The 230,686-nt window shown below is 65.7% G+C and carries 198 protein-coding genes and 4 pseudogenes (1 of these 202 only partly in view); 83 read left to right on the forward strand and 119 right to left on the reverse strand.

Going from position 1 to position 230,686, the window contains the following annotated elements; genetic code table 11:
- The first annotated feature begins 153 nt into the window (after window positions 1–153).
- Genes LJ656_RS21725 through LJ656_RS21735 form a run of 3 tightly spaced genes read left to right on the forward strand, consistent with a single transcriptional unit; the run spans window position 154 to window position 2,503 of the window.
- Window positions 154–369 (forward strand): DUF3311 domain-containing protein, encoded by a 216-nt coding sequence (locus tag LJ656_RS21725; protein WP_230511428.1) that lies wholly within the window; start codon window positions 154–156, stop codon window positions 367–369.
- The gene (locus tag LJ656_RS21730) at window positions 366–1,841 is read left to right on the forward strand and encodes a sodium:solute symporter family protein (protein ID WP_230511429.1); all 1,476 of its coding nucleotides are present in this window, start codon (window positions 366–368) and stop codon (window positions 1,839–1,841) included. The genes LJ656_RS21725 and LJ656_RS21730 overlap by 4 nt, the downstream gene beginning before the upstream one ends.
- A gap of 14 nt (window positions 1,842–1,855) precedes the next feature.
- Entirely contained in the window at window positions 1,856–2,503 is a 648-nt protein-coding gene (locus tag LJ656_RS21735; RefSeq protein WP_230511430.1) for a glutathione S-transferase family protein, read from the forward strand.
- A gap of 15 nt (window positions 2,504–2,518) precedes the next feature.
- On the opposite strand, the gene LJ656_RS21740 is transcribed toward LJ656_RS21735, so the two are convergent.
- Window positions 2,519–3,868 carry a GGDEF domain-containing protein gene (locus tag LJ656_RS21740; RefSeq protein WP_329958888.1) on the reverse strand — a complete coding sequence of 450 codons (1,350 nt, stop codon included), beginning with the start codon at window positions 3,866–3,868 and terminating at the stop codon, window positions 2,519–2,521.
- Window positions 3,831–4,511, reverse strand: a complete 681-nt coding sequence (locus tag LJ656_RS21745; RefSeq protein ID WP_230511432.1) for a hypothetical protein — start codon at window positions 4,509–4,511, stop codon at window positions 3,831–3,833. The genes LJ656_RS21740 and LJ656_RS21745 overlap by 38 nt, the downstream gene beginning before the upstream one ends.
- 425 nt (window positions 4,512–4,936) lie before the next feature.
- Between LJ656_RS21745 and LJ656_RS21750 the strand changes: the two genes are divergently transcribed.
- Window positions 4,937–6,004 carry an aromatic acid exporter family protein gene (locus tag LJ656_RS21750; RefSeq protein ID WP_230511434.1) on the forward strand — a complete coding sequence of 356 codons (1,068 nt, stop codon included), beginning with the start codon at window positions 4,937–4,939 and terminating at the stop codon, window positions 6,002–6,004.
- Between the two features lie 75 nt (window positions 6,005–6,079).
- Here the strand turns inward: LJ656_RS21750 and LJ656_RS21755 are convergent, their stop codons facing one another.
- From LJ656_RS21755 to LJ656_RS21790, 8 genes are all read right to left on the reverse strand, one after another.
- A complete protein-coding gene (locus tag LJ656_RS21755) occupies window positions 6,080–6,466 on the reverse strand; it encodes a cupredoxin domain-containing protein (protein ID WP_230511436.1) in 387 nt (128 codons plus the stop codon).
- A gap of 38 nt (window positions 6,467–6,504) precedes the next feature.
- Window positions 6,505–7,446, reverse strand: coding sequence for a metallophosphoesterase family protein (locus LJ656_RS21760; RefSeq protein WP_230511438.1), 942 nt, complete (start codon window positions 7,444–7,446; stop codon window positions 6,505–6,507).
- A 119-nt stretch (window positions 7,447–7,565) separates the two neighbouring features.
- Window positions 7,566–8,531 carry an aldo/keto reductase gene (locus tag LJ656_RS21765; RefSeq protein WP_230511439.1) on the reverse strand — a complete coding sequence of 322 codons (966 nt, stop codon included), beginning with the start codon at window positions 8,529–8,531 and terminating at the stop codon, window positions 7,566–7,568.
- Between the two features lie 84 nt (window positions 8,532–8,615).
- Window positions 8,616–9,263: a glutathione S-transferase family protein gene (locus tag LJ656_RS21770; RefSeq protein WP_230511441.1), complete on the reverse strand. Its 648-nt coding sequence runs from the start codon at window positions 9,261–9,263 to the stop codon at window positions 8,616–8,618.
- 34 nt (window positions 9,264–9,297) lie between these two features.
- The gene (locus LJ656_RS21775) at window positions 9,298–9,762 is read right to left on the reverse strand and encodes an SRPBCC family protein (RefSeq protein ID WP_230511442.1); all 465 of its coding nucleotides are present in this window, start codon (window positions 9,760–9,762) and stop codon (window positions 9,298–9,300) included.
- Complete coding sequence (locus tag LJ656_RS21780; protein ID WP_230511444.1) at window positions 9,759–10,094, reverse strand: ArsR/SmtB family transcription factor; 336 nt, start codon at window positions 10,092–10,094, stop codon at window positions 9,759–9,761. Before LJ656_RS21780 ends, LJ656_RS21775 begins: the two co-directional genes overlap by 4 nt.
- A gap of 85 nt (window positions 10,095–10,179) precedes the next feature.
- Window positions 10,180–11,544 carry a sigma-54 dependent transcriptional regulator gene (locus tag LJ656_RS21785; protein WP_268998720.1) on the reverse strand — a complete coding sequence of 455 codons (1,365 nt, stop codon included), beginning with the start codon at window positions 11,542–11,544 and terminating at the stop codon, window positions 10,180–10,182.
- A gap of 389 nt (window positions 11,545–11,933) precedes the next feature.
- Window positions 11,934–13,109 carry an epoxide hydrolase family protein gene (locus LJ656_RS21790; RefSeq protein WP_230511446.1) on the reverse strand — a complete coding sequence of 392 codons (1,176 nt, stop codon included), beginning with the start codon at window positions 13,107–13,109 and terminating at the stop codon, window positions 11,934–11,936.
- A 141-nt stretch (window positions 13,110–13,250) separates the two neighbouring features.
- Here LJ656_RS21790 and surE point away from each other — a divergent pair, with 141 nt between their 5' ends.
- The gene (surE, locus tag LJ656_RS21795; RefSeq protein ID WP_230511449.1) at window positions 13,251–14,030 is read left to right on the forward strand and encodes a 5'/3'-nucleotidase SurE; all 780 of its coding nucleotides are present in this window, start codon (window positions 13,251–13,253) and stop codon (window positions 14,028–14,030) included.
- Window positions 14,031–14,036: 6 nt separating this feature from the next.
- Here surE and LJ656_RS21800 read toward each other — a convergent pair whose 3' ends face one another.
- Window positions 14,037–14,663 carry a DUF4148 domain-containing protein gene (locus LJ656_RS21800; RefSeq protein WP_230511450.1) on the reverse strand — a complete coding sequence of 209 codons (627 nt, stop codon included), beginning with the start codon at window positions 14,661–14,663 and terminating at the stop codon, window positions 14,037–14,039.
- A 389-nt stretch (window positions 14,664–15,052) separates the two neighbouring features.
- Here LJ656_RS21800 and LJ656_RS21805 point away from each other — a divergent pair, with 389 nt between their 5' ends.
- Entirely contained in the window at window positions 15,053–17,347 is a 2,295-nt protein-coding gene (locus LJ656_RS21805; RefSeq protein WP_230511452.1) for a PA14 domain-containing protein, read from the forward strand.
- A gap of 117 nt (window positions 17,348–17,464) precedes the next feature.
- Here the strand turns inward: LJ656_RS21805 and LJ656_RS21810 are convergent, their stop codons facing one another.
- The 5 genes from LJ656_RS21810 to LJ656_RS21830 all read right to left on the reverse strand — a co-directional run bounded on the left by LJ656_RS21810 (window position 17,465) and on the right by LJ656_RS21830 (window position 21,606).
- Window positions 17,465–18,100, reverse strand: a complete 636-nt coding sequence (locus tag LJ656_RS21810) for a carbonic anhydrase (RefSeq protein WP_230511454.1) — start codon at window positions 18,098–18,100, stop codon at window positions 17,465–17,467.
- Between the two features lie 314 nt (window positions 18,101–18,414).
- The gene (locus LJ656_RS21815) at window positions 18,415–18,717 is read right to left on the reverse strand and encodes a DUF4148 domain-containing protein (protein ID WP_230511717.1); all 303 of its coding nucleotides are present in this window, start codon (window positions 18,715–18,717) and stop codon (window positions 18,415–18,417) included.
- 273 nt (window positions 18,718–18,990) lie between these two features.
- A complete protein-coding gene (locus LJ656_RS21820; protein WP_230511719.1) occupies window positions 18,991–19,251 on the reverse strand; it encodes a DUF1488 family protein in 261 nt (86 codons plus the stop codon).
- Between the two features lie 247 nt (window positions 19,252–19,498).
- Window positions 19,499–20,647: an alpha/beta hydrolase family protein gene (locus LJ656_RS21825; RefSeq protein WP_230511455.1), complete on the reverse strand. Its 1,149-nt coding sequence runs from the start codon at window positions 20,645–20,647 to the stop codon at window positions 19,499–19,501.
- Window positions 20,648–20,649: 2 nt separating this feature from the next.
- Window positions 20,650–21,606: an AraC family transcriptional regulator gene (locus LJ656_RS21830; RefSeq protein ID WP_230511457.1), complete on the reverse strand. Its 957-nt coding sequence runs from the start codon at window positions 21,604–21,606 to the stop codon at window positions 20,650–20,652.
- A gap of 233 nt (window positions 21,607–21,839) precedes the next feature.
- Between LJ656_RS21830 and LJ656_RS21835 the strand changes: the two genes are divergently transcribed.
- Window positions 21,840–23,012: a TIGR03118 family protein gene (locus LJ656_RS21835; RefSeq protein WP_230511458.1), complete on the forward strand. Its 1,173-nt coding sequence runs from the start codon at window positions 21,840–21,842 to the stop codon at window positions 23,010–23,012.
- A 26-nt stretch (window positions 23,013–23,038) separates the two neighbouring features.
- On the opposite strand, the gene LJ656_RS21840 is transcribed toward LJ656_RS21835, so the two are convergent.
- Window positions 23,039–23,683, reverse strand: a complete 645-nt coding sequence (locus LJ656_RS21840) for a cysteine hydrolase family protein (protein ID WP_230511459.1) — start codon at window positions 23,681–23,683, stop codon at window positions 23,039–23,041.
- A 172-nt stretch (window positions 23,684–23,855) separates the two neighbouring features.
- On the opposite strand from LJ656_RS21840, the gene LJ656_RS21845 reads away from it, so the two are divergent.
- Complete coding sequence (locus tag LJ656_RS21845; protein ID WP_230511460.1) at window positions 23,856–24,851, forward strand: aldo/keto reductase; 996 nt, start codon at window positions 23,856–23,858, stop codon at window positions 24,849–24,851.
- Between the two features lie 182 nt (window positions 24,852–25,033).
- Here the strand turns inward: LJ656_RS21845 and cobM are convergent, their stop codons facing one another.
- From cobM to cbiE, 4 genes are read right to left on the reverse strand one after another with little or no spacing between them, the layout of a single operon-like run.
- Window positions 25,034–25,765: a precorrin-4 C(11)-methyltransferase gene (gene cobM, locus LJ656_RS21850; RefSeq protein ID WP_230511461.1), complete on the reverse strand. Its 732-nt coding sequence runs from the start codon at window positions 25,763–25,765 to the stop codon at window positions 25,034–25,036.
- Window positions 25,766–25,777: 12 nt separating this feature from the next.
- Window positions 25,778–26,518: a cobalt-precorrin-6A reductase gene (locus LJ656_RS21855; protein WP_230511462.1), complete on the reverse strand. Its 741-nt coding sequence runs from the start codon at window positions 26,516–26,518 to the stop codon at window positions 25,778–25,780.
- On the reverse strand, window positions 26,515–27,654 hold the full coding sequence (locus LJ656_RS21860) for a cobalt-precorrin-5B (C(1))-methyltransferase (RefSeq protein ID WP_230511464.1): 1,140 nt from the start codon (window positions 27,652–27,654) through the stop codon (window positions 26,515–26,517). The genes LJ656_RS21855 and LJ656_RS21860 overlap by 4 nt, the downstream gene beginning before the upstream one ends.
- Window positions 27,654–28,877, reverse strand: a complete 1,224-nt coding sequence (gene cbiE, locus LJ656_RS21865; protein WP_230511465.1) for a precorrin-6y C5,15-methyltransferase (decarboxylating) subunit CbiE — start codon at window positions 28,875–28,877, stop codon at window positions 27,654–27,656. Before cbiE ends, LJ656_RS21860 begins: the two co-directional genes overlap by 1 nt.
- A gap of 513 nt (window positions 28,878–29,390) precedes the next feature.
- Here cbiE and LJ656_RS21870 point away from each other — a divergent pair.
- The 5 genes and pseudogenes from LJ656_RS21870 to cobJ all read left to right on the forward strand — a co-directional run.
- Window positions 29,391–30,398 (forward strand): annotated as a pseudogene (locus LJ656_RS21870) (sigma-54 interaction domain-containing protein); the annotation flags it as partial.
- Window positions 30,399–30,574: 176 nt separating this feature from the next.
- Complete coding sequence (gene cobG, locus LJ656_RS21875; RefSeq protein ID WP_230511466.1) at window positions 30,575–32,146, forward strand: precorrin-3B synthase; 1,572 nt, start codon at window positions 30,575–30,577, stop codon at window positions 32,144–32,146.
- Window positions 32,139–32,765: a precorrin-8X methylmutase gene (locus LJ656_RS21880; protein ID WP_230511467.1), complete on the forward strand. Its 627-nt coding sequence runs from the start codon at window positions 32,139–32,141 to the stop codon at window positions 32,763–32,765. Before cobG ends, LJ656_RS21880 begins: the two co-directional genes overlap by 8 nt.
- Window positions 32,766–33,530 carry a precorrin-2 C(20)-methyltransferase gene (locus LJ656_RS21885; RefSeq protein ID WP_230511468.1) on the forward strand — a complete coding sequence of 255 codons (765 nt, stop codon included), beginning with the start codon at window positions 32,766–32,768 and terminating at the stop codon, window positions 33,528–33,530.
- Entirely contained in the window at window positions 33,518–35,422 is a 1,905-nt protein-coding gene (cobJ, locus tag LJ656_RS21890; RefSeq protein ID WP_230511469.1) for a precorrin-3B C(17)-methyltransferase, read from the forward strand. Before LJ656_RS21885 ends, cobJ begins: the two co-directional genes overlap by 13 nt.
- Before the next feature lie 10 nt (window positions 35,423–35,432).
- Here cobJ and LJ656_RS21895 read toward each other — a convergent pair whose 3' ends face one another.
- Both LJ656_RS21895 and LJ656_RS21900 read right to left on the reverse strand, forming a co-directional pair.
- Entirely contained in the window at window positions 35,433–38,054 is a 2,622-nt protein-coding gene (locus LJ656_RS21895; RefSeq protein ID WP_230511470.1) for an AAA family ATPase, read from the reverse strand.
- Complete coding sequence (locus LJ656_RS21900; protein WP_230511471.1) at window positions 38,051–39,238, reverse strand: metallophosphoesterase family protein; 1,188 nt, start codon at window positions 39,236–39,238, stop codon at window positions 38,051–38,053. Before LJ656_RS21900 ends, LJ656_RS21895 begins: the two co-directional genes overlap by 4 nt.
- A gap of 184 nt (window positions 39,239–39,422) precedes the next feature.
- On the opposite strand from LJ656_RS21900, the gene LJ656_RS21905 reads away from it, so the two are divergent.
- The 4 genes from LJ656_RS21905 (at window position 39,423) to LJ656_RS21920 (ending at window position 45,047) form a co-directional block, all read left to right on the forward strand.
- Window positions 39,423–40,703, forward strand: coding sequence for a DUF445 domain-containing protein (locus LJ656_RS21905; RefSeq protein WP_230511473.1), 1,281 nt, complete (start codon window positions 39,423–39,425; stop codon window positions 40,701–40,703).
- Between the two features lie 164 nt (window positions 40,704–40,867).
- The gene (locus LJ656_RS21910) at window positions 40,868–42,838 is read left to right on the forward strand and encodes an AI-2E family transporter (protein WP_230511474.1); all 1,971 of its coding nucleotides are present in this window, start codon (window positions 40,868–40,870) and stop codon (window positions 42,836–42,838) included.
- Window positions 42,839–43,016: 178 nt separating this feature from the next.
- Window positions 43,017–44,813, forward strand: coding sequence for an FAD-dependent oxidoreductase (locus LJ656_RS21915; RefSeq protein ID WP_230511476.1), 1,797 nt, complete (start codon window positions 43,017–43,019; stop codon window positions 44,811–44,813).
- Between the two features lie 21 nt (window positions 44,814–44,834).
- Complete coding sequence (locus tag LJ656_RS21920; RefSeq protein WP_230511477.1) at window positions 44,835–45,047, forward strand: hypothetical protein; 213 nt, start codon at window positions 44,835–44,837, stop codon at window positions 45,045–45,047.
- Window positions 45,048–45,075: 28 nt separating this feature from the next.
- Here LJ656_RS21920 and LJ656_RS21925 read toward each other — a convergent pair whose 3' ends face one another.
- The gene (locus tag LJ656_RS21925) at window positions 45,076–46,308 is read right to left on the reverse strand and encodes a polysaccharide pyruvyl transferase family protein (protein ID WP_230511479.1); all 1,233 of its coding nucleotides are present in this window, start codon (window positions 46,306–46,308) and stop codon (window positions 45,076–45,078) included.
- A 6-nt stretch (window positions 46,309–46,314) separates the two neighbouring features.
- Window positions 46,315–47,346, reverse strand: coding sequence for a lysylphosphatidylglycerol synthase domain-containing protein (locus LJ656_RS21930; RefSeq protein WP_230511481.1), 1,032 nt, complete (start codon window positions 47,344–47,346; stop codon window positions 46,315–46,317).
- A 276-nt stretch (window positions 47,347–47,622) separates the two neighbouring features.
- Between LJ656_RS21930 and LJ656_RS21935 the strand changes: the two genes are divergently transcribed.
- Entirely contained in the window at window positions 47,623–48,732 is a 1,110-nt protein-coding gene (locus tag LJ656_RS21935; protein ID WP_230511483.1) for a baeRF11 domain-containing protein, read from the forward strand.
- 74 nt (window positions 48,733–48,806) lie between these two features.
- Here LJ656_RS21935 and LJ656_RS21940 read toward each other — a convergent pair whose 3' ends face one another.
- The 3 genes from LJ656_RS21940 to LJ656_RS21950 all read right to left on the reverse strand — a co-directional run bounded on the left by LJ656_RS21940 (window position 48,807) and on the right by LJ656_RS21950 (window position 51,981).
- Window positions 48,807–49,790, reverse strand: coding sequence for a 2-dehydropantoate 2-reductase (locus LJ656_RS21940; protein WP_230511485.1), 984 nt, complete (start codon window positions 49,788–49,790; stop codon window positions 48,807–48,809).
- A gap of 62 nt (window positions 49,791–49,852) precedes the next feature.
- Entirely contained in the window at window positions 49,853–50,647 is a 795-nt protein-coding gene (locus LJ656_RS21945) for a class II aldolase/adducin family protein (RefSeq protein WP_230511486.1), read from the reverse strand.
- A 131-nt stretch (window positions 50,648–50,778) separates the two neighbouring features.
- Entirely contained in the window at window positions 50,779–51,981 is a 1,203-nt protein-coding gene (locus LJ656_RS21950; RefSeq protein WP_230511488.1) for an amino acid aminotransferase, read from the reverse strand.
- Window positions 51,982–52,209: 228 nt separating this feature from the next.
- Here LJ656_RS21950 and LJ656_RS21955 point away from each other — a divergent pair, with 228 nt between their 5' ends.
- Window positions 52,210–53,151 carry a LysR family transcriptional regulator gene (locus tag LJ656_RS21955; RefSeq protein WP_230511489.1) on the forward strand — a complete coding sequence of 314 codons (942 nt, stop codon included), beginning with the start codon at window positions 52,210–52,212 and terminating at the stop codon, window positions 53,149–53,151.
- 40 nt (window positions 53,152–53,191) lie between these two features.
- Here LJ656_RS21955 and LJ656_RS21960 read toward each other — a convergent pair whose 3' ends face one another.
- The 9 genes from LJ656_RS21960 to LJ656_RS22000 form a co-directional block, all read right to left on the reverse strand.
- Window positions 53,192–54,019 (reverse strand): helix-turn-helix transcriptional regulator, encoded by an 828-nt coding sequence (locus LJ656_RS21960; protein ID WP_230511490.1) that lies wholly within the window; start codon window positions 54,017–54,019, stop codon window positions 53,192–53,194.
- Window positions 54,020–54,099: 80 nt separating this feature from the next.
- Window positions 54,100–55,227 carry a hybrid sensor histidine kinase/response regulator gene (locus LJ656_RS21965; protein ID WP_230511491.1) on the reverse strand — a complete coding sequence of 376 codons (1,128 nt, stop codon included), beginning with the start codon at window positions 55,225–55,227 and terminating at the stop codon, window positions 54,100–54,102.
- A gap of 9 nt (window positions 55,228–55,236) precedes the next feature.
- Entirely contained in the window at window positions 55,237–55,887 is a 651-nt protein-coding gene (locus tag LJ656_RS21970) for a chemotaxis protein CheB (protein ID WP_230511492.1), read from the reverse strand.
- A gap of 10 nt (window positions 55,888–55,897) precedes the next feature.
- Window positions 55,898–56,743 (reverse strand): CheR family methyltransferase, encoded by an 846-nt coding sequence (locus tag LJ656_RS21975; protein ID WP_230511493.1) that lies wholly within the window; start codon window positions 56,741–56,743, stop codon window positions 55,898–55,900.
- Window positions 56,744–56,762: 19 nt separating this feature from the next.
- Window positions 56,763–60,401: a response regulator gene (locus LJ656_RS21980; RefSeq protein ID WP_230511721.1), complete on the reverse strand. Its 3,639-nt coding sequence runs from the start codon at window positions 60,399–60,401 to the stop codon at window positions 56,763–56,765.
- A 300-nt stretch (window positions 60,402–60,701) separates the two neighbouring features.
- Window positions 60,702–62,822 carry a catalase HPII gene (gene katE / locus LJ656_RS21985; RefSeq protein WP_230511494.1) on the reverse strand — a complete coding sequence of 707 codons (2,121 nt, stop codon included), beginning with the start codon at window positions 62,820–62,822 and terminating at the stop codon, window positions 60,702–60,704.
- Between the two features lie 193 nt (window positions 62,823–63,015).
- Entirely contained in the window at window positions 63,016–63,915 is a 900-nt protein-coding gene (locus LJ656_RS21990) for a MipA/OmpV family protein (protein WP_425605985.1), read from the reverse strand.
- 388 nt (window positions 63,916–64,303) lie between these two features.
- Complete coding sequence (gene msrA / locus LJ656_RS21995; RefSeq protein WP_425605986.1) at window positions 64,304–65,023, reverse strand: peptide-methionine (S)-S-oxide reductase MsrA; 720 nt, start codon at window positions 65,021–65,023, stop codon at window positions 64,304–64,306.
- An 81-nt stretch (window positions 65,024–65,104) separates the two neighbouring features.
- Entirely contained in the window at window positions 65,105–65,713 is a 609-nt protein-coding gene (locus LJ656_RS22000) for an Lrp/AsnC family transcriptional regulator (protein WP_230511497.1), read from the reverse strand.
- 138 nt (window positions 65,714–65,851) lie between these two features.
- Between LJ656_RS22000 and LJ656_RS22005 the strand changes: the two genes are divergently transcribed.
- Window positions 65,852–66,868, forward strand: a complete 1,017-nt coding sequence (locus LJ656_RS22005) for a 1-aminocyclopropane-1-carboxylate deaminase (RefSeq protein WP_230511499.1) — start codon at window positions 65,852–65,854, stop codon at window positions 66,866–66,868.
- A 70-nt stretch (window positions 66,869–66,938) separates the two neighbouring features.
- On the opposite strand, the gene LJ656_RS22010 is transcribed toward LJ656_RS22005, so the two are convergent.
- A complete protein-coding gene (locus LJ656_RS22010; RefSeq protein WP_230511500.1) occupies window positions 66,939–67,826 on the reverse strand; it encodes a LysR family transcriptional regulator in 888 nt (295 codons plus the stop codon).
- A gap of 135 nt (window positions 67,827–67,961) precedes the next feature.
- On the opposite strand from LJ656_RS22010, the gene LJ656_RS22015 reads away from it, so the two are divergent.
- Window positions 67,962–68,687, forward strand: coding sequence for a pirin family protein (locus LJ656_RS22015; RefSeq protein WP_230511501.1), 726 nt, complete (start codon window positions 67,962–67,964; stop codon window positions 68,685–68,687).
- Window positions 68,688–68,782: 95 nt separating this feature from the next.
- Window positions 68,783–69,196, forward strand: a complete 414-nt coding sequence (locus tag LJ656_RS22020) for a DoxX family protein (RefSeq protein WP_230511502.1) — start codon at window positions 68,783–68,785, stop codon at window positions 69,194–69,196.
- Window positions 69,197–69,277: 81 nt separating this feature from the next.
- Here the strand turns inward: LJ656_RS22020 and LJ656_RS22025 are convergent.
- Window positions 69,278–69,391, reverse strand: a pseudogene (locus LJ656_RS22025) (IS3 family transposase); the annotation flags it as partial.
- Window positions 69,392–69,563: 172 nt separating this feature from the next.
- On the opposite strand from LJ656_RS22025, the gene LJ656_RS22030 reads away from it, so the two are divergent.
- Window positions 69,564–70,082 (forward strand): DUF2778 domain-containing protein, encoded by a 519-nt coding sequence (locus LJ656_RS22030; protein ID WP_230511503.1) that lies wholly within the window; start codon window positions 69,564–69,566, stop codon window positions 70,080–70,082.
- Entirely contained in the window at window positions 70,063–70,332 is a 270-nt protein-coding gene (locus LJ656_RS22035) for a hypothetical protein (RefSeq protein WP_230511505.1), read from the forward strand. Before LJ656_RS22030 ends, LJ656_RS22035 begins: the two co-directional genes overlap by 20 nt.
- Window positions 70,333–70,534: 202 nt before the next feature.
- On the opposite strand, the gene ahpF is transcribed toward LJ656_RS22035, so the two are convergent.
- The 3 genes from ahpF to prpR all read right to left on the reverse strand — a co-directional run bounded on the left by ahpF (window position 70,535) and on the right by prpR (window position 75,210).
- Window positions 70,535–72,121, reverse strand: coding sequence for an alkyl hydroperoxide reductase subunit F (gene ahpF, locus LJ656_RS22040; RefSeq protein WP_230511507.1), 1,587 nt, complete (start codon window positions 72,119–72,121; stop codon window positions 70,535–70,537).
- Between the two features lie 170 nt (window positions 72,122–72,291).
- Window positions 72,292–72,855, reverse strand: coding sequence for an alkyl hydroperoxide reductase subunit C (gene ahpC / locus LJ656_RS22045; protein WP_230511508.1), 564 nt, complete (start codon window positions 72,853–72,855; stop codon window positions 72,292–72,294).
- Between the two features lie 147 nt (window positions 72,856–73,002).
- The gene (prpR, locus tag LJ656_RS22050) at window positions 73,003–75,210 is read right to left on the reverse strand and encodes a propionate catabolism operon regulatory protein PrpR (protein WP_230511509.1); all 2,208 of its coding nucleotides are present in this window, start codon (window positions 75,208–75,210) and stop codon (window positions 73,003–73,005) included.
- Between the two features lie 251 nt (window positions 75,211–75,461).
- Here prpR and LJ656_RS22055 point away from each other — a divergent pair, with 251 nt between their 5' ends.
- From LJ656_RS22055 to LJ656_RS22065, 3 genes are all read left to right on the forward strand, one after another.
- Entirely contained in the window at window positions 75,462–76,346 is an 885-nt protein-coding gene (locus tag LJ656_RS22055; RefSeq protein WP_230511511.1) for an isocitrate lyase/PEP mutase family protein, read from the forward strand.
- A 296-nt stretch (window positions 76,347–76,642) separates the two neighbouring features.
- The gene (locus LJ656_RS22060; RefSeq protein ID WP_230511513.1) at window positions 76,643–78,082 is read left to right on the forward strand and encodes an MFS transporter; all 1,440 of its coding nucleotides are present in this window, start codon (window positions 76,643–76,645) and stop codon (window positions 78,080–78,082) included.
- Window positions 78,083–78,137: 55 nt separating this feature from the next.
- Window positions 78,138–78,569: a GNAT family N-acetyltransferase gene (locus LJ656_RS22065; RefSeq protein WP_230511514.1), complete on the forward strand. Its 432-nt coding sequence runs from the start codon at window positions 78,138–78,140 to the stop codon at window positions 78,567–78,569.
- Between the two features lie 14 nt (window positions 78,570–78,583).
- Here LJ656_RS22065 and LJ656_RS22070 read toward each other — a convergent pair whose 3' ends face one another.
- From LJ656_RS22070 to LJ656_RS22090, 5 genes are all read right to left on the reverse strand, one after another.
- Window positions 78,584–79,075: a nuclear transport factor 2 family protein gene (locus LJ656_RS22070; RefSeq protein ID WP_230511515.1), complete on the reverse strand. Its 492-nt coding sequence runs from the start codon at window positions 79,073–79,075 to the stop codon at window positions 78,584–78,586.
- A gap of 138 nt (window positions 79,076–79,213) precedes the next feature.
- On the reverse strand, window positions 79,214–80,653 hold the full coding sequence (locus LJ656_RS22075) for a nicotinate phosphoribosyltransferase (protein WP_230511724.1): 1,440 nt from the start codon (window positions 80,651–80,653) through the stop codon (window positions 79,214–79,216).
- Window positions 80,654–80,718: 65 nt separating this feature from the next.
- Window positions 80,719–81,507, reverse strand: coding sequence for a methyltransferase family protein (locus LJ656_RS22080; protein ID WP_425605987.1), 789 nt, complete (start codon window positions 81,505–81,507; stop codon window positions 80,719–80,721).
- Window positions 81,508–81,737: 230 nt separating this feature from the next.
- Window positions 81,738–82,952, reverse strand: a complete 1,215-nt coding sequence (locus LJ656_RS22085; RefSeq protein WP_230511517.1) for a CpaE/TadZ family protein — start codon at window positions 82,950–82,952, stop codon at window positions 81,738–81,740.
- A gap of 126 nt (window positions 82,953–83,078) precedes the next feature.
- Window positions 83,079–83,423, reverse strand: coding sequence for a hypothetical protein (locus tag LJ656_RS22090; protein ID WP_230511518.1), 345 nt, complete (start codon window positions 83,421–83,423; stop codon window positions 83,079–83,081).
- Between the two features lie 1,382 nt (window positions 83,424–84,805).
- Between LJ656_RS22090 and LJ656_RS22095 the strand changes: the two genes are divergently transcribed.
- Both LJ656_RS22095 and LJ656_RS22100 read left to right on the forward strand, forming a co-directional pair.
- On the forward strand, window positions 84,806–86,242 hold the full coding sequence (locus LJ656_RS22095) for a sigma-54-dependent transcriptional regulator (RefSeq protein ID WP_230511521.1): 1,437 nt from the start codon (window positions 84,806–84,808) through the stop codon (window positions 86,240–86,242).
- 375 nt (window positions 86,243–86,617) lie between these two features.
- Window positions 86,618–89,311 (forward strand): mechanosensitive ion channel domain-containing protein, encoded by a 2,694-nt coding sequence (locus LJ656_RS22100; RefSeq protein ID WP_230511523.1) that lies wholly within the window; start codon window positions 86,618–86,620, stop codon window positions 89,309–89,311.
- Between the two features lie 69 nt (window positions 89,312–89,380).
- Here the strand turns inward: LJ656_RS22100 and LJ656_RS22105 are convergent, their stop codons facing one another.
- From LJ656_RS22105 to LJ656_RS22115, 3 genes are all read right to left on the reverse strand, one after another.
- Window positions 89,381–91,645 (reverse strand): ATP-dependent DNA helicase, encoded by a 2,265-nt coding sequence (locus LJ656_RS22105; RefSeq protein ID WP_230511524.1) that lies wholly within the window; start codon window positions 91,643–91,645, stop codon window positions 89,381–89,383.
- Entirely contained in the window at window positions 91,642–93,528 is a 1,887-nt protein-coding gene (locus tag LJ656_RS22110; RefSeq protein WP_230511525.1) for a VRR-NUC domain-containing protein, read from the reverse strand. The genes LJ656_RS22105 and LJ656_RS22110 overlap by 4 nt, the downstream gene beginning before the upstream one ends.
- Before the next feature lie 132 nt (window positions 93,529–93,660).
- Window positions 93,661–94,356 carry an endonuclease/exonuclease/phosphatase family protein gene (locus LJ656_RS22115; protein ID WP_230511526.1) on the reverse strand — a complete coding sequence of 232 codons (696 nt, stop codon included), beginning with the start codon at window positions 94,354–94,356 and terminating at the stop codon, window positions 93,661–93,663.
- Between the two features lie 376 nt (window positions 94,357–94,732).
- Between LJ656_RS22115 and LJ656_RS22120 the strand changes: the two genes are divergently transcribed.
- On the forward strand, window positions 94,733–95,476 hold the full coding sequence (locus LJ656_RS22120) for a Crp/Fnr family transcriptional regulator (RefSeq protein ID WP_230511528.1): 744 nt from the start codon (window positions 94,733–94,735) through the stop codon (window positions 95,474–95,476).
- Between the two features lie 185 nt (window positions 95,477–95,661).
- Here LJ656_RS22120 and LJ656_RS22125 read toward each other — a convergent pair whose 3' ends face one another.
- The 11 genes from LJ656_RS22125 to LJ656_RS22175 form a co-directional block, all read right to left on the reverse strand.
- Window positions 95,662–96,003, reverse strand: a complete 342-nt coding sequence (locus tag LJ656_RS22125) for a RebB family R body protein (protein WP_230511529.1) — start codon at window positions 96,001–96,003, stop codon at window positions 95,662–95,664.
- A 69-nt stretch (window positions 96,004–96,072) separates the two neighbouring features.
- Entirely contained in the window at window positions 96,073–96,405 is a 333-nt protein-coding gene (locus tag LJ656_RS22130) for a RebB family R body protein (protein ID WP_230511530.1), read from the reverse strand.
- A 123-nt stretch (window positions 96,406–96,528) separates the two neighbouring features.
- Window positions 96,529–97,215 carry a hypothetical protein gene (locus LJ656_RS22135; protein ID WP_230511531.1) on the reverse strand — a complete coding sequence of 229 codons (687 nt, stop codon included), beginning with the start codon at window positions 97,213–97,215 and terminating at the stop codon, window positions 96,529–96,531.
- A 78-nt stretch (window positions 97,216–97,293) separates the two neighbouring features.
- Window positions 97,294–98,001, reverse strand: a complete 708-nt coding sequence (locus LJ656_RS22140) for a hypothetical protein (protein ID WP_230511532.1) — start codon at window positions 97,999–98,001, stop codon at window positions 97,294–97,296.
- 46 nt (window positions 98,002–98,047) lie between these two features.
- On the reverse strand, window positions 98,048–98,287 hold the full coding sequence (locus tag LJ656_RS22145) for a RebB family R body protein (protein ID WP_230511534.1): 240 nt from the start codon (window positions 98,285–98,287) through the stop codon (window positions 98,048–98,050).
- A 54-nt stretch (window positions 98,288–98,341) separates the two neighbouring features.
- The gene (locus tag LJ656_RS22150) at window positions 98,342–98,962 is read right to left on the reverse strand and encodes an RNA polymerase sigma factor (protein ID WP_230511535.1); all 621 of its coding nucleotides are present in this window, start codon (window positions 98,960–98,962) and stop codon (window positions 98,342–98,344) included.
- Window positions 98,963–99,116: 154 nt separating this feature from the next.
- Window positions 99,117–99,701, reverse strand: coding sequence for a LutC/YkgG family protein (locus LJ656_RS22155; RefSeq protein WP_230511537.1), 585 nt, complete (start codon window positions 99,699–99,701; stop codon window positions 99,117–99,119).
- On the reverse strand, window positions 99,688–101,091 hold the full coding sequence (locus LJ656_RS22160) for a lactate utilization protein B (RefSeq protein ID WP_230511538.1): 1,404 nt from the start codon (window positions 101,089–101,091) through the stop codon (window positions 99,688–99,690). Before LJ656_RS22160 ends, LJ656_RS22155 begins: the two co-directional genes overlap by 14 nt.
- Window positions 101,088–101,831 carry a (Fe-S)-binding protein gene (locus tag LJ656_RS22165; RefSeq protein ID WP_230511540.1) on the reverse strand — a complete coding sequence of 248 codons (744 nt, stop codon included), beginning with the start codon at window positions 101,829–101,831 and terminating at the stop codon, window positions 101,088–101,090. The genes LJ656_RS22160 and LJ656_RS22165 overlap by 4 nt, the downstream gene beginning before the upstream one ends.
- A 158-nt stretch (window positions 101,832–101,989) precedes the next feature.
- On the reverse strand, window positions 101,990–102,736 hold the full coding sequence (locus LJ656_RS22170; protein ID WP_230511542.1) for a FadR/GntR family transcriptional regulator: 747 nt from the start codon (window positions 102,734–102,736) through the stop codon (window positions 101,990–101,992).
- Between the two features lie 126 nt (window positions 102,737–102,862).
- Window positions 102,863–104,635, reverse strand: coding sequence for a S10 family peptidase (locus tag LJ656_RS22175; RefSeq protein ID WP_230511543.1), 1,773 nt, complete (start codon window positions 104,633–104,635; stop codon window positions 102,863–102,865).
- A gap of 255 nt (window positions 104,636–104,890) precedes the next feature.
- Between LJ656_RS22175 and LJ656_RS22180 the strand changes: the two genes are divergently transcribed.
- Entirely contained in the window at window positions 104,891–105,880 is a 990-nt protein-coding gene (locus tag LJ656_RS22180; protein ID WP_230511544.1) for a ferritin-like domain-containing protein, read from the forward strand.
- Window positions 105,881–106,066: 186 nt separating this feature from the next.
- Here LJ656_RS22180 and LJ656_RS22185 read toward each other — a convergent pair whose 3' ends face one another.
- Window positions 106,067–107,548, reverse strand: coding sequence for an RNA polymerase factor sigma-54 (locus LJ656_RS22185; RefSeq protein WP_230511545.1), 1,482 nt, complete (start codon window positions 107,546–107,548; stop codon window positions 106,067–106,069).
- Window positions 107,549–108,064: 516 nt separating this feature from the next.
- Here LJ656_RS22185 and LJ656_RS22190 point away from each other — a divergent pair.
- Window positions 108,065–108,397, forward strand: a complete 333-nt coding sequence (locus tag LJ656_RS22190; RefSeq protein WP_230511547.1) for a BON domain-containing protein — start codon at window positions 108,065–108,067, stop codon at window positions 108,395–108,397.
- 170 nt (window positions 108,398–108,567) lie between these two features.
- Here the strand turns inward: LJ656_RS22190 and LJ656_RS22195 are convergent, their stop codons facing one another.
- Window positions 108,568–109,020: a PA2169 family four-helix-bundle protein gene (locus tag LJ656_RS22195; protein ID WP_230511549.1), complete on the reverse strand. Its 453-nt coding sequence runs from the start codon at window positions 109,018–109,020 to the stop codon at window positions 108,568–108,570.
- Between the two features lie 277 nt (window positions 109,021–109,297).
- Between LJ656_RS22195 and LJ656_RS22200 the strand changes: the two genes are divergently transcribed.
- On the forward strand, window positions 109,298–109,564 hold the full coding sequence (locus LJ656_RS22200) for a hypothetical protein (protein ID WP_230511550.1): 267 nt from the start codon (window positions 109,298–109,300) through the stop codon (window positions 109,562–109,564).
- A gap of 150 nt (window positions 109,565–109,714) precedes the next feature.
- Here the strand turns inward: LJ656_RS22200 and LJ656_RS22205 are convergent, their stop codons facing one another.
- The 5 genes from LJ656_RS22205 to LJ656_RS22225 all read right to left on the reverse strand — a co-directional run bounded on the left by LJ656_RS22205 (window position 109,715) and on the right by LJ656_RS22225 (window position 112,558).
- Entirely contained in the window at window positions 109,715–110,296 is a 582-nt protein-coding gene (locus tag LJ656_RS22205; protein ID WP_230511552.1) for a glycine zipper 2TM domain-containing protein, read from the reverse strand.
- A gap of 102 nt (window positions 110,297–110,398) precedes the next feature.
- Window positions 110,399–110,743 carry a DUF1488 family protein gene (locus tag LJ656_RS22210; protein WP_230511553.1) on the reverse strand — a complete coding sequence of 115 codons (345 nt, stop codon included), beginning with the start codon at window positions 110,741–110,743 and terminating at the stop codon, window positions 110,399–110,401.
- A complete protein-coding gene (locus tag LJ656_RS22215; RefSeq protein WP_230511555.1) occupies window positions 110,740–111,312 on the reverse strand; it encodes a DUF4142 domain-containing protein in 573 nt (190 codons plus the stop codon). Before LJ656_RS22215 ends, LJ656_RS22210 begins: the two co-directional genes overlap by 4 nt.
- An 86-nt stretch (window positions 111,313–111,398) precedes the next feature.
- Window positions 111,399–111,950, reverse strand: coding sequence for a type 1 glutamine amidotransferase domain-containing protein (locus LJ656_RS22220; RefSeq protein WP_230511557.1), 552 nt, complete (start codon window positions 111,948–111,950; stop codon window positions 111,399–111,401).
- Window positions 111,951–112,213: 263 nt separating this feature from the next.
- Window positions 112,214–112,558 (reverse strand): chemotaxis protein, encoded by a 345-nt coding sequence (locus LJ656_RS22225; RefSeq protein ID WP_230511559.1) that lies wholly within the window; start codon window positions 112,556–112,558, stop codon window positions 112,214–112,216.
- A 222-nt stretch (window positions 112,559–112,780) separates the two neighbouring features.
- On the opposite strand from LJ656_RS22225, the gene LJ656_RS22230 reads away from it, so the two are divergent.
- Window positions 112,781–114,064, forward strand: coding sequence for a DNA topoisomerase IB (locus LJ656_RS22230; protein ID WP_230511560.1), 1,284 nt, complete (start codon window positions 112,781–112,783; stop codon window positions 114,062–114,064).
- A 68-nt stretch (window positions 114,065–114,132) separates the two neighbouring features.
- Here LJ656_RS22230 and LJ656_RS22235 read toward each other — a convergent pair whose 3' ends face one another.
- Window positions 114,133–114,429 (reverse strand): hypothetical protein, encoded by a 297-nt coding sequence (locus LJ656_RS22235; RefSeq protein ID WP_230511561.1) that lies wholly within the window; start codon window positions 114,427–114,429, stop codon window positions 114,133–114,135.
- A 63-nt stretch (window positions 114,430–114,492) separates the two neighbouring features.
- The gene (locus LJ656_RS22240; RefSeq protein WP_230511563.1) at window positions 114,493–114,828 is read right to left on the reverse strand and encodes a hypothetical protein; all 336 of its coding nucleotides are present in this window, start codon (window positions 114,826–114,828) and stop codon (window positions 114,493–114,495) included.
- Between the two features lie 326 nt (window positions 114,829–115,154).
- Between LJ656_RS22240 and LJ656_RS22245 the strand changes: the two genes are divergently transcribed.
- From LJ656_RS22245 to LJ656_RS22255, 3 genes are all read left to right on the forward strand, one after another.
- Entirely contained in the window at window positions 115,155–115,655 is a 501-nt protein-coding gene (locus tag LJ656_RS22245; protein ID WP_230511564.1) for a PRC-barrel domain-containing protein, read from the forward strand.
- 29 nt (window positions 115,656–115,684) lie between these two features.
- On the forward strand, window positions 115,685–116,098 hold the full coding sequence (locus LJ656_RS22250) for a DUF3175 domain-containing protein (protein ID WP_230511566.1): 414 nt from the start codon (window positions 115,685–115,687) through the stop codon (window positions 116,096–116,098).
- An 84-nt stretch (window positions 116,099–116,182) separates the two neighbouring features.
- Window positions 116,183–116,755: an FUSC family protein gene (locus LJ656_RS22255; protein ID WP_230511567.1), complete on the forward strand. Its 573-nt coding sequence runs from the start codon at window positions 116,183–116,185 to the stop codon at window positions 116,753–116,755.
- 55 nt (window positions 116,756–116,810) lie between these two features.
- Here LJ656_RS22255 and LJ656_RS22260 read toward each other — a convergent pair whose 3' ends face one another.
- Both LJ656_RS22260 and LJ656_RS22265 read right to left on the reverse strand, forming a co-directional pair.
- The gene (locus LJ656_RS22260) at window positions 116,811–117,779 is read right to left on the reverse strand and encodes a cupin domain-containing protein (RefSeq protein WP_230511569.1); all 969 of its coding nucleotides are present in this window, start codon (window positions 117,777–117,779) and stop codon (window positions 116,811–116,813) included.
- A gap of 171 nt (window positions 117,780–117,950) precedes the next feature.
- Window positions 117,951–119,411, reverse strand: coding sequence for a carbohydrate porin (locus LJ656_RS22265; RefSeq protein ID WP_230511571.1), 1,461 nt, complete (start codon window positions 119,409–119,411; stop codon window positions 117,951–117,953).
- A gap of 908 nt (window positions 119,412–120,319) precedes the next feature.
- On the opposite strand from LJ656_RS22265, the gene LJ656_RS22270 reads away from it, so the two are divergent.
- From LJ656_RS22270 to LJ656_RS22280, 3 genes are all read left to right on the forward strand, one after another.
- The gene (locus LJ656_RS22270; protein ID WP_230511573.1) at window positions 120,320–120,460 is read left to right on the forward strand and encodes a hypothetical protein; all 141 of its coding nucleotides are present in this window, start codon (window positions 120,320–120,322) and stop codon (window positions 120,458–120,460) included.
- 213 nt (window positions 120,461–120,673) lie between these two features.
- A complete protein-coding gene (locus tag LJ656_RS22275) occupies window positions 120,674–122,425 on the forward strand; it encodes an ABC transporter permease (protein WP_230511574.1) in 1,752 nt (583 codons plus the stop codon).
- A gap of 10 nt (window positions 122,426–122,435) precedes the next feature.
- Complete coding sequence (locus tag LJ656_RS22280) at window positions 122,436–123,773, forward strand: ABC transporter ATP-binding protein (RefSeq protein ID WP_230511576.1); 1,338 nt, start codon at window positions 122,436–122,438, stop codon at window positions 123,771–123,773.
- Here LJ656_RS22280 and LJ656_RS22285 read toward each other — a convergent pair.
- Complete coding sequence (locus LJ656_RS22285) at window positions 123,770–124,828, reverse strand: aldo/keto reductase (RefSeq protein ID WP_230511578.1); 1,059 nt, start codon at window positions 124,826–124,828, stop codon at window positions 123,770–123,772. The genes LJ656_RS22280 and LJ656_RS22285 overlap by 4 nt on opposite strands.
- Before the next feature lie 327 nt (window positions 124,829–125,155).
- Here LJ656_RS22285 and LJ656_RS22290 point away from each other — a divergent pair, with 327 nt between their 5' ends.
- Both LJ656_RS22290 and pdeR read left to right on the forward strand, forming a co-directional pair.
- Window positions 125,156–129,712 (forward strand): Lhr family helicase, encoded by a 4,557-nt coding sequence (locus tag LJ656_RS22290; RefSeq protein WP_230511579.1) that lies wholly within the window; start codon window positions 125,156–125,158, stop codon window positions 129,710–129,712.
- A 255-nt stretch (window positions 129,713–129,967) separates the two neighbouring features.
- Window positions 129,968–131,968 carry a cyclic di-GMP phosphodiesterase gene (gene pdeR / locus LJ656_RS22295; protein WP_230511581.1) on the forward strand — a complete coding sequence of 667 codons (2,001 nt, stop codon included), beginning with the start codon at window positions 129,968–129,970 and terminating at the stop codon, window positions 131,966–131,968.
- Window positions 131,969–132,002: 34 nt separating this feature from the next.
- Here pdeR and LJ656_RS22300 read toward each other — a convergent pair whose 3' ends face one another.
- Together LJ656_RS22300 and LJ656_RS22305 are read right to left on the reverse strand one after the other, a co-directional pair.
- The gene (locus LJ656_RS22300) at window positions 132,003–133,106 is read right to left on the reverse strand and encodes a malate/lactate/ureidoglycolate dehydrogenase (protein WP_230511582.1); all 1,104 of its coding nucleotides are present in this window, start codon (window positions 133,104–133,106) and stop codon (window positions 132,003–132,005) included.
- Between the two features lie 175 nt (window positions 133,107–133,281).
- A complete protein-coding gene (locus tag LJ656_RS22305) occupies window positions 133,282–134,745 on the reverse strand; it encodes a M20 family metallopeptidase (protein WP_230511583.1) in 1,464 nt (487 codons plus the stop codon).
- A gap of 227 nt (window positions 134,746–134,972) precedes the next feature.
- Between LJ656_RS22305 and LJ656_RS22310 the strand changes: the two genes are divergently transcribed.
- Window positions 134,973–135,284: a superinfection immunity protein gene (locus LJ656_RS22310; RefSeq protein ID WP_230511584.1), complete on the forward strand. Its 312-nt coding sequence runs from the start codon at window positions 134,973–134,975 to the stop codon at window positions 135,282–135,284.
- A 207-nt stretch (window positions 135,285–135,491) separates the two neighbouring features.
- Here the strand turns inward: LJ656_RS22310 and LJ656_RS22315 are convergent, their stop codons facing one another.
- From LJ656_RS22315 to LJ656_RS22330, 4 genes are all read right to left on the reverse strand, one after another.
- Window positions 135,492–135,761, reverse strand: a complete 270-nt coding sequence (locus tag LJ656_RS22315; protein ID WP_230511586.1) for a YodC family protein — start codon at window positions 135,759–135,761, stop codon at window positions 135,492–135,494.
- A gap of 485 nt (window positions 135,762–136,246) precedes the next feature.
- Window positions 136,247–137,848 carry an MFS transporter gene (locus LJ656_RS22320; protein ID WP_230511587.1) on the reverse strand — a complete coding sequence of 534 codons (1,602 nt, stop codon included), beginning with the start codon at window positions 137,846–137,848 and terminating at the stop codon, window positions 136,247–136,249.
- A gap of 78 nt (window positions 137,849–137,926) precedes the next feature.
- Window positions 137,927–138,556, reverse strand: coding sequence for a TetR/AcrR family transcriptional regulator (locus tag LJ656_RS22325; protein WP_230511588.1), 630 nt, complete (start codon window positions 138,554–138,556; stop codon window positions 137,927–137,929).
- Between the two features lie 187 nt (window positions 138,557–138,743).
- A complete protein-coding gene (locus tag LJ656_RS22330) occupies window positions 138,744–139,169 on the reverse strand; it encodes an OsmC family protein (protein WP_230511590.1) in 426 nt (141 codons plus the stop codon).
- Between the two features lie 358 nt (window positions 139,170–139,527).
- Here LJ656_RS22330 and LJ656_RS22335 point away from each other — a divergent pair, with 358 nt between their 5' ends.
- Window positions 139,528–139,830, forward strand: a complete 303-nt coding sequence (locus LJ656_RS22335; RefSeq protein WP_230511591.1) for a DUF4148 domain-containing protein — start codon at window positions 139,528–139,530, stop codon at window positions 139,828–139,830.
- Window positions 139,831–140,032: 202 nt separating this feature from the next.
- Here the strand turns inward: LJ656_RS22335 and LJ656_RS22340 are convergent, their stop codons facing one another.
- The 8 genes from LJ656_RS22340 to gltA all read right to left on the reverse strand — a co-directional run bounded on the left by LJ656_RS22340 (window position 140,033) and on the right by gltA (window position 151,012).
- Window positions 140,033–140,587 (reverse strand): carboxymuconolactone decarboxylase family protein, encoded by a 555-nt coding sequence (locus LJ656_RS22340; protein ID WP_230511593.1) that lies wholly within the window; start codon window positions 140,585–140,587, stop codon window positions 140,033–140,035.
- Between the two features lie 34 nt (window positions 140,588–140,621).
- Entirely contained in the window at window positions 140,622–141,950 is a 1,329-nt protein-coding gene (locus tag LJ656_RS22345) for an aspartate aminotransferase family protein (protein ID WP_230511595.1), read from the reverse strand.
- Between the two features lie 5 nt (window positions 141,951–141,955).
- A complete protein-coding gene (locus tag LJ656_RS22350; RefSeq protein WP_230511596.1) occupies window positions 141,956–143,050 on the reverse strand; it encodes a C45 family autoproteolytic acyltransferase/hydrolase in 1,095 nt (364 codons plus the stop codon).
- Window positions 143,051–143,236: 186 nt separating this feature from the next.
- Window positions 143,237–144,091, reverse strand: coding sequence for a MurR/RpiR family transcriptional regulator (locus tag LJ656_RS22355; RefSeq protein WP_075304407.1), 855 nt, complete (start codon window positions 144,089–144,091; stop codon window positions 143,237–143,239).
- Window positions 144,092–144,127: 36 nt separating this feature from the next.
- On the reverse strand, window positions 144,128–146,005 hold the full coding sequence (locus LJ656_RS22360; protein WP_230511597.1) for a sensor domain-containing diguanylate cyclase: 1,878 nt from the start codon (window positions 146,003–146,005) through the stop codon (window positions 144,128–144,130).
- Window positions 146,006–146,220: 215 nt separating this feature from the next.
- Window positions 146,221–146,919: a hypothetical protein gene (locus LJ656_RS22365; RefSeq protein ID WP_230511599.1), complete on the reverse strand. Its 699-nt coding sequence runs from the start codon at window positions 146,917–146,919 to the stop codon at window positions 146,221–146,223.
- 111 nt (window positions 146,920–147,030) lie between these two features.
- Complete coding sequence (locus LJ656_RS22370; protein WP_230511601.1) at window positions 147,031–149,316, reverse strand: amylo-alpha-1,6-glucosidase; 2,286 nt, start codon at window positions 149,314–149,316, stop codon at window positions 147,031–147,033.
- 397 nt (window positions 149,317–149,713) lie between these two features.
- Window positions 149,714–151,012, reverse strand: coding sequence for a citrate synthase (gene gltA, locus LJ656_RS22375; protein WP_230511602.1), 1,299 nt, complete (start codon window positions 151,010–151,012; stop codon window positions 149,714–149,716).
- 438 nt (window positions 151,013–151,450) lie between these two features.
- On the opposite strand from gltA, the gene LJ656_RS22380 reads away from it, so the two are divergent.
- Window positions 151,451–151,852 carry a hypothetical protein gene (locus LJ656_RS22380; RefSeq protein WP_230511603.1) on the forward strand — a complete coding sequence of 134 codons (402 nt, stop codon included), beginning with the start codon at window positions 151,451–151,453 and terminating at the stop codon, window positions 151,850–151,852.
- Window positions 151,853–151,862: 10 nt separating this feature from the next.
- Here LJ656_RS22380 and LJ656_RS22385 read toward each other — a convergent pair whose 3' ends face one another.
- From LJ656_RS22385 to LJ656_RS22395, 3 genes are all read right to left on the reverse strand, one after another.
- Entirely contained in the window at window positions 151,863–152,660 is a 798-nt protein-coding gene (locus LJ656_RS22385) for an alpha/beta fold hydrolase (RefSeq protein WP_230511727.1), read from the reverse strand.
- Window positions 152,661–152,695: 35 nt separating this feature from the next.
- Entirely contained in the window at window positions 152,696–153,748 is a 1,053-nt protein-coding gene (mreB, locus tag LJ656_RS22390) for a rod shape-determining protein (RefSeq protein WP_230511604.1), read from the reverse strand.
- Window positions 153,749–153,930: 182 nt separating this feature from the next.
- A complete protein-coding gene (locus LJ656_RS22395; RefSeq protein ID WP_230511605.1) occupies window positions 153,931–154,605 on the reverse strand; it encodes an alpha/beta hydrolase in 675 nt (224 codons plus the stop codon).
- A gap of 441 nt (window positions 154,606–155,046) precedes the next feature.
- Between LJ656_RS22395 and LJ656_RS22400 the strand changes: the two genes are divergently transcribed.
- On the forward strand, window positions 155,047–156,672 hold the full coding sequence (locus LJ656_RS22400; RefSeq protein ID WP_329958890.1) for a DHA2 family efflux MFS transporter permease subunit: 1,626 nt from the start codon (window positions 155,047–155,049) through the stop codon (window positions 156,670–156,672).
- Window positions 156,673–157,424: 752 nt separating this feature from the next.
- Here the strand turns inward: LJ656_RS22400 and LJ656_RS22405 are convergent.
- On the reverse strand, window positions 157,425–158,201 hold the full coding sequence (locus tag LJ656_RS22405) for an AraC family transcriptional regulator (RefSeq protein ID WP_230511606.1): 777 nt from the start codon (window positions 158,199–158,201) through the stop codon (window positions 157,425–157,427).
- A 93-nt stretch (window positions 158,202–158,294) separates the two neighbouring features.
- Entirely contained in the window at window positions 158,295–159,170 is an 876-nt protein-coding gene (locus tag LJ656_RS22410) for an NmrA family NAD(P)-binding protein (protein ID WP_230511608.1), read from the reverse strand.
- Between the two features lie 353 nt (window positions 159,171–159,523).
- Between LJ656_RS22410 and LJ656_RS22415 the strand changes: the two genes are divergently transcribed.
- The 5 genes and pseudogenes from LJ656_RS22415 to LJ656_RS22435 all read left to right on the forward strand — a co-directional run.
- Entirely contained in the window at window positions 159,524–161,164 is a 1,641-nt protein-coding gene (locus LJ656_RS22415) for a glycoside hydrolase family 43 protein (RefSeq protein ID WP_230511609.1), read from the forward strand.
- 139 nt (window positions 161,165–161,303) lie between these two features.
- A complete protein-coding gene (locus tag LJ656_RS22420) occupies window positions 161,304–162,560 on the forward strand; it encodes an MFS transporter (RefSeq protein WP_230511729.1) in 1,257 nt (418 codons plus the stop codon).
- Window positions 162,561–162,669: 109 nt separating this feature from the next.
- Complete coding sequence (locus LJ656_RS22425) at window positions 162,670–162,918, forward strand: hypothetical protein (protein WP_230511611.1); 249 nt, start codon at window positions 162,670–162,672, stop codon at window positions 162,916–162,918.
- A gap of 409 nt (window positions 162,919–163,327) precedes the next feature.
- Window positions 163,328–164,485: a porin gene (locus tag LJ656_RS22430; RefSeq protein ID WP_230511612.1), complete on the forward strand. Its 1,158-nt coding sequence runs from the start codon at window positions 163,328–163,330 to the stop codon at window positions 164,483–164,485.
- Between the two features lie 179 nt (window positions 164,486–164,664).
- Window positions 164,665–165,885: pseudogene (locus tag LJ656_RS22435) on the forward strand (NAD(P)/FAD-dependent oxidoreductase); the annotation flags it as partial.
- 104 nt (window positions 165,886–165,989) lie between these two features.
- On the opposite strand, the gene LJ656_RS22440 reads toward LJ656_RS22435, so the two are convergent.
- Complete coding sequence (locus LJ656_RS22440; protein WP_230511613.1) at window positions 165,990–167,306, reverse strand: MFS transporter; 1,317 nt, start codon at window positions 167,304–167,306, stop codon at window positions 165,990–165,992.
- A 234-nt stretch (window positions 167,307–167,540) separates the two neighbouring features.
- Between LJ656_RS22440 and LJ656_RS22445 the strand changes: the two genes are divergently transcribed.
- Window positions 167,541–168,485, forward strand: a complete 945-nt coding sequence (locus tag LJ656_RS22445) for a LysR family transcriptional regulator (RefSeq protein ID WP_230511614.1) — start codon at window positions 167,541–167,543, stop codon at window positions 168,483–168,485.
- A 230-nt stretch (window positions 168,486–168,715) separates the two neighbouring features.
- Here the strand turns inward: LJ656_RS22445 and LJ656_RS22450 are convergent, their stop codons facing one another.
- Together LJ656_RS22450 and LJ656_RS22455 are read right to left on the reverse strand one after the other, a co-directional pair.
- Complete coding sequence (locus tag LJ656_RS22450; RefSeq protein ID WP_230511615.1) at window positions 168,716–170,101, reverse strand: MFS transporter; 1,386 nt, start codon at window positions 170,099–170,101, stop codon at window positions 168,716–168,718.
- 88 nt (window positions 170,102–170,189) lie between these two features.
- Entirely contained in the window at window positions 170,190–171,356 is a 1,167-nt protein-coding gene (locus tag LJ656_RS22455; RefSeq protein ID WP_230511616.1) for a M24 family metallopeptidase, read from the reverse strand.
- 198 nt (window positions 171,357–171,554) lie between these two features.
- Between LJ656_RS22455 and LJ656_RS22460 the strand changes: the two genes are divergently transcribed.
- Entirely contained in the window at window positions 171,555–172,550 is a 996-nt protein-coding gene (locus tag LJ656_RS22460; RefSeq protein ID WP_230511617.1) for a LysR substrate-binding domain-containing protein, read from the forward strand.
- Between the two features lie 138 nt (window positions 172,551–172,688).
- On the opposite strand, the gene LJ656_RS22465 is transcribed toward LJ656_RS22460, so the two are convergent.
- Window positions 172,689–173,630 (reverse strand): LysR family transcriptional regulator, encoded by a 942-nt coding sequence (locus LJ656_RS22465; protein WP_230511618.1) that lies wholly within the window; start codon window positions 173,628–173,630, stop codon window positions 172,689–172,691.
- A gap of 276 nt (window positions 173,631–173,906) precedes the next feature.
- On the opposite strand from LJ656_RS22465, the gene LJ656_RS22470 reads away from it, so the two are divergent.
- The 8 genes from LJ656_RS22470 (at window position 173,907) to LJ656_RS22505 (ending at window position 184,262) form a co-directional block, all read left to right on the forward strand.
- A complete protein-coding gene (locus tag LJ656_RS22470; protein ID WP_230511620.1) occupies window positions 173,907–175,400 on the forward strand; it encodes a UbiD family decarboxylase in 1,494 nt (497 codons plus the stop codon).
- Window positions 175,393–176,007 (forward strand): UbiX family flavin prenyltransferase, encoded by a 615-nt coding sequence (locus tag LJ656_RS22475; protein WP_230511621.1) that lies wholly within the window; start codon window positions 175,393–175,395, stop codon window positions 176,005–176,007. The genes LJ656_RS22470 and LJ656_RS22475 overlap by 8 nt, the downstream gene beginning before the upstream one ends.
- A 4-nt stretch (window positions 176,008–176,011) precedes the next feature.
- The gene (locus tag LJ656_RS22480) at window positions 176,012–179,053 is read left to right on the forward strand and encodes a xanthine dehydrogenase family protein molybdopterin-binding subunit (protein ID WP_230511623.1); all 3,042 of its coding nucleotides are present in this window, start codon (window positions 176,012–176,014) and stop codon (window positions 179,051–179,053) included.
- Entirely contained in the window at window positions 179,050–179,871 is an 822-nt protein-coding gene (locus LJ656_RS22485; protein ID WP_230511624.1) for an FAD binding domain-containing protein, read from the forward strand. Before LJ656_RS22480 ends, LJ656_RS22485 begins: the two co-directional genes overlap by 4 nt.
- On the forward strand, window positions 179,868–180,404 hold the full coding sequence (locus LJ656_RS22490; RefSeq protein WP_230511625.1) for a (2Fe-2S)-binding protein: 537 nt from the start codon (window positions 179,868–179,870) through the stop codon (window positions 180,402–180,404). Before LJ656_RS22485 ends, LJ656_RS22490 begins: the two co-directional genes overlap by 4 nt.
- Window positions 180,397–181,980 carry an AMP-binding protein gene (locus LJ656_RS22495; protein WP_230511627.1) on the forward strand — a complete coding sequence of 528 codons (1,584 nt, stop codon included), beginning with the start codon at window positions 180,397–180,399 and terminating at the stop codon, window positions 181,978–181,980. The genes LJ656_RS22490 and LJ656_RS22495 overlap by 8 nt, the downstream gene beginning before the upstream one ends.
- Before the next feature lie 6 nt (window positions 181,981–181,986).
- Complete coding sequence (locus LJ656_RS22500) at window positions 181,987–182,793, forward strand: enoyl-CoA hydratase/isomerase family protein (protein ID WP_230511629.1); 807 nt, start codon at window positions 181,987–181,989, stop codon at window positions 182,791–182,793.
- An 83-nt stretch (window positions 182,794–182,876) separates the two neighbouring features.
- Window positions 182,877–184,262: an MFS transporter gene (locus tag LJ656_RS22505; protein WP_230511630.1), complete on the forward strand. Its 1,386-nt coding sequence runs from the start codon at window positions 182,877–182,879 to the stop codon at window positions 184,260–184,262.
- Window positions 184,263–184,268: 6 nt separating this feature from the next.
- On the opposite strand, the gene LJ656_RS22510 is transcribed toward LJ656_RS22505, so the two are convergent.
- The 5 genes from LJ656_RS22510 to LJ656_RS22530 form a co-directional block, all read right to left on the reverse strand.
- Window positions 184,269–185,177 carry a LysR family transcriptional regulator gene (locus tag LJ656_RS22510; RefSeq protein WP_230511632.1) on the reverse strand — a complete coding sequence of 303 codons (909 nt, stop codon included), beginning with the start codon at window positions 185,175–185,177 and terminating at the stop codon, window positions 184,269–184,271.
- A gap of 98 nt (window positions 185,178–185,275) precedes the next feature.
- Window positions 185,276–186,016 carry an ABC transporter ATP-binding protein gene (locus tag LJ656_RS22515; RefSeq protein ID WP_230511633.1) on the reverse strand — a complete coding sequence of 247 codons (741 nt, stop codon included), beginning with the start codon at window positions 186,014–186,016 and terminating at the stop codon, window positions 185,276–185,278.
- Window positions 186,017–186,059: 43 nt separating this feature from the next.
- Window positions 186,060–186,932 (reverse strand): ABC transporter ATP-binding protein, encoded by an 873-nt coding sequence (locus LJ656_RS22520; protein WP_230511634.1) that lies wholly within the window; start codon window positions 186,930–186,932, stop codon window positions 186,060–186,062.
- A 10-nt stretch (window positions 186,933–186,942) separates the two neighbouring features.
- Window positions 186,943–188,766 (reverse strand): ABC transporter permease, encoded by a 1,824-nt coding sequence (locus tag LJ656_RS22525; protein ID WP_230511635.1) that lies wholly within the window; start codon window positions 188,764–188,766, stop codon window positions 186,943–186,945.
- A 25-nt stretch (window positions 188,767–188,791) separates the two neighbouring features.
- Window positions 188,792–189,892, reverse strand: coding sequence for an ABC transporter substrate-binding protein (locus LJ656_RS22530; protein ID WP_230511637.1), 1,101 nt, complete (start codon window positions 189,890–189,892; stop codon window positions 188,792–188,794).
- A gap of 134 nt (window positions 189,893–190,026) precedes the next feature.
- Between LJ656_RS22530 and LJ656_RS22535 the strand changes: the two genes are divergently transcribed.
- The 5 genes from LJ656_RS22535 (at window position 190,027) to LJ656_RS22555 (ending at window position 193,932) form a co-directional block, all read left to right on the forward strand.
- Window positions 190,027–190,251 (forward strand): hypothetical protein, encoded by a 225-nt coding sequence (locus tag LJ656_RS22535; protein WP_230511638.1) that lies wholly within the window; start codon window positions 190,027–190,029, stop codon window positions 190,249–190,251.
- A 73-nt stretch (window positions 190,252–190,324) separates the two neighbouring features.
- Window positions 190,325–191,326, forward strand: a complete 1,002-nt coding sequence (locus tag LJ656_RS22540) for a LysR family transcriptional regulator (RefSeq protein ID WP_230511639.1) — start codon at window positions 190,325–190,327, stop codon at window positions 191,324–191,326.
- Window positions 191,323–192,798 (forward strand): flavin-containing monooxygenase, encoded by a 1,476-nt coding sequence (locus LJ656_RS22545; RefSeq protein WP_230511640.1) that lies wholly within the window; start codon window positions 191,323–191,325, stop codon window positions 192,796–192,798. The genes LJ656_RS22540 and LJ656_RS22545 overlap by 4 nt, the downstream gene beginning before the upstream one ends.
- Window positions 192,799–192,820: 22 nt before the next feature.
- Entirely contained in the window at window positions 192,821–193,360 is a 540-nt protein-coding gene (locus LJ656_RS22550; protein WP_230511642.1) for a hypothetical protein, read from the forward strand.
- A complete protein-coding gene (locus LJ656_RS22555) occupies window positions 193,357–193,932 on the forward strand; it encodes a peroxidase-related enzyme (RefSeq protein ID WP_230511646.1) in 576 nt (191 codons plus the stop codon). Before LJ656_RS22550 ends, LJ656_RS22555 begins: the two co-directional genes overlap by 4 nt.
- Before the next feature lie 67 nt (window positions 193,933–193,999).
- On the opposite strand, the gene LJ656_RS22560 is transcribed toward LJ656_RS22555, so the two are convergent.
- From LJ656_RS22560 to LJ656_RS22575, 4 genes are read right to left on the reverse strand one after another with little or no spacing between them, the layout of a single operon-like run.
- Window positions 194,000–195,757: a dipeptide ABC transporter ATP-binding protein gene (locus tag LJ656_RS22560; protein ID WP_230511647.1), complete on the reverse strand. Its 1,758-nt coding sequence runs from the start codon at window positions 195,755–195,757 to the stop codon at window positions 194,000–194,002.
- Complete coding sequence (locus tag LJ656_RS22565) at window positions 195,754–196,614, reverse strand: ABC transporter permease (protein WP_230511649.1); 861 nt, start codon at window positions 196,612–196,614, stop codon at window positions 195,754–195,756. Before LJ656_RS22565 ends, LJ656_RS22560 begins: the two co-directional genes overlap by 4 nt.
- Entirely contained in the window at window positions 196,611–197,540 is a 930-nt protein-coding gene (locus LJ656_RS22570) for an ABC transporter permease (RefSeq protein ID WP_230511650.1), read from the reverse strand. Before LJ656_RS22570 ends, LJ656_RS22565 begins: the two co-directional genes overlap by 4 nt.
- 1 nt (window position 197,541) lies before the next feature.
- Complete coding sequence (locus tag LJ656_RS22575) at window positions 197,542–199,053, reverse strand: ABC transporter substrate-binding protein (RefSeq protein ID WP_230511651.1); 1,512 nt, start codon at window positions 199,051–199,053, stop codon at window positions 197,542–197,544.
- A 468-nt stretch (window positions 199,054–199,521) separates the two neighbouring features.
- Here LJ656_RS22575 and LJ656_RS22580 point away from each other — a divergent pair, with 468 nt between their 5' ends.
- From LJ656_RS22580 to LJ656_RS22605, 6 genes are all read left to right on the forward strand, one after another.
- Entirely contained in the window at window positions 199,522–200,574 is a 1,053-nt protein-coding gene (locus LJ656_RS22580; protein WP_329958891.1) for an AraC family transcriptional regulator, read from the forward strand.
- 90 nt (window positions 200,575–200,664) lie between these two features.
- Window positions 200,665–201,231 carry a carboxymuconolactone decarboxylase family protein gene (locus LJ656_RS22585; RefSeq protein WP_230511652.1) on the forward strand — a complete coding sequence of 189 codons (567 nt, stop codon included), beginning with the start codon at window positions 200,665–200,667 and terminating at the stop codon, window positions 201,229–201,231.
- Entirely contained in the window at window positions 201,228–202,307 is a 1,080-nt protein-coding gene (locus tag LJ656_RS22590) for an acyl-CoA dehydrogenase family protein (RefSeq protein ID WP_230511653.1), read from the forward strand. The genes LJ656_RS22585 and LJ656_RS22590 overlap by 4 nt, the downstream gene beginning before the upstream one ends.
- On the forward strand, window positions 202,304–203,068 hold the full coding sequence (locus tag LJ656_RS22595) for an ABC transporter ATP-binding protein (protein WP_230511655.1): 765 nt from the start codon (window positions 202,304–202,306) through the stop codon (window positions 203,066–203,068). Before LJ656_RS22590 ends, LJ656_RS22595 begins: the two co-directional genes overlap by 4 nt.
- A gap of 28 nt (window positions 203,069–203,096) precedes the next feature.
- Window positions 203,097–204,287, forward strand: coding sequence for an ABC transporter substrate-binding protein (locus tag LJ656_RS22600; protein WP_230511656.1), 1,191 nt, complete (start codon window positions 203,097–203,099; stop codon window positions 204,285–204,287).
- Window positions 204,280–205,107 carry an ABC transporter permease gene (locus tag LJ656_RS22605; protein WP_425605989.1) on the forward strand — a complete coding sequence of 276 codons (828 nt, stop codon included), beginning with the start codon at window positions 204,280–204,282 and terminating at the stop codon, window positions 205,105–205,107. Before LJ656_RS22600 ends, LJ656_RS22605 begins: the two co-directional genes overlap by 8 nt.
- 43 nt (window positions 205,108–205,150) lie before the next feature.
- Here LJ656_RS22605 and LJ656_RS22610 read toward each other — a convergent pair whose 3' ends face one another.
- From LJ656_RS22610 to LJ656_RS22625, 4 genes are all read right to left on the reverse strand, one after another.
- Window positions 205,151–206,506, reverse strand: coding sequence for an LLM class flavin-dependent oxidoreductase (locus LJ656_RS22610; protein WP_230511657.1), 1,356 nt, complete (start codon window positions 206,504–206,506; stop codon window positions 205,151–205,153).
- Between the two features lie 131 nt (window positions 206,507–206,637).
- The gene (locus tag LJ656_RS22615) at window positions 206,638–207,894 is read right to left on the reverse strand and encodes a Zn-dependent hydrolase (protein ID WP_230511658.1); all 1,257 of its coding nucleotides are present in this window, start codon (window positions 207,892–207,894) and stop codon (window positions 206,638–206,640) included.
- The gene (locus tag LJ656_RS22620; protein WP_230511670.1) at window positions 207,887–208,447 is read right to left on the reverse strand and encodes an L-2-amino-thiazoline-4-carboxylic acid hydrolase; all 561 of its coding nucleotides are present in this window, start codon (window positions 208,445–208,447) and stop codon (window positions 207,887–207,889) included. Before LJ656_RS22620 ends, LJ656_RS22615 begins: the two co-directional genes overlap by 8 nt.
- A gap of 21 nt (window positions 208,448–208,468) precedes the next feature.
- Window positions 208,469–209,674, reverse strand: coding sequence for a branched-chain amino acid ABC transporter substrate-binding protein (locus LJ656_RS22625; RefSeq protein ID WP_230511672.1), 1,206 nt, complete (start codon window positions 209,672–209,674; stop codon window positions 208,469–208,471).
- Window positions 209,675–209,889: 215 nt separating this feature from the next.
- On the opposite strand from LJ656_RS22625, the gene LJ656_RS22630 reads away from it, so the two are divergent.
- The gene (locus LJ656_RS22630; protein ID WP_230511674.1) at window positions 209,890–210,789 is read left to right on the forward strand and encodes a LysR substrate-binding domain-containing protein; all 900 of its coding nucleotides are present in this window, start codon (window positions 209,890–209,892) and stop codon (window positions 210,787–210,789) included.
- Window positions 210,790–210,895: 106 nt separating this feature from the next.
- Here LJ656_RS22630 and LJ656_RS22635 read toward each other — a convergent pair whose 3' ends face one another.
- The 5 genes from LJ656_RS22635 to LJ656_RS22655 all read right to left on the reverse strand — a co-directional run bounded on the left by LJ656_RS22635 (window position 210,896) and on the right by LJ656_RS22655 (window position 214,792).
- A complete protein-coding gene (locus LJ656_RS22635; RefSeq protein ID WP_230511676.1) occupies window positions 210,896–211,645 on the reverse strand; it encodes an SDR family NAD(P)-dependent oxidoreductase in 750 nt (249 codons plus the stop codon).
- 194 nt (window positions 211,646–211,839) lie between these two features.
- Window positions 211,840–212,241 (reverse strand): nuclear transport factor 2 family protein, encoded by a 402-nt coding sequence (locus LJ656_RS22640; RefSeq protein ID WP_230511678.1) that lies wholly within the window; start codon window positions 212,239–212,241, stop codon window positions 211,840–211,842.
- A 67-nt stretch (window positions 212,242–212,308) separates the two neighbouring features.
- Window positions 212,309–212,719, reverse strand: a complete 411-nt coding sequence (locus LJ656_RS22645) for a DUF427 domain-containing protein (RefSeq protein ID WP_230511679.1) — start codon at window positions 212,717–212,719, stop codon at window positions 212,309–212,311.
- Window positions 212,720–212,782: 63 nt separating this feature from the next.
- Window positions 212,783–213,982 (reverse strand): MFS transporter, encoded by a 1,200-nt coding sequence (locus LJ656_RS22650; RefSeq protein WP_230511680.1) that lies wholly within the window; start codon window positions 213,980–213,982, stop codon window positions 212,783–212,785.
- Between the two features lie 63 nt (window positions 213,983–214,045).
- Window positions 214,046–214,792, reverse strand: coding sequence for an SDR family NAD(P)-dependent oxidoreductase (locus LJ656_RS22655; protein WP_230511682.1), 747 nt, complete (start codon window positions 214,790–214,792; stop codon window positions 214,046–214,048).
- Window positions 214,793–214,939: 147 nt separating this feature from the next.
- On the opposite strand from LJ656_RS22655, the gene LJ656_RS22660 reads away from it, so the two are divergent.
- The 6 genes from LJ656_RS22660 to LJ656_RS22690 all read left to right on the forward strand — a co-directional run bounded on the left by LJ656_RS22660 (window position 214,940) and on the right by LJ656_RS22690 (window position 223,246).
- Complete coding sequence (locus LJ656_RS22660; RefSeq protein ID WP_230511683.1) at window positions 214,940–215,821, forward strand: LysR family transcriptional regulator; 882 nt, start codon at window positions 214,940–214,942, stop codon at window positions 215,819–215,821.
- Between the two features lie 356 nt (window positions 215,822–216,177).
- Window positions 216,178–219,054: an ATP-binding protein gene (locus tag LJ656_RS22665; RefSeq protein ID WP_230511685.1), complete on the forward strand. Its 2,877-nt coding sequence runs from the start codon at window positions 216,178–216,180 to the stop codon at window positions 219,052–219,054.
- 401 nt (window positions 219,055–219,455) lie between these two features.
- Entirely contained in the window at window positions 219,456–220,292 is an 837-nt protein-coding gene (locus tag LJ656_RS22675) for an alpha/beta fold hydrolase (protein ID WP_230511734.1), read from the forward strand.
- Between the two features lie 255 nt (window positions 220,293–220,547).
- The gene (locus LJ656_RS22680) at window positions 220,548–221,537 is read left to right on the forward strand and encodes a zinc-dependent alcohol dehydrogenase family protein (RefSeq protein WP_230511686.1); all 990 of its coding nucleotides are present in this window, start codon (window positions 220,548–220,550) and stop codon (window positions 221,535–221,537) included.
- A 123-nt stretch (window positions 221,538–221,660) separates the two neighbouring features.
- Window positions 221,661–222,407, forward strand: a complete 747-nt coding sequence (locus LJ656_RS22685; RefSeq protein ID WP_230511687.1) for an SDR family NAD(P)-dependent oxidoreductase — start codon at window positions 221,661–221,663, stop codon at window positions 222,405–222,407.
- An 89-nt stretch (window positions 222,408–222,496) separates the two neighbouring features.
- On the forward strand, window positions 222,497–223,246 hold the full coding sequence (locus LJ656_RS22690; protein ID WP_230511689.1) for an SDR family NAD(P)-dependent oxidoreductase: 750 nt from the start codon (window positions 222,497–222,499) through the stop codon (window positions 223,244–223,246).
- 199 nt (window positions 223,247–223,445) lie between these two features.
- Here the strand turns inward: LJ656_RS22690 and LJ656_RS22695 are convergent, their stop codons facing one another.
- A complete protein-coding gene (locus tag LJ656_RS22695) occupies window positions 223,446–225,602 on the reverse strand; it encodes a beta strand repeat-containing protein (protein WP_425605991.1) in 2,157 nt (718 codons plus the stop codon).
- Complete coding sequence (locus LJ656_RS22700; RefSeq protein WP_230511692.1) at window positions 225,603–225,857, reverse strand: hypothetical protein; 255 nt, start codon at window positions 225,855–225,857, stop codon at window positions 225,603–225,605.
- 252 nt (window positions 225,858–226,109) lie between these two features.
- Between LJ656_RS22700 and LJ656_RS22705 the strand changes: the two genes are divergently transcribed.
- The 3 genes and pseudogenes from LJ656_RS22705 to LJ656_RS22715 form a co-directional block, all read left to right on the forward strand.
- Complete coding sequence (locus LJ656_RS22705) at window positions 226,110–226,559, forward strand: MarR family winged helix-turn-helix transcriptional regulator (protein ID WP_230511694.1); 450 nt, start codon at window positions 226,110–226,112, stop codon at window positions 226,557–226,559.
- Window positions 226,560–226,598: 39 nt separating this feature from the next.
- On the forward strand, window positions 226,599–226,907 hold the full coding sequence (locus LJ656_RS22710) for a hypothetical protein (protein ID WP_230511695.1): 309 nt from the start codon (window positions 226,599–226,601) through the stop codon (window positions 226,905–226,907).
- A 64-nt stretch (window positions 226,908–226,971) separates the two neighbouring features.
- Window positions 226,972–227,268: pseudogene (locus LJ656_RS22715) on the forward strand (DHA2 family efflux MFS transporter permease subunit); the annotation flags it as partial.
- Between the two features lie 44 nt (window positions 227,269–227,312).
- Here LJ656_RS22715 and LJ656_RS22720 read toward each other — a convergent pair.
- From LJ656_RS22720 to LJ656_RS22730, 3 genes are all read right to left on the reverse strand, one after another.
- Window positions 227,313–228,167, reverse strand: coding sequence for an SDR family oxidoreductase (locus LJ656_RS22720; RefSeq protein ID WP_230511697.1), 855 nt, complete (start codon window positions 228,165–228,167; stop codon window positions 227,313–227,315).
- Window positions 228,168–228,268: 101 nt separating this feature from the next.
- Entirely contained in the window at window positions 228,269–228,676 is a 408-nt protein-coding gene (locus LJ656_RS22725; RefSeq protein ID WP_230511699.1) for a DUF4407 domain-containing protein, read from the reverse strand.
- Between the two features lie 246 nt (window positions 228,677–228,922).
- Complete coding sequence (locus LJ656_RS22730) at window positions 228,923–229,837, reverse strand: LysR family transcriptional regulator (protein ID WP_230511701.1); 915 nt, start codon at window positions 229,835–229,837, stop codon at window positions 228,923–228,925.
- Window positions 229,838–230,072: 235 nt separating this feature from the next.
- Here LJ656_RS22730 and LJ656_RS22735 point away from each other — a divergent pair, with 235 nt between their 5' ends.
- Window positions 230,073–230,686: the 5' portion of an MgtC/SapB family protein gene (locus LJ656_RS22735; protein WP_230511703.1), read on the forward strand. 79 nt of this gene lie beyond the right edge of the window; only the first 614 of its 693 coding nucleotides appear in the window; its start codon is at window positions 230,073–230,075; its stop codon lies off the right edge, out of view.

Genomic DNA, 230,686 nt, shown 5'->3' on the forward strand with positions numbered 1-230,686 from the left:
CGCGCGGAAAGATGCACGCGCAACTTTCGTTAAGCCGACATTTATTTTGATCGACTTTACGGCGCGCGAGTATCGGGCATACAGTCTTTCGCGAAGCCGGACTTTCACGACACGAATCCCTACGAAACGATTACCAGTCGAGGAGCTGCCCTCATGTTGCTTCGTGTACTCGCCGCACTGCCGTTCCTCGGCATGCTGGTCGGCATTGCGTTTGTCAACCGCGTCGAGCCGCTGGTGCTCGGCATGCCGTTCGTGCTCGCGTGGATCGTGATGTGGGTGATCCTCAGCTCGATCATCATGGCCGTCGTCTACAAGCTCGATCCGGCCAATCGTCAGGTCGCCGTCGACGCCACGGAGGTCCGCCCATGAGCGCACTGATCATCATCGCGGCGGTCACGCTGTTCGCGCTGTTCCTCGGCGTGCGCGCCAGGCGCGGCCACGACATGAGTCTCGAACAGTGGAGCGTCGGCGGCCGCAGCTTCGGCACCGCGTTCGTGTTCCTGCTGATGGCCGGCGAAATCTATACGACCTTCACGTTCCTCGGCGGCAGCGGCTTCGCGTACGGCAAGGGCGCGCCGGTCTACTACATCCTCGCGTACGGCACGCTCGCGTACATCCTGTCGTACTGGATGCTGCCGCCGATCTGGCGTTACGCGAAATCGCACCGCCTCGTGTCGCAACCGCACTTCTTCTCGCGCAAGTACGACAGCCCGGCGCTCGGCACGCTGGTCGCGCTGGTCGGCGTGGCCGCGCTGATTCCGTATCTGGTGCTGCAACTGAAGGGCCTCGGCATCATCGTCGCGACCGCGTCGTATGGCGCGATCTCGTCGACGGCGGCGATCTGGATCGGCGCGCTCGTCGTGACCTCGTACGTGATCGTGTCGGGCGTGCGCGGCTCCGCGTGGAACTCGGTGGTCAAGGATCTGCTGATTCTCGCGATTGTGCTATTCCTCGGCATCTACCTGCCGCTGCATTACTACGGCAGCGTCGGCGACATGTTCCGCTCGATCGACGCCGCCCGCCCCGGCTTCCTGACCTTCCCGGCGCGCGGCTCCAGCGTGATCTGGTTCCAGTCCACCGTCCTGCTGACCGCGCTCGGCTTCTTCATGTGGCCGCATACGTTCGGCTCGATCTTCACCGCGAAGGACGAGCGCATCTTCCGTCGCAACGCCGCGGTGCTGCCGCTCTATCAGCTGATCCTGCTGTTCGTGTTCTTCGTCGGCTTCGCGGCGACGCTGCGAGTGCCGGGACTGAAAGGCGCGGACATCGACCTCGCGCTGTTCCGCCTGTCGCTGCAAACCTTCGACCCGTGGTTCGTCGGCGTGATCGGCGCGGCCGGGATTCTGACCGCGCTGGTTCCGGGCTCGATGATCCTGACCTCGGCGTCGACGCTGCTCGCCAACGACGTCTATCGCGGCATGCTCAATCGCAACGCGTCGGATGCGAGCGTTGCGACGCTCGCGCGGATGCTGGTGCCGGTGGTCGCGCTGGTCGCGGTCGGCTTCACGCTGAACGGCGGCGAGACGATCGTCGCGCTGCTGCTGATGGGCTACAACTTCGTGACGCAGCTGTTCCCGGCAGTGATCTGCAGCCTGTTCCCGCACAACCGCGCGACGAAACAAGGCGCGTTCTGCGGGATCCTGGCCGGCGTCGTGGTGGTCGCGCTGACCACCACGCTGCACTGGAGCGTCGGCCAGGTGCTGCCGTTCCTGCCCGAACCGCTGAAGGACGTGAACATCGGCTTCCTCGCGCTGTTCGTGAACGTAGTCGTGTTCGTGGTCGTCAGCGCGGTCACGCAGCCGCGCGCGGCCGAGCAGAAGAGCCACGTGTCGGTGCATTGAGGACAACGCATTTCGTGTCTTACGTTCTGTACTACTCGCCCGGCGCGGCCAGCATGCCGGTGCACTGGATGCTGATCGAACTGGGCGTGCCGTTCGAGGCCCGCCTCACCGACATCGACGCGGGCCGCCAGCGCGACCCCGAGTATCTGCGGCTGAATCCGTCCGGGCGGGTGCCGACGCTGGTCGTCGACGGCATGCCGCGGCACGAGTCGGCCGCGCTGCTGATGCTGCTCGCCGAGCGCCATCCCGACGGCGCGCTGGCGCCCGCGCCCGGCACGCCCGAGCGCGGCGCCTGGTTCGAATGGATGGTGTTCCTCGCGAACACGATGCTGCCGGCGATGCGCGACTGGTTCTACGCGGCCAGCGACGGCGATCCGGCCGGCGCCGCCGGCGTGCGCGCGCTCGCGGTCCGGCGCATCGAGGCTGCGTGTGCGCGGCTCGATGCGCATTTCGCCGCCGGGCATGACTATCTGGTCGGCGGGCGGCTCAGCACCGCCGATCTGCTCGCGCTGGTGCTGCTGCGCTGGACCCGCAACATGCCGCGGCCGGCGACCAGCGGCTGGCCGCATCTGACCGCGTATATCCGGCGGCTGCGCGCGTTGCCTTCGTTTATCGAGGTCAATGAGCGCGAGGGGCTGACGGAGTGGCGCAACGACGGCTGAGCGGCTCTGCTCCCCTTACGCCGGCGCCTGCCGGCCGCCGTGCGTCGCGAACGCATAGCCGTTCTTGCCGCCGCGCTTGACCTCGTACATCGCCGCATCGGCGACCGCGAGCAGGCGCCGGTGATCGTCGACGTCGTCGGGAAAACTGGCGATGCCGATACTCGCGCGCACGAGTCCCAGTCCCATCTCCTCGTCGGTGTCGATCACGCAGGCGATCAAGCGGCGCGCGATCTCGGCCAGCTCCGCCTGACTCGAAAACGCCGGCACCAGCACCGCGAATTCGTCGCCGCCGATTCGCGCGACCAGATCGCTCTTGCGCACCGACGCGAGAAAACGCGCCGATACCGCGGCGAGGAATTCGTCGCCCATCCGGTGACCGTACGAATCGTTGACCTGCTTGAAGCCGTCGAGATCGACATACAGCACGGCCATCCGCGCGTCGGCGGGCGACCCCGGCGCGTCGCCGGCGCCGTCGAGCGCGCTCTGCAGCTTGCGGCGGTTCGGCAGACCGGTCAGCGCATCGTGCAGCGACGCATGCTCGAACTCGTGCGACTGGCCGACCAGTTGCCGATTGCGCTTCGCGTACATGCCGAGCGCGCTGAACAGCATCAGGAACAGCAGCGCGGCCAGCGCGATCAACACGCGCGCGACGTGGGTCACGCGCAAGCGGAGATCGGCGCTCGACGCATCGCGTTGCGCGCGCCAGTAGGCGGCCACGCCGCGCAGCACGATCGCGGCGTCGGCGGTGGGGGCTGGGCTCGGGTTGGGATGGCCGCCCGCGCCGGCAGCCGGGCTTCGGTCCGTGCCCGCGGCGCCGCTTCGGGCGGCGTTTTCCTGCGGGTGCGAGGCGGCGGCGGCGTCGCTGCGCGGCGTCGCGGCCGTTGCGCCCGCTGCTGCCATGGCGGCCGTTGCCGCCAGCTCCAGCGGCACATGCGGCGCCGGCGCCGGACTCGCGTTGACGAGCGCGGCGAACGACGCAAAATGTCGCACGTAGGCGGCGCGGGCCTCCCCGTAACCCTTCGCGAACTCCGCGTCGTGCTTAGCCAGCGCGACGGGCACGCGCTGCCAGACCGCCCACTGCTCGCGCGCGCTGTCGGCACGCGCGGCCGCGTCGAGCACGAGCGCCGCGTACTCCTGCCGTAACTGGTCGGAAAGCACCATGCGGACCTGGGTCGCCAGATACAGCAGGCCGATCTGCAGGCACACCAGCGCGACCACCGCGATCGCGGTCGGGCCGGGCTTGATCAGCCATGCCGGCAGGCGCGCACGGGCCGGGAAACGCGCGCGCGGAGCAGCGTCGCGAGTGCCGGGCGCGCCGCCGGCGCGCTTACGGATGCGAGTAGATGTCCTGTTCCTGGCGGCCACTGTGCTGTTGACGGTAGCTCGCGCGGTGCAGGAACTGGCCCACCCGCGCAAACAGATTGGTCGAGTGCTTCGCGTTCGACGGCGCCGCGCGGCGCTCCTGCGCGAGTCGCGCGTCCTTCGCCGGTCGCGCGTTCCCCGGTCGCTGCGGCGGTGCGACGGCGGGGGTCACGGCGTTGGCGGCGTTCGCAGCATTCGCGGCGGGCGGGCCGAGCGGCGACGGCGGGTAGAGGTCGAGGCCGTTCGGTGTGTCGGCTGGGGCGGGGTTGGTGGCCAGGCTGTAAGCGGTGGTGGCGGCTGGGCCCGCCGTGTTGTCGGCGAGTCTGTCGGGCGGGTTGTAAGGCGCGGCGGCGACCGCGGGCGGCGTCGCCGCGCGCACCTGCCCCGCGGTCGACGACCCCAGCGCCGCGCGCGCGCTCGCGATCGCGTCCGCGTAGGTCTGCTGGTCGTGATTGAACCAGACGCTATAGGCGACCGTGCCGATCACGCCGAAGGTCAGCGCCGTGGCAGCCGCGATGCCCACCGCGAGACGGCCGAAGCGCGGGGGCGCCGGCCTCGTCGTGCGCGAGCCGTGCAAGTCCGTATCGAAATCCGGGCTCTGAGCAGTGGAACGACGCAGCTCAATATCGTCAAGATCGGTAGCCATCGCATACGCTCCCAGGGTGCTGTTACATCCGGCTGATTCCCGTTTCAAACGCCCCCGCCCGGCCGCGTGCCCGACCGGCTGAAAAAATGTGCAACGCAGGTAAAAGCTTCAATGGCAACCGGCCGCGCGATGCCCCCCGTCGGCCCGGCACGCGCAACGCGACGGGCTTTCGGCGAAACGCGCCAACGCCGCCGCCCTGTGGTGAGCAACAATTACGCCTGTCCGGCCGAGCGCGCCGGATGAGCGTGGCGGCTCGCCTGAAACAGGTCGGGAAGCCCGCGCGCCCGGGCTCGCCTGCGCAAGCGCCGGGCGCGTTGCGCTCGCGCCGGCTCGCGAAATTGTCGTCGGCTGGTGGTAAGGTCACGTCCGCGCGTCGCGCGAACTGATGCGACGCGCGCTTCCCAGTCATCGTCAGCATAAAAATCATGTCCAACGTGTATCTGCACAAACCCCTCACGCCGTGGCACCGTGCGCTCGCGCGTTTTTCGCTGTCGGAGACCGCCAAATACGCGAAGCTGACGCTCGGGCTGTGGATCGGTTTCGGCATTCCGTATCTGCTTGGCTATCCTGACGCCGCGGTGCCGCTGGCCGGTTCGACGATGCTGACGCTGGCGCTCGGAAGCTCGATTTCGGCGGCCCGCAGCTACTTCTACAAACGGGTGGTTTCGAACGTGGTCGCGATGCCGATCGGCACGCTGCTGATCTGGCTGACCGCGCCGCATCTGTGGCTCGCCGCGGCGCTGCTGCCGGTGGTGATCTTCAGCATCGTCGCGCTGCGGCCGTCGCTGTTCCAGATGACCAGCATCACGGTGCCGATCACGCTGGTGCTCTACACCGGCGAGCACCTTCCGCTGCTCGAACAGCGGCTGATCGGCGTGGTGCTGGGCATGTTTCTCGGCTTCGTGCTGCAGCAGATCGCGTTTCCGCCCGATCACGGCTTCTGGGCGAACACCCTCGTCAACGACGGCAACGAGCAGGCAACCGGCGTGCTCGCGCAACTGGCCGACGGCAAACTCGACAAGGCGCAGATCAAACCCGCCGCCGCGAAGCTGCGCGTGCTGAGCACGAACCTGAAACAGGCGCATCAGCTGCTGAAAAACGACATCGAGCAGGCGTGGGTGTCGCCGCATCTGGCGCGCAATGCGGTGCGGCTGCCGCTGTTCGCCGCTTATCAGGAGACCTTCGATACGCTGGTCAACTTCCTCGAAACGATCGACACGTTTCACGACCAGTTCGCCGCGCTCGATGCGGGCTGGCGCGAAGCGTTTCTCGCGCGACTCGCGATCCTCGTGAACACGCACCGGCAACTGGCCGAGGCCGCGGATTTGCGGGTCGAGCACGAAGCGCTCGCGGCGCCGCCGTTGCAGATGGAAGATTTGCGGCAGATGACCGAGGACTTGCCGGCCTCGAGTGTGTTTACCAGTGTCTATCTCGGCCATCTGACCGGCTACGGGATTATGCTGTGCCGGTTGAGCGACATGCACGCGGCGTGACGGGTGCAGCAACTTGCTGCCCCATCACCTGGCGCCCTTGACGCAATGGCGGATAGGGCTTCACGGCAAGCCGGCTTACTGCACCGTAATCGTGGCCTTCATATTCGGATGAATGCCGCAAAAAATTTTGTACACCCCCGGCTTGTCGAATTTGAACTGGTACGTGTCGTTCTGATCGAGCGCGGCCGAGCGGAACATGCCCGCATCGTTGACGACCGTATGCGGCTCGCCGTCCAGGTTCTTCCACGTCACCGTCGTGCCGGCCTTGATGGTCAGCTCCATCGGCGTGAACATGAAGTTCTTGATCGTGATCGCGTTCGGCGTGTCAGCCACGGTCTGTGCGTGCGCGGGCATCGGCATCGACATCGTGGTCTGCGCGAGCCCGGCCCCAGCCGACATCGCAAGAATCGCAAGACTGCCCAGCGCCACCGGCAACGCGCGGCTCATCAGATTGAATAACATCGCGGATCTCCTCGAGAGCGTTGAAAAAGCGCGTGCGCTCAGGCGAGCGTGGTGTCGTCGAGCGTCGCCTTCAGCGGATGACGCGCGATGCTGACGCTGGTCACGCCCAGCATCTTCGGCAACTGGCCGCTCGCCACTTTCAACGGCCCCGGGCCTTCGCCCTGACCGGCGACGGGCTGCGGATACGCGGTCGAGCGCGCGGTATGGAACGTGATGTTGCCCTCCACTTTCGTGACGATCTGATGGATATGGCCGTTGAGTACCGTCACCGAACCGAAGCGCTTCAGATAGCTCATCGCCTGCCCGGCGTCGCCGGTGCCCCAGCCCCACGGCTCGTAGATGGTCCACATCGGCATGTGCGCGAAGACCACCACCGGCGTGCTCGACGAGCGCCCTTTCAGATCGTTTTCGAGCCACTCGAGCTGCTCGTCGCCGAGACCGCCCAGCCCGTTCGGCTTGAAATGCATCACGTTGACGAGTCCGACGAAGTGCACGCCCTGATGATCGAAGCTGTAGTAGCCGCGGTTCTCCGATGCCTTGCCGAAGCGCTGGAAGTACTCGGTGCCGGGGCCGTCGGTCACGTCGTGCTCGCCCGGCACCGTGTGCAGTTCGGGGATCTTCAGCCCGCCCAGCAATTGCGCGGCGAGATCGAATTCGGACGCTTTGGACAGGTGCGTGATATCGCCGGTGTGGATCGCGAGCGGCGGGCGGGCCGGCATCGCGTTGACCAGATCGATCGTCTGTTGCAGCGTGGCCGCGACGTCGGGATTCGCTTCCTTGTTGAAACCGATGTGGGAATCGCTGATCTGCAGGAACAGCGGCGCGCCGGCCGCCGAGGTGTTCTTTGCATCGGCGGCGAGCGCCAGTTCGACCGGCGTCAGCACGCCGCCCGATAACATGAAAACGGTGCCGAGACCGCCGAACGCAAGGCATTTCAGCGCGCCGCGCCGCGCCGGATCGAATGATTGATGTGACGACATGGTGACCTCACGATAGGAATTCGCAGAACCGCAGCCGGTTCGTGAGGCATGACTGGCGTCGTGGGAGTTTTATTCCCGGGTGGCAGAGGGTTTTTTGGAGCGGCGCTAAACGGGCCGAACTAGCCGTTCACCGCCGCAACGATCCGTGCGCGCATCGCGGCATCCGGCAGCGGCCCCGAGCCGGCGCGCACGTTATCCGCCATATATTGCGGCCGCCCGGTGCCGGGAATCACGACCGTCACCGCCGGATGCGCGAGCACGAACTTCAGCAGCAGTTGCGCCCAGCTGGTGCATTCGATCTCGCCGGCCCACGCGGGCAACGGCGTTTTCATCACGCGCGCGAGCAGCCCGCCGCCGCCGAACGGCTGATTGATCAGCGCGCCGATGCCCAGCTGCGCCGCCAGCGGCAGGATGCGCTGCTCGGCCGCGCGATCGTCGGCCGCGTAGTTGATCTGCACGAAATCGGGTTTTTCGCTGCGCATCACGGCGGCGACTTCGTCGAACGCGCTCGACGTGTAGTGCGTGATGCCGATATAGCGAATCCGGCCCTGCGCTTTCCACGCGCGCAACGTCGCGATCTGCGTGCGCCAGTCGCGCAGATTATGGATCTGCATCAGATCGATGCGCGCCTGCTGGAAGCGCTCGAACGACTGCTCCATCTGCGCGATACCGGCCTCGCGTCCGTCGGTCCAGACCTTGGTCGCGACGAACGCCCGGCGATGCGCGTCGAGCTGCGTGAGCAATGCGCCCGCGACCGCCTCGGACGAGCCGTACATCGGCGACGAATCGATCACCGAGCCGGCCGCCGCGAACAACACGCGCAACACGTCGGCGAGTCGCGCGCGATCGTTCGGGTCGTCGCCGACGTCGAACGTGCGCCAGGTGCCGCAGCCGATCACCGGCAGACGCTCGCCGCTCGCGGGGATCACGCGCTGGTTCATCTTCGGCAAAGTGGTCAGGTCGGGCGGGGTTTGAGCGCGCGCCGGCGGGCCATCCAGCAGCGGCGGCAACGCGAGCGCAGCCGGCACGCCGAGCGCGCCGCGCAGAAACCGGCGCCGGCTTTCGGGAGTCGATCGAAGTGTCATAGCGCGAGGCGCGCCGCGCATGCGCGCCGCCAGCAGTTCGGGAAACGCCCACGATACTGCAATCGCGCCGACGCCGCGCGTGCGTCATGCGTGCGCGGCAGCTTGCTCCGCTTGCTGCGCGTGCTCCGGAAACGGCTTGCGCCACGCGTCGAACTCGTTCAGCTGATCGTGCCAGCGACGCACTTCGGGGAATTCGTCGAGCGGCATCGCCGAGCTTTGCGCATACGGCAGCGTCACGCCGACCGAAAAATCCGCCACCGACAACGCATTGCCGAGCAGCCACTTGCGCCCCTTCAGATGCTGATCGAGCACCGCCGTGTGCTGGCGGAAAAAGCGTTGCGATTCGGCGACTTTCGCGTCGTCCGGCGCGCCGAGCCCGACCCACTTCTTGATCAGGTGTTCGAAGTAAAGCGAACCCGCATGCCGGTACAGATGCTGGCTGTTCCAGCTCATCCAGCGCACCACGTCGATCTGCTGCGCCGGCTCGTGCGGCCACAGCGGCGAATCGGCGCGCTGCGCGAGATGGCAGATGATCGCGTCGGCTTCCCACAGCTTGCGCTCGCCGTCGACCAGCGTCGGCACCTTGCCGTTCGGATTGATCGCCAGATACGCGGGCTGCGTGTGCTCGCCGCGGCGCAGATCGACGAATACATAGTCGATTGGCAAGCCTAAGTATCCGGCCACCGCGCAGGCTTTGCGCGGTGCGAGCGTTTCGGCGTAATAGAGCTTCATGGGGACCTCGGTGTGGATGGAAGGAAGCGCTGCCCTACGCGCCCTCGCTCGCCAGCTCGCCAAGCAACGCGTCGAGCTTGTCGAACGCGCCGCTCCAGCCGAGCCGGTGGCCGTCGCGGGCGGCTTCGTCGAAGAACTGCGCGTGCGTGAAGTTCAGCTCGGTGCCGCCGTCGATCGGGCGCAACACGATCGTCACCAGCGACTGCCGCTCGGGCAGCGTGACCCACTGCCACGTGAACACCAGCTTGCGATCGCGCTCGACTTCGCGGTATTCGCCGCGACAGTCGTGGGTTTCGCCGTCCAGCGTCTGGAACACGACGCGAAAGCGGCCGCCCACGCGCGGATCGGCCTCGGCGCTCAGTACCGGACCGCCGTCCGGTCCCCACCAGCGCGCCATCAGTTCGGGCCGCGTCCACGCCGCGTAGATCCGCGCCGGCGGCGCCTTCAGATGCCGCACGATCGTCAGGCTGGGTTTCTGTTCGGTCACTCGTTCGGTCATTCGTCCGCTCCTTCGACAAGATCGGTCAGCCGGTCCAGACTCGCGGACCAGAAGCGCTCGTAGCGCCTGAGCCACGCCATCGCCTCGGCCATCGGCGCGGCCACGAGTTCCACCGACACCGTGCGACCGCGCTTCGTGCGCGCGATCAGACCGGCCTCGCTCAACACGTCGAGATGCTTCATCACCGCCGGCAGCTTCAGCGGCAACGGCCGCGCGAGTTCGCTGATCGACAGGCCGGGCTCGCGTTCGAGACGCGCGAGGATCGCCCGCCGCGTCGGGTCCATCAACGCGGCAAAGGTTCGGTCGAGTTGGCTGACTGGATACTTCACCATGCGGTGAACTATAGACGCCAACTCGCCGAGGTCAAGGTCTTTTTCGTCAGCCGGGGAGAACGCGGATGCGCACCGCCGCGCAGTCTCAATGCTGCACTTCGCTCTCTTCGCCGTAACGCATCCCGTGTGCGGCGATCAGCCGATACAGCGTCGCGCGCGAAACGCCGAGTTCGCGCGCGGCCTCGGCCGGGCGTCCGCGATGCCGCAACAGCGCGAGTTCGATCGCCTGGCGCTCCGCGGTTTCGCGCGCCTGCGCGAGCGTCGCGCTCGATCTGCGCGCATGCGCGGACAATTCGAGATCGTCGGCGGTGATCGAGCGACCTTCCGACATCACGATCGCGCGCCGCACCCGGTTGATCAGCTCGCGCACGTTGCCGGGCCAGTCGTAACCGTGCATCGCCATGATCGCGTCGGGCGAGAAGCCGTACAGCCGCCGGCTCGCATCCTTGCGAAAGCGTTCGAGCACGTACAGCGCGAGCAGTTCGATGTCCTTGCCGCGCGCGCGTAGCGGCGGCTCGTCGATGCGCAGCACGCACAGCCGGTGGTACAGATCGGAGCGAAAGCGCCCCGCTTCGATCGCGGCCTCGATGTCGACGTGGGTCGCGCAGATGATCCGCACGTCGACCGTGATCGAGCGTTGGCTGCCGAGCCGGTCGATGGTGTTTTCCTGCAGGAAGCGCAACAGACTCGCCTGGCTCTCGTACGGCAGATCGCCGATCTCGTCGAGAAACAGCGTGCCGCCGTGCGCGCTCTCGACCCGGCCGACGCGCCGCTGATTCGCGCCGGTAAACGCGCCGCGCTCGTGGCCGAACAGTTCCGACTGCAACAACGCCGGCGGAATCGCGCCGCAATTGATCGCGACGAACGGCGCATCGCGGCGCGCCGAACGCGCGTGAATAGCCGCCGCGGTCAGTTCCTTGCCGGTGCCCGACTCGCCGGAGATGAACACTGGCGCGTCGGTTGCCGCGACCTTGCGGATCGAGCGAAACAGCGCCAGCATCGCGTCGCAGGTGCCGATCATTTCCCCTTCGGCGCTCGACGCATCGACCAGCGTGGGCTCGCCGAGCGAGATCATCCCGCATGCGTGACCGACGGTATCGACGATCCGCATATTGGCCGCGGGCAGTGTGACGTAATCGAAGCAGTAATCGCGCACCAGCCGGCGCATGACGGGATCGTCCAGTTGCGGGGTCTCGGCCATTGCGACCCAACCGACATTCGGCAACCCGAGGCACGACTGTAACGCGTTGGCGTCGTGCGATTCGAGCACGCTGGCGAGATCGACGAGACCGCCAGCCGGCGCCCCGTCCTGCACTGCATGACGGATGTCGTGCGCCGAGTCGATAACCTCGATTGTCCAATCGCGTTGCCGGATATCGGCGAGCAGTTGCGCAGCGGGATCGCGCGTGAAATAGATCACGCGCCTCGGGTAGGCCTTTATTTTCTGCATTTTTTGCTCTCCTGCTGCGCGCCGAAGCCGCTTGCCTGCCGCGTCGTTGCGGCGGTCCGCGAGCGCGTATTCAGTCCGCCTCGCGGCGGGACCTTCGGCACGGAGCAGCTTTTTTTGGGGTGGCGCACAGGCCGACAACGGCCCGATGTATGACGCATGACGAATCGATCATACGTGGCGTTGTCGAGCCTTCCGCACGTTCTGACGATATTTGATCTTTAGTTTGGCCATGGGTATCGCGGTCTGTCGCGGGCCGTTTTCGCGCGTGCCGGCGCCCCGCCACCGATTTGACATTTATCAAACCGTAACCGTCGCGGGTACATATTCGGGCGTACCTGTAGGCGCTTTTGTAACCGTCGCGGTACTCGCCCGACGCTACTTCACGCGACTCACTGCACGTTCGCCCGCAACGGCCTGAAGAAGCGGCGAATCTCGGCGGCCAGCAACGCCGGCTGTTCGAGCGCAGCGAAGTGGCCGCCCTGGGCCATCTCGCTCCATTGCACGACGTTGAAGGTCCGTTCGAGCCAACTGCGCGGCGGATGATTGATCTCGTGCGGAAAGCGCGCGAAGCCGACCGGGGTATCGATGCGCTGGCCGGCGGCGAAACGCATCGGCTGCAGACGGTTCTCCCAATACATCTGCATCGCCGGACCGATGCACTGCGTAAACCAGTACAACGAAATATTGGTCAGCAACTCGTCCTTCGTGAACACGCGTTCGATTTCGCCGCCGCAATCGCTCCACGCGCGAAACTTCTCGCCGATCCACGCGGCAAGCCCGAGCGGCGAATCGTTCAGCGCGGCGGCGACGGTCAACGGTTTGGTGCTGTGCAGATGCGCGTAGCCGCCTTCGAGCGCGGCCCAGTCGTTCTTTTCGCGCAGATAGTCGTGCTCGGCCGGTGTCAGCGGCTGGCGGGCCGCATCGATTGCCGGCTCGTACGAACTGGGCAGGAAGTTCAGGTGCACGCCGTCGACCGCATGCGGATGACGCGCGGCCAGCGCGATCGATACGCCCGCACCGAGATCGCCGCCCTGCGCGCCGAACCGCCGGTAGCCGAGGCCGCGCATCAGCGCCGCCCACAGATCCGCGACCTGAAACGCGGACATCCCCGCTTGCGCGGGCGCCGGCGAAAACGTGAAGCCAGGCAGCGACGGCGTGACGACGTCGAATGCATCGGCGGGATCGGCGCCGCATGCGGCCGGGTCACACAGCTCGTCGAGCAGCGCGCGAAACTCGCAGAACGAGCCGGGCCATCCATGCGTGATCACCAGCGGATAAGGTTTGAAGCCCGGTACGTTGCCGGCGCCGCGCCGATGCACGAAGTGCACGGTCTGGCCGTTCACGTCGGCGAGAAATTGCGGCAACTGGTTCAGCCTGCGTTCGACCTCGCGCCAGTCGAACTGGTCGGCCCAATAGGCGGCGAGTTCGCCCAGCCAGCCGGGATCGGCGCCCTGCTGCCACGCGGGCGCGGGGGTGGCGGGCGCCCAGCGGGTCGCGCGCAGGCGGCGGCGCAGATCGTCAAGCTCGCGATCGGTGATGGCAATCTCAAACGGGTCTATCTGCATGGCGGCAAGTCCGGTAGGGATGGGCGCGAACGGTGAACGGCAGCGCGCAACGCCATCCTACCCGCGCCGGGCGAAAGCCCGATAATGAGCGTCCCACTTTTCATTTTCCGCTTGCCACTCACACGAAAGGAGATTGACGCGATGTCCGCTGCCGAATCCAAACTGCCGCGCGTGCTGCTGACCAACGACGACGGGATCGACGCGCCCGGCCTCGCCGTGCTCGAAGCGGTCGCCGCGCAAATCGCGCACGAAGTCTGGGTGGTCGCGCCCGAGCACGACCAGAGCGGCACCTCGCATTCGGTCAGCCTGCACTCGCCGCTGCGGGTGAGCCGCAAGGGCGAGCGCCGCTTTGGCGTGAGCGGCACGCCCGGCGATTGCGTGGTGATGGGCGTGCGCCATCTGCTGCGCGACGCGCCGCCTTCGCTGGTGCTGTCGGGCGTCAATCGCGGCGCCAATCTGGGCGTCGAAACGATGTTTTCGGGCACTGTCGGTGCGGCGATGACGGGGCTGCTGCTGGGGCTGCCGTCGTTCGCGCTGAGCCAGGCCTTCAGCGACCGCGAGCAGGTGCGCTGGGATACCGCGCGCACGCTCGCACCCGGCGTGATCCGCCAGTTGCTGGCGATCGAGCACGCGGCGCCGACCTGTCTGAACATCAACTTCCCCGCTGTCGACGCGGCCGCCGCCGGCCCGCTTACGCTCACGCGGCAAGGGGTCGGGCTGGTCGAGGGGATCGACGTGGTGCCGCTGGTGGACCCGCGCGGCATCGACTATCACTGGCTGCGCTTTCAACGCGGCGCGCGCGTGGACGACCCCGACAGCGAAACCGCGGCGATCGCCGCGGGCCGGGTCGCGGTCACGCCGCTCGCGTTCGAGCGCACCGACGAGGCCACCTTCGCGCGGCTCGCGGCGGCGCTGCGCTAGGCGCGTTCATGGATGGTCGTAAAACGACTGGCCGGGCATCCCGCCGGGGCCCGGATTCGGATTGCCGAAAGCCGGCATGCTGCCGTCCTTGCGGGCGCGCGCCAGTTCGGCGACCACCTCCGCGCGGGTCTTCGGCCGATTGTTCGCGTACGCGGGGTGCGAGCGCTGACGATCGTTCAGCAGCCAAGCCTGGCTGAGCCCCGATACCGGACCGGACGGCGGCGCGGCCCGCAGCGGCCGCTTCGGAAAGCTCGACGCGCGTTTGACCTGCTCGCGCAGCGCCGCGCGGCTATCGCGCGACGGCGCGCTCTTCGCGGCCGGCGCCTGCAGCGAGCCGGCCGAGCGCTGCCCGAGCCCGGTCTCCGGCGGCGCCTGCAACGGCCCGGCGTGCACGCGCGGCTCGACCGGTTCCAACGGATTGATCGCGCTGACGTCGTTGCGCAGCGTGCTCCTGCGCTGCACGTGCGTGGTCTCGGCGGCGTCGTCGAGGCTGAGCACGCGGCCCGACGCGGCGGTGCCCCGGATGCTGTCGCCGGACAGCATCCGCAATTCGTCGCTCGACAGCCAGCCGCCGTCGGACTGCGTCACGTACGCGCCCAGTGCTAACGCACCGACCACGAGACCGGTAAGCACTGCGATTCTTTGTTCGCTATACAAGACTGACTCCCCCTTCTCCTGAGCCGACGAGCAAGCCCACACTCCCACTCAAAGTCTGACCAATCTACCGCCGTCGGTTTTCGCTTTATGCGTATCAAACGATGAATCGTCGGTTCCGAGCGTGGATGTGTCCGAAACTGACGGCCCGCGAACACAGCTTCGCAAAAATCGGACCCGCACCTCCGCCCTGCTCCTGTATGGGTCGCCCCAACAGTGCGGGTATTCACCGATACTGCGCGCGCGAACTAATAATATTATTCATGACGATTTCTTCGCCTCACCGAAACGCTGTCGCAGCGATCGGTGCAATGCGCTTTTAATAATAATTATGACCATCAATTAGACGGGGACCTCAGGAGATACAGGTGCGCAATTACTTTGTGCTGGCGACGCTCGCGATGCTGAGCGCGTGTGGGGGCAACGACGGGTCGAGCCCGGTCGCGTCCGCGAACAAGCAGGTCAACGCGGTCGATGCGACCGCCGCTTCAGCCGCCTCGGGCGCCGACGCGGCCGATATGAAAACCGAGTTCAAGCAGGCCGGAGCGCTGCCGCTCGGGATGAAAACGACCGCTCCGGCGGTCGTGATCGCCGATCCGACGCTGAACCTCGCGCCCTATACGCCGCCGGCCGCGCCCGCGCCGACCGCGACCACCACGCTGCAGTTCGGCGACTTCACCCCGTACCTCGCGCCCGGCTCGGCCAGCACCTGGCACGCGGGCGCGAGCCCGGCGACGATCGCGATCGACGCGCCGCCCGCCAACGGCACGGGCGCCGGCGACAAGGCCGTCGCGATGGCCAGCAGCTACGCGAGCGCGTCGTACGAGGCGGACGTGACCGTCAGCGATCCGGTCGGCACCGGCGCGGCCAACGCGGGCTTTATCGTGCGCACCACCAATCCGACCGCCGGCGGTCCGGACAGCCTGACCGGCTACTTCATCGGCCTCGACACCGGCACGCACACGGTCGTGGTCGGTCGTCAGAACAACAACTGGACCAACTTCATCCAGTATCCGGTCGCCTCGGTGGTCGGCGGCAGCACCCATCACCTCAAAGTGACGACCAGCGGCAACGCGATCCTCGTCGACCTGGACGGCCAACGCGTGATCAGCGTCAACGACGCGACCAACGCGCTGCCCGCGGTGTTCCAGAAAGGCAGCTTCGGGCTGCGCCGGTTCGGCGTCGGCGCGTCGTTCAGCAACATCAGGATCACTACCTATCCGACCGTGACCTCGCCCGCCTACGACTTCTCGAAGGTGGTCGGCGCGGTCTACGTGCCGTCGAACGCGGTCAACGCGATCGACTTCTGGCAGAACTACGACCCCGAGATCGTCAACCGCGAGCTGACCTACGCGCAGACCTACGGGATGAACACGATCGCCGTGTATCTGCACTACCTGACGTGGGCCAACGATCGCGTCGCATTCCTGAGCAAATTCGAAAACCTGCTGACGATCGCCGCGCGGCACGGCATCAAGGTCTCGCCGATCTTCTACGACGACTGCTGGGATCCGAATCCGCAGTACGGCCCGCAGGCCGCGCCGGTGTGGGGCGTGCATAACAGCCGCTGGGTGCAGTCGCCGGGCACGCCGGTCGAGCAGGCGTACTTCCAGCCGAGCGCCGCGAACTCCTCAATCACCTACAAGCAGAGCCTCGCGAGCTACATCACCGACTTCGTCGCGCCGCATCGCAACGACTCGCGCATCATCTTCTGGGAGACGATGAACGAGCCGGGCTGCAGCGGTAACGGCTCGCTGCGCAACACCCGCGCGGTGCTGATGAACGACGCGCGCATCGCGATCCTGAACGCGGGCGCGACGCAGCCGATCAACGCGCCGCAGGTGCAGGAAGACGAAGGCACGTACTTTTCGGACTTCTATGCGTTCCATCCGTACAACAACCCGTACACGGGTCCGGTGAACGGCAGCAGCATCAGCGCGTTGAACTCGGAAACGCTGCAGCGCGGCTTTACCGGCACCGCCGGTCAAACGATGCCCGGCATCGTCGCGAACTACGGCGGCAGCACCGGCTTCATCGTGTGGGAGCTGATGATCGGGCGCACCAATACGCGCTTCCACTGGGGGCAGGTGCCGGATGCGCCGGCTACCGTCGAACCGGCCACGCCGTTCCAGGGAACCATCTACCCGGACGGTCACCCGTGGCAGACCTCGGAGGTGCAGGCACTGACGGGCGGCTTCGACGTCAAGCTGCCGGTGCTGCAGGTCGCGTACTACAACGACCCGACCTTCGCGGCGGCGCCGGTGAAAACGTCGATTACACCGCTGATCGACTTCGATCTGAACACCGAGCGCGGCACCGATTCGCCCGACGCGTCGGCCGGCGTCAACGCAACCAACTACGGGGTGCGCTGGACCGGGGCGATCCAGGCGAGCGAGAACGGCAACTACACGTTCACGGTCAACAGCGATAACGTCGCGCGGGTCTGGATCGACGGCAACAAGGTGATCGACAAGACCTCGACCACGCAAGGCAGCGCATCCGCGAAGGTGAAGTTCAGCGCCAATCAGCGCTCGACGATCACGGTCGAATACGTGCACGGCACCGGCGCGGCGAGCATGCATCTGCTGTGGTCGAACCCGTCGGCGAGCGGCCCCAATTCGCTGCGGATCGTGCCGTCCGATTCGCTGGTGACGACCAACTGAGGGCAGGCGCCGGCCGTGCGGTGACGGCCGGTAAAAACAAACGCGGCGCCCGAATCATCGGTGCGCCGCGTTTTTTATTTTTCCGCGCCTGAAAAGCGCTTTGTCCTGCGTCAGCCGTTAGACGGCATAAATTTCCGGATTCTCCGCGAGCGGCAAAAACTTACCGGTCTGGCCGTCGAGCGCGAGCATCTCGCCGCTTTCGATGTTGAAGATCCAGCCATGCAGCCGCAGCGTTTTGTTCACCAGCCCGACCGCGACCGACGGATGCGTGCGGATGTTGCCGAGCTGCGCGATCACGTTGTCCTGCACCAGCGCGGCGAGCCGCTCCGCATCGGAGCAGTAGTGACGCGACGCGTTGATCGCCTTGGCCGCATCCGCGTGACGCAGCCAGCTCTGGACCGCCGGCATATGCTCGAGATTCGTGCAGGTCGAGATCGCGGTCATCGCGCCGCAGTTCGAGTGGCCGCAGATCACGATGTCGGTCACATTCAGCACTTTCACCGCATATTCGACGGTCGCCGACACGCCGCCCGGCTCCGGCCCATACGACGGCACGATGTTGCCCGCATTGCGGATCACGAACAGCGAGCCGGGCTCGGTCTGCGTCAGCAGCTCGGGCACCACGCGGCTGTCCGAACAGGTCACGAACAAGGTGCTGGGGCTCTGCGCGGTCGACAAACGCTTGAACAGCGCGCTTTGTTGCGGAAAGACCTCGCGTTGAAAGCGGATCAAACCTTCGATGATTTCCTGCACGATATGCTCCAGTAAAGCGAAGAGACGATTTGTTGGTTTGCCGCGACTATACCGCAGCCGTCCGCTTGCCGCGCGAATCATCGTGCTGGTGGTCGTGCTGATCGCGGCGTGCAACGTGCGGCCGGCGCGCTACGCGCGTCGATAAAAAAAACCCCGGCTGTTGCCAGCCGGGGCCAACTCTCTCGCTACACACCGGAAACGATGCGTGCACTGCCTACTGTACCGATGCGGGCGACGCGGATATAGACGCTGGCGTGGAAGAGTCCTTTCCAGCCGTATCCGCAGCAGCGCTCAGGCGCCGCTCCGCAGCGATCTCAGCGCGCGGCCGCGCCGCTGCCGTCCACCGCCGGGCCGCCCGCTTGCACCGATCCCGCGGCCGCGCCGCCATAAGCGCTAGCGGCGGCGCCATTGCGCGCGGCGATGCGGGCTTCGGCCTCCTGAATAGCTTCCGGATAGTGAGCCTGGTCGCCGTCGCCGACGTGATAGCCGTTACGTTCGAGCTGGATCAGTTCGGCGCGCACCTGCGCGCGGGTGATCGGCGCATTCGACTGGGCAAAAACGGAAACCGACGCTGCCAACGAGATGCCGATGACGGCGGCCTTGAATAAACACTTCATGATGAAACGATCTCCATAAATTGAGGGGTCCGCGGCGGCCGCCTGGCGCTTCCGATTCGCCGGGCCGCTGGTGACACTCAATATAGGCGCTGCTTTTCGATCGAATAACGGCTGTGCGTCGAACGCAATGTTCCCGATTCTGGAGAAGTGGATCAGGTGCGCGCTCTCGCGCCTCGCCACCGGCATCGCGGGAAGCCCGGCGCCAGCGCGCGGGGTTGCGGATCGGTGACGCGCGCGGCAGCCGTCGCCGCGCCGCGCGCCGGGTCGCGTCGACTAGTCCAGGTCGCGCGTTTCGAGTTCCACGGACTGCCCGCCATTACGTTCGAGCACCTTCTTCGTAGCATTTTCAATGCGCGCGCGGTTCGCCTCGAAGGTGCCCACCAGATTGTGGGCCGACGGGCTGCCGTTGCCGAAATGGTCGTTGAGCGCGTCGAGCGACACGCTGCACCATACGTCCTTCCCATCCACATTGGCCTCATAGGCGACGCGCGCCGCTGCCACCACCTCCCGGCGTCCGGTGAATTCGATTCTCATCATGGTCCTCCATGTGTCAAAGGGAATGTTCAATACGCAACGCGCGTGCCATCCCGAACGGACGCTTGCGGCCCGTCGCCCGGCCGGCGCGCATTCTTCACACGGTGATCCTGCACTTGGCTCCCCGCGGCCGCCACGCGCGACCGCGCCGCCGCGCCGCGGCAAGGTTTCCTCGGGCCGCCGTCGAACGCGTACAACACATCGATACTACGCTTTTCGCGACGCGCGGCGCGCAATCCGATCCGGACTACGAAGCACCCGGCGCCAGCGTCGCCGCGAAGAAATCGCCTACCTGTGCGGCGGTTTGCGCATGCACCGCGGCGCGCGCGACACCGGGGCCGTCCTTGCAAAGCATCGGCAGCCGCTCGACGGCCGCCGGTTCGCACACGTCCATGAACGTGTAGTGCGACGCGCCGGGCACCAGCGTAACCGGCGCGCGCGGGACCAGGCTCGCGATCCGCCTGATGTTCGTGTCGACGGGCGCGGTCTGGTCGGCCGAGCCCGCGAGCAGCGCAACCGGAATCGTCACAGCGGCGAAGCCGTCCGGGTCGAACGCTTCGCCGAGCGCGGGCGCGATCGCGAACACGGCCTTGATGCGCGGGTCGCGATACGAGTCGCCCGCACGCGCGCGCGAGGCCCTCGTTGCCGGCGACAACGCAGTGGGCGCGAGCGACGACGCGCCCGTGTCGTGCACCAGCCGCGCGGCTTCGGGCGGCATGCAGATGGCGTCGGCGGCCGGCGATGTGCAGAAGCGCTCGAACGCGGCCAGATCGGTGCGCGCGCCCGCCAGTTCGAGCACCGTGTAGCCTCCGAGCGAAAAGCCGAGCGCGCCGATCCGCGCCGGGTCGACACGCGGACCGAACTGCGGATCCGCGAGCATGCCGTCGAGGACTTCGCTGAGGTCGGTCGCGCGTTCCCACCACAGCGTGAAGCCGTCGCGCGTCAGCGGCTCCAGCGCGTTGTTGCCCAGATGCTCGACGCCGGCGACGATAAAACCGCGCGCGGCCAGCGCCCCCGCGAGCCAGTCGAGACTTTCCGCGCTGCCGCCGGTGCCGTGCGACAGCAGCACGAGCGGGTAGCGCGGGTGCGCGCTCGACAGCGGCGCGGAGGCGGCGACCGGATGGCCGACGAAGATCGGCCGGCCGGGCGGCCCGATGTCCTGACGCGTCTCGGGCTGGCTCGGGTCGGCCGGATACCAGATCCGCGTGATCAGCGCCTCGGTTTGCGCGCCGCGCCAGTCACGCGCGGCGGCGGGATGGAACACCCGGCTGGCGGCGCCGACGTGCCAGCCCGCGGGCGCGTCCGCCGCTGGCTGCGCCGCTGACGGCAGCGCTGAAAACGGCGCGAACAGCAACGACAACGCACACGAGAGCGCGGCACAGCGGCGACGGAACATGGTTAGTCCTTGCGGATAGGGATCAGCAGATCGGTGACGCAGGCCGGCTGCGCGCCGGGCTCGGGAGAGCTTCGATACAGTTCGAGCGCCGGCCGGCTGTCGCGCCGGTAGCCGCTGCGCGGCAGCCAGCCGGTGTAGAGCGCGCGGAAGGTCGGCGAGATCAGCGCATACGGGCCGATCAGCCGGTGCGCCGCGTACAGGCCGCCTTCGATGCGCAGCGATTGGATGGGGCCGTCGGCTGCGGGGCACGGGACATTCGCATCGTCCCGCGTCGCGACGATGCCCGCGCGATAGAGCAAGCTTCCGGGTCGCGTCGTGTCGCGCGCGCAGATGCCGATCCGTTGCGGCGCCAGCGGGAGCGCCGCGCAGCGCAGCATGGTCAGCAGCGCGCGGAAGGTCTGATCGATTGTCGCGACCGGGCCGTCATGGCGCATGCACAGCACCTCGAGCGGCGGCAGTTCGACGACTTCGACACCGGGCACCGCGCTGCCGCCAGTGCCGTCGTTCGCACCGCCCGCCGCGCTCCGATGACGAGCCGCCGCCCCATCCGCGAGCGCCGCGAGCGCCGCGCGCCGCCGCGCCGGCAATGGCGCCGCCGTCCCCGCCGGCGCCCCCAGTTGTCGCTGCCGCGCCCGGAACCCGCTCGGCGACACGCCGGCGAAATCGCGGAACGCGCGCGCGAACGCCTGCGCGCTGTCATAGCCGGCGTCGTGCGCAACCGCGGTCACCTGCGCGGCATCGGTCAGACGCTGCGCCGCTTGCGCGAGCCGCAAACGCTTCACGGTATCAACGGCGCTCTCGCCCATCATCGCGCGATAGATCCGGTGGAAGTGATACGGCGACAGATGCGCGAGCGCGGCGAGACTCTCGAGCGTGTGCGGCGCGCCGGGCTCGACCAGAATGGCCTCGACCACACGCGCGATACGGCGACGGTAATCACGTTCGGTGCTGGGCTTCATGATGACGCCAGGATAGCGGGATTGGGGCCGCGCGACGGTGCAGAACTTGCGCAGTTTAGCCCCGGCGGTACATCGCGCCCGGCTCCGCACGCCGGCCCGCGCGTCCGGCCGGCCGGAGCGTTCTCACGCGCTGCGCCGCGCAGGCGCACGCGAACTAAACCGTTCGGCGCGGGAATAAGCGGCGCGTCTTCCTCGTTCAATCAGCGTAACGGCTTTCGACGAGGAGTACGGCCATGAAGTCCCTGCTTGCCGGGTCCAGGGTTCTGACAGGCGCCGTGGCGATCGCGATTCTCGCGTCCTGCGGCGGTGGCGGCGACTCCAACAGTTCGGGCCCGCCCTCGCCGTCGATGTTCGGCGTCACGGCGCTCGTGTCGGACGGCGCAGTGCCCGCCGCGCACGTCGACGCGAACCTGAAAAATGCGTGGGGTGTGGCCTTCAATCCGAAAGGCTTCGTCTGGGTCGCGGACAACGGCACCGATGCCGCCACGCTGTATGACGGCAACGGCGTGCCGCAGACGCTGGTCGTCGCGATACCCGACGGCAAGAACGGCTCCGCGGCGCCGACCGGCGTCGTCTTCAATGGCAGTTCGGGCTTCACCGTCGCGAGGAACGGCAAATCCGGCGTCGCCGCGTTCATCTTCAGCGGCGAAGGCGGCACCATCACCGCGTGGGCGCCCGCGGTCGGACCGACCAACGCGTTCGTCATGTACGACGACGGCAGCGGCGGCGCCGTCTACAAAGGCCTCGCGCTCGCCGTGCTGAACGGCGCCAATTTCCTGTACGCAACCGACTTTCACAACAACAAGATCGACGTGTTCGACAGCACGTTCGCGAAGATCAACATGCCCGGCGGCTTCAAGGATCCGGCGCTGCCGGCCGGGTTCGCGCCGTTCGGCATCCAGACGATCGGCGCGAACCTGTACGTGACCTACGCGATGCAGGACACCGCCAAACACGACGATGTGGCCGGCGCGGGACTCGGCCTCGTCGACGTGTTCGACACCGCCGGTAATCTGAAGCAGCGCTTCGCGACCGGCGCCGCGCTCGATGCGCCGTGGGGCATCGCGCAGGCGCCCTCCGGCTTCGGCTCGATGAGCGGCGCGATCCTCGTTGGCAATTTCGGCGACGGCCGGATCAACGCGTTCAATGCATCGAACGGTCAATCGCTAGGGCCGCTGAACGGCAAGGACGGCAAGCCGCTGGTGGAGCCCGGCATATGGGGGATCGCGTTCGGCAACGGCCTGAGCAATCAGCCGGTCACTACGCTGTTTTTCGCGGCGGGTCCGAACGGCGAAGCCGATGGCCTGTACGGCAGGATCGATCTGCTGCCGGCGTCCAGCACGGCGACCAGCGGCGGTTCGGGTTCGGGCACCAGCAGCGGGGGCGGCGTGAGTATCGGGATGTAAGCGCGCCCGATGGCAAGGATGCCGAATCATGATGCGAGCAGCCGCAACGCCTGTTCTAGCGACAACACGATGCTGCGCGAATCGAATGCGGTCGCGAACAGATGGTCGTGGACCACCGGATCCGGGTCGTAACAGCAGTCCTTGACCGTGTACAGGCGGAAGTCCGCGTCGCTCGCGTACGACAGCGACGACAGCACCACGCCGGTCGACGCAATGCCGACCATGATCAGCGTATCGATCCCGCGCGCGCTAAGGCGTGCCTGCAGATCGGTGCCGAAGAATACGCTCGCGCGCTGCGCGGCGATCAACGGTTCGTCGGCGCGTTGCCCCAGCTCGGGCGCGGTACGGTCGTCGATAAACAGGCCGAGCCGCTTGATCCCCTGGCCGTTGCGGTTGAGCGGGCTGACTTCCGGATAGCCGGGACTGAAGCGCAGGTTGGCGAAATAGACGGCGACACCTTTCGCGCGGGCCGCGTCGCACAAGCGGCGGGTGTTGGCGAGCAACGCCGGCGCGACCGCCGGGAAGAGTCCGAGAATGTCGGTCTGGTAATGCATGACGAGCAGCGCGGTATGCGCCGGCCTGACAGGTGGGATTGGCGAGCCGATGTCGTGGATGCCGGTGCTGTCGCTAGCGTTATCGGCGATGCCTTCGGGACTTGCGTTGCCTGTCATTACGTCACCTTTGTGCGGGTTCACGTGTTGTGGTCGGAATGGCTGCTGCGAAGTGGTGCAGATCATACTGCAATGCATCGCGCGAGCTAAACTATGCGCGGTTCGCCGGCACCGCCGCATGGGCGGCACAGCGCCGGCGACGCACTTCGCACAACAGGAGACAGGCATTCAAATGACGCTTTCGACGAGAAAATTGGGACGTACCGGCTGGAATGTGTCCGAGATCGGTTTCGGCGCATGGGCTATCGGCGGCTCGTGGGGCGATGTCGCGGAAGACGACGCGAAGGCCGCGCTGAACGCCGCGCTCGATCGCGGCGTCACCTTCATCGACACCGCCGACGTCTACGGCGACGGCCGCTCGGAGCGCATCATCCGCGACGTGTTGCGGCAACGCGGCGGCGAGCGCCCGGTGGTCGCCACCAAGCTCGGGCGCCGGCTCGATCCGCACGTGACCAGCGGCTATCTGAACAAACGCGAACTGGCGGGTTTTATCGACCGTAGTCGCGAGAACCTGGGCGTCGATACACTCGATCTCGTGCAACTGCACTGCCCGCCGACCGAGGTGTATTACCGCCCGGAAGTATTCGATGCGATGGACGAGTTCGTCGCCGACGGCAAGATCCGCTACTACGGCGTGTCGGTCGAAAAGGTCGAGGAAGCGTTGAAGGCGATCGAATATCCGAACGTGGTGTCGGTGCAGATCATCTACAACATGTTCCGCCAACGCCCGGCCGATCTGTTTTTCAAGCAGGCGCGCGAGAAGAACATTGCGGTGATCGCGCGCGTGCCGCTCGCCAGCGGGATGCTGACCGGCAAGCTGTCGGCGCAGTCGACGTTCGCGGCGGACGACCATCGCGCATTCAATCGGCACGGCGAGGCGTTCGATGTCGGCGAGACGTTCTCGGGCGTGCCGTACGACGTCGCGTTGCAGGCGGTCGACAAACTGCGCGGGCTGGTTCCGGTGGATGCGTCGATGGCGCAACTGGCGCTGCGCTGGATTCTGATGGAAGAAGCGGTCTCGGTGATCATTCCGGGCAGCAAGAACGCGGCGCAGGCCGAGTCGAACGTCGCGGCGGCGAATCTCGCGCCGCTGTCCGATCACGTGATGCAGACGGTGCGCGAGGTTTATCGGCTGCATATTGCGCCGCATGTGCATCAGCGATGGTAATAACGTGGGCGGCTCATGCAGCTGCATGGCTTACGCCAGCAAGAAGGCCGGCAGTTGTCGGATTGCGTGAGTTGTCGCGGCGAGCCGGGGCTGGGTGCCGCGGCTCGCGGTTTTTTCTTATTCGGCGAAGACTTCCTGCAAGGTGCGCAGGGTGTGGGACAACAAATCTGCGCCTTTGAAGCTCATTCGGCCCCCTTCCGATACAACGTCGAATCCGCAAACCCCTCCGCCGCCAGCACCTGGCCCACCAGAATCAGCGCGGTCCGCTCGATCGCACTGCCCCGCACTTTCGCCACGATATCGTCGAGCGTGCCGGTGATCTTTTCCTCGTCCGGCCAGCTCGCGCGATAGACGACCGCGATCGGACATGCGCCGCCGTAATGCGGCCGCAGTTGCTCGACGATCCGCGCCAGATGCCGCACGCCCAGATGAATCGCCATCGACGCGCGATGCCGCGCCAGATCGCTTAGCTGCTCACCGTCGGGCATCGTCGTCTTGCTCGCGTAGCGCGTCAGAATCAGCGTCTGCGACACGTCGGGCAGCGTCAGCTCGCAACCGAGCGCCGCCGCGCAGGCGGCCGTCGCGGTCACGCCGGGCACGATTTCGTAAGGAATCCCCAACTCGCGCAGCCGCCGGATCTGCTCGCCGATCGCGCCATATAGCGACGGGTCGCCCGAATGCACGCGCGCGACGTGCTGCCCCTTCGCATGCGCGGCCGCCAGCAACTCGACGATCCGGTCGAGATCGAGTTCGGCGGTATTGACCACCAGCTCCGCGCTATGCCCTTCGAGCACCGCGGCCGGCACCAGCGAGCCCGCGTACAGAATCACCGGGCAACTGCGCACGAGGCGCTGCCCCTTCACCGTGATCAGCTCCGGGTCGCCCGGACCCGCGCCGATAAAAAACACCGTCATTCAGAACTCCAGTTACTCAATGCCATGTTCGCCGAGCCACGCGCGCAACGCGTCCAGCAACTCGGCCACGCCGGCGAATTCGCGCTCGACCGCCGGCAACGCCGGTCGGCGCAGCATCACGACCGGCAAGCCGCGTTCGCGCGCGATCTCGAGCTTCGCTTCGGTCGCGCCGCCGCCGCTGTTCTTGCTGACCACCACGTCGAAGCGCTGCAGTGCGAACAGCGCGCGTTCGCCATCGAGCGTGAACGGCCCGCGCGCCGCGAGGATCCGCGCGCGCTGCGTATCCGCCGGACCGTCGAGGCAACGCACGGTCCAGAACTGATGCGGCGGAATCTCGCCCAGGTGCGCGAGCGGTTCGCGGCCGAGCGTAAACAGCGGGCGCCGAAACGGCGCGAGCGCGTCGATGAGTTCGTCCCAGTCGCCGACCATGCGCCAGTCGTCGCCGGCTTGCGGCTGCCATGCGGGACGGCGCAGCGCCCAGCACGGCACGCCGGCCGCGCGGCTCGCGTGCGCGGCGTTCGCGCTGATTTGCGCGGCATAGGGATGGGTCGCATCGATCAGCAGACCGATGCGTTCGCTCGCGAGATAACGCGCGAGCCCTTCGCTGCCGCCGAATCCGCCGACACGGACCGAGCAGCGCAGATCGTCGGGCACCTTGCCGAGACCCGCGAGGCTGTACACATGCGCGGGGCCGAGTTCGCGCGCGAGCTTCAGCGCGTCGCCGGTGCCACCGAGCAGCAGGATTCGCGTCATCGCGCGACTCCGACGAGGTTGCCCTGGCGGTCGATCGCGAACATTTCGACGTTGACCTCGGGCGGAACGATATCGCGCGCGACGGCCAGCGCGCGCCGGCAGACCATATCGCCGAGCGGCACCTGCCGCGCGTGCGCGAGCGCGAGCGCCTGCTGGCTCGTGTTGGCCGCCCGCATCGCCGCCTGCAACGCGTCGTCCGCGCCGTGCTGCGCGGCCCACGTCGCGAGCTGTTCGAGATCGATGCTGGAGTTGCGGCTATGCAGATCGAGGTGGCCGGCCGCGAGCTTGCTGAGCTTGCCGAAGCCGCCGCAAATGCTCAGGCGCTCGACCGGCGCGCGCTTCATATGCTTGAGCACCGCGCCGACGAAGTCGCCCATTTCGATCAGCGCGATGTCGGGCAGCCCGTAATGCGCGCGCATGGCGTCCTCGCTCGCGTTGCCGGTGCACGCGGCCAGATGCGTGTAGCCGTTCGCGCGCGCGACGTCGATGCCCTGATGGATCGACGCGATATACGCGGAGCACGAAAACGGCCGCACGATGCCGGTGGTGCCGAGGATCGACAGGCCGCCCACAATGCCAAGGCGCGGGTTCATCGTTTTCAGCGCGAGCTGCGCGCCGCCTTCGACGCCGACCGTCACCTCGAAGCCGCCGCGATACCCGTACTGCTCGGCGAGTTCGTCGAGATGGCGGGCCATCATCTGGCGCGGCACCGGGTTGATCGCCGGTTCGCCGACCGCAAGCGTGAGCCCCGCACGCGTGACGGTGCCGACGCCGGGCCCCGCGCGAAACCGCACGCCCGGCTCGGCCAGCAGACGCACCCGCGCGAATACGAGCGCGCCGTGCGTGACGTCGGGATCGTCGCCGGCATCCTTGATCGTGCCGGCCTCGGCGATTCGGCCCGGGTCACTGCCTTCTCCGCTTTCGTCGCTTTCGCCACCGTCGCCGGTTTCGAGCAGTCGGCAAAACGTGAGCCGCATCGGCACCCGCTGCCCCTTCGGCAGCACGATCTCGGCGACTTCGCTGACCTCGCCCGCGAGCAGCAGCCGCGCCGCCGCGAGCGACGTCGCGGTCGCGCAACTGCCGGTCGTGTAGCCGCTGCGCAGCGGCGCCGGCTGTTCGGAAGTCTCGTCGCGCATCACGGCTCGGTGGCCGGCTCGGCCGGCTTGGTCACGTCGAGCAACGTGATCGGCAACGCCTGGCGCCATGTATCGAAGCCGCCGAGCGGTTGCGCATGCGCGAGCGCGATGCGCGTCAGCGTGCCGCCGTGCTGCTCGCGCCACGCGGCGAGCACCGCTTCGCCTTGCAGCGTGACCGCGTTCGCGACCAGCCGGCCGCCGTCGCGCAAGCGCGCCCAGCACGCGTCGAGCACGCCGGGTTCAGTCACACCGCCGCCGATAAACACCGCATGCGGCGCCGGCAGCCCCTGCAACGCGGCGGGCGCGCGCCCGGCCACCAGTTGCAGGCCGGGCACGCCCAGCGCATCGCGATTCAGTTCGATGAAGCGCTGCCGCGCGTCGTGCGCTTCGATCGCTATCGCGCGGCAGCCCGGATGCGCGCGCATCCACTCGATGCCGATCGAGCCGCTGCCCGCACCGACATCCCACAGCAATTCGCCGGGCGCGGGCGCGAGACGCGCGAGCGTGATCGCGCGGACGTCGCGTTTGGTGAGCTGGCCGTCGTGGATAAAGGCGTCATCGGGCAAGCCGCAGGTCAGCGGCAGACGCGGCGCATGCGCGGCCGCGCGGCATTCGAGCGCGATCAGATTGAGAGCGGCCAGCTCGCCTTCCGGCCATTGATCGGCGCGGCCATCGATGCGCCGCTCGCGCTCGCCGCCCAGATGTTCGAGCACCGTGATGCGGGTCGCGCCGAAGCCGCGCGCGGTCAGCGCCGCCGCCAGTTGCGCGGGCGTGCGGCCGTCCGCGCTCAGCACGAACATACGCGCGCCGTCGTGCAGATGCGCGTTCAACGCGGCGAGCGGCCGGCCGACCAGCGACACCGTCGCGACCTCCTGCAACGGCCAGCCGAGCCGCGCGGCCGCAAGCGACAGCGACGACGGCGCCGGCAGCACCCGCAACTCATCGGCCGGCAGATGCCGCGCGAGCGTCGCGCCGACGCCGAACAGCATCGGGTCGCCGCTCGCCAGCACGCACACCGCGTGCGGCCGCTCGGCCAACAGCGGCGCGAGATCGAAAGGCCGCGGCCACGCGGCGCGGCGCGCGGCGAGCCGCGCGGGCAGCATCGCCAGATGACGCTCGCCGCCGTACACCACCGACGCGCCCAGCAAAGCAAGCCGCGCGGGCCGCCCTAAACCGGCGAAGCCGTCGTCGCCTATGCCCACCACGGTCAGCCATGCCGGCATGCATTCATCCTCATTTGTGTATCGTCGCCCCGCTTCGGCACCCGCGCGGCGCGGGCGCTTTGAAAGCACGCATGATACCGCCGCGATGCGGCCGGCGGGACTCGCGACGGGCCGCAACGGCGCCGCCGCCCGCGGTGCCGGCGAACCGCCGAAGCGGCCGCCGCTCGCCACCTTTCGCCGCCTCTCGCCGCCGCGGCGGATATTAATCGCGCTGCGGATTTCCTTTCCCCGCTTCACAATACCCCCGCCGCAAAAAACTCTGCGCCGCCGTCGCCAATTAAAAAGAATTAGAAAAACAGCAGCGTGAAATCGTATTACTCAGATAATCGCAGCGCGGTTCGTAACAAGTGTAAAAGTTAGTAAATGACGCCGACGCACCGCAGCATTAATTCGAATATTAATTCATCCGACAATTGCTCAATATATTCAGGATGGTTATATCATGCGCCTTTTATTCACGAACGTGGTCGACACCCGGTTTCATGCCTGATGCATGAAACAGCGGCGGGGGCTGCGTCCTGTGACGCAATGAATGAAAATGCACAAAACAGAATAATCGGTTCGAGCGAAGTGATGCTCACGTTATTGCGAATAATTCATAAGGTCGCAACCGTCGAGGCACCGACTCTTATTTTAGGAGAAACCGGAACCGGCAAAGAACTGAGCGCCCTCGCCATTCACGAACTGTCGACGCGCCGCAATGCGCCATTCGTGGCGGTCAATTGCGGCGCAATACCGACTTCATTACTGCAAGCGGAGCTTTTCGGTTACGAACGCGGCGCGTTTACGGGCGCGATGCAGCGCAAGATCGGGCGGATCGAAGCGGCGACCGGCGGCACGCTGTTTCTCGATGAAATCGGCGACATGCCGCTGGAAAGCCAGGCGAGTCTGCTGCGCTTCCTGCAGGAAGGTCAGATCGAACGGCTCGGCGGCAACGCGCCGATCGCGATCGACGTGCGGGTCGTTTCGGCAACCCACGTCGATCTGCTGGCGGCGATCACCGCGAACCGGTTCCGCGCGGATCTGTATCACCGGCTCTGCGTGCTGCAGATCGAACAGCCGCCGCTGCGCGCGCGCGGCAAGGATATCGAGCTGCTGGCCGGGCATTTCTTCGAGCAGTTCAAACACGACGCCGGCCGCAAGCTGTACGGCTTTTCGCGCGACGCGATCGCCGCGCTGTACGACTACACGTGGCCCGGCAACGTGCGCGAACTGCACAACCGCATCCGCCGCGCGATCGTGATGTCCGAAGGCCGCCGGATCACCGCGCGCGACCTCGGCTTGCCCGCCCTGCCCGAGACCGAACCGCCGACACTCGCGCAGGCGCGCAAGGCGGCCGAGCGTCAGGTGATCGAGCGCGCGCTGCGGCGCAATTGCGGCAAGCTCGGCGATACCGCCCAGCAGCTGGGGGTATCGCGGGTCACGCTGTACCGCTTGCTGAGCGCGCACGGGATGCGTCATCCGAATGGCGAGAACGCCGAAAACTGGCACGACGCGCTGCCGGCCGAGGCGCCCGCGTAAGGCCGGCGGCGCTGCCGCAGCGACGCTCATACGCACGTGGCGAGCGCCGATAAAGCGGCGCCGCGGCCATCTCGTAAAGATATAATGCCCGCTTTGATTGTTCACGGTTCGCCCGCGGCGCTTCGCGCCGCATGCTTCACGCCGTTCCCGCGGCACGCTACAGCCAGGCCGTGACCATGCCCACATCGCGCGACGCTAAACCCGGTGTCCTCTTGAATCGAGCTTCGCCCTCCACCGTTCTACCCCACGCGCTCACCGCATCGCGACCCTCGGCCTGCCCGGGGCTGGTGCGCATCGTCGCCGCGCGCGACGGCGGCATCTGCCGGATCAAACTACCCGGCGGCGAACTGGCCGCGGCTCAGGCGCGCGCGATCGCTGACCTCAGCACGAAGCACGCGCACGGCGTAATCGAACTGACCAATCGCGGCAATCTGCAACTGCGCGGCGTGCGCGCCGGGCATGAGGCGACGCTGAGCGCGGCGCTGCTGCGCGCGGGGCTGGGGCCGGGTCCGGCTGCTGGCTGGGCCGAGTCTGCCGACTCTGCCGGGTCCGCGCAAGCCACCGAGTCCGGGGAGTCCGTGGAGTCCGCCGGGTCCATGGAGTCCATGGAGCCGGCCGAATCCAGCGCCTGCTTCGCGGCGAACGACGCCGGCACGCCCAATACCGCCGCGCTCAGTTGCGCCGACGACGTGCGCAACCTGATGATCAGCCCGGTCGCCGGCCGCGATCCGTACGCGCTGATCGACACCGCGCCGCTCGGCGCCGAACTGCTCGCGCTGCTGCAAAGCGACGCGCGTTTCGTGGCGTTGTCGCCGAAATTCGCGTTGCTGCTCGACGGCGGCGAACGGCTCGCGCGGCTCGATCATCCGCATGACGTGTGGCTCGCGGCATCGAGCGACGCGGACGGCGTGCGCTTCGTGTTCGGCCTTGCCGGCTGTCCGCAGCCGGCGGGTACTGGTGCAGGCACCGCCGCGCTCGCAGCGGTGCTGCCGTCCCGCGTGCCCGCCCTCGTCCGCGCGCTGCTGCACACCTTCCTCGACCTGGCCCCCGCTAGCGCGACCCGCATGCGCGACCTGCTCGCGCTGCACTGCGCCGACGCGCTGCTGCAACACGCGCAACGCTACGTCGACTTCCCGCTCGCGCGCGACGCAGCGCTCAGCCATTGGCAACGCCCGCGCGCGGCCGACGCCGCGCGCCGTCTCGGCGCGCACGCGCAACGTGACGCGGGTCTGTGGCACGTCGGCGGCCAGCCGCCGCTCGGCCGTCTCGACGCGGCCACGCTGCGCGCGCTCGCCACGCTCGCGCAGCGCCACGGCAACGCCCGCCTGCATGCGACGCCGTGGCAAAGCGTGCTGCTGCCCGACATCCCGACCGACGCGGTGCCCGCGGTGCTGGCCAAACTGATCGCGCTCGGGCTCGCGTGCGACCCGGCCGAGCCGATCGCGCACGTGATCGCGTGCGCGGGTTCGAGCGGCTGCGCGAAAGGTCTCGCCGACACCAAGAGCGACGCGCTGCAACTGGCCGCACAACTGCCCGCCGGCATCGACGCGCACCTGAGCGGCTGCCCGCGCTCGTGCGCGGCCGCGCACTGCGCGCCGTACACGCTGCTCGCGAGCGCGCCCGGCCGCTACGACCTTTACCAACGCGACGGCGGCCCCGGCTTCGGCCGCTGCGTCGCCAACCAACAGACGATCGACGAGGCCGCCGCGCTGCTCGCGCGCCTCGCCCGGAGTAACCCCAATGCTTGATTACATACGCGACGGTCAGGAGATCTATCGCCAGTCGTTCGCGACGATCCGCGCGGAAGCCGACCTCGCGCGCATCCCCGCCGACCTCGAAAAACTCGCGGTGCGCGTGATCCACGCGTGCGGGATGGTCGACGTCGTCGACGACCTCGCGTTCTCCGCCGGCGCCGGCAGCGCGGGCCGCGCGGCGCTCGCGCAAGGCGCGCCGATCCTGTGCGACGCGGGGATGGTCGCGCAAGGGATCACGCGCGCGCGCTTGCCCGCCGGCAACGAAGTGATCTGCACGCTCACGCACGCCGACGTGCCGACGCTCGCACGCGAACTGGCCAACACCCGCTCGGCCGCCGCGCTCGAATTGTGGCGCCCGCGCCTCGCCGGCAGCGTCGTGGTGATCGGCAATGCGCCGACCGCGCTGTTCCATCTGCTCGACATGCTCGACGCGGGCGCGCCGAAGCCCGCGCTGATTCTCGGCTTTCCGGTCGGCTTCGTCGGCGCGGCCGAATCGAAAGCGGCGCTCGCCGCCGATAGCCGCGGCGTGCCCTACGTGGTCGTGCACGGCCGGCGCGGCGGCAGCGCGATGGCCGCCGCCGCGGTCAACGCGCTTGCTACGGAGACCGAATAAATGACCGACTCCGTGACGGCTCCCAGAACCGCGGCGAAGACTCGCGGCACGCTGTTCGGCATCGGCGTCGGCCCCGGCGACCCCGAATTGATCACGGTGAAAGCGCTGCGTCTGCTGAAGGCGGCGCCGGTGGTCGCGTACTTCGTCGCCAAGGGCAAGAAAGGCAACGCGTTCGGCATCATCGAGACGCATCTGCACGACGCGCAGCAGCATCTGCCGCTGGTCTATCCGGTGACCACCGAAGCGCTCGAACCGCCGCTGTCGTACGAGGCGATCATCGCGGACTTCTACGACACCGCCGCCGAGATCGTCGCGGGCCATCTCGACGCGGGCCGCGACGTCGCGGTGATCTGCGAAGGCGATCCGTTTTTCTACGGCTCGTATATGTATCTGCACGACCGGCTCGCCGCGCGCTATGACAGCGAGGTCGTGCCCGGCGTGTGCTCGATGCTCGGCGGCGCGGCGGTGCTCGGCGCGCCGCTCGTGTATCGCAACCAGAGCCTGTCGGTGCTGTCGGGCGTGTTGCCGGAGGCCGACCTGCGCCGCCGGCTCGCCGATGCGGACGCGGCGGTCATCATGAAACTGGGCCGCAACTTCGACAAGGTGCGGCGCGTGCTCGACGATCTCGGCCTCGCGCAACGCGCGCTGTACGTGGAGCGCGCGACGATGAGCAATCAGCGCATCGTGCCGCTCGCCGACGTCGATCCGATGGCGTCGCCGTATTTTTCGTTGCTGGTCGTGCCGGGGCAGAAATGGCAAGGATAAACGCCCCCGCGATCGTGATTCTCGGCGCGGGAGCGCTGCCAACGGCGCGGCGAATTCAGGCGTCGTATCGCGAGCGCGCCGCCCATACGCCGTTTGCCGATCATACGGATTGCCAGGTACATGCGTTGCAGGGCCGGGTCGACGCCGATGTGTCGTACCGCGAACTGGGCGCGCATCTGTGCGAGCTGTATGCGCGCGGCACGCCGATCGTCGCGTTGTGCGCGGCCGGCATCGTGATCCGTTGCCTTGCGCCGCTGCTGTCGAACAAGGGCGCGGAGCCGCCGGTGCTCGCGGTCGCCGAGGACGGCAGCGCGGTGGTGCCGCTGCTCGGCGGCCTCGCGGGAGTCAATCTGATGGCGCGCGAGATCGGCGCGGCGCTCGCGGTCGCGCCGGCGATCACGACGAGCGGCGAGCTGCGCTTCGGCACCTGCGTGCTCAATCCGCCGGATGGCTATGCGCTCGCCGATCTGGGCCAGGGCAAGCGCTTCGTGTCCGATCTGCTGGCGGGAGAGAGCACGCGGATCGAAGGCGCGGCGCCGTGGCTCGACGACGCTCAGTTGCCGCGCGCGGCGGATGCGCGGCTCGCGATCCGGGTCACGCCGCACGCGTGGGATGGGCGCGAGGACGAGTTGGTGATTCATCCGCGTTGCGTGGTGGCGGCGGTGGCGATGGGTCGCGAGCGGGTTGGCGGCGCTGCGAATGCCGATGATGCGCTTGCGGCCGAAGTAACCGCCGAAGCAACCGCCGAAGCAATCGCCGCAAGCGTGCGCGCGGCACTGAACGCCCACGCGCTCGCGCCGCTAGCGCTCGCCGCGTTGCTCGCGCCCGTGTCGAGCATGGCGGACCCGGCTCTCACCGGGGCGGCAGCGCTGCTGAACGTGCCGCTGCGCTTCGCGGACACGAGTGCGGGGGCAAATGCGGCCACAAACACCGCCACAAGCGCCGCCGCGAGCACCGCGGAGAACACCGCACAGAACACCGGGCCAAGCGCTGCCGCGCTGCTGCGCAGCGCCCTGCGGGTCCCGCACCAAACGCTGCCCGGCGCCGCACAAACCGCGGCGGCCCACGAAACCGACATCGCCCTCGCCCTGACCGCGCTCGCAATCGACCCCGCAACGCTCGGCCGCCCGCGCGGCCGCCTGACCGTGATCGGCCTCGGCCCCGGCCGCGCCGATCTGATGGTGCCGGCAGCGCGCGATGCGCTGAACGAAGCGACCGATATCCTCGGCTACGACACCTACGTGAAAATGGCCGGCCCGCTGCGCGCCGGGCAACGCGTGCACGGCACCGACAATCGCGAGGAAATGCAGCGCGCGCGCGATGCGTTCGAACTGGCGAGCGAGGGCCGCTCGGTGGTGATGGTGTCGTCGGGCGACCCGGGCGTGTTCGCGATGGCGGCCGCGGTGCTCGAAGCGCTCGAAGCATCGGGTAACGAAGCATGGGCGGCCGTCGAGCTGGCGATCGTGCCGGGTGTGTCGGCCGCGCTCGCGACCGCCGCGCAGGCCGGCGCGCCGCTCGGCCACGACTTTTGCATGCTGTCGCTGTCGGACAACCTGAAGCCGTGGACGATCATCGAAACACGTCTGCGTCACGCGGCCCAAGCCGATCTGGTGATGGCGTTCTACAACCCGATCTCGCGCGCGCGGCCGTGGCAGCTCGACAAGGCGCTCGACATCGTGCGCGAATATCGCGCGGCCTCGACCCAGGTCGTGCTCGGGCGCGACATCGGCAGACCGGGCGGCACGCTGCGCACGCTGACGCTCGGCGAGCTGCGTTCCGCCGATGTGGATATGCGCACGATGGTGATCGTCGGCTCGTCGCTGACGCGCAGCTTTACCGCCGCCGGCGCGCACGGCGCCGGGTGGGTTTATACGCCGCGCTGGTACGAGTGAGCGGGCGCGCTCAAGCGAGCTTCAAATCCGCGACCGCCCGCTGCCTGACACCGAGGTCATCCCACAGCTCCGGATGGCAGGTGAACACCAGAATCTGATGCCGGGTAGCCGCATCGAGCAACGCCCGCTTCAGCGCGTCGCGCCGCGCGGCATCGGTATGCACGGCCGCGTCGTCGAGCATCAGCAGCGTCGGCCGTCCGGAAGCCTGCAACAGGTCCGCATACGCGAGCCGCGTCAGAATCCCGAGCTGCTCGCGCGTGCCGAAACTCAGCGCGTCGAGCAATTCGGAGCGCCCGTCGCGATCGAGCATCGCGGGACTCAGATCGTCGCCGAGCGCGACGCTCGACTGCGGAAAAATCCGCTTCAGATAGTGGCCGAGCCGCTCGGTCAACGGCGCGCGTAGCTGCGCGAGCGCCGCGTCGCGTTCGTCGACCAGCACTTCGTCGAGCAGACTCAGCGCGCTCGCCCGCAGGCTCAGCTCGTCCTTGCGGCGGCTCGCCTGCTCGACCTGAGCTTCGAGCGCGGCGAGCCGTTCGCCGAGCCCCGAAGCGCCCATCGTCTCCAGCTGACTGCGCAGCTCCACGATCCGCACCTGGCGCTCGTGCTGCTCGCCGCGCGCGAGATCCGCCGACGCGCGATAGCGCAGCGCCTCGGCGGCCGGATCGTCGAGCCGCGCGGCATCGAGTTCGCGTTCGCGCTCGCCGCGCTGGTTTTTCAACGCATCGACCTTCACGCGCTGCTCGACGATCTGTGCCTGCCACTGCGCGCGATTGCGGCGGAACGCGTCGTCGCTCAACTGCGCTTCCTTGCGCTGCAGTTGCGCGGCCAGCGATTCGGCCTGGGCGACGCCGCTCGAATACGCGGTCGCCGCCTGCGCGAGCACCTTGCGCGCGGCCTCCAGCGCGTCGCGCGCGATCTGCGCATGGCGCCGTGCCGCATCGAGCGGCAACGCGGCGGACACGTCCGGCAAACTCGCCAGCCGTTCGCTCGACGCCTGCCAACGCGCGGCCGTCGCCGCCAGCGCGGCGCGCAACGCGTCGATCCCTTGCGGCGCATGTACCGCGAGGATTTTCGCGTGGCTCTGCTGTTGCGCGACCAGCGTTTTCCATTGCTCGTGACGCGCCTGTGCGGCGCCGCTCGAAACAACGCCGAGCGAACGCAGCAACTGCCCATGCTCCGCTTCGTGCGTCGCCAGTTCCGAGAACTGCGCGGACAGATCGGAGACACCCGGAATCACCCGCAATTGGCCGAGCGCGCCGAGTTCAATACGCTTTTCCTCATCGACGCGCAGCACGCCGGTGCCGCTGAGCGTCTCTTCGCCGACTTTCACTTCGCCGTTCAGGCGGTATTCGATCCGCGTCATCGCCGCTTCGGTGCGCGCGCGCAGCACGGTCAGTTCGGCATCGAGCGCGACCAGTTGCTTCAACTGCCGCTCGTCGATTTCGAGCGCGGCGGCTTCCTGCGCGGCTTGCAACACCGCTGCATTGGCCTTGTCCGCATCGGCGATCGACGCTTCGAGCCGCTCGCGTTCCGCGCGATAAACATCGATCTGTCCACGCAGGTCGGCCGCGCTCACCGCCGCGTTCGCCAGTTCCAGCGCGCGGTTCGCCTCGGCTGCCGCCTGCTCGGCTTGCGCGACGCTGCTTTCCGCTTGCGCATACGCGGCCTGCGCTGCGCTGACTTCGACGCGCAGCGCGGCGAGCTGCTCGCGCTCACGTGCGAGCGCGGCTTCCAGTTCGAGCGCGCCCTGTTCCTGCTGCACCGCTACCGCCAGCTCCGCTTCGCCGACCCGCAGCGACTGGTCGAGTCCTTGCAGGTTGCGCTCAAGTTCCGCGACCGCCGCCGCGCGTTGCTGCGCAGCCGCGGCCTTCTGCTCGTGCAGCTCCCACGGACGCCGCCGCTCGGCGTCATCGAACGCTTCCTGCTGCGCGGCCAGACGTGCGATGTTCTCGTCGAACTGCTGGCGCTGCTGTTGCAGCTCGTCGCGGCTCGCGCTCAGCGCGGCCAGCTTCTGCTCCGCTTCGGCGAGCGGCCCGGTCGCCTTCTGCGTGCGGGCGGTCAGCAGTTGCCGCAACTCACGCTGGACGGCCGCGATCAACGCATCCTCGCCGGCCGACTCGCGCCCGCCCGACAACTGCGTGAGCGCGTCGCGCAGATACTGCGCGGCGTGGCCGGTCGAATCGCGCAACTCCTGCGTAGCCCCCTGCTGCACCCACAACAGCCCCGGCACCCCGGCGTTTTCCGCTTTCAACGGCCCGCGCGCGGCGCGCGAAAAACCGAGCAGCGCGGCGAGCCGGTCTTCCGCTTCGTCCTCGCTGAAGACCGACTGCCCGATCCGCAACTCGCAGCGCTGCCGCGACACGAACTGCTTCGACAGACGGCACGCGACGCCATCGAGTTCGAAACTCACCTCGACCGACGGCTGCCCGTTCGCGAGCCCCCAGGGCAGCAGGTCCTTCAGATGCGAAGCCTTGTAGCGTTCGAGAAACACCGCGCGCACCGCCTCTGCGATCGTGCTCTTGCCGGCCTCGTTCGGGCCGACGAACAGATTCAGTCCCGGTTGCAGATCGTCGATCACGAGCTGCCCGCTGAACTGCCTGAATTCCCGAATCGCAATGCGTTGCAGTTTCATGCGGACCTCGCTTCGGGCGACAGATCCAGCTGCCCCTGCTGCCGTTCGCGCGCTTGCGCGGGTTGCTGTTCACGCTGAAAGCGCGCGAGCAGCAGCAATGCTTCCGCCGCCCGCTTGACCTGCTGCGGATCGGCGGCCGGGTCCTCCTGCAAGCCGCGCAGACGCGCGACCACCTTCGCCAGATAACCGCTTTGCGCGCCGAGTTCGGCGAGGTCGTCGGCGGTCGGCAGCACTTGCAGGCCGCTCAGATCGGCCCGTAGCGCGCGCACCCGCGCGCGCGTTTGTTCGACCGCGACATGCAGCGCCTCGGCATCGGCGAGCGCGGCGGTGCCGTCGACCGCAATGCGCAGCACATCGTGCCGGCCCAACGCGGCGAGCCGCGCCTTCAGCGCATCGACATCGGTCGGCACCGCAATCGTCTGGTCCCAGCGCTGCCACTGATACTGACCGACCCGCACCGGCTCGACGCGCGGCACCGCGCCGGGCTCGCTGACGGTCACGTCGAGCACGAAGCCCGGCTCGTTCGCGCGAAAGCGGTCCTGCTCGTGCGTGCCCGCATACCACGTGCGATCGTCGACCCGCAGATGGCCGTGCCAGTCGCCGAGCGCCAGATAGTCGAGGCGCGCGCTCGCGGCCCGCGTCGGCGCGATCGGATTGGACGAATCGATGCTCTCCTGCAAAATCCCGCCGACGCTGCCATGCCCGAGGCCAATCCGGTGATAACCGGGCGGCGTATCCGCGGCATCGAAGAATGCGGTGGTGTCGTCGTAAGTGATGCGCTGCGTGAGCGGCGCGCACAGCAGCGCGGCGCGGCACGCCTCGAGCAGCACGACGCCCGGTTCGAGCACCACGCGCACGTTCGGCGCGATGCAATTGAGCCGCTGCGCGCGGGTCCATACGCTTTCGACCAGCGCCGCGTCATGATTGCCCGGCAGCAGGAGCCACGGCCCCGAATACGGCTCGAGCGCCGCGAACAGACGGCGGATCACGGTGTCCGACACTGTCTGCAGATCGAATACATCGCCGGCGACCAGCACCGCGTCGACGTTGCGCGCGCTCGCTTCTTCCGCGATGCGGCGCACCGTGTCGAAGCGCGCCTGCGCGAGATGCGCGGCCTCGTCCGGCTCGAACTGGCCGAACTGCGTGCCGATCTGCCAGTCCGCGGTGTGCAGAAACCTGATCACTGTGCCTCCATTGCGATTGCGTTGCCCCGGCTCGCGGCGCGTTTCCTGCTGCGCGGCTCCGGGCTCGACCGCGCATGTTACCTTGCCGGGCCCGCGCCGCGAAGGCAGGCTGGACGCCCGCGCCGCGCCTGTCGCATGATGACGGCGACGCGGCCGCGCCGCCGCCCGCAAGGACCCTGCCCCGATGGATAAAAGCATCGAACTGAAGAAGGCCAAACGCACACCGTTATTGCTGCTGCTCGCGGCCGCGTGCGTATTCGTCGTCACCGCGTTCCTGCCGCGCGGGCTGTGGATCGACGGCATCAAGGCGGTTGCCGAGGCCGCGATGGTCGGCGCGCTGGCCGACTGGTTCGCGGTCGCCGCGCTGTTCCGGCGCGTGCCGATCCCGCTCGCGTCCGCGCATACCGCGATCATTCCGCGCAACAAGCACAAGATCGCCGACAACCTCGCGCGCTTCGTGCAGGACAAGTTTCTCGACGTGCCGTCGCTGGTCGGACTGATTCGCCGCCACGATCCGGCGCAAACCATCACCGCGTGGCTCGGCGAGCCGGCCAACACCGCACGGCTTGGCGACTACGTGGTGCGTCTGACCGGCGGGATTCTCGATGTGGTGGACGACGCGCGGATTCAGAGCTTTATCCGCGGCGCGCTGCGCGACGTGCTCGCGAAGGTCGATCTGTCGCAATCGGTCGGCTCGATCCTCGACACGCTGACGCGCGACGGCCGCCATCAGCAGTTGCTCGATACCGCGATCGAGCAGGTGATCGCGCTGCTGCGCGAAGAGCCGTCGCGCGAGTTCATCGCCGCGCGGATCGTCGACTGGATCAAGAGCGAGTACCCGACGCTGGAAAAAATCCTGCCGACCGCGCTGCTCGGCGAGCGCGGCGCCGATGCGATCGCCGGGGCCGCGAATCGCGCGCTCGCGCAGATCGCCGAGAACCCCGCGCACGAGTTGCGCGAGCGCTTCGACGCGGCGGTGCAGAAACTGATCGCGAAGCTCAAGACCGATCCGGCGTTCATTGCGCAAGGCGAAGCATTGAAGCACTACCTGGTTGAAGGCGACGCGTTCAGCGCGTATGTGAAGGACATGTGGGGCGATCTGCGCGCGTGGCTCAAGCGCGATCTGCGCAGCGACGACTCGGTGCTGCACGCGCGGGTCGCCGCGATGGGCCAGTGGGTCGGCCGCGAACTGGCCAACGATCCGGCGCTGCGGCAATCGTTGAACGATCACCTGGAGGAAGCGGCGCGCGCGATGGCGCCAGATTTCGCGCACTTTCTGACCCGCCATATCAGCGATACCGTGAAGAACTGGGATTCGCGCGAAATGTCGCGGCAGATCGAGCTGAATATCGGCAAGGACCTGCAGTACATCCGGATCAACGGCACGCTGGTCGGCGGCTTCATCGGCTTGCTGCTGTATCTGAGTTCGCTGCTGCTGGAGTTGCTGAGGGTGCGGCTCGGCTAGCGTGGGCTGGGCCCGCGCGCCGTGTCGCGCGGCATCCGGCATTCGCCACGCGGCATTCGGCCAAGCCATCTCTAAAACGCCTACAATTTCGGGCATAGCTCTTGCTGACGCGCTAAACCGCGGAACGGGCGGCAGCGCGTCCCCAACCGGAATCCTCTGTTCACATGAAAATATCGCTCCCGCCGCCGCATGGGCGGCCCAATCGCGTTTACCCGCCGGGCACGCCGGGGCTGCATGGGCTGGTGTCGCTGATCACCGGCGTGGTGGTCGTCTGCGCGTTGTACTTCGGCCGCGCGGTGCTGATACCGATCACGCTGTCGGTGCTGCTGAGCTTTCTGCTCGCGCCGCTGGTGCAGATGCTGCGCCGGCTGCACATGGGGCAGTTGCCGTCGATCTTCATCGCGGTGCTGTTCGCGCTCGCGTCGCTGCTCGCGGTCGGCGCGCTGATCGGCGCGCAGCTCGTGCAACTGGCCGGCGACCTGCCGCAGTACCAGGAAGCGATCGAACAGAAGATCGAGACGGTGCAGGAAAAAACCATCGGCCGCGCGGACTCGCTGATGAGCAGCGCGGCCACCGCGCTGCAACGGATGGCGCCGTCGCGGCCCGCGCCGCCGCGCCCGACCGGCCGCGCCGCGCGCAACGCGCCGCCGGTCCCGCAGCAGGTCGAGGTGCACACGCCCGCGCCGACCCCGGTGCAGCTCGCGCAGCGCGCGCTGTCGCCGGCCATCGCGCCGCTGGAGACGACCTTTATCGTGCTGGTCGTGACGATCTTCATCCTGTTGCAGCGCGAGGATTTGCGCGACCGGTTGATCAGCCTGTTCGGCTCGCGCGACCTGCACCGCACGACCACCGCGATCAACGACGCGGCGGTGCGCCTGTCGCGCTACTTTGTCGCGCAGCTGGGCGTGAATCTGAGCGCGGGCGGCGTGATCGCGATCGGCCTGGCGATCATCGGCGTGCCCGGCGCGCTGCTGTTCGGCGTGATCGCCGCGTTGCTGCGCTTCGTGCCGTATATCGGCATCTGGATCGCGGCGATCCTCGCGTTCTTTCTGGCCGCCGCGATCCAGCCGCAATGGACGATGGCCGTCTATACGCTGATCCTGTTCATCGTCGTCGACGTGGTCGCCGGGCAGGTCGTCGAGCCGCTGCTGTACGGCCATCGCTCGGGACTGTCGCCGCTCGCGGTGGTGGTCGCGGCGATTTTCTGGAGCTGGCTGTGGGGGCCGATCGGCCTCGTGCTGTCGACACCGCTGACGCTGTGCGTGGTCACGCTGGGCCGCTACGCGGACCGCCTGAACTTCCTGACCGTGCTGCTCGGCGACCAGCCGGCGCTGACGCCCGCGCAGAACTTCTATCAGCGGCTGCTCGCCGACGATCCGCACGAGGCGATCGTTCAGGCCGAACGGCTGCTGCGCGAGATGTCGCTGATCGACTACTACGACAAGGTCGCGCTCGAAGGGCTGCGGCTCGCGCGCAACGACGCGCTGCGCGGCGTGCTGATGCCGGACCAGTTACAGCGGATCAACGACGCGCTGGTCGATATCGTCGAGAACCTGGAAATCGTCGACGGCCTGCCCGATACGCTCGCGCGGGTCGAGCCGCTCGATGCCGGCCACCCGGCGTTCGCCGCCGCGTCGGTGGCGGGACCGGCGGCGGGCCACGGCTCGGAGCGCCACGACAGTCACGTGCTCGCGCGCTCGCGGCAGTCGCGCGAGACCGGCAAGACCCCGGTGCTGTGCGTGCCGGGGCGCGGCGCGTTCGACGAAGTGACGACCGCGATCGCGGTGCAGCTGCTCGGCCGGCAGGGCTACGCGCCGCTGATGGCGACCCACTCCGGCTATCGCCACGCACGCGCCGACGAACCGGGCTTGCGCGATACGCCGGTGATCTGCATCGTGTCGCTCGACGCACCGGAGTCGCCGCCGTACCTGCGCAACATGCTGAGGCGCACCCGCGAATGGCGGCCGGAAGCGACGCTGGTGATCGGCGTGGGGACCGCCGACGCGCCGGACGACACGGTCGAACTGGACGCGACCGGCGAGCTGCACGCGTCGCCGACCTTCCGCGCGATGCTCGAAGCGTGCCGAGCCGCGACCGATGCCGCACAGGTGTGGCAGCCGTCGCCGACGGCCTGAACCGGGGCCGCTTTTTCCTGGCGGGATCGACCGCGCGGAGGCGTCAGCACCGCGCGGTTTTTTTACGCCCGCGCGCCGCGTCGTACCCAAAATGAGGACAGCGGCGCGCGAACGCTGCTGCATACTGACGCGAACGACAGGCGCGCGAACCGACGCCTGAGAAAAACCGGAGACACGCATGACCCGCCCGTTTACCCCCTATCCGTTCGAACCGCGCCGCTACCCGGCCAGGGTGCCGCCGCTCGTCGCTGGCCGCGAGCCGGCCGCGCGCTCCGTCGCGATCGTCGGCGGCGGACCGGTCGGCATGACGCTGGCGCTGGCGCTCGCCCGCCAGGGCGTGCGCTCGGTGCTGCTCGAAGCCGACGACAGCGTCTGCACCGGCAGCCGCGCGATCTGCATTTCGCGGCGCAGCCTCGAGATTTTCAAGCGACTCGGCGTGGTCGACGGCTTTCTGCAAAAGGGTTTGCCGTGGACCGGCGGGCGCAGTTTCTATCGCGACGCCGAAGTGTTCCGCTTCACGATGCATCAGGACGACGAACAATCGCTGCCGCCGATGATCAACATCGCGCAGTACCAGATCGAACAGTTGCTGCTTGACGAAATCGAACGACATCCCGAGCTGATCGACGTGCGTTGGCAGACCCGCGTGACCGGCATCGAGCAACATCCGCAAGGCGGCGCGACGCTGACGCTGCGCGGCGGCGGTAGTGACGGCGAGGCGGCTGGCGAGGCGGCTTCTACTGCGCAGTGCGCGGGCACCAGCTGGCAAATGGACGCGCAATGGGTCGTCGCGTGCGATGGCGGACGCAGCACGATCCGCGATCTGCTCGGCCTGAAACTGAGCGGCACCACGTACGAAGGCCGTTATGTGATCGTCGATATCGAACTCGACACGACGCGCGCGACCGAACGGCTCGCATACTTCGATCCGCCGTCGAATCCCGGTTCGACCGTGCTGGTGCACAAGCAGCCCGACAACGTGTGGCGCATCGACTATCAACTGCGCGACGACGAAGATCCGGACGCCGCCGTATTGCCCGAAAACGTGATGCCGCGCGTGCAGAGCGTGCTCGATTCGATGGGCGAAACCGGCTCGTGGTCGCCGATCTGGATCACGATCTACAAGGCCAACGCATTGACGCTCGAACGCTATCGACACGGCTCGGTGCTGTTCGCCGGCGACGCCGCGCATCTGGTGCCGATCTTCGGCGTGCGCGGCGCGAACTCCGGAATCGACGACGCCGACAATCTCGGCTGGAAGCTCGGCTGCGTGGTCAACGGCTGCGCGTCGGCGGCGCTGCTCGACAGCTACAGCGACGAGCGCGTGTACGCGGCGCGCGAGAATCTGAGCTACGGGATGAAGAGCACCGAATTCATGGCGCCGCCCACCTTTGCGTTCGACCTGATGCGCACGGCGGTGCTCGGTCTCGCGCAGCAGCATGCGGCGGTGCGGCCGCTGATCAATCCGCGTCAGACGCATGCGATCGCGTACCGGCTCTCGCCGCTCAATCTCGCGAGCGAGCAAACGGTCGCGTTCAGCGGCGGGCCGGCGCCGGGCGCCGTGCTACCCGAATGCCGGTTGCTGAGGCCTGGGCTGGGGAACGATAGCTCGGCCGTCGGCATTCATGTGACCGATCTGCTGGAACCGTGTTTTACGGTGCTGCGTTTCGGCGCGGCGCCAGATGCGGGTAACAACTGCGACAGCAACGCCGATGCCGATGCATGGCGGCAGCTGCAAAGCACGCTCGCGAGCAGGAAGGTTGCGCTGCGGCTCGTCGATATCGTCGCGGCCGACACGCATGAAGCGTCGAGCGGCACCGTCGCGCTCGACCCGGACGGCCACGTCCATCGGATGTTCGACGCCCAGCCCGGCAGCGTCTATCTGCTGCGCCCCGATGGCCACGTGCTCGCCCGCTGGCGCGAAGGCAACCCCGAGGCGGTCCAGCACGCGCTCGCCGCGACGCTGAAGATCTAACGCGCAAGGACACTCACCATCATGACCGATAGCGATCTCGACCTCGTCTACACGACGCTGTGCAACACGCTGACCCACGAAGGCGAAGCGCAGGCGTCGCTGTATCTGGCGCGCCTGGCACTGCTGTGCCTGACCGAACTCGACGACCCGCGGCGCGCGCTGGCGTTGATCGAGTCGGCGAAGTTGCGCGCGGGCACGGCGGTGGGAGCGGTGCCGGCGGTGGCGGCGAGTTGAACCATCTCGTCGCGCGCGGCGATGGATGTCACGCCAGCCCCATCACCTCACGCATCGGCGCGAATTCCCGCCGATAGCAGGCGACCAGCCGGCTGGCCGTACGCGCCAGCATTGCGGGCTCACTCGCCAGCGCAACGAAAATGGCTTCGGCCAACGCATCGATCCCGACGCTGCCCGGTACGCCCGCCGGCTCCCAGCTTGCCGCAAACGCGCACTGTTTGGTCGTGTCGCGCGCGTGCGCCGGATGGACGAGGTTGACGCGCGGCAAACCGAACGCCATCGCGACGATCCGCCCGTGCAGACTGCTGCCCGCATAGGCGCGCGCCGACGCGATCACTGCGCAGATGTCCCACAGATCCAGCGAGCGGAAGATTGCCGTATCCGTGGATTTCATCTTCGCCGCGATTCGCTCGTAGCACGCCGGATCGTCGTGCCACGGCGCGGCGCCCGCCTGGAAAAACACGATGCCCAACCCACTCTCTCGCGATACGCGATCGAGTTCGCGCGCCAGCGCGCCGAGCGTCCGGTCGTCGCCGAAATCGGCACTGAACTGCACCGCGAGGTAGCCGTCTGGAAACGCGCTGCGCAACTGCGCGACGCCGCTTTGCTCGCTGCGTGCGCGAATCCGCGAGCCCAGCAGCTCGGCCACCATGACTGCCGGGTCCGGCATCAAACGTGCGCCGATGCCCGCGGCGGCCAGCATGTTGCGGGTGTGGACGTCACGCACGCTGACGGCGTCGGCTTGCGCGAGCTTCGTCAGCGCTTCGGCGCGCATGCCGGCGTCAAGCCGATCGAACTCGACGCCGCCGGCGGCCAGATACGTGACGCTCGCCGAGCGCGGAAACATCGCGCGGGACACCATGTAGGGAAGCAGCGCATCGAGCCCCGTGCGCGCATGCGCCCACGCGCGTCGTTCGTCGCTGTGTCGATCGAGTCGCGCGATGATCCGCTGCGCTTCGTCAGCCGGCAGCAGCATCACCGCGGCCTCCCAGTCGGAGCACGTGAGGATTTCGCCGCCCGCATGCACGACATGCACGCGCTGGTTGCCGCGCTGGTGGCCCCATTGCGCGGCCAGTTGCGCGAGCGACTCGACGATGTGGCCGCCGTACACGCGCATATCGCGCCGCGCGAGCCCAGCGAAGATCAGCTCGTTACGTTCGAATAACTTTGCCGCGATATGCGCGAACAGCAGGTCGCCGAAGTTATGACGATCGAACGCACCGAAGATGACGACCGGATCATGCGTTTCAAGCTCTTGCATCACGGCTCACGCCCCGTCCTCATCCGCCACCAGATCCTCTGCCCCGCGACGCTTGTCGCACCGCTTGTCGCGCCACTTGTCGCGCCACTCCGCCGCCTGCCACGCGAGCAATCCCGGCAAAAAAACGATGATGTCACGAAAGCGGCGCGCGCCCGCGAGCGCGAGACAGGTCTGCGGATCGAGGCCCAGCCCCGTGCCGATCAGCAGAAAACCGCCCTCCTGAATGCCGAGCGCGCCGGGCACGAAAAACGCAACGCTGCTGAGCGCCTGGATCAGCGATTCGAGTACTACCGCCTGCAGAAAACTGGCCTGATTGCCGAGAAAATGCAGCGCCAGCCACAACTCGAGCGCGGTCGCCACACATTGCAGCGATTGCCAGATCGCGAGGTAACGGACGATCACGCCGGGCTGATGCCACAGCTCGCTGATCGACCGGTCGATACGCACCGACTCGCCGACCAGAGAACGGAATTTGCCGCTGGTCATCCGATTGAACAGTTTGCTCACGCGTGCGAACGGGCTCGCGCGCTGCACCAGCAGAAACCCCGCCAGCAGCACCGACAGCACCGCGATGCCGCCGCCGAGCCTGGCCGCGAGGTGCCACGCGCTGGAACCGGCGTGCGCGATCAGATAGCCGATCGCCGCGAGCGCGAACAGCATCTGGCTGATCAGCGTCAACTGGATATCGACGACCAGACTCGAGATCGCCGGGGCCGCCCGGATGCCCCACTTGCGCATCATCCGGAACGTCACGACTTCGCCGCCGACGCGCGCGACCGGCAACAGCCCGTTGATCGACTCGCGGATCCAGACGAGGCGGAACATCGCGAACAGGTTCGGCCGTACCGGCCCGCGGATCAGCAGTTGCCAGTTGCGCGCATTGGCGAGCATCGGCAGCACGTGCGCAACGCCGGCCAGCACGAGGCCGGCGCCGGCCGTGCGCAGCAGAGCGAGCACCGCGCGCGCATCGGAGTGCCAGACGAGCCAGACCGCGATGGCGAGGCCCGCCAGCGCGGCAATCCGGGCGAGATATTTCATAAAGCTGCGGCGCCGGCGTCGTGTCAGTCGTGTCAGTCGTGTTCCGCCGCACGATTCGTTCCACGTGCGGGAAATCCGCGCATCGGCACGCCGCGATTCATGCGCGTGTCACATGCGAACCGATGTTCCGTAGTTCGAACCTCGCGCGCCGGATTAGCTGCTATCTTCGCAAGGATGCCTGGCCGGCATCGCTGAACCCGCTGCGGTTAGCGTGATGGCGCCCGTTCGCTCCGGCGCCCCCGGCGCGGTCTCTCTAACCGGTTGGAGGAAACCGAGATGTTCCATGTCGACATACCGGGTCCGCGAGACATCGCCAGACTCTTCGGGATCAAGTCGGACGCATGCGTGTCGCTCTATCTGGCTACCACGCCGGTCACGAGCGAAACCGCCGGAAGCCGGATCGAATTTGCCAATCTGATGCGCGACGCGCTGAGCCGGCTCGCAGCGCGCGGCCTGGACAAACGCCGCCTGTGGCAATTGCACGAGCTGCTCGCCGAAGTTCAGGAAAACGAAGTCTTCTGGCGCTATCAGGCCAACTCGCTCGCGGTGCTGGCCACGCCGGACGAGATTCACACGTTCAGGCTCGCGAACCGGCTGGAATCCGAAGTCGAGGCGTCGGACCGTTTCAATATCAAACCGCTGTTGCGCGCGACCACGTTCGATCACTCCGCGTACGTAATCGCGATCTCCGAGAACAGTTTGCGAGTGGTGCAAATTTTCGCCGATCTGCCGCCCGAGGAAATTCGCGTGCCGGACCAGCCGACCGACATGGCCAGCGAACTGCGCCTGAACGATCGCAACGACAGTTCGCTCAATAGCGGCGATCTGCACAAATTCAATCTGACCAAATATGCGCGGCGTGTCGATGCGGCGCTGGCGCCGCTGTTCCAGCACGGCGACGTGCCGGTGATCGTGATGGCCGCGCAGCCGATCGCGTCGATTTTTCACAACCTCTGCCGCGCGCAGAACCTGCTGCCGCAGATCATCTCGCATAGCCCCGATCGTCTGTCGCTCGGCGAGATCGCCGCCGAAGCGCGCAAGCTTCTGGACATCCATTATCAGAGCGTGGTCGCCGCTCATCAGGAGCACTATCAGGGGCGTCTGCACAACCGCCGCGCGAGCGACATGCTGGAGGAAGTCGCGCGTGGCGCGACACAAGGCGCGATCGAAACGCTGTACATCAATATCGACAGCGATCTCAAAGGCACGCTCGACGAGCAGACCGGCGCGGTCGACTATGGGACGGGGGGACCGGCGCTTGCGTACAGCCTCGTCGGCGAAGTCACGCGGCGCGCGCTGGCAGCGGGCGCGAAAGTGGTCGCGTTGCGGCGCAACGACCTGCCGGCCGGCACCGATGTCGCCGCGACGTTCCGGTTTCCGATCTGAATTGCGATCTGAATCCCGATCTGAATTCCCATGCGCACGAGCGGGCGGCGGGCGGCGTTCGTTTTATCCGGGCATTACAGCTTCGGATACAAGCCCAACGTGCTCGCCTGCAGCCGCGCGAGCCCGAGCAATGCATCGGTATAAGGCGTCGCGACGCCGGTCAACTGCCCCAGCTCGCGCACCGCGCCGACCAGCGCGTCGAGTTCGACCGGCTTGCCGGCCTGCACGTCCTGCAGCATCGACGTCTTCATCGCGCCGAGCTTCAGCGTGACCGCGTGACGATCGTCGGGCGCCTGATCGATCGGGATGCCGAAGCGTGCGCCGATTTCCTGCGCCTCCAGCATGATGTGCGTGACGAAGCCGCGCACGAGCGGGTCGCCGAGAATCCTGTCGGTCGTCGCGCCGGTGAGCGCGCTGACCGGATTCATTGTCATGTTGCCCCACAGCTTGTACCAGACGTCGCGCTGGATCTGCGCGGCCATCGTCGCGTTGAAACCGGCCGCCTGCAGCAGCGCGGCAAGCCGCTCGACCCGTTCGCTCGGCCGGCCCGACGCCTCGCCGACAATCAGGCCATTGCCCTGGTGATGACGGATCACGCCGGGCGCGTCGATCAGGCAGCTCGCATGCACGACGCAGCCGACCGTTTGCGCGGTCGGAATCGCGGCGACGATCGCGCCGTCCGGGTCGATCGTCTTGAGCCGCCGGCCGGCGAACTCGCCGGCGAGGCCGTCGCAGAACCACCACGGCACGCCGTTCATCGCGGTCAGCACGCTCGACTGCGGTCCGATCAGCGGCGCGATCCGCGCGGCCACCGACGCCATCGCTGGGCCCTTCACCGCGACCACGACGAGATCCTGCGCGCCGAGCTCGGCGGGCTTGTCGCTTGCCTTGACCTGCTCCGCGTAGATCACCCCGCCTTCGATCAGCCGCAATCCGTGCTGGCGCACCGCGTCGAGCGTCGCGCCGCGCGCGACCACGCCGACCTCGTGCCCGGCCTGCGCGAGCTTCACTCCCATCCAGCCGCCGATCGCGCCGGCGCCGTAGATCGCTACTTTCATTGCTTGTCCTTGCTGGTTGCCGCGTGCGCCCCGCGGCGGTTGGTTCGCTCAATTCTAGTCAATCATTGCCGGTAGCTGGCGTCGATCCGGTCGACCCGTCGCACCAGCGCGTCGAACACGTCCTGGCCGGCGCCGTGGCGCGGGTCGAACTGCAGCGAGTCGCGCGAGCAGCGGATCGCGACCTCTTCCGGCACCGGCCGCGCGCGGCCCATCGAGAAAGTCGCCAGCTGGATTTCGCACGCGCGGTTGAGCGTCCACAGAATCGCAAAGGTCTGCGCGAGCGTGTGCCCCCATGCGAGCAGCCCGTGATTGCGCAGAATCACCGCCTGTTTGTCGCCGATATGGGCAAGCAGCCGGGGCCCCTCTTCCGCGTGAATCGTGATGCCCTCGAAGTCGTGATACGCGATCCGGTCATGCAACTGCGCGCTGTAGAAATTGGTCTGCTGCAAACCGTCTTCGAGACAGGCGACCGCGACGCCGGCCGTGGTATGCGTGTGCATCACGCAGTGCGCGTCGGCCAGGCCCTCGTGGATCGCCGCATGCACGACGAAGCCGGCCGGATTCACCGGATACGGCGAGCCGTCGAGCACCCGCCCGCGCGCATCGATCTTCACCAGATTGCTCGCGGTGACTTCGCTGTAATGCAGCCCGAACGGGTTGATCAGGAAGTGACGCTGGTTGCCGCTGACGCTCGCCGGCACGCGCAACGTGATGTGGTTGTAGATCATCTCGGTCCAGCCGAGCAGATCGAAGATCCGGTAAGCGGCGGCCAGTTGCACGCGCGCCTGCCATTCGTCCGGATGCATGCCGGCCGCCGGCGGCACGCTCGCCGGTTGTGCGTCGAGGGTGGTGCTCATCGTGTCGTCTCCATGATTGTCGTTGCGGTCAGGCGGGGGATCGCCGCCGCGCCGCCCGCGCAGAGCCGGAGCGAACCGGCGCTGAGCCGGCGCGGGTGGCGCGGGTGGCGCGGGTGGCTGAGCGGCGCGGGTCAGGCGGCGCCGGCCACCACCGCCGCGATCGACGCCGCGACGTACTCCGCGTTGCGTTCGTTCAGACCGGCCACGCACATCCGGCCCGAGCGCAGCACATACACCGCGTATTCGTTGCGCAGCCGTTCGACCTGGCTCTCACTCAGACCGGTGTAGGTGAACATGCCGCGCTGCGCGACGTAACGGGTGCGCATCACTTCATCGACGCGCCCTTCGAGGCCCGCGTAAATCGTCTGACGCATCTTCAGGATGCGCTCGCGCATCGCGCCGAGTTCGGCTTCCCACGATGCGTGCAGCGCCGGATCGGCGAGCACGTTGGCGACGAGGCGCGCGCCGTGCGTGGGCGGATTGCTGTAGTTCGCGCGCACCGCCGCCATCAGCTGACCGGCGACGCGCGCCGCTTCGTCCGCGCTGTTGCAGACCACGCTGAGCGCGCCGACCCGTTCGCCGTACAGCGAGAAATTCTTCGAGAACGAATTCGCGACGATCAGCGGCACGTTCGCGTCGGCGAGCAGACGCACGCACGCGGCGTCTTCTTCGAGGCCCGCGCCGAAACCCTGGTACGCCATGTCGACGAACGCGATCAGCTTGCGGCGTTGCAGGACCGGCACCAGTTCCTGCCATTGCGCGGCGCTCAGATCGACGCCGGTCGGGTTATGGCAGCACGCGTGCAGCAGCACGACGCTCTGCTCCGGCAGCGTGTCGAGCGCGGCGAGCATCCCGGCGAAACGCAGCCCGCCGGTTTGCGCGTCGTAGTACGGATAGGGGTTGACGGTCAGGCCGGCGGCTTCGAACACCACGCGATGGTTTTCCCAGCTCGGATCGCTGATCCACATCTGCGAGCCCGGGAAATAGCGCTTCAGGAAATCGGCGCCGACCTTCAGCGCGCCGGAGCCGCCGAGCGTTTGCAGCGTCGCGATGCGGCCGGCCGCGCGCGCCGGGTTGTTCGCGCCGAACACCAACGCCTGGGCGGTGTCGCGATACAGCGGCAGGCCGGCCATCGGCAGATACGAGCGCGGGCCGATCGATTCGAGCAGCGCGGTTTCGGCGCGGCGCACCGCGTCGATCACCGGCAGCTTGCCAGCGTCGTCGAAATAGATGCCGATGCTCAGGTTGACCTTGTTCGGCCGGGGGTCCAGCTGGAAGTCTTCGTTCAGGCTCAGGATCGGGTCGCCCGGATAGGCGGGAATATGGTCGAACATCACGGGTCCTTGAAGACGGCCTCGAAGGCCGGTTATGCGGCTAGCCGCGCGGCGCGGCAACACCCGCAAATACCGGTGCAAGCGCGCCCGCGGCGCACGGCGGGGCAAACCAGAAGTCTAAGCGGGTTTGCCGCGCTGCGTCGATCGGTACGAGTGTCGTCGCTGAGAGCGCCGCGCACAATCAATCGATTTTTCACGATTCGTAAGTTTTTCTTTAGAATCGCCCGCATGGCTCTTACCCGCGTCACCATTCGCCAGTACGAAGCGTTTCTCGCGATCGTCGATCTGCATAGCATCGGCGCGGCCGCGCAGCGGCTCGGATTGACGTCCTCGGCGGTCAGCCAGTTGCTGGCCGAACTCGAAACCGAACTCGGCTTCCGGCTGTTCGACCGCACCACGCGGCGCGTCGCGCTGTCCAGCGCAGGGCAGGATTTTCTGGCGTCGGCCGAATCGGTGCTGCGCCACGTGCGCGCGGCCGCCCAATCCGCCGACGATATCCGCAACCGCGCGTCCGGCATCGTGCGGGTCGGCGCGCCGCTGGTGATCGCGGCGACCGCGCTGCCGGCCGCGATCGCCGACTATGCGCGCGACAAACCGAAGGTCGTCGTGCGGATCTTCGATACCGGAGTCGAGCAACTGGTGGAACGGGTCGAGAGCGGCGACATCGATCTGGCGATCGGGCCGGACCGGCAAAGCGGCTCGCACGTGCGCGCCGAGACGGCGTTCGCGAGCCCGTGGGTGATGTGGTGCGCTGCCGCGCATCCGCTGGCCGCGCGACGCCGGGTGCAGTGGCAGCACCTGCGCGACGTGCCGATCGTCGCGACCGGCCGCGATCACGAACGCGCGGTCGATCAGATGCGCGCGAATCTGCCGCCGGAGGCGCGCATCGTGCCGGTCGACGTGGTCGATAACGTCACCACCGCGTTCGGCCTCGCCGCGCAGGGGCTCGCGGTCACGCTCGCGCCGGCCTATGTCGCGCCGCTCGCGCGCACGTTCGGGCTGGTGATGCGGCGCATCGTCGATCCGGAAACGATTCGCGAAGTCTGCGTGTATCGCTCGACCGAGCGCGCGCTGTCGCCGTCCGCCAGCGGCTTCGCGGACTTCGTGATGCCGTGGCTCAAACGCTGGGATCGGGAGATGCGGGGGCTGGCGCGCGGCAAGCGGGCTTGAGGCCTGCTACGAAGCGCGCACGGAGTTCACGCCATCACGGCTACGCCCGCATGCACAGCGCAAACAGTTGCCGCTGGTTCGAGATGCCGAGCCGCGCATACGCGCGCTTCTGATAGGTCACCACGCTCGTCGCCTTGACGCCCATGCCCTCGGCGATCCCGGCGGCGCTCGCGCCTTCGAGCGTGCCGCGCAGCACGTCGAGTTCGCGCGGCGTCAACGCCGGGCAGAGACGGCGAAGCCGCGCGAGCATCGCCGCGCCCGGCCCTTGCTGATGCTGGCCGTTCAGCGCGTAATGCGCTGTCGCCGCGTGCGCGAACAACGGCGCGACGCTTTCGAGGTACTCCAGTTCGCCCGCCGCGAACACGCCGTGCGCGCGGTCACGATACAGATTGACCGACAGCCAGACGCTGTCCAGCGGCTGAACCAGCAACGACAGCCGGTCCGAGACGTTCGGCTGCGCGTAGCAGGCCGCGCGATACGCTTCGTGTTCGATTTCGTCGCCGCGCTGCTGATGCAGCACCAGCGCATCGCGCGACGGCGGGCGACGGTTTTTGCCGCCCGGGCCGCTCGCGTCGATGATCGCGCGGTTGCCGTCGAGCGCGTAGAAATGCGCGGCATAGCGTTCGGCGACCTCGCGCAGAAAGCGCCCGCCGCGATGGTCCGCCGCCGACACGGTGCGCGGCCGCGCGTCGAATTCGTAGGCGAACACCGTGCATTGCGACACCGGCAGCGCGTCGCCAACCGTGCGCAGAATGCTCGCGGCGAGCTCGTCGGGCTCCGGCTGCGCGATCGCGGCGACGAGACCGGTTGCGCGCGCGGTGCTGATCGGGCCGCTGCGCGGCGGTGAAGCGAGGCGCCAGGAACGCATGATGGGAAGCGGTTGCGGCTGCGTGATTTGGGTGCCGGCAAGCGTAGCACAGCGGCCCGCGGGTCCCGCCGCCCTGCCGTCTACCTCCGGGTAAACGAGCCTCGCTGCAACGCCACCGCGCGCGGCAGCTCGATCGTAAACACCGTCCCCACCGGCTCGCTCGACTCGACGCCAACCTCGCCGCCATGCATGCGCGCGATCTCCTGCACGATATGCAGACCAAGCCCGAGCCCTTCGCGCGAACGCGCGCCGTTGCCGTTCGCGCCGAACGCCTTGAACAGATGCGGAAACACCTCGGCCGGAATCACGCCGCGATTGGCCACCTTCAGCCGCACCACATCGTCCGCGGTGCCGTCGACCTCGACGCGAATATCGCCGTCCGGCGCGCCGTGATGCAGCGCATTGTTGACGAGGTTCGACACCGCCTGCCAGACGAGGTCGGTATCCCACGCGCCGGCGGTATCGCCCGAGCAGTCGAACACGATGCGCTTGCCGCTCTTTTGCGACGCGAATTCGTCGATTACCGAACGGCACAGCGTCGCCAGTTCGATCGAGCGCGGCTGCAACGGCAGACGCCCGCCCTGCAAACGCGCGAGGTTCAGCAGTTGATCGACCATCCGCGCCATCCGCAACGAGCTGTTCTTCACGCGCGCGGCGACGCTCGCGGCCTGCTCGTCGGCGGCGGTGCGCATCAGATATTCGGCCGACGCCAGCACCGCGCCGAGCGGCGTGCGCAGATCGTGGCTGAGCACCGCCATCAGCATCTCGTTCGCTTCGAGCATCTGGCGCGTGGTCACCAGTTGCGCGGCGAGCTGGCGCTTGTGCTGTTCGAGCTGCACGAACACGTCGACCTTCGATTGCAGGATGCGCGGATCGAACGGCTTGTACAGGAAGTCGACCGCGCCCGCCTCGTAGCCGCGGAACGTGCGCGACGCGTCCTGCGCGGTCGCGGTCAGGAAGATGATCGGCACGTGCGAGGTGCGCGGGCTGCCGCGCATCAGCGCCGCCAGCTCGAAGCCGTTCATGCCGGGCATGTTGACGTCGAGGATCGCCAGCGCGACTTCGTGCTTGAGCAGCAGGTCGAGCGCGGCGGTGCCGGAGTCGGCGACCAGCACGGCGACGTCGGGGCGCCTGAGCAGCGCTTCGAGCGCGGTGATGTTGTGGACGATGTCGTCGACGATCAGGATGTTCACAGGTGAGTTCGACATGGCATCGAATCAGAAAGAAAGCGGCAGCGCGGCAAGCCGGCGCGCCAGGGTTTCGGGATTGTAGACAGCGTCGGCCGCGCCGCGCACGATCGCCGCGCGCGGCATTTCCGGCGCGCCGGCGCTCTCCGGCGTCTGCACCCACGCGGTGCCGCCGTGCGCGCGCACGCGTTCGAGGCCGGCCGCGCCGTCGTCGTTGGCGCCCGACAGCAGGATCGCGAGCAGGCGCTCGCGGTACACCGGGGCGGCCGACTCGAACAGCACGTCGATCGACGGGCGCGAGAAGCGCACCGCCGCATCGGTCGACAGCGCGACCGTGCGGTCCACTTCGACCAGCATGTGATAACCGGGCGGCGCGACGTGCACGCGGCCCGGCAGGATCGACTCGCCGGCATCGGGTTCGAGCACCGGCAACGCGCAGCGATGCGCGAGCGCGGGCACGAGGTAGCTCGGCGACTCGGCCGGCAGATGCATGACGATCATCACGGCCGGCGAGAACCGCGCGGGCAACGCGAGCAGCAGCACGCCGAGCGCTTCGATGCCGCCCGCCGACGCGCCGATCACGACGAGGTCGTAGGTGCGCGGCGCGGCTGGGGGCGCGTCGGTATCGGTGGCCGGCGTATGAGCCGGCGGGTCCGGCGGTTGAACGATCGAGCGTGGCATCGCGACCTCGCTAGCGTTTCTGATAGATGCGTTCGGGCGCGCGGAACTCGTCGAACGCTTCGTAATGACGCGAAAAGCGCAGACTTTCCTTGCTGCCCAGCCCGAGAAAACCGCGCCGCACCAGCGCGTTTTCGAACAGCCCCAGCGCGCGATCCTGCAAGCCGCGATCGAAATAGATCAGCACGTTGCGGCACGACACCAGGTGCGCTTCGAGAAACACTTCGTCGGTCGCGAGGCTGTGATCGGCGAACACCACGCGCTCCTTCAGCGAGCCGGCGAAGCGCGCGCCGCCGTACGCGGCGTGATAGTAGTCCGACAGCGACCGGGTGCCGCCGGCCGCCAGATAATTCTGCGTGAAGCCCTGAATCCGGTCGAGCGAGTAGATTCCCGACTCGGCGCGCGCGAGCGCATCCGGATTGATGTCGGTCGCGTAGAACAGCGTGCGCTCGGTGAGCCCCTCTTCGTCGAACAGGATCTTCAGCGACCACAGTTCCTCGCCGGTGCTGCAGCCGGCGACCCACACCTTGATCGACGGATAGGTGCGCAGCCGCGGCAGCACGTGTTCGCGCAACGCGAGGAAATACGCAGGATCGCGAAACATCTCGCTGACCTGCACGGTCAGGTACTGGAACAGCCGCGAGAACTGCTCGCCGTCGCGCATGATCGCGTCCTGCAACTGCGACAGCGTCTGGAGTCCGAATTCGTCGAGCGCCTGGCTCAGGCGGCGGCGCAGCGACGACATCGCGTAGCGGCGAAAGTCGTGCTGATACTTCAGATAAATCGCGTCGAGCAGCAGCTTCAATTCGATATCGAAGTCGCTCATGCGCGGCGGCGCATCGAAGGCGGACGGGTTCATCGCGGGTTCCGTTTCCGTATCAGCGTTGGCGCAGCCACACGCGGCACAGCGCGACCAGCTTGTCGACGTCGATCGGCTTGGACACGTAGTCGTCGGCGCCCGCTTCGAGGCAGCGCGCCCGGTCGTTGGCCATCGCCTTCGCGGTCAGCGCGATGATCGGCAGATGCGCGAAGCGCGGATTGCGGCGAATCTCGCCCATCGCGGTCAGGCCGTCCATCTCCGGCATCATGATGTCCATCAGCACGAGATGCACCTCGGGGCCGTTTTCGAGTTCGTCGAGCGCCTCGCGGCCGTTGCGCGCGATCAGCAGTTTCGCGCCGAGCGGCTCCAGCACATGCGACAGCGCGAAGATATTGCGCACGTCGTCCTCGGCGAGCAGGATCGTGCGGCCCTCGAACGCGTTGTCGCGCTGCCGCACGGTGCGCAGCATGCGCTGCTGTTCGGGCGCCAGCGACGACTCGACGCTATGCAGGAACAGCGTCACCTCGTCGAGCAGACGCTCCGGCGATTTCGCGCCCTTGATGATGATCGACTTCGAATAGCGGCGCAGCCGGTGCTCTTCGTCGTCGGACAGCATCCGGCCGGTGTAGACGATCACCGGCAGCGCCGCGTGCGCGGTATTCGCCGCGAGCCGTTCGAGCAGGTCGTAGCCGGTGCCGTCGGGCAGCGCGAGGTCGGTGACCACGCAATCGAAGCTGACCTCGGCCAGTTGTTTGAACGCGTCGGCGAGCGTCGCGACCGCGACGATCTCGGTGTTCTCGCTTTGCAGCAGCGCGCCGATGCTTTCGCGCATCGGCGCGTCGTCCTCGATCACCAGCACGCGTTTGAGCTGTTGTTGCAGGCGCGCTTCGAGGCGGCGGATCGCCGCTTCCATCGTCGAGCGCGCGGTCGGCTTCAGCGTATAGCCGATCGCGCCCAGATGCAGCGCCTTGTCCGCATGATCGGTGGCCGACACGATGTGAATCGGGATGTGGCGCGTGAGCGGATCGTTCTTCAGCCATTCGAGCACGGTCAGGCCCGAGCGGTCCGGCAGGCCGACGTCGAGCAACACCGCGGCGGGGCGCATGTCGCGCACCAGCGCAAGGCCGCTCGCCGCGTTGCTCGCGTGTACGAAGTCGAAATCGAGCTCGTGCACCAGATCGCGCAGGATTTCCGCGAACGCGAGATCGTCTTCGATCGTGACGATCAGGCGGCCGGCACGGGTGCGCCGGTCGCGGTCGTCGGGGATCGACGCAGCCGGCGGTTCGAGTGGGTCGGCGGGCGCGGGGCCGCGTGTGGGCGACGGTGCGGTTGTCGCCGCGGACCGGCCGGCCGGCAAACCCTGGCTGGGCGAACTCAGTGTGCCCGGGAGGCCGGGGGCACCCGCCGCGCTCGTTGCCTGCGCAGCCGCGACCGCAGCGGCGCTGTCCTCTTGCGCGCGCAGCAACGGCGCTTGCGCGGCCGGTACCGCGCCGTGCCCGTGCGCCGCCTGGCCGTGCGCCGCCTGGCCGTCCCGCGCGGCGAGCACAGCGCTCACGTCGAGCGGCAGCCACAGCGTAAACACGCTGCCCTTGCCGACCTCGCTCGCCACCGTGATCCGGCCGCCGAGCAGCGTCGCGAACTCGCGCGAAATCGACAGCCCGAGACCGCTGCCGCCGTATTGGCGGCTGGTCGACCCATCGGCCTGCTGGAACGCCTCGAAGATCATTTCCAGCTTGTCCGCCGCAATGCCGATGCCGGAATCGCGCACGTCGAAGCGCAGCGCGTCGCCGTCGACCGGCGCGACCGCCAGCGTGACCTCGCCGTGCTCGGTGAACTTCAGCGCGTTCGACAGCAGGTTGCGCAAAATCTGCGTGAGCCGCTGGCCGTCGGTAATGAAGGTATCGGGCGTGCCCGGCAGCCGGTCGAAACTCAGTTGCAGATGGCGGTTTGCCGCGAGCGGACGGAACATTTCGTCGAGCGACTGCAACGTCGCATCGAGCGACACGGTTTCGGGCTCGATCGTCACCTGCCCGGCCTCGACCTTCGACAAATCCAGAATGTCGTTGATCAGCACCAGCAGATCGCTGTTGGACGCGTAGATCGTCTCCGCGTAGCGCACCTGCTCGTCGGTCAGATTGCCGCTGCGATTTTGCTGCAACAGCTTGGCGAGAATCAGCGAGCTGTTCAGCGGGGTGCGCAATTCGTGCGACATGTTGGCGAGAAACTCGGACTTGTAGCGGCTCGACTGTTCGAGGCGCTCCGCGTTGGCCGCCAGATCGTCCTGCGCGCGCAGCAGATCCGACTTTTGCCGTTCGAGCCGTTGCGCGTATTCCTCGAGCTGCACGTTGGTTTGTTCGAGTTCGGCCTGCTGCGCTTCGAGACGCCGCTGCGAATCGAGCAACGCGCGGCCGCGCTCTTCGAGCCCTTCGTTGGAGACCCGCAATTCTTCCTGCTGGACCTGCAACTCCTCGTTCAACTGCTGGGTCTCGGCGAGCGCATCCTGCAAACGTTCGCGATACAGCGCCGCCTCGACGAAGTCGCCCATGCTGTTGCGGACCAGCTCGATCAGCTCTTCGTCGCGCCCGGTGACCTCGCGCAGAAAGCCCATTTCGACGACGCCGTTCACCTGGCCGTCGTTGTCGAGCGGCGCGATCAGCAGATTGCGCGGCGCGCCGTTGCCGGTCGCCGACGCCACCTGTACGTAGTTCTCCGGCACCTCGCGCAGCACCAGCGTGCGGCGCGAACGCGCCGCCTGGCCGACCAGCGTTTCGCCTTCCTCGAAGCTGAGCGGCGCGCGCTGCTCGCTGTCGCGGCTGAAGCCGTAGGTCGCGATGCGGCGCAGCGTGCCGTGCTGGCGGTCGCGCACGTACAGCACCGCAACCACCACGTCCAGATATTGGGCCAGGAATTCGAGCAGCGCGCGGCCCACCAGTTGCGGGCTGGTCTGGCCGACCACCTTGTCCGCCAGCAGGCGCTGACCCGAGCGCAACCAGACCTGTTGCTGCAGCCTGGCGGTCTGTTCGGTCTGCTGCTGCAACGCGGCGTCGTAAGTCTCGGACAGGCCCAGCAATTCGCGGCGCCCACGCCACGCGAGCAGGCCGCTGACGATCAGGCTGAACAGCAGGAACGCGCCGACCAGCGTCGCCGTCACGCGGCGCGTCGCCTCGCTGCGCTCCTCGCGCAGGCGCAACTCGACGTCGAGAAAATTGTTGAATTCGCGGCGCGTTTCGTCGAATTCGACCTTGCCGCGCCCCGCCGCAACCGCTGTCTCGTAGTCCTGATTGCGCCGGCGCGCATCGATCATCTCTTCGGCGAAAGCGCGCCAGCGCTGCTGCAACGCCTGAATCTGTTTCAGCCGTTCGACTTGCGGCGGATTGTCGGCCACCATCTGCTGCAGCGCCTGCAGTTGCGCGTTGAACTTCGGGCCGCCGTTTTCATAAGGCGTGAGGAAGCTTTCGTCGGCGGTGATCAGGAAGCCGCGCAGCGACGACTCGCGCTCCACCGCGAGCCGCAGCATTTCGTTGGCATTGCCGATCACGCGCTCCGAGTGTTCGGCCCAACTGAGCGTCGACACGAGGTAGGCGACCAGCCCGACGAACAGCGCCATCGTGACGAGCCCGACGCCGAGCGGCAGAGCGAGGTTACGACGAAGGATGCGGTGGAAACGAAGCGGATCGACGGCCGGCGTGGCGGTCATTTTTTCTGTCTTCGGCATGGCGAGTCGAGTCGATGCGGAATATTTTTCGGAATTTGCGTGCGGTAGTTTTCATCGCGATACGACCGCCGTCATCATACAAGGGCGAAGCTTATCTTGAAAACCGGTCGGACCGCGCTCAGGCTTGCTGGGTACGGCTCGGCGAGGCGTTGACGGGGGCCCGCGAAAGCGCCCCGCGCGGACCCCGGAGCAGAAAAAAACCTGGCCGGTTCGCACCAGCCAGGCTTTTTGCACCACCGCGCGTGCGGCGCGTGACGGCCGTGTTACTTCGGCATCCTCAGGTCACGCCGGCACCCCTTCCGCGTGCGCCGCGCGCGACCACACCCGATGCTGCTCGACCGTCTTGATGAAAGCCTTCAGCACGTCGGCCGACTGCTGGTCGTCGCCGGTCGCGACGCCGTCCGCCTGAGCCGGCAACTGCGCGGCGCCGAGCAGGTCGCGCCCCGCGCCGAGCGCCGCGATCGCCTTCAGATGCTTGAACGCCTCCAGCACGAAATGGCGCGCGTCGCCGGACTGCGCGAGCGTCTTCGCGCCGGCCTCGCCGCCCACCACGATCACCGCGTCGAACATCACGGACGGCAGCCCGGCGATCGTCGCATCCGGCGCGAGCCCGTCGATTTCGGCGAGCGTCGGCGCGATCAGCATCGGCGTCGCGCCTTCGCCCTTCAGGGCCTGTTGCAGCTGTTTGATCGCGGCGCCGTCGGAACCGGGCGCGGCGAGCAGCGCGATCTTGCGGGTCTTGATGCCGGGCTTTACGCGGTTGAGCAGACTGAGCGCTGGCGAACTCTTCGGTCCAACCAGTTTCGCGCCGCCTTTTTTCGGCGCCGGCAGGCCGAGACCTTCGGCAACCTGCGCGGCCAGTCCCGCATCGAAGTTGGCGAGAATTTCGTTGACCACCCGCGCGCGAATCTCGGGCTTCGTGACCTTGCCGAGCTCGAACTGATAGGCGGCCGCAATGTGATCCTTCTCCGGTTGCGACATGCTGTTGTAGAACAGCGCGGCCTGCGAGAAGTGATCGGCGAACGACTCGCTGCGCACGCGAATCTTGCTGCCTTCCACGCGCTCCTGATAGCTTTCGAAACCGCCATCGGCCTCGGCCGGGTCGGTTTCCTTCGGCCAGCCGTCGTTCAGCGAATTCGGTTCATAAGAAGCCTGCCCGACATGGATCGTCTGCCGGTGCATCGCGTCGCGCTGATTGTTGACCGACGGACAGACTGGCCGGTTGATCGGAATCTCGTGGAAGTTCGGACCGCCGAGCCGGCTGATCTGCGTATCGGTGTACGAGAACAGACGCCCCTGCAACAGCGGGTCGTTGGTGAAGTCGATGCCGGGCACCACGTGGCCCGGGTGAAACGCAACCTGTTCGGTCTCCGCGAAGAAGTTGTCCGGATTGCGATTGAGCGTCATCTTGCCGATGATCTTCACCGGTACCAGTTCCTCGGGAATCAGTTTGGTCGGATCGAGCAGATCGAAGTCGAACTTGTGCTCGTCCGCCTCGTCGATCAGCTGCACGCCCAGTTCGAACTCCGGATAGTCGCCGCGCTCGATCGCCTCCCACAGATCGCGCCGGTGGAAATCCGGGTCCTTGCCCGCGAGCTTTTGCGCCTCGTCCCACAACAGCGAATACGAGCCGAGTACCGGCCGCCAGTGGAACTTGACGAAGCGGCCCTTGCCTTGCGCGTTGACGAAGCGGAACGTATGGACACCGAAGCCTTCCATCGTGCGCAGGCTACGCGGAATCGCGCGGTCCGACATCGTCCATAGCACCATGTGCGCCGATTCGGGCACCAGCGACACGAAATCCCAGAAGGTGTCGTGCGCGGAGCCGCCGGTCGGCATTTCGTTCGGCGCTTCCATCTTCACCGCATGCACGAAGTCGGGAAACTTGATCGCGTCCTGGATGAAGAACACCGGCATGTTGTTGCCGACCAGATCGTAATTGCCTTCCTGCGTGTAGAACTTCACCGCGAAGCCGCGCACGTCGCGCACCGTGTCGGCCGAGCCGCGCGGGCCCTGCACGGTCGAGAAACGCACATAGACCGGCGTTTCGAGCGCCGGGTCCTGCAGGAACGCGGCCTTGGTGTACTCGCGCATCGATTCGTACACCTTGAAAACGCCGTGCGCGGCCGAGCCGCGCGCGTGCACGATCCGCTCGGGAATGCGCTCGTGGTCGAAGTGCGTGATCTTTTCACGCATGATGAAGTCTTCGAGCAGCGACGGACCGCGCGGGCCCGCGCGCAGCGTGTTCTGGTTGTCGGCGATCTTCACGCCCTGGTTGGTGCGCAATGCCTCGCCCTGCGGGCTCACGCGATTGCGTTCGAGGTCCTGCGACTTCGCATCGTTCGACTGCTTCGCTCCGGCCGGCTGCGCGGCTGGCTTCTGGGTATTCGGTTTACCTGCCATGAGGATGGACTCCTGGGTTCGGGCGCGCCGGCGCGACAGGCGCGGGCGCGTGACGTTCAGTTCAGCAAACCATGTACCCGCGCGCGGGCCGGGACGAAATGCGTGGCAACACGACGGATCGAACGGCAAGCGGCGCGGATCGCGCCGTGCGTCGTGCGTCGTGCGTCGTGCGTGCAGCGTGAATGCGCGCGGCTCAGAAGCGATAGTTGATCGACACGTCGGCAACACCGGTCGCGCGCGTGCGCACGATCGGGCTGTTACCCGCGCCGCCGACCAGTTGTTCGAACGCGCCGTCGGCGGTCGCGAACCAGTGCTTGCTGAACAGCCACACCGCGCTGACGCCGAAGCCGACCGATTTGACACCGGCGCTCGCGTGGTACTGCGAATACTGCGAGTGCGCGGCCTGCTCCTGATTGACGCCGAACCAGCTGTTCATGTACTTCGAGTCGGCGAACGATACGTTCGGCCCGGCGAACCAGAAGAACGTCTTCGAGCTGCCCGGCATCGGCATATATGCACCGAGGTCGCCGATCCAGCCATTCGAGCCGCCGAAATAGCGGCGGATGTCGGCTCGCAGCACCAGCGGAAAATTCTTCGAGATCACGTACTCGCCGGACAGCTTCAGGCCCGCCGCCGGGTTGATGTTGCCGAGCCCGTTCAGCTCCTGTGGGTCGTCCTGCGCGCGCCGGCCGAGGTCGTAGACCGCTGCAAGACTCATGCGCCAGTTTTCGCCCTGCGCGAAGTTCACGCCGAAGCCTTCGCCGGTCGACAGAAAGAACAGGTCCTTGTAGCGCACGTCGACGCTCGGGCCGCCGACCACGTGATAGCGGTCCGAGCCTTCGAAGCGCGGCTGGAACGACGCGGCCGCGCCAAGCCGCACCTGCCAGTCAGGGAGGGTCGGCTGATACATCTTCTGTAGCGGAATGCCCACCGAGTACTGCCACTCGCCGAGCGGCGACGGCGTCTGCGCGTATGCCGCGCCCGGCACGAAGACGATGCCGCCAAGAGTCGCGGCGACCAGCGAAGCCGTCGCGATGCCGGTTTGTTTATGGCGAGGCGTCGCGCCCCGCTTCTTTGTACGGCTGATCAACACCTGAAGCCTCCGATTTCGCGTGTCGCGAAGAGGTTATGTTTGCGCCCGGGGGTCCAGCGCGGACCCAGACAGCTCGAGCGATCGCCGCGCTGCTACTGACGGCATGTAATTTTTTCAGTCGTCGTCGCGCGCCGCGCAACGCGTCGGGCCCCACGCGGCCCGCGCCCGCACACGGCCCAGGCGCGCCTGTTCGCGGGTTGCGAGCAAGTGCCGGGGCTGCAGTAACGCTTAAGTGTGTTCGACGGGCGAGTGCGGTCGCAAGAAGTACGCCAAGTCGCGACGATCGATGACGGCGGGCCGGCGGCTGCGGCGGGCAGGCGCGCGCCTGCCACGGAAATGGAAGTCGCAGCGGCGACGCGGCCGCGACTTTCGACGCTCTTTTTCCGTGCTACCGCCCCGCTTCGACCAGCACCGGTTTGTCGCGATACAGATTGGGAAAGAGGCGCTTCAGACCGGCGACTTTCGGCAGATCGTTGAGCGCGATATACGCCGAGTCGGGATGCAGCGTCAGGTAGTTCTGGTGATACGGCTCGGCCGGATAAAAGCCTTTATATGGCTCGATCTTCGTGACGAGCGGCGCCGCGAACGCATGCGAGCGGTCGAGTTGCGCGATGTAGCTTTGCGCGACGCGCCGCTGGACGTCGGTCAGCGGAAACAGGGCCGAGCGATATTGCGTGCCGCTGTCGGGCCCCTGGCGGTTCAGCTCGGTCGGGTCGTGAATCACCGAGAAATAGACCTGCAACAGTTGACCGTAGGTGACCTTGGCCGGATCGAACGTGACCTGCACCGATTCCGCGTGACCGGTCTCGCCGCCGCTGACGATCTCGTAGCCGGCGGTATCGCGCGAGCCGCCGGCATAGCCGGACACCGCCTGGGTGACGCCGCGCACGTGCTGGAACACGCCTTGCACGCCCCAGAAGCAGCCGCCCGCGAAGATCGCAGTTTCCGAGTGCGCGGTGCTGGCGGACAGGGGTTCGTCGAGCGCGGGCGGCGCGATGACGACCGCGGTTTCGCCCGCTACCGCAGCCGGTTGCATGAAGGCGAGCAGCCATGCGAGCGCGGCTGCCAGGGCTAGCAGACGGTGAAGCGTTGCTGTGCGCATGTCCATATCGCCTCTCCTCGTTCGAGCGTGCGCGGTTTCCCGCCCGGTTTCCGACAGCATGCGCGTTTTCTCCCGACTGCGCCCGCTCTACAGCGGAAATCTCGTCGTCGACAGAATCTCCTTGAGCACCATGAACGAGCGGATCTGCCGCACGCCCGGCAGATACAGCAACTGGTCCGCGTGCAGACGGTTGAAGCTGTCGCTGTCGCGCGTGCGGATCGTCATGAAGTAGTCGAACTCGCCGGTCACGACGTGGCACTCCATGCAGCCGGCGACGTTCTGCGCGGCCTTCTCGAACTCGGCGAACGATTCCGGCGTCGAGCGATCAAGCACCACGCCGATGATCACCAGCATCCCCGCGCCGGCCGCCTTCGGATCGAGCAGCGCGACCACACCGCGGATCAGCCCCGACTCCTTGAGCCGTTCGACTCGCCGTAGACAGGCCGGCGCGCTCAGCTTCACGCGGGCCGCGAGCGCGACGTTCGAGATCGACGCGTCTACTTGCAGTTGCCGCAGGATCGCGCGGTCGATGCGGTCGAGCGAGGTGTGGGCGGCGGGTGGGGTTGCAACGGCGGACGCGCCGGCGGGTTTGCGGCCGGATTTGCCGGCGGATTTGCCAGGGACGTTGCCGGCGGGTTTGCCGGCGAAGGTGCCGGAGCGCGTGGCGCGGGCGGTACGAACTTTTATTGCGTTCATAGGTACGCGAACAAGGTTTTATTAAATCTCATCGCCGCTGAGGTTTTCAAAAGTACGTCCACGCGATTGTTTTCGCAAGCTCATTTCGCGCGCTTTTTCCTACCATAACACCACCGAACCCACCACCACGGAGCCGCGATGAACCTGCAACGATTTCCCCGCTACCCGCTCACCTTCGGCCCGACGCCGATCCAGCCGCTCAAGCGCCTGAGCGCGCACCTCGGCGGCAAGGTCGAGCTGTACGCGAAGCGCGAGGACTGCAACAGCGGCTTCGCGTTCGGCGGCAACAAGACCCGCAAGCTCGAATACCTGATCCCCGACGCGCTCGCGCAAGGATGCGACACGCTGGTGTCGATCGGCGGAATCCAGTCGAACCAGACGCGCCAGGTCGCGGCGGTGGCAGCGCATCTGGGTCTGAAGTGCGTGCTGGTGCAGGAGAACTGGGTCAACTACTCGGACGCCGTGTACGACCGCGTCGGCAATATCCAGATGTCGCGGATGATGGGCGCCGATGTACGGCTCGTGCCCGATGGCTTCGACATCGGCTTTCGCCGGAGTTGGGAAGACGCGCTCGCGAGCGTGCGCGCGGCCGGCGGCAAGCCGTATGCGATTCCGGCCGGCTGCTCGGACCATCCGCTCGGCGGGCTCGGCTTCGTCGGCTTCGCGGAAGAAGTGCGCCAGCAGGAAGCCGAACTCGGCTTCAAATTCGACTATGTGGTCGTGTGCTCGGTGACGGGCAGCACGCAGGCGGGGATGATCGTCGGTTTCGCCGCCGATGGGCGCGCGGATCGCGTGATCGGCATCGATGCATCGGCCAAACCCGCGCAGACGCGCGAGCAGATCACGCGGATCGCGAAGCGGACCGCGGAGAGCGTCGAGCTGGGCCGCGACATCACCGCGAAGGACGTCGTGCTCGACGAGCGCTACGGCGGCCCCGAATACGGTCTGCCGAACGACGGCACGCTAGAGGCGATCCGTCTATGCGCGCGGCTCGAAGGCGTGCTGACCGATCCGGTCTACGAAGGCAAATCGATGCACGGGATGATCGACATGGTGCGCAACGGCGAATTTCCGCCGGGCTCGCGGGTGCTGTACGCGCACCTGGGCGGCGTGCCGGCTCTCAGTGCGTACAGCTTTATCTTCCGCGACGGTTGAGCGCAAAAAGCGGGTTAGCAACGCGGCTTTGCAACGGCCTGCAAAGCCGCTGAGGTCGGTTGCTTCGAGCTCACCTTGCCAGCGTTTTCAAATGCTTGCGCAAAAACTCGACGAACGCCCGGATCGTCACCGAACTCTGCCGGTGCTGCGGATACACCGCGTACACGCCGGTCGCCGCCGGCAGGAACGCCTCGAGCACCGGCACCAGCTTGCCGCTTGCCAATGCATCGGCGACGATAAAATCAGGAAGCCGAACGATCCCGAGACCGGCGACGGCCGAGTCGCGAATCAGATCGCCGTTATTGGCGCGCAGCGGCCCACGCACCTCGACGCTCTTTAGCGCGCCGTCGCTTCTGAACTCCCAGCTCACCGCGCCGCCGTGCCCGTATAGCAGACAGTCGTGATTCGCCAGTTCGGCGGGCAGCTTCGGCGTGCCGCGCCGACGCAGATAGGCGGGACTGGCGCACGTAATCATCCTCACGTCGACCAGCTTCTGCGCGATCAGCGACGAATCCTGCAACGTGCCGATCCGGATCGCCATGTCGAAGCCCTCCCCGACCACGTCGACGGTGCGGTCGCTCAGCTCCATATCGCAGCGCACATCCCGATGCTCGCGCAGAAACGACGCGACCAGCGGCGACAGATGCATCATCCCGAACGACATCGGCGCGCTCACGCGCAGCAGCCCGCGCGGCCCTGCGCGCCGCAGCGACATCGCCTGCTCCGCGTCCTCGACCTCGCCGAGGATGCGCTTCGCGCGCTCATAGAACTCCTGCCCCAGATCGGTCACCGCCAGCTTGCGGGTATTGCGGATCAGCAACTGCACGCCGAGCGCTTCTTCCAGCGCCATCACGCGCCGGCTGACGAACTGTTTCGACAACGCCAGGCGCTTCGCCGCAGCCGTGAAGTTATGGGCGTCGACGGTCGCGACGAAGATTCTCATGTCATCGAGCTGCATCGTATTGTCCACTCCGACGAGACAGTGTTTCTGAGATAGTCATGATTATACACATCTGAATTGACCTACACTGCTGCTCATGCATCGCGGCCAACTACCTGGCCGGATCGCACGACAAACTCAAGGAGAAAAAAGATGCTCGAAATCAGACAAGCCAACCAACGTGGCCGCGCGGAACACGGCTGGCTCAGCTCGCGTCACACGTTCTCGTTCGCGCACTATCACGATTCGAAGCAAAACGGCTTCTCCGACCTGCTGGTGATCAACGACGACCGCGTCGCACCGGGGCAAGGCTTCGGCAAGCATCCGCACCGCGACATGGAGATTTTTTCGTACGTGCTCGAAGGCGCGCTGGAACACAAGGACACGATGGGCACCGGTTCGGTGATCGTACCGGGCGACATCCAGTTGATGAGCGCGGGCACGGGCGTCGCGCACAGCGAGTACAACCACTCGAAGAGCGAGCCGGTGCACTTCCTGCAGATCTGGATCGCGCCGGCGCAGCAAGGCACCTCGCCGCGCTATCAACAGCAGCATTTCGGCGCGGCCGACAAGCGCGGCGTGCTGCGCCTCGTGATGTCGCCGGACGGCGCGGACGGTTCGCTGCAATTGCAGCAGGATGCGCGGGTGTATGCGGGTCTGTTCGACGGCGACGAAACCGCTACGCTCGAACTCGCCAACGACCGCTATGCGTATGTGCACGTGGCGCGCGGCAGTGTCACGGTGAACGGTGTCGAGTTCCACGAAGGCGACGGCGCGCGAGTGCGCGGCGAACAGGCGCTGACCTTCTCGCGAGGTCAGGATGCGGAAGTGCTGGTGTTCGATCTGCGCAATATCGAAACGTCAGCGTTGTGGGGTTAAGCGCTTCGCTTGCGCGATTAATCGACTAATCTGAATCTAGCTCGCCGGATGACCGTTACCGGCGAGCTTTTCTTCCTACCCCTTCGGGAAAAATCATGCGTTACACACTGTTCGAAAACCAGAGAGACGTGGTTCTTCTGGTCGCCCGTATTCTGTTGATGGTGCTGTTCGTGATGTTCGGCTGGTCGAAGCTGACCGGCTTCGCGGGCACGGTCGCCTATATGGCATCGACCGGCGCGCCGGCGCCGGCATTGTCGGCGGTTATCGCGGTGGTGATGGAACTCGTCGTCGGCGTTGCGTTGCTGGTGGGATTTTTCACGCGGCCTCTCGCGCTGCTGCTCGCGCTGTACACGCTCGGCACCGCGATCATCGGCCATCACTACTGGAACATGACCGGCGCGATGCAATACGACAACATGATCCATTTCTACAAGAACATCGCGATCATCGGCGGCTTGCTGCTGTTGTGCGTGAGCGGGCCCGGCAAGTATTCGCTCGACCGGCGTTGATAGTGCACATTGCGCTGCGCTAATGCGACAGGGGCCGCTGTGATGAACTGCCCCGCAAAGCTGGACGGCGAAGTGCCAGGCTGCCAGAAGCTGAGTCCTGTATTGCACGGGACTCAGTTCATTGAGTTTGAACTTGATGTGCTCGTGGTTGTAGTAGTGAATGTAACGCCGCAGTCCGGGCTGCAACTGTTCGATAGGATTGCGCCGCAAAACGGGCAATAGCAAAGAGCGACGCGCAGGTTTCCAGCAGTATTTTGTCAAGGACTATTAAAGGCTTGATCCGCCTCAAACTTCAGCTCGATTCCAGTTGCATGGGCCACGTGACATCGGTAAAACTTGTCCGCAAGCACAATGAGCGGAGGCCGCAATGGCAGTTACCGGCAAATTTCTGGTGAATAACAAAGACCTCTCTCCCTTGACGATTGATGGTGTAGGAACATTCAACGCGTTTTCGGGCGATAACATATATCGCAATCGGGGTGGCTGTACGACGATAGCCAACAAAGGACCAATTCCCGCAGGAAAGTACTGGATCGTCGCGCGTCCTGCTGGCGGTCCGGGCTCCAGGATTCAGGCGTGGCTTAAGGACGAATGGAACTCGTTCAAGGGAAACCCATCCGATCACAGCGAATGGTTTGCACTGTATCGGGACGACGGGATGATTGACGACGTGACGTGGGTCAATGGCGTCAAGCGCGGGCAGTTTCGCCTGCATCCGGCTGGTGGTGAGGGACGGTCTTTCGGGTGCATTACCCTTCCTAGCCGCTTCGATTTCGTAAGAATCCGCTCTGCGCTCCTACACACCAGCGCCATCGTCGCTGGCAGTTCAGGTCTTAACGCCTACGGAACAATCGAGGTCATTACGCATGGCAATACTTGCCCGTAGGCTGTTCAAGGTAGCCCTGTTTATCGGGCTTCTTCTTCTGTCGATTCGTTTTATACCGCTGACCAATGAATGGTCTTTAGCCGAGACCCGTGCATGGTTTCGTGCTTCAGACTTGCTCGGTGTCGATGACCCCGACGACTTATATTTCGCGGTGTGGCTAACGATCGAAGTGATCGTGGCGGTCGTTGCCTATGTCACGATTGTCAAGTTGTGGCAGCGCTATAGAGCAAAGGCGAGCGCGAGGTTATAGCGCGCAATCCCGGCAGGCAGCGACTATGCCGAAGTGCATATGAAAAAGCCCGCTCGGATGAACTGCCCCCGCAAAGTTGGACAGCGAAGTGCCAGGCTGCCAGAGCTTTGAACCGCTTGGGTTTCCTGGACAGATAGCACACAAACAGAAACGGCGACCCAAGGGCCGCCGTTTTCACTGCTCACAACATCGCACTACCGGATCAAACCGTTGCTTCGGCTTCCGCCTCGGCCTCATCGTCCGCGCTGGTGCGGATCAGATGATCGAATGCAGACAGCGATGCTTTCGCGCCTTCGCCGACCGCGATCACGATCTGCTTGAACGGCACCGTGGTCACGTCGCCTCCCGCAAACACGCCCGGCACCGACGTCGCGCCGCGTGCATCGACGACGATCTCGCCGTGCTTCGACAACTCGACCGTGCCCTTCAGCCATTCGGTGTTCGGCACCAGACCGATCTGCACGAACACGCCTTCGAGCTCGACCGTCTTCACTTCGCCGGACGCGAGGTCCTTGTAGACCAAACCGTTGACCTTCTTGCCGTCGCCGGTGATTTCGGTGGTCTGCGCCTGGGTGACGACCTTCACGTTCGGCAGGCTGCGCAGCTTGCGTTGCAGTACTTCGTCGGCACGCAGCGTTGCGCCGAATTCGAGCAGCGTCACTTCGCGCACCAGACCCGCGAGGTCGATCGCCGCCTCGACGCCGGAGTTGCCGCCGCCGATCACCGCGACGCGCTTGCCCTTGAACAGCGGACCGTCACAGTGCGGGCAATAGGCGACGCCGTGGTTGCGATACTCGCGCTCGCCCGGCACGTTGATTTCGCGCCAGCGCGCGCCGGTCGCGAGCACGATCGTCTTCGCCTTCAGCACCGCGCCGTTGGCGAGACGCACTTCGTGAATGCGGCCCGGGATCAGCGCTTCCGCGCGCTGCACGTCCATGATGTCGACGTCATACGCCTTCACGTGCTGTTCGAGCGCGGCGGCGAACTTCGGTCCTTCGGTTTCCGTCACCGACACGAAGTTCTCGATCGCCAGCGTGTCCAGCACCTGGCCGCCGAAGCGCTCGGCCACCACGCCGGTTGCAATGCCCTTGCGCGCCGAGTAGATCGCCGCGGCCGCGCCCGCCGGGCCGCCGCCGACGATCAGCGTGTCGAACACCGGCTTGTTTGCGAGTTCTTTCGCGGCACGCGCGCCGGCGTTGGTGTCGAGCTTCGCGAGAATTTCCTTCACGCTGCTGCGGCCCTGGCCGAACATCTCGCCGTTCAGGAACATCATCGGTACCGCCATGATCTGGCGCGCGTCGACTTCATTCTGGAACAGCGCGCCGTCGATCGCGACGTGACGGATGCGCGGATTGATCAACGCCATCACGTTCAGCGCCTGCACGACTTCCGGGCAGTTCTGGCACGACAGCGAGAAATACGTTTCGAATTGATAGTCGCCGTCGAGCGAGCGGATCTGTTCGATCACCGCGTCGTCGAGCTTGACCGGATGGCCGCCGACCTGCAGCAATGCCAGCACCAGCGACGTGAATTCATGGCCCATCGGAATGCCGGCGAAACGGATCCCGCTCGCCTTGCCCGCCTCGCCGATCGAGAACGACGGCTTGCGCTCGTCGTCGCCGCGACGCTCGATCACCGTGACGCGCTCCGACAACGTCGCGATATCGTTCAGCAAGGCCAGCAGCTCCTGCGACTTCGCGCTGTCGTCGACCGACGCGACGAGTTCGATAGGCCTGCTAACTTTTTCGAGGTACGTTTTCAGTTGAGTCTTGAGATTGGCGTCAAGCATGGCGTTACGATTCCGTGACGAGGGGTGGGTGTCCCGGCACCGCAGCGTCCGGATAGAACGCGTGGGTCCCGGGGACGCGCGACGCGCCGTATCAGGCGAGCCGCGCGAGTGATGCACCGGGCAGGTCCCGGCTTGATGCAGACTACCGATGCAGCGTGTGCTGCGAGACCTTAGATCTTGCCGATCAGGTCGAGCGACGGGGTCAGCGTTTCTGCGCCCGGCGTCCACTTGGCGGGGCACACTTCACCCGGATGCGCCGCGATGTATTGCGCAGCCTGAACCTTGCGCAGCAGTTCGCCAGCGTCACGGCCGATGCCGTTGTCGTGGATTTCGCACAGCTTGATTTCGCCTTCCGGGTTGATCACGAACGTGCCGCGCAGTGCCAGACCTTCTTCTTCGATCAGCACGTCGAAGTTGCGCGAGATGGCGAGCGTCGGGTCGGCCAGCATCGGGTACTTGATCTTCTGGATCGTGTCCGACGTGTCGTGCCATGCCTTGTGCGTGAAGTGCGTATCGGTCGACACGCTGTAGATTTCCACGCCCAGCTTCTTGAATTCTTCGTAACGATCGGCCAGGTCGCCCAGCTCGGTCGGACACACGAACGTGAAGTCAGCCGGGTAGAACACGAAAACCGACCACTTGCCCTTCAGGCTTTCTTCCGTGACGGTCACGAATTCGCCGTTGAGATAGGCCTGCGCCTTGAACGGTTTGACTTGACTGTTGATGATCGGCATTTGCTGATTCCTCTGTTGAGTGGTTGGGAAGTAGAGCCAGTATGTCAGACTACACTTAATAGGTAAAGCGGATTGTGTCAATGAGATTGATAGTCTGTCGCTATTTATCTTGCCGGTACAGACTATCGGATTTCATATGAGGGCGTTTCAGCCCTTTAGAAGTCGCCACAGCGTCGTTCGGCCGATACCGAGCGCACGGCTCGCGGCGGCGCGATTGCCGCCTGAGCGTTCGAGGGCTTGAAGCGCGTCCGCGCGGGTGGGCGTGCTGCGCTGCGGCGAGCTGCCCGCGGCGACTTCAGGCGGCGTGCCGGCAGGTCCGGCGAGTGCTGCCGCTGCCGGGCCGAGCCGTCCGAACTCCGGAAACACCGCCAGCCAGTCTGGCAAGGCGGTGGCAGGCGAGTTCCCCGCGACATCATCGCTGGATTCGATGGCCAGATCGTGACCGCCGTCGCCGACGTAAATCGCCGCGCGCCCGAGCAGATTTTCCAGTTCGCGGACGTTGCCGGGCCATGCGTACTGCGCGAATAGCGGTTCGAGAAACGCGAGCACCCGTTCGAACGACGCCGCCGGCAAACCGTACTGCAGCGCGCTGCGCGCCAGCAGATGGCGCGCCAGCGGCGCGATGTCGGCGCGGCGTTCGCGCAGCGGCGGCAATTTTATCTGAAGCAGGTTCAATCGAAAATACAGGTCCGCGCGGAACGCTCCCTGCTCGACGAGCGCCAGCAAGTCGCGGTGCGTCGCGGCGATCACCCGCACGTCGATCGGCGTCGCGCGGCCCGCGCCGAGCTTCATCACCTCGCGCTCCTGCAGAACGCGCAGCAGCCGGCTTTGCAGCGCGGCCGGCATTTCGCCGATTTCGTCGAGAAAAATCGTGCCGGTGTGGGCGATCTCGAACAGCCCCGGTTTGCCGCCGCGGCGCGCGCCGGTGAACGCGCCCTCCTCGTGGCCGAACAGCTCGCTTTCGATCAGCCCCTCGGGCAGCGCCGCGCAGTTGAACGCGACGAACGGGTTGCCGCGCCGCCGGCTCGCATTGTGAATCCCTTGCGCGACCAGTTCCTTGCCGGTGCCGCTTTCGCCGGTGAGCAGCACGGTCGCGTCGTGCGCAGCGCCCGCTTGGGCGAGCCGGCGCACCCGCGCGAGCGCCGGTGACGCGCCGATCAGGTCGTCGAGCCGATGACGCGCGACCAGGTGCCTGGGTCGCTGGCTGGTGCGCAGCGAGCGCTCGATCCGCTGCGCGACCAACGCGTCCTGCGCGGTCACGACGAAACCGGCGCGCACGCCCTGCTCGACGATCGGCACACAGTTCACGCTCAGCGCGCGACCGCCGATCTGCTCGATGCGTTCGATGCGTTCGATCCGCTCGATCACCCCGTCGCCCGGTGCGGTCGCAGCGAGAGCCTCGCGCAGCAGCGGCGCGAATGCGCGTGCGACCCGAGCGTGAGCGTGGTTGGCACCGCGCGCCAGATCGGATACGAGGCCTTCGCCGCGGGCCGCATCCGGTGCGAAGCCCCTGCCGCCGGTTGCACCCGGAGCGAGGCCATCGTTCGCCATATTGGATGCAAGGCCAGCGGCGCGGGCCTCATCCGATACGAGTCCATCGCCGCGAGTCGCATCGGGTACCACGCCCAGCAGGTCGAGCATCGCGGGGTTGACGGCTTCGAGCTGGCCCGCGTGATCGAACGCAGCGACGCCGTCGCGCAGATGCGCGACGATCGTATTCAGCCGCCGCCGCCTCGCTTCCTGCTGGCGGCTCACCCGCGCGAGTTCGACCGAGCGCTCGAACGCCTCCTCGACCGCCCCGAGCGAGTACAGGAACACGCTGTCGATACCGGCCTGCTGCGCCAGATCGCAGGCCATCCCGGGCCCGATGATCACACCGCAGCCGCCCGCGGCGAGCTGCTCGACCGCGAGCCGCACGTCGTCGGGCGAGCGATACGCGCGCTGGACCAGCCCGACGTTCAGCCACGGACCGAGCTCGTCGAGTTCGTGCGCGATCGTTTCGTGCAGCACGAGACCGATCCGCGCGCCCGGCCAACCGGTGCTCGCGCGGGTGATCGCGTTCAGCACGTCGAAGCCGTTCACCTTGACCATCACGACCGGCACGCTCAGATGGTCGCGCAGATACGCGCCGTTCGAGCCGGCGGCCAGCACGACGTCGACGGAACCCGCATCCACGTAGGCCTGCAACGCGGCGACGGCCGCCGCGTAGCCCTCGCGGACCGAAAAAAATCTCGCCTGACCGGCATAGCGCGGCGCGACGGTCTCGCAAAGCGACTGCAAGCGGCTGATACTAACGAGCGCGACGCCCGGCAGACCGGCGTTCGGCGGGGCGACGAAAGGCGTGAGGGTGGACACCGGGGCCTCCTGGCCAAGGATGGATTCAATCAAGCATCGATCGGAAACCGTTCCACGAAACACCCTGTGAAACGTTTCATGAAACACTGCGCCGATTGTCCCACGAACGTCACGCCCCCGCGCTCGCCTCGCAAGTCCTTGCCCGGCATGGCTGAGCGCCGCGCCGCCAACGAAGCGGCTACCAATGGCACGCGTCCTGCAAAATACCAGCCGCGTTTCACCCCCCGATTTCTGTTCTGGAGACCCGCATCATGACCACCACTTCCGCCACCCGCCGCGCCGCGTTCCGCGCCAAGGTAAATCAGCGTCAGGGCCTGCTCGTGCCCGGCGCGTTCAACGCGATGAGCGCGCGCGTGATCGAGGACGCCGGCTTCGAGGCGGTCTACATCACCGGCGCGGGCGTCACCAATATGTCGCTCGGTCTGCCCGACCTCGGCTTCATCGGTCTGGCCGAAGTCGCCGAACACACCGCGCGGATTCGCGACGCGGTCGCGCTGCCGCTGATCGCCGACGCCGACACCGGCTTCGGCAACGCGCTGAACGTGCGCCAGACCGTGCGCGTGCTCGAACGCAGCGGCGCCGACGTGATCCAGTTCGAAGACCAGGTGATGCCGAAGAAATGCGGCCACTTCTCCGGCAAGGAAGTCGTCGCGACCAGCGAGATGGTCGGCAAGATCCGCGCGGCCGTCGACGCGCGGGAAGACGCGAACCTGCAGATCATGGCGCGCACCGACGCGGCCGCGGTCCACGGGATCGAAGCGGCGATCGAGCGCGGCCATCGCTTCATCGAGGCGGGCGCCGACATCCTGTTTATCGAGGCGACCGAATCGCTGGCCGACATCGAACGGCTGCCGGCGCTGTTCGACAAGCCGCAGCTGATCAATATCGTGATCGGCGGCAAGACCCCGGTGCAATCGCGCGACGCGCTCGCCAAGCTCGGCTACGGCATCGTGCTGTACGCGAACGCGGCGCTGCAAGGCGCGGTGCTCGGGATGCAGCGCGCGCTCGGCTCGCTGCAGCAGAACGGCCGGCTCGACGAGGACGCGACCATCGTCGCGCCGTTCAGCGAGCGTCAACGGCTCGTCAACAAGCCGCTGTACGACCGCCTCGACAAGGAATACGCGGCGAAGGACTGAGCGGCGGGCGGCGAGTAACCCTCAGCGCAGGTCGGCTACCGCTCAACGGCCGCTGCACCGCGGGCCCGCCGCGGACTTCGCAACGAAGAACCGTGCGGTGTGTCGCCATTTATTGCGTTACGATTCGGGGCCGGCCCGCGCGCCCGCGAGCCGGCCCCAACGCAATCGAAAGGTAGTCGCCAGCCCATGAAGTCGATCTTCCCGCGCGCGTCGCGCCGGCACGTCAATGCCGATGCCGCGCCTCTCCCGCTCCACTGCCCTCGCCTCGCCACGCGCCCGTCGGCGCGGTCCATGCGATGAGCGCCGGCTCCACGCGCAACGCGCACGTCGGCTGGCTGCCGTACATCGTCGCGGCCACCTTCTTCATGGAGTACCTCGACACCACGGTGATCGCCACCGCGCTGCCGCAGATGGCCCAGTCGTTCGGCGTCGGCCCGAACAGCCTGAGTCTGGGCATGACCGCTTACATGCTGGCGCTCGCGATCTTCATCCCGGCCAGCGGCTGGGTCGCCGACCGCTGCGGCGCGCGCACCGTGTTCGTCAGCGCGATCGGCGTGTTCACGGTCGCGTCGATCCTGTGCGGGCTGTCGCAGAACGTGACCGAATTCACCGCCGCGCGGCTGCTGCAAGGGATCGGCGGCGCGATGATGGTGCCGGTCGGCCGTCTGATCGTGGTGCGCAGCACCGAGAAAGCCCGCATGATGCAGGCGATCTCGACGATCACCTGGCCGGCCATCGCGGCACCGGTGGTCGGCCCGCCGATCGGCGGTTTCATCACCACCTACGCGTCCTGGCGCTGGATCTTCCTGCTCAACGTGCCGTTCGGCCTCGCGGCGATCGCGGTCGCGCTCGCGATCGTGCCGAACCTGCGGGGCACCGAGCGCAAGCCGCTCGACCTCGTCGGCCTGCTGCTGAGCGGCGTCGCGCTGACCGCGATCCTGTACGGCGCCGAACTCGCGAGCCAGCCGGCCACCAACCCGTGGATAGCGGGCGCGGTCGTGCTCGGCGGTTTGATCGTCGGTGCGATCGCGTTCCTGCATGCGAAGCATCATCCGTATCCGCTGATCGATGTATCGACGCTGAAGGTGCCGACCTTCTCGGTGACCGTGATCACCGGCTCGTTTACGCGCATCGGGATCGGCGCGGTGCCGTATCTGATGCCGCTGCTGTTCCAGGTGGGCTTCGGGCTGTCGGCGTTCCGCTCGGGGCTGCTGCTGCTCGCCAGCGCGCTCGGCAATCTCGGCATGAAGGCGCTGACCACGCGGATTTTGCAGCGCTACGGCTTCCGGATGGTGTCGATCGTCGACGTCACGGTGGCCGGCGTGTTCATCGTCGCGTGCGGGCTGCTGACGCCGAACGTGCCGCTCGCGCTGATCCTGTTCGTGGTGTTCGTGTACGGCGTCGCGCGGTCGATGCAGTTCTCGACGCTCGCCACCCTCGCGTACGCCGACATCCCGCCGCAGCAGATGAGCGGCGCCAGCACGCTGTGGAGCGCGGCCGCGCAGATGACGATCGGCCTGGGCATCGCATTCGGCGCGGTATCGCTGCGCATCGCCGCGGCCTTCAACGGCGAAACCAGCGGCCATGTGTTCACGCTCGCCGACTTCCGCCTCGCGTTCCTGTTCGCGGGCGTGCTGACGCTGCTGTCGGTGCTCGGCTATATGGGGCTCGCGCGCAACGCGGGACAGAGCATCGGCGGCGGCTCGCGCGGCGGCGAAACCACCGCGAAAAGCTGAACGGGTCCGGCGCGCGGCACGCGCGCGTGATCCGGCCGACTTCAGGAGACTCACGATGCCAGCAAGCGAACTGACGATTTCCACCGACCCCGGCGCGCTCGATCTCGAGATGGTCTATACGTTTCTGTCACAGGAAACGGCGTGGGCGAAAGCGATGCCGCGCGAGACCTTCGAGCGGGCGGTCGCCGGTTCGCTGTGTTTCGGCGGCTTTGCCGACGGCGAACAGATCGCGTTCGCCCGCGTAATCACCGATCGGGCGACCTTCGCGTATCTGTGCGACGTGTTCGTGTTGCCCGCGCAGCGCGGCCGGGGTCACGCGTCCGCGTTGCTCGGACAGGTGTTCGCCCACCCGGCACTGCGCGGTCTGCGCAGAATCGTGCTGGTCACCACCGACGCTCACCATGTCTATGCGCCGCACGGCTTCACGTCGCTCGCGAATCCGGAGCGCTATATGGAGCTGCATCGGCCGGACGTTTATCGCCCGTAAGCGCGCTCGCGCGGTTAATCGCGATGCAACTGCCCGCGATACATCAGCAAACCGCGGCGCGCCTGCTGCCTGAGCAAACGCCGCACGAACGGCGACCAGCCGAACAACGCGCCGCGCACGCCCATCGCCTGCCGCATCCACAGCCACAGATCGAAGTGATCGCGATGCTCGACGATCAGCCCGTCGCGGAATCTGAACTTCGCATCGATCCGGTTCACCACGTCGCGGCCGGTCTGGCTGAAGCAGTAACGCGCTACCCAGTGGGCGCGGCCGGTGCGCTCGTCGGCTTCGATGCCGTCGAAAGTCAGCGAAAAATCCTGCGCATGCTTGACCAGCATGCGCCACATGTCGCGCGCTTCTTCCCCGACCAGTTCGCCGAAGGCGGGATCGCTGAAGACGACGTCGTCGGCATAGCAGCGGACCATGGTTTCGGCATCGCGCCGCTGGAACGCGTCGTAGAAACGGGCGATCAGTTGGGCGTTCGGGTGGGTATGGGTATCGCTCATTGAAGTATTCGTATGTGGCGGGAGCGCGGTCTCCGGCGCTCCGTAAAAAGGGGTCCGCGCGACCATGCGGCGCGCATCGCGCACACGATAGCGGAAAACCGCGTCGCCGGGGGCGTGCAAAACCCGACAGGACGTGAATCAGGCCTCCGCGGCATGCGCGCGAGCGCGGACCTCGGCCAGCGACGTATCGACCAGCAACCGTCCCGAATCGAACACCGTCACCAACGCTTCGTCCCACTCGCCCGCGACTGTGTGTTCGTCCCATACGACTGGCAGCGTCACGGTCCGGTACTCGCCGCTGCGGCGATGGCGCAGCAACGTGAGGCGGCCTTTCATCGAGCGTTTGCCGTGATCGGTGAGCGGATCTTTCGACACGTCGTGCCACGCGTCGCCGAGCCGGATCGCCGAGCACTTCATCGCGAAGCGCTGGGTATCGCGGTTGATCTGCTGCAACAGCGCGCCGCCCATCCCGAACACGATGTTGTCGGCCGCAAAGCTGGCTTCGTCCATCGCGGCGAGAATCGCGACGATCGTCTCGGCGTTTACGCCGTCGCCCTGGATCACCCGCACGTTGTTCAGCACGCGGCGCCCTTTGCTATTGGTTAGCGAACCGAACGATCGATCGAGCGCGTGCAGCGTCTGCAGGACGATCGTGCGCGGGTCGCCGGAATCCGGGCGAATCACCAGCGTGGCGCCGCAGTCGAGCACCGCCTGTTTCAGCTCGCCGCCCCACGCGTCGAGCGCGGCGAACAGATCGTAGGAGTCCGACACGACCGACACGATCGCGCCCGGTTTGCCGAAGCGCTCGATCATGTTGCGGTACGCATCGACCTCGCGCTCGCGACCCCATGCGGTGATCGTGCTGTGCTCGGCGGCCGGCACCGAAAACGCGGCCATGCTGTCGTGGTAGTAATGATTCGCGGCCAGCACGCCGAGCACGGTATCCGAACCCATGAAGCTGACGAGGTGCGCGGCGCCGCCGATCGCCGCCGACTCCGCGCTCGACACCCCGCGTGCGCCGAAATCGTGCAGCTTGAACGGCAGCTGCGTGAGGTCATCGCTGCTTTTGAGCAGATACGCGCGGATCACCTCGCGCAGATGCCAGCTTTGCGTCGCGACGGTGATCGGGTACCAGACTCGCAGCAGCATCGTCTCCACATACGACGCGAGCCAGAACACCCCCGGATCGTCGCATTCGACGGTGACCAGCACGTTGTGGGTCGGCACCACCGAGCCCTCGGGGACCGCGCGAATCCGCACCGGCAGATAACCGCCGTATTGCTCGAGCACATGGCGCCAGCCCGCTTCGTTGAACGGTTCGCCGTGCGCGCCGAAGAACGCGCGCGCCTGCTCGATCATCGCCGCGGTGATGGGCCGGCACAGATATTCCTTCAGCAGCATCTGCAGTCCGAAGAACAGCGTGCGCTCGTAACGGCCGCCGCGCGATTCGATGTACGAGAACATCGCCGACGCGTCGGGCGGGTACTGCAGATAGTGCGAGGCCTTGTAGGAATCCGTGTTCAGAATCGGATTGGCCAGGATCGACGCAAGGTCGCTGAAACCCTGCGCTGGTGCGATGGACGGTGCTGCGCTCACGTGATGGTCTCGCTGAAATGAACTGGCGGCGCCGTGCTGGCGCCGCGTCAAAATACCCCCGGAATGACCCGGAACTTCACCTTACTCCGGTACGCGCGATAGCGCTCGTCGTGGGACAGCAGCTTTTCCTCACGGACAATTCGGCCGACCTGCAACGCAAACTGGCAGCCATAGACGATCACATTCTGGATGCCGAAGTTCACGAGTAGAAAGCCGAGATCGAGCAGGAAGTAGCCTAGGTACATCGGATGGCGCACGAAACGATACGCGCCGCCCGACACCACGCCGCGATTGGCCGGCAGGATCCCGAACGATCTGCGCAGCGACGCCTTCGCGAACAGCTCCCAGAAAATGCCGGACAGCTGCAACGCGGCGCCCGCGGTTTCGGGAATCAGTTGAATGCCGGGCGCCAGCCGCACCGCGAGGAAATAGAACGTGCCGCCGATCGCGCAGACGAACGCGAACGGCGTCCAGTCGCGCCGCAGCGGCACGCGCGCGAACAGCGACAGTCCCACCGTGACGAACGCGCCGACCACCAGCAGCACCAGCGTGATGCGCGTCGGATCGGCCAGCCAGCGCTTGATCGCCGCGTACGCGAACAGACTGAGCAGCGTCGCCGCGGCCACGCGCGCGAGAATTTCGACCGCCGCTTCGCGCAGGTCGAGCGTTTCGGGCGTGCGTGCGGTGGGCGCGGCGCACTGCGGCCGCGGGGTGGAGTCTGAGGTGGCGTGGACGGTGCGATCGGTGCGATCGGCGCTGTCGGGCGTGGCAGCCGGGTTCGCTCCGGCTGCGCGCCCCGCGCTTTCCGGCACTCCCGGTGTATCGATTCCGCTCATTGAATACTCGCTTCGACCTGCGAATTATTTTTCTACCCGGCGTCGCCGCGCGTGCCCGTTGGCGGGCTTTGATGGCGGACCACGCCGGTCTCTCGGTGGTCGGAGCGTAGCAGCCGCGCCGGGCGCTGTCCACAGCGGCGGGCGCGGCAATGGCCGATTCCTGGCGGCAGCGGCCGCAGCGGCAACGGAGCGCCAACGGCGGCTTCGCCGCCGGCGTGACGCCGCCGCCGTCACACGCCCGGCTTGAACCTCGGCGGCAGGTTCGGCCACGTTTCGAGCAGCCGGCCCAGCACGCTCTTGCGGCGCTCGGCGCCGGCCGGCCACAGCATCTTCGCGAGCAGGCCGATGCCCTGCGCGAGCGCGCTGTCGCGCGCCGACGTGACGACCGGCACGCCGCGGCTCAGCGCGTCGTTCACCTTTAGGTCGTCGCGCGGCAACTGATGCGCGACCTTCGCGCCGAGCGTGCGTTCGAGCGTCGGCAGATTGATCCGCGCATTCTTGTCGTACTGGTTGACGACGACCCGCACCTTGCCGGCCGGATGGCCGAGTTCGCGGAAGATGTCTAGCATGCGGCGCGCGCCGTGCAGATACAGCGGGTTCTGCCGCACGACCATGCAGATCGTGTCGCTGTGGTCGAGCGCACGGATCGTCAACGGATTGACGCTCTGGCCGATGTCGATCAGCACCGCGTCGTAGCGCTCGCGCACCAGCGTCAGCAGGCGCTCCAGCTGCGCGGGCAACAGCTCGGCGGCCTTCAGCGGATCGCCGGCGCCGGCCAGCAAGTCGAGATTGGCGCGCACGTGCATCGCGCACGCGTCGAACAGCGCGACGTCGAGCTGCCCGTTGCGCGAACACAGGTCGGCGAGCGTCGTCGGCGGCGGGCGGTTGGCCATCAGCAGACTCGCGTCGGCGAACTGCTGGCTCAGGTCGATCAGCAGCACGCGCCGCTCGCGCTGCGCGGCGAGCGCGCACGCGAGATTGACCGCGATCGTCGTCGTGCCGCTGCCGCCCTTGCTCGACGCGAGCGCGACCAGCCGGCCGCGGCGCCGCTCGGGCCCGGCCTCGACGGCGCGGCGTTGCGCGTCGGTTTCGAGCAGCGCGGCGGCGATCGCGCGCGCATCGAGCGGCCAGCCCAGCACGTGCCGCACGCCGACCCGCAGCGCCGCGCCGAGCAGCGCGGTGGACGGCGCCGTCGTGATCAGCATGCAATGGAGAGCGGGCGCGCAGGCCAGGGTCTCCTCGATGCCGGCGAGGCCGCGCGCATTCAGATCGGCGTCATCGACGATCAGCAGGTCGGCGCCGCGGATCACCCGCGCATGGGTCCGCAGTTGCCGGACCGAGCCGTACGCGGTGCGCAGCCGGTAACGCACGCCGCTGTCTTCGAGACGCTGGACGATGCATTGCGCGTTATCGATGCTGGCGGCAATCAGGAAGATGTCGATCATGGCGAGTCCACGGCACGCTGAAGTCGTGATGGAGATTCTTTTCGAAGGTGCTTTGCCGGTCGAACCGTCGTTGGCCGGTCTCGACCTCGCCGTGCCGCGACCCGCCGCGCTCAATGCCGTTGCGGGTCAATCGCCGCTGTCGGCGTCGGCGGCGGCGGCGTTGCCCGCGTCACGAAGGCCGTGAGCGCCGCCGTCCTCGTCGCGCGGGCGCCGTGGCGGCATTTCGTACAGTGCATCGCGCAGCAGTTCGTGACGCAGCTCCGCCTCGGTCTTGCGCCGCAGCGCATCGGCCACCACCAGCGCCAGCAGATCGACCGACGAAGCCGCCGACTGCGCGAAGAAGCGCGCCCGTGACGCCGTCACATAGCGCCGGTAGCTGTGCGCGGTAGCGCCCACCGCGGCCGGACTCGCCGACGCGCCCGGAAGCGCGGCCGCGTGTGCGACGGCCGGCTTGCGAATCAGTTGTTTCATGACACCCCCCGATCTCGGTTGGGATTGCGCCGGATCCGGCCGTCTCGCGCCGCCCGTCGCCGGTCCAGGCCGCCGTGCCCGTGCCAATGCACGGACACGGCACCCGGTACACCTCGTACATTCGTCTCTCTATGGAGACTATGGCCTCTCTCCTCGCTTTCTCGCGCCCGCTGGTCCCGGCCGGCGCGGCCCCTTGCATCGTGTCGGTGCGTCGCTCGCAAACGTTCTCTGCGCGTCACCTGTCGTTATCGACATTCCTTTTCGCGTCCGGCGGACAAAAAGTCGAAAAGGCAAAACGGCGAAGTCGCTGCCTGTCGTCGTCGGTTAAGAATGCCGATATGCAATCCGCCATTCATCCGTTTTTATCCGACATAAAAATCACAAGGCCTCGCCGCGCACCCGCAAAACCTGATGGCTTTCCCGCCCGGTCCGCGAGTCAGCTGTATTGCCGCCGCTCTTATTTATTGGTGGCTTCCCCGTACCGTTGAGCTGGCGGCAAACATTTTTTCTGTGCGCACCTTATTGCAACGGTTATGCCAGGCCCACCCGCGATCCCCGCGAAGCCGTGCGAGCCTTGAGCGGCCGCAACCGGCGCGCGAATGCGGCCGCCGCGCCGCCGGATCGAACCCGGCCAGCCGCGCACATTGATTCGTTCCTGACACGCGAATTCGCCGCCGCACGGTCGTGCGCGCCGCTGCGGCCGGCCGTGGCGCGGCCCCGCCGGGCCGGCCGCACGCGCTTTGCGCGGCAGCCGCGGCGAGCGGCGCGGCTCGCGCGGCACGGCCAGAGGCTTATGGCTGCGACTGCCCGAACTGTCGCATGTATGAAACACCGCGCTTCGACGCTTCTGAATTTATGTCACGCTTAAACCATCGCCGATTGCAAGCCAATGTGGGATGCGTCACATAAACGGGCTTGACTGCTTATTCCTTAGTGGTACGTCCGATTGCGATAACGAAAACGCGATTTCTTTATCCATATTTGTTTGTATGGCGCTTGCCCGTCGTTTCGCTTATCGTTAGACCATGCGCCAATCAGAGCGCCTGTATCAGGTCAACGAGGCAACTCGCGGTTCAAGTGGTTTTCACGATTCGGGGATAAAGTCGCCGGGCGGTTTCAGCAATGAACGCTATCGCATTGCATTGCACGATTCGCCCGTCCTCCAGCGCGTTGCGGTTCGCGCGCGCTCCCGGTGTTGCGAGCGCCGCTGCAGTGAATCAAACGCAGCCGGATTGCCGTGAGCAGTGAGTGCCGGCATTGCAGTACCAGGCCCGCAGCCGTGCGAACGGAGCGGGCTGAGCCGGCTGGCTGCAGGCCGCAAGCCGGCCGCCCGTCTGTCCAGTACGTCGCATAGCAGTCCGCAGCATTGAACCGGGGGAACCATGACTACAACTTGCACGCCTGCCGACATGGAACGCACCGTTCTCTATGTCGCGAATGCGCCCGACCCCAAACTCGTCGAATTTCTGGCCGCGTACGGGTGGCAGGCCGTGCACGCGAAAAGCACCGCGCTCGCCGAACGCATGATGGAGCGCGAGAACATCAAGGTCGGCCTCGTTCAGTTACCCGAAGCATGCACGTCGCAACAGTTGTCCGCGCTCGCGCTGTGCATGCGGCGCGTCGAAACCAACTGGGTCGCGCAGATCGTGCCGGGCCAGACGGACAACGAACTGATCAGCCGCTTCATCCTCGATTACTGCTTCGATTTCGTCACCCAGCCGTGGCTGAACGAACGGCTGGTGTTCGCGCTCGGCCATGCGCACGGGCTGTCGAGCCTGCGCCAGCCGCGGGTCGTGCCGGAGCCGTCGCTCGGCCGGCACGGCATGGTCGGCCAGTCGGAGCCGATGCAGCAGTTGTATCGGCGCATCGACAAATGCGGGGTCACCGACGCGCCGGTGTTCATCGCCGGCGAATCGGGCACCGGCAAGGAACTGACCGCGCGGGCCATTCACGAGCGCTCGCGGCGCGTGAGCCGGCCGTTCGTCGCGATCAATTGCGCGGCGATTCCGCCGAGCCTGCTGCAGGCCGAGCTGTTCGGCCATGAACGCGGCGCGTTTACCGGCGCGTTGCAACGCAAGATCGGCCGGATCGAAAGCGCGCACGAAGGCACGCTGTTTCTCGACGAAATCGGCGACATGCCGCACGAATGCCAGGCGGTGCTGCTGCGCTTCCTGCAGGAAGGCACGATCGAGCGGCTCGGCGGCAACGGGCCGATCAGCGTCGACGTGCGGGTCATTTCGGCGACCCACGTCGATCTGGACCGCGCGGTCGAAGACGGTCGGTTCCGCTCCGACCTGTATCACCGGCTGTGCGTGCTGCGCCTCGTCGAGCCGCCGCTGCGCGAGCGCGGCGGCGACATCAAGCTGCTCGCCAACTACGCGCTCAGCATGTACAAGCAGGACGGCGCGCGCAAACTGCGCGGGCTGTCGAGCGACGCGATCGTCGCAATGTCGAACTATTCGTGGCCGGGCAACGTGCGCGAGCTGATCAACTGCGTGCGCCGCGCGGTCGTGATGAGCGAGGGCCGCTTCATCACCGCGAGCGACCTCGGGCTGCCCGAGGCGGACAACGCGCCGGCCGTCACGCTGGCGGAAATCCGCAGCAAGGCGGAAAAGGATGCGATCGAGCATGCGCTGCTGCGGCACGGCTACAAGCTGTCGGACGCGGCGGCCGAACTCGGCGTGTCGCGCGCCACGCTGTACCGTCTGATGCACGCCAACCGGCTGCATCAGGAGCCGTCGGCCAGCCGCGCCGCGAATGGCGGCGGCGGTGCCGATGCCGACGACGAGTCGCAGCCGCACGCATCGTCGGTGGCCTGACCGCGCCGTTGCGCTGGAGCGCCGGGGCGCTGGGTGTGTTTCACACCCGGCGGCGCGCGCCGGCCTGAGCGCCACAACCGGACCCGGCCACAGCGCCGGCACCTCCTCCCAACGCCCAACCGGCTCCCCTCCCGCCGGACCCGGGCAGGCTTTGTGCTACCTTCCGACGAGCCTGGCGGCCGTCATCGGCAATCCTTACGAATTGCCTTCGTCACCCGCGACGGCCTCGTCGTATTGCTCTGAAACCCGCCCAGCCGCGCGTCGCGGCCGGAACTTGTACGCGCCGCGCGATGTCGGTTCTGGATCGCTTCGCTGAAACACGCACGCCGTTCCGGCACAATCTTCCGCTTTTGCCTGCTCCCCGCTTTACACCCTATGCAAAAACTATTGCGTGTCTGGTTCTTCGTTCTCCTGCTTGCCGGCGCGGCTCCCGCCGTCGCCGCGGCGGCGCAGACCACCGCCGCGACACCCGCTTCCGCCCCGGTCTCGCTGACGCCGGAACAGGCCCGCGAAGCGCTCTCCGTGCTCAACGATCCGAAACGCCGCGCGCAGGTCGCCGATACCTTGCAGGCGATCGCCGCCGCCGGCGCGTTGAGCGCGCCCCCCGCCGCCGCGCCGGCGGCCGCTTCGGCGCCGCCGCCGGCCAGCGGGGTCGCCGCGCTGGTGCCCGACGCGCTGAAATCCAATGGCCTCGCGTCGCAGATCGCACGTCAGGGCGCGCATTGGGTCGGCTATCTGGTCAAATCGCTGCGCGGCTCGGTCGCCGCGCTGTTCGACGTCGCGTCGGTGCGCGCGTGGTGGAACTGGCAACTGCACGATCCCCAGGCCCGCTCGACATTGTTCGACGTCCTCTGGTCGCTGCTCGCCGCGTTGATTCCCGCGCTGGTGCTCGAATGGATCGTCAAGCGGCTGTTGCGGCGCGCATATAAGGCGATCGCCGCGCGTCGCGAGCTCGGCCTGGAGGAGGACAGCGACGACGACAACGACCACGCCGAAGCGTCGCAGCCGCCGTCGAAACAGCCGCTCGCCCCGACCCCGCCGCCGGCCACGCCGGCCGAACCGGTGCCGACCAGCATGCCGCCGCTGCCGCCGGGCGTGACCCTGCCGCCGGCGCTCGAAGCCGAGGCGCAGGCCGTCGCGACCGGTCCGGCCGCGCCGTATGCCGCGCATCTGAGCCCGTCCGAACGGGGCCGCGCGAAAGAGGCCGAAGGCAAGCGCAACGCGACCCATCACTGGACGCTGCTGCAACGTCTGCCGCGCGCGCTGCTGATCACGCTGGTGCGGCTGGTGCCGCTCGCGGCGTTCGTCGGCGCGGCGAGCGCGCTGATGTCGATCTTTACCGGCAACGGCACGCCGCAGGACCGCGCGCTCGATTCGCTGATCGATATCTATGTGCTGTGCCGCTGCGTGGCGATCGCCGGCGCGTTCTTCCTGCAGCCGAGCGCGCCGCGTCTGCGCCTGCTGCGCATGAGCGATGCGTGGGCCGCGTACCTGCTCAAGTGGATCGTGCGGATCGTCGGCGTGGTCGGCGCCGGCGTCGCGCTCGCCGAGATCGCCCGGGTGCTCGGCCTGAACGAAGCCGCGCATCTGGCGCTGCTGAAGGTGGTCGCGCTCGTCGGCCACGTGCTGATCTCGATCCTCGTGCTGCAATGCGCGAAGCCCGTCGCGAACCGGATCCGCAAGCGCTTCTCCGCGCACGAATCGGTGCAGATGCTCGGCAACGCGCTCGCCGACGCATGGGCGTCGGTCACGGTGGTGATTGTGATGGCTCTGTGGTTCGTGTGGGCGTTCGACGTGCAGAACGGCTATCACGTGCTGGTCAACGTCGGCGGCATGACGCTCGCGATCCTGATCGGCGCACGGGTCGTGTCGATCGTCGTGTTCGGCGCGCTCGCGCGGCTCTTTCATGTGCAGGACGACGAAACGCGCTCGCTCGTGCATCAGCATGCGTACCGCTACTATCCGCTGCTGCGGCGCGTGATCGGCTGGCTGATCGGCATCGTCACCGCGCTCCTGCTGTTGCAGGCCTGGGGCGTGCACGTGGTCGCGCTGTTCCGCGCCGGCACGATCGGTCACCGGCTCGCATCGGCACTCGCGACGATCCTCATCGCCGCGGTCATCGCGCTGGTGGTCTGGGAAGTGGTCAACGTCGCGGCCGAGCGACGGCTCGACAACTGGACCAGCCGCGGCGACCTGGTGCGCGCCGCGCGGTTGCGCACGCTGATGCCGATGCTGCGCAGCGCGCTGTTCTGTCTGATCGCGCTGGTCGTCGTGCTGACCGGCCTGAGCCAGCTCGGCGTGAACATCGGGCCGCTGCTCGCGGGCGCGAGCATCTTCGGGGTCGCGCTCGGCTTCGGCTCGCAGAAGCTGGTGCAGGACTTCATCACCGGCATCTTCCTGCTGATGGAAAACGCGATGCAGGTCGGCGACTGGGTCACGCTCGCGGGCGTGTCGGGCACCGTCGAGTATCTGTCGATCCGCACGGTGCGGCTGCGCGGCAGCGACGGTTCGCTGTTCACAGTGCCGTTCAGCTCGGTGACGACGGTCAACAACACCAATCGCGGGATCGGCAATGCGGCGGTGCGGGTGAATATCGTGTTCGGTCAGGACGTCGAACGCGCGATCGACACGCTGAAGGAAATCGGCGCGTCGCTGCGCGAGGACGAGAAGTACAAGGACGGCATCCTGTCCGATTTCGCGTTCTGGGGCGTCGATGCGGTCGACGGTTCGGCGGTCACGCTGGCCGGTCAGATGCAATGCCGCGACACCTCGCGCTGGGGCGTGCAGCGCGAATTCAACCGGCGCATTCTCGAACGTTTCAGCGAGCGCGGCATCGAGATCGCGAATCCGCAGCGGCAACTGCTCACGTGGGATCCGGCCAGCAAGGCGGCCAAGGTCGTCTCCAGCGCGCCGCGCCCGCTGCCGCATCCGGCGGACGAAACCGCTGCGGACAAGGACGATACCCACAAGGGCGACGCGCCGGTCGACGATCAGATTCCGGTCGACCCGACGCCGGCAGGCGGCCCCGGTACGCCTGGCAATCCGGGCTCGACGTCGCCGCACGCGTGACGGTGTGACGGTGTGACGGCGTGACGGTAAGGGCCGGCGGCGGCCTGAACCGTTGCTCCGTCATCCTGATCAATCCACCCGCCACCAGGCCGGCAACAACCTGCGCACCTCGGGCCGGCGATAGCGGTCGTCGATCAGATGCACGACGCCGCGATCGTCCTCGGTGCGGATCACCCGCCCCGCCGCCTGCACGACCTTCTGCAAGCCCGGATACAGATACATGTAGTCGTAGCCGTTGCCGAAGCGCGCGTCGAGCGTGCGGCGCATCTGCTCGTTGACGTCGTTGATCTGCGGCAGCCCGAGCGTCGCGATGAACGCGCCGATCAGCTGCCGGCCGGTCAGGTCGATTCCCTCCGAGAACGCGCCGCCGAGCACCGCGAAGCCGATCCCCTCGTTCATGGTCCGAAAGCGCGCGAGAAACGCATCGCGCGCGGCTTCGTCCATGCCGGGCTCCTGGGTCCAGACCGGCAACTCGGGATGACGCTCGCGCAGCAGCGCGACGACCTGTTGCAGATAATCGAAACTGCTCAGGAAACCCAGGTAGTTGCCGGGCTGCGCGCGGTACTGTCCGGCGATCAGTTCGACGATCGGTGCGAGCGAGCGCTCGCGGTCGCGCCAGCGCGTCGACACATGGGCGGCCACCCTCACCTGCAACTGCTCGGCGCGAAACGGTCCATCGACGTCGAGCCATTGCGTATCGTCGGCGAGGCCCAGCGTGTCGCGATAGAAATGCTGCGGATTGAGCGTGCCGGAGAACATCACCGTGGTGCGCGCGGCCGCGTAGCGCGGCGCCAGAAACGGCGCGGGAATAACGTTGCGCACGCACAGCGTCGCGGTGGTTTTGTCGCGCGGCGCGTGGCGGTCGGTGCCGAGCGTTACGTCGAACATCGAGTGTTCGCCGAATTGCTCGGCGAGCGCGACGAACTGCATCGCATCGAAGAAAAAGCGCAGTGCGTGCTCGTCGATCGACAGCGGCGCGTCGGCCAGTTGTTCGGTGACCGCGCCAATCAGATTCTGCGCGGCCGTCAACAGCTTCGGCGCAACCGCGGGATAGACCTGATAGCGCACGCTCTGCGCGCGCTTGAGCGCGTTCCATTCGCGCTGCAGCCGTTCGAGCGGCTTGCGCAGCGCCGCCGGCGCGCTGGCCCGCGCGAGCCGGAACGCGCTTTGATCGAGCGACGCGCTGTACATGCGGCGCGCGCGTTCGAGCAGGTTGTGCGCTTCGTCGACCAGCACGCCGACGCGCCACTGGTTCAGCTGCGTGAGCGCGTACAGCATCGCGCTGCCGTCATAGTAGTAGTTGTAATCGCCGATGATCACGTCGGCCCAGCGCGCCAGCTCCTGAGCCAGATAGTACGGACAGATCTCATGCGCGAGCGCCGCGTCGCGCACCGCCGCCCGATCGAGCCGCGGCGTTGCCAGCGCGGTCACGCGCGCCGCGTCGAGACGATCGTAGAAGCCGCGTGCGAGCGGACAGGATTCGCCGTTGCAGGCTTTGTCGGGATGCTCGCAGGCTTTGTCGCGCGCAACCAGTTCCAGGGTTCGGAGCGGCAGCGCGGGCGAATTCCGCCGCAGCGTATCGATCGCCTCGAGAGCGAGCGCGCGCCCCGGCGTCTTCGCGGTCAGAAAGAACACCCGGTCGAGCCGGTCTTCGCCGCACGCCTTCAGCAACGGAAACAGCGTCGCGACGGTTTTGCCGATGCCGGTCGGCGCCTGCGCCATCAGCGGCTTGCCGTCGCGCGCCGCGCGATAGACGGCGACCGCCAGTTCGCGCTGGCCACGGCGAAATTGCGCATGTGGAAACTGCAACGCGGCGAGCGCCGCATTGCGCGCGGCGCGATGCGCGTCCTCCTGCACCGCCCAGTCGAGAAACCGTTCGCACTGCTCGACGAAAAAGATTTCCAGCTCGCGCGCGTCGTGCGACTGCGTGAGCACGGTTTCCTTCTGACTGCCGATATCGAAGTACACGAGCGCGACGGTCAGCTCGGCGAGCCCGCGCGCGCGGCACAGCAGGTGCCCGTACACGAGCGCCTGTGCCCAGTGCAGCGCGCGATGATTGGCCGGCATCCGGTCGAGATCGCCGCGATAGGTCTTCACTTCCTCGAGCCGGTTCGCGAGCGGATCGTAGCCGTCCGCGCGGCCGCGCACCGTCAAGGAGCGATGGCTGCCGCTCAGCGCGAGCTCGCTTTCGTAACCGGTGGCACGCCGCCCGGCGACCATCTGATGACCGGCGATCCCTTCGAGCGAGGTCGGCGCGGGTGTGAAGCGCAGATCGAGATCGCCGCGCCGCGCAGTGAATTCGCACATCGCGCGCACCGCCACCACGTAGCTCATGCGCCACGCTCCGCGATGGTTGACGGGCTGGCAACTGGCGCGCTCGCGTGAGCGGCTTCGCGTACCGCTTCATGCGAGGCTTCATGCGAGGCTTCCTGAGCCGCGTCATCGCCAGCTTCGGCCCAGCGCACGTCGATCACGCGCACCGGCATCCCGTGCTGCGCGCAGTACGCGAGCCAGCGCACCTGGTTGTCCTGCAGACGATCACCGGGGCCTTTCACCTCGATCAATTCGTAGCGACGCTCGGCCGGCCAGAAACGGATCAGGTCGGGCAGCCCCGAGCGATTGCCGCGAATGTCGCGCAGCAAGCGCTCGAACCACAGCTTCAGATGCGCGGCCGGCAGACAGTCGAGTGCGAGCGCGACGAGCTCGGGCGTGAGCAGCCCCCAGAACACGAACGGCGATTGCAGGCCGGCCTTGTCGCGCAGATGCCGGGCAATCGTGTCGCGATACGCGTCGCTATCGAGTTGCGCGAAACACTCGGCGAACTGCGCGGCGCGGCGCGCGTGAAAGTCCGGCGCGTGCAGATCGGCCGGCCGGCGCTGGAACGGGTGGAAAAACGCGCCGGGCAGCGCCGCGAATACCGGCTCCCAGCACAGCAGCCCAAACAGCGAGTTGATCAGCGCATTCTCGACGTAATGCACGGGCGCATCGGCGCTGCTCAAATGATCGCGCACCACGTATTCGACCGCGAGCGGCGCGACGGGCTTCGGCAGCACCAGCGTCGCGCGTTCGACTGGCCGCGCCGCGGCCGCGCGCGGCGCCGGCTCGCCCATTTTGCGCCGCAGCCGTGGCAACATCCGCGCGACCCGTTGCGCTTCTTCTTCGCTCTCCGGCGCGGCGGCCGCCTGCGCGGCGAGCGCGAACGCGGCGTCATTGCGCTCGCTGCGTTCGAGCACGCGAATGCGCCGATGCCGCGCGCCGGGCCACGCACAAGCTTCGTACACCGCGAGCGCAATGGACCACTGCTGGCGACGTTCGCAATCCTGACCGATACCGAACAGCAGTTTCGCGCGGCGCGTTTCGAGCCACGGATTCGCGGTGTCGATCGCGCGGACGGTTGCGATCAGTTCGAGCAGCGCGGCGCCGGCGTGCTCGTCTTCGTCTTCGTCGTCATGCGGGAGGGAGTCGAGTGCTTCGCGGCACGCGTGCAGCGCGAGATACACGTCGATGTCCGCGCGTTGCTGGAATGCGCGCGACGACGGTTCGAACGCGACTTTCTCGTACTGGAAGATGCCTAGATCCGCGAGCACGAATTCCGACCAGTCCTGATGCAGATTGCCGAAGAACATCAGCCGCAAGCGCTCGCACAGCGGCGCGATCGTGACGTGCAGTACGCGGTCGGTGCTCGCCGCGTGCCAGCCGGCGAACGCGCGCGGCGCGGCGGCGTGCGCGTCCGCGTCTGCGTTGTGCGCGCCATGCCCACCATGCCCGCCGTGACCTTCGTGCTGATGAAGTGCATGCAGCGTGGCCAGCAATTGCGGCTTACGCAGCGCCTTCGCACCGGGAATTCGCGCGATGCTGTCCGCGAAAATTTCCAGCAATTGCGCGCGGGTGCTGAGCGCGAACAGTTCGTCGAGCGACAGCAGCGGCGCGAGATCGATCCAGCCGTGCGCCGCGAGCGGCTGCGCCGCCAGCACTGGACAACCGATTTCTTCGTAGACGAGGCGGCTCGCGCGAAACAGCGTGCCGTCGCGCATCAGCATGCGCACCAGCAACGCGCGCGACGCTTGCGGCAAAGCCGCGAAAGTTCGCACAAACGCGTGTTCGTCGGTGTCGAGCAGATCGTCGTAACGCGCGGCGAGCCATGCAAGCGCGCGCTCGAAATTGACGAGGTAGTAAGGGACTTCGGAGCGGAACTCCGGGAAAGCAGCGGTTGCCACGGGGGTTTTGCGGGACCTGTATGTTTATACAGTGATGATAGCAAAGTCCGGCAGGGCGCCCCGGGGCCGCGGTCATTCCGGCGAGACGCCGCAACGGCCGCGACCGCGGTGCATGGAAAATACGTCCGCTCACTACCAGACGAAGACCTGCGGGTAATGATCGGAGCCGCTCGGCGCGCGGGTTTCCTGCCGATAGTTGAAGTTCTCCGCATTGGTGATCGCGTAATCGAGGATGCCGCCGCTTTCCTGAGTCGCGCGCGTGCCGCGTCTGATGCGGCCGGACGGAGGGCCGTCGAAATCGATCGCGGTCGGATCGGCGTTGAAGTCACCGACGCATGCCCACGTGCCGCCCAACGCCGCAATCTGGGCGATCTGCGCGTTGTTCCATGCGGAGGTGTCGGTCAGCGTGACGGAGCCGAATACCGGCGGGCTATGAATCGAATAGATCGTGATCGACGTGCCCAGGTCCGGATGGGTGACGCTCAGCCACGGCAGCGAGCGCGGATTATTCGGCGCGAAATCGTCGGACACGGCCGGCGCCATGATTCCGGTCGCGCTGATGCCGAGATTGCTGAGCACCGCGAGACTGCCCTGCCCCCACACGTTTTCCCAATACACGCATTCCATGAACCCATAGCCGAGCGCCAGATTGCCGGTATAACCGATAATTGAACCATCGCCCCCCACGATCGGCGTGCGGCCTTGCAAATGCTCGGCCAGCGATCCGCACTCCTGCAGACAGATAATATTGGCGCCGGTTGATTGCGCAACCTGATTTATCGACGGCACATTAACCGCGCCGCGCATATTCCACGTAGCAATGATCATCTTGTTCCTCCGGTGACGGACACGAAAGCGCCGGTCCTCGCGGGCCTGCGAGCCGGCTGCTCTGATGAACGGGTCAGCGCGCAGCTTGTGAACGCGCCGCGCGACCAGTCGACCGAGGTTTTCAATCCGTAATCGACGCTCCCGGAAAAATCTTGAAATAGTGAATAAAAAATCAAAATTCTTTATGAATTACCGATCAATGCGAAGCGAATAAAAATTCTTATTACCATTGCTGATCTCCGCAATCGACGGTGCGCTAAAAAGCAGCTGGCCGGTTCATTCAGACCGGCTTATTCGATTGATATGACGAAACGTTCACGGAACGCCGATCCGAACGTTCAACGTGTGTCGCGACAAGAAAATGACGGGGGCAAAATTGGCATCACACCGGACCGCACAATCGAACGCCGACGACTGCCTGGCGCTCTCGACTCGTCATGCCGTGCTGCAACGCTCGAAACTGTTTCGCGGCATGCCCGAGTCGCTGCTTCAACATGTTGCGACCCACGTCGTCGAGCGTCGTCTGGTTGACGGCGAAGCGCTGTTCCTGAAGCACGATCCCGACGACTTCGTCGCGCTGGTGGTGGCGGGCCGCGTCTACACGTGGCTCTACGGCCCCGACGGACGCGAATTGATTATCGACAGCGCCGAGCCCGGCGAAGTGGTCGGCGAAACCGCGCTGGTCGAACCGAACCGCCGCGAGGCAGCGGCGTTCGCGTGCGGCCCGACGCGGCTGCTTCTGCTGTCGCGCAGCCACTTTCCGCGCCTCACCGACGAGCCGATGTTCATTCAACGGCTGCTGGCGCTGCTGTGCGACAAGGTGCGCAAAGCCGCCGCGTTCATCGAATCGGCCTGTCTGCACCGGCTCGAATCGCGTCTGGCGCGCTATCTGGTCACGGCCGTCGATCGCCATGGCCGCGCGGAATTCGGCGGGGTCGTGGTGCCGTTGCCGGCGAGTCAAAGCAATCTCGCCGCGATGATCAACGCGAGCCGTCCGAAGCTCAATGCGCAATTGCAGACGTGGCGCCGCGAGGGTCTGGTGACCTGGACGCGCGATTCGCTGCTGATTGCCGATCTCGAACAGTTGCGCTCGGTCGCGCTGATTCCCGCCAGCCGCTAGAGGTGCTTGTTCGTCGCTGCTCGTCGCTGCTTGCCGCGCGCGGGTGCTGCGGGCACGACGCGCGCTACCGAGGCTTGCGGGTGCGGCCGTTGCGAGTCGAATTCGCTTCAGGTAAAGCAGCGTTCGTGCACGAGGCGCCCGTGCACGAACGCTGCCAACGCCAATCGGCGGTCTGCTCGGCCGGCTCAGATTGCGCTGGTTCGGGGCAGAGGCAGCGCGTTCAGCACCGTCAGCAGACTGGTCAGATTGTCCGACACGCCGGTTTGCGCGACCTTTTCGGTCGCGCCCGCGGCGGCCGTTGTGTCGAGCGAATAGACCTGCATCACCCCTTGGTTCGCCGCGGCTTGCGACAGCGTGTTCTGCTGCTGTTGCGCGGACACCGAGTTCTCGAACAGGATGCCGGTCGAGTGCGCCATCGTCTGGTACAGCGAGCCCATCGCCATTGCCGGCGCTTCCGCGACGACCTTGACGTTCGATTGCGTGACCGCATCGGTGATCTGGCTATTGACTGAAGTGGGAAATGCCATTGCGATGCTCCTCTATCGGAAGTGATTGAGCGCGACGCCGCTGCGGCATCCGCCCGGTTGCGTACGCGCCTAGCGGCGCAGGTCGCTGAACGCCTTGAAGATCGTCAGCAGACTGGTCAGGTTATCCGCGACGCCGGTCTGCGCGACCTTTTCCGTCGCGCCGGCGGCGGCCGTCGTGTCGAGACTGTAGATCTGCATCACGCCCTGGTTGGTCGCGGCCTGTGTCAGCGTGTTCTGCTGCTGTTGCGCGGACACCGAGTTCTCGAACAGGATGCCGGTCGAGTGCGCCATCGTCTGATACAGCGAGCCCATCGCCATCGCCGGCGCCTCGCCGACGACCTTCACGTTGGACTGCGTGACCGCATCGGTCACCTGATCATTGACTGAAGTGGGGAATGCCATCGTATGACTCCTTGTGCGTAGTGCGTGGCGACTGCCTCGCGGGTTACATGAACGTCCTGTGGCGGACTCTGTGAATCGGATAGGGGCCGGTGAGCGGGCCGACGGCTGCGCCGCAGCGCCTGCTCAGCGCATCACCGGCGGTGCCGTGCCTTGCGCGGCAAGCGTGTCCGGCGCGCCGGCGGCGCCGGCCGGCGCTGCGGCGCGCGGCGCGGTGGGGGGCAACGGCGCCGCGGTTGCCCGCGCGGCCACTGTGCCACCGGCTGGCGGGCCGCTGCCCGCCGGCCCGCCGGACGCGTGCTGGTTGAGCAGCGCCGCGAGCTGGCGTTGCAGCGGCCCGAAGTGCCGCTCGAAACATTGATCGACCTCGCTCTTGATCAGATTCGCGAGCCGGTCGGCAATTTGCGGCAACACCATCTGTACGCCCGGTGATGCCGCGTTCGCCGCCGGATTCAACGACGACGGCCGCAAGTCGTTCAGCGAGCGGGCCGCCTCGACGACTTTCAGGATCGCCCGCTCCTCGTTCTCGTATGCCTGCAACGCTTGCGCGGCGGTGCCTTGGAGTTTTTGCAGCACCTCGCGAATCGCGCTGTCGGAGCGCTGCTTCGCGTCGCTGACCGCCTGCGCGGCCTGCTCGCGAACCTTGGCGGCCGGATCGGCGGCAGGCTGCGCGGCCGGCGCGCGCTCGCCGTCGCGCCATGCGCGCCGGAACCGTTCGAGTTCCGCGAGTTCATCCGGCGTCAGCGCGCGCTTGAGCCAGTTCTCCGCAAACGAGCGCAACGCGGCTGAGGTATCTGCTTCGAGATCGCTCATCAGTATTCCTTTAGAAATATCCGGGAGGCCGACGGCGTCCACGCGTTCCGCGCGCGCCGCGCGAGCGAACCGGCGTTGCTATGGCTGACTGCTTTTCCGGTTCGCGAGCGTCGCGCTGTAGCGCGCGATACTCTGATCGATCTTGTCGATCGCGAAGCTCGCGGACTCCGCCTCGATCGCGCCCGCGGCCGCCGCGACCGCCGCCGCGGCGGCCATCAGCAAATCGGTGGCGAGCGCGCCGAGCGCGTCTTCCGCGGCGGCCGGGAGATTTTCGTTCGCGATGTCCTCGGTCATCTTCTTCAGCAACACCGCCTGGCTGGCCAGCGCGAGCTTGCTGACACCGTCGAAATAGTTCGCCGCCGATTGCGCGACGAGGCCCGACGCCTGGCTGATCATCATGTCGGGCGCGGTCGAGATCTGCGACGCCGCGTAGCTCGCCGTTTCCGCGTTGCTCAGTTGCACGGCCTGCACGATCTGGCTGTTCAGCGCGCCGGTCGGCGCAGCGGCGCCGGCTTGCTGCGCGAATGACTGCGAGCGCTGGGTCGACAGCGGGGCTGGCGTTGGCGTTGCGCTGTCGGCCGCGGCGGGGGTGTGCGCCGTTGCCGACGTGTCTGCGGGGACGGGCGTCGGCGCGGCTCCGGCACCTCCCTCAGCCGCCAAATGCGATACCGGCGGCTGCGCCGCGCCCGCAGCAGCTGCGCTACCGGACCCGGTCGCCGCGCCCGGCGTCGCCCCCGCGCTATCGGCCGGTTGAACCCGCTTCGTAAACATGTCCCAGAGTGCCATTGACGAACTCTCCTGTCGGCTCGCGTTTGCTCGAAAGTGCCGCGAATTACGAGCTCTTCTCGCCGATCGACATGATCAGCGACACCGCCTTCGACACCACCGCTGTCGAAATCTGATTCAGCGATTGCTGGCTATGCACCGCGTTCTGCAGCGACAGCCCGGCCGAATGACTGGCCACCTGGTACAACGCTGCGATCGCCTGGGCCGGCGCTTCGGCCACGACCTTGACGTTGGTCTGCGTTACGGCATCCGTGATCTGCGCGTTGACTGCGGTTGAGTCCGCCATGGAATGCTCCTTGAGGTCGCGATGAGTTCGAGGGTCAGCACATCGATGAACGTCTCAACCGCACACGCGTGAACCCATGGCGGTTTTTTTCCGCGGGCTGTCCGCCGCCTTGCGCAGCTTCTTGCGCAATAGCTCGACCCGTTTGCGAGCGAGAGCTTCGCTGATCTGCAACTCGCCGGCAATCCTCGCGTACGACAACTCCTGTTCGAACTTCAGCGCGAACAGCCGGCGCTCGTTCGCCGACAGATCGTCGAGCGCGCTCGCGATCAGCGACAGGCCCTCGCCTGATTCGAGCGTCTGCGTCGGCGACGGCGCGCTCTCTGCGAGCATCGCGAAATGCTCTACGTCGAACTCGTCGCAATAGAAAATCACCCGTGCTTCACGGCCCACCTGACGGACCCGGTCGACGAACACATGATTCAGTACCACGAACATAAAGCCTTCTGGATTGCGAATCCGCTCGGGCATCCGCCGCATATAGAGCAGTGCCTTGAGCGCGGTGTCGGCGAGCAGTTCGTCGGCTGCCTCGGCATCGCCGCGCACCAGGCGGCGCGCGCGCCGCGTCAGTTGCGCACGCACGTTGCGCCACGCGCTTTCGAAGCGTGCATTGGTCGCGACGATATCCGCACGACAATCTTGCGGAAGCGGAAATGGGATCTTGAATTCGAGGTCCATCGCGTTCTCACAGTGTTGTTGCACGTGAGCTTGGCGATAGACGTGGGCGATGGCTGTTACTTAGGTGACAACGACAACGGGCTGCGCCGCGAACCATGCGGGCTGCATTGATGATTGATTACGCGAGACTGACGACGGGAGTGCCGGCGAACCCTCAAGCCGCCAACCACACAACGGTCAACGACCGCACCCCCTGCGCACCGCGAATCAGCACCCCTTCGATATCGGCGGTCGCCGAAGGCCCGGTGACGAGCGCCGCGTAGCGGGCGCTGAGAAAATCGTCGCGGCGATAAACGTCCTGCAAGCCGTCGAGCAGTTGCGCCGGATCGAGCAGCACGACCAGATGCTGGACGATATAGCCCAATGCATTGACCACGTATTCGCGTTCGCTGAACCAGACCGAGCCGGTCTCGGCGACGCCGAAACGCGCACGCACGACGCCCACGTCGACGTCCTGCAACGAGGCCGGCTCGGTATCGGCCGAAATAACACGGGTGCCCGGCACTTCCGGCACCGCCGATGCAATCGATGCGCCCGCGCCGAAACGCTCGCGAATCAGCTCGCTGACATCGTTCGCATTTGCCGCTTCGACACAACTGCCGCCCATCGTCTGCAACGCGGCCGTGAAACGTTCGCGCAAATCGCCGCCGCGCGCGTCGAATAGCGGCACGTCGGGACGCGGACGTCCGACCGGCTGCGCGGCGCGCACTTTAGCCAGAAAGTCCTCACGCGTTGTCATCGCCGCCTCCGCGATTCTTTTTGTACCACGCATGAAAAGTCATTTTCGGCGCGTCGGGCAACTCGCGCTGCCGCCCCCAGATGTTCAGCGGGTTGTACAGCACGAAATTCGGCAAGCGCCGCAACGCGCTGCCCATCGACGCGACCGTCGCGCGATACAAGGTCGGACTCGCGAGCAGCCGCCCCGCCATCTTCAGTACTTCCTGCTTGACGAACGGCACTTCGTGATGCTCGGCGATCACCGCGCGCCACTTGTAGATCTGCTCGTGAATATTGATCTTCACCGGACACACGTTCGTGCAACTGCCGTTCAGCGTCGATGCGAACGGCAGCGCGCTATAGCGTTTCAGATCGAAGGTCGGATTGATGATCGCGCCGATCGGCCCCGAATAGGTACCGCCGTACGAGAGTCCGCCGCTACGTCGATAGACCGGACAGGTATTCATGCACGCGCCGCAGCGGATGCATTTGAGCGAGTACCAGAAGTCCTCCATCGCGAGCCGCTCGGAGCGGCCGTGATCGACGAGGATGTAATGCATCTCGGTGCCGGGGCGCGGCACGCGGAAATGCGACGTGTACTGCGTGATCGGCGAGCCCAGCGCGCTGCGCGACAGCATCCGCACGAAGACGCCGAGATCGGCTACTTTCGGAATCAGCTTCTCGATTCCGATCGATGCGATATGCAGCGGCGGCACGTTGGCGGACAGATCGGCATTGCCTTCGTTAGTACACACGACCACCGTGCCGGTCTCCGCGACCGCGAAATTGCAGCCGGTCATGCCGGCGGTTTTCTCGCGCACGAAATACGGCCGCGTATTCATCCGCTGACTTTCGGCCAGATAGTGAATGTCGCTATTATGCGGATCGGTGCCGATCGTGCGGCCGAACAGTTCGGCCACGTCCGCGCGCAGCTTGTGCACCGCGGGCACCACCATATGGCTCGGGTCCTGATGATCGAGCTGCTGGATGCGCTCGCCGAGGTCCGTTTCCATCACCGTGATGCCGCGCGGTTCCAGGTATTCGCGCATCCGGCATTCGTCGGTGAGCATCGATTTGCTTTTCACCAGCGTGGTCATCCCGCGCTCGGACATCAGCCTGTGAACGATCGCGTTGTGTTCTTCGGCGGTCGCGGCCCAATGGACAACCACGCCATTCGCTTCGGCCGCGGCGGCGAATTGTTCGAGATAGTCCGCCAGATGCGACAGCGTATGCTCCTTGATCCCCGACGCGAGCGCGCGCAAGGTCTCCCATTCAGCGATCCCATGCGCCTGCGCATCGCGCTTCTCGCGCAGATCCCACAACCGCCGGTCGTGAAACGCAACGTGTTCGCTCTTCTGGATAAACGCACCGGCCGCCTTCGCGTGATCGATGCGCGGTTCGCGTCCGCTCATGCGCGCGCTCCATTGAGAACCTGCGCGATATGAATAAAGCGCGCGTCGGCCTTCATCCGTTCCGCGCAGCCCTGCTGGTGCATCAGACACGACATGTCGCCCGACACGATATATTCGGCGCCCGCGTTCAGATGGTCGCGGACCTTGTCCTGCCCCATGCGGACCGACACCGCCTCCTCGGTCACCGAGAACGTGCCGCCGAAACCGCAGCATTCGTCGGGACGTGCCGGCTTCACGAACTCGATTCCCTTCACGCCTTCGAGCAAGGTACGCGGCTTCGAAAACGGCACGCCCGCGATTTCCGACGCCGAAGCCTGCTTCAGATGACGCAGCGCGCTGCAACTGGTATGCAGTCCGACCCGATGCGGAAACTCGGCCCACGGAAACTCGCGCGCGCCGACCACGTCGTGCAGGAACTCGACCAGTTCGTAGGCGCTCGCGCGCACCTTCTTCACTTCATCGGTCTGTTCGAGCGCGCTCAGATGCTCGCGCACGTGATGGATACAGCTCGCGGACGGGCCGACGATGTAGTCGTAGCCGGCGAAGTTGCGCGCGAACAGGCGTTCGGTCGCGGCGGCGTCGGCATGCGCGCCGCTATTGGCCATCGGCTGGCCGCAGCAGGTTTGCTGCTGCGGATAGTCGACCTCGATGCCGAAACGCTCGAGCAGTTCGAGCGTCGCGATGCCGACTTCGGGATAGAACGCGTCGATGAAACACGGGATAAACAGCGCGACTTTCATAGCTTCCGGTGGGGAAAACGGCGGCGGGAATCGTGACCGCGCGGCGCACGGCTAGACTGGTCATGTTGGTCTGACCAAGACTATAGAAAAGTCCGCTGGGGGTGTCAATTGGATATCGATCGGGGTGGCGGCCGGGCCCGCGCCGCCGGGCGCGCCGCTCAGGACAGCGCGCTGCTGACCGGCTTCGCCGCGTCGTCCTTGTAAAGCTCGCGCACGAACGCCAGATGCCGCTCGGCGGCCTTGCGCGCTTTGGGCGCGTCGCGCGCGATCACCGCGTCGTAAATCGCCTGATGCTGGTTCATCAACTGCTTTTCCATCGCGGCGTCGTAGTCGATCAAACGATGATACTGGCGCATCCCTTCGCGAATCAGCGTGTGAATGCCATGCATCACGTGCGCGAGCGCGACGTTGTGCGTGGAGTCGGCGATCGCGAGGTGGAACGCAGCGTCGAGTTCGGCGAGATTGGCGCGGTCGCCGGCCTGCGAAGCGGTTTTCAACGCGTCGAACGCGGCGTCGATCTTTTTCAGATCGGCGGCGTTCGCGCGTTGCGCGGCGTAGACGGTCGAGATCGCTTCGAGTCCCTGACGCAACTCCAGAATGTCGGCGCTGGTGCGCGGATTTTGCAGCAGCAGTTCGGCGAGCGGCTTGGAGATGATCGGCGCGGTCACGTCGACGACCGTGAAACCGCCCCGCCCCGAGGTTTCGATATAGCCGTCCGCTTCGAGCCGGATCAACGCCTCGCGCAGCGACGGCCGCGACACGCCGAGTTGCGCGGCGAGATCGCGTTCGGCCGGCAGACGGTCGCCTGGCATCAGCGTGCCTTCCGAGATCAGTTGTTTGATCTGGTCGGACACCACGTCGGAAATGCGTTTGCGCGCGAAGGACGGGATCGGGGTGAATGGCATGGGCAGCAATCGGTAAAGCCGGTGGACGGAGCGGCCGGCCGCAACGGCGTGGGCGCGGCGGCTGCGCGGTGCGTTGCAATTATAGCGGCCGGCTGCGCACGCCGATCGTGCGCGACGCGCGCCCGCTCATTGGACCGGCGCGCTGTAGAAGCTCGCCAGATCGCGCTTGAGCGCATGCAGCGCGGCGTCGTCGAGATAAACCATGTGGCCGGTCCGATAGTACGTAATCCGTATGTTCTCGCGCAGCGTGCGGTCGAGATCGAGGTGCGCGAGCGCGTATTCGGTCGCGTAGAACGGCGTGGCCAGATCGAAATAGCCGTTCAGCGACAGCACCCGCAAGCGCGGATTCTGCCGCATCGCTTCGGCGAGATCGCCGCCCGCGTACGGCAATTGCAGATGCTCGCCCCACCACTCGCGATGCTTCCAGTCCCACTGCCGCAATGCGTCGTCGTTGAACACGCGGTAGCGCTCGGCCGGCGTGTAATGCAGATCGTCGGCCAGATGCTGATGAAGCGCCGCGTTGAACGCGTTCGCTACGCTGCTCACCGACGCGTCGAAGTCGGGATGCTCGGACGCGGAGTCGGCATCGATGCCTTCGAACCGCGCGTCGTAACGGCCGACGCTGCGCGCCTCGTCGCGCAGCAGTTCGCTGCGAAAGCGCGACGGGTACAGCTGCAGATGGTTGCGCTTCACGAAGCCGACGTCGAGCCCGGTGAAGTACGCGACGCGCGCGGCGATCGCGTCGCGCTGCTCGTCGGGCAACGCGTCGCCTGCCGCGAGCGCCTGTTCGTACGGACCGCGCGCGAACGCGCGCGCTTCGTCGAGAAACGCCGGCAGGTTCGCGGGCTTCGGCCTGACCTTGTCGTGATACCACGCGATCGCCGCGAAACTCGGCAGATAGCTTTCGCTTTTGAAATCGAGGCCGGGCGAGAACGCGGCGGAATCGAGCACCGACGACAGCAGGATCACGCCGTTCAGCGCGATATCGTTCTGCCCCAGCTCGTAAGCGAGCATCGCCGCGCGCGCGGTGCCGTACGATTCGCCGAACAGATACTTCGGCGAATTCCAGCGCTGGTTGACCGTCAGATAGCGGTCGATGAATTGCACGAACGCGCGCAGATCCTGGTCGACGCCCCAGAAGTCCTTGCCGCTGCCATGCCCGACCGGTTTCGACAGACCGGCGCCGATCGCGTCGATGAATACGAGGTCGGTGGTGTCGAGCAGGCTGTCGGGGTTGTCGTCGAGCGTGTACGGCGCGGGCGGCGTGCTGGCGGGGCTCGCGGTGCGCACCCGCTTCGGCCCGACCGAACCCATCAGCAGGAACACGCTGCCGGCGCCGGGGCCGCCGTTGAACAGGAAGGTGACCGGACGCGTCGACGGCGTTTTCGTCGGCACCGTGTACGCGACGTAAAACATACTCGCATTGGCCGCGCCGCTTTTGTCGTGCAAAAGCAGATTGCCGGCGGTTGCGGTGTAGTCGAGCTTGCGGCCGTTCAGGCGTAGCGAATGGGTGGTGACGCTGGAAGTTTCCGGTGGGACCGGCGTGGCTGCGGACGACGCTGCGCCGTCGTGGTGCGGGTGGTCCGTTGCATTCGGAACGTCTGTCGTCCGCGCGGCTTGCGGATCTGCGTGAGAAGCCGCGCGCCTGGGTGGCTGATTCGCCGAACTGCTGCGCGGCGCGGCGCTCGTGTCGGAGCCTTCGTTGCCGGTGACAGCCGAAGCGGCGGCCGCCGCCGGTGCACCAACCACCTCTGGCGGCGCATCCACCTGCTCCGCTGCCACACCCGCTTCACCGAACGTCGCCACACTGCCGGCACACAGCAGCATCGTCAGCGCGAGAGCGGGCCGTCGCAACGTCACCGGCATCCGGCACAACGAAAAATGAATGCGCATGGCCATAAAGTATTCCGTCATGAGTCGACACGCGCCGAAGCGCAACGCGCCCGCTTCGACAACCAGCCGGCGCTCGATTCTTGACGCAAGTTCGCGCGCAGTCAATCGCCCGCGCAAACGTGAGTCGCAGCTTACAAACCGCTTGTTTCGCCGCTACACGAAGCTAAACGACGCTAGACGTCCCTACCGAACGCGATCGCAACACGCCCACAAGTCGTGGCAGAATCGAAGCCGCTTTGGTCGCCAGCCCGGAGAACATTCATGGTCCAACCGGTAATAGACGCATTCGACGCCGCCGCGCTGATCCCCGGTTTTCGCGCGCCGCAACTGCCGCGCGGCGAGGCCGACGGCCCGGCCGTCGCGGCCGCGGACCACACGATGCGCCACTGGACCAGCGCCGCGAGCGGCGCGCTGATTCCCGGCTCCGACGCGCACCGCCGCGAAATGTGCCGGATGTTTCGCGAAACCTTCAATCCCTATCGCCCGTCCGTGCTCGCGTGGCCGCAACTCGAAGCGGCGACGTTGCAGCGGATCGTCGCGCTGCCGATCTGGGACATCGCGGTGCAGACCGAAGGCCGCGCGCGTCTGCGGATGGCCGCGTACGCGGCGTCACTCGACGATCCCGAGTTGCGCGACGCGCTCGCGCTGAACGCATGGGAAGAAAACCGCCATAAAGAAATCCTGGCGCGGATGGTCGCCGCTTACGGCATTCCGCTCGCAAGCGAGCCGCCGTACGTTTATCCGCAGGACACCGAACGGGCCTATCTGGTGACCGGCTACAGCGAATGCATCGACAGCTTCTTCGCGTTCGGGCTCTTCGAAGTCGCGCGACGCTCGGGGCTGTTTCCGCCGGAACTGATCGACACGTTCGAGCCGGTGATGCAGGAAGAGTGCCGCCACATTCTGCTGTTTGCGAACTGGGTCGCGTGGCATCGCGCGCAATTGTCGTGGTGGCAGCGCGTTCGCTTCGAGCTTAAGGTGGCGGGCGTATGGATGTTTCTCGGCTGGGAACGCATCGGCCTCGCGCGCGCGATGGATGCGGAAGGCAACGTGCACGAGCACGACAACAACTTCACGGTCAACGGCGCGCAATCGGTTTCGGATGCGGACATCAGCGTGCCGGAACTGATGCGTCTGTGTCTGGCCGAGAACGACCGGCGCTTCGCCGGCTACGATCCGCGCCTGCTGCGACCGACGACGATGCCGCGACTGGTCCGCTTCGCGTTGCGGTTTGCGCGCAAGAAAGGCTGATCCGCGCGACGCTAGCCGGTCGCGCAAAACAGTTGCCACGCGAACCCGGCGGGCCGGCGAGACGTCCACAGACGGCAAAGGGCCATGCGGGCGGACAGCCTCGCATGGCCCTTTACGCAACGTGCGGGTATCGCTAGCGCGGCTTGAACCGTTGCGGCAGCCGCGCCGAACCCCGTGCGCCGATCCTTACAACTGCCGGCGCAACTCCGCCGGCGGCACCTTCATCAGATGCCGGTATTTAGCCACCGTGCGCCGCGCGACCAGCACGCCCTGGTCTGCGAGCATCTTCGCGAGCGTGACGTCCGACAGCGGATCGCGGGTATTCTCCGCGGCGATCATTTCCTTGAGCAGCGCACGCACCGCCGCGGCCGAGCAGGTGCCGCCGCTTTCAGTGCCCAGCTCGCGCGGGAAGAAATGCTTGAATTCGAAAATCCCGCGCGGCGTGGCCATATATTTGTTGCCGGTCGCGCGCGAGATCGTCGATTCGTGCAGGCCGAGCTCCTCGGCGACGTCGCGCAACACCATCGGCTTCAGCGCAATTTCGCCATACTGAAAGAACGCCTTCTGATGCGCGACGATGCATTCGGCCACCCGCTGAATCGTATCGAAGCGCTGCTGCGCGTTGCGGATCAGCCAACGCGCTTCCTGCAACTGCTGCGCGAGCGGCGAACGGCTCGCGCCGGCCGACTGCGCAAATAGTTGCGCGTACATCCGATGAATCCGCGCGCGCGGCTGCACCGCCGGATTGATCGACACCACCCACTTGTTTCGCACCTGACGCACGATCACGTCGGGCACCACGTAGTTGTCCTCGGTGCGCCCGTAGCAATTGCCCGGTTTCGGGTCGAGCTTGCGCACCAACGCACAGGCCACCCGCAATTGCTCGGCGCTGCAGCCGATCTGCTTTTGCAGTTCAGCCTGTTCGCGGCGCGCGAGCCGCTCCAGATGATGCTCGGCGATCTGCAACGCGACGTCGCGTCCCGGCGTGTCTTCGGGCAACGCATGGAGCTGCAGCGCGAGGCATTCGGACAGCGAGCGCGCGCCGAGTCCGGGACGATCGAGCGACTGCACGAGCCGCAACGCGACCAGCAGTTCCGACTCGGTCAACGCGGGTTCGAGATCGACGCTGTCGGCAAGATCGGCGAGCGACTGACGCAGATAGCCGTCGTCGTCGAGCGCCTCGATGATGAAGCGGGCCACCGCGCGATCGCGGTCGCCGAGACGATACAGACGCAGCGCATCGTGCAACTGTTCACGCAAGGTCGGCTGCGAGCGCGCCCATTCGGCCGGATCGCTGCCGTCCGCGTCGCTGCTCTGGCGCGCCGAATTGCGGCTGCCGTAGTCGCCGGAGAAATCGGCCGGCATGTCGTCCGCGCCGCCGCTTTCCAGCGTATCGCCGGCCGCGCTTTCGGCCGGCAGCGAATCGGTCTCGCCGGCGGCAAGGGTGTCGGCGGCGGGCAGCGCGCCGGTGTCGTCGGCCGGCGAAGCGCCGGCGAGTGCCACGTCCTCCGTCTCCGCCGAATCGTATTCGAGGAACGGATTCGTATCGAGCGCCGTGCGCAGCTCTTGCTGAAATTCAAGCGCCGACAGTTGCAAGAGGCGCACCGACTGCTGAAGACGCGGCGTGAGTGCAAGAGACTGCCTTGTGCGTAGTTCGATAGAAGGCATGAAGTAGATCCCGTTCGTTAGTAGCCAATGGCTGAATCAGCGAGTTCTTTCTTCAGAGCAACTGTCGTACCAGCTCGCGCAAAGTGCTGTTTTATTTAAGCTTTGTTACGTGGCGCACATTGAATGAGGAGCCTTGCACGGCCCTTATTTACAAATCCTGCGCAAAATCCGGTCCCTTTCTTCACAGCGCGCAGCGAGCGCCGCGCGCCGCTCGCGGTGCGCCATTCATCAGTTCAAAAGCCCGGTGGCGCTGGGGCTCCGGCTAGCGGCGGCGATCGCGCGCAAGGACCGGGCACGATGCTTGCATATCAGGCTGTGTGGACGGGCGCCGGCTCGGGCACAGCGTAATGCAGACTCCCCGAGTCTTCTGTGCGCTGCCCCGCCGACGTCCGGTGTCGAGAACGGGCCCTGACGGTACCGTAGCGGCAACGACCCACGTGCGTCATCAGCGGTTACGGCCGCGATCGGCCACCGGCAACAAGACCGCCATCTTTATCAACACCTGAAGGAGAAACCATGAAGACCATCCAGCTTCTGAAGACCGCGGGCAGCATCGCTATCGTTGCATTCGCTCTGCACGCGAACGCGCAGACCACCACGCAGGCACCGGCGTCGGAAAGCGTCGGTCAGCATATCGACGACGGCGCGATCACGACCAAGGTGAAAGCGGACCTGCTCGCCGCAAAGAACGTCAAGTCGACGCATATCCATGTGAAGACCCATAAGGGCGTCGTGTCGCTGACGGGCTCGGTCCCTTCGGCTGAGGACCGGAGCGCGGCGGAAGAAGTCGTGCAAAACGTGAAGGGCGTCGCGAGCGTGAAAAACCACCTGAAGGTCGGCGCCGAGTAAGTTCGCGTGGCGCGATAAGTTCAGGCGACCGGCTCGCGCCGGTCCGATCAGCTGAACAGAAAGAGCCGGCATCCCTGTATGCCGGCTCTTTTTTACGCTGCGTGCTTGCGTGAAACGGGCGCCGCGGGCCGCATGGGCCGCGCCTCGCGCGACGCGGCCCGCTCCATTGCTTAACGCTTCATCGCCGCGTACTGGTCGCGCAGATCGCGCACCCGGTCATGAGTTTGCAGCACGCCCTGATACTGCCGCTCGACGATCGCCCGCACGTCGGCCGGCAGATCCTTTTCAAGCGCGTCGTGATAGCGCTTCTTCGCGACATCCTCGCCCTTCTCGCACTCGGCGAGAATTTCGTGATCGCTGCGATCCGTGACCGCCGACTTCACGTCGACCCAGCCGCGATGCAGCGCGCCGCTCATACTGCCGCCGGTTTCGGGTTTACCGCCCAACGCCTGCACCGCGTCCTGCAGTTCACGCGCGCCGCGCGAGCAATCTTCGGCATTGATGCGGAACATCTGCTTCAACTGTTCGTCGTGCGCATCCTCGGCTGCCTTGAGAAAGCCCTTCTCGCCATCCTTCGACGTTTCAACGAGATCGTTCAATACGGAAACAACGTTGGTAGCCATTCAATACCTCCAAGGGTTCGTTCATCGCGGAATCCGCCGCACGAGGCCAGTTAGTCCTGCGCGATGAAAAAGCTCTCACTCGCGGCGGGGTTCTCAGGCTACGTCGCATGACGCGTGCCTGCCGTGCTTCTGTGCGGGAACGCGGTCAACGGCATGGCGATTGCTATTGGCATTCGTCTTGTCCGGCTCGGCGCCCATCCCCGAGCGGCGGAACAGACCACGCAACGAACACGATCGAACCACGATCGGCAGGCTATAAACGACAGGGAGAATCGCCATGAAAAAAAACGCCAGCATGAAATTTCTCGCGATGATCGCAATCATGACCTCGGCCACGGTGATGCAGATCCGCGAGCATGTCGCGCCGCCCGACCCCGCGCGCGCCGCTCAAGCCGATTCGATGTCCGGTTGCGAAGGCAGCCACGGCGGTTTCGCGCCAGCCGCCTGCGGGCGGCTGCACGAGCGGCTGCACGACCAGCAACCGGTCGAACAACGGCAGCGCGCTGCGCAGCCCGCGCACACCGGGCGGCACGTCTGGGTGTAGCCGCGGCGCGCCGGTGCGCGCCATCCAGACAGATACGCGGACATGCAAATGGCAAACGGCCCGATCGAAATCGGGCCGTTGCTATTGAATTGCCATTCAATTGCCATTTATCTGCGCGCGTATGTTCCGCGCTCTGCGCTATTTTATCCGTTACGCGCGCTTCTCCGCGAACTCATTAAGCGGTTGCGGCGTTCTCAAAGGATCGAAATCGGCCCAGCGTCCCTGCTGCCAGCGTCCGGTCGCCTTTTCGATCGACACGCCGCCCGCTTCGCGCAGCACGCGCGCAGCTTCGAGCTGATTGTCGGGCTCTACGTGCACGGCCACCAACACCCCCGAATCGCGGGTCTCCTGATGAAACGGCGAATGGTGTGCGCCTTGCTCCCGCTCGCGCGTGCCGGCCATCGCGCCGACCAGCGAACCGACATACGCGCCGACCCCGGCCGCGATGATCGACACCAGAAGCGGTGCGCGAAACGCCGCGAAAATCCCGACCCCGACGATCGCGCCGATCACCGCGCCGATCGTCACGCCGAGCCCCGCCCCTTTGGGCGCCTTGCGCGCCGCCGGGTCGGTGGCGGTATCGCCGCCGATCGGATAACGCGCATGCTGACCGCGCGGATTGACGAAAAACAGCGTGACGTCCTCTTCGACGAACCCTGCGTTGAACAGCTTCTGCGCCGCGGTTTCCGCGGCCGGGAAAGTGGTGAAGCGTGCTGCGACGATGAGTGACATAAGGCCTCCTTATCGTTGGTCGATGGCGTTCGCGGAGCATGCGGCGGCGCTTGCGCGACCCGCGAAACCATGCGGCGCGCGACTCGCCGGCACGTGGCGGCGCTACGCCGTAGCGCCGCGATCCGGTTCCATGCCTTCCACTCTGAACAGTCCGCTATGCAACACTACGCTTTCTCCGTTGTTCAGGTCGAGCGCCTCCGCGCAGACCGAGCGGATACGCTGGCGGCCTTTGTCGAACGCGGCCAGCAGAGCCGGTTCGAGCGCGGAATCGGCGCCGAAATGATCTTCGAGCGCCTCGGCGGTGATCGCGCAGACCACCGCCGCGCCGTCCACCCGCGCGAGAAAGCGCACCGTCAGATTGGCGCCGTCGAAGTCCGGTTTGTCGTCGGGGAAATTGATCTGCATAAGGGAATCCTCATAGGCGGGCCGTGGCAGGATCGCGTTCATGACGAACCCTTCATCGTGCCCGCGAGCTGCTGCGCCATCTCGAGGTGATGCTTGATGGTCGGCAGCGCCTTTTGCGCGGCGGCCTTGAGTTGCGCATCGGTGCCGCTCTCGCTTTGCTGCTGGAACAGATCGACCGCGCGCTGATGCGCTTCCACGCCGACCTGCTCGACGTAGGCCCGATCGAACGCGGCGCCCTGCAGCCCCTGGAGCTTGCCGACCAGCGCGGAATCCTCCGCCGGCGCCGGTTTGAAGCCCTTCTTCGCGACCAGCGCCGCCATCTCGTGCGACAGCTTCGTATGGTCGGCGATCATCTGCTGCGCGAACTTCTTCACGTGCGGATCGCGCGAATTTTTCAGCGCGATCTTGCTGGCGGCGATCTCGGTCGCGTCGGACTTCGACGCTTCGAGCACGAACTGCTGATCGGCCGGCGACAATTTGGTGCCGCTGACCGGCGCGGCGCTCGCGGGCGCATCGCTCGCCTGCGCGTGGGCGGTGTCGACCAGTGCGGCGCTGCCGCCGAAGGCGGTTAGCGCAGCCGTCAACACTTGTAGGGAATACCGGAATTTCATGCATTTTCTCCCTATGAATCCAGCGGGTCCGCGGGCATGTCGAAAGCGCGCTGCGTGCCCGTTCGACCGAGCGCGAACCGAGCCGCTCAAGCCGCCTTGCGTTTGGACAGTTGCGCGATCAGCGTCCGGTTGAACGCCGGCAGATCGTCGGGCTTGCGGCTCGAAATCAGATTGCCGTCCTCGACCACTTCGCGATCCACCCACGTGCCGCCCGCGTTGCGAATGTCGTCCTGCAAACTGGGCCAACTGGTCACCGTGCGGCCGCTGATGATGCCCGCCGAGACCGGCAGCCACGTGCCATGACAGATCACCGCAATCGGCTTTTTCGCGCTGTCCGCCGCTTTGACGAAAGCCTGTGCCTGCGGCAGCAGCCGGATCGCGTCGCCGTTCACGACGCCGCCCGGCAGCACCACCGCGTCGTAGTCGTCTGGCTTCGCGCTGTCGAAAGTCGTATCGACGTCGACCGTATCGCCCTTGTCGACGTGTTTGAAGCCCTGGATCTTGCCGGCCTTAGCCGAGATCACATGGACCGTCGCGCCCGCATCGGCGAGCGCCCGTTGCGGCTCGACCAGCTCCGCCTGCTCGAAGCCGTCTACCGCGAGTACCGCCACTTTGCAGCCCTTCAGTGCGTCAGTCATGCATGTTCTCCTGAGAGACGGCGCCGGCACTGCGCACGAGGCGTTGGCCTTGAAACGATGTGCAGTGTGGTGCGGCGCTGTCGATAAAGTGTGGATACGCAAAACCCGTGCCCATGCGATGCACGGGGTTCGATGACGAGCGGCCGTGCCGCGCCGGATCGCGCCGCGGCTGCTCGCGGACCTGATCTCGAAACGCCTGGGATCCCTGACGAGTCCGCGATCATGCCGGGCGACCGGCGTCGCAGTGCCGGTAAAAGCAGCCGTCAGAGGTTCGTTTCGTCGTCGCCGGCCTGCTCGTCGTCCGGGGGCACCTGCGGCTCGATCACCTGGTCCGTTTCGATGTCGCGATCGGGTTCCAGCGTCGAATCGCCATCGGCCGCGGCCCGCTCACCGGTGCCGCTGCGATCGGTGTCGCTGCCGAGTTCGCTATCGCCGGTTTCGAGCGCGTGGTTGTCGAGTTCGCTGTCGACGTCGAACTCGTGGCGCTTCGCGCCCGCGACGTCGCTGCCGCTGTCGGACGAATCGCTCGGGCCGAGCGTGCCGGTCGTGCCGGCGGTCTGCTTGATCGTGTGTTGCGGCTCTTCATCGGGATTCAAGGTGCTGCTCATGGAAACGCCTCCCTCTTCGGTTGGTTACGCCGGAGAGATCGCAAGGACCGTTCCGCATGGTTCCGGCGTGGTTCCGCCTGGTTCGGCTTGCATCGCCGCACCGCGCACACCGGGTAGGCCGGAGTGTTGGGCATCGCCCTTGCTTCGTGCCGATCCATCATCGAATGCGCGCCGCTGTCCGACCGCGCGCCCCGACCCACATCCGAGACCACCCGTATAACGATGGCTACCGCGACTCGCACCCCATCCGCCGCCGCAAACGGCGCCGCCGGCGACATCCCGATGCCGCCGGGTCTGCGTCACGCCGATGACAGCAAACCGGGCTATACGCGCAAGCGCGAGCGCAACGGCTTCGTCTATTACGACACGAACGGCAAACGCATCGTCGATAAAGACGTGATCCAACGGATCAATTCGCTGGCGATTCCGCCGGCTTACGAACAGGTGTGGATCTGCCCCGACGCACGTGGTCACGTGCAGGCGACCGGTCGCGATGCGCGCGGCCGCAAACAGTATCGCTATCACCCGCAATGGCGCGAAACGCGCGACGCCGACAAGTACCAGCGGCTCGCCGAGTTCGGCCGCGCGCTGCCGAAGATTCGCGCGCGCGTCGCGCGTGATCTGAAATTGCCGGGGATGCCGGGCGACAAGGTGATCGCCGCGGTCGTGCAATTGCTCGACACGACCCAGGTGCGGATCGGCAGCGTCGAATACGCGCGCGAAAATCAGTCGTACGGATTAACCACGCTGCGCAAAAAACACCTGAAGATCGAAGCCGGCCAACTGCGCTTCCGGTTTCGCGGCAAGAGCGGGATCGAGCACGACGTGACCGTCGACGATCGGCGCATCAAACGGATCGTGCAGCGCTGCGCGGAACTGCCGGGCCACGACCTGTTCCAGTATCTCGATGAAAGCGGCGAGCGTCACACGGTCGGCTCGGCCGACATCAACGACTACCTGCGCCGCGCGAGCGGCGCGGACTTCACCGCGAAGGATTACCGCACGTGGGCCGGCAGCGTATTCGCGCTTGCGGCGCTGCGCAAGCTCGTGTGCGACAGCGCGGCCGACGCGCGCCGCCATATCGTCGCGACCGTGAAGGACGTCGCGACGCTGCTGCGCAACACGCCTGCCGTGTGCCGGCGCTGCTACATCCATCCGGAGGTCATCAGTGCGTTCGAAGCCGATCAATTACAGAGCCTCGCGCCGGGCCAGTCGCGCCGGGGCCTGAAAGTCGATGAAGTCGCGTTGGCGATGCTGCTCGCGCAGGCGCAAAAACGCGCGGCGCGACTCGCCCGCGAAGCTCGCGGCAAAGCACGCAAACCGCCGGCCGGCGACAGCGTCGATCGTTCACTGACGGATCTGTTGAAGAAGTCGCGCGCGGTGCGCAAGAACGCCGGCGCAGCGCAGGAAAAAACCGCTGCGCGCAATGTGCGCCGGGCCAGCGACGTGCGTGCGCGGCGTGCGCTCAAGGACGGCACGGCCGACGTGAAACGCGCCCCTCAGTGATAACCGCGATGCGCGAACAGGCGACGCAAAGGTCACGCAAACGCGGCTCGACAGCCGCACGGCCCCGCTCAGCGTTCTTCCTCGAACGCAGCCATTACGAGCCACATGTCGCGTTCGCCGTCGCGGATCTCGGCTGCCAGCGCATACGGATCGCCCGGCGAGCACACGCGAGCGAGCGCATGACGCGCGATCTCGCCGTTGTCGAACACGCGCTCCGATAGCGGCCGCACTTCCTGTTTGCCTTCGAACATCGGTTGATGCCGGCGATACACGAGCGTCTCGGCCTTCCAGTTGCTGAAGCATTCGCGCACGTGCGCGAAGTCGCCGCCGCAGATGTTCGCCTGATAGTGGATCTTGTTAGCCACGATCATTCTCCCCGCCGCAGGCGCGCGCTACCGCCGGTATTGCGCGCCTGCTTCGATGCTGCGTTACTGCCCCTTCGTATCGCTGCTTGCGTTAGCGCCGGGCATATTCGTCGAATCGGTCATCGGCTTGCTCTTCGACTTCGCGTTCGACATCTGATGCGGGTGCTGCTTCATCGTCTTCGAACCGCCGGTCGCCCCGGTCGTCGGACCCGTCGCGCTCATCGCGCCGGTCGCATTCGACGCGGGCTCGTTGCCCGCGGTCGGCGCAGCGGTGGCGGCGCCGTGCGCGTTGCCGCCGCCACCGCCGCTATTGCCGTTGCCGCCGCCCGCCTGCGCGAAGGCCGCGCCGGAGATCGCGACACACGCCGCGACCAGCCATGCTTTGGGAGAGGTATTCATCGATGCGCTCCGTGAAGTAAGGACGATTGGATGACGCCGCGCACTGTTGCCCGCGCCGGCGCCGCTGCCACTTTCAATCGAGCAAGGGCTATGCCCCGCCTTGGGCGAGCGCGGGTGAAGACGCTTTGCATCGATCGGGTAACGCCTTCGCGATCGCGCGGCCGTGCACGAGCGAAATAATTTCAAATGCGCTCGCATCCTTTACGCGAGCGGCGCGCATCCATGCATCGCTGGCCTGCGCCGCTGTCTTCGCGTCGGCCGTCGACGGTCGATGGAACGGCCGTTGCTGCAGCGTCGATACCTAAACCCTTCAGAGGAGTCCAATCATGATTAACCAGACCCAGACGCAAGGCGCGAACATCGTCGGCAAAGGCGCGGCAACCGCGGAAGGCCCCGGCCCGGACGTGATGGCCGCCGCGACGCTCGATGGCAACAAGGTCGTCAGCAGCGACGGCGAGGATATCGGCAAGATCAAGGACATCATGCTCGACGTGCGCTCGGGCCGGGTCGCCTACGCGGTGTTGTCGAGCGGCGGCTTTCTCGGCATCGGCGACAAGTTGCTGGCGATTCCGTGGAACGCGTTGACGCTCGATACCGAGGAGAAATGCTTCGTGCTGGGCATGACCGCCGAGCGCGTGAAGAACGCGCCGGGATTCGACAAGGACCACTGGCCGGCGATGGCGGACCAGACGTGGGCCACCTCCGTACACCAGTACTACGGCAGCGAACCGTACTGGGGCGGTAGCGTCTATACCGAGCGCAACGATCTCGGCGTCGGCACCGTTCCGCCGTCCGATGCGCCGGAGGCCGGCGGCGTGAAGCTTTAAGGACTCGGGAACGACTCAGGAGAAGCGCGATGGCGTCCCGCAAAAGCAGCAGCAAATCTAAACGCCCGGTGCCGGGCCGCAAGTCGGGACGCCCGCCGCGCCAGCGGCATGCGCACGCGCATGCCGCGCATCGCGCGAAAACCGCGAAGACCAATGGCGGGAATGGAACGAAGAAATGGTCGCATCACGTGATGGAAACCAGCGATGCGATGGACATCCAGAAAGATGTGTTTAAAACCGGCAGTGCGGAATCGATTGCGCAATCGTTGAAACATTCGTCGACGGTGAGCCGGCGCCGCAAGGGCACGCCGTTTCAATCGGCGATGTCGATGCTGAACTTCTATATCAATCGCGCGGGCAGAAATCTGCCGAAGGAGCGCCGCGATACATTGCAGAAAGCCAAGCGCAAACTGCGCGAAGCGTTTGGGCGCGAACCGCGTTAGCGCGTCGAGCCGCCTTGGCATGCGCAAGCGCGAACGGAGCCGCTAGAATACGGCGCATTCCTGCCGCCGCGAGATGCCCGATCGATGACGCCGTCCGACGATTCACGCCCCGCCTCGCGCACCCGCGCGGCCGATGCGCTATTTGCCTTCCTCAAATCGCTGCCGCTCGGCGACCGGCTGATCGAGGGCGGCTTCATGGCTGTGCAGGCGGTCGCGGGCGCGAGCCTCGCGTTCGGCATCGGCCGCGCGCTGCACACCGAGCAGGCGTTCTGGGCCGCGATCACCGCGATCGCGGTCAGCCAGCACAGCTACGTGGACACCCGCAAGCTGTCGCGCGACCAGTTCATCGGCGCGATGGTCGGCGGCGTTTGCGGCCTGATCGGCACGCTCGCGGGCGGCGGACACTTCGCTGCGTATGCGGCGACGGTGGCGATCGCGATCATGATCTGCTGGGTCGTCAATGTAGGCAGCGCGGCGCGCCTGGGCGGCATCACCGCGACGATCATGCTGCTGGTGCCTGGCATCGGTCCGGCGTGGGACAAGGCGTTTTTGCGGCTCGCCGAGGTCACGCTCGGCACCGTTTGCGCGCTGTTGATCGCACGGCTGATGGCGTCGCTCGAACGGCGCGCGTTCAGCAAGCCGGAGCAGTCCAAATAAATTCGAGCGGCTCTCTCGTGCCCGCAGGCCCGACCGGCGTGCCCCGCCATTTCACTCAGCTATCCGAACCATCCGGTGCCGGCGCGCGTCGCCGGTAGCGCCCCGGCGTCGTGCCGACGCTTTGCGCGAACGCCTTGCCGAACGCCGCCTCCGATTGATAACCGACAGTCTCGCCGATCTCGGCCGCGCTGCGCTGCGTGCGCAACAGCAGATCGCAGGCGATCGTCATACGGATCCGCGTGAGAAAGTCCATCACCGTCACGCCCGCGCGCTCGTTGAAGTGACGCGCGTAGGTCGCGCGCGACATCGCCGCGTGCTCGCCGAGTTCGGCGATCGTCCACGCGCGTTCGGGCGCATCGAGCATCGCCTGCACCGACGCGCCGAGCCGCGCGTCGGTCAGCAGCGCGAGCACGCCGGCGCTGTCCGCGTTGCGCTCTCCGTGCACGCGCAACGCCATCGCGAACAGCGCGTGGCTCAACGCGGTGACGATCGCCAGCGCGCCCGGCTGACGGCGCTCGGCTTCGCCGCGCATCAACGCGATCAGCGTCTGCAACGCAGTGAGCGCATGCGCACCGCCGAGCGACACGTGCAGCGGGTCCGGCAACGCATCGAGCAGCAGCGCGGCCGAACCGGCTGCGTAGACGAAGCGGCCGCAGAGCAGATCGAGGTCCGCGTGGAGCGTTGCGGCGTCGCCCGCGTAGCCTGCGCGGGCCGCGTCGTTATGCCTGAGCGGCAGCATCCCGTCATGCGCGACCGTCACCGGCGCACCGGCCGCCGAGCGCTTGATGTCGCGCACCCGATGCGCGGCGCCGCGCGGAAACAGCACGAAGTCGCCTGCCTGCAATTGCCGCTGCGCGCCGTCGACCGTTTCGATCACGCACGCGCCGTCGAGCACCAAATGAAAGGGCGCGACGCCCGCCTCCATCGGCGCGTGATCGATATCGAAGCCGCCCGACAGCAGGCAGCGCAGATCGAGGCTCGCTTGCGGGCGAGCCAGATCGATCAAACGACTGAGGGTGTCCATGAGACGCTCGCGCTAGAAGTTGGGTCGAACGAGTATTCAGGATATCGCCGCCGCGCGCAATACTCGCATCACGACGCCGCGCGGTATCAGCGGGCCTCGGGTTCGGCGACACGGCGCTGCGCATGTTTCTTCAGGATCACGTACCAATCGCGACGTCGCCGCGCGCCGGACTCAGAACTGGACCGTCGTGCGTAAGCCGAGCACCGCCTCGTTACCGACGCGCAGCGACGGATTATCCGGCTGCGCAATGCCGCCGCCCGGTCGCCAGAAGTACTGGAAGTTGGCCTGCAACTGCCACCACGGCGCGACCTGATACAGATAGGTCGCCTCAAGGACGGTTTCCGCGCGGCGCGACGGATAACCGGGCGTGTAAGCGGCCTGCGCGTTCGCCAGATCGCGCGCGTGCGAGCCGATCTTCGCGTAGCCGAGCGCGAGCCCGGCCACGTCGTTATCGCGGCCGTTGAACGGCGCCTTCAACGTGATGCCCGCATCGACGGCCAGGTCCACCAGGTTGCGGTCGCCGGGCGCGCCCATCACGCGCGCGAACACGCCCAGCGAGCGCGGGCTGCCCGCAGCTTCGCGCCACACCATCTGATCGGCGACCGCATAGACGCTGTAATTGCCGCGATGGCTGACCGGCACGCCGTTGCTCGCCGGACTCGCGAGCGACACGCCGCCGGTATCGACGCCCTGGTCGTCGAAGCGGTTGCTGTTGTACCAGAAGCCGAGTTTGTAAGTGCCCGGCAAGCCGACCGGTTGCGCGTCGGATGGATTCGCCGACGGCGGGTTGAGCGCGTACTGCACCTCGCCGATCACGAGCGCGCCATTGCCGAGCGGGAAATTCGTGCCGCTCGCGTTGAGCTTTTGCGGATCGCCGTCGAAGACGCCACCGAGCACCGTCACCCCATTCGCGAACGACGCCCGCGCGCGCACCCCGAGCGACGCCAGCGGATAGGCCGGCCCGCCGGCGGGCAGACCGGTCGACGGCAGCACCGGCCAGCCGAACGTCGCATTCATGAAAGTGGCCGCGTACTGGCTCACGATGAATTCCTGGTCGAGACTCTGCTGCCCGATCTTCACATCGACGTTGCCGAGCGACTGCTGATACCACAGCTCCCACAGACGCGTGCCCGCATCCGCTTCGATTCCGCTCGCGGTTTGCAGCGTCTGCAGATTCCTGCTGGTCAGGCTCGTACCGTGAATCTGCAACGCGGACACATTGAAAGTGCCGCCATTCAGACCGAACGCCTTTTGCGTATCGACGACGAAACCGAACTGCGTGACGCCCTGATACGCGCCGCCACGGTCGGTGCCGCCCGACAAGTTGCCCATGTACTCGCTGGTCTCGTGCAGATCGAACGAAATTCCGTAGTTGTCGAGCCACGGACGCAGTCCGCCGAGCTCGCCGAACAGGTTCGCGCGTTGCCGCCATCCGGTTGGCGCGGCGACGTTCGGATCGGCGGACGCCGCCGGGTCCGCGGTAGCGGCAGCCGGCACTTGCGCTTGCGCTTGCTCGCCTTCGTTGCTGCTCTGCGCGAACGCGTCAGGCACGAGACCGAGGGACAGGACCGCACTGATCGCGATCGGCGTACCGCACTCCAACAGTGCGCGTTTGTCGATAATTTTCTTCATGTATTGAGGCGATTGCGGTGAGACGTGGACGAGCGCCACGCGATCACGCGACCGCACCTGCAAGCGGATTTGCAGATGACCGTCAAAAACGAAAAGGAAGCGTGCGACTGGCAGACCGACGGCAAAGGCCGGTCAGTATTGAAGCGCGCTAACCCGACTGGGGCGAGCTAGCGGCGAAGGAGCGAACCTGCGCGACTATCTCGCGGTGGTGTTGCCGGCGCTGGCCGGCATCGGACTTCCACTACCTGAACATGCGTCCACGGAGGACTCCTTCGGATGAGTTGCGGCGGATTGTATTGAGGTTGCCCGTTCATGTGCAAGTAAAAATCGCATCGACACGATCTTCGTCGTCGCGCCAGTCTCCGGCAAACAATCTTGGCTCTGCTTAGCGATTCTGGTTGACTTGTCGTTTTTACCGCGTCTAGAATTCGCCCGTCTTATCAAACGGGGCCAATGCCTTGGACTCTTGCAGTAGTCGATCTTCGAACAGTTTCGCTGCCTGACCGGCAGAACGTCCGCGCCCCTTCCTTGCGCCGCCGTTCCGCCAGCAGGCAGAACGGTGCGCGTCGCAGTCAGTTTCCCTCGTGCACCTCGATCATTAGCGCCATCCGGACGCGGTCTTCGCTCGTCCGTTCTGGCATGCCGTCGCGAGCCGTCATGGTCGCGGCCGCCGCTCGCGCCGCGCTTTCGCGCTGGCGCAAGCGCGCGGTAGAACCTCGCTGTGCGCCCCCGCGCAGCTCAATCCGACGAGGAGCCCAGATGCCCGACAGTGACAGTTGTTTATGCCCATCGCCTGCCCTCTTACACGAGGAAAGCCGCTAGCCCTCTGACGCCGCGCCGAGCGTGCGACGCCGGAATGCCGCTCGGCTTTCCGCTTGCCGCGTCACGCCCGACGCCGGAGAAACGTCATGAAGTTCGCACTGCTTTTGTCGCACCTGCCCTATACCGCCGCGTCGCGCGTCCACTACGAATCGCTGCTGTCGCTCGCGCCGGCCCAGCCCGGTCGACTCGCCACGCTGTGGCGCCGTCTGCGCTCACGGTTCTTTTAGCTCTATCAGGTTCCCGTCACGATCCGCGGCCGCAATCGAAAGATTGTGCTGCTGCTCCTTCGTGGCCGGCGCTTGCTGAACGAGTCCTCTCATCAACTGGTATTTCGTCATGGTCTTACTCAACAACTCCAAGCACAGCGGCGCACGCGCCGCTTGCCTGCATGAGCGCGCGCTTTCGTTGCACACCTGCCCCCACGGCCCCGGAGGTCATTGATGGAGTCCGGCTTCAACCTGACCCGCACCGCCAACGCGTCCGCATGGCGGGTGTTGCCCAATCGCTGGGACTTCGTCGCGTTTCCGCTGATCATCTGTCTGATCGCGATGGCGTCGATCGGCTTTCATGAAACGCTCGCGCCGATGTCGACGCTGCAGACGCAGTCCATCTCGCTCGACCCGGCCAACCTGCCCGAGTACGCGATGCGCACCACGCTGCGCATGCTCGCGGCGATGGTCGCGTCGCTGATCTTCACGCTGGTGTACGGCACGCTCGCGGCCAAGAGCCGCCGCGCCGGTCTCGTGCTGGTGCCGATTCTCGACATCCTGCAGTCGGTGCCGGTGCTCGGCTACATCTCGTTTACGGTGACGTTCTTCCTCGCGCTGTTCCCGGGCCGCGTGCTCGGCGCCGAACTCGCGGCGATCTTCGCGATCTTCACGAGCCAGGCGTGGAACATGACGTTCAGCTTCTACCAGTCGCTGCGCACGGTGCCGCGCGATCTCGACGAAGTGTCGCGCGGTTTCCATCTGACGTCGTGGCAGCGCTTCTGGAAGCTCGAAGTGCCGTTCTCGATGCCGGGCCTGATCTGGAACATGATGATGTCGATGTCGGGCGGCTGGTTCTTCGTAGTTGCATCCGAAGCGATCACGGTCGGCAACCATACGTTCATGCTGCCGGGCATCGGCGCGTATCTGGCGCAGGCGATCTCCGAGCAGAACCTGCACGCGATCGGCTGGGTGATTCTGGCGATGACCGTCGTGATCCTCGCATACGACCAGTTGCTGTTCCGTCCGCTGGTCGCGTGGGCCGACAAGTTCCGCATGGAGTTCACCAGCTCAGGCGACGCGCCCAACTCGTGGCTGCTCGACATGATGCGGCGCACCCGTCTGATCCATCAGTTGCTGACGCCCGCGGGGTTGCTGCTGGCGAGCGCCGCGCGCCTCCGGTTGCGCTCACCGTTCGGCAACGGCCAACGCAACGGGCACGCGGATAGCGCACCGTCGGGCCGGCTCGGCGACATCGTGTGGGGTGTGCTGGTGTTCGTGCTGACCGTCTACGTGATCTATCGCGTGGTCACGTACGTGCGCACCGGCGTCACGCTCGACGAGGTCGGCCACGTGTTCGTGCTCGGGCTCATCACGCTGCTGCGGGTCGTCGTGCTGATCGCGATCTCGTCGTTGATCTGGGTACCGGTCGGCGTGCTGATCGGGCTGCGCCCGGCGCTCGCGCAAAAGATCCAGCCGCTCGCGCAGTTTCTCGCCGCGTTCCCGGCGAACCTGCTGTTCCCGGTGTTCGTGATTGCGATCGTGCGCTTTCACCTGAATCCCGACATCTGGCTGTCGCCGCTGATCGTGCTCGGCACCCAGTGGTACATCCTGTTCAACGTGATCGCGGGGGCGAGTTCGTATCCGAATGACTATCGCGAGGCGGCCGCCAACTTCCGCATTCGCGGCTGGCAGTGGTGGCGCCAGGCAATACTGCCGGGCGTGTTCCCGTACTACGTGACCGGCGCGATCACCGCGTCCGGCGGCGCGTGGAACGCGAGCATCGTGTCCGAGTTCGTCCAGTGGGGCGACACCGACGTGGTCGCTCATGGTCTGGGCGCCTACATCGCCGAGACCACCGCCGCCGGCGACTTTCCGAAAATCATTCTCGGCGTCGCGGTGATGTCGCTGTTCGTCACGCTATTTAATCGCGCGCTGTGGCGCCCTCTGTATGCGTTCGCCGAATCCAGGCTGCGACTCGACTAGGAGTAATTCGATGCAAACCACGCTTCATCTCAATCTCGCCGAGCCGGCCCAGCCGCGGGCACGCGTCGGCACGCAGGTCCTGAACCTCGAACATGTGTGCCGCGGTTTCGACAAGGCCCAGAGCGAACTGCTGGTGCTCGACGACGTCAACCTGACCCTGCACGAAGGCGAGATCGTCGGCTTGCTGGGCCGCTCGGGCTCGGGCAAGTCGACGTTGCTGCGGATCATCGCCGGGCTGATCCGGCCGACCGGCGGCACCGTCACTTATCGCGGCCAGCCGCTCGCCGGTCCCGCCGAGGGCGTCGCGATGGTGTTCCAGACTTTCGCGCTGTTTCCGTGGCTGACGGTGCTGCAAAACGTCGAAGCCGGTCTCGAAGCGATCGGCGTCGGCGTCGACGAACGACGCACGCGCGCGCTCGCGGCGATCGACCTGATCGGCCTCGACGGCTTCGAAAACGCCTATCCGCGCGAACTGTCGGGCGGCATGCGGCAGCGTGTCGGCTTCGCCCGCGCGCTGGTCGTCGATCCGACCATCCTGCTGATGGACGAGCCGTTCTCCGCGCTCGACGTGCTGACCGCCGAGACCTTGCGCACCGATCTGCTCGATCTGTGGAACCAGGAGCGGATGCCGATCAAGTCGGTGCTGATCGTCACGCACAACATCGAGGAAGCGGTATTCATGTGCGACCGAATCCTCGTGCTGTCGTCGAATCCGGGCCGGGTGGTGGCGGAAATCAAGGTGCCGTTCCGGCATCCGCGCAACCGCCTGGAGCCGGCGTTCCGCGCGCTGGTCGACGACATCTACGCGAAGATGACCGCGCGCCCGAGCGGCGCGGCGGCCAGGCGCGAACTCGAACCGGGCAGCCGGCTGCCGAACGTGTCGACCAACCTGATGGCCGGGCTGATCGAAACGCTGGCGGCCGCGCCTTACCACGGCCGCGCCGATATGCCGGAGATCGCGCGCACGCTTCGGCTCGAAGTGGACGATCTGTTTCCGGTCGCGGAAATGCTGCAGTACCTCGGCTTTGCCGAAATCAGCGAGGGCGACGTGATCCTGACTCAGCCCGCGCGCCGCTTCGCCGAGGCCAGCACCCAGGAGCGCAAGCTGATGTTCGCCGACCATCTGCTGCAGAACGTGCCGCTCGCCGCGCGCATCCGCAAGGTGCTCAACGAGCGCCCCGGGCATCGCGCGCCGCGGGTGCGCTTCGAGCAGGAACTGGCGGATCTGCTGGCGGACAGCGCCGCGCAGGAAACCATCGATGCGGTGATCGACTGGGGCCGTTACGCGGAAATCTTTTCGTACAACGACAAAACCGAGACCTTCAGTCTCGCGGACGTCGAGAACTAGCCCTGCAACGAGCCGTGCCGTGCGTCCGCAAGCTGCTGGCGCCGCTGCTCGCCCTGCCGCTCCAGCATCCACCCCGGATACTCGGGCGGCAGCTTGCTGACCTCGGCGAGCTTCGCCAGTTCGGCATCGCTCAGCGAGACCTCGGTCGCGGCGATATTGTCGTCGAGCTGCTCGACCTTCTTCGCGCCGACGATCACCGAACTGACGACCCGCTGATGCAGCAGCCACGCCAACGCGATCTGCGCGACCGACACCTTCTTCGCGTCGGCGATCTCGCGCATCGCGTCGATACAGTCGTACGCGCGCTCGCGCTCGACCGGCGGAAAATCGAAGCTGGTGCGCCGCGCGCCCGCCTCGGCCTGCTGCTCGCGCCCGTACTTGCCGCTCAGCAGACCGCCCGCGAGCGGACTCCACACCATCAGCCCGAGCCCTTCGCTTTGCAGCATCGGCACCAGTTCGCGTTCGAGATCGCGGCCGGCCAGCGTGTAATACGCCTGCAGCGTTTCGAAGCGCGCGGTGCCCAGACGCTCTGCGATCCCGAGCGCCTTGACGATCTGCCACGCGGCCCAGTTCGACACGCCGACGTAGCGCACGTGGCCGTGCTGCACGAGCGTATCGAGCGCGCGCACGGTTTCCTCGATCGGCGTGGCCGGATCGAAGCCGTGGATCTGGTACAGATCGACGTGATCGAGTTGCAGGCGCTTCAGACTCGCCTTGATGCCGTCGAGGATGTGGTAGCGCGACGCGCCCCGCGCATTCGCGAACTCGCCGGTCTGGCCGAACACCTTGGTCGCGACCACGACCTTGTCGCGCGGCACCTTGAGGTTTTTCAGCGCCTGGCCGGTGATCTGCTCGGACAGGCCGCCCGCATAGACGTCGGCGGTATCGATGAAGTTGATGCCCGCGTCGAGCGCCCGGCCGACCAGCCGCTCGGCGTCGTTCTGCTGCAGATCGCCGATCTGCCGCCAGATGCCTTCGCCGCCGCCGAAGGTCATCGTGCCCAAACACAATTCCGAAACAAACACACCGGTACGGCCCAACTGGTTGTATCGCATCGTCGACGCTCCATCGTGGGGGAAGTCAGTGAAGGAATCGCCAAGCGTACTGCAATCGACGAAGTCCGGCAGGGCGCCGCTTGCACGCGTGGGCGCGAACGGCCCGACGCATGGCAAAAATTGCCGCGCGTACCGAGCCCTTTTTCAGCAGCTCCGTAAAAACGGCGAATTCCCGCAGGAATGCCAGGCAAAACGCGACGCGCGAAGGTGGCAAAAACCTGCGAGACTGAGCCACTAGCGCGTGTCGCCCGGAACGGACCGGTTAAATCCATTCCGACCAGTCACGCGTCACTGGATAAGACCGGCGACGCCCCCATCTAGACGAGCATGACTTCGGCCAAGAAGACCTCCGCCGCCCTCGACGCGGCGCCCCGCCCGCGCAAAGCGCGCTCGAGCACGCGCGCGGTGCGCGCCGCGCGTGCCGCCGATCCGGCGCAACCGCTGCAATCGCCTCAACGGCTCCAACCGCCGCAACCGCACGCGCTCGACGGCTTTCATCCCGCGGTCGCCGGCTGGTTTATGAAAACCTTCGCGGCCCCGACCGACGCACAAACCGCCGCCTGGCCCGAAATCCGCCGCGGCCGCTCGACGCTGGTCGCCGCGCCGACCGGCTCCGGCAAAACGCTGACCGCGTTCCTGTCCGCGCTGAACGATCTCGTCTCGCAGGGTTTGGCGAACGGCGGCACGCTGCCGGACGAAACGCTGGTCGTCTACGTATCGCCGCTCAAGGCACTGTCCAACGACATCCGCCTGAACCTGCAAATCCCGCTGCAAGGCATCGCCGCCGAACTGGACGCGCTCGGCCTGCCGGCGCTCGACATCCGCACCGCGGTCCGCACGGGCGACACCACCCAGCAGGAACGCAACGCGCTGAAAAAGCGCGCACCGCACATCCTCGTGACGACGCCCGAATCGCTGTACGTGCTGCTCGGCTCGGACTCGGGCCGGCGCATGCTGGCGACGGTGCGCACGGTGATCGTCGATGAAATCCATGCGCTCGCGGGCAGCAAGCGCGGCAGTCATCTGTCGTTGTCGCTGGAGCGGCTCGATGCGCTGTGCGGCCGGCCGCTGCCGCGCATCGGTCTGTCGGCGACGCAAAAGCCGGTCAGCGCGGTCGCGCGCTTTCTGGTCGGCGGCGGCAGCATCGATAGCGGCGAGCCGGCCGACTGCGCGGTGATCGACGTCGGCCACGTCCGCGCGCGCGACCTCGCGCTCGAAATCCCGCCGGTGCCGCTCGAAGCGGTGATGGCCAACGAAGTGTGGGAGCGCGTGTACGACCGCCTCGCCGAGCTGGTCGCGCAGCATCGCACCACGCTGATTTTCGTCAACACGCGGCGGATGGCCGAGCGCGCCGCGCGCCATCTGACCGAGCGGCTCGGCAAGGAAGCGGTCGCCGCGCATCATGGCAGCCTCGCGAAAGAACATCGCTTCGACGCGGAACAGCGGCTGAAGCGCGGCGAGTTGCGGGTGCTGATTGCGACCGCGTCGCTGGAACTGGGCATCGATATCGGCGACGTCGATCTGGTCTGCCAGATGGGTTCGCCGCGCGCGATCGCGCCGTTTTTGCAGCGTGTCGGCCGCTCCGGGCACCAGGTCGGCGCGCTGCCGAAGGGACGGCTGTTTCCGGCCTCGCGCGACGATCTGCTCGAATGCGCGGCGCTGCTCGATTGCGTGCGGCGGGGCGAGCTCGACGCGCTGCGCATCCCGCGCGCGCCGCTCGACGTGCTCGCGCAGCAGATCGTCGCCGAGGTATCGAGCGCCGAATGGAGCGAGGACGCGTTGTTCGCGATGCTGCGGCGCGCCGCGCCGTATGCGCAATTGACGCGCGAGCAGTACGACGCGGTGCTGCGGATGCTCGCCGACGGCTACACCAGCCGCCAGGGTCCGCGCGCCGCGTACGTGCATCGCGACGCGGTCAGCGGCACGCTGCGCGGCCGACGCGGCGGCAAGCTGGTGGCCGTGACCTCGGGCGGCACGATTCCCGAGAACGCCGATTACGCGGTCGTGCTGGAACCGCAGGCGCTCAATATCGGCACCGTCAACGAGGATTTCGCGGTCGAGAGTCTGGCCGGCGATGTGTTCCAGCTCGGCAATGCGTCGTACCGGATTCTGCGGATCGAGAGCGGCCGCGTGCGGGTCGAGGATGCGCAGGGACAGCCGCCGAATATTCCGTTCTGGCTCGGCGAGGCGCCGGGGCGCAGCGACGAGTTGTCGTTCGCGGTCGCGCGGCTGCGCGAACAGGTCGACACAGTGCTGGCGCATCCGGAAGCCGGGCCCGCCACGCCGGCGGCACAAGCGGCCGCGCGCGTCGAACACGCAATCGCATGGCTCGTCGAACACCTCGCGCTCGACGAAGCCGCCGCGCGCCAGATCGTCGAATATCTCGCGCGCGCCCGCGCGGCGCTCGGCGTGCTGCCGACGCAGAAAACGCTGGTGATGGAGCGCTTCTTCGACGAATCCGGCGGCACCCAGCTGGTGATTCACTCGCCGTTCGGCAGCCGCGTGAACCGCGCATGGGGGCTCGCGCTGCGCAAGCGCTTCTGCCGCAGCTTCAACTTCGAACTGCAGGCCGCCGCCACCGAGGACGCGATCGTGCTGTCGCTGACCGGCAGCCATTCGTTCGTGCTCAACGACGTATGGCGCTATCTGCACTCGAACAGCGCCGAGCATCTGCTGATCCAGGCGCTGCTCGACGCGCCGCTGTTCGGCGTGCGCTGGCGCTGGAACGCGACCACTTCGCTCGGCCTGCCGCGTTATACCGGCGGGCGCAAGACCGCGCCGCAACTGCAACGGATGCGCAGCGAAGATCTGCTCGCGCATGTGTTTCCGGAACAGGCCGCGTGCCTGGAGAACGTGGTCGGCGAACGCGAGGTTCCGCATCATCCGTTAGTTGAGCAAACCGTCGACGACTGCCTGCACGACGCGATGGACAGCGAACGCTGGCTCGCGCTGCTGCGCCGGATCGAACAGGGCGACGTGCGGCTCGTCGCGCGCGATCTGCCGGCGCCATCGCCGCTGGCCGCCGAAATCCTCAATGCGAAGCCGTACGCGTATCTCGACGACGCGCCGATCGAGGAGCGCCGCACCCAGGCGGTGCTGAACCGTCGCTGGACCGATCCGGCGAGCGCCGACGATCTCGGCGCGCTCGACGCCGCCGCGATCGACAGCGTGCGCGACGAAGCATGGCCGCAGGCGCGCAACGCCGACGAGATGCACGAAGCACTGACCGGCCTCGCGTGCATCAGCGACGCCGAGGCGCGTGCGCACGAGGACTGGCCGGCGCTGCTGGCGGCGCTCGCGCAACGTGGACGCGCGACGCGGCTGACGCTGGGGCGCGACGGCGATGGCGACGGCGATGCGGCCACCGCCCTGTGGCTCCCCGCCGAGCGCCTGACCTGCTTCGAAGCGCTCTACCCCGCGCTTCCACGCACCCGCTACACCCCGCGCCTGACCGCCCCGAAGGGCTACACCGACAGCTGGGGCGCCGAGGATGCCCTCGTCGACATCCTGCGCGCGCGCCTGACCGGCTTCGGGCCGCTGCCGGTCGATGCGATCGCGCGTCCGCTCGGGCTGCCCGCCGGCGACGTCGAACGCGCGCTGCTCCGGCTCGAAACCGAAGGCTATCTGATGCGCGGCCGCTTCACGCCGCACGCCGACACCGAGCAATGGTGCGAGCGCCACCTGCTTGCCCGCATCCACCGCTACACGGTCAAGCGGCTGCGGCGCGAGATCGAGCCGGTCGAACGACACGATTTCATGCGCTTCCTGTTCGAGTGGCAGCATCTGACGCCGTCGACCCGCGCCGAAGGCCGCGATGCGCTGGCCGCCGCGCTGGACCAGCTCGAAGGCTTCCAGGCGGCGGCCGGCGCGTGGGAGGAAGACATCCTGCCGGCGCGCGTGCGTGCGTATGCAAATAGTTCGCTCGACGAACTATGTCGCGCCGGCAAGATCGTCTGGACCCGTCTGAGCGAGCGCAGCCGCGGCGCCGCCGGCCCGATCCGCAGCACCCCGATCGTGCTGCTGCCGCGCTCGCAGGTCCGCGCGTGGCGCGCGCTGCTCGATCCGGCGCGCGAGATCGAGTTGTCGGCGCTCGCGCAAAGCGTGTACGACACGCTCGCGCAACACGGCGCGATGTTCTTCGACGAACTGCTCGCCGAGGTCCGCGTGTTGCGAATGGAACTCGAAAACGCGCTCGGCGAGCTGGTCGCCGCCGGGCTCGCGAACTCCGACAGTTTCGCCGGCCTGCGCGCGCTGCTCAAGCCGGTCGCCAAACGCAACGCGTTCGGCGGCGGCAACCGGCGCGCGCGCTCGAGCGCGCTGATCGGCGGGATGGACGACGCCGGCCGCTGGGCGCTCGTGAGCCGCCCCGCCGCGAACGCCGCGAGCGCGGCGGCAAACCTGCCCGCGCGCCACCAGCTGCCGCCGGAAGTACTCGAACACGTCGCAATGACGTTGCTGCGCCGCTACGGCGTGGTGTTCTGGCGCGTACTCGAACGCGAGGCGCAATGGCTGCCGCCGTGGCGCGATCTGCTGCGCGTGCTGCAACGGCTCGAAGCACGCGGCGTGATTCGCGGCGGGCGCTTCATCAATGGTCTGGCCGGCGAGCAGTTCGCGCTGCCCGAGGCGATTCCGTTACTGCGCGAGGTGCGCCGGCACCCGCACGACGGCGCGTTGATCTGCGTCGCCGGCACCGATCCGCTGAACCTCGCCGGCACGCTGCTGACCGGCGACAAAGTGCCGGCCGTCGCGGGCAATCGCGTGCTGTACCGCGACGGCGTGGTCGCGGCGACGCTGGTCGCCGGCAAATTCAGCTTCGACGCGGCGCTCGACGCCGCTCCGGCCGAACGGGAAAAGGCCCGCGCATTGCTGGCGCGCCGCTTCTAGGCGCGCGGCGCCAGCGCCGCCGACGCCGGCGGTTGCGGCCAGCCGGCACGCGGCGCCCCGCTGTCACGGTAGCGGCCGATGCCGCAGCGGGTATACCCTTCAGAACCCGGCGCCGCCGGCCGTTAAACCCCATTAATGTTTCTTCGCCGAACTGTGCCGCTTCGATACAATGAGGCAAATCCAATTTAGTATGAGGAAGACTGTCTGCCGCCGCCCGCCACGAAACGGATTGCCGGCACACTGCCCGGGGACTTCATGAGCGACCAGCAACACGACCAGGTGCTTCACGCGCGGTTCGGCACGAGCAGTCCATACTGGCAGCTGTCGTCGGGCAGCGACACGCTCGAACTGGCCGCCGCGCGAGGCCAGGTTGGCAGCGTCGCGCTTCCTCTTTCTCCCGAACAGGCCGCACAAGTCCGCCAACTGGGCGGCGTCACCGCGCATGCGGTGCTAGACGTGCAGTTCGACGGCGCGCCGCTGCGTCTGCATCTGGTCGGCAAGAAACTCGACCGGCATCGCTGGGGCGGCACCGCGTCGGCCCACGGCGACACCGAATCGGTCGCCCGCGCGCTGCGGCTCGGCCTGTCGTTCGCCGAACAGGTGGTCTCCGAAGTGAACTCGGTCGTCGTGATCGTCGACCGGCATGGGCGGATCCAGCGCTTTAACCGGCTCGCCGAGGAACTGACGGGCCTGAAGGAAGAAGACATCATCGGGCGCAGCGTGTGGACGCTGTTCATCTCGTCCGAGGACGACGCAGCGTCCAGCCGGACCAGCGCGGGCTTCTTCAATCGCGGCGAATCGTACGAAATCGAACGGCGGATCAAAACGGTGCACGGCGAGCGGCTGTTCCTGTTCCGCAACAAGTTCGTGCGCAGCGGCAGCGGCATCGAAGATCAGTTTCTGATCTGCTCGGGCACCGACATCACCGAGCAGCGCCTTGCGCAGGAGCGGCTGATCGAGCAGGCCACCACCGATCCCCTCACCGGCCTCGCGAATCGCAACGCGATCCAGGAGCGCATCCAGATCGCAATCGAACAGGCCGCGCCCGGCGAAACCGTCGGCGTGCTGTTTCTCGATCTCGACAATTTCAAAAAGGTCAACGATCACTACGGCCACGTGTTCGGCGACCGGCTCATTTGCGACGTGTCGGACGCGATCCGCAACTGCCTGAATCCGGGCGATTCGCTCGCGCGGCTCGGCGGCGACGAATTCATCGTGCTCGCCGCGCGCGGCACCGCGCACGAACTCGAACACACCGCGCAACGGATTCTCGACCGCATGCGCATGCCGTTCGCGGTCGGCCTCGTCGAGGTCTACACGGGCTGCTCGATCGGCATCGCCCGTTCGCCCGAACACGGCGACAGTCTCGAATCGCTGATCCGCTCGGCCGATACCGCGATGTACGTCGCCAAGGACGAAGGCAAGCGCACGCACCGCGTGTTCTCGCCCGACATGAACCGGCGCGTCGCCGAATTCATGTGGCTCGACACCAACCTGCGGCGCGGCCTCGAAGAAGGCCAGCTTGCTTTGCACTACCAACCGAAGCTGCATCTAGCGACCGGCGCGGTGCAAGGCGCGGAAGCGCTGGTGCGCTGGAATTCGCCCGAGCGCGGGCAGATCATGCCGGCCGAATTCATCCGTTATGCTGAGGAATCCGGACTGATCGGCGTGCTCGGCCGCTGGGTGATGGAGACCGCCGCGAAACAGGCGGCCCGCTGGAAGGCGGCCGGCTACGATCTGCGCATCGCGATCAACCTGTCCGCGCGCCAGCTCACCGATACCGCGGTGGTGCGTCACTTCACCGAGGCGTTGCAGCATGCGAGCCTCGATCCGTGCCTCGTCGACCTCGAATTGACCGAGAGCTGCCTGATCGAAAACGAAGCGGCGGCAATCGAGCTGATCAAGCAGTTCCGCCAGCTCGGCGCGCAGGTGCATCTGGACGACTTCGGCACCGGCTATTCGTCGCTGTCGCAACTGGGGCGGATTCCGCTCGACGTGATCAAGCTCGACCGCAGCTTCGTGCGCTCGATTCACGCGGACATGAAAGCGCAGGCACTCGTGCGTTCGATGGTTGCGGTCGCCCAGGAACTCGACTTTCAGGTGGTCGCCGAAGGGATCGAAACCGAGGCCGAAGAGGCCTTCATGAAAGGGCTCGGCGTCGACTACGTGCAGGGCTTCCTGTACGGCCGGCCCATGCCCGCCGCCGACTTCGAGCGCTGGCTGCTCGACCGGCGCAAGCTCAGGCTGATCGCCTGAGCCCGTCGCGCCGCAAGCGCGCTGCCGTGCGGGCTCAGCGCAGCCGCGCCGCCCATTCCCCTACCTCTGCTTCGCTGACGCCGACCGTGCGCGCCGCGTGGTTGATTTGCGTCCACGTGGCCGGGTCGACCGGAATGCCGGCGGCCTCGCGCTGCGCGCGCGTGACCCGTTCCGGCTCGCCCGGCTCGTAGATCTGGCCGCTGCCCGCGGCGAGCGGCGACGCTTTGACCCACGCGAGGAACGCGTCGGCTTCGGCTTGCGCGTCGGGGGCGTCGAACGCGGCCGGGTCGATGATCACCGACAGCATGCAGTTGATGATCGCGTGCGTGGTGCCGAGCGTGTCGGCATGGGTGGTGAAGCCGCCCGACAGCGCGCCGCCGAAAATCTCGCACATCGCCGCCAGCCCGAAACCCTTGTAGCCGCCGAACGGCGTAAGCGAGCCGAACGGCGCTTCGTGCATCACCTTCGGTTCGAGCGTCGGCATGCCTGCGTGATCGATCAGCGCGCCGGGCGGCGTGTGCTTGCCCTGGTTATACGCGACCCGGGTCTTGCCGTACGCGATCGTGCTGGTCGCGAAGTCGAGCACCAGCGGCGGCTTGCCGGGGCGCGGATAGGCGGCGCAAAACGGATTGGTGCCAATGCGCCGGTCCGCGCCGCCGTATGGCGCGACCAGCGGATCGCCGGCGACGTTGACGAAGTGGAACGACACGAGGCCGGCGCGCGCGCACTGCTCGGCCCAATGACCGATACGGCCGATGTGATGCGCGCCGCGCAAACCGACCGCGCAGATGCCGATCTGCCGCGCGCGCTCGATGCCGCGCTCAATCGCCTCGAACGCGATCACCTGGCCGAAGCCCTTGCCGCCCTCGATGGTCAGCACCGCGCCCGCGTCCTTCATGAGTTCGGCGTGGCGGTTCAGTTGCAGCTGCTTGTCGGCGAGCGACTCGACATAGCGCGGGATCATGCCGACGCCGTGCGAATCGTGGCCGGTCAGATTCGCGGCCACCAGGTGATCGGCGACCAGTTCGGCTTCGCGCGGCGTACTGCCGGCCCGCTCCCAGATCGCCCTCACGTAGGCATGCAGTTGATCGGCCGGAATCCGGGGCGTCGGGGCGGTGACAGTTTGGGGATCGGTCATTCAGCGTATCGGTATGGTTCGAACGGAGGGAATGAAACGGCGCGCGGCGGCCGGGAAGCGGGGCCGGGAAGCGGGGCCGGGAAGCGGGGCCGGGAAGCGGCGGCCGGGAAGGCCACCGCGGCGACGGGAGACTGCGGCCCGGTCAACGCCGGCCCCGCTCAGGTGCGCAAAAAACTCAGGGTGCGGACGCGATCACTTCGGCGACCGCCGCCGTCAGCTTCTTGCCGTACGGCACGTGCAGGAATTCGTTCGGACCGTGCGCGTTCGACTTCGGTCCGAGCACGCCGCACACCATGAACTGCGATTTCGGGAAGCCCGCCTTCAGCACGTTCATCAGCGGGATGGTGCCGCCCAAACCCATATAGGCGGCGTCGGCGCCGAAGTGCTGGCGCGACGCGTCGTTCAGCGCGCTGGCGAGCCACGGCGCGACCTCCGGCGCATTCCAGCCGCTCGCCGCGCCCGCGTCCGGCTTGAACGTCACCTTCGCGTTGTACGGCGGATCGAGTTCCAGCAGCGCCTTCAGTTCGGCGACCGCCTTGTCCGCTTCGACCGTCGGCGGCAGGCGCAGCGACAGCTTGAACGCGGTGCGCGGGCGCAGCACGTTGCCGGCGTCGGCCAGCGCCGGCAAGCCGGCCGCGCCGGTCACCGACAACGACGGCCGCCACGTCGAATTGAGCAGCGCCTCGCGCGGATCGGTGGTGGTCGGCAGCACCTGGCGGCCGTCCTGGCCGCACGACCACGGCATTTTCTTCCACACGTCGTCGCCGAGAATTTGCGCGGCCGCTTCCGCTTCGCGGAGACGGTCGGCCGGAATCGGGCAATGGAAACCCTTCGGCAGCAACGTGCCGTTGGCCGCGTCTTCGAGCCGGTCGAACAGTTGCCGCATGATGCGGAAGCTCGACGGCACGATGCCGCCGTAGACGCCCGAGTGAATCCCTTCGTCGAGCACCTGCACTTCCAGATCGCCGCCGACGAGGCCGCGCAGCGACGTGGTCAGCCACAGCTGATCGTAGTTGCCCGCGCCCGAGTCGAGACAGACGACGAGGCCGACGTTGCCGAGCCGCTCGCGCAATGCATCGACGTACGGCAGCAGGTCGTAGCTGCCCGACTCCTCGCAGGTTTCGATCAGACCGACGCAGCGCGGCCGCTCGACGCCTTGCGCATCGAGCGCGGCCAGCGCGGTCAGGCTCGCGTAGATCGCATAGCCGTCGTCCGCCCCGCCGCGGCCGTACAGCTTGCCGTCCTCATACTTCGGGGTCCACGGGCCGAGGTCGTTGCGCCAGCCGTCGAACTCCGGCTGCTTGTCGAGGTGGCCGTACAGCACGATGGTTTCGTCGCTGCCCGAACGGGTCGCGGCGGTCTCGAAGAAGATCACCGGCGTGCGCCCCGGCAGGCGGATCACTTCGAGCTTCAGACCGCGCACCGGCTGCTGTTCGGCCCATTGCGCGGCGTCGGTGATCACGCGCTCCAGATAGCCGTGGCGCGCCCAGTCGGGATCGAACGCCGGGCTCTTGGCCGGCACCGCGATGTAGTCGGTCAGCGCGGGCACGATCTCGTCGTTCCATTTGCGCTCGACGAATTCGCGCAGCGTGTCCGGGTTCAGGCGTTGGGTCTGCAGGGTCGTGTCGTCGGTGCTCATGATGGGGTCCGTGGCGGGCTATCGGGAGATATCGGGAGAAACGATCATGATAGACCCGATGCGGGCCGGGCTGAACCCCTTCGGACGCGGCGCAGCGATCGGGAGCGGCCGGACGGCGCGCCTGACGCGCTGCCGTCATTCACACGGCCGTCATTCACAGCGCCGTCATTCGCGCGACAATCCTTACATGCGTCGCGGATCACGAATGCTGTATCAGGGAGCTGTTCATGCTGAATAACGTAGCCGTGCAGGCGATCGCCGCGGTGGCGGCGCTGGCGCTGTACTTTCTGCCGGCGATCATCGCGGACCGCCGCAAGCGCCGCGACCTGCTGGTCCTCGCGCTGTTCAACGCATGCCTCGCCTGGACCGGCATCGGCTGGCTGCTCGCGTTGTACTGGGCGCTACAGCCGAACCCGCCGGCCGACCTCGCGACCAACGTGGTCAGCAAGCGCAAGCTGTCGACCATGCGGGCGTTTTCGTCCGCGCTCATGCTGCGCGTGCAGCGCCGCGAACAGACCCACGATGAGCCGAAGCACTGATCCGCAACGGGCCACGCACGAGTGGGTTCGGATACAGTCGGGCAGGAGATCCGGCGTAGCTGCCGGGCGGCGCACTCAACGCGCAAACGACGCCTGCTCAGCAGGCGTGTGCTGCGTAGCTCAAACGATGCGAGCGCATCTCACGCGCCATTCGCGCGAGCGGAGTTTCGGAAAATGCTGCAATTGCAGCGCACGCCCGCCGCAGATTCACGCGGCGCGGCCGATGCGATTCCATTGCACGGAGCCGGCCGGAATCGAACGCGGTTCGGCCCGTACGCTTTGCGGTGCGAACATTTCGTGGCGCAGTTCGCCGTGTTCGTCGAACCACTCGCAGATCAACCAGTCGCCGGGATTGAGCGCTACCGGACCGGCGTACGTGACGGTCATGCGCGGGCCCCCGTCCTTCAACGTGACCACGTCGCCGATCCCGAATGCGGCGGGCGGCGTCTCGAAAGCGTCGATGGTGTTGGACAGCATCTTGAATCCCCCATGTCGAGCGTTATTAAGTCATTGAGCGGCCTTTTATCGACAGCGACCTACTGAAGGAGCACTCTAAAAGTTTGAGAGAGATTAACAATCGAATTTAAACGCGGCAAGTGATTTTTACTGCTACCGTTTTTATCCAAGGGAATTCACTGACACGCGCTTTAGTTCCTCCAACAAAACAACGTAAAACCGTCAATAGCGGCCGGAACGCGTTATGTGCGCCAGCGCACAAATGCATCTTTAGCCGGCGGCCTGCCGGGCGGCCCGGTAGAAAATGCTGGCGCCAATAGTCATAGTAGAAAGCATGACGCGGCGCCTCCTAAGCTTTATTTGCGGCAGCGGGTTTGATCTAAATCAGAATTACCAGTGAACCTGCGACTCATCGGCAAATAAAGCATCCGGTATTCAACGCTTCTTTCAAAATGCATGATTTTTAGCGTCAATCAGCGTTAAAAAGGATTTGCCCCTTCGCAGTTTCAAAGCGCCTGCGCAGCAAGCTTGCCCTGGACCGACTGCTGATGACGCACGAGCATCGCGCTTAGCCCGATGCAAACGAACATCAGAAACGCGTTGATCGCGATACTCACCTGGAACGCGTGCGCATAAGACGCGGGCGCAGCGCTGCCACCCAGCGCGCCGAAAAACGCGCCGCTGATCGCAGCGGTGCCGAACGCCGAGCCGATCTGCAACGTCGACGACACCACGCCCGACGCAAGCCCCGCCTTCTCCGGCAACGCCTCCTGCAACACGATGCGCACGATCGACGGCAACAGCAGCCCCTGCCCGACGCCCGCGATCACGAGGCCGCAGTAGAACGGCAGATCGGGCGTCGCGGTTTGCGACGCCGCCCAGCCGGTCACCGTGAAGCCGAGCGTCATCATCGAAAAGCCCAGCGTCAGCACGTGCGCGCCGATGCGCTTGACCACCGCCGGCGAGGTCAGCGGCCCGATCACGAAGCCGAGCGCGAACGGCATGATCGCGATGCCCGAGGCGAGCGGACTCCAGTGCAGACCGGTCTGCAGATAAATCCCGTAGGTCAGGAAGAACGCGCTGTTGCAATAGAACAGAAACGCGAGCACGAGACCGAGCGCGAACGCGCGGTTGCGGAACAGCTGCAGATCGACGAGCGGATGACCGCCGCCGCGCTCGACGCGCCGTTCGGTCGAGACGAACCATACGAACACCGGCACCGCGGCCGCGAACATCGCGAAGGTCCACGCCGGCCAGCCGGCTTCGCGGCCATGCGTCATCGGATAGATGACCAGCAGCAGCACCGCCGACAACAGCGCGACGCCCTTCAGGTCGATGCCGGTGCGGGTATCCGGCTGATTTTCCGGCACGAACTTCCACGTACCGATAAACGCCGCGATGCCGATCGGAATGTTGATCAGGAAGATCACCCGCCAGTCGAGGCCGAACGGGTGATAGGTGATCAGCGCGCCGCCGCCCAACTGCCCGACGATCGACGACAGCCCGAACACGAAGCCATACAGGCTCATCACGCGGGTCTGCCGGTGCAGCGGCACGACCGCGCGGATCGTCGCGAGCACCTGCGGCGCCATCACCGCGGCGGCGACCCCCTGCACGATCCGGGCGATCACCAGCATCTGGCCACTGGTCGCGAAGCCGCACAGCGCCGACGCGACCACGAAGCCGGCCATCCCGGTCATGAACATGCGGCGCCGGCCGCACAGATCGCCGAGCCGGCCGCCGGTGATCAGCAGCACCGCGTACGCGGATGCGTAGGCGGACACGACGAGCTGCAGTTGCGCATCGGACGCGTTCAGGCCGGTGTGAATCGACGGCAGCGCGAGATTGACGATGAAGTAGTCGAGCGGTGCGAGAAACGCACCGACGAACAGCACGGCGAGCGCGAGCCCTTGCCGCTCGTTGGAGCGCGACGCGGACGACGCGCCGGTTTGCGGATGCGGCGCCACCATCGAGGCCAACGCCGGGCTCGGGCATCCCGCCGCGCCAGCCATGCCGGCCACGCCCGCAGCGCAACCTGCCGTCGCCGCCGCACCGCCGCCGGAGCCAACCAATGCCGCCGCGGCGGACTTGCCTGCTTCGCTTTTCATGACTGACCGTTCAAAAATTAGTTAAATTTGGCGCGAGCGCGGGCTGCGCCGGCGTCATCGCCGGCATCGGTCCCGTCGTTACGTCAGCGCCCGCATCGCCACGTCGACGATGCCGGTCAGCGCGTCTTCGGTGTGCGCGACCCGCCCCATCACCCGCAGACCCTGCATCACGCACAGCAGAAAATCGCCGACCGCCTGTTCGTCGAGCGTCGAGTCGAACGCGCCGCTCGCCTGGCCGCGAATCACCGCCGCCGCGAGCAGCGTCGCCATGCGCCGCTGGATCGACGCGACGCGCTCACGCAGCTGTTCGTCGTCGGGCTGCATCTCCAGCGTCGTGTTGGTGATGAAGCAACTGCGCCGGCCGCTCAGCGCGCACGAGACCCGCGCGTAGTGCAGCAGCGCGTCGCGCAGCGCCTGTTGCGGTTCCGCGGTCGCGCTCAGGCGCTGCGCGAGGCGTGCGACCGCGCCTTGCGCGTAGTGATCGAGCGCCGCCAGCATGATCCCGTGCTTGTCGCCGAACACGCCGTACAGGCTGCCGCGCAGCACGCCGGTCGCCTTGCATAGATCGTCGATCGAGGTCGCGTGGTAGCCGTGATCCCAGAACTGCTGGCTCGCGTGGGTCAGCACGGTGTCGGTGTCGAATTCGCGCGGTCGGCCGCGTACGCAGACTTCGCCGGCCTTCTTCGCGGATTGTCTTGAATGACTCAATTGCGGTGATCCTGGGTTGGCGTGGTCGCTGGATATTATGACTAGACGTTCAATAATTCAAGAAAGCGCGCCGGTATGCGCATCGCCGGTAGGGTCTTTGGTTCGACGCCGGAATGAAAAAGCCGGCGGAACGCATGCTGTTCCGCCGGCCTTGTTACACCGCTGTTACCGCTGCGGCGCCGCTGCGTCAGGTTTCGAGCTTCGCGTCCATCGTGATCGTCGCGTTCAGCACCTTCGATACCGGGCAGCCCGCCTTGGCGTCGGCGGTCGCCTTGTCGAACGCGGCCTTGTCGCCGCCCGGAATTTTCACGTTCACGTCCAGATGCACCGCGGTGATCGCAAAGCCGCCGCCGTCCTTGTCGAGCGTGACGGTCGCCGTGGTGCCGATCCGCTCAGGCGTGATGCCGGCCTTGCCCAGTTCCGCCGACAGCGCCATCGAGAAACATCCCGCATGGGCGGCCGCGATCAGTTCTTCGGGATTGGTGCCGATGCCGTCCGCGAAGCGCGTGGAAAACGAATACTGGGTGTCCTTGAGGACGCCGCTGTCGGTGGAAATCGAGCCTTTGCCTTCTTGCAGGCCGCCTTGCCAGACTGCCGATGCCTTGCGCTTCATCGCTCTCTCCTGTTGATGCCGTGCCGCCTACGTCGCTCGACCGCCATCGATGCCCGCCGCGGCGGTCCCGCCCGGATGAGTCCGCGCGCGAGCATCAGTCGCCGACGCCGCGCGGCTTTGGGCGCGGGCGTGGACCGGACTTCATCATAGGCGCTTCCGGATGGCTGCGTCGTTAAGGTGCGCCGAAACGCACTTTACAGCCAGCGCAAAAGTCGCTCACCAACTTTTACAAGAAACGAAACAATATTTTTGAGAAAACCGACTTTTTTGCGAACCTCGCAAGAAATAGACTGTTTTCAACGGACCGGGAAACGAGATTCACACCGATCCACTCAACAATCTAAATTGGAGGTTTATTATGAAATCGCTTCTTTCCGCAGTCGTCGTCGCATCCGCTCTGATCGTTCCGGCTATGTCGTTCGCACAGCAAGCGCCGGTGACTCGCGCTCAGGTGCGCGCCGAACTGGTTGCCGCGCAAAAAGCGGGCCTCGTGTATCAGAACGACACGCAGTATCCGAAGGCAGTGCCGCAGAGCTCGACGGCCGTGGTCGCGTCGGCCGACAGTGCCAAGGACTTCGGCGGCGTGAAGGCTAATGCGTCGGATGCAGGTGGCCGCCAGTCGGTTGAACAACGCATCTTCTCGACGTATCGCGGCAACTAAGTTGTTGCCTTGTTGCCGGTTGCGAGGCCGCGAGATCGGCGGCCTCTGTGGCGAACCGCAGTTGATGTAAAAGTTGTTGCTGCACGAAGTAAAAAAGCCCCGGTTGCGAAGTGGTTCGCAACCGGGGCTTTTTCGTGGGCTTTTTCGTGGGCTTTCGGGTGAGCGCGGGCGTCACTTTGCTCGCATCACCCTCATCCCGAACTCATTCGGCGAACGGCAGCGTCTCCTGCCCGAGCGCGCGCATGTCGAACACGTTCAGCGTCATCGCGACCAGCGCGTAATAGCCGAGCAGGCCGACCAGGTTGATCACCACCTGATGCCCGAAGCGTTCGACCGCCTGCGCATACGTCGCGTCCGACACCCGCTTCGTGTCGTACAACTCACTCGCGAAGTCGTAGATCAGCGCATCGTCGGCGGCCGCGAAATCGGGGCGGTGTCCTTGGCGGATCGTTTCCGCGTCCGCTTCGCTCACGCCCGCCTGCAGCGCGATCGGGTAATGGATGTGCCACTCGGCCTGCGCGCGCCAGCGCGTCGCGGTCACCAGAATCGCCAGTTCCGACAGACGCAGCGGCAAGCCGGTCTGATAGCGGCAGAACGCGCCCAGGCGCTGCGCGTGCTGAGCCAGTTCCGGGCTGTGAATCCAGCCGAGAAACGGCCCGTTCAGATTGCCGCGCGGACCGGACAGGATTTCGTCGAGCACCGCTTTCTGCTCCGGCGTGGCGCTGGACATCTCGAAGTGTGGCAAACGCTTGCTCATCGTCGTTCTCGCAAATAGCGTTGGGTCGGATAGCTTAAACGCTCGCGAGCGACGCGCCGATCGCATCGGTCAGCCGGCTCACGATTTCGTCGATGTCGCGTTCGGTGCAGATGAACGGCGGCGCGAGCAGCACGTGATCGCCGCGCTGGCCGTCGACGGTGCCGCCCATCGGATACACCATCAGCCCGCGCGCGAACGCCTCGCGCTTGATCGCCGCGTGCAGCTTCAGCTTCGGATCGAACGGTTCCTTGCTCGCGCGGTCCTTCACCAGCTCGACACCGACGAACAGCCCGCGACCGCGCACGTCGCCGATATGCGGATGCTGCGCATAGTGCTCGCGCAGCCGGCCGCGCAACTGCTCGCCGCGCGCCTGCACGTTGTCCAGCAGCCGCTCTTCGGCGATCACGCGCTGCACTTCGAGCGCCGCCGCGCACGCCGTCGCGTGACCGATATAGGTATGGCCGTGCTGGAAGAAGCCCGAGCCGCCGACGATCGTCTGATAGATGCGATCGCTGACGAGCGTCGCGCCGATCGGCTGATAGCCGGCGCCGAGCCCCTTCGCGATCGTCAGGATGTCCGGCGCGACGCCGTCTTCGTCGCACGCGAACAGATGGCCGGTGCGGCCCATCCCCGACATGATCTCGTCGAGAATCAGCAGGACCCCGTAACGATCGCAGACCGCGCGGATCTTGCGGAAATACTCGCGCACCGGCGGCACCGCGCCGGCGGTCGCGCCCACCACCGTTTCCGCGACGAACGCGGCGACCGAGTCCGGACCGAGTTCGAGAATCTTCTGCTCCAGCTCGTCCGCGAGACGTTGCGCGAATGCTTCCTCGGTTTCGTCGGCGCGCTGCTCGCGATACGCATAGCACGGGCTCACGTGATGCGCTTCGATCAGGATCGGCAGGAACGGCTCGCGGCGCCACGCGTTGCCGCCGATCGCCAGCGCGCCGAGCGTGTTGCCGTGATAGCTCTGCCGCCGCGCGATGAAATGCCGGCGCTGCGGCTCGCCCTTCTCGACGAAATATTGGCGCGCGAGTTTCAGCGCGGCCTCGATCGCCTCCGAGCCGCCCGACACGAAGTACACGTGTTCGAGCCCGGCCGGCGCGCTGTTGACGAGGCGCTCGGCCAGTTCCTCGGCCGGCCCGGTCGTGAAGAACGACGTATGCGCGTACGGCAGTTGCTGCGCCTGACGCTTGATCGCGTCGATCACGCGCTGATTGCTGTGGCCCAGGCACGACACGGCGGCGCCGCCCGACGCGTCGATATAGCGCTTGCCGGTCGAATCGATGATTTCGATGCCGTCGCCCGCGACGGCCACCGGCAGCGTTTGCTTCGGAGAACGATGGAAAACGGTGGACATGAGGTTCAGTTCCTGGTGGATGCAGCGGGTGCGGAAACGGGGGCCGGCGCGGCGATGGTCGCGCGGGCGATGAAAGTGTCGAACGCGCATTGCCCGTGCCGATAGGCTTTCATCGATACGCCCGCAGCGCCGATTTCGAATAGCGCGGTGGCGAGCGTGTTTTCGTCGTCGGGATCGTGCGGGTCGTCGCGATAGATCGGCAAGCCCGACGGCGCGCGGTCGTAAAGTACGTCGAGCAACGCGCCGGCTTGCAGCGGGCCGGCGCCGGCGAACGCGGGCAGCAACTCGCGCAGCCGCGCTTGCCGGTCGCGCGACGACTCGGTGACGATCTGCGGCTCGGTTTCGCAACCCGGATGAATCATGTGATTCGCGTGGCCGGAAAGCTGGCTCACTTGCTGGACCGAGCAGCGCGCGGCGCTCGCTTCGACGCTAAAGAGCCGCGCGTCGCCCGCGCAGCCGAGCGTGTGATGAAAACCGCTGGCCGAGCGCACGTTGCGCAGGATCTGCAACGCGGCGTCGAGCGAGGTCGCATCGAGCACCGCGCGCGCGAGGATCATGCGCGGCACGCCGGCCGCCGGAGTCCGGATGCGCAGATTGTTGATCGCCTGCGCGAGCCCGGCGCGATTGGCCGCGAACGTGTGGCCCGGCAGCGAGCCGGGATAGTAGAAGCTGACGAAGCCGGGCCGGCCGGTCGGCTGGACCTCGACCACCGCGCAGCGCTCGCGCAGAAACGGGTCGCCGTCTTCGTTGTGGGCGATCAGGCGCGTGTCGCCCGCGCATGCCGCGAGCGTCGTGCAACCGTCCGGCGCGTTGTGGATCAGTTCGCCGCGGCAATTCCACAGAAACACGTCTTCGGCGGCCCAGCCGAGACCCGCCGCGATCCCGTCGAGCTCGGCCAGCAACGCCGGAAAATGCGCGCGCGCCGCGTCGCGCAGCGTCTGCACGAACGGCGTGCCGCGCCAGCGCCGCACCGCCTGCCACGCGGCGCTTTGCGCCATGTAGTCGGCGAACACCGGCCGGGCGATTTCGCCGAGCCGCAAGCCGATCTCATACGGCTCGCCACTGACCTGAAAAACCTTCAATTCCTGCGTCGACGCCACGGGTCGCATCCATTCTCAACAATCGGTACGTATTTATACGTCAATACAACATTTGTTGTCAAATGGGGCGCACGAACATCGAATGGAGAACGGCTGAACGCCGTTCGTGCAATGGGTGGTTTAGCAGTGGGGAAATCCGCACAGGCGGCGCAAGAGGCAACAGCAGTGGCGGCGGCCGCTACCCGCTCAAGGCACGTACGCGCCCTTCGCGTGCAGCGATTGCTCGGCCTGTGCAAGCTGCTCGACCGCGTCCGCGCCTTCGAGTGCGAGCAGATGCGCGACCAGCGCCTCGGCGATCGCGGTGGCCGCGACCAGCGAAGGGAAGAACGACGGGCTCTCGTGCGAGAAGATCAGCACTTTTTCGGCATTCAGCGCGATCGGCGAGACCGCGCTGTCGGTGATCGCGATCAGCTTGCTGCCCTTCTCCAGCGCGGCCTCGGCGACGCGCGCCGCCTCGACCGAATACGGCGCGAAACTGATCACGATGGTCGCGCTGTCGCGCTCGATCGTGCGCAGCTGCATTTCGAGCGTGCCGGCCTCGCCGTTGAGCAGCGACACCGACGGCCGGAACAGCCGGTAGCCGTACACCAGCCCGAACGCGACGGAATAACACGAGCGAAAGCCGGCCACATGCACGTGCGGCGCGCGCCGCAACACGCGCGCGGCCTCGACGATCACCCGATGGTTATGCGCAGCGGTCGCATCGAGATTGTGCTGCTGGGCGACCAGCAGATCGTTGGCGAGCGCGTCTTTCGATTTGACCAGCGAGCGCGCGCGACTAGTCAGCGGCTCGGGCCGCGTGCGCACGCGCGCGACGAACAGATTGCGCAACTCGTTCCAGCCGGGGAAACCGAGCTGTTGCGACAGCCGCACCAGCGACGCGGGCTGCACCTGCGCGCGCTCGGCCACCTTGCGCATCGACGAAACCGCGACTTCGTCCGGATGATCGAGCAGGAAACCCGCGCCCATCTGGAACTGCGGGCTCAGTTCGGAGAAGCGCGCCCGGATCAGGGCGACGAGCTGATCGAAGCTGTCTGGCATGGAATGGAGCGGCGGCGAGGAGGATGACAACAAATGTTACCACCGGGTGGGGGTTGGATCCGGACCGCCGGGCTCGCCCGACCCCGCCTGCGGCGCCCCCGCCCCATCCTGCACCCGCCCCACCCGGTTCTTGCCCAGCCGCTTCGCCGCATACAACCCCGAATCCGCCAGTTCGAACAGTTGCGCGGCATCGACCGCGCGGCAAATCTGCGCCTGCGCGACGCCGATACTCAGCGTGACCACGCCAAGCGGACTGCCCAGGTGTTCCAGTCCCAAGGCCTCGACGGCCCCCCGGATCAATTCCGCAGTCGCGACCGCCTCCGCGGGATCGCAATCTTCGAGCAGCACCACGAACTCCTCGCCGCCATAGCGCGCCAGCGAATCGCCGCTGCGGATCGTCGTCGCGATGCACTGGCCGACGATTTTCAGACACTCGTCGCCAGCCTGATGCCCGTACTCGTCGTTGTAATTCTTGAAGTAATCGACGTCGGCGAACAGGATCGCGACCGGCCGCGGCGACGCGCCCCGCGCGGGCGCGCGCAGCAGCTCCCGCACCTTGTCGTCGAGATAGCGACGGTTGTGCAGGCCGGTGAGACTATCGACGAACGCGATGTCCCGCAGGTGCTGTTCGTCGGCCAGCCGTTTCTGCTCGGCCACGACCAGCACGTCGATGTCGCGCATCGTAAACGCGAGCGCGGCGCGCTCTCCCGGCACGCCGGACGGCATCGCCGCGATAAAGCTGCGCACCCAGATATGCGTGCCGTCCGCGCGACGCACCCGGTACTGGACCGACTGCTCGGCGCTCATCGAACCCGCGTGCACCAGCAGCCGTTGCAGCTCGCGGCGGTCGTCCTGATGCGCGAGGCCCAGCACCGAGGTGCCCACCAGCAACTCCGGCTCATAGCCGAGCACCGCGTTGGCGCGCGGCGACACGTACTGGAACCGGCCATCGGCGGACAGCTCCATCACCACTTCTTCCGAGCGCTCGGCCAGATTGCGGAAGCGTCGTTGGCCGTCCAACAGCGCGGACAGCAGCGCATTGCGCTGCGTCTGCAACACGGTAATCGGCAGCACGATCGACAGCGCCGCCACCGTGAACAGCTGCAGCGCGAGAACCCGGTCCTGCATCGTCGCGAACGGAGAAAGCCAGAGCGGGCCCGTGCCGTGAATCGTCAGCGGCACCGCGATGCAGATGAACAGCAGGATCCCCAGCAGCACGGTCGACAACTCCGCGTGAAACGCCAGCAGCGCGAGCGGCGGCAGCATCCAGTAGAGGTCGCCGTACGAAGTCTGCGAGAACACGATCGCCGCCGCGACGCCGATCAGCGCGAGGATCAACGCGGACTTGACGCGGTTGCCGCGCTCGAGCAGCGTGCGCCACTCGCCCGAAAGCATCACGAGGGTCACCGGCGTGAAGATGAGGAAGCCGAGCGCATCGGAAATCATCCAGTTCGACAGCGACGAAAACGGATGGCTGGTGAAGATGCCCTGCAGCAGCACGACCGCGACCATCCCCGAGAGCATCGGCGCGATCACGCAGGCGCCCACGACGAAGCGCACGAACACCTTCGGCTGCACCAGTTCTCTGGCCGACTTGACCGCGGGCAGCATCAGCACCGCCGCGCAGATTTCGACGATGCCCGCCAACGTGAACGAGAACGCCACGTAAAAGGACTCGTCGCCTATCAGATTCGCGAGCAGCAGGCCGACGAACGCACCGGCCAGAAAGATGGGCTTGTCGCGCCGCCGGAGCAGCAACATGTGCCCGAGCAGATAGCCGTCGGTGATCCAGATGGCGACGAGTTCGCCGGCCATCGTCTTCAACTGGCCGCTGACAACCAGCAGCAGGAACGCCGCGACCAGCCCCACGAGCCCGACGCGCGTAGTGCGCCACCATCCGTCGGGCGCGAACATGCGCCGCACGCTGCCGATTGCAAACGCCAGTCGAGCCTTACAGGACTTTCTGGCGAACACACCTGCGCCTACATCCCCCATCCGAGCCACCTTGCATTTTCTTTTTGGTTGCGGGCCTTACAGATGTTCGGGATAACGGCCAGGGATCGCGGAACTTGAGCCCGCGCCCAAAAGAACAGGTGGCAATGTTCGTCGAGCGGCGCGCGGCAGCGCCGTCAGCGCGGGTCCTTGCGGGTAGTCGCCGACGCGTTGCCGCTGCGGGCCGCGCTCTTTCTGCGGCGCGCCAAGGCGGTCCCGACGACGGCGAGCGCCAGCGCGAGCACGACGCCCATGCTGATGCCGGTCGTATGGCGGGAAGCCTCGGCAGTGGACGGCCCGGACGCGGCGGACGCCGCCGGCGGCGCCGATGCATCCTGCACGACCGGTTGCGGCAGCGCGACGCCGGCCGCGCTGCCCTGACGGACCAGCGATGCTTCCGAAGTCGGCGCGGCCACCGCCGCGGCCGGCTCGGACGCCGCAATCTGCGGCGGCGCGTCCGGATTGGGACCGACCGGCGCCAGCGCGCTGCCCGACGCCGCGGCCACCGGCGGCGTTGCCTGCGCAACGCCTTCGAGCGAGCCGGCGATCGACTTCCACTGCGCGAACACGACATCCACGCAGTGCACGTCGACGCACGCGTTGCGCGCCTGCCGCCACTGCGCCAGCTGCGCCGGCGCGAGCCGGCCGCTGCTCAACAGCGCCTGCTGCTGCGCGAAAATGTCGTCGTACTGATTATTCAGAATCGCGTGGTCACAGATGACACGCTCGGCGGGCTGGCGCGTGGTCGCGCACTGAATGTCGTTCGCCCATGCATCGCCGGACGCCCATGCTGCCGTCGCCAGCAACAGGACCCCGGCAATTCGTGCTGGATGCACTCGTCCTCCTGGAAGGTTATTCAGGTGATCCGCGAGCAGCCGTCAGCGGCTATCGAACTCGCGAACCGTTGATGCGGGGTTGCGTAGCATCGAGCGTGCCCGCTCAGGCATTTACAGCAGCGCCACCACCCTCACGTCACCCTGCTCGGCAGACGCGACCACCTTGTCGCCGATCCGCCGGAACGTGATCGACACCGACGCGTCGCCGACCCGCAGATCGCTGACCTCGAGCCAGTCGATACCCTCGGGCAGCATCGGCTGCTCGATCAGCACCTCCCGCCGCTCGGCGTCGATCATGATGCCCAGACACGCTTCGAGCATCATGAACGGCGAGCCGGCCGCCCACGCCTGCGGCAGACACGCGACCGGATAGGCGGTCGGCGGCTCGCCGCGCCGCCGCGGGAAGCCGCAGAACAGCTCGGGCAGCCGCATGTCGAAATTGACCGCGGCCTGAAACAGCGCCTGCAGCAGCCGCACCGCCGACGCCTTGCCGCCGTAGCGCGACAGCCCGCGCGCGCACAGCGCGTTGTCGTGCGGCCAGACCGAACCGTTGTGATATGCCATCGGATTGAAGCGCGCCTGGCTCGCGGCCAGCGTGCGCACGCCCCAGCCGGTATTGAACAGCGTCGAGTCGAGCGCGCGCACGACCGCTTCGCCGCGCTCCCGGGTCGGCAGTCCGAAGGCCAGCAGATGCCCCGCGTTCGACGCCATCACGCGGCACAGCTCGCCGTGTCCGTCGAGCGCGATGCCGTAGAAGCCGGCCTCTTCCATCCAGTACTTCTCTTCGACGCAGCGGCGGATTTTCTTGGCGCGCTCGGCGTATTGCGCGGCGGCATCACGCAGACCGCGCAGCCGCGCGAACTGCGCCATCGTGTCGAACGCCGCGCTCGCATACGCCTGCACTTCGACGAGCGCGATCGGGCCATCGGGAAAGCGGCCGTCGGCGTGGAACACCGAGTCGTGACTATCTTTCCAGCCCTGGTTCGCGAGACCGCCGTCCGACTCGCGCTGATAGTCGAGCAGTCCATAACGATTCTTGTCGCACACGCCGGCGACCCATTGCGCGGCGCGTTCGAGCGCCGGCCACAGTTCGTCGATCAACGCGACGTCGCCGGTGCGATTCACGTACGCGCCGGCCAGCACGATGAACAGCGGCGTCGTGTCGACCCCGCCGTAGTACAGCGCGAACGGCACTTCGCCGGCCGCGGCCATTTCGCCTTTGCGCATCTCGTGCATGATCTTGCCGGGCGCCGCGTCGCGGAACGGCGAATTCTCGCGCGCCTGATGATCGGCCAGAAAACGCAGCACGCCGGCCGCCAGATGCGGCTGCAACCACAGCGTTTGCAGCGACGTGATCACCGCATCGCGGCCGAACGGAGTCGAGAACCACGGGATGCCCGCGTACGGATACGGGCCGGTCGCGAGGTCGGTGGTCAGCAGGCTCAGGTCCGCGAACGAGCGGTCGATCCATGCGTTGAACAGCGGATTGCTGGTGCGCAGCCGCGCGCTCGCGCGACGGCGGTCGCGCATCACGAGGTGCGCGTCGACGAGCGCGGCCCGCACGGCAGTGCGGCCGACGCGCGGGCGCTCCGCGTCGATCTGCGACAGGTGCGCTTCGCTCAACGCATGCACCGGCTGCGAGACGTCGGCGCCAGCCTTGCCGGCCACCTGCACCACGTGCACCGCGACCGACAGATAGATCGACACGCACGCCTGCGCGGGCAGCTTGACCGTGTAATCGGCGCGGTCGGCGAACAGCTGGTCCGGCTGCGGCGAGAACGCGATCTGCACGTTGCGCGCGACGTCGTCGAGGCCGAGATAGCCGAGCAGCACTTCCTGATTTTCGATCCGCGCCGGTTCGACGCGGCCCTGCTTGTCGCGCTTGAGCCCGCGCACTTCGAACATGTCGCGGAAGTCGCTGGCAAACGAAATGGACAACGGCACGGTTGCGTCGCTGGTGCCGTAGTTGGTCAGCTCGATCGCCTCGTTGAGCACGGTGCCCGACAGCACCCGCACGCGCTCGACGTGGATCACGCCTTCGGGCGTGCTGGTGCCGCCGAGCGGCGGCAACGGCCGGTTGGTCAGATGCGCGGTAAACGACGTGTTGTCGCTGCTGACGCTGCCCGACAGCAGCGACGGCGCGCGGCCGCCGAAGGTCAGGCGCAGTTGCGACAGCACGCGGGTGTCGTTGACGAACAGGCCGTCGTCGTGGCCGGTGATATCGCCGAGCGGATCGTTGACGATGAAGGTGTCGCCCGATTTGAGCACGTGTTGGGTCGCGCTCGCGACGTTGAGATTTTCCGTCGGGATGAACACACCGTCCTGGTCGGCTTCGCGATGATCGACGCCGCCCGAATGGCTCAATCCGCCGAGGGCTTCTGGCTGCTGCTGTGTCAAGGTCGCTCCTATGGATTCGCTGCTGCGTTCGGTTGCACGGTCGGCTCTCGCTTCGGGCGCGCGGCCGGCTGGCGCGGTCGCTTCCGATTGTAGAGGCTCTGTGCGCGTGAGACGAACTTATCGCGATGGAGTTTCGGCTTTTTTTGCGAGCGATTGTTACCGTGACACGGCGGTGATTTCCGGTGGCACAGGATGTGCAGGAATAGGCGCGGTACTACATGGCGGGTTGCGCAGGGATCGAGCTGTGTTGCCGCCGGCTGGAAGATGTATCGCGCGACCAGCGCGGGGAGAGAGAAAGAGAAAGAGAGGCGACACTCACGGCCGGCGAGCGGCCGTGAGTTGAAACACGCTAATGCATTGACGCGTTAATGGCTTGGCGCTGGGTTTAGCGCTGCCTTTAACGCTGGGCGAGCGGCTTCGCTTCGCGCGCCGTTTCGCCGATGAACAGCTGACGCGGGCGGCCGATCTTCTGTTCGGGGTCCGCAATCATTTCGTTCCACTGCGCAATCCAGCCGACCGTACGTGCCATCGCGAAGATACACGTGAACATCGCGGTCGGAATGCCCAGCGCGCGCTGCACGATACCCGAGTAGAAGTCGACGTTCGGGTACAGCTTGCGCGACACGAAGTACTCGTCTTCGAGCGCGATCTTTTCGAGTGCCATTGCGAGCTTGAACAGCGGGTCGTCGTGCAGGCCCAGCTCTTCGAGCACTTCGTGGCAGGTCTCGCGCATCAGCTTCGCGCGCGGGTCGTAGTTCTTGTACACGCGGTGGCCGAAGCCCATCAGCTTCACGCCCGAGTTCTTGTCCTTCACCTGCTTGATGAACTCGGGAATGTTGTCGACCGAGCCGATCTCTTCCAGCATGTTCAGCGCGGCTTCGTTCGCGCCGCCGTGCGCCGGGCCCCACAGACAGGCGATACCGGCAGCGATACACGCGAACGGATTGGCACCCGACGAACCGGCCAGACGCACGGTCGAGGTCGAGGCATTCTGCTCGTGGTCCGCGTGCAGGATCAGGATACGGTCGAGCGCACGCACCAGCACGTCGTTGACCTTGTACTCTTCGGCCGGGTTCGAGAACATCATGTGCATGAAGTTCGCGCTGTACGACAGGTCGTTCTTCGGATAAACGAACGGCTGACCGACCGTGTACTTGTACGCCATCGCGACGAGCGTCGGCAGCTTGGCGATCATGCGCACCGCCGAAACGTCGCGATGCTGCTGGTTCGTGATGTCGAGCGAGTCGTGATAGAACGCCGACAATGCGCCGACCGCGGCGACCAGAATCGCCATCGGATGCGCGTCGCGGCGAAAGCCGCGGAAGAAGAAGTGCATCTGCTCGTGCACCATCGTGTGCTGCGTGACCGTCTGTTCGAACTCGGCCTTTTGCTGCGCGTTCGGCAGCTCGCCCTTCAGCAGCAGATAGCAGGTCTCGAGGAAGTCGGCGTTCTGCGCGAGGTTGTCGATCGGATAACCGCGGTACAGCAGCTCGCCCTTGTCGCCGTCGATATACGTGATTTCCGAGTTGCACGACGCCGTCGACATGAAGCCCGGGTCGTACGTGAATTTGCCGGTCTGGCCGTAGAGCTTGCGAATGTCGATGACGTCGGGGCCCAGCGTGCCCTGATAGATCGGCAGATCGATGGTCTTGTCGCTGTCGGAGAAGCTCAGCGTGGCGTGTGACTTCGAGTTCATCTACATCTTCCTTTTGCTTGGTACCGCACCTGTGCCGGCAGGCACGCGGCTCGCACCGCGAGGCGCGCTAGCGGCGCGCTCGAGCGGGTACGGCATGCGCCGGCTCCGCTGCGCATTCTACGGGGCAGGCTGTCGTTGATTGGATCGATTGATTGCAACAATCCATCTCGGCGTACGCAACACTCGTTGCAATACTGTTGTCATGGGCGCGCGTGCCGGGATTAATGCGGCATTTCAGCGGCTTATCCGACTCGTGCACCGCCCTCTTCCGCGAGATGAAAGTTGTCTGAAAGCGGGGACAGTTGCCGCAACAATGTTTTGCGATCAGCACACTGAGACGGCCGGTATGCATCTGCGATACTGGTTTCGTGCATCGATGCTTGTAGCCCGCTTCCCGACGCGGGCTTTTTTGATCACAGAACAACAGGAACGACACAAATGAATGCCTCTCTCGAAACGCTGTTTCCGGATCATCTTCACAGCGAAGACACCACCGTTACCGCGCTCAACCATCAGGACATCGTCGTCGCGTTATCGGCCGCGCTGAAGGCGCAGGACGTCGCGGTGCTGCATATGCTTTATCCGCGTACCGACGCGCGCACGCATCGCAGTCTCGATACGCTGGTGAACGTACTGCACGGACATGGGCTGCATGAAGTCGCGGATCTGCTCGCGCAGGAAGCGCACTATCTGCTGTTCAAGGATCCGGTGAAGGCATGGAAGGTTTTCCATGAGATCCGCAACGACTCGCTCGCGATCGGCGTGCATCTGTACTATCACGGGCTCGTCGGCGAAGCGGCCGAACGCGCGCTCGATGCGGACGCGCATCGGAAGGCTTGACGCTGCGCGTTTAACGCGCGTTCACTGCCTGAATGAATTCGTCCACGTAGCGATTGAACGCCGACGGATGCGCGAGGTTCATTCCATGTGACGCGCCGCGCACCGTTGCGCGACGCGCATCCGGCAGCCACGACTGCAACGCGGTCACCGTGCGCCGGAACATGTCGGGGCTTTTCTCGCCGTCGATCAATAGCACCGGGCAAAGTAAATCGGCCGCGTCCTCGGGGACGTAGGCCGGCAACGGATCGCGCAATTGCCGCGCGAGCGTGTGCGCGTTGTCGGTCGCCATGCGCCGGAAAGCCGGCGTGCTCATCGCCCAGAAACCGGGGCGGCTCACCGAATCGACGAATAGCTGCAGCCCCGCTTCCACCTCGCCGGCTTCGATGAGCAGCGCCGCTTTCGCGCGCAACGGGTTGACCGGGTTGACCGCTTCCGGCGGACTCGCGGACGCGCGTCCGGCAACCTGCAACGGCCCGCCCGGGTCCGCCAGCGTCAACGTGCGCACGCGTTCCGGATGACGTCGCGCGCAATGGTAGGCGACGCAGCCGCCGCGCGAATGGCCGACCACGTGCGCGGGTCCGGCATCGAAACGCTCGATGAATTCCCCGACCTCGGCCGCATGTGCGCTCCAGCTGAACGGCAGATCAGGCGCGCTGCCGGTTGCCGGCCAGTAGTGTGTGAGACTCACCGCGACGCAGCGATAACGCTTCGACAAGCCGGCCAGTTGCGGCTGCCAGTAGCGGTAATCGCACAGCGAACCGTGGACGAACAGCAGCAGTTCGCCGTCGCCCGCCTCGACGTAAGGCATGCGCAAGCCATTGTGCAATTCGATGGCTAAAACGCTCACTCGTACGCGGCCTCCTCGACCCACCCGGCCGCCGCCGCGACGGCCGCGCCGCGTACCGCGCAGGTCAGCGGCTCGTCGGCGACTCGCACGGCGAGGCCGATCTCGTCGCTCAGCCGCCGGCTCAGGTTGCCGAGCAGCGCGCCGCCGCCCGTCAGCACGATGCCGTTGTGCGCGATGTCCGTCACGAGTTCGGCGGGCGCCATTTCGAGCCCGCGTTTCACCGCGCCGATCACCTGGCGCAGCGGCCCTTCGATCGCCTCGGCGATATCGCGGTTGCTCAGTTGCACGGTGCGCGGCAGGCCGTCGTCGACGCTGCGGCCGGTCGCGTTCAGCTGTTCGAGCGGCCCGTCGTGCACGGCCGAACCGATGGTTTTCTTCACGTGCTCGGCGGTCTGTTCGCCGAGCAGCACGCCGTACAGATTGCGCACGTAGCTGACGATCGCCGCGTCGAAATTGTCACCGCCGACCCGCACCGAGCCGCTGTACGCGGTGCCGCCGAGCGCGATCACGCCGACTTCGGTGGTGCCGCCGCCGATGTCGACCACCATCGAGCCGGTCGCGTCGTGCACCGGCAAACCGGCGCCCAGCGCGGACGCAAACGATTCACCGATCAGGCTGACTTTCCACGCACCGGCTGCCTCGGCGGCCTCCCGGATCGCGCGCAGCTCCACTTGGGTCGCGCCGGCCGGCACGCACAGCGTGAACGCGGCACGCCGGCTGAACAGCGAACGCGGCCGCGCCATGTCGACGAATTGCCGGATCATATGTTCGGCGGCGGAGAAATTGGCGATCACGCCATGGCGCAGCGGCCGCACCGCTTCGAGATTGCGCGGCGCGCGGCCGAGCAGTTCGCGCGCTTGCGCGCCGATCGCGGCGATCCGTTTCGGCCCGCTCGCGTGCTCTTTCTCGAAGCAGACGACGGACGGCTGATTCAGCACGATGCCGCCGTCGTCGGTATGAATCAACGTGTTGGCCGTGCCGAGGTCCACTGCCACGGCGTGACGGAACAGGCGCTCGAAGAGCGGGTAATGCGGCGTCGGTCTGGCCATAAGCAGGCTTTATATGTAGTTATCCGCCGTTAGGACGGTCAAAAATGCGCCCCGGACCCCCGTGCCGCGCGACACGCCCACCAGGGCGTTGCGCTCGCGCGCGGCGGGGTGATTGTCAAACTGATGACCGTATGACGGCAAGCGGATTGCAATCTTTAGCGCAACTTTCTATTTGACTCGTGTCAATCGCGCGACACCACGCCCAGCGTGCGTTCCAGCGCGTCGCGGCCGAGCGCGACGCCGTCGGCGGTGATCGTGTGGCCGACGCCTGGCAGCACGTATGCGTCGACCGGATAGCCGGCGTTGCTGAGCGCCTCGGCAGCGTGTTCGAGCTCGCGCACCGGAATCACTTCGTCGTCCTCGCCGTGGATCAGCGTGAGCGGCGTCGCGCGGTTGGCCGACACGATCGACGACGCGAGCCGCCCCGAATAGGCGACCACCCCCGCCGCGCCTTCCGCGCTCGCCGCGACGTGATGCAGCGACATGATCGAACCTTGCGAAAAGCCGACTAGCGCAAGCCGCGCGTAAGACAGCTGCCAGTGCGCGAGTTCGGCGTCGAGCGCGCTGCGCAGCGCCGGATAGGCGGCGCTCACGCGCGCTTCGCGATTCGCTTCGTTGACGTCGCGCAGGCTGAACCACTGGCGGCCGCCGAAGCCGCCGTCGAACGGATCGGTGCCGTCGAGCGACACGAAGGCCGTGTTGGGGAGGTCTTCGCTCCAGATGTCGGCGAGCGGCATCAGATCGCGCGCGTTGCTGCCGACGCCGTGCAGCAGCACGACGAGGCTGCGCGCGGGTACGCCCGGCGACGAATTGTTCGGCGCGCGGCGCCAGCCGTGTTCGAATTGCTGCCAGCTCATGTTGCGGTCCTTTTCGCGTGGGTTCGGGAAAGATGAGTAGCTTGCGGGTCTTTGCTTTCGCTTTCGCTTTCGTTTTCGCTTTGGCGCCGCTTTGCGCTGCAACGAGCGCCTGCGATCCAGCGCGCAAGCAGTGCTTTGCAACCTCAGCCGCGAGCATACGCCGCGCGCCGGGTTTGTGCTGGCTTCTGTGACCGTCGCTGACTTTCTCAATTTGATTGACCGATCGGCAGCCGCGCGGCGACGGCAGCGCCGGCCGAATGCGGGTATGCTCTTTCGATCATTCGACGGACCCGCGGCCGCGCGGCCTTGCGGCCCGCAGGCAGAGCGGGCACGCGCTGTGCGACCTGTGCGCGACACGCGTTGTCAGTCCGTCCGTCGTTCGGCACCCGGCCGTTCGGCCGTTCAGTTCAGTTCAGTTGCACCGCATCCGGAGAACCTCGCTTGAGCCAGCCCAACGCCGCGCCGGCCTCCGCGTCGCCGCCTCAACCGCCGTCACAACCTCCTTCAGGACCGCCATCGGGACCGCCGCCGTCCGCGCCGGCGCCGCTCGAAGGCGGCCAGCTGGTGCTCGCGACGATCGCGGTCGCGCTGGCAACGTTCATGAACGTTCTGGACACCTCGATTGCGAACGTCGCGATTCCGACGATTTCGGGCAACCTCGGCGTGTCCGTCGATGAAGGCACGTGGGTCATCACCGTGTTCGCCGCGGCCAACGCGGTGTCGATTCCGCTGACCGGCTGGCTCACGCAGCGCATCGGCCAGGTGAAGCTGTTCGTCGGCGCGATTCTGAGCTTCGTGTTGGCGTCGTGGCTGTGCGGGATCGCGCCGACGCTGCCGATTTTGCTACTCGCGCGGGTATTCCAGGGCGCGGTGGCCGGCCCGCTGATTCCGCTGTCGCAAGCGATATTGCTCGGCTCGTATCCGAAGGAGAAAGCGTCGACCGCGCTCGCGCTGTGGGCGATGACCGCGACGGTCGGGCCGATCGCAGGCCCGGCGCTCGGCGGCTGGATCACCGATAGCTACAGTTGGTCGTGGATCTTCTATATCAACATTCCGGTCGGCCTGTTCGCGGCCGGTGTGACGTGGATGATCTACCGGACCCGCGAAACGCCGACGCGCAAGCCGCCGATCGACGTCATCGGCCTTGGCCTGCTGATCACGTGGGTGGCGTCGTTGCAGATCATGCTCGACAAGGGCAAGGATCTCGACTGGTTTTCGTCGCCGGTGATTACGGTTCTGGGGCTGGTCGCGTTGATCAGTTTTGCGTTTTTCCTCGTGTGGGAATTGACCGAGGCACATCCGATCGTCGATTTGCGGCTGTTTGCGCAGCGTAATTTTCTCGGCGGGACGGTCGCGATTTCGGTTGCGTATGGGGTGTTTTTCGGCAATCTCGTGTTGTTGCCGCAATGGATGCAGGAGTATCTGAATTACCGCTCGGTCGATGCCGGGCTCGTGACCGCGCCGCTCGGTGTTTTCGCGGTCATTCTTGCGCCGGTGCTCGGCAAGGTGTTGCCGCGTTCCGATGCGCGGATCATTTCGACGTTCGCTTTTGTTGGCTTTGCGGTTGTGTTTTATATGCGCTCGAAGTATGTGATCGAGATCGATACGTGGCATCTGGTGATACCGACGTTGTTGCAGGGGATTCCGATGGCGCTGTTTTTCGTGCCGTTGACGGCGATTATTCTCTCCGGGCAACCGCAAAGCAAGATTCCGGCGGCGGCGGGGCTCTCCAATTTCGTGCGGGTGTTTTGCGGGGCGGTGGGGACTTCGATTGCGGGGACTGCGTGGAATAACCGGACGATTTTGCATCATGCGCGACTTACCGAGCAGGCCTCCGTCAATAACCCGGCGTTTGCTCAGCAGATCGATGCGACGCAAACGCTGTTGCATATGGATGCGCCGTCGGCGCGGGCTCTGTTTGATTTCACTGTCAATACGCAAGCCGCGATGATGGGGCTGAATGATATTTTCTTTGTGTCGGCTGTTATTTTTCTTTTGATTATTCCGTTGATCTGGATTACCCGGCCGGTTAAGGGAGGGGGGGCGGATGCGGCGGGGGCACATTGAGGGTCCTCGCGGGGTGGTGCTTTTTTGGCTGTGCTCTTGCGGTGTTGGCCTTTCCTTGAATTCTTGTCGGTCTATTAGCTCTGCCCCTGTGCGGGGCGGTGCTTTTTTGGCTGTGCTCGCATGGTGTTGGCCTTTCCTTGCTTTCTTCTCGGTCTATTAGCGTTGCCCCTGTGCGGGGCGGCACCTACTTTCTTTGCGGCTGCAAAGAAAGTAGGCAAAGAAAGCAGCTTCACACCGCTAGTTCTGAAGTGGGCACCGTAGCCCCTTACCGGTAGTGGTGCATCTGGAGTCCGTGCTTCCGCACACTCCGCGATAGTGACAAAGCCGTCATCAGCTCCCACTCCGCACTGCGTGCGTCGCGGACGGGTCTGCCAGGGAAACCAGGGGGGCGGGAAATAGCGGGCGGTTTTTGAGCGGGGCTTCGGCGCGCGTAGCGCCGCCGGAAGAATGATGGCTTTGTCACTACCGCCGAATGCGCGGGGACACGGATTCCAGATGCACCACTACCGGTGGCCCGCTACGGTTCCCGCTTAAGAACTAGCGGTGTGAAGCTGCTTTCTTTGCCTACTTTCTTTGCAGCCGCAAAGAAAGTAGGTGCCGCCCCGCACAGGGGCAACGCTAATAGACCACCAAGAATTCAAGGAAAGGCCAAAACCAATAGAACACCGAAAAACAGAACACCGAAAAGAACAAACCCACCAAACCAAAAATCAAAAACAGGAACAGAAACAGAAAAACAAAAAACCAAACCCTCACCGAAAATACCGCGCCGGCGTCTCCCCAAACGCCTCCCGAAACACAGCAATAAACGAAGAAACATCACTATACCCAACAGCAACCGCGACTTGCGAAACACTCTCCCCAGCCCCAAGATGCCCAAGCGCAGCCAACAACCGCAATTGCTGCCGCCATTGCCCGAAGGTCTGCCCGGTTTCTCTCGCAAACAATCGCGCCGCGGTACGCGCAGTCACCCCAGCCGCCGCGGCCAACTCCTCAAGCACAAGAGTTTGCGCAGGATTATTACCAAGCGAATCGGCAATCCGTTGAATGCGCGGATCCCGCGGCCAATTCAAACCAAGCGCCGCGCGCGGCAAAATCGCAATGCGATCGAGCAATACCTGCAACAAACGTCGCGCAGGCTCGTCAAGTGAATGCCCAGGCGAAAAATCGGCCGCGGCCGATAACAAAGCCAAGGTGAGCGCATCAGGAATCAACGCCCCCGTCCGCGCAGGCAAAGAATCAACATCGAATCCACGCCCCGCAGCCAAATCCATCGCGACATAGAGCGAATAAAACCTGACACCCCGCTTCGCATGCGAACTGTGCAGCGTATCGGCGACGAGCCACAACGCCCGCCCCGGCGGCACCACCCAGCGGCCGGCTTCGGTCCGCACCGTCAACACGCCGTCGCTCACATGAATCAGCCGCGCGCGCCGGTTGGCGCGCCACGGCTCATCCAGCGCCGGGTGACGCTCGCTCACCACGAACACAGCCCGGTCAGTGCTGTCCGGATCGAAGGCTTCCTTCATCGTGTCTGCCCTCACGCGCGGCTTGCGCGAAGGCAGCAAGATTAGCACGACGCGCAACGCTCATTCGCGATGCCTCCCGCGCCCGGCACCCCTCTATCCGGCCCGCGCAACCAACCCCTCCAACACTTCCCGATACTCCGTCGTCCCCAGCACCCGCTCGTTCACCCCGTCCTCGAAATCGATCCAGCCGGAGTTGAAGCCGTCGAGCATTTCGAGCCGCGGCGCGGGCCAGCGCGTGCCCTGCGCCTGAAACCGCGCTTCCCATTGCTCGCGCGGTACCGGCTGCGCATCGACCGGACGCCCCAGCACGTCGGCAAGCAACGCGGCGATCTCGCGCTGCGTGTAGCGCCGCGGCCCCTCGATCTCGATCACCCGCCGCCCGTGCCACGATTGCGTAAGCGTGCGCCCAATCACGCGACCGATATCCGCGGTCGCCACCATCGGATACGCGCGCTCGAGCGGTTGCAGAAAACTCGGCATCACTCCGGTCTCGCGGGCCGGCGCGATATCCCACAACGAGTTCTCCATGAACCACGCGGGCCGCGCAATTGCGGTCGGCAGCGGTTGCGCCAGCGTGGCCAACGCCTGTTCGAGAATATGCACCTGCGTGATCAAACCAAGCCCCGTTTCGCGCTGGCCGCCCACCGACGACAACGCCACCACTCTCCCCGGCCGCGCCCGCGTCAATGCATCCTTCAGCACGGCCGCCGCCGCGTGCGCGCCCGGATACCCCGGTTCGGGCGCGAAGTCCGGCGCGAGCATCACGAATACGCCGGCCGCGTCCGCGAAGGCCCTGCTCAACGCGTCGGCGTCGTCGAACGACGCGATCGCAATCTGCGCGCCGCGCGCGCGCCACGGCGCGGCCTTGCGTTCGTCACGCATCACAGCTCGCACCGCGTGCCCCGCATCCAGTAACGCGCGTGCCGCCGCGCCGCCCACCTGTCCTGTCACTCCGGTCACTACATACATGCTCGATCTCCTCGATGACGGCCCGTGCCGTGTCGGGATGCATTCTGGGCACGATTGACTCATTTCGCGAGAGCATGCACGTCATTTAAAAAATGACCAAATGGCATTGAAATATTTGTAATGTATTGCGTGCGACATCTGCGATCGGAGCCATTCGCTTCGCCTCTTTCCGCAGCAACCTGCCCGTCTTGCGCGCGAGCCAGTTCTCCGAATACGGGCGCCGCAAGCGAGGGAATACCCTTTGACTACCTCTCTTGAACGAGCGCGAACGCCTGTGCTACATTCAAATTGTTACCGGTAACTTACCGCATTGACTTAATTCATTGACAAATCACGTCAACACTCCTGCCCCAATGAGCATTATTCAAAACCCTGTCCTGCGCGGTTTCAATCCTGACCCTTGCATATGTCGCGGTAAAGATGCGTGGTACATCGCCGTATCGACATTCGAATGGTATCCAGGCGTCCTGATTTACGAATCTAAAGACTTCGTCAACTGGGAGCTGAAGGCGACGCCGCTGGAGCGTCTTTCGCAGTTGAACCTCATTGGGGAACAGCCTTCCGGCGGCATCTGGGCGCCCGCCCTGTCGTATCACGATGGTCTCTACTGGCTCGTCTACACCGACACGAAGGCGTGGAAAGGCGAACAGAAGATCTCGCCGCTGCGCGATATGCACAACTATCTCGTGACCGCGCCGGAGATTACCGGCCCGTGGTCGGAGCCGGTGCATCTCGTATCCGGCGGATACGATCCGTCGTTGTTCCACGACGATACGGGCAAGAAGTGGCTCGCGTATATTCGCCGCGATTTCCGCGGTATTCACGCGGATCTTTTCGCCGGCATCATCGTGCGCGAGTACTCGGTGGATGAGCAAAGGCTGATCGGCGAAGAGCGCGTCATCTATGAAGGCGCAAATCTGCAAACCGACTATTTCATGAAGTGCCAGATCTACGAAGCCCCCCATCTGATGAAGAACGGAGGCTGGTACTACCTGATCACCGCGGAAGGCGGAACCGGTTATACGCATGCGACGTGCGTATCGAGGTCGCGCGATATTTTCGGGCCCTACGAGTTTCATCCGCAAACGCCGATGCTGACTTCGCGCGACGCGAACGGAAGAATCCAGCGCACCGGCCACGGCAATCTGGTCGAAGGTCCGCATGGTCAGTGGTATATGACGTACCTCGGTTCCCGCCCGATCGACGCGCAGACGAAACGCTCGCCGCTGGGCCGCGAGACTTGCATCGCATCGATCGAATGGCGCGACGGCTGGCCCTGTCTCACCGGATCAGGTGTGATTCCGTCGGAATCCTTCACGGTCGAATCGACTGTCGAACAGAATCTCGATAGCAGCTGGCACGTCGATTTCGGCCGCTGCACGACGCTGCCGCTGGAGCTGCAAAGTCTGCGCGCGCCGAAGAGCGATGCGTGGTGCAATCTGAACGAGCGCCCCGGCTACCTGCGCATACGCGGCCAGGAGTCGCCGACGTCGCGCTTTCATCAAAGCCTGCTCGCGTGCCGCGTGCGCGACTGGCAAGTCGAAGTCGAAACGGCGCTGGAATTCTCGCCCAGTTCGTATCTGCATATGGCGGGACTAATGGCGCGATACGACGAAAGCACGTTCTATTACCTGTTCATCACCCGCGACGACGACGGCACGAAAATCCTCTCCTACATGGAGATGGATGCGGGCAGCTTCGCCTATAACAACCGTCTCGCCGTACTGCCGGAAAACGGCGAGACCGGCCTGCGATTGCGCGTCGAGGACACTAAGCTGCGCTTCTCCTATCGCACGGACGACGGCGCGTGGACAGAACTCGGTCTGGAAAAAGATTTCACCAAACTGAGTGACGAATATGCGACTCCGATCGGTTTCACCGGAGCATTTATCGGAATCACGGCCAACGACATGCTCGGCTTTCGCGAGCCGGCTGACTTCAGATTTTTCTCGTATCGCCAGTTGCCCGCCCAAGACGCTAATTCCCGCAGTTAGCAACGCCCCTTCGAAGTTCGCATCAAGCCTGCGCCCGTCGATCTGCAAGATCGCGGGCGAGTGCTTCAAAAAAACAGATCTAGGAGACGCAATGAGACGAAAAATCGTCGGTTTGAGATGGTGGATCATCGGGACCGTGATGCTCGCTTCATGCCTGAACTTTCTCACCCGAAGCACGCTTGCGGTCACCGCTCCAACGCTCACCCACGAGTTGCATCTGACCGCGCAGCAATACTCTTATGTGCTGAGTGCGTTTACCGCCACGAACGCGCTGCAGCCGATCACCGGCTATATCATCGATGTGATCGGACTGAAGGCGGGCTTCGCGCTGTTCTGCTGCGCGTGGTCGCTGGTCACGATGTCTCATGGTCTGGTCCATTCGTGGCAGGGGCTGGCGGTGGCGCGAGGGCTCCTCGGGCTGCCGGAGGGCGCGGTCCATCCCGCCGGCATGAAAGCCACCTCGCAGTGGTTTCCCGCGAAAGAACGCGGGCTGGCCGGCGGCATCTACAACATCGGCGCATCGTTGGGTTCGATGCTCGCGCCGCCGCTGGTCGTCTGGGCCACGCTGTTCTACAACTGGCAGTTCGCGTTCGTGGTCACCGGTGGGCTCGGCTTCATCTGGCTGGCGCTGTGGCTATGGCTGTACGACTCTCCGGAGAAGCATCGGGCGATTTCCGCCGATGAGAAGGAATACATCCTTTCCGGCCAGGAAAAGCATTTGCAGGCGAGCGCCGCGCGACCGTCCCTTTTCTCGATCGTCCGCCAACGCAATTTCTGGGGGATCGCGCTGCCGCGCTTTCTCGCTGATCCGACGTGGGTCACGCTCAGCTTCTGGATTCCGCTCTATCTCAGCACCGTACGGCATATGGATCTGAAGCAGATCGCGATGTTTGCATGGTTGCCGTTCCTCGCGGCGGACATCGGCAGCGTTTTCGGCGGAGCGCTCGTCGGCGCGCTGCTCAAGTACACGCGGCTGAGCGTGGTCAACGCGCGACGCTGCGCGTTTACATTCGGTGCGTTGTTGATGTTGCCGGTGCCGCTCGTCGGCTTTGTCGAGCATCCGTTGACCGCGATCGCACTGCTTTGCCTGGGTGGCTTTGCTCATCAGACCTTGTCCGTGACGGTTATCACGATGTCGAGCGATCTGTTCCGCAAAAACGAGGTTGCAACGGTCACGGGCTGCGTGGGAATGGTGAGCGCGATCGGCCAACTGTGCTTTACGTTGGTCGTTGGAGCGGTCGTGAGTCAGGTGGGCTACCGGCCGATTTTTATTCTTCTGGCCGTATTCGATCTGATTGGCGCGGCGGTACTGTGGAGCTTCGTGCGCGCCAAAGTGTATGAGAAGAGTACTTCGGCGCGTGCGCCGGAAACCGCCGCGGCACTTCGCGAGCAGTAGCAGTAGCAGTAGCAATAGCCGGCCGCTGGGAAACCGGCGGCGGCAACCACGCCGCCCGCATCGTGGCTGCCATCGGTGCCGCCTCGCACATATCTGCGCGGGCGTTTCGATGAATCGACAAGCATTCATCCACCGCGATCCACCGCGCTCAAATGTTTTTGAGCCGCGCGGCGAAACACTCTCGCACACTTTCCTGCTCCTCTCCCGCCCGATCGCCGTGCACCACTGGCCGCAATGCGTCGTCTTCGACGCGACCGGCCCGCGTGCCGCTTTCTCCCAATCAGCATGGGCCTCGACGTTCGCGGACGGCTCGCCGCCCGGTTCGAGCGACCGCCCGGCGATGTCCGCGTTGCCGTAGTCGGGCGTTTTGGAGCAGCGCCATCGCTGCCCGTTAAGGCTATGATCCCGACCTTCGAACGCGCGTAGAACGCTTCGACGGTCGCACGGTTCATGGCAACAACATTCACGCCGCCGGCGGCCAAGCCGGCCTTGTCGATCGTTCTGGCGATTTGAAACGCGACGCATGCTGCCGCGCCGATCGCCACACGCCGCAACGCGGGGTTTTCTCGCGGCGTATCACCCGGCACTCATTCGAAAAAATAACGTTTATCAAAGGATCGATCTCACACGCGTTTCCTGTGCGGACTAGCACAATCCGGCCTTCGCGCGCCACCAGCGGCACCGTCCGCAGCGGCGAGCGCCTTTCGCTGCGCCCGGTCGATAAAGGCCGCCGCGCGCCCCTTCCCTCTCAACCTCTGGAGACCTCCTTGAAAAAAACTCGCCTTGCCTGCACCGCATTCGCCGCGTGCGTCTCGCTGGCCGCGCCCAGCGCTTTTGCCCAGAGCAGTGTGATCCTCTACGGCGTACTCGATCAGGGAATCAACTACACCAACAACGCGGGAGCCGGTGCGGTGTGGGAAATGGCGAGCGGCTACGCGCAGGGCAGCCGCTGGGGGATTAAAGGCGCGGAAGATCTGGGCGGCGGCGTAAAAGCGATATTCCAGCTGGAAAATGGCTTCGACGTAAGTTCGGGCCGCTTCTTCCAGGGCGACCGTCTGTTTGGGCGCCAGGCGTATCTGGGAATCCACGACGAGCGTTTCGGTACGCTCACGCTCGGGCGCCAGTACGACTCGGTGGTCGACTATCTCGCGCAGACCACCGCGAACGGCAACTGGGCGGGCTTCATGTTCTCGCATCCGTACGACAACGACAACACCGACAACTCTTTCCGTCTCGGCAATAGCGTGAAGTACGCGAGCCCGAACCTCGCTGGCTTTCAGTTCGGCGGCGTCTACAGCTTCAGCAACGATACGAACTTCTCGAATAATCGCGCATACAGTTTCGGCGGCCAGTATGAGAACGACGGCCTGCTGATCGCAGCCGCGTATCTGCAGGCGAACAATCCCGGTGCGGGCTCGATCGGCGCGATCACGGCGAACGATGCGAGCTTTATCGCCGCACGCATGCGAATCTTCGGCGCCGGCATCAACTACGCGTTCGGATCCGCCACCGTCGGGTTCAGCTACACGAATTCGAACTACAAGGATCCGACCGGCAACAACTATATCGGCATCCCACTCGCCGCGCCCGGCGTCAAACTGAGCACGCTGAAATACCAGAACTTCGAAGTCAACGGCAAATACGAATTCACGCCGGCATTCTTCGTCGGCGCGCAGTACGTGTACACGATGCAGAACTACGAATCTTCGTTGGGCAACGTGCGTCCGAAGATCCACTCGGTCGGACTGATGGCGGACTACCACCTGTCCAAGCGCACGGATGTCTATGTGCAGGGCGTCTATCAGAAGGTCGCGGGCGACTCGACCCAATCGATTCTCGATAACGCATTTATTCTCGGCACGCGCGCCCCGTCTTCGACGGACAATCAGGTCGCCGTGCGGGTCGCGTTGCGGCATAGCTTCTAACGTGCTGAGCCGATTTCTCTGGATGCACCCGTCGGGATCAGGAAAGCCGGTTCCGCTGCACTTCGAGCACAATGGCTCTATACAGAAGCCATCCGGAGAATTGCATGGAAATGAACAAGCCCGCGGCTGAACGGGTTGCCGCCTCGGAAACCACGCACGACGCACTCATCGTCACCCGACACGACGTCGTCATCGTCGGAGCCGGCGCGGCCGGAACCGCGGTGGCCGCGAGCCTGCTCGCTCGCGATCGCAGCCTCGACATCGCGGTGATCGAGCCCGCCGACGCTCACTACTATCAGCCGGGATGGACGATGGTGGGCGCCGGCGTTTTCAACGCGCGGAGCACGGTCCGCGAAATGCATCGCGTGTTGCCCCGTGAACTGAACTGGGTCAAGGCTTGTGTGACGGCGTTCGATCCGGCCAACGATCTGGTCATTCTCGAAGGACGCCAGGCTATCAGGTACCGGCAACTGGTTGTTTGCCCGGGCCTGAAACTCGACTGGGACGCAGTCCCCGGCTTATCGGAAAGCCTTGGACGCCACGGCGTGACATCCAATTATCGATACGATCTCGCGCCCTATACCTGGCAACTCGTGCGCGAACTCAAAAGCGGCCGCGCGCTGTTCACCCAGCCGCCGCTGCCGATCAAATGCGCGGGCGCGCCGCAAAAAGCGATGTATCTGTCAGCCGACCACTGGCAACGCACAGGCCGACTCGACCGGATAGACGTGAAGTTCTTTAACGCGGGCGACGTGTTGTTCGGCGTCGCGGCCTATGTGCCCGCGCTGATGGAGTACATCCACCGCTATCACATCGACCTGAACTTGCGCTTCAATTTATGCGCGATCGACGGACCGCGAAAACTCGCGACGTTCAATCGCAAGCTCGATGACGGAACCACCGAAACGGTCACTCGCGAATTCGACATGATTCACGTGGTGCCTCCACAAAAAGCGCCGGACTTCATTCGCAACAGTCCGCTGGCCGATCAGGCGGGCTGGATCGATGTGGACCCGGCTACGTTACGCCACCGCCATTACGCGAATATCTTCGCGCTCGGCGACGCCGCGAACACGACCAATGCGAAGACGGCGGCCGCTGCCCGCAAACAGGCTCCGGTCGTCGCGCACAATCTTCTGGTCGCGCTAGGGAAAGCGGAGAATCGCGCGGAGTACGATGGCTATGGATCGTGTCCGTTGACGGTCGAGCGCGGCAAAATCGTGCTCGCGGAATTTCTCTATGGCGGCAAAGTTGCGCCCACCTTCCCGAAGTGGCTGGTCGACGGCCAGCGTCCGTCGCGTCTCGCATGGCTGCTGAAAGAGCGAATCCTCCCGCCGCTCTACTGGCACGCGATGCTCAAAGGGCGTGAATGGCTCGCGAAGCCGAAGCTGGTTCGTTAGTTCGGCTCGCCCTCGCTACCATTCACCCGGTATGCCGGCGCGGCAGCGTATCGGGTCCCGTGCCGTCGCGAGATGCACGGGACCCGAGCGCCGGGAGCGGCTTTTCAGGGCGAAGGCTTCGCAAGCGCGACGCGCACCACAAAGGTCACGGCCACGGCGACCACCAGCATGGCGGCGAGAAAGTACAGTCCTGCCGCAAGGCTGCCCGTCGCATCCTTGATGAGGCCGATGCCATAGGGTCCGAGATACCCGCCCAGGTTCGCGAGCGAGTTGATCGTCGCTATGCCGACAGCGGCACTGGCGCCGCTCAGGAACTGACCTGGCAGGGACCACACGATCGGTTGGGCGGCGTAGATCGCGAAGGCGCTCAGACAGATGAAGAGGAACTGCATGGTCGCATTGTGCGACCATGCGCTCGCGGCGAGCGTGAGCGCCGCAAAGGCCGATAGCGCCGCGATATGCCAGTAGCGCTCGCCTCTGCTGTCCGAATGACGCGGCACGGTGATCAGGCCCACGATCGCGAACAGATACGGCACGGCAAACAGCAGCCCCGTCGTCGAATCGCTGACCCCGAAGGACTTGATGATCGTCGGCAGCCACAAGGACAGGCCATAGATCGACAGCGGAAACGGCAGGAACAGCAGCGCCAGCAGCAGCACGCGCCGGTCCTTCAGCGCGGCGAGCGGATTGCCGTGCCGCTTCAGTTTATGCGCGGCGTCATCGGCCGCCAGCTCGCGGCTGATCCACCTGCGATCCGCCGGTGAGAGCCATTTCGCATCGGCCGGTGTTTCGGGCAACACGCGCAACGTCGGCCACGCGAGCAGCACGGCGGGCAGGCCGCTCACGACGAAAAGCGTCTGCCAGTTGGACATGCCGAACGCGCCCTCGGTCGACAGCAGCCAGCCGGCCAGCGGCCCGGCGATGATGCCGGAAATCGGCTGCGCCAGCACCAGCAAGCCAATGATCCGCGCACGCTGGCGCAGCGGGAACCACCTCGTCAGGAAGTACAGGATCCCGGGATAAAGCCCGGCTTCCGCCGCGCCGAGCAGAAAGCGCAGTGCATAGAAGCTCAATGGTCCGCGCGTGAGTGCCATCGCCATCGTGATGACGCCCCAGGTCACCATGATGCGCGCGAACCACACGCGCGCGCCGAAACGGTCGAGCGCGAGATTGCTCGGGACTTCACACAGAAAATAGCCGATAAAAAACACGCCCGCGCCGAGGCCGTAGGCGGCGTCGGACAGTCCGACGGCGGCATTCATGTGCAGTTTCGCGAAGCCGACCACGGTCCGGTCGATATACGCCACAACATAGATCAGCGCGAGAAACGGAATCAGCTTGCGGGTGAGCATGCCGATAATGCGCCGCTCGTCGCGCTCTTCGGCGACCTCGCGAGCGATGCCGGCGTGGGTGTCGTTCATTCTTGTCTCCAACGTGTTTTTTTAGGTTATGTGAGCCGGTGAGGATGACGACGGCATCGATGGAATTACGGTGAATGGGGTCTTCGACATCCATTGCGGCGAGATCGCGCGACAGCATCGCGGTCGGGTGCCGGCCAGGTCAATGTCGTTTCGCTGGAAGTGTACGGATGCTTTCGATAACATACCAATGAAGAATCAGGCCTTATCAATATTCATCTGGATATCGATTCAACCGTGAGTGGGCTGTCTCCGTGGTACATCCGCACGCGTCTGAAGACGCGGCACCTGCTGCTGCTCGTCGCGCTGACGGACGAGGGCAACGTACATCGCGCGGCCGCATCGCTCAACATGACGCAGCCGGCGGCGTCGAAGCTCTTGCGCGAACTGGAGGACATGCTGGGGACGGCGCTGTTCGAACGGCTGCCGCGCGGGATGCGCCCCACGCTCTATGGCGAAACATTGATCCGCCACGCGCGCTCGGTGCTTGGCAGCCTCGATCAGGCGCAGCAGGAGATCGAAGCGCTGAAGGTGGGCACGCTCGGCGCGGTCGCGGTAGGCGCGATTACGTCGCCGGCGGTGAATCTACTGCCGTTCGCGGTCGCGCGTGTCAAGGGCGCGCATCCGGGCATCCGGGTGGCGGCGGAGGTTGAAAACAGTAACGTGCTGCTGGAGCGGCTCGCGCAAGGCAAGCTCGATTTCGTCATCGCGCGTCTTTCCGCCGAGCACGACACGCTCGCACTGCGTTACGAACCGCTCGCGGATGAAACAGTGTGCGCGGTCGCGCGGCTCGGGCATCCGCTATTCGAAGCGAAACGACTCACCCTCGCAGACCTCGAAAAGGCCGCCTGGATCGTTCCGCCGGTCGGCAGCGTGCTACGGCATCGTTTCGATCTGATGTTCCAGCGGGCCAGCCTGCTGCCGCCGTCCAACGTCGTGGAAACGTCGGCAATCATGCTCATCACGCGTCTGATCGAACAAAGCGACATGCTGGCCATTCTCGCTGCCGAGGTCGCGGATTACTATGCCGCTGCCGGGGTCATTGCGACATTGCCGCTCGACATTCCCTGCACGATGGATGACTTCGGCATCATCACGCGCAACGACCGCTTCCTCACTCCGGCCGCACAACTTCTGGCAGACGCGCTGCGAGAGACAGCGCTGCAGTCGCACCTGCGTTAGCAGCCTGGTCCCGTTCGTCTCGGTGCTGCCGATCTCGATCGCGCGCAGCCAGGCGATACGAGCGAACATGCGGGTGCTGCCGTTGCCGGCGATCGAGCCGCTGGGCGAAGTCATCGCGCACGCGCGCGCGGATGTCGGCGGCCCTGCCACGGAACTGTTCGTCTAATGCCTCGTCGAGGCGTCCGGTGAGTTGACGAACGAGTGATGTGCGCAACCGGATAGATTGGCGCTCAGCGCGACAGCGGATGCGGCGAGTGCGCGGACGCACGCCCGCCCAGCGCTGCGGCCACCTCGTCTTCCGGCTCCGCGGACAGATCCCGCTTGAAAGTCTCAGCGAGGAAGAACGCGCACACCAGGCTCAGCAACGCCGTCGCCGCGATATAGATCGAAATGGGCAACGTCTGGCCGTACGTCGCGAACAGATAGGTGGCGATCAATGGCGTCGGTCCCGACGTGATGATGCCGGCGATCTGATAAGGCAGCGAAGCACCCGTATAGCGCACTCGCGTCCCGAACAGTTCCGCAAACCACGTCGATTGCACGCCGTACACCGACGCCTGGCTCAACGCGATACCGCAGACGTACGCCACGAAAATCAAGCTCGGATTGCGAGTCTCCAGCAACGGAAAGAACGCGAATCCATAGATCGCCACGAACACCGCGCCGAGCATGAAGACGGTCCGGCGTCCAACCCTGTCCGACAGCCTGCCGAACAGCGGCAGCGTGATCAGCGCGAACCCGCAGCCCACGATGATGGCATTGAGCAGGAGTCCACGCGACAAGCCGAGCCGCGTCGTTCCGTACACCAGCACGAACACGTTGATCACGTTGAAGGTGATGTCGACCGCGAAGCGCGTGCCGATCGTCAGCACGAGATCTTTCGGATGCCGGCGCAGCAATTCGATCAGCGGCGCCTTCACGACCTGCTTGCTCGCCTTGATCTGTTCGAATACCGGCGACTCCATGACGCGCAGGCGGATGAACAGGCCGATCGCGATCAGCGCGACGCTCAACAGGAACGGCAGGCGCCATCCCCATGAATAGAACGCGTCCGACGGCAGACTCGAGACGGCCTTGAACACCGCGGTCGAGAGCATCAGTCCGAGCGGCACGCCCAATTGGGGGAACGCGCCGAGGAAACCGCGTTTGCTCGCCGGCGCGGTTTCGACCACCATCAGCACCGCCCCGCCCCATTCGCCGCCGACACCAAGCCCTTGCAGGAAGCGCATGGCGACCAGCAGGATCGGCGCCCAGACGCCGATCGTCGCGTAAGTCGGCAGCAGGCCGATCACGAAGGTGCCGACGCCCATGATCGTCAGCGTCGCGACGAGCGTCGCCTTACGTCCGATGCGATCGCCGAAGTGCCCGAAAAACACGGCGCCGAACGGCCGCGCGAGATAGCCGACCGCAAAACTTCCGAACGCCGCGATAGTGCCGACCACCGGATCGAACGACGGGAAGAATAGCTTGGCGAACACCAGCGCCGAAGCGGTGGCATAGAGAAAAAAGTCGTACCACTCGATGGCGGTCCCGACCACCGAGGCGACCAGCACACGCTTGACGGCCGACCGGCTGATAGCCGGCGCGTTGCCGGACGAAATGGGCGATGTATTCATGTCTCCTCCCTTCTCTGGGAATCTATATTTGAGCTGCTGCGTGTCGGCGGCGCGGGTTCGCGCGCACGTTACGCGACGTTCATTGGGCTCACCAGTGCAATTCCATCGGGAACTGGTCGAGCGTTTCGACGCCGCCCGAGGTTAGCCGCACGATACGTTCCGTGCGCAAACCGCCGACGTTCGGCACCGTGATCGTCGCCTTCAGCGTAAAGACCATGTTTTCCTGCAGCACGGTCCGGTTGCCGGGCCCGATCCATGGCGCTTCTTCTTCCGGGTCCATGCCGGTGCCGTGACCGGTGCCATGGCCACGCGCCTCGCTCGAGTATTGCTCGTAGTTCGATTTCACCAGCGCCTGCTGGATCACCGCGTTCAGTTCCATGGCCGCCATGCCGGGACGCGCGGCGGCCAGCCCCGCTTCGACCGCGCGCGCCGCTGCCGCGACGATCGCCCTCTTCTCGGGATTGGCCGGACCGTAGGTGAAACCGCGTCCGCCATCGGCCACGTACCCACGATAACGCGCACCGATGTCGGTCATCACGAGCTCGCCCGGTTGCAGGATGCGGTCGGTGGGGCGCGCGAGGTTATAGGCCGAGCGCGGACCGGATTGCACCATCGAATCGAACCCGGTCCGCTCCGCGCCGCCCGCGAGCATCGCGCGGTCGGCGATTAGAGCGAGTTCGCGCTCGGTGTAGGGACGGCCGTCGGCGAGCGCGTCGCGAATCGCAGCCATCGCCGAATCGGTCAAGGCCGCGGCTTTGCGCATCAGCGCGACCTCGGCCTCGCTCTTGATCGCCTTGATTTCGGCCAGCACCATCGTCGGTTCGAGCTTCAGTTCGCCGAGACCGGCGTTCAGGCGCTGCAACAGGTCGGCGGGGATATAGGCGGCGCCCGCGAGGCCCACCTTGCCGCCGCGGTGCCGCGCCGAAAATAGCTGCACCTGTTGCGTCACTTCACGCAGACTCCGCACTTCGAAGGCGGTCACGCTCGTCGCGTAATCGAAGCATTGATCCGACACGAACAGCACGGGGTCGCCGTCCACCGGCAGCAGCAGGATCGCGTTCGCAATGTCCGATACGCCGTCGAGCGGGCGAAATTCGGTGAAGTAGCCGATGTTCGCGCCACGCCAGCAATCGCCGAATGCAAGCAGGCCGACGAGGCCCGCGTTGTCGAGCGCGCTGCGCACCTTGGCGACGCGGCCGAGGAATTCGTCGGTAGTGATGCCTTCCGGCGGAATGTCTGCAGTACGGATGTTCATTGCCTGTCGTCTCCTAATGCGGCTGCATGCGCGGCTGCATGCGCGGATGCCGGATGCAGCCCGGCTAGTTACCCCTGATGGGAAGCCGCCCGCCTTGAAATGGAGGGCGTGTGCTGCATGGTAGGACCGTCCGATATGCTTTAATAATGAAAAATTACGCAAAATCTATATCGATACGGAATACGTGGAGGCGAGCTCATGACCTCGGCACTTGAACCGGACAACGGCACGCAAGCCATCGCAGCGGGCCGCTTCGACCCCACGCGCCTGAAGACGCGCCAATTGGCGCTGATCGTTCAGCTCGACACCCATCGCTCGGTATTGCGTGCGGCGGACGCCGCGCACATGACCCAACCCGGGGCGACCAAGTTGCTGCGGGAACTGGAGGAGACCATGGGTGTGCCATTGTTCGAACGGCATCCGCGCGGCGTCGAGCCGACCTGGTACGGCGAGGTGCTGATCCGCCATGCGCGCAGCGTGCTGGCGGAGTTGCGGCACGCGTACGACGAAGTGTCCGCGCTCAAAGCTGGCCTGACCGGGCAGGCGATGATCGGCACCGAGGTCACGGCGGCCACCAACCTCGTGCCGAAGGCCGTGGCGCTACTCAAGAAGCGCTTTCCGCAGATTCGCATCAACATCGAGATGGAGTTCAGCGAGGTGCTGGTGCAGCGTTTGCAGGAAGGCAAGCTGGATATGATCGTCGCGCGAATCCGCAATCCAGACGATCTGGCGGAACTGCACTACGCCCCGCTCGCGGAAGCACAGCACGCGCTATTCGCACGCGTTGGCCATCCGCTCGCGAGGCGCAAGACGCTGACCTGGAACGAACTGGCGCCGCAAACGTGGATCCTGCCGCCGAAAGGCAACGTGATGCGCAATCAGCTCACGCAACTGTTTCTCGAACGGCAGCTCGCGTTGCCGACGGATGTGGTCGAGAGCTCCTCGCTGCCGGTCATCACGAGTCTGCTGCAAATGAGCGATATGATCGCGCCGCTCGCGCGCGAGCCGGTGCGGCCGTACTGCATTGCCGGCGCGCTCGAAGCGCTGCCGTTCGAACTCGATCTGAAGCTCGGCCCGGCGGGCATCGTCACACGGCGCGGCGACAGGCTCTCGCCGGGTGCGCGGGCGATGCTGCAAGCGCTGCGCGAGGCCGCCGGATTCGACACTGAAGGCCCCGACGCCGGCAACGGCTGACATACCGCGACGGGACCCGGCGCAGGCCGTCCGCCGCGACGCCTGCGCCGGGCTCCGGTATCGCGATGGTTGACAGCGTGCCGACGCTGTCGCCGTTGGGCGTGCCGCACCAAGCGCCGACAACCCAGTGTCGTGCGTTCATGCCGAACGTTCCCCGGTGGTGTGTGAGCGCTCGTCGCCCGACAGGTTCGACGCGCGGTGCAATTCGTCGCCGATGATCTCGATCAGTGCTTCCGCCGCCGCGCTCAACGGGCGGCGCGGATGACTCACGCAGACAATGTGCCGCACGATGCGAGGCGCCAGAATCGGGCGCGCGCGCAACGTGCCGTGCCGCGCGGCGCGCTCGACAACGATGCGCGGCAGGATCGTCGCGAAGCGCGTGTGCTCGACGAGCTTGAGAATCGTCGAAAGCACGTCGATCTCGAAGCGCGGCGCGAGCAGAACGTCCTCGTGCTGCGCGGCGCTGTCGAGCACGCCGCGCAGGCCGTTACGTTTGGTGGGCAGCACGAGTTCCAGTTCGGGCAATCGCGCGAGTTCGATTGCATGCGGCAAGTCGGGGCCGTGCGCGGCGCTGGTGGCAAGCACCATCTCTTCGTCGAGCAGCGGGCGCGAATCGAGCGAAAGGCGCGCGCGCGGCTTGTTGATGAGGGCCGCATCGAGCTGCCCGCCCGCCACCCAGTCGATGAAGGTCGCGCTGTAGCCATCGGCGACAGTGACTTCGACATCGGGATAACGCGCGTGATAGCGCGACAGCGAATCGGCAAGCACGCTTTCCGTCACCGATGCGATTAGCCCGATGCCGACGTGCCCCGTCACCACTTCGTCGCGCTGCACGAGTTGCTGGCGCGCGTGGGCAAGGTCGCGCACGATCGGTAAAAACAGGCGGTACATCAGCCGTCCCGCGGCGGTCGGCGCCATCCCGTGTGCGCCGCGCTCGAACAGCTGTTGATGCAATTCGTCCTCGAGCCTCGCGATCTGCATGCTCAAAGCCGGTTGCACGATGTTCAGCCGCTTCGCGGCACGCGTGACCGAGCCGTCTTCGAACAGCGCGATGAAGTACTGGATTTGCTTGAGGTCCATTTTTTCTCAAGGCATCAGAGACGCTAATACTCCGTGTCGCCATTATCATCCCGCTTCTCGCATACAGGCAGGACACCGGTTTTTCATGCTCCTGCTGCTCGGGCATGTTGAGCGGGACATTGATACGGAATGCCAGGAACGCTGTCATCCGGGGGAACACCGATATAAGCATCAATGATCTCGCGCATCAAAAAACGGTATTAGAACTTATGGGGTGATCTCGCTACGCTTCATCCAAGGCGCTTGCCACGGCAGCGCGCACAGATGGAGACGCTGATGAACACACGCGATGCCGCACCGCACGGCATTCCCTCATTGACCTGGGCACCGGATCACGCCGACACCGGCTCGCTGTCGCTGCGCGACTGGCTCGCGCATCTCGCGAAAACCGGCCGTGTCGCGACGATCGACCAGCCCGTCGCGCTCGAACACGAACTCGCCGCGATTGCAAAGCGCCTCGACGGCGAACGAGCCGCTTTTTTCACGCAGCCGCATGGACATGCGATGCCGGTCGTGAGCGGCTTCATGTCGAAGCGCGCGTGGATCGCGGAAGCGATGGGCGTCGATGAACCGGCGTTGCTCGCGCGTTTCTCCGCTGCGGCCGCGGCGCCGCTCGCAGCGAAACTGATTGAACGTGAAGACGCGCCCTGTCAGCAAGTGGTGCATACGAGCGGCATCGATCTGCACGCGCTGCTGCCCATTCCCACGCACAGCGAACACGACAACGGCCCATACATCACCGCCGGTCTCGTGATCGCGCGCAATCCGCGCACCGGCGTGCAGAACGTCTCGATCAACCGCATTCAGGTGCACGGCCCCGATCGCATGGCGATCCTGCTGCTGCCGCGTCATCTCTATGCGTTCCAGCGCGAAGCGGAAGCCGCGGGCGATGCGCTCGACGTCGCCATCGTGATCGGCGTCGATCCCCTGACGATGCTCGCGTCGCAAGCGATCACGCCGATCGATCACGACGAACTCGACATCGCGGGCGCGCTGCGTGGTGCGCCTCTGCCTGTCGCGCGATGCGTGACGAACGGCGTGCACGTGCCGGCGTTCGCGGAGATCGTCATCGAAGGGCGCATTCTGTCCAACGTGCGCGAGCCGGAAGGTCCGTTCGGCGAATTTCCGAAGTACTACAGCGCGAAGGAAGCACGCGAAGTCATCGAAGCGACGGCCGTCACGCATCGGCGCGATCCGATCTTTCATACGATCGTGCCCGCTGAAATGGAGCATCTGCTGCTCGGCGCGATTCCGCGTGAAGCCACGTTGCTCGCGCATCTTCAGCGTAGTCATCCGGCCGTGAAGGACGTGCATCTGTCGGTGGGCGGCGTGTGCCGCTATCACCTGTGCGTGCAGTTCGACAAGAAACGCGAAGGCGAAGCGAAGAACGTGATCCTGTGCGCGTTCGGCGCGCATTACGACATCAAGCAGGTCGTTGTCGTCGACACCGATGTGAACGTGCACGATCCCGCCGAAATCGAATGGGCGATCGCGACGCGCTTCCAGGCGGACCGCGATCTCGTCGTGATAGCAGGCGCGCAAGGCTCGCCGCTCGATCCGTCGACGACGGTCGGTCAGCCCGCCGATGCGCCGGCGCATCTGCAAGGCGTCAGCGCGAAGATGGGCCTCGATGCGACGCGCCCCGTCGTCTATCCGGCGCATGTGTTCACGCGCGTGCGCATCCCGGGGCAAGACACGGTCAACCTGCAAGCACTCGTCGCCGCTGACAACAGCGCGTTCGACGCCTATCTGTCGCGCGATCATGGCTGAACGAAACAAACGCATCGTCGTCGGCATGTCGGGCGCAAGCGGCGCGGTGATCGGCGTGCGTTTGCTCGCCGCATTGCGCCGGCTCGGCACGCACGAGACGCATCTGATCGTGTCGTCGTCGGGCGCGCTCACGGCCGCACAGGAACTCGGTCTCGCGCGTGGTGATTTCGAAGCCGCCGCCGATGTCGTGCACAACGTGCGCGAGATCGGCGCGGCCGTGGCAAGCGGATCGTTTCTGAGCGAAGGCATGGTGATCGCGCCGTGTTCGATGAAAACGCTCGCGGGTGTCGCGAACGGCTTCGCGGACAACCTGCTGACGCGCGCCGCCGACGTGATGCTCAAGGAGCGCCGCCGCCTCGTGCTGGTCGCGCGCGAAACCCCGCTCAATCTCGCGCATCTGCGCAACATGACGCTCGCGACGCAAATGGGCGCGATCGTGATGCCGCCGGTGCCGGCGTTTTACGCGCATCCGCAGACTATCGACGACGTGGTCGATCACACGGTCGGGCGCATTCTCGATCTGTTCGGCATCGAGCACGACGAAATCAAGCGGCGCTGGAGCGGTCTCGCCGATGAATTCGGCAGCCGCGCCGCACGTGAGGAGTAACGGCATGAATCAGCGCGAACCCGCATTCGCCCACCTCGACGCGCGCGTCGCCGACAGCCACGCGCGCGAAGCGAGCGCACCGCAGCGTCACATCGGACGCTCGATGGAGCGCCTCGAAGACCCGGCGATCCTGACCGGCCGTGGCCGCTATGGCGATGACATCGCCGTCAAGCCGGGCACGCTGCACGCCGCGATTCTGCGTTCGCCGCACGCGCACGCGGACATCCTGTCGATCGATGCGCAAGCCGCGTCGAAACTCGCCGGCGTGCGCGCCGTGCTCACGCGCGACGATTTGCGTCCGTGGTCGCGGCCGTTCGTCGTCGGCGTAAAAGCGCCGATGGAACAGTGGGCGCTCGCGATGGACCGCGTGCGCTACGTCGGCGAGCCGGTCGCGGTCGTGATGGCCGAATCGCGTGCGCTCGCGGAAGATGCGCTCGATCTGATCAAGGTCGACTACGCGATCCTCGATCCCGTGACGTCGATCGAACAGGCCGCGCAGGACGACGCGCCGGTGCTGCACGAACGCGTCGGCAGCAACGTCATCAGCGACCGGCATTTCCGCTACGGCGAACCCGAAGCGGCCTTCGAGCGCGCGCCGCATCGCGTGAAGCTGGTCGCGCATTATCCGCGCAACACCTGCGCGCCGATCGAGTGCGGCGTGGTCATCGCCGAATATCTGTCGGGCGACGAAGGCTACGACGTCACCTCGAATTTCATGGGGCCGTTCTCGCTGCACGCCGTCATGGCGATGGCGTTGAACGTGCCCGCCAATCGCCTGCGTCACAAAGCCCCGCGCGATTCCGGCGGCAGCTTCGGCGTGAAGCAGGCCGTGTTTCCGTATGTCGTGCTGATGTGTCTCGCGTCGCGCAAGGCGGGCGCACCGGTGAAGTGGGTCGAGGATCGGCTCGAACACCTGAGCGCGGCGACCTCCGCGACGGCGCGTGTTTCAACGATCGAAGCGGCCGTCGAAGCGGATGGCCGCATCGCCGCGCTGTCCTACGATCAGTTGGAAGACGTCGGCGGCTATGTGCGCGCGCCCGAACCCGCGACGTTCTACCGGATGCACGGCTGCCTGACGGGCGCGTACGCGATTCCGAATCTGCTCGTGCGCAATCGCGTCGTGCTGACCAACAAGACGCCGACGGGGCTCGTGCGCGGCTTCGGCGGCCCGCAGGTGTACTTCGCGCTGGAGCGGCTGATCCAGCGCATCGCGATCGAACTGAAGCTCGATGTGCTCGACGTGTATCGCCGCAACTTCGTTCCCGCCGATGCGTTCCCGTATCGGGCGGCGGCGGGCGCGCTGCTCGATTCGGGCAATTATCCGGAAGCGCTGCGCCGTTCACTGGACCAGGGCGGATACCGGGAACTCGTTGCGCGCCGCGACGCCGCGCGCAACGAGGGGCGGCTGTATGGGATCGGCTTCGCGGCGATCGTCGAGCCGTCGGTCTCGAACATGGGCTACATCACGACCGTGATGCCCGCCGACGCACGCCGGAAAGCCGGGCCGAAGAACGGCGCGATCGCGAGCGCGACGGTCAGCGTCGATCTGCTCGGCGGCGTGGTCGTCACGATCGCATCGACGCCCGCGGGCCAGGGCCACATGACGGTGTGCGCGCAAGTGGTCGCCGATGTGCTCGGACTCGATCCGCAGGACATCGTCGTCAACGTCGAATTCGACACGCACAAGGACGCGTGGTCCGTCGCGGCGGGCAATTATTCGAGCCGCTTCGCGGGCGCGGTGGCGGGCACGGTGCATCTGGCCGCGACACGCGTGCGCGACAAGCTCGCGCGCGTGCTCGCGAAGCAGTTCGGCTGCGCGTCCGGCGACGTGCGCTTCGAGGGCGCGCGCGTCTTTCCGCGCGACGCCGAAGACCGCGCGCTGCCGTTCGCGCGCGCCGCGAGCAATGCGCCGCACTGGGCGCCCGCGCTCCTGCCCGAGGGCGAAGAGCCGGGCCTGCGCGAAACCGTGTTCTGGTCGCCGCCGCACATGGATGCGCCCGACGAACAGGACCGCATCAATACCTCGGCCGCATATGGCTTCGCGTTCGACATGTGCGGGATCGAAGTGGATCGCGCGACGGGGCGCGTGCGCATCGACCGGTATGTGACCGTGCACGACGCCGGCACCCTGCTCAATCCCGCCCTCGCCGATGGCCAGATTCGCGGCGCGTTCGCGCAAGGCGTCGGCGCGGCGCTGATGGAAGAGTTCCGCTACGGCGCGGACGGCAGCTTCCAGTCCGGCACGCTCGCCGACTATCTGATGCCGACGACCTGCGAAGTGCCCGATCCGCTGATCGTGCATCTGGAGACGCCCTCGCCTTTCACGCCGCTCGGCGCGAAGGGTCTCGGCGAAGGCAACAACATGAGTACGCCGCCGTGCATCGCCAATGCGGTGGCGGACGCGCTCGGCGTCGACGACATTCGCCTGCCGCTCACGCCCCCCAAAGTGATGGCGATGCTCGGCATCGACGATCCCGAACCGTCGCGTCCGGAATATCGCGAAGCGGCCGCCACCAAGCCCGCGACGCCGGGCGGCGGGCGCGCACTGACGGCGCAGGGCGCGGTCGAGCTGCCGGCGACACCCGAAGCTGTGTTCGCCGTGCTGCTCGATCCGCGGGCGCTCGCGAACGTCATTCCCGGCTGTCACGCGCTCGAAGAGACGGCGCCGAACCAGTATCGCGCGGACGTGACCGTCGGCGTCGGCATGATCAAGGCGCGTTTCGAGGCGCGTATCGGCCTGTCGGAGATCGATGCGCCGCGCCGGCTGCGGCTCGCCGGCGCGGGAATCTCGCCGCTCGGCAGCGCGCGCGGCAGCGGCCTCGTCGAACTGACGCCGCAAGGCAGCGGCACGCGGCTCACGTACGACTACGAAGCGCAGGTGTCGGGCAAGGTCGCGGCGGTCGGCGGCCGCATGCTCGAAGGCGCGGCGAAGGTCGTGCTCAAGCAGTTGTTCGAATCGCTCGGACGGCAGGCGGCGGGCAAGCCCGTGCAAGCGCACGGATCGTGGATCGCGAGACTCTTCGCACGTTTCAGGAGACACGCATGAAGCCCGCACCGTTCGATTACCTGCGCGCGATGAGCGCGCAGGACGCGCTCGACGCGCTCGCGCAATACGGCGAAGACGCGCGCGTGCTGGCGGGCGGCCAGTCGCTGATGGCCGTGCTCAACATGCGGCTCGCGCAGCCGAAGGTGCTCGTCGATATCTCGCGCACCGCCGAACTCGATGCCGTGCGCGTGGACAAGCCGGCGGGGCATCTCGTCGTGAGCGCCGCGGCGACGCAAGGCAGCGTCGAATGGCGCAGCACGCTCACCGACGAAACGCCGCTGCTGGCGATGGCCTTCCCGCATATCTCGCACTTTCAGATTCGCAATCGCGGCACCGTGTGCGGATCGATCGCCCATGCGGACCCGAGCGCGGAGTTGCCGCTCGTGCTTGCGGCGCTCGGCGGCGACGTGATGCTGCGCTCGCGAAAGAAGCGCCGCACGCTCGCCGCGCAGGACTTCTTCCAGGGAATGCTGATGACCGCGCGCGAGCCCGATGAACTCGTCGAAGCGGTGCGCTTCCCGCTGCGCAAGGCCGGCGAGCGCTACGCGTTCGCGGAATTTTCCGCGCGCCACGGCGATTTCGCGATCGTCGCGTGCGCGGCCGTGGTCACCGACGAGTCGATCCGTATTGCCGTGGGCGGCGTCGCGGACCGGCCGGTGACGGAGCAATGGCCGCGTCTGCGCGGCGACGACCTGCGCGGCGCACTGAACGATTTGAGTTGGAAACTGAACGCGCAGGACGATGCGCACATCAGCGCGAAATATCGCCGGAATCTGGTCCGGCAACTCGGCTCGCGCGTGATCGAGGAGGCAAAGTGAGCAAGATACCGGACACCATCATGCGGCACGGCGAAGCGCGGCGCATCGCGCTGACGCTGAACGGCCGCGAACGAAGCGGCTCTTGCGAGCCGCGCGAACTGCTGTCGGACTTCATCCGGCACGAACTGGGCGCGACGGGCACGCACGTCGGCTGCGAACATGGCGTGTGCGGCGCCTGTACCGTGCAGGTCGACGGCGTCGCGGCGCGCTCGTGCCTGATGCTCGCGGTGCAGGCCGATGGGCGGCGTATCGATACCGTCGAAGGCCTTGCGCCCGACCAGACGCTCGGCGACCTGCAGCAGGCGTTCCAGCGGCATCACGCGCTGCAATGCGGCTTCTGCACGGCGGGCATTCTGATGTCGTGCGCGGATTATCTGCGGCGCGTGCCCGATCCCTCCGAACAGCAAGTGCGCGAGATGCTCTCGGGCCATATCTGCCGCTGTACGGGCTACACGCCCATCGTGGCCGCGGTGCTCGACGTGGCCGCGCGCCGCCGGGCCGCGGCAAGCGCGAAGGAGACCGAACATGCTTGATCTCGGACGCACGTTCCTGCAAAGCGTCGAGCGCAGTCCGAACGCGCTCGCGCTAGTCGATGGCGATTTGCAACTGACGTACGCGCAGTGGCATCGCATGATCCTCAAGGTCGCCGACGGCCTGCGCGCACTCGGCCTCGAACACGGCGACCGGCTGCTCGTCGTGCTGCAAAACCGCTGGGAAATGGCGACGCTGCATTGGGCCGGCCAGTTTGCGGGCATCGTGATCGTGCCGCTCAACTGGCGGGCGAAACCGGACGAAGTCGACTACTGCGTGACCGACGCGGGCGCGAAGGCGATCGTGTTCGAACCCGTCAGCGCGGAGGCCGTCGCGCAGAGCGCCGCCGCGCAAAAGCTGCCGCGCGTCGGACTCGACGATGCGCCCGGCCGCACCACCAGCTTCGATGCGCTCAGCGCCGAACGAACGCGCAGCGGCGACGTGAGCGACGTGAGCGACACCGCGCACGCCACCAGCGACGACATCTCGCTGATCCTCTACACGTCCGGCACGACGGGCAAAGGCAAGGGCGTACCGCGCCGGCATCGCCATGAACGCGCGGGCGCGCTCGCGCACGTCGCGCAGAACCTGTACCGGCGCGGCGAACGCACGCTCGGCGTGATGCCGCTCTATCACACGATGGGCGTGCGCTCGTTGCTCGCGATGGCGCTCGTCGACGGCCTGTTCGTCTGTGTGCGGCGCTGGAGCGCGAAGCTCGCGCTCGAATGCATCTCGAAGCACGCGCTCACCTGCCTCTATCTCGTGCCGACGCTGTATCACGATCTGCTCGCCGACAGCGGGTTCGCGAGCGCGGACACGTCGTCGGTCAGAAAACTCGGCTTCGCGGGCGCACCGATGAACGACGGCCTGCTCAAGCGCCTCTGCGCCGCGTTCGAGCCGGAGCTTTTCGTCAATCACTACGGCTCGTCCGAGGTCTACACGTTCAGCATCGATCAGGACGCGACGAAGAAACCCGGCAGCGCGGGCCGCGCGGGCATCAATACGCGGCTGCGCGTCGTGAAGCTCGACGCGCTCTCGCCCGATGAGATCGCCGCAGTCGGCGAAGAAGGACAGATCATCGCGGACCTGCTCGGCGACGAAGCGTTCGACGGCTACTGGAATCGCCCCGACGCGAATGCGAAGTGCTTGCGCGAGGGCTGGTACTTCACCGGGGACACAGGCTATCTCGACCGCGACGGCGATCTGTACGTGACGGGCCGCGTCGACGACATGATCATCAGCGGCGGAGAAAACATCTCACCGGTGGACATCGAATCGGTGCTGTCGCTGCATCCCGCCGTCGATGAAGTCGCGGTCGCGGGCGTCAAGGACGAGCGCTGGGGGCAGCGCGTGGTCGCGTTCATCAAGCGCCGCGAGTACGTCGATTCCGCCGCGCTCGATGCATGGTGCCGCCAGTCGGACCTCGTCAACTTCAAGCGCCCGCGCGACTACGTGTTCGTCGACGACATTCCGAAGTCGCCGGTCGGCAAGATCCTGCGCCGCAAGCTGCAAGCGGGCGAATACACGCCCGATTCTCGCGGCGAGTCCGCTCAACCTACAGAAACCACCAAGGAGTAACCCACCATGACTGATCTCACCCATCGCGGCCAGACGCTGCTGCAGGAACTCGACGGCTTCTCGGTCGAAATCGACGCGCAGCGCGAGCGCGCCGACATCATCCTGCATCGGCCGCCGTTCAACGTCATTTCGATGCACGCACGCGATCAGTTGCGCGCGGCGTTCGAAGCCCTCGACGAGGACGAGCGCGTGCGCGTGATCGTCGTGCGCGCGAACGGCGAGCATTTTTCGAGCGGCGGCGACATCAAGGGCTTTCTCGAAGCATCGCCCGAACACGTGTCGAAGCTCGCGTGGAATATCGCGGCACCCGCGCGCTGCTCGAAGCCGGTGATCGCGGCCAATCGCGGCTTCTGCTTCGGCGTGGGTTTCGAGTTGTCGCTCGCGTGCGATTTCCGGATCGTCACCGAGACGACGTTCTATGCGCTGCCGGAGCAGAAGCTCGGCCAGATTCCCGGCTCGGGCGGCTCGGCGCGTCTGCAGTCGATGGTCGGCATCGGCCGCACCAAAGACATCGTGATGCGCTCGCGCCGCATTCCGGGCAAGCAGGCGTACGAGTGGGGCATCGCGGTCGATTGCGTCGCGGACGCCGAACTGGAAGCGGCGACCGACGCGCTCGTCGATGAACTGCGCGCATTCTCGCCGCTCGCGCAACGCACGGCGAAGAAGCTCCTGAACGATTCGGAGGACGCGCCGTTGTCGATCGCGATCGAACTCGAAGGCCATTGCTATAGCCGTCTGCGCGCGTCGGACGATTTCCGCGAAGGCGTCGAAGCGTTCCATGGCAAGCGCAAGCCGGTGTTTCGCGGCAGCTGATACCTGATCGAGCGACGAATTTTTCGACCTCGACAAGAGCGCGCATCCAACAAAGCGCGCCTGTGGCACACAAGGAGATGCAAATGTCTGTAGCAGCGCAAGGCGGAGCCACCGTGCTTCCGGTCAATCAGCGGCAGGTCATGGGCGCGGTGATGGCGTCGTGCATGGGCTGGGCGCTCGATCTGTTCGACCTGTTCGTGTTGTTGTACGTCGCGCCGATCGTCGGGCGTCTGTTCTTCCCGTCCGAGCACGCGATGCTTTCGCTCGCCGCGGTCTACGCGTCGTTTGCGGTGACGCTATTGATGCGGCCGCTCGGCTCCGCGCTGTTCGGCTCTTACGCGGACCGTCACGGCCGCAAGGGCGCGATGATCGTCGCGGTGGTCGGCGTCGGCGTGTCGACGGCGGCCTTCGGCGCGCTGCCGACGGTCGCGCAGGCGGGCATCGTCGCGCCAGTGTTGTTCCTGCTGCTGCGTCTCGTGCAGGGCGTGTTCGTCGGCGGCGTGGTCGCATCCACGCATACGATCGGCACCGAATCGGTCGCGCCGAAGTATCGCGGCGCGGTGTCGGGGCTGATCGGCGGCGGCGGCGCGGGACTGGGCGCGCTGCTCGCGTCGATCACCTATCTGGCGATGTCCGCGCTCTTTCCGGGCGCTGCATTCGAGGTATGGGGCTGGCGCTGCATGTTCTTCACCGGCATCCTGAGTTCGCTGCTCGGCCTGTTCGTGTTCAACAGTCTCGAAGAATCGCCGCTCTGGAAGAAGCTCGCCGCGGACAAGGCGGCGAAGGCCGCGAAGGCCGCCACCCAGCTGAAAAGCGCGACGGTCGAAGTGGCGCGCTCGCCGGTCCGCACGCTTTTCTCGCGTGAATATCGCAGCGTGCTGTTCGTCAATCTGCTGCTGACTATCGGCGGCGGCAGCGGCTACTACCTCACCTCGGGCTATCTGCCGACCTTCCTCAAAGTCGTCAGTCATGCGCCGAACGGCGCCGCCGCCGGGATTCTGATGATCTGCAGCGTGGCCGTGGTGATCGCGTCCGTCGCGGCGGGGCACCTGAGCACGTTCATCGGCCGCAAGGGCGCGTTCATCTGGCTTGGCATCATCCGGCTGGTGGCGCTGCCGGCCCTGTTCCTGCTGCTGCCTACGGCGCAAAGCATCACGATGGTCGGCGTCTACGCGGTGCTGCTTTCCGCGCTCGGCAGCGCCGGCTACGCGCCCGTGCTGATCTTCCTGAACGAACGCTTCCCGACCGCGATCCGCGCGACGGGCACGGGCCTTTCGTGGAATATCGGCTTCGCGATCGGCGGAATGATGCCGACCTTCGTGTCGCTCGTCGCGAAGGATGCGAGCCGGTTGCCGACGACGCTCGCGATCTTCGCCGGCGCGATCAGCGTGATCTTTCTGGTGGGCGCGTTCGTGGTGCCGGAGACGCTCGGCAAGCTCGACAACGGCGCGGCGCCCCATCCTTCCTGAGCACGCTCATTCGAGCGATCCCGTGGTCACGCGCCGGATCTCCTCGGTGATGATCGCGATCAACGCCTGGGCGGCCGGCCCGATCGGCCGCTTCGGATGCGTGACCTGAATGATGTGGCGCACGATCCGCGGCGACGCGATCGTGCATGCGCGCAAGCGCCCTTCGTCCACTTGCGCCTGCACGACGACGCGCGGCAGGATTGTCGCGACGTTGCTCTGCTCGACGAACTGCACGATGGTGCTGAGCAGATCGATCTCGAACTTCGGCTTGATAACGACGTCGGCCGCCATCAGCGCGGCATCGAGCGCGCCTCGCAGGCCGTTGCGGCGCGTGGGCAACACGAATTCGATGCCCGACTGCCGCGTCAGATCGATCTCGTCGGGCAGCCTTGGTCCGTGCGCCACGCTCGTCACCAGCATCATTTCCTCGACGAGCAAAGGCTCTACGTGGAGCGTCAGCCGTCCGCGCGGCTTGTTGATGATGGCGGCATCGAGCCGGCCGGATTCGACAGCGTCGATCAGTTGCGCGCTGAAGCCATCGGCGACGGAGACTTCGACTTGCGGGAAAAGCGCATCGAAGCGGGCCAACGATTCCGGCAATACGCTCTGCGCCTCCGACGACACCATCCCCAACGACACGCGGCCCGTCACGATGACATCGCGACGGCTCAGGTGCTCGCGCGCGTGATCGATGTCGCGCATGATCGGCGTGTAAAGGCGGTACATCAAGCGCGCAGCTTCGGTCGGCGCCATGCCGTGCGGCCCACGCTCGAAGAGCTTCTGTCGAATCTCCGTTTCGAGCTTGGCGATCTGCATGCTGAGCGCCGGTTGCGCGATATTGAGCCGCCTGGCGGCGCGGGTGACCGTGCCTTCTTCGAACAGCGCGATGAAGTACTGGATCTGCTTCAGTTCCATGGGACAGGGGGTACGGGACGGGGCCGAAGAAGATAGTACCGCGCACCGTCGTTCGTAAGGTGGCAGTCGTATCGCCGACCCGCCCAGGCGTAGCAGCCCTACGAGGCCGTCTCGGCGGCCAGTGCCCCGCCGAGATAGGCATCGCGGATGCGCTGATCGCCAAGCAGACTGTGCGCGTCGCCCGAAAGGACCACGCGCCCCGTCTGCAGCACATAGCCGCGATGCGCGATCTGCAGCGCGAGGCTGGCATTCTGCTCGACCATGAAAAAAGTCACGCCCTGCTGATTGATCTCGCGGATCAGCTCGAGCACCTTGTCGACATAGAGCGGGGAAAGACCCATGGTCGGCTCGTCCATGCAGACCAGCGACGGCCGGCTCATCAGCGCTCGCGCCATCGCCAGCATCTGTTGCTCGCCGCCCGACAGGGTGCCCGCGCGCTGCGCGAGCCGCTCCTTGACGCGCGGAAACAGCTCCAGCATCCGTGCGTAATCCGCCGCGACGCCGTCGCGGTCACGTCGCGAGAAAGCGCCCATCAGCAGGTTTTCGCGCACTGTCATATCGCCGAACAGACGGCGTGCTTCCGGCACTGACGCAATGCCGCGCCGGATGATCTGCGCGGTGGGCAGTCCCTTGATGGACGCACCTTCGAACAACACGTCTCCCGCGCGCGGCTTGTGCAGTCCGAGGATGACTTTCATCGTGGTCGATTTGCCGCTTGCGTTGCCGCCCAGCAGGCAGACGATCTCGCCGCGCGGCACGGCGATATCGAGGCCGAAATGCACCTGGCTTTGAGCGTAGAAAGTGTCGATGCTGTCCAGCTTCAGCAAAATATCCGTCATCGTGCGACTCGCGTAAGGCAGTTCTTCTCTCGCATGAAATGGCTCACGCGGCAACCGGCGCGACGTGGCCCGTCTGCTGCCCGACATGCCGATGCCCGAGATAGGCCTCGATCACGCGCGGGTTGTTGCGCACTTCGTCGGGCAGGCCCGTGGCGATTTTCTTGCCGTCGTCCAGCACGATCACGCGGTCCGACAGACGCATCACGAGGTCCAGCTTGTGCTCGATCAGCAGGATCGTCAGACCTTCGCGCTTGAGTTGAAGGATCAGTTCGAGCATCTCCGCGGTTTCGGATTCGTTCATCCCGGCTGTCGGTTCATCCAGCAACAGGATGCGCGGACGCAGCATCAGCCCGCGGGCGATCTCGACGCGTCGCCGGTTTGCGTACGAGAGACTGTGCGCCGGTGCATCGATGCGTGGCGTGAGCCGCGTTCCGAAGCGTGCCAGCAAGGCCTTTGCTTCGTCGCGCAACTGTTCGTCTTCGTGGCGCAGCCGCGCGCCCGGCACGAGCGCGCGATACACCTCGATCAGCGCGCCCACCAGCGGCAAGCCGCGCCGCGTAATGGCAAGCCGCGCATGCGCGCCGATCAGCACGTTGTCCAGCACGCTCAGATTGCCGAACACGCGGCCGTGCTGGAAGGTTCGCGCCACGCCGCGCTGCGCCAATGCCTCGGGCTCGAAGCCTGTGACGTCTTCGCCGTCGAAACGCACGATGCCGTCGTCCGGCTTGTCCGTGCCCGCGAGCAGATTGAAGAGCGTCGACTTGCCGGCCCCGTTCGGTCCGATCACGCTCACGCATTCGCCCCCGGCGACGGACAGACTGACCTGATCAACCGCGGTCAGGCCGTCGAAACGCCGCGTCACGTGACGCACGTCGAACAGGATGCCGGGCGCTGCCTGGCTGTTCCGGATGGTCATCGTTATCTCCTCAGACGGCACCGAACAGGCCTTGGGGCCGGAAGCGCACCAGCAACAGCAACACCACGCCATATACGAGCATGCGGTAGTCGGCGGCGAATCGGAACAGTTCCGGCAGGCCCACCAGCGCGACAGCGCCCATGATCGAACCCGCCACGTTGCCGAGACCACCCAGTATGACCATCGTCAGGCCGAGAATCGACACCTGTGAATCGAAGGTCTGGTAGTTGATGTAGCTGTACAGATGCGCGGCAATCCCACCGCCGATACCCGCTGCAAATCCGCCGCATGCGAACGCGATGGCCTTGTAGCGGTTCGGCCGCACGCCATACGCACGCGCGGCCACGTCGTCTTCACGAATGGCGCGCCACGTGCGGCCCAGATGCGAGTGCAGCAACCTCAGTTGGAGCGCGGCAAGCACCGCGAGCACGGCGAGCGTGAACCAGTACACCGACCGCGCGCCCGACAGTTGCCAGCCGAACAACGACAGCGGCGCGATCCCCGTCACGCCGATCGGCCCGCGCGTCACGCTGTCCCAGTTCAGGATCACGAGCCCGACGATCTCGCCGATACCGAGCGTCGCGATCGATACATAGTGCCCCCGCAGCCGGAACGACGGATAGATCAGCAACGTGCCGATCACGGCCGTGATCGCGCCTGCCAGCAGTATCGTCAGCGCGGGCGACCAGCCCAGATCGACCGACAGCAGCGCGGACGCATACGCGCCGATCAGCAGCAGCGCGGCATGACCCAGCGATATCTGCCCGACCGTGCCCGCCACGAGTGTCAGGCTCAGCGCGAGCAGCCCGAAGATCCAGCCGTTCGTGAGCGTCTGCAGCAGATAGGGAAACGGCGCAACCAGCGGCAGCACGAACGCGGCCACAAGCAGCAGGCCGAGCACACGCGGCGAAATGCGCACTGCTTTGGCGTGTGACGAAAACGTGCCCGTCAGAGGCTCTGGCGGCAGCCGGCGTCTGGCACTGAAGAGTCCATTGGGACGCCACACCAGAAACAGCAGCAACAGCACGAACGCAAACAGATCCCGATAACTGGTCCCGAACAACGCTACACCATAGCTTTCGACGAGCCCCAGCAGGAGGCTTCCGGCGATCGCGCCGGGCACGTTGCCCAACCCGCCGATCAGCAGCGCCACAACGCCTTTGAGCGTGGCCTGAAAACCCATCGCCGGATCGATGCTGTTGTAGTACATGCCGACCAGCAAGCCGCTCAGTCCTCCCAGGCCGCATGCAATCGCGAACACGGTGCGGTTCACCGCGTGCACGTTCACCCCCATCTGCTGCGCGGCGTCGCGGTCCTGTGCAGTCGCCCGCACCGCCCAGCCCAGCCGCGTGAAACGCAGGAATGCGTACAGCACGGCAGCCGCGCCGATGCCGATCGCGGCGATCAGCACGTCGAGCGAACTGAGCGTCGCGCCGCCGAGCGCCACCGTCCATTGCGGCAGAGACCCCGGCACCGGACGCGGGTCCGGTCCGAACACAATCTGCGCAAGCTGATCGAGCACGAAGCTGATGCCGATCGTCGCGAGCAGCGGCGCGATACGCGCCGCGCCCTGCAATGGCCGCAAGCCGATCCGTTCGATCACGACGCCGAGCAGCGCGCAGCCGGCGATAGTCGCAACGAGAGCGACGGGCAGCGGCAAACCGAGCCGCGCGAGGCACAACCAGCCGATGAAACCGCCGACCATGTACACCGAGCCGTGCGCAAAATTGATCAGATGCGACACGCCGAAAATCAGCGCCAGCCCGACCGCGAGCAACGCATAGATGTTTCCGACGATCAGCCCGTTGATCGTGTAATCGAACCACGCCGCCATAGCTTCAGTCCTGTGCGATTCCGGTTCACTGCGCGCGCGGCGCGCCCTTGCCGTCCCACAGCGCGAACTTGCCGTCCTTGACGACGAGATCGAGGTTCTTTGCGCCGGCCACGCGCCGCGTCTGCGGATCGAAGCGGAAGCTGCCGAAGATCACGCTCGGCACGTTGTCGATTTTCGCGAAGCCATCGTGCACCGCGCTTCGGGTCGGGCCGTAGCGGCGGATCACTTCGGCGGACAATGTCATCGCGTCATACGCGCGCGCTGCGAACGTATCGGGCTCGGCATTGTATTTCGCACGATAGCGCTGCACGAAGCTCTGCACTTCGGGGCGCGGATCGCCGGGGAAGAAATTCGACTCCGTGTAGACGCCGTTCACCGCGTCGCCTCCCAGGTCGAGAAACTTCGGCGAGTAAACCGAGCCGACGGCCGCGATCGGTTCGCGCACGCCGGAAGCGCGCGCCTGGCGCACGATCTGCGCGCCGTCCGAGTAGTACGAGATCAACACCAGCGAATCCGGCGATGCGCTCTTCACGCGCGTCAGTGTGGCGCGAAAGTCCTTTTCGTTCGGCTGATATCCCTCCGCCGCGACGACCTGCGCGCCTTTTTCCACCGCTGCCCTTGCGAAGATGTCCTTGCTCGTGCGGCCCCAGTCGGTATTCAGGTAGAGCACTGCGATCTTCCTGAAGCCCAGACCCTTCGTCACGTAGTTCGCGAGCAGCGGCTGTTCTTCGGCCTGGCTGATCGCCGTGCTCCACATATAGTCGCCGCCCTTGGTGAAGTCAGGGTGCGAATTCGTGAAGCCGAATTGCACCAGACCCGCGCGCTGATAGATCGGCGAGGCGGCCATCGAAGCGCCGCTCGACAAATCGCCCAGTTCGAGCAGGATGCGCTTGTCGTCAACGAACTTCTGCGCGATCGCCACGGCCTGACGCGGGTCGCTGCGGCTATCCTCGAAGTCGTAATTGAGCGGATGCCCGTTGATGCCGCCGTTTGCATTGATCTGCTCGAGCGCGAGATCGAAGCCCCGCTTCCATTGCTCGCCGTACTGCGCGTCCTGGCCGCTCAGCGGCCCCGTCACGCCAACCCAGTAGGGATCGCTTGCGGCATGCGCGGTGCTCGTGTTCATCAACGGCAATACACATGCAACGCCGAGCGCCATTACTCCCGCGATACGGCCCAATGCCACACGGCGCTTTCCCCTCTTCTGCTCTTTTGACATGTCGATCTCGCGCTATCAGATGATGTTGTTGCGATGTAACCATGTCGGAAAGAAGCGAACCAAACAACATAAGCGTCAATCGTTATGTGTTTTTCAGTGGAATGCTTATCTATTGCTGCGCGAAGCGTCATCGTGACGCTCGGAAGATCGCTGCCGTGGGGCCGCGACGCACCGCGCGACAAGGCTTTGCCGCTCCCGCACTGCGTTTTATTTTGAATCCCATCGGACTCGAGCCCGCCCTGCTTTTGGTCATCCTGTTCTTTTGAAAGCCGAATTTATTATAAGAACCACGCATGCAAGCGCTCCTACAATGCATCCACCACATGAACGGAATCGCGTATGGAGTTGCATCAACTCGAAGCATTCTCGGCCGTGATGTCGGCGGGCAGCGTGACCGGAGCCGCGCGGTTGCTTGGAAGATCGCAGCCCGGGGTATCGCGCATGATCCAGGATCTCGAACAGGAGATCGACTATCCGCTATTCGATCGCAAAGGGCCGCGCGTCACGCCGACAGAGCGCGCATTTCTGCTGTACGCGGAAGTCGAACGCATGCTCGTCGGTCTCGAGCGGATTCGCGCCAGTGCGCTTTCCATCGGGCGAGACGAGGCGCCGCCGTTAAGGATCGCCGCCACGCCCGCGCTCGCGGCCGCGCTGGTGCCGCGCGCCATCTCGACAATCGAACCCGATGCCGCGGCGCGCGAAACCCAGTTGCGCAGCGCGTCCGCCGAGCAGGTGGTCCAAGCGCTGCTGTCGCGTTCGGTGGATGTCGGCATCGCCACCCTGCCGCTGGAGCATGCCGCGCTCGACCTGCACTATCTGATCGAAGCGCCCTGCGTGGCGGTAGTCAGCGACGACGATCCGCTGGCCGACGCGCCTGTCATTTCTCTGCACGATCTGACAGCGCGCAAGATTGCGACGGTCGCCAACCGCTACCGGTTGCGCCGCCGGATCGACGCTGGATTCGACGCGGCCGGGCTCGTCGCGACGGTGGCATTCGAGAGCAACGCGTCGCTCAACGCCGTGATGGCCGCGCAGGCAGGACTCGCGGTGGCGGTGGTGGATCCCGCCACGGCCTTCGGTACGCCGGTCCGGGGGGTCGTCGTGCGGCCGATCGACACGAATATCCCGTTCTACTATGGCGTGGTCACGGCTGCGGGCAAGCCCGTCACGCCCGCGATGCACGCATTGATCGAAGCAATCGACCGGGTCTCGCACGAACTGCTGCCGGGTGCGCTGCGTCATCCGGCAGCACAGCATGATGCGTTGCTGTCGCGTCCCGCTCACCGCGATGCGGCGAGCAGCAAACGCACTATCCGCAAATCCACGGGAGCCACCGCATGAGTGAACAGACAACGCCCGCTCACGGCGGAGGCCTCGCCGCGCTTGAAGCACGTCTGCGCGAGGACCTCGCGTGGCTGGAACTGCCCGCGCCTGCGTGGGTGCCGCCGCGCTTTACGGAAAACGAACGGGTGCTCGACGTCGCGATCGTTGGCGCCGGCATGGCGGGCCTCGCGGCTGCCGCCGAACTGCGCATGCTCGGCATCGATCACATTCAACTGTTCGATAAGGCGGCCGCGGGACACGAAGGCCCGTGGGTTTCTTACGCGCGAATGAATACCTTGCGCTCGCCGAAGCAGTTGACCGGGCCGGCACTGCGTTTTCCCGCGCTAACGTTTCGCGCATGGTACGAAGCGCAGTTCGGACGCGACCAATGGGACGCGTTGAACAAGATCGCGCGGACCCAATGGATAGATTATTTGCGCTGGTATCGAACGGTGCTGGCGCTGCCCGTCGTCAACGACACGCACATCGTCCAGCTTCGCCCCCGCGAGGACGGCCTGCTCGCGCTCGACACGCGCACGTCGGACGGCGCGCAGGCGCGCACCGTGCTGGCGCGCCACGTCGTGCTCGCCACCGGCCGCGAAGGTCTCGGCGGCGCATATGTGCCGGCCGTTGCACGGCATCTGCCTGCGCATCGCCATGCACACTCGTCCGCTGCCATCGATTTCGACGCGTTGCGCGGACGGCGAGTGGGCATCGTCGGTGCGAGCGCATCGGCATTCGACAACGCAGCAACGGCGCTCGAAGCGGGTGCGGCGCGCGTCGATATGTTCATCCGCCGCAGCGAACTACCGCGTATCAATAAGCTGACGGGGATTGGGAGCCCGGGGCTGGTGCATGGTTTCATGCATCTGCCGGAACAATGGAAGTGGCGCTTTCTTCACTATTCGGCGCAAAGCCAGACCCCGCCGCCGCGCGACAGCGTGCTGCGTGTCACTCGCCACGCGAACGCGCATCTGCATCTGGGCAGCCCGCTCACGCACGCTGCCGCTCTTGCTGACGAGCTTGTAGTCGACACCCCCAAAGGGCGTTATCCACTCGACTATCTGATCTTCGCCACCGGCTTTCATTCGGAGATCGACACCCGCGACGAGTTCGCAACCATTGCGCCGCACGTGAGGCGTTGGCGCGATCGTTTCGATCCGGGTGCAGGCCTCGACAACGAGGAGCTTGCATCGTCGCCCGATCTGGATGGTCGTTTTGCGTTTCAGGAACGCGTGCCCGGCGCCTGTCCCGCACTTGCCCGCATTCATTGCTTCAATCACGCGGCGAGTCTCTCGCACGGCAAGGTCGCGGGCGACATTCCCGCCATCAGCGACGGCGCGCAGCGGCTCGCGCGTGCGATCGCGTCGATGCTGTTCGACGCCGACCGCGAAAGCCATTACGCCGCGCTCGAGGCATTCGACAAGGCCGAGCTCGTCGGCGACGAATGGACCGACGCGGACGCCGTGTCCGTCATCGACGAATCGTGAACACCTCTCCAAAGGATCTCGCATGACAACAGAAGTGAAGCCGACGCCGGCACCTGAAGACGACACCGCGCGTCTGGCCGGAATCGCCCCGGCAGGCGCTGTCGCCGCGCTGCGCGCCGCGCGCGCGGACGCCACGCGCTATACGCAAGGCAGCTTCGACGCGCTGTTCGATGCGCGCGCCACCGGGCTCTCGCTCGCCGAAAGGCTCGCGGCCGCCAGCTATGCAGCGGGGTTGTCGGCGGCGCCCGAAGCGGCGCGTGCATATCGCGAACGCCTGCTTGCGTCGGGTTCGTCGGCCGACGGCGCCATTGCGGCGCTCGACCGCTTCGTCGCTGATGGCGTGACGCATGCGAACGCCGCCGATACCCGACTCGGCGCGATCCTCACGCACACGCATGCGCTTGCCACCCTCAGCCCAAGCGCCGATCGGTCCGCACTGCTGCGCCTGAAACAGGCGGGTCTGTCCACGCCCGACATCGTCGCGCTTTCGCAGCTCGTCGCGTTCGTCACGTATCAGGTACGGCTCGCCGCCGCATTGCGTGCACTGGAGGCCACGGCATGAGCGCGTCACAGGGGTTCAGGTCGCAGCAGCTCGGCTGGTCGGCATGGCTCGATACGGTGACACTCGCCGAGGCCACGCCCGAACAGACGGCCGTGCTGGAAGAGAGCCATCCGCAAGCGAAGACGTCCGACTACTATCTGCTGCTCGTGCATGAGCCGGAAATCTTGCGGCAACGTTCCGGCGCGTTCAACAGCATCATGTATGCGCCGGGCGGCCTGTCGCGCGCGGAACGCGAACTTGCCAGTACGGTGGTGTCGCGGGTGAACGGCTGCGTCTATTGCGCTTCGGTGCATGCGCAGCGTTTCCAGCAACTCGCGAGGCGCGACGACGTGATTCAGCAGGTGTTTGCCGACCCGCATACAGCGGGCACCACGGCGCGCGAACGGGCCATCATCCGTTACGCGATCGATCTGACGTTGCATCCCGATGCGATCGACGCGGCCTCGATCGCGGCACTCGAGGAAAACGGCCTCACTCACGCTGAGATCCTCGACCTGAGTCATGCGATTGCGATCTTCGCGTGGGCGAACCGTTTGATGCTGACGCTCGGCGAGCCGGTGTTTCCTGAATGATGTTGGGTATGTGGGGAGATTCGGCGCAGTGGTCGACGCGCTGAGCGCTGCGTCCCGGCGCGCCGGGTTACGAAGCGGTCGCAACCTGTCTCGCATCGCTGCCTGCTTCCTTCTTCGCGCGCCGCAGCGACGGCGCCGACGCCATCAGCGCGCGGGTATAAGCATGCTGTGGCGCATCGAACAGCCGTTGCACATCGCCCGCTTCCACGACGCGCCCGTCCTTGAAAACCAGCACCCGGTCGCTGACGTGCCGGATCACATCGAGATCGTGCGAAATGAACAGCAGCGACAATCCCAACTCCGCCTGCAAGGTGCCGAGCAGATCGAGCACCTGTGCCTGCACATAGACATCGAGCGCCGAAACGGGCTCGTCACAAACGATCAGCTCAGGCTGAGGTGCAATCGCCCGCGCAATCGCCACGCGCTGCCGCTGACCGCCCGATAACGACAGCGGCCGCCGTTCGAGATAGCGCGCATCGAGTCCGACCTGTTCGAGCAGTTCGACACTACGCTGGCGGATCTGCTGCGGATCGAGGTCCGCCGTCGCCAACGCCTCGGCGAGCAATTGCCGCACGTTATAGCGCGGATCGAACGAACCAAGCGGATCTTGCGGGATGTACTGCAGTTTCGGACGCAACTCGCGGCGTGCCGCCTCGTGCACGCCTGCGCCATTCCACTGCGTGCCCAGAAAGCGCACCCGCCCCGCCGACGGCGCCGCGAGTCCGAGCACGAGCTTCGCACACGTGCTCTTGCCCGAACCCGATTCGCCGACGATCCCGACCACTTCGCCACGTCGCACCTCGAACGATACGTCGTCGAGCGCGATGAACTCGCCGATGTCCGCGGCGCGTTTGCGTGCGCGTCGCCGCTGATATCGCTTGCCGACCGCTTCGACCTGCAACAGCGCCTCATCCGGCACACGCCGACGTGACGGCAACGGATCGCGCTCGATCAGCGAGGCGCGCCCGAACGGCGCGCCGGCATCGAGACGCGCCGACGTCAGCCGCTGCCCGCGCGAACCGGCGGACGGCTGCGCAGCGATCAGCCGCCGCGTGTAGGCATGCGCAGGATGCGTCAACACCTCATGCGTCGCGCCGCTTTCGACGACCTCGCCGCGATGCATCACCAGCACGCGGTCCGCCACCTGCGCCACCACGGCGAGATCGTGCGACACCAGCAACACGCCGACGCCCTCACGCAAGCGCGCCGCCAGCACATCGAGAATCTGGGCCTGCACGGTCACGTCGAGTGCCGTGGTCGGCTCGTCGGCGATCACGAGCGCCGGGCCCGCGACGATCGCCGACGCAATCAACGCCCGCTGTCGCAAACCGCCCGACAACTCGTGCGCGTACTGCCGCGCGCGTTGCTCGGGCTCTGGCATGCCGACGTCACGCATCGTCTGCAGCACGCGCGCGCGGCGCGCCTCACGCGAGCGCGAGCGCACATGCAGCGCAAGCGTCTCTTCGATCTCGGCGCCGATCGTGCGCAACGGATCGAGCGACACCAGCGCGTCCTGCATCACGAGTCCCGCGAAACCGCCGCGCACGCCGCGCCAGTCGCGCTCGCGGAATTGCAGCGCGTTTCTTCCGTCGATCTCGAAACGCTGCGCCGAAATCCTCGCGCCGTCGCCGGCGAGGCCGATCAGACTGCGCGCCGTCAGGCTCTTGCCGGAACCCGACTCGCCGACGAGCGCGACACATTCTCCCGCGCGTATCGTCAGATCGACGCCCCGCACCAGCGGCTCGCCATCGTTTGCATCGGCAAAGCGGATCTCGAGTCCGCGCGCATCGACGAGCGTGCGCGCCGTGGAGAAATCGTTTTTCATCGCACCTTGACTCCATAGACGCGGGACAGATGCTTGCCGATCACGGAGAACGCAATCACCGTCAGCGTGATCGCCATGCCGGGAAACACACTGGGCCACCATGCGACGCGCAGCACGTCGCGGCCCTCGGCGAGCATCACGCCCCATTCCGGCGTCGGCGGCTGAGGCCCCAGACCCAGAAAACTCAAACCGGACACGGCGATGATCGCGCTGCCGATATCGATGGTCGCGATGACAGGTATCGCGGCCAGCACGTTCGGCAGGATGTGGCGCACGAACACCTCGCGGCGCGTCTGGCCCCACACCACCGCATGCGTGACATAGTCGGCGCGGCGCACGACCAGGGTCTGCGCACGCAGCACGCGGCCGAACTTCGGAATCCCCGCGATGCCGACCGCCACCGCGATATTGACGATGCCCTGCCCAAGAAACGTGACGACGAACAAGGACAGAAGAATGGGCGGAAAGGCCGACAGCACGTCGAACACGCGCGACGCGCTCTCATCGACGGCGCGCCTTCCGAGTCCCGCGCTCATGCCGATCACGAGACCGATCAGCAGACTGACGATCATGCTGGCAAGCCCGATCAGCAGCGAATAGCGCGCGCCATGCACGACGCGCGCGAACACGTCGCGGCCGATGCGGTCGGTGCCGAACCAGTGCGCGGCATCGGGCGACTGCAGCGCGCGGGAGACGTCGCTGACGAGCGGATCGTACGGCGTGACGACGCGCGGAAAGGCCAGCGCGAAAGCCAGCGCAAGCAGAAATGCCGCCGCCACCAGCACCGCTGCGGGCAGACGGCTGACAGGTATCAGGCGACGCGGCTGTGCAACGCCAGCCGTAGAAAGATCACTCATGATGCACGCAGCCTCGGATCGATGAACAGATACAGCACGTCGAGCAGCGTCGAGATCGCCACGTGCACGAACGCGGCCAGCAGCACCACCGCCAGCACGATGGGCACGTCCTGCGACGTCACGGCCGTCAGCGTCACGCTGCCGATGCCGGGGCGGCCGAACATCTTCTCGGTGATCACCGCGCCGCCCAGCAGGCCCCCGATCAGCCAGCCGCCCAACGTCACGACGGGCAACAACGCATGACGCAGCACGTGCCGCGTGCGCAGCGCGAATTCCGACACACCGCGCGCTCGCACCGTCGTCACGAAGGGGCGCTCGAATACGGCCTCCAACGCCTCACGCATGACCTGCGACAGCACGCCCGCTGTCGGCAGCGCCAGCGTCACGGCGGGCAACACCAGCGCGCGCCAGCCCGCCGCGCCCGACACCGGAAACAGCCGCCAGTGAAACGAGAACGCGATCAGCAGCAACAGCCCAAGCCAGAACACCGGCGACGACGTGAACAGCAATTCGAGTGCCGACGCGACGCGGCTCGCCCACGCATGGCGGCCCGCTGCCAGCCCCGCCGTCGAGGTCGCCACGACCAATGCGAGCACCATGGCCAGCACGCCCGCCGCGCACGCCAGCTGGATGGTCGGCCACAACTGGCTGCCGAGCACGGCCAGCACCGGCTGCTGCATTACGAACGACGTGCCGAGATCGCCGCGCGCGAGACGCAGCAGGAACTGTCCGTACTGCCACAACAGGCTGTGATCGAGGCCCCACTGCGCGGCAATGGCTTCGCGCAAGCCAGGATACGCGAGGTCGCCCGCCAGCACGTCCTCGATGCGGCCGGGCAGCGCGTGAATCGCGAGAAATGCCGTGGTCGCCGCGAGCCACATCACCAGCACGCCCGTCAGCACACGCGTGACGATCTGCCTGATCACGTCAGCCTCCCTGCTTCTCGACCCAGAGGTCGTACGAACTCGCCGGCCCGTCGAGCTGCGGCTCGAAGCCCACGCCATGCACGGTCGATTTCGCGGCGAGGTGATAGGCAGGCGCAAAGAGCGGCACGATAAAGGCCTCATCGACCGCGCGCTTCTGCACGAAGGCAAGCAGCTTGCGGCGCTCGTCGCCGACCGGCTGCAGCCGCGCCCGGTTGATCGCATCGACGATGGTCTGATCCGGGGTCCTGATCGCGTTGTACAGGAAGCCCTGATCGCCCAGCATGTCCCACAGTTCCATCGCGACGTCGGACGGATTGTCGGTATTCGGGTAGATGGTCCAGTTGCCGGTGGCCTTCTGGTTCGCAAAATCGCCCGCCGTGGTGATACGCAATCCGAGATCGAGACCGATGTTCTGGCGCAGCGCCGACTGGATCGCGCGGATCAGCACATCGCGGCTGTCGCGCACATAGGGCTGCGGATAGCCGACTTCGATCGACAGGCGTTTGCCGTCCTTCGTACGGAAGCCTTCGCTGTCGCGTGCGGTCCAACCTGCTTCGTCGAGCAGGCGGTTGGCTTGCTTGACGTCGTTGCCCCACGACTGCTTGAGTTGCGCGTTGTAGTCGGGGTTGTCCGGCCCGATGTTCGACCACGCGCGCTGCACCGTGCCGAGATACACGCTCTTGACGATCGCGTCGAGATCGAAGCCGTCGCGCAGCGCGCGCCGCACGCGGACGTCGTTCGCGGGTGCGACCGTGTAGTTGATATTGAGCGTGAATGACGTCGTCGCCGACGGGCCGGTCAGATACTGGAAACCGTCCACCTTGTCGAACACGCTGACGTCGGTGGGCTGCACGCCTTCTATCAGGTCCACCTGCCCCGAGCTGAGCGCGCCCGTGCGCACGGCGGCCTCAGGGAGGAAGCGGTAAGTCACATGCTCGAGGTACGCGGCGCCCTGGTGCTGCGCATTGTCCGGCGCCCATTGGTACGCGGGGTTACGCGTGAAGGTGGCCGACTGCCCGCGCTGATACGAACTGAACACGAACGGTCCGGTGCCCACGATGCCCGGGCCGCCGCCGCACAGATCCTTGTTGTCGGCGAGCGCTTTCGGCGAGATGAAGCCCAGCTTCACGCTCGACAGCGATTCGAGCGTGGTGGAATCCGGCTGTTTCATCACGAGCCGCACGACATACGGCGACACCACTTCGGCGTGGTCGAAATGCACCAGCAAGGAGGCCGACGCCGAGGTCGTACTGACGTTCTTCAGGATGTAGTCGAAGTTAGCCTTGACGGCGCTCGCGTCGAACGGCGTGCCGTCGGTGAAGTGCACGTCGTCGCGCAGATTGAACGTGTAGCTCTTGCCGTCGTCGGCGACCGTCCAGGATTTGGCGAGCCACGGCGCGTAGGTGCCGTCCGTCTTCTTGCTAATCAGCGAATCGATGTAATTGCGGATCACCCAGAATGCGTTCTGCTGCGACGAGCGATGCGGATCGAAGCACGCAGGCTCGGTCGTCACGCCCCAGGTCAGTGAGCCGCCCGAAACGGGCTTTAGCGCTTGTGCATGTTGCGCAGTCGTATCGGCGTCCGACTTGCTGCAGCCGCTCAGCAGCAACGATGCGCCGACAGCCAGTGCGCCGAGTAATGTGGAGGCGGTGCGGTTCGAATGAAGTGCGCGTGTGCGGCGAAAGACGTCGTGAATCATCGGGAAAGAGTTTGAAGAGCAATCCCGCAGCCTAAGTAAAAACTTTACTGTTCTCCAACGAATCAATACTGCTAACGATATGTGCCGCGAATGCAGTGTGCGCGAGCATGCCCGTTGTAACGATCAATTCAGCCAGTATTGCGCGTGACGTCCATGCTGTGTTTTCCAATTCATGAATACAGCGACTCGCTTATACGGCCTGCGACGAAACACAGCGTCTGTTCGAACCCGGCGTGACATAGGGCCTGCAAGCGCGCGCATCGGCATATGCCGCACAGGCATATGCATTCCACGATCGCTTGTTTTACCGCGCAACGACACGACGCTAAGCTCGAAATCCGCCATCGACTTGCCAATGGCTTTATCGCCGCTCCCATCATGCCAACCTCCGCCGAACAGGCCGCCGACTGGCTTCTCTCCGGACTCGAACTGCGTAGCACCCTGTTTCACGTGGGGCGTTACTGCGGCGCGTATCGCGCGTCGACGGCGGGCGCTCAGCGGGCAAGCTTTCATCTCGTGCTGGATGGCGCGTGCTGGCTGCATCTGCCGGCCAGAAACGGCCGAGCCGCGCAAAGCACGCGACTCATCGCGGGCGATGCCGTGTTCCTGATGCACGACATCGCGCATTGCCTTACGCCGGACGCCAACGCGCCGGCCGACGACCAATACGCGGTGCGCATCGGTGCGATGACGCCGCTCGACGCACTCGACGGTTCCCATGATGGCGTCGCGCTGGCCTGCGGTTTCTTCGAATATCGTTCCGATCTGGGCGAGGCCATCACCGGCCTGCTACCGGATCACCTCCTCGCGCGCCACGACGACACGAAGCTGTCCGGTGCGCGCACGCTATTCGATCTGATCCGCGTGGAAGCGGCCCGCGCGCAGGACGCACCGTCGCCGCTCATCAATCGTCTGACCGACGCGCTGTTCTTCTATGCGCTACGCGCGGTCGCCAGCGCCGACGATTTTGCACCCGGCCTGTGGTCGGTGATGCGGCGCGCTGAATTCACGCCGCTCGTCAGCGCAATCATCGAGAAACCCGGCGACGCCTGGACCACGCTTACCATGGCCGCCTTTTGCCACATGTCGCGCGCGCGTTTCTGCAAGCAGTTTGCGCAAGCGTGCGGACAGCCTCCCGCGCAGTTTCTCGCGCTGCTGCGCATGAAGGTCGCGGCGGCGATGTTGAGGCATGGGGCATCGACACTGAGCACCGCCGAGCACGTCGGCTATCAGTCGGAATCCGCCTTCGCGCAGGCGTTCAAACGCGTCACGGGCCTGCCGCCGGGCACGTGCCGCCGCGAGAGCGCAGGCCTCGCGCACGCACCCGTTCATTGAGTTGAGACGAATGCGCATGAAAGCGAGACGGCCGCGCATTGCCGGCTCGACGGGCGGCGTCAACAATGAGGCTTTCCGATCGAGGATGCCATGAGCCGTCTGCCTCTCCAGTCTATTGAAAGCGCGCCCGAAGCCAGCCGCCCGTTTCTCCAGAAGTCGCAAGCCGCCAATGGCTTTCTGCCGAATCTGGTTGCAGCTCTCGCCAATGCTCCCACGGCGCTCGAGACCTATCTGACCGTCGGCGAAATCAATTCACGCAGCGGTCTCACGCTGGCCGAACGCGAAGTGGTGCAGATCACTGCCGCCGCTATTCACGGCTGCGGTTTTTGCGTCGCGGGTCATACGGCTGTCGCGTTAAAGAAGGCGCAATTGGCCGAAGCGGTCGTCGACGAAATCCGCGCCCAGGGCGTTATCTCCGACGTGCGTTTGAATGCCGTCGCCGCATTTACCCGTGAAGTGATCGCCACGCGCGGCGCCGTGTCCGACGACGCGCTCAAGGCATTCAAATCCGCCGGTTACAGCGACGCCAACGCACTGGAAGTCATTCTCGGCGTGAGCCTCGCAACGCTGTGCAACTTCGCGAACAATCTGGCGCGCAACGACTTGAATCCGCAACTCGAAGCGTATCGCTGGGCCCCGAAGGCGCAGGCGGCATGAACGCGCCCGTGAGCTTCGAGGCGCTCGACGCCTGGCTCGACGCCAACGCCGAGGCACTCGACGTCGACTCATCCCGCGCAGCGGAGATTCTGCCGCAACTGGTGCGCTCGCGTGCCGTCGCCGTGGGCGTGCCCGAAGCGCTGGGCGGCAGCGGCGGCACCATCGCGGATGCAATCGAAACGGTCGCCGCCGTCGCACAACGCTCGCTGACGGCCGCATTCGTGCTGTGGGGACATCGCACCTTCATCGAATACGTGCTGCAAAGCGAGAACCCGGCGCTGCGCGCCCGCTGGCTGGCGCCGCTGGTCGCCGGCGAGATCGCGGGTGCCACGGGGCTGTCCAACGCGATGAAGTATCTGTCCGACATCGAGCCATTGCAGATGCACGCGACCCGCAGCGGCGACGCGTTCGCGCTGAACGGCGCTCTCCCGTGGATCACGAACCTGCGGCGTGAAGGTTTCATCGCCGCCGCAGCCTTCGATCACGACGACGGCTCGCCGCCGTCCATCTTTGCGATTCCGCACGATGCGCGCGGCGTCGAGCGAAGCGACGATCTCGACCTGATTGCGCTGCGCGCGAGCAATACGGCTGCGCTGCGCGTAGACGGCACGGTGCTCGACGACACGTATCGCCTCGCCGCCAATGCACCCGTTTGGCTTGCCCGCGTGCGTCCGGCATTTCTCGGTCTGCAATGCGCAATGTCGATCGGCCTCGCGCGGCGTGCACTGCTCGCCACGCTGGACGCGGGCGAAGCGTCGCGCGGATCGATCCGGGAAGAAATTCACGAACTCGAAGCGACACTTGCCGATCAATCTTCGCGATTGAAGCAAGGCGTGCTCGACGGCACCTTTTTCAACGCGCCCGCGACGATGTTCGAACTGCGCATCGCACTCGCCGATATCGTCGCGCGAGCCGTCTCCCTCGAAGTGCAGGCGACCGGTGGACGCGGCTATCTGCGTGGCCAGAGCGGCGGCGCCCGGCGTGTGCGCGAGGCGTCGTTCATTCCCATCGTTACACCGAGCCTCGTACAGCTGAAGGCGCAGCTCGCGCGGCATCGACGGACGGCGGCGGCATGACGTACGGCTCGCATATCGTCGTGAGCGGCGTCAAGTTGCGCTATGCGACGCGCGGTGTGTTGAACGGCGTGGATCTGTCGGTCGGCCCGGGCGAGCTCGTCGCGCTGCTCGGACCGAGCGGTTGTGGCAAGTCTTCGCTGTTGCGGGCCATCGCTGGGCTGACGCGCACTACGTCCGGCGCGATTCGCGTCGATGGCGAAACCGTCGATGGACCGCGCCCGGAGATCGCGCTCGCGTTTCAGGACCCGTGTCTGCTGCCGTGGCTCACGGTGGAGCGCAACGTCGCGTTCGGGCTAAGCTTCGCGCGGCAACCGCGACTCACGCGCGCGGTCCGCAAGGAACGCGTGACGAATGCGCTGGCCGCGGTCGGGCTGGAGCATGCGCGTCACTGGCTGCCGTCGCAGCTGTCCGGCGGCATCGCGCAGCGCGTCGCGCTGGCGCGCTGCCTCGCACGTGAGCCGCGCGCATTGCTGCTCGATGAACCGTTCGGCGCGCTCGACGAAGTGACCCGCGCCGACATGCAGCAGCTTCTGATCGCCGCCGTGCGCAACACAGGCGCATCCGCGCTGTTCGTCACACACGACATCGACGAAGCGCTGCTCGTCGCCGATCACATCGTGCTCCTCGGCAATCGCGGCACGCTCGTGGGACGCTGGGCAGTCGACCTGCCGCGGCCACGTCACAACCAGGTGCGCTCGCTCGGCGAGTTGCGCATCTCCATCCTTCAGGCGCTGCAAGACTCGATATCAGAGGCAGCCTGAGTCCGGCAGACACACGCGGGGAATCTTTATGTGCAACGTACCGATGTCACGACGCGAATGGCTCAAGCTCGCGTCGCTTTTTACCGTCGCAGGGGCGGCGCCGCTGCTCAGATCGCTCGATGCGCGAGCCGCCGCCGATCCGGATGCGCCCGTGCGGATCGGCTACCTGCCCATCACCGATGCAACGCCGCTGCTGGTCGCCCATAACAATGGTTATTTCGATGCGGCGGGCGTCCAGGCTGAAAAGCCGACGCTGTTGCGAAGCTGGGCGCAACTCGTCGAGGCGTTCCTGTCGGGACAGGTCAACGTCGTTCATCTGCTCTCGCCGATGACGGTGTGGGCACGCTATGGCAGCAAGGCGCCCGCGAAAGTCGTCGCGTGGAATCACGTGAACGGATCGGCACTGACGGTGTTGCCCGACGTGAACAGCGTGGCCGAACTGGGCGGCAAAACGGTTGCCGTGCCGTTCTGGTACTCGGTGCATAACGTCGTGCTGCAGGACCTGCTGCGCGCCCAGGGGCTCACGCCGGTGCTGAAGCATGCGGGTACGCCGGGGCCAAAGGAGGTCAACCTGATCGTGATGGCGCCGTCCGACATGCCTGTCGCGCTGGCCTCGAAGCAGATTGCGGGCTATATCGTCGCGGAGCCGTTCAATGCGGCAGCCGAGCAGCTGAACGTCGGCAAAATTCTGCGCTTTACCGGTGACGTTTGGCGCAACCACGCGTGCTGTGTGATCTTCATGCACGAGCAGGACCTGACGCAGCGCGCGGCGTGGTCGCAGAAGGTCGTCGATGCGATCGTCAAGGCGCAACTGTGGACGCGTGCCAACCCGCAGGAGGCGGCGAAGCTGCTGTCGAAGGAAGGCCCTAACCGCTACACGCCGCACGCGCCGCAACTGCTCGCGCGCGTGCTGGCGCCCCAGGCCGCCGATCAGGACCGTTATCTCGGCGACCGTGCGATCCAGCACGCGGACTGGAACTCGAAGCGGATCGACTTCCAGCCGTATCCGTATCCCAGCTACACGGAAGAACTCGTGCGAAGACTTAAAGCGACCCAGGTGGAAGGCGCGAGTCAGTTTCTCGCGTCGCTCGATCCGAAACAGGTCTCAGGCGATCTGGTCGATGACCGCTTCGTGAAGAAGAGCATCGAAGCATCGGGCGGCCTCGCGGCGTTCGGTCAGCAATCGGGTTATATCCGCCGGGAGACGATCGTTGTCTAGCGTGCTCGTTCATCAGACTTCATCATCCGGGCGCAGCCGCAAGCCGGCCTCCGCGCATTGGCGCAGTGTCGTGCTGGGCGTCGCGGGCCTGGTCGCCACCTTGGCGCTCTGGTGGCTCGCCGTCACGCTGCTCGCGGGCCATAACGCGATGACCGCGCAGTTCGCGCCGCAGCGCGCGCTGCAAGCGCTGCCTGCCCTCCTCGCCAACGATCAGCTACTCGTGCATGTGGCGACCAGTCTTAAGCGAATCGCCGTCGGGCTTGCATGGGCACTCGTGATCGGCGTGCCGCTGGGTTTCGCCATCGGCCGTCTGCGCTGGCTCGAACAGACGCTGTCGCCCACGCTGCAATTGCTGCGCATGATCTCGCCGCTTTCGTGGATGCCGCTTGCCGTGATGTCGCTCGGCGTCGGCGATCGCGCGGTGTATTTTCTGCTCGCGTTCGCCGCGGTCTGGCCGCTTGCGATGAGCACCGCTTCAGGTGTCGCGCATCTCGACCGGCGCTGGATCCAGCTTGGCGAAAGTCTCGCCGCCACGCGCGCGGAAATGCTCTGGCATATCTATGTGCCGGGCGTCGCCGCACACGTGCTCACGGGCGTGAGGCTCGCCATCGGTATCTTATGGATCGTGCTGGTGCCCGCGGAAATGCTCGGCGTGAGCGCGGGTCTCGGCTATCTGATTCTCGATACACGCGACCGGCTCGCGTATTCGGAACTGACTGCCGTCATCCTGGTGATCGGCGTGCTGGGTTTTCTGCTGGATCTCGCGGCGCGCGCGATCGCTGCGCGCCTGTCGAGTGACGCGACGATGCGGGCCCAGTAGATCCATGTGTAACGCCGACGCGACCGGGCACGGCGCAACGATCTTACCGTTGCGAAATAGCCGAGCGATCGTCGACCGCAAAAAACCGGTTTGCCGGTCGCGGCAAGCCCAGATGGTCGCGCAACGTATTGCCTTCGTACTCGCGACGGAATATGCCGCGCCGTTGCAACTCCGGCACGACCTTCCCGACGAAGTCGTCGAGGCCCGCGGGCAGATACGGAAACATCACGTTAAAGCCGTCGCTGCCCGCTTCCGTCAGCCATTGCTCCATCTCGTCCGCGATCGAGCTGGGCGTGCCCACCATCTGCAGCCCCGAGTAACCGCCGACCCGTTGCGCGAGTTGACGGACGGTCAAACCCTCCTCGCGGGCCCAATCCACCACACGCTGCCTCGCGGACCGGCTCGCGTTGCTTTCGGGGATCTCGGGCAACGGTCCGTCGGGATCCAGTGCGGAGACGTCGTGACCGAGGGCGATCGACAGGGAGGCAATCCCGCTGTCGTAGTGGACGAAGCTGTCGAGGCGCTCGCGTTTTTCATGCGCTTCTTCGAGCGAGTCGCCAACCACGACGAACGCACCGGGCAAAATCTTCAGGTGGTCGGGATCGCGGCCAAGCTTTTCCATCCGCGACTTCACGTCGGCGTAGAAACGTTTGCCGGCTTCCAGATCCGGCTGCGCGGTGAAGACTGCTTCGGCGGTTTCGGCCGCCAGCTGCCGCCCCGCCTCCGATGATCCCGCCTGCACCACCACCGGCCAGCCCTGCGGCGGCCGCGCGATATTGAGCGGTCCGCGCACCGAGAAGTAGTCACCCTTATGCGCGAGAACGTGCAGCTTCGCCGGATCGAAATATTCGCCGCTCGCCACGTCGCGCACGAACGCGTCGTCGGCCCAGCTATCCCAGAGGCCCGTCACGACGTCCATGAATTCGCGCGCGCGACGGTAACGCTCGTCGTGCTCCATGTGTTCGTCGAGACCGAAATTGAGCGCCGCGTCCGGATTGGACGTCGTCACCACGTTCCAGCCCGCGCGGCCGCCGCTCAGATGGTCCAGCGAAGCAAAGCGGCGCGCGACGTGAAACGGGGTGTCGAAGGTCGTCGAAGCCGTTGCGACGAGACCGATTTTTTCCGTCACCGCAGCGAGCGCCGACAGTAACGTGAACGGCTCGAACGAGGTCGCGGTTTGGCCGCGCTTGAGCGCATTGACCGGCATGTTCAGCACGGCCAGATGGTCCGCCATGAAAAATGCGTCGAAGCGCGCGCGCTCGAGTGTCTGCGCGAAACGCTTCAGATGTGCGAAGTTGAAATTGGCGTCGGGGTACGCGCCCGGAAATCGCCATGCTCCGGTGTGCAGGCTGACGGGGCGCATGAATGCGCCGAGATGCAACTGTCGGATCCGTGTCATGGCTTCGGCCGCCCGAAAATAAAAGCTACACGATACTCCTGACGGATCGGAGTCGCTGAAGCGTCAACGCGTCCGCTCTAACGCGCCTGCCCAACGGCTCGACGGCTCGACCGGAGCGGTGGTAAACGGTTCTAACCAGCGCTCGCGAGTATCGCGTGCAGCAATACGTTCGCGCCCGCCTCGGCCCATTCCGGCGTGATCGCTTCAGCTTCGTTGTGGCTCAGGCCATCGATGCAGGGCACGAAAATCATGCCCGTCGGCGCAACCCGCGCGAGATAGCACGCATCGTGTCCCGCGCCGGACACGATGTCCGCATGCGACAAACCCAGCGCGAGCGCGGCATCCCGCACGGTATCGACGCACTGCGCGGCGAACGGTACCGGCGCGTAATCGAATATCTGTTCGATGCGATGCGCGAGTTGCGCCTCTTGCGCCACGCGCGCAAGTTCCGCGCGCAGTTGCGCATCCATTTCCGCGAGCGTCGCCGACTCGGGGTGGCGAAACTCCACCGTGAAGAAGCAGCGCCCCGGCACCGTGTTGCGCGAGTTCGGCTTCGCGTCGATCATGCCGACCGTGGCGCGCGCGTGCGGCGCATAGCTGCGCCCGAGCGCTTCGACGAACGTGATGATGCGCGCTGCCCCCGCGAGTGCGTCGCGGCGCAATTCCATCGGCGTGGTGCCGGCGTGCGCGTCGACCCCTTCGAGTTCGATCTCGTACCAGCGCTGCCCTTGCCCCGCCGTCACGACACCGATGGTCTTGCCGCTGCGTTCGAGAATCGCGCCCTGCTCGATGTGCAATTCGTAGGCGGCGTGCACCGGCGTGCCGCCCACCGGCGCATCGCCCGCATAGCCGATACGCGAAAGCGCCTCGCCGATCGTCGTGCCGGCGGCATCGCTGCGCGACAGCCCATAGTCGAGCGAATACACGCCCGCGTAGACACCCGAGGCGATCATCGCGGGAGCGAATCGCGAGCCCTCCTCGTTGGTCCACACCACCACCTCGATGGGATGCTCGGTCCGCACGTTCGCATCGTTGAGCGCGCGCACCACTTCGAGTCCGCCCAGCACGCCGTAGATGCCGTCGTAGCGGCCGCCGGTGGGCTGCGTGTCCGCGTGCGAACCGGTTAGCACGGGCGCGGCATTCGCGTTGCGGCCCGCGCGCCGCGCGAAGATGTTGCCGATGCGGTCGACGCGAATCTCGCAGCCGGCCTCGCGCGCCCACTGCACGAACAGATCGCGGCTTTCGCGGTCCAGTTCGGTGAGCGCGAGACGGCAGACGCCGCCCTTCGGCGTCGCGCCGATTTGTGCCATGCGCTCCAGCGAGTCCCACAGCCGCGCGCCATTCACGCGCAGCGCGCCCCGTTCGGCGAGCTTGTCGATGTCAGTCATCCGCGCGTTGCTCCGACCGGTCGCCGGCTTGCGCATCACGCACGCGGTAGCGAAAATCGCAGCGTTTTCCGCCCTGCATGATGGTGCTCGTGCGCGTGAGTTCCACGCGCGGATCGTAGCCCGCGATGAATTCGCTGTCGCGCGCGCAACTGAGCAGATGGCCAATTTCGCCGAGTCCCATCGCGTGATACATCTGCGCATAGCTGCAGCGCTTGACGTCGTAGTCGTAGGCCTCGTCGTCGGCTCGCAGCGTTTGCACCTCGAGCGCGTCGTCCTTTTCCCACAGTACCTGCAACGCGACGAACGACGCGATACTCGGGCCGTTCGGCTCGCGCGCCGCGAATTCGCGTCCCGCGTCGACCGCCGCGCCGCGCACCGCTTCGGCGATCACGGCCTGCGCGCGCTCGATGCCGAAGTCGCGCTTCAGGATCTCGTAGATGGGCTTGATGATCTCCGCCTCGATGCGCCGGCGCGCGAGGATGCCGAGCGTTTCGCCGTTGCCGGGCGCGTCTTGCGCGGGGGTGTCGGGGGCGTCGTGAGAGTGTTGCGTCATGGTGTTTTCTCCTCGCTCCAGTTAGCGCGCGGCGGTTTTTGCCGCCGCCGGTACGGCGGGCTGCGCCGCGGCCTTCGACGGCGTGTCGCCGCCCAGCACGTCGACCACGTCCCACTTGCCGCCGCGCACCTGATAGATCGTGTACGCGGGGTCTTTCAGATTGCCTTGGGCGTCGAACGCAATCGTGCCCGTCACGCCGTCGCGACGGATCGTGTGCAGCGCGGCGACGAGCTTTTTCGGGTCGGTCGAGTTCGCCTGCTGCGTGGCGGCGATGAGCGTGGCCGCGGCGTCATAGCCGAACGGCGCGTGCAGCTCGATCGGCGCGTGCCAGCGCGCGCGATACTGCGCGTCGAACGCGGGTCCTCCCGGCATCCGCTCGAGCGGACGGCCCGGCTCCAGCGCCGTGACGCCGTCGCCCGCCGGACCCGCGATCTTGACGAAAGTCTGGCTGACGAAACCGCCCGCGCCCAGCAGCGGCGCCTGAATGTTCAGCTGACGCATGCGGCGCACGAGCGGCGCCGCTTCCACGTCGATGCCGCCGAGGAAGATTAGGTCGGCACGCTTGCCCTTGATTTCCGTGAGCACGCCGCTGAAGTCGACGGTTTTGTCGGTCACGTACTGGTGATCGATCACGTTGCCGCCGTTGGCCTGAACGCCCTTGATGAACTGGTTCGCCAGTCCCGCGCCGAATGCGGTCTGGTCGTCGATCACGGCGATACGCCGCGCCTTGAGCGTCTTCACGGCATAGGCGCCCGTATAGGCGCCGCTGTCGTCGTCGTGGCCCATGATCCGAAACGACGTATCGAAGCCTTGCTGCGTGTACTGATGCCCGGTCGAAGCGGGCGCGATCTGCGCGATGCCCGCGTCGTGATAGACACGCGCGGCGGGCACGCTACAACCGGTGTTCCAGTGACCGACCACGCCGACCACATGACGGTCGACGAGTTGCTGCGCGACCGTCACGGCCGTGCGCGGATCCGACTGATCGTCGGCGCTCACGAGCTTGTAGAGAACCGGCTTGCCGCCGATGGCCGGATGCTTCGCGTTGGCATCGTCGATGGCCAGTTGCGCGCCGTTTTCAAGATCCTTGCCGATCCGCGCCGATGCGCCGGTAAGCGGCGCGGCCAGCCCGATCAGGACGAGCTGCTCGTCCTGGGCGTGCGCGCAAAGCGCGAAAGTCAACGCGGCTAGCGCGGCAAGCGGCGACAACAGAGCGTTCTTTTTCATGTGGAGAGTCTTCGTATCGATGCGTGGGACGACCAGGCTGGCCTCTATCACCCGGCCCCTGAATGTTGAGAAAGATTAAGGTTCGGGGCACCCGCGCATAAATGAAGTTTCGTTCTATCGTTATGTCTGCTCGCCCATTTAGCGCCTAATCTGCTGATTTTTCTCGATAAATCACTTTCTCACCACCGCCCGCTCACTTCGATAAAATTCGATACATGAATAAAATTCAACATATCGCGGAAGATCCGCCGTTGCGGGCGGTACGGGCGTTCGAGGCGTTCGCTCGCCACGGCTCGGTGAGTACGGCCGCTCGCGAACTCGACATCACGCCGTCGGCAGTGAGTCATCAGTTGCAGTTGCTCGAATCGTTCGTGCAGACGCCGCTCACCGTGCGCAGCGGACGCTCGCTCGTGCTCACCGACGAGGGCCGCGATTACTACCGCTCGATCAGCGCGGCGTTTTCGGTATTGCGCAGCGCGACGGGTTTCGTGCGTGAGCGATCGTCGCGGCGGCAGATCACGATCAGCCTGATTCCGCTGTTCGGCATGGGCTGGTTCATTCCGCGCCTGCACGACTTTCTCGCCGCGAATGAAGATGTCGACGTCACCGTGCTGTACGCGAATCACCGCAACTACCGCAGCGACGCGGCCGACCTGTCGATCCGCTTCGGCACCGGCGACTGGGTCGGATATACGAGCACGCCGTTGCTCTCGGGCGCGGTGGTGCCGGTGTGCACACCGCGTTTTCTGCAGCGCCATGGCCCGTTGCGCAAGCCTTCGGATCTCGCCGGCGTGCCGCTCGTGCACGACGAAGACCGCAGCACCTGGGTCAACTGGTTGCAAAGCGCCGGCGTGCGCCACCTGACGCGCGCCGAGGGGCCGCTCTTCGAGGACGGTCAACTGACGCTGAGCGCCGCCCTCGCCGACCTTGGTGCCGCGTTGTTGCGCGAGCCGCTGGTGTCGCGCGAACTGGCGTCCGGGATGCTGCGCAAGCTGTCCGACCACGAACTCGACGACGGGCGGCACTACTATCTTTGCTGGCGCGCCGACGCGGAATTGCCTGACGGGGCGCAACGGCTCGCAACGTGGTTGCTGGAGTCGATGAAGGGGTCGTGACAGGCCCGGCGCTCGAACGCGACTCGCGGGTATCGACGAGCGCCCCTACCTTGATTCGCGGGAGCGGTCCGGCAGGCTGCATCGGGCATGGTCGTCTGCCGGCGTGTCAGAGCTTCGAGCCGCCGTCGACGCGCAGCGTGTCGCCGGTCACCCAGCGCGCTGCGTCGGAAGCGAGGAATAGCGCCGCGCCTGCGATGTCGTCGGGTTGCGCCACGCGCTTGAGCGCCTGCAAGCTGAGTGTGAATTCGCGTCCGGCGTCGGTTCTGGCGAAATTCGACATATCGGTCTCGACGACACCCGGCGCGATGGCGTTCACGCGGATACCGCGCTCGCCGAGCAGCGCGGCGAAGTGCGTGACCAGCGTGTCGATCGCTCCCTTGGTCGCGGCGTAGGCGGACAGGTTGCCAACCGCGCTGCGGGCAGCAAGCGAAGACAGCAGGACCACACTGCTGCCTTCACCCAGCACAGGCAGCAACTGCTGGACGAGGAAGTACGGTGCACGCACGTTGACCGCGAACAGGCGGTCGAAATCTTCGACCGTCGTTTCATCGAGGGGCGCGTTCTTCGAGATACCGGCATTCGCAACGAGAACGTCGAGGCGGTCGCCGACCAGCGTGCGCACGTGGCGGGCCAGTTCGTGGGGGCCGTTTGCGGTGCTCAGGTCAGCGGCGACCTTGTCGGCCAGACCGTCCGATGCGCGGATCGTTTCGACCACGGAATTCGCAGCCTGCTCGTCGCTGCCGAAATGCACCAGCACGCGCGCGCCCGCTGCGGCCAGGGCGACAGCGGTTGCACGGCCGATGCCGCGCGAAGCGCCCGTGACGAGGGCGGTCTTGCCGTGAAGATCTGTACTCACGATTAATTCTCCTTGAATCACACGTCGAAGATTCGGGCGGGGCGACTAATGGCTCAGGAAAGGAATCTGGAAACGTCTTTCAGGAAGCGCTCTGGGTATTGGTCGAGCGAACCGTGATTCGCATCCGGATAAATGATCAGGTGGGCGCTCGGAATGTGTTGGCGTAGGTCGCGCCGAAGATTTGCCTGCGCGAATCACGACGGAAAACGCTCGCCGAACATGGGCAGGCCGCTGACCGACTGCGCGGCACTGGCCTCGTCCTGGAGCACGTCCCAGTGTTCGGCCAGCTTGCCATTCTCGAAACGCACGATATCGGCTGCGATCCACGCGGTTGGCCTGCCGTTCCCGGAAAACCTGCCGTGCGCGATGACGTAATCGCCCTCGCCCACCACGAGCTGGTTCTCGTAACGCAACGTGTCGGGCAAGGTGCGGATCAGGTCGAACAGGCCCTCGCGTCCCGGCGCAATGTGCGCGCTGTGCTGGATGTAGTTGTCGGACCAGAAGCGCTCCGCTGCGGCGTAGGCGCGCTGATTGAAGAGCGTATTGAAGGCCTCGAGAAGTAGCGCCTTGTTTTGTGCGGGGGTGGTCGTGGTCATGTCGTTCTCCAGTGGCTATCAGGGCACTTCGAATAGGCGGCTGCGGCGAGTTCAGGCTGTCGCGCAATTAATCGGACGTTGCGTCGGCGGGCAACTCCTCGATCGCGTCGATCCGGTCGGGGTAAAAGGCCAGATGCTCGCGAATCGATGCGACGGCTGCGTAAGGCTGCTCATAGGTCCAGACAGCGTTGATGCCTCGTTCGCCGGCGGAAGGGATCGAGAAATACGCGCAGTCGCCTTTGTATGGGCAGTAGGTGGCGTGGTCGGTGCGCTCGAGCAGCGTCATGTCGACGTCTTTGCGCGGGACGTAGATCACTGCCGGGTAGCGTGCCTCGCGCAGCGTCAGCGCCTCGCGGGTATCGGCGACTGTCTTGCCGCCGGCCTTGACGACAATCCTCGACGGATGGCGTTCGATCGTGATTGGATGATCGGGGCCCGGAATCTTGACGGGTTTTTCGTTTGACTGGGTGGTGCACATATCGACTCCTTGTTGGAAGTGCGGAGAGCAGCGGGCTTCCCGAAGGGGCCCGCCGGATGGCGTTCAGCAGGTCGCGGGCTCGTCGATCCTGCGGGGACGCCCGCCGGTCAGCGCGAGCGTCAGGATCGAGACTACGGCGAGTCCCACGCCGAAGAACATTGCGTTGAAGAGACCAAAGCCGTCGACGATCCGACCGCCGAGGAATGAGCCCAGGGCGATCGAGATCTGGAAGTTGGCGACGAACAGCGCCATGCCGCCTTCGCGCACTTCGCGAGTTGCCTGGGCCATCCACATCTGCAGGGCGACCGGCAGCGCGCCATACGCGGTCCCCCACACAGCCAGCGCGACCAGAACCGACGGCCGGCTGGCGCCGAGGACGGGCAGCATCGCGAGCGGCACCGCGATAAACAGGATGCTTGCAATCAAGGTCGTCTTGACGTTGCGTTGCGCGGCGGAGCCACCGATGAAATTACCGGCCAGACCGACGACCGTGTAACCGAGCAGCAGCGACGAGATGACCTTGCCGCCAAAGCCCGACACTGTCGCCAGGAACGGGGTGATATAGGTATAGGTCGCAAATTGTCCACACAGGACTAGCGTCATCGCTATCAGCCCGATGCGGGCCGCTCGAGTACCGAAGATACCGAGCAGATCGCGCGCAGCGACCCGGTGAGAGACGTGCAGAGACGGCAACGAAACCCACTGGGCGAGCAGCGCCGCGATGGACAGAGCGAGCGCTGCGCCAAATGCGGCACGCCAACCGGCCAGTTCCCCGATCAGTGCGCCGGCCGGACCGCCGATCAACATGCCGAGCGAGACGCCCGCGAAGATCAGCGACGTGGCCTGGCCGACATGCTCCTGCTGCACGAGTCGGGCGCCGAGCCCCACACTGATCGCCCAGAATCCGCCGATTGCGAATCCGAACAGCGCGCGGGCCACGACGAGAATCGCGAAGTTCGGCGCCAGCATGGCCAGCAGATTCGAGATCACGAGCAGCAGGCCCAGGCCCAGCAGCACACGCCGACGGTCGAAGCGTCCGACCGCTACGGTCAGAAGCGGCGCGGCGATGGCGGCCAGCAGACCGGGTGCCGAGACCATGATGCCGGCGGCCCCGTCGCTGACGTGCAGTCCCTGGCTGATATAGCGCAGGAGCCCGACGGGGAGGAATTCAGTCGTGCAGAACACGGTCGCGCTGAGTGCAACCGACACAACCGCGAGCCAGTTTCGCGTGCGCGGGGGCTCGATAGAGGTGGCTTGCGTCATGATGTGTTCCGGTGCGTGGATCGTGTTGGGTTGCCGAAATGACAGCGTTGCGGCTCGACGCGCCTAGCGCTTCGAGCCGCCGTCGACATGCAGCGTCGCGCCGGTCGTCCATCTCGCCTGGTCGGAGGCGAGAAAGGTGATGGCCGCGGCGATGTCCTCGGGTTCCGCGAGCCGTTTGATGGCCTGCAGGCCGAGGGTCACGTCGCGGCCTTCGTCGGTGCGGGTGAAACTCGACATGCCGGTTTGCACTACGCCGGGCGCGACCGCGTTCACGCGGATGCCGCGCGGTCCGAGGTCGGCTGCCAAATGGCGTACGAGCGTATCGACGGCGCCTTTCGTCGCGCAGTAGGCCGATAACCCGCCGATGGCCGCGTGCGCCGCGAACGACGAAAGCAGCGTGACGCTGCTGCCCTTGCACATGATCGGCAGCAGTTGCTGAGCGAGAAAATACGGAGCGCGAACGTTGACGGCGAACAGCGCATCGAAATCCTCCACGTCTGTTTCCTCGAGCGTGGCTACCTTCGCGATGCCAGCGTTGGAAACGAGGATGTCGAGCCGGTCGCCGACAATGGCCCGGACGTGGCGCGCAAGACGGTGCGGCCCGTCCGGTTCGGCCAGATCCGCCTGAATGCAGCGGGCACGGCTGCCCGCCGCAGTGATCTCGGCGACGACGGCCTCGGCCTCGGACGCACTGCGGCCATAGTGAACGATGATCTGAGCGCCTGCCTGCGCGAGCGCAAACGCCGTGGCGCGTCCGATGCCGCGGGAAGCGCCAGTGACGAGCGCGGTCTTTCCTATCAGGGTGTTCATGATCGTCCGTCCAGCAGATAACTAACGCTAACGCGAAAGAGGTTTCGTCCGGCTGATGTGATCGAACGATAGCCCGCACTTGTCCCCGTGAAAAAGACTTTGTAAGCTGATCCCCATACCTGTCAGGCATGACTCAAAGGAACGCGCATGGAACTGCGTCATCTTCGTTATTTCGTCGCTGTGGCTGAGGAGGGCAGCCTGACCGTCGCGGCGGAACGTCGGCTCTACACTTCCCAGCCGTCTTTGAGCCGGCAGATCCGGGACCTCGAATACGAAGTGGGTGCGCAACTGTTCGTGCGCAGCGCGCGCGGCATCGAACTGACCGACGCCGGCAAGGTATTTCTGGACCATGCACGCCTCGCCCTTGCGCAGGTCGATGCAGCATGCGAGGCGGCGCGGCGTGCGGCGCGGCCATTGAAGCCGACGTTTGCCGTGGGCTTCCTGAGCGGGCAGGAAGTGACCTGGCTCGGCGAAGCGACTCGTGTGCTCGCGAGCGATCTGCAGAACATCGAAATGACGGTGTCGAGCGAACACTCCCCTGAGCTTGCAGAGGGATTGTCGACGGGACGGCTGGACGTCGCCTTCATGCGTGCCGAAGCCAACCGGCCCGACCTCGAGTACGTGACGGTCGCACGCGAGCCTTTCGTCGTACTGATGCCGAGCGACCATCGCCTCGCGGCCTTCGACGAGATCGACGTGCACGACCTGGCGAGTGAACTGTTCATCAGTGGCTCGGACGTAGCCGGCCCCATGCGCGGCGCGATCGATAACTATCTGGCGACAAACGATCTCGCCATCGAGCCCGCGCATCGCGTTCACAACCTGACGATGGCGATGTCGCTGATCGCCTCGACGAGAGGCGTTGCACTGCTGCCCGCCTATGCCGAGAAGCTATTGCCCTGGTCGGTGACAAGCCGACCACTCAAGGGCGAGCCGCCGAGAATTGAGCTTGTGGTCGGCTATAACCGGAACAACCGTTCAGCGATCCTATCCACGTTTTTGTCGCGCCTCGACCAGATCAAGCAATAAGTTGGACGAGGTGGCGGCCGGCTCGTGAACTATGGTGACAAGCGCTGATTGCGAACCTGCGTGCGCTGAAACGTACTGAAAGAAGCTGATTCCCGCCGGTGCTGAATCACTCCGGATGCCTGATCAATTCCGGCGACACTCGTCAGGCCAGCCCCCTTGCGTTCCGCTTACGAGCATGTGGGTCACAAGTAAGCCAAGGTTCATGTCAGATCGATAAACCCCGTCCAGTGTGACCCTTCGCTCCGTCGCCGCCCGGCGGTACAATCCGATGCACGCTCGAACGAAGCACCCTCTTTCCTGGTACTGAATAGCAGAGACGCCCCCCGCTGTTTTTACCTCGTCACGAGGAGGTCAGAATGGACGTGTGCATGCCGCATCGCGGTGACTTCGCGTTCGGAGCAACGATCGTCGCGCCGCGCCGCCGCGAGGTACTGCATCATGGAATCAGAGTCGACATAGGAGATCGGGCGTTCGACCTGCTTCTTCTTCTCGCGCAGTCGCGCGGTTCCGTGCTGAGCAAGCAGCAGATCATCGCGAGCGTGTGGCACGACCGGGTCGTCGAACGCAATTCCGTCGAAGCTCAGGTTTCCGCACTTCGCCGCGCACTCGGAGACGATCGGGCGGCAATACGCACGGTGACGGGGCGCGGATACCAGTTCATCGCAGAACTGTTCCCGCAGCCCGCGAATCCGGATAAGCCGCCTGCCCCACCAACCAACGGACCGGCTTTTTCGTGCCTGCCACTGCCTGCGGAGGTCAGCCCTCTCATCGGTCAGGAAGTTGCAATACGCGAGATTTGCCGTCGCTTGCAAACGCATCGTCTGGTCACACTCGTGGGTACGGGCGGTGTGGGAAAGACGCGGTTGGCGCTCGAAGCCGCGCGCCAGTCGGCACCGGATTTCGCTGACGGCGCGTTCGTGGCCGAACTCGCGGCGGCCACATCGACGGACCATATTCCGACCACCATCGCCGTCGCGCTTGGATTTCCACCGGGCGACGGAACGTCTTCGCTTGACCGGCTCGCGCCGAGCCTGATGTCGCGGCATCTGCTGCTTGTTCTGGACAACTGCGAGCACTTGATCGACGGAGCCGCGAGGATTGCCGAAAGGCTCCTTCATATCGCCCCGCGAGCGGTCGTACTTGCAACGAGCCGCGAACCGCTGCGCGTTGCCGGCGAGCTGGTCTATCGTGTTCCGTCGCTCGAGGTACCGCCGGACGACAATTGCGATGACGCACTCGACTACAGCGCGGTACGTCTGTTCGAAGAGCGGGTCGGAGCGCATGCGGGACTCAGTCCGGATTCACGGGCTGCATTGAGGCTGAAGTCGCAAATTTGCCGCCAGCTCGACGGAATTCCGCTTGCGCTGGAACTTGCCGCGGCCTGTGTTACGTCGCTTGGACTTCAGGGCGTGGCCGACGGGCTCGGGAATCGATTTCAGCTCCTCACGCACGGCTTGCGCACCGTGCTCCCGAGGCAGCAGACACTACGTGCCGCGCTCGATTGGAGCTACGACCTGCTGTCCGACGAACAGCGATCGGTGCTGAATCGGCTGAGCCTGTTCGCGGGGACGTTCACGCTGGCGTCCGCGCAGGAAATGGCGAGTTGCGAGGCACTTGCGCCCGATGCAGTCGTGACGGCCTTGATGCAGCTCGTCGACAAATCGCTTGTTTCGATGGCCTCCGGTAGCGGCATTGTCCGGTACCGGCTACTCGAATCGACTCGCGCGTATGCGCGGGACGCGCTGCGCGCGAGCGGCGCGATGCGCGAATGGTCGAGGCGGCACGCGAGCTACTTCCTCGAGACTTTTCGGACCGCCGCGCGGCGGGCGGAGGCGCACGCTGACGTCGATTGGAGAAACGGCTATGTGCCGCACCTTGACGACCTTCGCGCGGCGATGCAGTGGTGCTTCAGTGCTGAAGGCGACATGACGCTTGCGGTCGAACTCACGGTCGCCGGCATTCCGTTTCTGACGCATCTTGCGCTACTTCAGGAGTGCCTCGAGACCGTGGACAAGGCACTGGAGTGGCTGTCGGTGGAAGGCGGTCCGGTCGACGAGCGGCATATGAAGCTTCATGCGGCACGAGGGATGTGTCTGCTTTGCCATACCGTGGCGACCAGCACAAGCGATGCTTTCGAATCGGCCGTCGGCATCGCGGCTCGGCTCGGTAACCTGGACTTCCAACTGTTGGGCATGTGGGGGCGCTGGATGTGCCACTACCTGAACGGCGAATACGCGCAAGCCATCCCGCTCGCTCACCACTTCAACGAACTCGCGTCGACGTCGTCACGCAAATGCGATCATCTGGCCGCCCTTCGGCTGAGCGGCATGTCGCGTCTTTTCGCCGGCGATCTTGCTGGCGCGCTTGCAGACCTGCAACGGGCAGCGAACGATACCGAGCCGCTCCCGCGCGCACAGCGGATGCGCTTCTTGTACGACGAGAAGATGCTGTCCCACGCATCGCTCGCGCTCACGCTGTGGTTCATCGGAGAGACGGAGCTGGCGCGGCAGGCTGCACAACAGTCGCTCGACGATGCCCGAGAGTTCGACCATCCGGTCTCGATCTGCTATGCACTGAGCGAGGCCGTTTGCACGCTTGCGTTGTTGCGTGACGACGCCGCCGCGCTCGAGGAGGCCGTCTCGTCGCTCGCCGCCGAAACGCGGCGTCACAGTATTTCGACGTGGTGCGCTCGGGCGCAAATGTGGCAGGGGCTGCTCGATCTGCGCGCGGGCGACACGACCGTGTTCGCCCGGACGATTTCCCCGGCCATGACGAGTATTGGTTCGAAACGCTTCTATGTGTCGCTGTCGCCCTACGTGACGGCGCTGGCCGAGGCGCTATGTCGGCGAGGCATGATTTCCGAGGCGGCGGAGGTCATCGACGCGTCGGTCGCCCGCGCGACGCGAACCGACGACAAGTGCGCTCTGCCGGAGCTATGGCGAGCGAAGGCGGAGGTGCTGGTCGCGAGCAACGGCGACGAAGCGATACCCGCTGCCGAATCGATCCTGGACGAAGCCCTTCAGATGGCTCGGACATACGGATTTCTGGCGTGGCAGACGCGTTGCTCGATGAGCCTTGCCCGGCTCGGACACATGAAAGGCGACGCGAAAGCCGCGCTCGATGCCATCTTTCCCGTGACGCAGCAGTCAGTGGATGCGAGTGACATTGGCGCGGCAGGTCCGACGCTTACCGGCCGTAAGGTGAATCGCCGAGGCCGGCCGCGCAGATACTGAGCGCGCGGCATCGGTCACGGCAGGCCGCTTTGCAGGTCGTGCCGCGAATGGTCGAAGACATCTGGAGCCGGGTGTGAATCGCCCGGATTTGCGGAAGCTTCAACGGCGGCTTCTGGCCGGTGAGCTTTTCCCTTTTTCACGGCACACGGTTGCCTGCGCGACCATTCTGCGTTTCCCTAATGATCGCCTTCCGGTCGGATGGAGATTCAGTGCGCCGTCGCGCTGCGGATGCGGTGCGCGTTAGCGTGAACGGGTAGTCATGCTTTCCACTCTTCCCCACTTCGCAGCCATGCTTCCCAAGCATGCGGGGGAGCCTCGAAAGTCTTTTTCCACTGCGAGCTGAAACGCTACTCTGCATGCACGAGTTAGAGCATTTCACACCAGCCCACAGAGGATTGACCATGAACAGCATCAGTCACGATACAGCACCGACCCAATTCGTCGAGGCCAACGGCATCCGCTTCGCTTACCGCCGGTTCGGCAAGCCGGGCGGCTTGCCGCTTGTCTTCAATCAGCACTACACCGGCACCCTGGATCACTGGGATCCGGCAGTGACCGACGGGTTTGCCAGGGACCGCGAAGTGATCCTTTTCAATAATGCTGGCGTTTCCAGCTCTTCGGGCGAGACGCCGACGAGTTTCCAGGAAATGGGAGCCAATGCGATTGCGTTCATTCGCGCGCTGGGTCTGACCCAGGTCGACGTACTCGGCATTTCGATTGGGGGCTTCGTTGCGCAGGAGATCGCGCTGCAGGGCGGTGACCTGGTCCGCAAGATCATCCTCGTCGGCACCGGGCATCGTTCGCAGGACATGTCGGAAAGCCGCTCCGCGGAAATCTTCGCCGGCAGCTATGACCCGCCCGAACATCTGTGGCTTTCGGTCCATTTTGGGCCTTCCGAAGCCAGCCAGAAGGCCGGCCTCGCCTTTCTCGAGCGCAAGCTGCGTCGTCAGGATCGCGATCCGCAAGTGAGCGCGCAAACCATTGCCGCGCAGGGCGAGGCGATCGGCAAGTGGCATGTGCCGAACGACAGCGCGCTGGAGTATCTGAAATCGATCAAGCAGCCCGTGCTGGTTGTCCAGGGCAGCAACGACGTCATCATTCCGACGCGGCATTCGTTCACGCTCCAGCAGCATCTGCCGAACGCGCAGCTGATCGTCTATCCGGACTCCAATCACGGGTCGATCTATCAGTATCCGGACACGTTCGTCGCCAATGCGACGACCTTCCTCGACGCCTGAAACCAGCCGCTGACTCGTCAATCGGGTCAGTGCCACCTGACGCGACGGAGCGACAGATGGCTAGTCATCGCCAACTCGACCTCAGTGCATTCGTGCGGCCCGCGGCCATCCGCGCGGGCGCGGTCTGTTCGGACGCGAACATGAAGGGCGCACATTGAGGGAGCATCTGGGCCTTGCGCGACCTTCCAACCGTTTCTTTCCGCACGAGCCCAGCGCAGTCCCCGGATTTTTCCTTCTTCGATAAAGGATTTCACCATGGCACGCATCGTCACCTTTGCCGAATATGGCGCCCCCGATGTTCTGAAGATCGAGGAAGTCGCATTGCCGAAACCGGGACCGGATGATATCCGCATTGCCGTCAAGGCGATCGGATTGAACCGTGCGGAATCGATGTGGCGCACGGGCGTCTATGTTGAACCGGTCAATCTGCCTGGCCGGCTGGGGTATGAGTCAGCAGGCGTCATAGAGGCCGTGGGAGAAAACGTCACGCACCTCGCGGTCGGCGATGAGGTTTCCACCATGCCGGCCTTCTCGATGAACGATTACGGTCTGTACGGCGATCATGTACTGGCTCCGGCAAGTGCGGCGGTGAAGAAGCCATCGTCAATCTCGTTCGAAGAAGCGGTTTCGATCTGGAATCCCTTCATCACTGCGTGGGGAGCGTTTATCGAAAGCGGCATCGTCACGGACAAAGATACCGTGATCATCACTGCCAGTTCGAGCAGCGTGGGCATCGGTGCGATCCAGATTGCGAAGCTTGCGGGCGCGAAGGTGATCGCAACGACGCGCACCAGGGAAAAGGTCTCGCAAATCAGAATGGCGGGCGCCGACCATGTGATCGTCACCGACGAAGAGGATCTGGTGGTCGAGGTCGAGCGGATAACCCACGGCGCGGGTGCGACTGTCGCGTTCGATCCGGTCGGTGGTCCCGCTTTCCCCAAGCTCATCGACGCCCTTGCGCCAGGTGGCACGGTCATGATCTATGGCGCGTTGAGCGACGAAGTGACACCGCTCCCAATGCTCCGGGCGCTCGCCAAGGAGGTCGTGATCCGAGGCTATAACCTGTTCTCGATTACGACCACGCCGGCCCGTCAGGCCCAAGTTGCCCAATTCGTTTACGAAAATCTCGAAGCGGGCAAGCTGAAGATAACCATTTCGAAGTACTTCCGGTTCGAACAGATCGTCGAAGCGCATCGCGAGCTGGAGAAGAACCAGCATATCGGCAGGATCGTGGTCACGCTGTAATTCGCGTCGGCAGTGTGCAGAGAACTCCCGCGTAACAAAGTTTCAACTCGCACGTCTGGCATTTGAAAAGCGTCCGGGCGACCTATGTCCCCGCGACTCACCCTCTATTTAATGGACAAAATCATGGCAAATACTCTTCAAGGAAAGATTGCTCTTGTAACTGGCGGCTCACGCGGTATCGGCGCCGCAACCGCCATCCAGCTCGCTGCGCAAGGCGCCACCGTCGCGCTCAGTTATTCCAGCAGCGAGGCCGCGGCCAGAGAGGTCATTGCAACGATCGAAGCGTCCGGTGGTAAAGCTATTGCGCTGAAAGCCGACCAGGCAGACCCGACAGCGGTGAAAGCATTGATCGCGGAAGTTGTCGAGCGGCTGGGCCGGCTCGACATTCTGGTCAACAACGCCGCCGTTTTCGTGACAGGCACGGTGGCCGAGACCACAGATACATCGCGCTTTGAGCGACAACAGAAGATCAACTACGAGGCCGTGGTAACCGCGATTCGCGAAGCCTCGCGGGTGATGGATAGCGGCGGCAGGATCATCTCGATTTCGTCGGCTCTCGCGTGGCGATCGACCTGGCCCGGCCTTGCGGACTACAGCGCAACCAAGCGCGCGATCGAGGGCTACAGCAAAGGTGCCGCGCGGGATCTGGGCCCGAAGGGCATTACCGTGAATGTTATCGGCACTGGTTCGACGAACACCGAGATGAATCCTGACAACAGTCCCTTTGCCGAGGCGCAGGCAGCCGCCACTGCGCTCGGACGCTTCGGTCGGCCTGAAGAGATCGCTTCCGTGGTCGCCTTCGTCGCCAGCCCCGCGGCGAGCTTCATTACCGGCGCAATCATTCCCGTTGACGGTGGCTATAGCGCGTAACGCAATACGAGCCACGTGACGCAACTGCTGCCGTTCCGTGGCTCGCGTCGCTCAGAATCTTTTTTACTGGTTGCCAAAGGAGTTGGACAATGAATGATTCGCCAGTAGTACTTGTAACGGGCGCGCTTTCTGGAATCGGTCGCGCAACAGCGATTGCCTTCGCTAAACAGAAAGCTCGGCTGGTCATCTCGGGGCGTCGGCTCGAAGAAGGCAGGAAGCTCGCAGAGCAACTGCGTTCGTCCGGTGCCGATGTGGAATTTTTGCAGGCAGACGTGCGTTTCGAGGATCAGGTCCAAGGCCTGGTCGAACGCGTTATCTCCCGTTTTGGTCGCCTCGATATTGCGGTGAACAGCGCAGGTTACGAAGGCGATCCGGCACCGATAGTTGAACAGAGCGTCGATCAATACGCTTTCGTTTTCGATACCAATGTTCTCGGCACATGGCTGGCGCTCAAGCACGAAATCCGCGCCATGGCAGCCCAGGGCGGCGGGAGCATTGTCAATGTGTCGTCAACGATGGGTATTCGCGGCGCTCCAAGGAACGCACTTTATGTCGCCAGCAAGCATGCGGTCGAGGGTCTGACGAAATCCGCTGCGCTCGAGACAGCCGCGTTCAATATACGGGTCAACGCGGTAGCTCCTGGGCCCATACAGACAGAAATGCTCGACCGCCTAACCGGTTCCGAATCGGCCAAGGCCGCGATGCTCGCGACCGTGCCACTTAAACGTGCGGGAACGCCTGAAGAGATTGCAGATGCAATCATTTTTGTGGCGTCGGAAAAAGCGAGCTTTATGACCGGCGAGGTTCTGAGAGTGAACGGCGGAAGAACTGCTGCTTGAAGCAAGCGCGTCACTTGCCGCAAGCATCACGGATTTACCTATGCGTCCCCGATAGCAGATATCAGGTGTCCGCGGCCGCACTTTTTGGAGGTAAGAATCACCGACGCTCCCTCGGCATTACCGCAAAAAGAAGGCGAGGAGTTGCCGCAAGCAACCCAAGGCTATGCCTCAGACAGGCCCCCGGCAACGGTGCCTGGTCTCAGCGTCCCGTCAACCACCGCAGCGTCGGGCCGAAAGAGCTAGCGATCCATGTTCCGTTCGGGCCGAAGTCCCACGTCGGCCCGAAGCTAGCCGGATCGCCTAGCTGGGCATTAGTGAGTCCGCTCGAGGTCGGCACCGGTGTTCCCGAGCCAACCCCCGCGCTCGCCCCGGACGACTCGCTGTTCCAGAACACGTTGGCGGCGATGCGTCCGTCATTCGTGCCCGCGATACCGCCTGTCGTTGCACCAGGATCAGGTGTGAGTGTCGAGTTGGAATAGGACTCGCGAATAACGCCCGCATTGCGGCCAGCCAGGCCGCCGACCACTGCGCCACCGCTTACGCCACCCCTTACGATATCCTCCGAGTAGGATTGGTTGATCCCGCCATTGTTCGCGCCGACGAGTCCACCGAGCGTGGCTTGCGCACCGCCCGTCACCGTGCCCAACGCGATTGACTGATCGATGCAACCATCGTTCGTACCGGCGAGGCCTCCGACCGTGCCCGCTCCGCTTACGCTCACTCCTGCGAAAGACTGTTCGACGCGGCCCCGATTCACCCCGACGATCCCGCCGGCCACGCCGCTGGTGTCGCCCGTGGATTGGACGTTGCCGAAGGCGCTGACCCGCACCATCTGTCCATAGTTGGTGCCCGCCACCAACCCGACAGGTCCAGCGGACGAGGTCGCCGTGCTGTCATAGACGCCAAGGTTGCGCACGACGCCAGTTTTGCCGATCACACCGAATAATCCGGTATCGGCGTCGCCTGAGATGTTGAGTCCCGTGATGCCGCCATGACCCATACCGTCGAACTGACCGGTGAACGGTGTGGCGGCGGTGCCGATGCTGTTGAAGCTCACCGGATCCAGGAATTCGATAGCCCGATTGCCCATCGCATAGATGCCTGCCAGGTTGTTGCTTACCGCATTCAGATCCGCCAGGTTGTTGACGAGCTGATAAGCCGTCACCTGAGTAACCAGGCCACTAAACGCTGCCGGGCGCCAGGAAGGATTGCTGCGCACAGTACCGGGCGTGTAGCTGCCGTTCATGTCGTAGAAGGCCGTGACAATGCCCGTGCTTCGCGACCAGTCGATGGTGCCCAGGTTGGTTACACTGCCGCCGTTATCGAATCCGCTCGTATCCGCGGCCAGTGTCAGCGAGCCGGTGCCTTTATTGGCAAGGACTGCGTGCGGTCCGACAGTCAGCGAATGGGTAGCATCGAGCGTTAGCGATGTCGTTCCGTGCCAGCGCACACTAGCGTCAATGGCGATGTCTCCCTTGCCGGTCGCCCCCAGTTGTCCGTCCGCGCCATTCGCGTCGACGGTGATCGAGGCACCGTTGCTCAGGCTTGCGCTCAGTGTGTGGGCAGTGCGCGTGTCCACGATGAAGTTGCCTGTTGTGATGTTCCAGGTTTTCGCCTGAACGTCTGCGCCGCCGACCTGGACATCCTTGCCGGACATGTCGACCGCGCCACCGCTGCCGTCCGCGTTGCGTGCGCTGATCTGCGCACCGCGCGCATCGATGTTGCCGCTGTTGACGATCGACGTCGCCGTGGTGGTGTCCGCGACGAGCCACACGTGGCCGGCGCGTGTCGCCGTGCCGGTCGCGCGCAGCGCGCCCGAATGACCTGCCAGCGCAAAGATGTTGCCGTCGGCCGCCTGTAGATTGATGATCGCTGCCTGCACGGTGCCCGTATTCGTCACCGTGCCGCTGCTTCCCACGTCCACGAAAACCTGCCGATCCGTGCCGGTGAACAGCCGAACCTGACTACCGACGGCAAGTTCGGCGTTGCCGTTCGGTGCATCTATTGTTCCTGCGTTCGTGACCTTGTTCGCCGATATGAGGAACACGTCGCCGCCCGACGACATAAGCTTGCCGAGATTGATCACGTTCGCCGTCGAGCTGCCCGTGAACACTGTCCCGCCGATCGCGGGCGCGTTGAGGAACGTGTCGTTGGCGACGTCGAGCGTCGAAGCGACGAAGCGGCCGCCGGTCGAGACGACGCCGTTTCGACCGATGAGAATGCCATGCGGATTGACAAGGTACACACTGCCGGTGCCGCTCAGCGTGCCGAAGATGGCGGAAACGTCGTTACCCGTCACGCGATTGAGTGTCGCGCCCGTTCCGTTGTCGATCGAAACCGTGCGGTGCGATCCGATCTAGAAACTGTCCCATTCGATGATGGCTCGCGGGCGGGTTTGCGTGATGTTCAGGTTCGCGCCGCTTTGGGCAATGCTTCCCGCGCCGCCGACAAAGCGACCGCCTTGCGGCAGCGGTCCTGCCGCGAACGCCTGTTGCGCGGAAAACAGTCCCGTCAGTGCAAGCGTGATAACCAGCGAGAGCTTTCGGTTTCGCGACGACCGACAGCTTTCAGGCGCGCGCCGTAGAGGCGTCAATGTTGCAGCAGGGCTCATACGTCCCCCCGTGGCAGTGCAAGACGGGCGGCGCGCGCGATGGCGCGATGCGCTTCCCGCGTATGAAGAATAGTGCTGGACGTTGCGTGGATACGCCAAAACCTACGCATTTTGCGCCCCTTCAACTTCGCACCGAAAATCAGCCGGACGGCAATCCGGCACACCTTCCGGACGAATGCGCGCGTTGCAGCTCACCCCCAGAATCAGATAGGTAAACTTGCAAGTTAATCTGTCTTGATCTACGCTTCGCGCATGACTCGCTCCCGCCAATCCACCCCGCCGCTCGACTACCTCGTCTCCGATCTGACGCTGGCTGTCGGCCAGCTTTTGCGTCGGCTGCGAAGCACCAATCCCGGCGACCTGAACTTGTCGCAGTCCAGCGTGCTCGCGCGGCTGGAACGTGAAGGCCCGATGACCACCGCGGATCTCGCGCGCGCCGAATCGATGAAGCCGCAGTCCATGAAAACCATCCTCGGGGGCCTCGAAGAAGAGGCATGCGTCGAGCGCGCAGCGCATCCCACGGACGGCCGCCAGATCCTGTTCGCGATCACGCGCAAAGGGCTGGACGAACGCAAGCGGCGCACGGCGGCCAAACGCGAATGGCTGCTGGCGAAGCTCGAACAGTTCGATCCGCAGGACGTCGCGACGCTTGCCGCGGCCATTCCACTCATCAAGCGCCTCGGCGATTCCACGCCTCCCTAGACTTTCCGGCTTCTCCAGCTTTCCTTGAAAGGACGAACCATGAGTTTCGTTGCGATCTTTTTCGCGGGTGCCTTCCTGTGCAACGCGATGCCGCATCTCACCGCGGGTCTGCGCGGCGAGGTGTTCCCTTCCCCGTTCTCGACGCCGCATGGCAAGGGGCCGTCGTCGCCGCTGGTCAATTTCCTTTGGGGCGTGCTGAACGCATTGATCGGTCTGGCGCTGCTGGTCCACCATCCGTTCGCGCCTGGCGTGAACGTCGATAGCGCGGCGCTGCTCGTCGGAGTGCTGGTCATGGGTGTTTTCGCATCGGTTCATTTCGGCCGGGTGCGTCGCGAAGGTCTGTTTTGAGCGCGACGCAACGCGATCAGCTCGATCCGCGGGTGTGGAAAATTACCGCCGTCGCCGTACTCGGCTCGCGCCGGCGTTGTTCGTGCGCGGCGCCGGGCTCGGCGCGACGGCGCTGCCGGCGATGTCGGCGGCTTACGCGTCGGTCGAGCAGCGCAATCTGCCAATGGCGAACACGACACTCAACATCCTGCAGCGGCTCGGCGGGCCGACGTTGACGACGCTCTGCGCGCTGGTGTTGGCGCAGTTGCTCGGCGCTCACCCGGCGCTTGCCGGGTTGAACGCTTGGGCGGCAACGTTTCTGCTGCTTGCCGTGTTGCATGCGGTGATGGCGGTGACGGCGATGCGGTTGCCGGGCACATGAGCGGCTTCACGATCCTGCTTTCGCAGCCGCGCTCCGGTAACCAGTCAGCCCCTCAACGCCGCCTCGACCGCGTCGGCCAGCGACGTCGTGCTCCGTCCGAGAAGCGTGGAAAGATCGCGAGAGTCGCTATTCAGCTCGCCTGCCGATGCCTTAAGGTCGGCATCGACGACGACATCGACAATCATCTTCGGCAGACCGAAGTGCAGCAGCGCAGCTTCATGTTCGGCGGTGGACAGGTGGTGATACACGATCGTTCGACCCGTTTGCTTCGATACTTCCTCGGCCAGTTCCGTCAGCGAATAAGGATGGTCTCCCGCAAGTTCATAAGTCCGGTTGGCGTGACCGGGTTGCGTGAGTACCGTTACCGCCGCATCCGCGAAATCGGCGCGAGACGCAGCGGCAAATCGACCTTGCCCCGCACTGCCGATGATTGCCGAATTGGCGAGCGCCGCGGCAAGTCCGCTGGTATGGTTTTCGACATACCAACCATTGCGTAACACCACGAAATCCACGCCGGTGTTCTTCAAATACGCTTCGGTCCTGTTGTGCTCGTCGGCAATAATCAGATTGGACGTGTCGGCGCGTAGCAGGCTGGTGTAGGCGATCAGCTTCACGCCCGCTTGCCTGGCGGCGTCGATCACAGCCCGATGCTGCCGGAATCTTTCCCCCAGCTCTACCGCCGAGATAAGCAACAGCTTCTCCACACCCTTGAATGCCTCGACGAGCGTTTCGGGACGATCGTAATCTGCCTCGCGTATCCGAACGCCGAGGGCGCTCAAGTCATCGGCCTTTTCTGGGCTGCGGACCGCCGCGACGATCTGACCGGCGGGGATGGTTTGCAGAAGACCTTTTACGACCAGTCGGCCAAGTTTTCCATTGGCCCCGGTAATGGCGATCATTTTGTATTTCCCTTTTGTCGAAAGTGACGTTGAATAAATTAAATCGTTCTACTCATTCGATATCGAACGGGCGACTCGATGTGTGTCGATTCAGGCGAACTTCATCCGCGCCGCACGATCAGCGCGATCGGCAGGCCGAGACCCAACATATGGATCAGCAGTGCGGGCAGGAACGGCATCGGCGACACCGATGGAGGCGTGACGAACGCGCTGTGAGGCAACACGACGAAGCCCATGAAGAAAAATACGATGATGCCCAGTAGCGGGCCGCCGAGCCACGCGAGGCGATTGACGACCGGCACGCGCGACGCGACCAGCGCGTAGGCGATTGCCGGAACGATCGATACAAAGAAGTGGAGCACGGTGCCCAGGATAAAACCGGTGGCGCCGGCGTAGGCGTTCATGCCAGTCAGGCTGCTGGCGGCCAGCTGCATTTCCGCAATGACGCCGATGCCTCGCGCCAGTTGCAGGATTAACACCGGGACCAGCACGATGAAGCCGGCTGCCACGCCGGCAGTCGTGCCGAGGGTCAGCGCGCGGGGGAAACGGCGTGGCGAATTCGCCGGCCGCGTCGACGGTAGATCGGGCATTGTGTCTGTCCTTTTCATGATCTGCTTTCCGCATAGAACTGGGAGGAATATGGACGCCGGAGCGTTTTCCCGTCGTCGAAAGCAGTCTAAAAACGTGGACCTGTCTGAGAAACTCCTGCTTTATCAAAACATTGTTGTCGAATACCCCCCCGAATCGAACCGGCGTTACGACGATCGCTGCGATGGGTGCCGGGCAAACAGCTCGACGACCCAGTCCGCGAAAACACGCACTTTGTTGCTCATATGCCGATTTGGCGGATAGACGATCGATACCGGCATCGGCGGAAGCTGCCATTGCCCGAGGCAGCTTTCCAGTTCCCCCGAGGCAATCAGCGGCGCGGTCATGAACGTTCCGCCACAGAAGATGCCGAGTCCGGTTCTGGCAAGGTCGGTACAGGTCGACACATCGTTGCAGAGAAGGGTTTTCCTGCCCTGGATATCGACGGTTTCGCTGCCGCGACTGGTTACGATCGGGAATGGTCTGGCCGTTCTCGCCGACATCATGTGGATCACCGTATGGTGAAGATCGATCTCGCTCGGGTGCTGCGGCTTGCCGTGCTTTTTCCAGTAATCCGGCGATGCGCAAAGCTCGAAATGGCTCAGACCAACCCGTCTCGCCACCAGTGATTGATCGGTCACGATTCCGATGCGGATTGCGCAGTCCACGTTGTCCGCAAACAGGTCGACAGGCGTGTCGCTGGCACCGATCTCCAGATCGATATCCGGGTATTTCGCGAGAAAATCAGGCAGCGCGGGCACGACCACTGAATGGGCCAGCGGCCGCGGCAGATCGATGCGCAGCCGGCCTTTCGGATTGGATCTGGCGCCGGCCATCGAGTTTTCCAGTTCCTCGAGGTCGGCCAGAAGGCGCACGGCCCGGTCGTAATAGGCCGAGCCGTCAGGCGTCACGGTGACGCGCCGGGTCGTGCGATTGAGCAGTTTGGTAGCGAGATCGTCTTCCAGCATCTTGACCAGTCGCGTGACGGTCGCCTTCTGGAGGTTGAGGGTCTCGGAGGCTTTGGTGAAGGTTCCCGATTCCACCACGCGCACAAACACGCGCATTGCGTCGAATTTATCCATTTTTCTTCCGAACGACTGGCTGGCGCTAAAGCGATACGGTTGTCGGCGTGAAGCAGTGCGTAAATTGCGCCGGATTATCGCATCGTCGAGACAGGCGAATGCTTCGCTTGCGTCGCGAGCCGGTCTGCGTTCACCGTAAGCCGACGTAAATCGTTCACCGATAGCCGGAAACCAAGCGGTTCCGGAGAAAAATATCTACCATCAAGGCTGATTCGTTGAGAAGAGACAGAACGACATGCACCTCGACATCATCTTTGATCTGCTGGCAGCCGTGGCGCTCGGTGCGTTGATTGGCGTGGAGCGGCAATGGCGGCAGCGTTTCACAGGGATTGCCACCCATGCACTCGTCGCGCTGGGCGCGGCCACTTTCACGACACTGCCATTCCTGCTCGGCGCACAGGGAGATGTCGTGCGGATGGCGGCGCCGGTTGTCTCCGGTATCGGTTTCCTTGGCGCGGGCGTCATCATTCGTGACGGTCTCAGCGTGCGCGGACTGAGCACAGCGGCGACAGTCTGGGGGACGGGCGCAGTCGGTGTAATCGCCGGCAGCGGCTTCCTCGGCACCGCCCTGATCGCGACTTTGCTGATCGTCCTGTGTAACGTAACGCTGCCGCCACTCGCACGACTCATCTATCGTCACGCTCCGGTTGACTCGAGTGGCGAGCGCTACTACATCATCGAAGTGGTTACGCAGTCGCAACAGGAAGCACTCATTCGAGCCACGCTGTTGCAACGTCTGGACGCCAACGGTCTCTCGCTCCAGAGCCTGGAAAGCCACGCATTGAAGAGCAGTGCGCAGGTTGAAGTGAATGCCGTGGTGTTTGCACCCCAGCAAAGCGATGAGCAACT

The organism is Paraburkholderia sejongensis, from assembly GCF_020880815.1.
GTDB lineage: Bacteria > Pseudomonadota > Gammaproteobacteria > Burkholderiales > Burkholderiaceae > Paraburkholderia > Paraburkholderia sejongensis.

Bases quoted from the DNA above. Each gene is read 5' to 3' on its own strand.
- surE (WP_230511449.1), top strand. From the start codon at position 13,251: ATGTCCGCTGCCGAATCCAAACTGCCGCGCGTGCTGCTGACCAACGAC.
- LJ656_RS22660 (WP_230511683.1), top strand. From the start codon at position 214,940: ATGGAACTGCGTCATCTTCGTTATTTCGTCGCTGTGGCTGAGGAGGGC.
- LJ656_RS22680 (WP_230511686.1), top strand. From the start codon at position 220,548: ATGGCACGCATCGTCACCTTTGCCGAATATGGCGCCCCCGATGTTCTG.
- LJ656_RS21860 (WP_230511464.1), bottom strand. From the start codon at position 27,654: ATGCGCGACGAGACTTCCGAACAGCCGGCGCCGCTGCGCAGCGGCTAC.
- LJ656_RS21895 (WP_230511470.1), bottom strand. From the start codon at position 38,054: ATGAAACTGCAACGCATTGCGATTCGGGAATTCAGGCAGTTCAGCGGG.
- LJ656_RS22255 (WP_230511567.1), top strand. From the start codon at position 116,183: ATGACGCCGTCCGACGATTCACGCCCCGCCTCGCGCACCCGCGCGGCC.
- LJ656_RS22000 (WP_230511497.1), bottom strand. From the start codon at position 65,713: ATGAACGCAATAAAAGTTCGTACCGCCCGCGCCACGCGCTCCGGCACC.
- cobM (WP_230511461.1), bottom strand. From the start codon at position 25,765: ATGACGGTGTTTTTTATCGGCGCGGGTCCGGGCGACCCGGAGCTGATC.
- LJ656_RS22645 (WP_230511679.1), bottom strand. From the start codon at position 212,719: ATGTGCACCACCCAGTCAAACGAAAAACCCGTCAAGATTCCGGGCCCC.
- LJ656_RS22150 (WP_230511535.1), bottom strand. From the start codon at position 98,962: ATGGACCTCGAATTCAAGATCCCATTTCCGCTTCCGCAAGATTGTCGT.
- LJ656_RS22170 (WP_230511542.1), bottom strand. From the start codon at position 102,736: ATGCCATTCACCCCGATCCCGTCCTTCGCGCGCAAACGCATTTCCGAC.
- LJ656_RS22730 (WP_230511701.1), bottom strand. From the start codon at position 229,837: ATGGATAAATTCGACGCAATGCGCGTGTTTGTGCGCGTGGTGGAATCG.
- LJ656_RS22080 (WP_425605987.1), bottom strand. From the start codon at position 81,507: ATGAGCGGAATCGATACACCGGGAGTGCCGGAAAGCGCGGGGCGCGCA.
- LJ656_RS22470 (WP_230511620.1), top strand. From the start codon at position 173,907: ATGAACACACGCGATGCCGCACCGCACGGCATTCCCTCATTGACCTGG.
- LJ656_RS22480 (WP_230511623.1), top strand. From the start codon at position 176,012: ATGAATCAGCGCGAACCCGCATTCGCCCACCTCGACGCGCGCGTCGCC.
- LJ656_RS22640 (WP_230511678.1), bottom strand. From the start codon at position 212,241: ATGACCACGACCACCCCCGCACAAAACAAGGCGCTACTTCTCGAGGCC.
- LJ656_RS22475 (WP_230511621.1), top strand. From the start codon at position 175,393: ATGGCTGAACGAAACAAACGCATCGTCGTCGGCATGTCGGGCGCAAGC.
- LJ656_RS22685 (WP_230511687.1), top strand. From the start codon at position 221,661: ATGGCAAATACTCTTCAAGGAAAGATTGCTCTTGTAACTGGCGGCTCA.
- LJ656_RS21730 (WP_230511429.1), top strand. From the start codon at position 366: ATGAGCGCACTGATCATCATCGCGGCGGTCACGCTGTTCGCGCTGTTC.
- LJ656_RS22630 (WP_230511674.1), top strand. From the start codon at position 209,890: ATGAATAAAATTCAACATATCGCGGAAGATCCGCCGTTGCGGGCGGTA.
- LJ656_RS21965 (WP_230511491.1), bottom strand. From the start codon at position 55,227: ATGTCGAACTCACCTGTGAACATCCTGATCGTCGACGACATCGTCCAC.
- LJ656_RS22145 (WP_230511534.1), bottom strand. From the start codon at position 98,287: ATGGCGGACTCAACCGCAGTCAACGCGCAGATCACGGATGCCGTAACG.
- LJ656_RS22210 (WP_230511553.1), bottom strand. From the start codon at position 110,743: ATGAACGCGATCCTGCCACGGCCCGCCTATGAGGATTCCCTTATGCAG.
- LJ656_RS22590 (WP_230511653.1), top strand. From the start codon at position 201,228: ATGAACGCGCCCGTGAGCTTCGAGGCGCTCGACGCCTGGCTCGACGCC.
- LJ656_RS22065 (WP_230511514.1), top strand. From the start codon at position 78,138: ATGCCAGCAAGCGAACTGACGATTTCCACCGACCCCGGCGCGCTCGAT.
- LJ656_RS22625 (WP_230511672.1), bottom strand. From the start codon at position 209,674: ATGAAAAAGAACGCTCTGTTGTCGCCGCTTGCCGCGCTAGCCGCGTTG.
- LJ656_RS21845 (WP_230511460.1), top strand. From the start codon at position 23,856: ATGACGCTTTCGACGAGAAAATTGGGACGTACCGGCTGGAATGTGTCC.
- LJ656_RS22335 (WP_230511591.1), top strand. From the start codon at position 139,528: ATGAAATCGCTTCTTTCCGCAGTCGTCGTCGCATCCGCTCTGATCGTT.
- LJ656_RS22440 (WP_230511613.1), bottom strand. From the start codon at position 167,306: ATGAACGACACCCACGCCGGCATCGCTCGCGAGGTCGCCGAAGAGCGC.
- LJ656_RS22495 (WP_230511627.1), top strand. From the start codon at position 180,397: ATGCTTGATCTCGGACGCACGTTCCTGCAAAGCGTCGAGCGCAGTCCG.
- LJ656_RS22005 (WP_230511499.1), top strand. From the start codon at position 65,852: ATGAACCTGCAACGATTTCCCCGCTACCCGCTCACCTTCGGCCCGACG.
- LJ656_RS22385 (WP_230511727.1), bottom strand. From the start codon at position 152,660: ATGCCTTACGTCGAGGCGGGCGACGGCGAACTGCTGCTGTTCGTCCAC.
- LJ656_RS21935 (WP_230511483.1), top strand. From the start codon at position 47,623: ATGTTCCATGTCGACATACCGGGTCCGCGAGACATCGCCAGACTCTTC.
- LJ656_RS21905 (WP_230511473.1), top strand. From the start codon at position 39,423: ATGGATAAAAGCATCGAACTGAAGAAGGCCAAACGCACACCGTTATTG.
- LJ656_RS22230 (WP_230511560.1), top strand. From the start codon at position 112,781: ATGGCTACCGCGACTCGCACCCCATCCGCCGCCGCAAACGGCGCCGCC.
- LJ656_RS22340 (WP_230511593.1), bottom strand. From the start codon at position 140,587: ATGAGCAAGCGTTTGCCACACTTCGAGATGTCCAGCGCCACGCCGGAG.
- LJ656_RS21785 (WP_268998720.1), bottom strand. From the start codon at position 11,544: ATGCAGAAAATAAAGGCCTACCCGAGGCGCGTGATCTATTTCACGCGC.
- LJ656_RS22020 (WP_230511502.1), top strand. From the start codon at position 68,783: ATGCGTTACACACTGTTCGAAAACCAGAGAGACGTGGTTCTTCTGGTC.
- LJ656_RS22165 (WP_230511540.1), bottom strand. From the start codon at position 101,831: ATGAAAGTCGCGCTGTTTATCCCGTGTTTCATCGACGCGTTCTATCCC.
- LJ656_RS22155 (WP_230511537.1), bottom strand. From the start codon at position 99,701: ATGACAACGCGTGAGGACTTTCTGGCTAAAGTGCGCGCCGCGCAGCCG.
- LJ656_RS22345 (WP_230511595.1), bottom strand. From the start codon at position 141,950: ATGTCCACCGTTTTCCATCGTTCTCCGAAGCAAACGCTGCCGGTGGCC.
- LJ656_RS22395 (WP_230511605.1), bottom strand. From the start codon at position 154,605: ATGAGCTGGCAGCAATTCGAACACGGCTGGCGCCGCGCGCCGAACAAT.
- LJ656_RS22450 (WP_230511615.1), bottom strand. From the start codon at position 170,101: ATGAATACATCGCCCATTTCGTCCGGCAACGCGCCGGCTATCAGCCGG.
- LJ656_RS22205 (WP_230511552.1), bottom strand. From the start codon at position 110,296: ATGTCACTCATCGTCGCAGCACGCTTCACCACTTTCCCGGCCGCGGAA.
- LJ656_RS21940 (WP_230511485.1), bottom strand. From the start codon at position 49,790: ATGAAAGTAGCGATCTACGGCGCCGGCGCGATCGGCGGCTGGATGGGA.
- LJ656_RS21840 (WP_230511459.1), bottom strand. From the start codon at position 23,683: ATGACAGGCAACGCAAGTCCCGAAGGCATCGCCGATAACGCTAGCGAC.
- LJ656_RS21770 (WP_230511441.1), bottom strand. From the start codon at position 9,263: ATGAAGCTCTATTACGCCGAAACGCTCGCACCGCGCAAAGCCTGCGCG.
- LJ656_RS22130 (WP_230511530.1), bottom strand. From the start codon at position 96,405: ATGGCATTCCCCACTTCAGTCAATGATCAGGTGACCGATGCGGTCACG.
- LJ656_RS22265 (WP_230511571.1), bottom strand. From the start codon at position 119,411: ATGAAGAAAATTATCGACAAACGCGCACTGTTGGAGTGCGGTACGCCG.
- LJ656_RS22465 (WP_230511618.1), bottom strand. From the start codon at position 173,630: ATGGACCTCAAGCAAATCCAGTACTTCATCGCGCTGTTCGAAGACGGC.
- LJ656_RS22285 (WP_230511578.1), bottom strand. From the start codon at position 124,828: ATGCGATACAACCAGTTGGGCCGTACCGGTGTGTTTGTTTCGGAATTG.
- LJ656_RS22500 (WP_230511629.1), top strand. From the start codon at position 181,987: ATGACTGATCTCACCCATCGCGGCCAGACGCTGCTGCAGGAACTCGAC.
- LJ656_RS22135 (WP_230511531.1), bottom strand. From the start codon at position 97,215: ATGAGCGATCTCGAAGCAGATACCTCAGCCGCGTTGCGCTCGTTTGCG.
- LJ656_RS22035 (WP_230511505.1), top strand. From the start codon at position 70,063: ATGGCAATACTTGCCCGTAGGCTGTTCAAGGTAGCCCTGTTTATCGGG.
- LJ656_RS22090 (WP_230511518.1), bottom strand. From the start codon at position 83,423: ATGAAACAACTGATTCGCAAGCCGGCCGTCGCACACGCGGCCGCGCTT.
- LJ656_RS22055 (WP_230511511.1), top strand. From the start codon at position 75,462: ATGACCACCACTTCCGCCACCCGCCGCGCCGCGTTCCGCGCCAAGGTA.
- LJ656_RS21765 (WP_230511439.1), bottom strand. From the start codon at position 8,531: ATGACACTTCGATCGACTCCCGAAAGCCGGCGCCGGTTTCTGCGCGGC.
- LJ656_RS22215 (WP_230511555.1), bottom strand. From the start codon at position 111,312: ATGAAATTCCGGTATTCCCTACAAGTGTTGACGGCTGCGCTAACCGCC.
- LJ656_RS22455 (WP_230511616.1), bottom strand. From the start codon at position 171,356: ATGAACATCCGTACTGCAGACATTCCGCCGGAAGGCATCACTACCGAC.
- LJ656_RS22085 (WP_230511517.1), bottom strand. From the start codon at position 82,952: ATGATCGACATCTTCCTGATTGCCGCCAGCATCGATAACGCGCAATGC.
- LJ656_RS22330 (WP_230511590.1), bottom strand. From the start codon at position 139,169: ATGAAGCGCAAGGCATCGGCAGTCTGGCAAGGCGGCCTGCAAGAAGGC.
- LJ656_RS21815 (WP_230511717.1), bottom strand. From the start codon at position 18,717: ATGAAGTGTTTATTCAAGGCCGCCGTCATCGGCATCTCGTTGGCAGCG.
- LJ656_RS21920 (WP_230511477.1), top strand. From the start codon at position 44,835: ATGACCGATAGCGATCTCGACCTCGTCTACACGACGCTGTGCAACACG.
- LJ656_RS21980 (WP_230511721.1), bottom strand. From the start codon at position 60,401: ATGACCGCCACGCCGGCCGTCGATCCGCTTCGTTTCCACCGCATCCTT.
- LJ656_RS22525 (WP_230511635.1), bottom strand. From the start codon at position 188,766: ATGGCGGCGTGGTTCGATTACACGATCAACGGGCTGATCGTCGGAAAC.
- LJ656_RS21755 (WP_230511436.1), bottom strand. From the start codon at position 6,466: ATGTTATTCAATCTGATGAGCCGCGCGTTGCCGGTGGCGCTGGGCAGT.
- LJ656_RS22515 (WP_230511633.1), bottom strand. From the start codon at position 186,016: ATGACGGATATTTTGCTGAAGCTGGACAGCATCGACACTTTCTACGCT.
- LJ656_RS22245 (WP_230511564.1), top strand. From the start codon at position 115,155: ATGATTAACCAGACCCAGACGCAAGGCGCGAACATCGTCGGCAAAGGC.
- LJ656_RS22310 (WP_230511584.1), top strand. From the start codon at position 134,973: ATGCTGAATAACGTAGCCGTGCAGGCGATCGCCGCGGTGGCGGCGCTG.
- gltA (WP_230511602.1), bottom strand. From the start codon at position 151,012: ATGAACTCGAAGTCACACGCCACGCTGAGCTTCTCCGACAGCGACAAG.
- LJ656_RS22540 (WP_230511639.1), top strand. From the start codon at position 190,325: ATGGAGTTGCATCAACTCGAAGCATTCTCGGCCGTGATGTCGGCGGGC.
- LJ656_RS21835 (WP_230511458.1), top strand. From the start codon at position 21,840: ATGAAGTCCCTGCTTGCCGGGTCCAGGGTTCTGACAGGCGCCGTGGCG.
- LJ656_RS22405 (WP_230511606.1), bottom strand. From the start codon at position 158,201: ATGAAGGAAGCCTTCGATCCGGACAGCACTGACCGGGCTGTGTTCGTG.
- LJ656_RS22720 (WP_230511697.1), bottom strand. From the start codon at position 228,167: ATGATCGCCATTACCGGGGCCAATGGAAAACTTGGCCGACTGGTCGTA.
- LJ656_RS22535 (WP_230511638.1), top strand. From the start codon at position 190,027: ATGTCGGAAAGAAGCGAACCAAACAACATAAGCGTCAATCGTTATGTG.
- LJ656_RS22595 (WP_230511655.1), top strand. From the start codon at position 202,304: ATGACGTACGGCTCGCATATCGTCGTGAGCGGCGTCAAGTTGCGCTAT.
- LJ656_RS21945 (WP_230511486.1), bottom strand. From the start codon at position 50,647: ATGAGCACCACCCTCGACGCACAACCGGCGAGCGTGCCGCCGGCGGCC.
- LJ656_RS22615 (WP_230511658.1), bottom strand. From the start codon at position 207,894: ATGACTGACATCGACAAGCTCGCCGAACGGGGCGCGCTGCGCGTGAAT.
- LJ656_RS22360 (WP_230511597.1), bottom strand. From the start codon at position 146,005: ATGTTCGCGCCCGACGGATGGTGGCGCACTACGCGCGTCGGGCTCGTG.
- LJ656_RS22655 (WP_230511682.1), bottom strand. From the start codon at position 214,792: ATGAACACCCTGATAGGAAAGACCGCGCTCGTCACTGGCGCTTCCCGC.
- msrA (WP_425605986.1), bottom strand. From the start codon at position 65,023: ATGGACATGCGCACAGCAACGCTTCACCGTCTGCTAGCCCTGGCAGCC.
- LJ656_RS22280 (WP_230511576.1), top strand. From the start codon at position 122,436: ATGCAAACCACGCTTCATCTCAATCTCGCCGAGCCGGCCCAGCCGCGG.
- LJ656_RS22260 (WP_230511569.1), bottom strand. From the start codon at position 117,779: ATGGACACCCTCAGTCGTTTGATCGATCTGGCTCGCCCGCAAGCGAGC.
- LJ656_RS22200 (WP_230511550.1), top strand. From the start codon at position 109,298: ATGAAAAAAAACGCCAGCATGAAATTTCTCGCGATGATCGCAATCATG.
- LJ656_RS21790 (WP_230511446.1), bottom strand. From the start codon at position 13,109: ATGCAGATAGACCCGTTTGAGATTGCCATCACCGATCGCGAGCTTGAC.
- LJ656_RS22675 (WP_230511734.1), top strand. From the start codon at position 219,456: ATGAACAGCATCAGTCACGATACAGCACCGACCCAATTCGTCGAGGCC.
- LJ656_RS22420 (WP_230511729.1), top strand. From the start codon at position 161,304: ATGCTCGCTTCATGCCTGAACTTTCTCACCCGAAGCACGCTTGCGGTC.
- LJ656_RS22415 (WP_230511609.1), top strand. From the start codon at position 159,524: ATGAGCATTATTCAAAACCCTGTCCTGCGCGGTTTCAATCCTGACCCT.
- LJ656_RS22095 (WP_230511521.1), top strand. From the start codon at position 84,806: ATGACTACAACTTGCACGCCTGCCGACATGGAACGCACCGTTCTCTAT.
- LJ656_RS22410 (WP_230511608.1), bottom strand. From the start codon at position 159,170: ATGTATGTAGTGACCGGAGTGACAGGACAGGTGGGCGGCGCGGCGGCA.
- pdeR (WP_230511581.1), top strand. From the start codon at position 129,968: ATGAGCGACCAGCAACACGACCAGGTGCTTCACGCGCGGTTCGGCACG.
- LJ656_RS22015 (WP_230511501.1), top strand. From the start codon at position 67,962: ATGCTCGAAATCAGACAAGCCAACCAACGTGGCCGCGCGGAACACGGC.
- LJ656_RS21750 (WP_230511434.1), top strand. From the start codon at position 4,937: ATGTCCAACGTGTATCTGCACAAACCCCTCACGCCGTGGCACCGTGCG.
- LJ656_RS22070 (WP_230511515.1), bottom strand. From the start codon at position 79,075: ATGAGCGATACCCATACCCACCCGAACGCCCAACTGATCGCCCGTTTC.
- LJ656_RS22565 (WP_230511649.1), bottom strand. From the start codon at position 196,614: ATGAGTGATCTTTCTACGGCTGGCGTTGCACAGCCGCGTCGCCTGATA.
- LJ656_RS22545 (WP_230511640.1), top strand. From the start codon at position 191,323: ATGAGTGAACAGACAACGCCCGCTCACGGCGGAGGCCTCGCCGCGCTT.
- LJ656_RS21975 (WP_230511493.1), bottom strand. From the start codon at position 56,743: ATGAACCCGTCCGCCTTCGATGCGCCGCCGCGCATGAGCGACTTCGAT.
- LJ656_RS22460 (WP_230511617.1), top strand. From the start codon at position 171,555: ATGACCTCGGCACTTGAACCGGACAACGGCACGCAAGCCATCGCAGCG.
- LJ656_RS22220 (WP_230511557.1), bottom strand. From the start codon at position 111,950: ATGACTGACGCACTGAAGGGCTGCAAAGTGGCGGTACTCGCGGTAGAC.
- ahpC (WP_230511508.1), bottom strand. From the start codon at position 72,855: ATGCCGATCATCAACAGTCAAGTCAAACCGTTCAAGGCGCAGGCCTAT.
- LJ656_RS22520 (WP_230511634.1), bottom strand. From the start codon at position 186,932: ATGACCATCCGGAACAGCCAGGCAGCGCCCGGCATCCTGTTCGACGTG.
- LJ656_RS22690 (WP_230511689.1), top strand. From the start codon at position 222,497: ATGAATGATTCGCCAGTAGTACTTGTAACGGGCGCGCTTTCTGGAATC.
- LJ656_RS22510 (WP_230511632.1), bottom strand. From the start codon at position 185,177: ATGGAACTGAAGCAGATCCAGTACTTCATCGCGCTGTTCGAAGAAGGC.
- LJ656_RS22105 (WP_230511524.1), bottom strand. From the start codon at position 91,645: ATGAGCTACGTGGTGGCGGTGCGCGCGATGTGCGAATTCACTGCGCGG.
- LJ656_RS22115 (WP_230511526.1), bottom strand. From the start codon at position 94,356: ATGATCATTGCTACGTGGAATATGCGCGGCGCGGTTAATGTGCCGTCG.
- LJ656_RS22270 (WP_230511573.1), top strand. From the start codon at position 120,320: ATGAAGTTCGCACTGCTTTTGTCGCACCTGCCCTATACCGCCGCGTCG.
- LJ656_RS22620 (WP_230511670.1), bottom strand. From the start codon at position 208,447: ATGACGCAACACTCTCACGACGCCCCCGACACCCCCGCGCAAGACGCG.
- LJ656_RS21775 (WP_230511442.1), bottom strand. From the start codon at position 9,762: ATGACCGAACGAGTGACCGAACAGAAACCCAGCCTGACGATCGTGCGG.
- katE (WP_230511494.1), bottom strand. From the start codon at position 62,822: ATGGCAGGTAAACCGAATACCCAGAAGCCAGCCGCGCAGCCGGCCGGA.
- LJ656_RS22195 (WP_230511549.1), bottom strand. From the start codon at position 109,020: ATGGCTACCAACGTTGTTTCCGTATTGAACGATCTCGTTGAAACGTCG.
- LJ656_RS21970 (WP_230511492.1), bottom strand. From the start codon at position 55,887: ATGCCACGCTCGATCGTTCAACCGCCGGACCCGCCGGCTCATACGCCG.
- LJ656_RS21855 (WP_230511462.1), bottom strand. From the start codon at position 26,518: ATGACGCGAATCCTGCTGCTCGGTGGCACCGGCGACGCGCTGAAGCTC.
- LJ656_RS21820 (WP_230511719.1), bottom strand. From the start codon at position 19,251: ATGAGAATCGAATTCACCGGACGCCGGGAGGTGGTGGCAGCGGCGCGC.
- LJ656_RS22560 (WP_230511647.1), bottom strand. From the start codon at position 195,757: ATGAAAAACGATTTCTCCACGGCGCGCACGCTCGTCGATGCGCGCGGA.
- LJ656_RS22550 (WP_230511642.1), top strand. From the start codon at position 192,821: ATGACAACAGAAGTGAAGCCGACGCCGGCACCTGAAGACGACACCGCG.
- LJ656_RS21825 (WP_230511455.1), bottom strand. From the start codon at position 20,647: ATGTTCCGTCGCCGCTGTGCCGCGCTCTCGTGTGCGTTGTCGTTGCTG.
- LJ656_RS22060 (WP_230511513.1), top strand. From the start codon at position 76,643: ATGAGCGCCGGCTCCACGCGCAACGCGCACGTCGGCTGGCTGCCGTAC.
- LJ656_RS22600 (WP_230511656.1), top strand. From the start codon at position 203,097: ATGTGCAACGTACCGATGTCACGACGCGAATGGCTCAAGCTCGCGTCG.
- cobG (WP_230511466.1), top strand. From the start codon at position 30,575: ATGCCCACATCGCGCGACGCTAAACCCGGTGTCCTCTTGAATCGAGCT.
- LJ656_RS22555 (WP_230511646.1), top strand. From the start codon at position 193,357: ATGAGCGCGTCACAGGGGTTCAGGTCGCAGCAGCTCGGCTGGTCGGCA.
- LJ656_RS22320 (WP_230511587.1), bottom strand. From the start codon at position 137,848: ATGAAAAGCGAAGCAGGCAAGTCCGCCGCGGCGGCATTGGTTGGCTCC.
- cobJ (WP_230511469.1), top strand. From the start codon at position 33,518: ATGGCAAGGATAAACGCCCCCGCGATCGTGATTCTCGGCGCGGGAGCG.
- LJ656_RS21925 (WP_230511479.1), bottom strand. From the start codon at position 46,308: ATGCAAGAGCTTGAAACGCATGATCCGGTCGTCATCTTCGGTGCGTTC.
- LJ656_RS22315 (WP_230511586.1), bottom strand. From the start codon at position 135,761: ATGCTGTCCAACACCATCGACGCTTTCGAGACGCCGCCCGCCGCATTC.
- LJ656_RS21915 (WP_230511476.1), top strand. From the start codon at position 43,017: ATGACCCGCCCGTTTACCCCCTATCCGTTCGAACCGCGCCGCTACCCG.
- LJ656_RS22100 (WP_230511523.1), top strand. From the start codon at position 86,618: ATGCAAAAACTATTGCGTGTCTGGTTCTTCGTTCTCCTGCTTGCCGGC.
- LJ656_RS22290 (WP_230511579.1), top strand. From the start codon at position 125,156: ATGACTTCGGCCAAGAAGACCTCCGCCGCCCTCGACGCGGCGCCCCGC.
- LJ656_RS21930 (WP_230511481.1), bottom strand. From the start codon at position 47,346: ATGAAATATCTCGCCCGGATTGCCGCGCTGGCGGGCCTCGCCATCGCG.
- LJ656_RS22175 (WP_230511543.1), bottom strand. From the start codon at position 104,635: ATGGCCATGCGCATTCATTTTTCGTTGTGCCGGATGCCGGTGACGTTG.
- LJ656_RS22705 (WP_230511694.1), top strand. From the start codon at position 226,110: ATGACTCGCTCCCGCCAATCCACCCCGCCGCTCGACTACCTCGTCTCC.
- LJ656_RS22650 (WP_230511680.1), bottom strand. From the start codon at position 213,982: ATGACGCAAGCCACCTCTATCGAGCCCCCGCGCACGCGAAACTGGCTC.
- LJ656_RS22250 (WP_230511566.1), top strand. From the start codon at position 115,685: ATGGCGTCCCGCAAAAGCAGCAGCAAATCTAAACGCCCGGTGCCGGGC.
- LJ656_RS22190 (WP_230511547.1), top strand. From the start codon at position 108,065: ATGAAGACCATCCAGCTTCTGAAGACCGCGGGCAGCATCGCTATCGTT.
- LJ656_RS22580 (WP_329958891.1), top strand. From the start codon at position 199,522: ATGCATTCCACGATCGCTTGTTTTACCGCGCAACGACACGACGCTAAG.
- LJ656_RS22180 (WP_230511544.1), top strand. From the start codon at position 104,891: ATGGTCCAACCGGTAATAGACGCATTCGACGCCGCCGCGCTGATCCCC.
- LJ656_RS22355 (WP_075304407.1), bottom strand. From the start codon at position 144,091: ATGCCAGACAGCTTCGATCAGCTCGTCGCCCTGATCCGGGCGCGCTTC.
- LJ656_RS22585 (WP_230511652.1), top strand. From the start codon at position 200,665: ATGAGCCGTCTGCCTCTCCAGTCTATTGAAAGCGCGCCCGAAGCCAGC.
- LJ656_RS22505 (WP_230511630.1), top strand. From the start codon at position 182,877: ATGTCTGTAGCAGCGCAAGGCGGAGCCACCGTGCTTCCGGTCAATCAG.
- LJ656_RS22125 (WP_230511529.1), bottom strand. From the start codon at position 96,003: ATGGCATTTCCCACTTCAGTCAATAGCCAGATCACCGATGCGGTCACG.
- LJ656_RS22485 (WP_230511624.1), top strand. From the start codon at position 179,050: ATGAAGCCCGCACCGTTCGATTACCTGCGCGCGATGAGCGCGCAGGAC.
- LJ656_RS22030 (WP_230511503.1), top strand. From the start codon at position 69,564: ATGGCAGTTACCGGCAAATTTCTGGTGAATAACAAAGACCTCTCTCCC.
- LJ656_RS21760 (WP_230511438.1), bottom strand. From the start codon at position 7,446: ATGTCGTCACATCAATCATTCGATCCGGCGCGGCGCGGCGCGCTGAAA.
- LJ656_RS22275 (WP_230511574.1), top strand. From the start codon at position 120,674: ATGGAGTCCGGCTTCAACCTGACCCGCACCGCCAACGCGTCCGCATGG.
- LJ656_RS21780 (WP_230511444.1), bottom strand. From the start codon at position 10,094: ATGGTGAAGTATCCAGTCAGCCAACTCGACCGAACCTTTGCCGCGTTG.
- LJ656_RS22710 (WP_230511695.1), top strand. From the start codon at position 226,599: ATGAGTTTCGTTGCGATCTTTTTCGCGGGTGCCTTCCTGTGCAACGCG.
- LJ656_RS22425 (WP_230511611.1), top strand. From the start codon at position 162,670: ATGAATCGACAAGCATTCATCCACCGCGATCCACCGCGCTCAAATGTT.
- LJ656_RS21830 (WP_230511457.1), bottom strand. From the start codon at position 21,606: ATGAAGCCCAGCACCGAACGTGATTACCGTCGCCGTATCGCGCGTGTG.
- LJ656_RS22665 (WP_230511685.1), top strand. From the start codon at position 216,178: ATGGACGTGTGCATGCCGCATCGCGGTGACTTCGCGTTCGGAGCAACG.
- LJ656_RS21885 (WP_230511468.1), top strand. From the start codon at position 32,766: ATGACCGACTCCGTGACGGCTCCCAGAACCGCGGCGAAGACTCGCGGC.
- LJ656_RS21910 (WP_230511474.1), top strand. From the start codon at position 40,868: ATGAAAATATCGCTCCCGCCGCCGCATGGGCGGCCCAATCGCGTTTAC.
- LJ656_RS21960 (WP_230511490.1), bottom strand. From the start codon at position 54,019: ATGCGTTCCTGGCGCCTCGCTTCACCGCCGCGCAGCGGCCCGATCAGC.
- LJ656_RS22185 (WP_230511545.1), bottom strand. From the start codon at position 107,548: ATGCCTTCTATCGAACTACGCACAAGGCAGTCTCTTGCACTCACGCCG.
- LJ656_RS22225 (WP_230511559.1), bottom strand. From the start codon at position 112,558: ATGAGCAGCACCTTGAATCCCGATGAAGAGCCGCAACACACGATCAAG.
- LJ656_RS21950 (WP_230511488.1), bottom strand. From the start codon at position 51,981: ATGTTCGACCATATTCCCGCCTATCCGGGCGACCCGATCCTGAGCCTG.
- LJ656_RS22380 (WP_230511603.1), top strand. From the start codon at position 151,451: ATGAATGCCTCTCTCGAAACGCTGTTTCCGGATCATCTTCACAGCGAA.
- LJ656_RS22140 (WP_230511532.1), bottom strand. From the start codon at position 98,001: ATGGCACTCTGGGACATGTTTACGAAGCGGGTTCAACCGGCCGATAGC.
- LJ656_RS21955 (WP_230511489.1), top strand. From the start codon at position 52,210: ATGGCTCTTACCCGCGTCACCATTCGCCAGTACGAAGCGTTTCTCGCG.
- LJ656_RS22610 (WP_230511657.1), bottom strand. From the start codon at position 206,506: ATGACACGGATCCGACAGTTGCATCTCGGCGCATTCATGCGCCCCGTC.
- LJ656_RS22530 (WP_230511637.1), bottom strand. From the start codon at position 189,892: ATGAACACGAGCACCGCGCATGCCGCAAGCGATCCCTACTGGGTTGGC.
- LJ656_RS21725 (WP_230511428.1), top strand. From the start codon at position 154: ATGTTGCTTCGTGTACTCGCCGCACTGCCGTTCCTCGGCATGCTGGTC.
- LJ656_RS21880 (WP_230511467.1), top strand. From the start codon at position 32,139: ATGCTTGATTACATACGCGACGGTCAGGAGATCTATCGCCAGTCGTTC.
- LJ656_RS22240 (WP_230511563.1), bottom strand. From the start codon at position 114,828: ATGAATACCTCTCCCAAAGCATGGCTGGTCGCGGCGTGTGTCGCGATC.
- LJ656_RS22300 (WP_230511582.1), bottom strand. From the start codon at position 133,106: ATGACCGATCCCCAAACTGTCACCGCCCCGACGCCCCGGATTCCGGCC.
- ahpF (WP_230511507.1), bottom strand. From the start codon at position 72,121: ATGCTTGACGCCAATCTCAAGACTCAACTGAAAACGTACCTCGAAAAA.
- LJ656_RS22700 (WP_230511692.1), bottom strand. From the start codon at position 225,857: ATGAGCCCTGCTGCAACATTGACGCCTCTACGGCGCGCGCCTGAAAGC.
- LJ656_RS22160 (WP_230511538.1), bottom strand. From the start codon at position 101,091: ATGAGCGGACGCGAACCGCGCATCGATCACGCGAAGGCGGCCGGTGCG.
- LJ656_RS22010 (WP_230511500.1), bottom strand. From the start codon at position 67,826: ATGCAGCTCGATGACATGAGAATCTTCGTCGCGACCGTCGACGCCCAT.
- LJ656_RS21745 (WP_230511432.1), bottom strand. From the start codon at position 4,511: ATGGCTACCGATCTTGACGATATTGAGCTGCGTCGTTCCACTGCTCAG.
- LJ656_RS22305 (WP_230511583.1), bottom strand. From the start codon at position 134,745: ATGAGCACCGACGACACGACCCTGCAGACCCAACGCCTGAACCCGGAC.
- mreB (WP_230511604.1), bottom strand. From the start codon at position 153,748: ATGGCCAGACCGACGCCGCATTACCCGCTCTTCGAGCGCCTGTTCCGT.
- cbiE (WP_230511465.1), bottom strand. From the start codon at position 28,877: ATGCCGGCATGGCTGACCGTGGTGGGCATAGGCGACGACGGCTTCGCC.